215 protein-coding genes, 1 tRNA gene and 1 riboswitch (2 of these 217 running past the window's edge) are annotated in these 228318 nt (G+C 62.7%); of the genes, 70 read left to right on the forward strand and 146 right to left on the reverse strand.

Annotated features, from left to right (window positions below; all coding sequences use genetic code 11):
* From odhB to GJ699_RS04160, 3 genes are all read right to left on the reverse strand, one after another.
* On the reverse strand, positions 1 to 255 hold the 5' portion of the coding sequence (gene odhB, locus GJ699_RS04150; protein ID WP_154373401.1) for a 2-oxoglutarate dehydrogenase complex dihydrolipoyllysine-residue succinyltransferase. Its footprint begins 999 nt before the window's first position; the window shows 255 of its 1254 coding nt (coding positions 1–255); its start codon is at positions 253 to 255; the stop codon falls past the left edge of the window.
* A gap of 78 nt (positions 256 to 333) precedes the next feature.
* Entirely contained in the window at positions 334 to 3189 is a 2856-nt protein-coding gene (locus GJ699_RS04155) for a 2-oxoglutarate dehydrogenase E1 component (protein WP_154373402.1), read from the reverse strand.
* A 208-nt stretch (positions 3190 to 3397) separates the two neighbouring features.
* The gene (locus GJ699_RS04160) at positions 3398 to 4309 is read right to left on the reverse strand and encodes a LysR family transcriptional regulator (protein WP_154373404.1); all 912 of its coding nucleotides are present in this window, start codon (positions 4307 to 4309) and stop codon (positions 3398 to 3400) included.
* 98 nt (positions 4310 to 4407) lie between these two features.
* Between GJ699_RS04160 and GJ699_RS04165 the strand changes: the two genes are divergently transcribed.
* The 5 genes from GJ699_RS04165 to GJ699_RS04185 all read left to right on the forward strand — a co-directional run bounded on the left by GJ699_RS04165 (position 4408) and on the right by GJ699_RS04185 (position 7845).
* Complete coding sequence (locus tag GJ699_RS04165) at positions 4408 to 5241, forward strand: MBL fold metallo-hydrolase (protein WP_154373406.1); 834 nt, start codon at positions 4408 to 4410, stop codon at positions 5239 to 5241.
* 72 nt (positions 5242 to 5313) lie between these two features.
* Positions 5314 to 6600, forward strand: a complete 1287-nt coding sequence (locus tag GJ699_RS04170) for a leucine-rich repeat-containing protein kinase family protein (protein WP_154373408.1) — start codon at positions 5314 to 5316, stop codon at positions 6598 to 6600.
* A gap of 18 nt (positions 6601 to 6618) precedes the next feature.
* A complete protein-coding gene (locus GJ699_RS04175) occupies positions 6619 to 6999 on the forward strand; it encodes a BlaI/MecI/CopY family transcriptional regulator (RefSeq protein ID WP_154373410.1) in 381 nt (126 codons plus the stop codon).
* 60 nt (positions 7000 to 7059) lie between these two features.
* A complete protein-coding gene (locus GJ699_RS04180; RefSeq protein WP_154373412.1) occupies positions 7060 to 7470 on the forward strand; it encodes a hypothetical protein in 411 nt (136 codons plus the stop codon).
* 33 nt (positions 7471 to 7503) lie between these two features.
* Positions 7504 to 7845 carry a PilZ domain-containing protein gene (locus tag GJ699_RS04185; protein WP_154373414.1) on the forward strand — a complete coding sequence of 114 codons (342 nt, stop codon included), beginning with the start codon at positions 7504 to 7506 and terminating at the stop codon, positions 7843 to 7845.
* Here GJ699_RS04185 and GJ699_RS04190 read toward each other — a convergent pair.
* The 9 genes from GJ699_RS04190 to GJ699_RS04230 all read right to left on the reverse strand — a co-directional run bounded on the left by GJ699_RS04190 (position 7842) and on the right by GJ699_RS04230 (position 16624).
* Positions 7842 to 9062 (reverse strand): alginate O-acetyltransferase AlgX-related protein, encoded by a 1221-nt coding sequence (locus GJ699_RS04190; RefSeq protein WP_154373416.1) that lies wholly within the window; start codon positions 9060 to 9062, stop codon positions 7842 to 7844. The genes GJ699_RS04185 and GJ699_RS04190 overlap by 4 nt on opposite strands.
* A gap of 3 nt (positions 9063 to 9065) precedes the next feature.
* Entirely contained in the window at positions 9066 to 10460 is a 1395-nt protein-coding gene (locus GJ699_RS04195; RefSeq protein ID WP_154373418.1) for an MBOAT family O-acyltransferase, read from the reverse strand.
* A 144-nt stretch (positions 10461 to 10604) separates the two neighbouring features.
* Positions 10605 to 11906 carry a citrate synthase gene (gene gltA / locus GJ699_RS04200; RefSeq protein WP_154373420.1) on the reverse strand — a complete coding sequence of 434 codons (1302 nt, stop codon included), beginning with the start codon at positions 11904 to 11906 and terminating at the stop codon, positions 10605 to 10607.
* Positions 11907 to 11969: 63 nt separating this feature from the next.
* Positions 11970 to 12251, reverse strand: a complete 282-nt coding sequence (locus tag GJ699_RS04205) for an FAD assembly factor SdhE (RefSeq protein WP_154373422.1) — start codon at positions 12249 to 12251, stop codon at positions 11970 to 11972.
* A 56-nt stretch (positions 12252 to 12307) separates the two neighbouring features.
* Positions 12308 to 13018 carry a succinate dehydrogenase iron-sulfur subunit gene (locus tag GJ699_RS04210; protein ID WP_154373424.1) on the reverse strand — a complete coding sequence of 237 codons (711 nt, stop codon included), beginning with the start codon at positions 13016 to 13018 and terminating at the stop codon, positions 12308 to 12310.
* 11 nt (positions 13019 to 13029) lie between these two features.
* Positions 13030 to 14808, reverse strand: a complete 1779-nt coding sequence (gene sdhA, locus GJ699_RS04215; protein ID WP_371867452.1) for a succinate dehydrogenase flavoprotein subunit — start codon at positions 14806 to 14808, stop codon at positions 13030 to 13032.
* A 2-nt stretch (positions 14809 to 14810) separates the two neighbouring features.
* Positions 14811 to 15182: a succinate dehydrogenase, hydrophobic membrane anchor protein gene (gene sdhD, locus GJ699_RS04220; RefSeq protein ID WP_154373426.1), complete on the reverse strand. Its 372-nt coding sequence runs from the start codon at positions 15180 to 15182 to the stop codon at positions 14811 to 14813.
* A gap of 1 nt (position 15183) precedes the next feature.
* Positions 15184 to 15606, reverse strand: coding sequence for a succinate dehydrogenase, cytochrome b556 subunit (sdhC, locus tag GJ699_RS04225; RefSeq protein WP_154373428.1), 423 nt, complete (start codon positions 15604 to 15606; stop codon positions 15184 to 15186).
* A 220-nt stretch (positions 15607 to 15826) separates the two neighbouring features.
* Positions 15827 to 16624 carry a GntR family transcriptional regulator gene (locus tag GJ699_RS04230; protein WP_154373430.1) on the reverse strand — a complete coding sequence of 266 codons (798 nt, stop codon included), beginning with the start codon at positions 16622 to 16624 and terminating at the stop codon, positions 15827 to 15829.
* A gap of 237 nt (positions 16625 to 16861) precedes the next feature.
* Here GJ699_RS04230 and GJ699_RS04235 point away from each other — a divergent pair, with 237 nt between their 5' ends.
* From GJ699_RS04235 to GJ699_RS04255, 5 genes are all read left to right on the forward strand, one after another.
* Entirely contained in the window at positions 16862 to 17854 is a 993-nt protein-coding gene (locus GJ699_RS04235) for a malate dehydrogenase (protein WP_154373432.1), read from the forward strand.
* A gap of 107 nt (positions 17855 to 17961) precedes the next feature.
* A complete protein-coding gene (locus GJ699_RS04240; protein WP_154373434.1) occupies positions 17962 to 18966 on the forward strand; it encodes an HpcH/HpaI aldolase/citrate lyase family protein in 1005 nt (334 codons plus the stop codon).
* Positions 18966 to 19466 carry a hypothetical protein gene (locus tag GJ699_RS04245; RefSeq protein ID WP_154373435.1) on the forward strand — a complete coding sequence of 167 codons (501 nt, stop codon included), beginning with the start codon at positions 18966 to 18968 and terminating at the stop codon, positions 19464 to 19466. Before GJ699_RS04240 ends, GJ699_RS04245 begins: the two co-directional genes overlap by 1 nt.
* A gap of 75 nt (positions 19467 to 19541) precedes the next feature.
* Positions 19542 to 22250, forward strand: a complete 2709-nt coding sequence (acnA, locus tag GJ699_RS04250; protein WP_154373437.1) for an aconitate hydratase AcnA — start codon at positions 19542 to 19544, stop codon at positions 22248 to 22250.
* A 142-nt stretch (positions 22251 to 22392) separates the two neighbouring features.
* Entirely contained in the window at positions 22393 to 23655 is a 1263-nt protein-coding gene (locus GJ699_RS04255) for a DUF2863 family protein (RefSeq protein WP_154373439.1), read from the forward strand.
* Between the two features lie 33 nt (positions 23656 to 23688).
* On the opposite strand, the gene GJ699_RS04260 is transcribed toward GJ699_RS04255, so the two are convergent.
* From GJ699_RS04260 to scpC, 4 genes are read right to left on the reverse strand one after another with little or no spacing between them, the layout of a single operon-like run.
* A complete protein-coding gene (locus GJ699_RS04260; RefSeq protein WP_154373441.1) occupies positions 23689 to 24000 on the reverse strand; it encodes a hypothetical protein in 312 nt (103 codons plus the stop codon).
* A 28-nt stretch (positions 24001 to 24028) separates the two neighbouring features.
* Entirely contained in the window at positions 24029 to 24493 is a 465-nt protein-coding gene (locus tag GJ699_RS04265) for a CYTH domain-containing protein (protein ID WP_371867453.1), read from the reverse strand.
* 2 nt (positions 24494 to 24495) lie between these two features.
* On the reverse strand, positions 24496 to 25623 hold the full coding sequence (locus GJ699_RS04270) for a M14 family metallopeptidase (protein WP_154373443.1): 1128 nt from the start codon (positions 25621 to 25623) through the stop codon (positions 24496 to 24498).
* A gap of 32 nt (positions 25624 to 25655) precedes the next feature.
* On the reverse strand, positions 25656 to 27149 hold the full coding sequence (gene scpC, locus GJ699_RS04275; RefSeq protein WP_154373445.1) for a succinyl-CoA:acetate CoA-transferase ScpC: 1494 nt from the start codon (positions 27147 to 27149) through the stop codon (positions 25656 to 25658).
* Positions 27150 to 27238: 89 nt separating this feature from the next.
* Between scpC and GJ699_RS04280 the strand changes: the two genes are divergently transcribed.
* Positions 27239 to 28135, forward strand: coding sequence for a LysR family transcriptional regulator (locus GJ699_RS04280; RefSeq protein WP_154373446.1), 897 nt, complete (start codon positions 27239 to 27241; stop codon positions 28133 to 28135).
* Here the strand turns inward: GJ699_RS04280 and GJ699_RS04285 are convergent.
* The 4 genes from GJ699_RS04285 to GJ699_RS04300 all read right to left on the reverse strand — a co-directional run bounded on the left by GJ699_RS04285 (position 28110) and on the right by GJ699_RS04300 (position 35606).
* The gene (locus tag GJ699_RS04285; protein ID WP_229261940.1) at positions 28110 to 29216 is read right to left on the reverse strand and encodes a patatin-like phospholipase family protein; all 1107 of its coding nucleotides are present in this window, start codon (positions 29214 to 29216) and stop codon (positions 28110 to 28112) included. The genes GJ699_RS04280 and GJ699_RS04285 overlap by 26 nt on opposite strands.
* A 67-nt stretch (positions 29217 to 29283) precedes the next feature.
* On the reverse strand, positions 29284 to 30738 hold the full coding sequence (locus GJ699_RS04290) for a catalase (RefSeq protein ID WP_154373447.1): 1455 nt from the start codon (positions 30736 to 30738) through the stop codon (positions 29284 to 29286).
* A gap of 105 nt (positions 30739 to 30843) precedes the next feature.
* The gene (cphA, locus tag GJ699_RS04295; protein WP_154373449.1) at positions 30844 to 33414 is read right to left on the reverse strand and encodes a cyanophycin synthetase; all 2571 of its coding nucleotides are present in this window, start codon (positions 33412 to 33414) and stop codon (positions 30844 to 30846) included.
* A gap of 29 nt (positions 33415 to 33443) precedes the next feature.
* Positions 33444 to 35606 carry a cyanophycin synthetase gene (locus tag GJ699_RS04300; RefSeq protein ID WP_154373451.1) on the reverse strand — a complete coding sequence of 721 codons (2163 nt, stop codon included), beginning with the start codon at positions 35604 to 35606 and terminating at the stop codon, positions 33444 to 33446.
* A gap of 217 nt (positions 35607 to 35823) precedes the next feature.
* On the opposite strand from GJ699_RS04300, the gene GJ699_RS04305 reads away from it, so the two are divergent.
* The 3 genes from GJ699_RS04305 (at position 35824) to GJ699_RS04315 (ending at position 39014) form a co-directional block, all read left to right on the forward strand.
* Positions 35824 to 38088, forward strand: a complete 2265-nt coding sequence (locus GJ699_RS04305) for a cyanophycin metabolism-associated ABC transporter (RefSeq protein ID WP_154373453.1) — start codon at positions 35824 to 35826, stop codon at positions 38086 to 38088.
* 2 nt (positions 38089 to 38090) lie between these two features.
* Entirely contained in the window at positions 38091 to 38558 is a 468-nt protein-coding gene (locus GJ699_RS04310) for a cyanophycin metabolism-associated DUF1854 family protein (RefSeq protein ID WP_154373455.1), read from the forward strand.
* Between the two features lie 96 nt (positions 38559 to 38654).
* Positions 38655 to 39014: a hypothetical protein gene (locus GJ699_RS04315; RefSeq protein ID WP_154373457.1), complete on the forward strand. Its 360-nt coding sequence runs from the start codon at positions 38655 to 38657 to the stop codon at positions 39012 to 39014.
* A gap of 1 nt (position 39015) precedes the next feature.
* On the opposite strand, the gene GJ699_RS04320 is transcribed toward GJ699_RS04315, so the two are convergent.
* The 9 genes from GJ699_RS04320 to GJ699_RS04360 all read right to left on the reverse strand — a co-directional run bounded on the left by GJ699_RS04320 (position 39016) and on the right by GJ699_RS04360 (position 51273).
* Positions 39016 to 40044, reverse strand: a complete 1029-nt coding sequence (locus GJ699_RS04320) for a hypothetical protein (protein WP_229261941.1) — start codon at positions 40042 to 40044, stop codon at positions 39016 to 39018.
* Between the two features lie 25 nt (positions 40045 to 40069).
* Complete coding sequence (locus GJ699_RS04325) at positions 40070 to 41620, reverse strand: oleate hydratase (RefSeq protein ID WP_154373459.1); 1551 nt, start codon at positions 41618 to 41620, stop codon at positions 40070 to 40072.
* Between the two features lie 126 nt (positions 41621 to 41746).
* On the reverse strand, positions 41747 to 43036 hold the full coding sequence (locus tag GJ699_RS04330; protein ID WP_154373461.1) for a sugar MFS transporter: 1290 nt from the start codon (positions 43034 to 43036) through the stop codon (positions 41747 to 41749).
* Between the two features lie 20 nt (positions 43037 to 43056).
* Positions 43057 to 45573, reverse strand: coding sequence for a glycoside hydrolase family 3 protein (locus GJ699_RS04335; protein WP_229261942.1), 2517 nt, complete (start codon positions 45571 to 45573; stop codon positions 43057 to 43059).
* Positions 45574 to 45598: 25 nt separating this feature from the next.
* Positions 45599 to 46942 carry a GH1 family beta-glucosidase gene (locus tag GJ699_RS04340; protein WP_154373465.1) on the reverse strand — a complete coding sequence of 448 codons (1344 nt, stop codon included), beginning with the start codon at positions 46940 to 46942 and terminating at the stop codon, positions 45599 to 45601.
* A 5-nt stretch (positions 46943 to 46947) separates the two neighbouring features.
* The gene (locus tag GJ699_RS04345) at positions 46948 to 48234 is read right to left on the reverse strand and encodes a glycoside hydrolase family 5 protein (RefSeq protein ID WP_154373467.1); all 1287 of its coding nucleotides are present in this window, start codon (positions 48232 to 48234) and stop codon (positions 46948 to 46950) included.
* A 78-nt stretch (positions 48235 to 48312) separates the two neighbouring features.
* Entirely contained in the window at positions 48313 to 49344 is a 1032-nt protein-coding gene (locus GJ699_RS04350; protein WP_371867454.1) for a LacI family DNA-binding transcriptional regulator, read from the reverse strand.
* A 77-nt stretch (positions 49345 to 49421) separates the two neighbouring features.
* Positions 49422 to 50672, reverse strand: a complete 1251-nt coding sequence (locus GJ699_RS04355) for an ABC transporter substrate-binding protein (RefSeq protein WP_154373469.1) — start codon at positions 50670 to 50672, stop codon at positions 49422 to 49424.
* Positions 50673 to 50910: 238 nt separating this feature from the next.
* Positions 50911 to 51273, reverse strand: a complete 363-nt coding sequence (locus GJ699_RS04360; RefSeq protein WP_371867471.1) for a VOC family protein — start codon at positions 51271 to 51273, stop codon at positions 50911 to 50913.
* Positions 51274 to 51418: 145 nt separating this feature from the next.
* On the opposite strand from GJ699_RS04360, the gene GJ699_RS04365 reads away from it, so the two are divergent.
* Positions 51419 to 51697: a hypothetical protein gene (locus tag GJ699_RS04365; RefSeq protein ID WP_154373473.1), complete on the forward strand. Its 279-nt coding sequence runs from the start codon at positions 51419 to 51421 to the stop codon at positions 51695 to 51697.
* On the opposite strand, the gene GJ699_RS04370 is transcribed toward GJ699_RS04365, so the two are convergent.
* Entirely contained in the window at positions 51687 to 52580 is an 894-nt protein-coding gene (locus tag GJ699_RS04370) for a LysR family transcriptional regulator (RefSeq protein ID WP_154373474.1), read from the reverse strand. The genes GJ699_RS04365 and GJ699_RS04370 overlap by 11 nt on opposite strands.
* A 113-nt stretch (positions 52581 to 52693) precedes the next feature.
* Between GJ699_RS04370 and GJ699_RS04375 the strand changes: the two genes are divergently transcribed.
* Genes GJ699_RS04375 through maiA form a run of 5 tightly spaced genes read left to right on the forward strand, consistent with a single transcriptional unit; the run spans position 52694 to position 57697 of the window.
* Positions 52694 to 53890, forward strand: a complete 1197-nt coding sequence (locus GJ699_RS04375; RefSeq protein WP_154373476.1) for a 3-hydroxybenzoate 6-monooxygenase — start codon at positions 52694 to 52696, stop codon at positions 53888 to 53890.
* A gap of 19 nt (positions 53891 to 53909) precedes the next feature.
* Positions 53910 to 54947 (forward strand): gentisate 1,2-dioxygenase, encoded by a 1038-nt coding sequence (gtdA, locus tag GJ699_RS04380; protein ID WP_154373478.1) that lies wholly within the window; start codon positions 53910 to 53912, stop codon positions 54945 to 54947.
* A gap of 16 nt (positions 54948 to 54963) precedes the next feature.
* Positions 54964 to 55671 (forward strand): fumarylacetoacetate hydrolase family protein, encoded by a 708-nt coding sequence (locus tag GJ699_RS04385; protein WP_154373480.1) that lies wholly within the window; start codon positions 54964 to 54966, stop codon positions 55669 to 55671.
* Between the two features lie 41 nt (positions 55672 to 55712).
* Positions 55713 to 57056 (forward strand): MFS transporter, encoded by a 1344-nt coding sequence (locus GJ699_RS04390; RefSeq protein WP_154373482.1) that lies wholly within the window; start codon positions 55713 to 55715, stop codon positions 57054 to 57056.
* Positions 57053 to 57697, forward strand: a complete 645-nt coding sequence (maiA, locus tag GJ699_RS04395) for a maleylacetoacetate isomerase (RefSeq protein ID WP_154373484.1) — start codon at positions 57053 to 57055, stop codon at positions 57695 to 57697. Before GJ699_RS04390 ends, maiA begins: the two co-directional genes overlap by 4 nt.
* 24 nt (positions 57698 to 57721) lie before the next feature.
* Here maiA and GJ699_RS04400 read toward each other — a convergent pair whose 3' ends face one another.
* The 8 genes from GJ699_RS04400 to GJ699_RS04435 are packed head-to-tail and all read right to left on the reverse strand — an operon-like array spanning position 57722 to position 66796.
* Complete coding sequence (locus GJ699_RS04400) at positions 57722 to 58627, reverse strand: alpha/beta hydrolase (protein ID WP_154374103.1); 906 nt, start codon at positions 58625 to 58627, stop codon at positions 57722 to 57724.
* Positions 58628 to 58679: 52 nt separating this feature from the next.
* On the reverse strand, positions 58680 to 60788 hold the full coding sequence (locus tag GJ699_RS04405) for a TonB-dependent receptor (protein WP_195763455.1): 2109 nt from the start codon (positions 60786 to 60788) through the stop codon (positions 58680 to 58682).
* Between the two features lie 49 nt (positions 60789 to 60837).
* A complete protein-coding gene (locus GJ699_RS04410; protein WP_154373488.1) occupies positions 60838 to 62391 on the reverse strand; it encodes a bifunctional 3-(3-hydroxy-phenyl)propionate/3-hydroxycinnamic acid hydroxylase in 1554 nt (517 codons plus the stop codon).
* Between the two features lies 1 nt (position 62392).
* A complete protein-coding gene (locus GJ699_RS04415) occupies positions 62393 to 63259 on the reverse strand; it encodes a fumarylacetoacetate hydrolase family protein (protein ID WP_154373490.1) in 867 nt (288 codons plus the stop codon).
* Positions 63260 to 63271: 12 nt separating this feature from the next.
* Positions 63272 to 64165, reverse strand: coding sequence for a VOC family protein (locus GJ699_RS04420; protein WP_154373492.1), 894 nt, complete (start codon positions 64163 to 64165; stop codon positions 63272 to 63274).
* A 2-nt stretch (positions 64166 to 64167) separates the two neighbouring features.
* A complete protein-coding gene (locus GJ699_RS04425; protein WP_308495501.1) occupies positions 64168 to 65202 on the reverse strand; it encodes an amidohydrolase family protein in 1035 nt (344 codons plus the stop codon).
* Positions 65203 to 65204: 2 nt separating this feature from the next.
* Positions 65205 to 65630, reverse strand: coding sequence for a GlcG/HbpS family heme-binding protein (locus tag GJ699_RS04430; protein ID WP_154373494.1), 426 nt, complete (start codon positions 65628 to 65630; stop codon positions 65205 to 65207).
* A gap of 20 nt (positions 65631 to 65650) precedes the next feature.
* On the reverse strand, positions 65651 to 66796 hold the full coding sequence (locus tag GJ699_RS04435) for an MFS transporter (RefSeq protein WP_154373496.1): 1146 nt from the start codon (positions 66794 to 66796) through the stop codon (positions 65651 to 65653).
* Between the two features lie 196 nt (positions 66797 to 66992).
* Between GJ699_RS04435 and GJ699_RS04440 the strand changes: the two genes are divergently transcribed.
* The 5 genes from GJ699_RS04440 (at position 66993) to GJ699_RS04460 (ending at position 72937) form a co-directional block, all read left to right on the forward strand.
* A complete protein-coding gene (locus tag GJ699_RS04440; protein ID WP_154373498.1) occupies positions 66993 to 68234 on the forward strand; it encodes an amidohydrolase family protein in 1242 nt (413 codons plus the stop codon).
* Between the two features lie 14 nt (positions 68235 to 68248).
* Positions 68249 to 69136 (forward strand): alpha/beta hydrolase, encoded by an 888-nt coding sequence (locus tag GJ699_RS04445; protein WP_154373500.1) that lies wholly within the window; start codon positions 68249 to 68251, stop codon positions 69134 to 69136.
* Between the two features lie 90 nt (positions 69137 to 69226).
* Positions 69227 to 70594, forward strand: coding sequence for a glycoside hydrolase family 1 protein (locus tag GJ699_RS04450; RefSeq protein WP_154373502.1), 1368 nt, complete (start codon positions 69227 to 69229; stop codon positions 70592 to 70594).
* A 77-nt stretch (positions 70595 to 70671) separates the two neighbouring features.
* Positions 70672 to 71610 carry a LysR family transcriptional regulator gene (locus GJ699_RS04455; RefSeq protein ID WP_154373504.1) on the forward strand — a complete coding sequence of 313 codons (939 nt, stop codon included), beginning with the start codon at positions 70672 to 70674 and terminating at the stop codon, positions 71608 to 71610.
* 85 nt (positions 71611 to 71695) lie between these two features.
* Complete coding sequence (locus GJ699_RS04460; RefSeq protein ID WP_154373506.1) at positions 71696 to 72937, forward strand: amidohydrolase family protein; 1242 nt, start codon at positions 71696 to 71698, stop codon at positions 72935 to 72937.
* Positions 72938 to 72946: 9 nt separating this feature from the next.
* Here GJ699_RS04460 and GJ699_RS04465 read toward each other — a convergent pair whose 3' ends face one another.
* The 8 genes from GJ699_RS04465 to GJ699_RS04500 all read right to left on the reverse strand — a co-directional run bounded on the left by GJ699_RS04465 (position 72947) and on the right by GJ699_RS04500 (position 79714).
* Positions 72947 to 73351 (reverse strand): cytochrome c family protein, encoded by a 405-nt coding sequence (locus GJ699_RS04465; protein WP_154373508.1) that lies wholly within the window; start codon positions 73349 to 73351, stop codon positions 72947 to 72949.
* 41 nt (positions 73352 to 73392) lie between these two features.
* Positions 73393 to 73848: a c-type cytochrome gene (locus GJ699_RS04470; RefSeq protein ID WP_154373510.1), complete on the reverse strand. Its 456-nt coding sequence runs from the start codon at positions 73846 to 73848 to the stop codon at positions 73393 to 73395.
* A complete protein-coding gene (locus GJ699_RS04475) occupies positions 73841 to 74383 on the reverse strand; it encodes a methylamine dehydrogenase light chain (protein ID WP_154373512.1) in 543 nt (180 codons plus the stop codon). Before GJ699_RS04475 ends, GJ699_RS04470 begins: the two co-directional genes overlap by 8 nt.
* A 15-nt stretch (positions 74384 to 74398) precedes the next feature.
* The gene (locus GJ699_RS04480) at positions 74399 to 74995 is read right to left on the reverse strand and encodes a thioredoxin fold domain-containing protein (protein WP_154373514.1); all 597 of its coding nucleotides are present in this window, start codon (positions 74993 to 74995) and stop codon (positions 74399 to 74401) included.
* Positions 74992 to 75546, reverse strand: a complete 555-nt coding sequence (locus GJ699_RS04485) for a MauE/DoxX family redox-associated membrane protein (protein ID WP_154373516.1) — start codon at positions 75544 to 75546, stop codon at positions 74992 to 74994. Before GJ699_RS04485 ends, GJ699_RS04480 begins: the two co-directional genes overlap by 4 nt.
* Positions 75546 to 76697 (reverse strand): amine dehydrogenase large subunit, encoded by a 1152-nt coding sequence (locus GJ699_RS04490; RefSeq protein WP_154373518.1) that lies wholly within the window; start codon positions 76695 to 76697, stop codon positions 75546 to 75548. The genes GJ699_RS04485 and GJ699_RS04490 overlap by 1 nt, the downstream gene beginning before the upstream one ends.
* Before the next feature lie 45 nt (positions 76698 to 76742).
* Positions 76743 to 79064, reverse strand: coding sequence for a TonB-dependent receptor (locus GJ699_RS04495; RefSeq protein ID WP_154373520.1), 2322 nt, complete (start codon positions 79062 to 79064; stop codon positions 76743 to 76745).
* A gap of 134 nt (positions 79065 to 79198) precedes the next feature.
* Positions 79199 to 79714 carry a hypothetical protein gene (locus GJ699_RS04500; protein ID WP_154373522.1) on the reverse strand — a complete coding sequence of 172 codons (516 nt, stop codon included), beginning with the start codon at positions 79712 to 79714 and terminating at the stop codon, positions 79199 to 79201.
* Positions 79715 to 79998: 284 nt separating this feature from the next.
* On the opposite strand from GJ699_RS04500, the gene GJ699_RS04505 reads away from it, so the two are divergent.
* From GJ699_RS04505 to GJ699_RS04525, 4 genes are all read left to right on the forward strand, one after another.
* Positions 79999 to 80175, forward strand: coding sequence for a type II toxin-antitoxin system HicA family toxin (locus GJ699_RS04505; RefSeq protein WP_154373524.1), 177 nt, complete (start codon positions 79999 to 80001; stop codon positions 80173 to 80175).
* Positions 80176 to 80213: 38 nt separating this feature from the next.
* Entirely contained in the window at positions 80214 to 80627 is a 414-nt protein-coding gene (locus GJ699_RS04510) for a type II toxin-antitoxin system HicB family antitoxin (protein WP_154373526.1), read from the forward strand.
* Positions 80628 to 81235: 608 nt separating this feature from the next.
* Positions 81236 to 82717, forward strand: coding sequence for a tyrosine-type recombinase/integrase (locus GJ699_RS35260; RefSeq protein WP_371867455.1), 1482 nt, complete (start codon positions 81236 to 81238; stop codon positions 82715 to 82717).
* A gap of 386 nt (positions 82718 to 83103) precedes the next feature.
* Positions 83104 to 83652 (forward strand): hypothetical protein, encoded by a 549-nt coding sequence (locus tag GJ699_RS04525; protein WP_154373528.1) that lies wholly within the window; start codon positions 83104 to 83106, stop codon positions 83650 to 83652.
* Here GJ699_RS04525 and GJ699_RS04530 read toward each other — a convergent pair.
* Together GJ699_RS04530 and GJ699_RS04535 are read right to left on the reverse strand one after the other, a co-directional pair.
* The gene (locus GJ699_RS04530) at positions 83633 to 83923 is read right to left on the reverse strand and encodes a hypothetical protein (protein ID WP_154373530.1); all 291 of its coding nucleotides are present in this window, start codon (positions 83921 to 83923) and stop codon (positions 83633 to 83635) included. The two genes, GJ699_RS04525 and GJ699_RS04530, sit on opposite strands and share 20 nt — an antisense overlap.
* 22 nt (positions 83924 to 83945) lie before the next feature.
* A complete protein-coding gene (locus GJ699_RS04535; protein ID WP_154373532.1) occupies positions 83946 to 84125 on the reverse strand; it encodes a hypothetical protein in 180 nt (59 codons plus the stop codon).
* Positions 84126 to 84421: 296 nt separating this feature from the next.
* Between GJ699_RS04535 and GJ699_RS04540 the strand changes: the two genes are divergently transcribed.
* Entirely contained in the window at positions 84422 to 85438 is a 1017-nt protein-coding gene (locus GJ699_RS04540; protein WP_154373534.1) for a hypothetical protein, read from the forward strand.
* Between the two features lie 156 nt (positions 85439 to 85594).
* The gene (locus GJ699_RS04545; RefSeq protein WP_154373536.1) at positions 85595 to 86458 is read left to right on the forward strand and encodes an HNH endonuclease signature motif containing protein; all 864 of its coding nucleotides are present in this window, start codon (positions 85595 to 85597) and stop codon (positions 86456 to 86458) included.
* Positions 86459 to 86480: 22 nt separating this feature from the next.
* Here GJ699_RS04545 and GJ699_RS04550 read toward each other — a convergent pair whose 3' ends face one another.
* Entirely contained in the window at positions 86481 to 87443 is a 963-nt protein-coding gene (locus GJ699_RS04550) for an IS481 family transposase (protein ID WP_154373538.1), read from the reverse strand.
* A 39-nt stretch (positions 87444 to 87482) separates the two neighbouring features.
* On the opposite strand from GJ699_RS04550, the gene GJ699_RS04555 reads away from it, so the two are divergent.
* Positions 87483 to 87689, forward strand: a complete 207-nt coding sequence (locus tag GJ699_RS04555) for a helix-turn-helix transcriptional regulator (protein ID WP_229261943.1) — start codon at positions 87483 to 87485, stop codon at positions 87687 to 87689.
* 123 nt (positions 87690 to 87812) lie between these two features.
* Here GJ699_RS04555 and GJ699_RS04560 read toward each other — a convergent pair.
* Positions 87813 to 87889, reverse strand: a tRNA-Pro gene (locus GJ699_RS04560).
* A 70-nt stretch (positions 87890 to 87959) separates the two neighbouring features.
* Between GJ699_RS04560 and GJ699_RS04565 the strand changes: the two genes are divergently transcribed.
* The gene (locus tag GJ699_RS04565) at positions 87960 to 88784 is read left to right on the forward strand and encodes an SIR2 family NAD-dependent protein deacylase (protein ID WP_154373540.1); all 825 of its coding nucleotides are present in this window, start codon (positions 87960 to 87962) and stop codon (positions 88782 to 88784) included.
* Positions 88785 to 88789: 5 nt separating this feature from the next.
* Here the strand turns inward: GJ699_RS04565 and GJ699_RS04570 are convergent, their stop codons facing one another.
* From GJ699_RS04570 to GJ699_RS04590, 5 genes are all read right to left on the reverse strand, one after another.
* Positions 88790 to 89497 carry a fumarylacetoacetate hydrolase family protein gene (locus tag GJ699_RS04570; protein ID WP_154373541.1) on the reverse strand — a complete coding sequence of 236 codons (708 nt, stop codon included), beginning with the start codon at positions 89495 to 89497 and terminating at the stop codon, positions 88790 to 88792.
* Positions 89498 to 89583: 86 nt separating this feature from the next.
* The gene (locus GJ699_RS04575) at positions 89584 to 90195 is read right to left on the reverse strand and encodes a TetR/AcrR family transcriptional regulator (RefSeq protein WP_154373544.1); all 612 of its coding nucleotides are present in this window, start codon (positions 90193 to 90195) and stop codon (positions 89584 to 89586) included.
* A 70-nt stretch (positions 90196 to 90265) separates the two neighbouring features.
* Positions 90266 to 91705 (reverse strand): efflux transporter outer membrane subunit, encoded by a 1440-nt coding sequence (locus GJ699_RS04580; protein ID WP_154373546.1) that lies wholly within the window; start codon positions 91703 to 91705, stop codon positions 90266 to 90268.
* A 1-nt stretch (position 91706) separates the two neighbouring features.
* Positions 91707 to 94838 carry an efflux RND transporter permease subunit gene (locus GJ699_RS04585; RefSeq protein ID WP_154373548.1) on the reverse strand — a complete coding sequence of 1044 codons (3132 nt, stop codon included), beginning with the start codon at positions 94836 to 94838 and terminating at the stop codon, positions 91707 to 91709.
* A gap of 11 nt (positions 94839 to 94849) precedes the next feature.
* The gene (locus GJ699_RS04590) at positions 94850 to 96061 is read right to left on the reverse strand and encodes an efflux RND transporter periplasmic adaptor subunit (RefSeq protein WP_371867456.1); all 1212 of its coding nucleotides are present in this window, start codon (positions 96059 to 96061) and stop codon (positions 94850 to 94852) included.
* Between the two features lie 221 nt (positions 96062 to 96282).
* Here GJ699_RS04590 and GJ699_RS04595 point away from each other — a divergent pair, with 221 nt between their 5' ends.
* The 3 genes from GJ699_RS04595 to GJ699_RS04605 all read left to right on the forward strand — a co-directional run bounded on the left by GJ699_RS04595 (position 96283) and on the right by GJ699_RS04605 (position 101567).
* Positions 96283 to 98439: a diguanylate cyclase domain-containing protein gene (locus tag GJ699_RS04595; protein ID WP_154373551.1), complete on the forward strand. Its 2157-nt coding sequence runs from the start codon at positions 96283 to 96285 to the stop codon at positions 98437 to 98439.
* 98 nt (positions 98440 to 98537) lie between these two features.
* Positions 98538 to 100031, forward strand: a complete 1494-nt coding sequence (locus GJ699_RS04600) for an ATPase domain-containing protein (protein ID WP_154373553.1) — start codon at positions 98538 to 98540, stop codon at positions 100029 to 100031.
* 6 nt (positions 100032 to 100037) lie between these two features.
* Complete coding sequence (locus GJ699_RS04605; RefSeq protein WP_154373555.1) at positions 100038 to 101567, forward strand: hybrid sensor histidine kinase/response regulator; 1530 nt, start codon at positions 100038 to 100040, stop codon at positions 101565 to 101567.
* Positions 101568 to 101573: 6 nt separating this feature from the next.
* Here GJ699_RS04605 and GJ699_RS04610 read toward each other — a convergent pair whose 3' ends face one another.
* The 6 genes from GJ699_RS04610 to GJ699_RS04635 all read right to left on the reverse strand — a co-directional run bounded on the left by GJ699_RS04610 (position 101574) and on the right by GJ699_RS04635 (position 106584).
* The gene (locus GJ699_RS04610) at positions 101574 to 103472 is read right to left on the reverse strand and encodes an MFS transporter (RefSeq protein WP_154373557.1); all 1899 of its coding nucleotides are present in this window, start codon (positions 103470 to 103472) and stop codon (positions 101574 to 101576) included.
* A gap of 104 nt (positions 103473 to 103576) precedes the next feature.
* The gene (locus GJ699_RS04615) at positions 103577 to 104026 is read right to left on the reverse strand and encodes a PIN domain-containing protein (protein WP_154373559.1); all 450 of its coding nucleotides are present in this window, start codon (positions 104024 to 104026) and stop codon (positions 103577 to 103579) included.
* Positions 104023 to 104241 carry a hypothetical protein gene (locus GJ699_RS04620; RefSeq protein WP_154373561.1) on the reverse strand — a complete coding sequence of 73 codons (219 nt, stop codon included), beginning with the start codon at positions 104239 to 104241 and terminating at the stop codon, positions 104023 to 104025. The genes GJ699_RS04615 and GJ699_RS04620 overlap by 4 nt, the downstream gene beginning before the upstream one ends.
* Positions 104242 to 104295: 54 nt before the next feature.
* Positions 104296 to 104568, reverse strand: coding sequence for a hypothetical protein (locus GJ699_RS04625; RefSeq protein WP_154373563.1), 273 nt, complete (start codon positions 104566 to 104568; stop codon positions 104296 to 104298).
* Positions 104569 to 104650: 82 nt separating this feature from the next.
* The gene (locus tag GJ699_RS04630) at positions 104651 to 105946 is read right to left on the reverse strand and encodes a sensor histidine kinase (RefSeq protein WP_154373565.1); all 1296 of its coding nucleotides are present in this window, start codon (positions 105944 to 105946) and stop codon (positions 104651 to 104653) included.
* Complete coding sequence (locus GJ699_RS04635) at positions 105946 to 106584, reverse strand: response regulator transcription factor (protein ID WP_154373567.1); 639 nt, start codon at positions 106582 to 106584, stop codon at positions 105946 to 105948. The genes GJ699_RS04630 and GJ699_RS04635 overlap by 1 nt, the downstream gene beginning before the upstream one ends.
* Positions 106585 to 106717: 133 nt before the next feature.
* On the opposite strand from GJ699_RS04635, the gene GJ699_RS04640 reads away from it, so the two are divergent.
* Positions 106718 to 107353 carry an energy transducer TonB gene (locus GJ699_RS04640; RefSeq protein WP_154373569.1) on the forward strand — a complete coding sequence of 212 codons (636 nt, stop codon included), beginning with the start codon at positions 106718 to 106720 and terminating at the stop codon, positions 107351 to 107353.
* Between the two features lie 36 nt (positions 107354 to 107389).
* Here GJ699_RS04640 and GJ699_RS04645 read toward each other — a convergent pair whose 3' ends face one another.
* Positions 107390 to 108118, reverse strand: a complete 729-nt coding sequence (locus GJ699_RS04645; RefSeq protein ID WP_154373571.1) for a class I SAM-dependent methyltransferase — start codon at positions 108116 to 108118, stop codon at positions 107390 to 107392.
* A 55-nt stretch (positions 108119 to 108173) separates the two neighbouring features.
* On the opposite strand from GJ699_RS04645, the gene GJ699_RS04650 reads away from it, so the two are divergent.
* On the forward strand, positions 108174 to 109016 hold the full coding sequence (locus tag GJ699_RS04650; protein ID WP_371867457.1) for a polysaccharide deacetylase family protein: 843 nt from the start codon (positions 108174 to 108176) through the stop codon (positions 109014 to 109016).
* Here GJ699_RS04650 and GJ699_RS04655 read toward each other — a convergent pair whose 3' ends face one another.
* From GJ699_RS04655 to GJ699_RS04780, 26 genes are all read right to left on the reverse strand, one after another.
* Positions 109017 to 109637, reverse strand: a complete 621-nt coding sequence (locus GJ699_RS04655) for a 4'-phosphopantetheinyl transferase family protein (RefSeq protein ID WP_154373573.1) — start codon at positions 109635 to 109637, stop codon at positions 109017 to 109019.
* The gene (locus GJ699_RS04660; protein ID WP_154373575.1) at positions 109634 to 110221 is read right to left on the reverse strand and encodes a hypothetical protein; all 588 of its coding nucleotides are present in this window, start codon (positions 110219 to 110221) and stop codon (positions 109634 to 109636) included. The genes GJ699_RS04655 and GJ699_RS04660 overlap by 4 nt, the downstream gene beginning before the upstream one ends.
* A 19-nt stretch (positions 110222 to 110240) precedes the next feature.
* Positions 110241 to 110684 carry an excinuclease ATPase subunit gene (locus GJ699_RS04665; RefSeq protein ID WP_154373577.1) on the reverse strand — a complete coding sequence of 148 codons (444 nt, stop codon included), beginning with the start codon at positions 110682 to 110684 and terminating at the stop codon, positions 110241 to 110243.
* Positions 110685 to 110688: 4 nt separating this feature from the next.
* Positions 110689 to 111927, reverse strand: a complete 1239-nt coding sequence (locus tag GJ699_RS04670) for a beta-ketoacyl-ACP synthase (protein ID WP_154373579.1) — start codon at positions 111925 to 111927, stop codon at positions 110689 to 110691.
* Complete coding sequence (locus GJ699_RS04675) at positions 111924 to 112661, reverse strand: 3-ketoacyl-ACP reductase FabG2 (protein ID WP_154373581.1); 738 nt, start codon at positions 112659 to 112661, stop codon at positions 111924 to 111926. Before GJ699_RS04675 ends, GJ699_RS04670 begins: the two co-directional genes overlap by 4 nt.
* Entirely contained in the window at positions 112658 to 113119 is a 462-nt protein-coding gene (locus GJ699_RS04680; RefSeq protein ID WP_154373583.1) for a hotdog family protein, read from the reverse strand. Before GJ699_RS04680 ends, GJ699_RS04675 begins: the two co-directional genes overlap by 4 nt.
* Complete coding sequence (locus tag GJ699_RS04685; RefSeq protein ID WP_154373585.1) at positions 113116 to 114309, reverse strand: beta-ketoacyl-ACP synthase; 1194 nt, start codon at positions 114307 to 114309, stop codon at positions 113116 to 113118. Before GJ699_RS04685 ends, GJ699_RS04680 begins: the two co-directional genes overlap by 4 nt.
* 12 nt (positions 114310 to 114321) lie before the next feature.
* On the reverse strand, positions 114322 to 114879 hold the full coding sequence (locus GJ699_RS04690; protein WP_154373587.1) for a DUF3261 domain-containing protein: 558 nt from the start codon (positions 114877 to 114879) through the stop codon (positions 114322 to 114324).
* The gene (locus GJ699_RS04695) at positions 114864 to 116114 is read right to left on the reverse strand and encodes an NAD(P)/FAD-dependent oxidoreductase (RefSeq protein WP_154373589.1); all 1251 of its coding nucleotides are present in this window, start codon (positions 116112 to 116114) and stop codon (positions 114864 to 114866) included. Before GJ699_RS04695 ends, GJ699_RS04690 begins: the two co-directional genes overlap by 16 nt.
* Positions 116107 to 118458 carry an MMPL family transporter gene (locus tag GJ699_RS04700; protein WP_154373591.1) on the reverse strand — a complete coding sequence of 784 codons (2352 nt, stop codon included), beginning with the start codon at positions 118456 to 118458 and terminating at the stop codon, positions 116107 to 116109. The genes GJ699_RS04695 and GJ699_RS04700 overlap by 8 nt, the downstream gene beginning before the upstream one ends.
* Entirely contained in the window at positions 118455 to 119060 is a 606-nt protein-coding gene (locus GJ699_RS04705; RefSeq protein ID WP_154373593.1) for an outer membrane lipoprotein carrier protein LolA, read from the reverse strand. The genes GJ699_RS04700 and GJ699_RS04705 overlap by 4 nt, the downstream gene beginning before the upstream one ends.
* The gene (locus GJ699_RS04710) at positions 119047 to 119487 is read right to left on the reverse strand and encodes an acyl-CoA thioesterase (RefSeq protein WP_154373595.1); all 441 of its coding nucleotides are present in this window, start codon (positions 119485 to 119487) and stop codon (positions 119047 to 119049) included. Before GJ699_RS04710 ends, GJ699_RS04705 begins: the two co-directional genes overlap by 14 nt.
* Entirely contained in the window at positions 119480 to 121045 is a 1566-nt protein-coding gene (locus tag GJ699_RS04715) for an HAL/PAL/TAL family ammonia-lyase (RefSeq protein WP_195763456.1), read from the reverse strand. The genes GJ699_RS04710 and GJ699_RS04715 overlap by 8 nt, the downstream gene beginning before the upstream one ends.
* Positions 121032 to 121973, reverse strand: coding sequence for a lysophospholipid acyltransferase family protein (locus GJ699_RS04720; protein WP_154373597.1), 942 nt, complete (start codon positions 121971 to 121973; stop codon positions 121032 to 121034). Before GJ699_RS04720 ends, GJ699_RS04715 begins: the two co-directional genes overlap by 14 nt.
* Positions 121970 to 122713 (reverse strand): glycosyltransferase family 2 protein, encoded by a 744-nt coding sequence (locus tag GJ699_RS04725; RefSeq protein WP_154373599.1) that lies wholly within the window; start codon positions 122711 to 122713, stop codon positions 121970 to 121972. The genes GJ699_RS04720 and GJ699_RS04725 overlap by 4 nt, the downstream gene beginning before the upstream one ends.
* Positions 122706 to 124448, reverse strand: coding sequence for an ApeI family dehydratase (locus GJ699_RS04730; RefSeq protein WP_154373601.1), 1743 nt, complete (start codon positions 124446 to 124448; stop codon positions 122706 to 122708). Before GJ699_RS04730 ends, GJ699_RS04725 begins: the two co-directional genes overlap by 8 nt.
* A complete protein-coding gene (locus GJ699_RS04735; protein WP_154373603.1) occupies positions 124441 to 124986 on the reverse strand; it encodes a COG4648 family protein in 546 nt (181 codons plus the stop codon). The genes GJ699_RS04730 and GJ699_RS04735 overlap by 8 nt, the downstream gene beginning before the upstream one ends.
* Positions 124987 to 124990: 4 nt before the next feature.
* The gene (locus GJ699_RS04740; RefSeq protein WP_229261944.1) at positions 124991 to 125260 is read right to left on the reverse strand and encodes an acyl carrier protein; all 270 of its coding nucleotides are present in this window, start codon (positions 125258 to 125260) and stop codon (positions 124991 to 124993) included.
* Positions 125261 to 125287: 27 nt separating this feature from the next.
* A complete protein-coding gene (locus GJ699_RS04745; protein ID WP_154373605.1) occupies positions 125288 to 125542 on the reverse strand; it encodes a phosphopantetheine-binding protein in 255 nt (84 codons plus the stop codon).
* Positions 125535 to 126320, reverse strand: coding sequence for a lysophospholipid acyltransferase family protein (locus tag GJ699_RS04750; protein WP_154373607.1), 786 nt, complete (start codon positions 126318 to 126320; stop codon positions 125535 to 125537). Before GJ699_RS04750 ends, GJ699_RS04745 begins: the two co-directional genes overlap by 8 nt.
* Positions 126313 to 127038, reverse strand: coding sequence for a beta-ketoacyl synthase chain length factor (locus GJ699_RS04755; protein ID WP_154373609.1), 726 nt, complete (start codon positions 127036 to 127038; stop codon positions 126313 to 126315). The genes GJ699_RS04750 and GJ699_RS04755 overlap by 8 nt, the downstream gene beginning before the upstream one ends.
* Before the next feature lie 234 nt (positions 127039 to 127272).
* Positions 127273 to 128340 carry an ABC transporter ATP-binding protein gene (locus tag GJ699_RS04760; RefSeq protein ID WP_154373611.1) on the reverse strand — a complete coding sequence of 356 codons (1068 nt, stop codon included), beginning with the start codon at positions 128338 to 128340 and terminating at the stop codon, positions 127273 to 127275.
* A gap of 25 nt (positions 128341 to 128365) precedes the next feature.
* On the reverse strand, positions 128366 to 130135 hold the full coding sequence (locus GJ699_RS04765; RefSeq protein WP_154373613.1) for an ABC transporter permease: 1770 nt from the start codon (positions 130133 to 130135) through the stop codon (positions 128366 to 128368).
* 11 nt (positions 130136 to 130146) lie between these two features.
* Positions 130147 to 131232: an ABC transporter substrate-binding protein gene (locus tag GJ699_RS04770; protein WP_154373614.1), complete on the reverse strand. Its 1086-nt coding sequence runs from the start codon at positions 131230 to 131232 to the stop codon at positions 130147 to 130149.
* A gap of 25 nt (positions 131233 to 131257) precedes the next feature.
* A complete protein-coding gene (locus GJ699_RS04775; protein WP_195763457.1) occupies positions 131258 to 132226 on the reverse strand; it encodes a Bug family tripartite tricarboxylate transporter substrate binding protein in 969 nt (322 codons plus the stop codon).
* The gene (locus GJ699_RS04780; RefSeq protein WP_154373616.1) at positions 132226 to 133290 is read right to left on the reverse strand and encodes a porin; all 1065 of its coding nucleotides are present in this window, start codon (positions 133288 to 133290) and stop codon (positions 132226 to 132228) included. The genes GJ699_RS04775 and GJ699_RS04780 overlap by 1 nt, the downstream gene beginning before the upstream one ends.
* Positions 133291 to 133471: 181 nt before the next feature.
* On the opposite strand from GJ699_RS04780, the gene GJ699_RS04785 reads away from it, so the two are divergent.
* The 7 genes from GJ699_RS04785 to GJ699_RS04815 all read left to right on the forward strand — a co-directional run bounded on the left by GJ699_RS04785 (position 133472) and on the right by GJ699_RS04815 (position 140024).
* The gene (locus GJ699_RS04785) at positions 133472 to 134176 is read left to right on the forward strand and encodes a response regulator (RefSeq protein WP_154373618.1); all 705 of its coding nucleotides are present in this window, start codon (positions 133472 to 133474) and stop codon (positions 134174 to 134176) included.
* Between the two features lie 14 nt (positions 134177 to 134190).
* On the forward strand, positions 134191 to 135654 hold the full coding sequence (locus tag GJ699_RS04790; RefSeq protein ID WP_154373620.1) for a sensor histidine kinase: 1464 nt from the start codon (positions 134191 to 134193) through the stop codon (positions 135652 to 135654).
* Positions 135655 to 135683: 29 nt separating this feature from the next.
* Complete coding sequence (locus tag GJ699_RS04795; protein ID WP_154373622.1) at positions 135684 to 136025, forward strand: ribonuclease E inhibitor RraB; 342 nt, start codon at positions 135684 to 135686, stop codon at positions 136023 to 136025.
* 69 nt (positions 136026 to 136094) lie between these two features.
* The gene (locus GJ699_RS04800) at positions 136095 to 137519 is read left to right on the forward strand and encodes a sensor histidine kinase (protein ID WP_154373624.1); all 1425 of its coding nucleotides are present in this window, start codon (positions 136095 to 136097) and stop codon (positions 137517 to 137519) included.
* The gene (locus GJ699_RS04805) at positions 137509 to 138081 is read left to right on the forward strand and encodes a hypothetical protein (RefSeq protein WP_154373626.1); all 573 of its coding nucleotides are present in this window, start codon (positions 137509 to 137511) and stop codon (positions 138079 to 138081) included. The genes GJ699_RS04800 and GJ699_RS04805 overlap by 11 nt, the downstream gene beginning before the upstream one ends.
* On the forward strand, positions 138078 to 139487 hold the full coding sequence (locus GJ699_RS04810; RefSeq protein WP_154373628.1) for a sigma 54-interacting transcriptional regulator: 1410 nt from the start codon (positions 138078 to 138080) through the stop codon (positions 139485 to 139487). Before GJ699_RS04805 ends, GJ699_RS04810 begins: the two co-directional genes overlap by 4 nt.
* A gap of 204 nt (positions 139488 to 139691) precedes the next feature.
* The gene (locus GJ699_RS04815) at positions 139692 to 140024 is read left to right on the forward strand and encodes a BON domain-containing protein (protein WP_154373630.1); all 333 of its coding nucleotides are present in this window, start codon (positions 139692 to 139694) and stop codon (positions 140022 to 140024) included.
* Positions 140025 to 140137: 113 nt separating this feature from the next.
* Here the strand turns inward: GJ699_RS04815 and GJ699_RS04820 are convergent, their stop codons facing one another.
* Positions 140138 to 141460, reverse strand: coding sequence for a homoserine dehydrogenase (locus GJ699_RS04820; protein WP_154373632.1), 1323 nt, complete (start codon positions 141458 to 141460; stop codon positions 140138 to 140140).
* Positions 141461 to 141484: 24 nt separating this feature from the next.
* Positions 141485 to 142717 (reverse strand): pyridoxal phosphate-dependent aminotransferase, encoded by a 1233-nt coding sequence (locus GJ699_RS04825; RefSeq protein WP_154373634.1) that lies wholly within the window; start codon positions 142715 to 142717, stop codon positions 141485 to 141487.
* A 196-nt stretch (positions 142718 to 142913) separates the two neighbouring features.
* Here GJ699_RS04825 and GJ699_RS04830 point away from each other — a divergent pair, with 196 nt between their 5' ends.
* The 9 genes from GJ699_RS04830 (at position 142914) to GJ699_RS04870 (ending at position 152781) form a co-directional block, all read left to right on the forward strand.
* Positions 142914 to 143309, forward strand: coding sequence for an Mth938-like domain-containing protein (locus GJ699_RS04830; RefSeq protein ID WP_154373636.1), 396 nt, complete (start codon positions 142914 to 142916; stop codon positions 143307 to 143309).
* On the forward strand, positions 143306 to 144964 hold the full coding sequence (locus GJ699_RS04835) for a glycosyltransferase family 39 protein (protein ID WP_154373638.1): 1659 nt from the start codon (positions 143306 to 143308) through the stop codon (positions 144962 to 144964). The genes GJ699_RS04830 and GJ699_RS04835 overlap by 4 nt, the downstream gene beginning before the upstream one ends.
* Before the next feature lie 144 nt (positions 144965 to 145108).
* A complete protein-coding gene (locus GJ699_RS04840) occupies positions 145109 to 146248 on the forward strand; it encodes a DegT/DnrJ/EryC1/StrS family aminotransferase (protein ID WP_154373640.1) in 1140 nt (379 codons plus the stop codon).
* Positions 146249 to 146259: 11 nt separating this feature from the next.
* Complete coding sequence (locus GJ699_RS04845) at positions 146260 to 147258, forward strand: glycosyltransferase (RefSeq protein WP_154373642.1); 999 nt, start codon at positions 146260 to 146262, stop codon at positions 147256 to 147258.
* Positions 147251 to 148186, forward strand: a complete 936-nt coding sequence (locus GJ699_RS04850; RefSeq protein WP_154373644.1) for a formyltransferase — start codon at positions 147251 to 147253, stop codon at positions 148184 to 148186. The genes GJ699_RS04845 and GJ699_RS04850 overlap by 8 nt, the downstream gene beginning before the upstream one ends.
* Before the next feature lie 44 nt (positions 148187 to 148230).
* The gene (locus tag GJ699_RS04855; protein WP_154373646.1) at positions 148231 to 149283 is read left to right on the forward strand and encodes a bifunctional UDP-4-keto-pentose/UDP-xylose synthase; all 1053 of its coding nucleotides are present in this window, start codon (positions 148231 to 148233) and stop codon (positions 149281 to 149283) included.
* Positions 149284 to 149304: 21 nt separating this feature from the next.
* Entirely contained in the window at positions 149305 to 150252 is a 948-nt protein-coding gene (locus GJ699_RS04860) for a polysaccharide deacetylase family protein (RefSeq protein ID WP_154374116.1), read from the forward strand.
* An 11-nt stretch (positions 150253 to 150263) separates the two neighbouring features.
* Positions 150264 to 150725 (forward strand): peroxiredoxin, encoded by a 462-nt coding sequence (locus GJ699_RS04865; protein ID WP_154373648.1) that lies wholly within the window; start codon positions 150264 to 150266, stop codon positions 150723 to 150725.
* A gap of 256 nt (positions 150726 to 150981) precedes the next feature.
* On the forward strand, positions 150982 to 152781 hold the full coding sequence (locus tag GJ699_RS04870) for a PhoH family protein (protein WP_154373650.1): 1800 nt from the start codon (positions 150982 to 150984) through the stop codon (positions 152779 to 152781).
* 27 nt (positions 152782 to 152808) lie between these two features.
* Here the strand turns inward: GJ699_RS04870 and GJ699_RS04875 are convergent, their stop codons facing one another.
* Positions 152809 to 153024 (reverse strand): hypothetical protein, encoded by a 216-nt coding sequence (locus GJ699_RS04875; RefSeq protein WP_154373652.1) that lies wholly within the window; start codon positions 153022 to 153024, stop codon positions 152809 to 152811.
* Positions 153025 to 153303: 279 nt separating this feature from the next.
* Between GJ699_RS04875 and GJ699_RS04880 the strand changes: the two genes are divergently transcribed.
* Positions 153304 to 153594 (forward strand): type II toxin-antitoxin system HicB family antitoxin, encoded by a 291-nt coding sequence (locus tag GJ699_RS04880; RefSeq protein ID WP_154373654.1) that lies wholly within the window; start codon positions 153304 to 153306, stop codon positions 153592 to 153594.
* Between the two features lie 3 nt (positions 153595 to 153597).
* Here GJ699_RS04880 and GJ699_RS04885 read toward each other — a convergent pair whose 3' ends face one another.
* From GJ699_RS04885 to GJ699_RS04895, 3 genes are read right to left on the reverse strand one after another with little or no spacing between them, the layout of a single operon-like run.
* Positions 153598 to 154155 carry a DUF6891 domain-containing protein gene (locus GJ699_RS04885; protein WP_154373657.1) on the reverse strand — a complete coding sequence of 186 codons (558 nt, stop codon included), beginning with the start codon at positions 154153 to 154155 and terminating at the stop codon, positions 153598 to 153600.
* 28 nt (positions 154156 to 154183) lie between these two features.
* Positions 154184 to 154996, reverse strand: coding sequence for an alpha/beta fold hydrolase (locus GJ699_RS04890; protein WP_154373659.1), 813 nt, complete (start codon positions 154994 to 154996; stop codon positions 154184 to 154186).
* Positions 154997 to 155017: 21 nt separating this feature from the next.
* Positions 155018 to 155497, reverse strand: a complete 480-nt coding sequence (locus GJ699_RS04895; RefSeq protein WP_154373661.1) for a hypothetical protein — start codon at positions 155495 to 155497, stop codon at positions 155018 to 155020.
* Positions 155498 to 155556: 59 nt separating this feature from the next.
* Here GJ699_RS04895 and fos point away from each other — a divergent pair, with 59 nt between their 5' ends.
* A complete protein-coding gene (gene fos / locus GJ699_RS04900) occupies positions 155557 to 155967 on the forward strand; it encodes a fosfomycin resistance glutathione transferase (RefSeq protein WP_371867458.1) in 411 nt (136 codons plus the stop codon).
* A 4-nt stretch (positions 155968 to 155971) separates the two neighbouring features.
* Here fos and GJ699_RS04905 read toward each other — a convergent pair whose 3' ends face one another.
* Both GJ699_RS04905 and GJ699_RS04910 read right to left on the reverse strand, forming a co-directional pair.
* Positions 155972 to 156406 carry a hypothetical protein gene (locus GJ699_RS04905; RefSeq protein WP_154373663.1) on the reverse strand — a complete coding sequence of 145 codons (435 nt, stop codon included), beginning with the start codon at positions 156404 to 156406 and terminating at the stop codon, positions 155972 to 155974.
* A gap of 85 nt (positions 156407 to 156491) precedes the next feature.
* Positions 156492 to 157184, reverse strand: a complete 693-nt coding sequence (locus GJ699_RS04910) for a DUF4349 domain-containing protein (protein WP_195763458.1) — start codon at positions 157182 to 157184, stop codon at positions 156492 to 156494.
* 191 nt (positions 157185 to 157375) lie between these two features.
* On the opposite strand from GJ699_RS04910, the gene GJ699_RS04915 reads away from it, so the two are divergent.
* On the forward strand, positions 157376 to 157576 hold the full coding sequence (locus GJ699_RS04915; protein WP_154373667.1) for a heavy-metal-associated domain-containing protein: 201 nt from the start codon (positions 157376 to 157378) through the stop codon (positions 157574 to 157576).
* Here the strand turns inward: GJ699_RS04915 and GJ699_RS04920 are convergent, their stop codons facing one another.
* Positions 157577 to 158299, reverse strand: a complete 723-nt coding sequence (locus GJ699_RS04920; RefSeq protein ID WP_154373669.1) for a glutathione S-transferase — start codon at positions 158297 to 158299, stop codon at positions 157577 to 157579. It abuts the gene before it with no gap.
* Positions 158300 to 158345: 46 nt separating this feature from the next.
* On the opposite strand from GJ699_RS04920, the gene GJ699_RS04925 reads away from it, so the two are divergent.
* Complete coding sequence (locus tag GJ699_RS04925) at positions 158346 to 159095, forward strand: sulfite exporter TauE/SafE family protein (RefSeq protein WP_154373671.1); 750 nt, start codon at positions 158346 to 158348, stop codon at positions 159093 to 159095.
* Here GJ699_RS04925 and GJ699_RS04930 read toward each other — a convergent pair.
* From GJ699_RS04930 to GJ699_RS04980, 11 genes are all read right to left on the reverse strand, one after another.
* Positions 159092 to 161137: a TonB-dependent receptor gene (locus tag GJ699_RS04930; protein ID WP_154373673.1), complete on the reverse strand. Its 2046-nt coding sequence runs from the start codon at positions 161135 to 161137 to the stop codon at positions 159092 to 159094. The two genes, GJ699_RS04925 and GJ699_RS04930, sit on opposite strands and share 4 nt — an antisense overlap.
* The gene (locus GJ699_RS04935) at positions 161134 to 165153 is read right to left on the reverse strand and encodes a cobaltochelatase subunit CobN (RefSeq protein WP_195763459.1); all 4020 of its coding nucleotides are present in this window, start codon (positions 165151 to 165153) and stop codon (positions 161134 to 161136) included. The genes GJ699_RS04930 and GJ699_RS04935 overlap by 4 nt, the downstream gene beginning before the upstream one ends.
* Positions 165140 to 165475 carry a DUF2149 domain-containing protein gene (locus GJ699_RS04940; protein WP_154373677.1) on the reverse strand — a complete coding sequence of 112 codons (336 nt, stop codon included), beginning with the start codon at positions 165473 to 165475 and terminating at the stop codon, positions 165140 to 165142. The genes GJ699_RS04935 and GJ699_RS04940 overlap by 14 nt, the downstream gene beginning before the upstream one ends.
* A gap of 1 nt (position 165476) precedes the next feature.
* Entirely contained in the window at positions 165477 to 166043 is a 567-nt protein-coding gene (locus tag GJ699_RS04945; RefSeq protein WP_154373679.1) for a MotA/TolQ/ExbB proton channel family protein, read from the reverse strand.
* Positions 166044 to 166178: 135 nt separating this feature from the next.
* A riboswitch (cobalamin riboswitch) is annotated at positions 166179 to 166399 on the reverse strand.
* A 100-nt stretch (positions 166400 to 166499) separates the two neighbouring features.
* Complete coding sequence (gene cueR, locus GJ699_RS04950) at positions 166500 to 166886, reverse strand: Cu(I)-responsive transcriptional regulator (protein ID WP_154373680.1); 387 nt, start codon at positions 166884 to 166886, stop codon at positions 166500 to 166502.
* Position 166887: 1 nt separating this feature from the next.
* Positions 166888 to 169134 carry a heavy metal translocating P-type ATPase gene (locus GJ699_RS04955; RefSeq protein ID WP_229261945.1) on the reverse strand — a complete coding sequence of 749 codons (2247 nt, stop codon included), beginning with the start codon at positions 169132 to 169134 and terminating at the stop codon, positions 166888 to 166890.
* Between the two features lie 56 nt (positions 169135 to 169190).
* Positions 169191 to 170075 (reverse strand): FecR family protein, encoded by an 885-nt coding sequence (locus GJ699_RS04960; protein ID WP_229261946.1) that lies wholly within the window; start codon positions 170073 to 170075, stop codon positions 169191 to 169193.
* Entirely contained in the window at positions 170044 to 175311 is a 5268-nt protein-coding gene (locus GJ699_RS34110) for a two-partner secretion domain-containing protein (RefSeq protein WP_195763460.1), read from the reverse strand. Before GJ699_RS34110 ends, GJ699_RS04960 begins: the two co-directional genes overlap by 32 nt.
* A 22-nt stretch (positions 175312 to 175333) precedes the next feature.
* Positions 175334 to 176917, reverse strand: coding sequence for a ShlB/FhaC/HecB family hemolysin secretion/activation protein (locus GJ699_RS04970; protein WP_154373682.1), 1584 nt, complete (start codon positions 176915 to 176917; stop codon positions 175334 to 175336).
* A 170-nt stretch (positions 176918 to 177087) separates the two neighbouring features.
* Positions 177088 to 179286, reverse strand: a complete 2199-nt coding sequence (locus GJ699_RS04975; protein ID WP_154374124.1) for a CHASE2 domain-containing protein — start codon at positions 179284 to 179286, stop codon at positions 177088 to 177090.
* Positions 179287 to 179364: 78 nt separating this feature from the next.
* Positions 179365 to 180984, reverse strand: a complete 1620-nt coding sequence (locus GJ699_RS04980; RefSeq protein ID WP_154373684.1) for a GAF and HD-GYP domain-containing protein — start codon at positions 180982 to 180984, stop codon at positions 179365 to 179367.
* A 206-nt stretch (positions 180985 to 181190) separates the two neighbouring features.
* On the opposite strand from GJ699_RS04980, the gene GJ699_RS04985 reads away from it, so the two are divergent.
* Both GJ699_RS04985 and GJ699_RS04990 read left to right on the forward strand, forming a co-directional pair.
* Entirely contained in the window at positions 181191 to 182084 is an 894-nt protein-coding gene (locus tag GJ699_RS04985; RefSeq protein ID WP_154373686.1) for an MBL fold metallo-hydrolase, read from the forward strand.
* Positions 182085 to 182107: 23 nt separating this feature from the next.
* Entirely contained in the window at positions 182108 to 184432 is a 2325-nt protein-coding gene (locus GJ699_RS04990; protein ID WP_154373688.1) for a GspE/PulE family protein, read from the forward strand.
* On the opposite strand, the gene GJ699_RS04995 is transcribed toward GJ699_RS04990, so the two are convergent.
* The 14 genes from GJ699_RS04995 to GJ699_RS05060 all read right to left on the reverse strand — a co-directional run bounded on the left by GJ699_RS04995 (position 184315) and on the right by GJ699_RS05060 (position 193506).
* Positions 184315 to 184890, reverse strand: coding sequence for a hypothetical protein (locus GJ699_RS04995; protein WP_154373690.1), 576 nt, complete (start codon positions 184888 to 184890; stop codon positions 184315 to 184317). The genes GJ699_RS04990 and GJ699_RS04995 overlap by 118 nt on opposite strands.
* A 101-nt stretch (positions 184891 to 184991) precedes the next feature.
* Positions 184992 to 185918, reverse strand: a complete 927-nt coding sequence (locus tag GJ699_RS05000) for an alpha/beta hydrolase (protein WP_154373692.1) — start codon at positions 185916 to 185918, stop codon at positions 184992 to 184994.
* Positions 185915 to 186379 carry a GNAT family N-acetyltransferase gene (locus tag GJ699_RS05005; RefSeq protein WP_154373694.1) on the reverse strand — a complete coding sequence of 155 codons (465 nt, stop codon included), beginning with the start codon at positions 186377 to 186379 and terminating at the stop codon, positions 185915 to 185917. Before GJ699_RS05005 ends, GJ699_RS05000 begins: the two co-directional genes overlap by 4 nt.
* A gap of 7 nt (positions 186380 to 186386) precedes the next feature.
* A complete protein-coding gene (locus GJ699_RS05010) occupies positions 186387 to 187238 on the reverse strand; it encodes a metallophosphoesterase (protein ID WP_154373696.1) in 852 nt (283 codons plus the stop codon).
* 72 nt (positions 187239 to 187310) lie between these two features.
* Positions 187311 to 187694, reverse strand: a complete 384-nt coding sequence (locus GJ699_RS05015) for a hypothetical protein (RefSeq protein ID WP_154373698.1) — start codon at positions 187692 to 187694, stop codon at positions 187311 to 187313.
* Positions 187694 to 187990 carry an ORF6N domain-containing protein gene (locus GJ699_RS05020; protein WP_154373701.1) on the reverse strand — a complete coding sequence of 99 codons (297 nt, stop codon included), beginning with the start codon at positions 187988 to 187990 and terminating at the stop codon, positions 187694 to 187696. Before GJ699_RS05020 ends, GJ699_RS05015 begins: the two co-directional genes overlap by 1 nt.
* A 43-nt stretch (positions 187991 to 188033) precedes the next feature.
* Positions 188034 to 189044 (reverse strand): inorganic phosphate transporter, encoded by a 1011-nt coding sequence (locus GJ699_RS05025; RefSeq protein WP_154373703.1) that lies wholly within the window; start codon positions 189042 to 189044, stop codon positions 188034 to 188036.
* Between the two features lie 19 nt (positions 189045 to 189063).
* On the reverse strand, positions 189064 to 189690 hold the full coding sequence (locus GJ699_RS05030; protein WP_154373705.1) for a DUF47 domain-containing protein: 627 nt from the start codon (positions 189688 to 189690) through the stop codon (positions 189064 to 189066).
* A gap of 64 nt (positions 189691 to 189754) precedes the next feature.
* Complete coding sequence (locus GJ699_RS05035) at positions 189755 to 191140, reverse strand: replicative DNA helicase (RefSeq protein WP_154373707.1); 1386 nt, start codon at positions 191138 to 191140, stop codon at positions 189755 to 189757.
* A 120-nt stretch (positions 191141 to 191260) separates the two neighbouring features.
* A complete protein-coding gene (gene rplI, locus GJ699_RS05040; protein ID WP_154373710.1) occupies positions 191261 to 191713 on the reverse strand; it encodes a 50S ribosomal protein L9 in 453 nt (150 codons plus the stop codon).
* Between the two features lie 27 nt (positions 191714 to 191740).
* Entirely contained in the window at positions 191741 to 192031 is a 291-nt protein-coding gene (gene rpsR / locus GJ699_RS05045; protein ID WP_154373712.1) for a 30S ribosomal protein S18, read from the reverse strand.
* A gap of 15 nt (positions 192032 to 192046) precedes the next feature.
* On the reverse strand, positions 192047 to 192352 hold the full coding sequence (gene priB / locus GJ699_RS05050) for a primosomal replication protein N (RefSeq protein WP_154373714.1): 306 nt from the start codon (positions 192350 to 192352) through the stop codon (positions 192047 to 192049).
* Positions 192353 to 192373: 21 nt separating this feature from the next.
* The gene (rpsF, locus tag GJ699_RS05055) at positions 192374 to 192757 is read right to left on the reverse strand and encodes a 30S ribosomal protein S6 (RefSeq protein ID WP_154373716.1); all 384 of its coding nucleotides are present in this window, start codon (positions 192755 to 192757) and stop codon (positions 192374 to 192376) included.
* Positions 192758 to 192885: 128 nt separating this feature from the next.
* Positions 192886 to 193506 carry a TetR/AcrR family transcriptional regulator gene (locus tag GJ699_RS05060; protein WP_154373718.1) on the reverse strand — a complete coding sequence of 207 codons (621 nt, stop codon included), beginning with the start codon at positions 193504 to 193506 and terminating at the stop codon, positions 192886 to 192888.
* Positions 193507 to 193663: 157 nt separating this feature from the next.
* On the opposite strand from GJ699_RS05060, the gene GJ699_RS05065 reads away from it, so the two are divergent.
* From GJ699_RS05065 to lexA, 4 genes are all read left to right on the forward strand, one after another.
* Positions 193664 to 194317 (forward strand): DUF3313 domain-containing protein, encoded by a 654-nt coding sequence (locus GJ699_RS05065; RefSeq protein ID WP_154373720.1) that lies wholly within the window; start codon positions 193664 to 193666, stop codon positions 194315 to 194317.
* A 10-nt stretch (positions 194318 to 194327) separates the two neighbouring features.
* Positions 194328 to 194927, forward strand: a complete 600-nt coding sequence (locus tag GJ699_RS05070) for an outer membrane protein (RefSeq protein WP_154373722.1) — start codon at positions 194328 to 194330, stop codon at positions 194925 to 194927.
* 69 nt (positions 194928 to 194996) lie between these two features.
* Complete coding sequence (locus GJ699_RS05075; protein WP_229261947.1) at positions 194997 to 197615, forward strand: DUF5695 domain-containing protein; 2619 nt, start codon at positions 194997 to 194999, stop codon at positions 197613 to 197615.
* Between the two features lie 173 nt (positions 197616 to 197788).
* Positions 197789 to 198427 carry a transcriptional repressor LexA gene (gene lexA, locus GJ699_RS05080; RefSeq protein ID WP_154373724.1) on the forward strand — a complete coding sequence of 213 codons (639 nt, stop codon included), beginning with the start codon at positions 197789 to 197791 and terminating at the stop codon, positions 198425 to 198427.
* On the opposite strand, the gene GJ699_RS05085 is transcribed toward lexA, so the two are convergent.
* From GJ699_RS05085 to GJ699_RS05180, 20 genes are all read right to left on the reverse strand, one after another.
* Positions 198354 to 198803, reverse strand: coding sequence for a hypothetical protein (locus GJ699_RS05085; protein ID WP_195763461.1), 450 nt, complete (start codon positions 198801 to 198803; stop codon positions 198354 to 198356). The genes lexA and GJ699_RS05085 overlap by 74 nt on opposite strands.
* 4 nt (positions 198804 to 198807) lie before the next feature.
* Positions 198808 to 200052 (reverse strand): cystathionine gamma-synthase family protein, encoded by a 1245-nt coding sequence (locus GJ699_RS05090; RefSeq protein ID WP_154373726.1) that lies wholly within the window; start codon positions 200050 to 200052, stop codon positions 198808 to 198810.
* Between the two features lie 2 nt (positions 200053 to 200054).
* Complete coding sequence (purF, locus tag GJ699_RS05095) at positions 200055 to 201581, reverse strand: amidophosphoribosyltransferase (protein WP_154373728.1); 1527 nt, start codon at positions 201579 to 201581, stop codon at positions 200055 to 200057.
* A 38-nt stretch (positions 201582 to 201619) separates the two neighbouring features.
* On the reverse strand, positions 201620 to 202108 hold the full coding sequence (locus GJ699_RS05100; RefSeq protein ID WP_371867459.1) for a CvpA family protein: 489 nt from the start codon (positions 202106 to 202108) through the stop codon (positions 201620 to 201622).
* A gap of 1 nt (position 202109) precedes the next feature.
* Positions 202110 to 203075: an SPOR domain-containing protein gene (locus GJ699_RS05105; RefSeq protein ID WP_154373730.1), complete on the reverse strand. Its 966-nt coding sequence runs from the start codon at positions 203073 to 203075 to the stop codon at positions 202110 to 202112.
* 22 nt (positions 203076 to 203097) lie between these two features.
* Positions 203098 to 204387: a bifunctional tetrahydrofolate synthase/dihydrofolate synthase gene (gene folC, locus GJ699_RS05110; protein WP_154373732.1), complete on the reverse strand. Its 1290-nt coding sequence runs from the start codon at positions 204385 to 204387 to the stop codon at positions 203098 to 203100.
* 81 nt (positions 204388 to 204468) lie between these two features.
* Entirely contained in the window at positions 204469 to 205341 is an 873-nt protein-coding gene (gene accD / locus GJ699_RS05115) for an acetyl-CoA carboxylase, carboxyltransferase subunit beta (protein WP_154373734.1), read from the reverse strand.
* Positions 205342 to 205464: 123 nt separating this feature from the next.
* Complete coding sequence (locus GJ699_RS05120; protein ID WP_154373736.1) at positions 205465 to 205740, reverse strand: hypothetical protein; 276 nt, start codon at positions 205738 to 205740, stop codon at positions 205465 to 205467.
* A 5-nt stretch (positions 205741 to 205745) separates the two neighbouring features.
* Positions 205746 to 206018, reverse strand: coding sequence for a BrnT family toxin (locus GJ699_RS05125; protein ID WP_371867460.1), 273 nt, complete (start codon positions 206016 to 206018; stop codon positions 205746 to 205748).
* Positions 206019 to 206087: 69 nt separating this feature from the next.
* Positions 206088 to 206885: a tryptophan synthase subunit alpha gene (gene trpA, locus GJ699_RS05130; RefSeq protein WP_154373738.1), complete on the reverse strand. Its 798-nt coding sequence runs from the start codon at positions 206883 to 206885 to the stop codon at positions 206088 to 206090.
* Positions 206886 to 206895: 10 nt separating this feature from the next.
* Entirely contained in the window at positions 206896 to 208116 is a 1221-nt protein-coding gene (gene trpB, locus GJ699_RS05135) for a tryptophan synthase subunit beta (RefSeq protein WP_154373740.1), read from the reverse strand.
* On the reverse strand, positions 208076 to 208792 hold the full coding sequence (locus tag GJ699_RS05140) for a phosphoribosylanthranilate isomerase (protein WP_154373742.1): 717 nt from the start codon (positions 208790 to 208792) through the stop codon (positions 208076 to 208078). The genes trpB and GJ699_RS05140 overlap by 41 nt, the downstream gene beginning before the upstream one ends.
* Before the next feature lie 9 nt (positions 208793 to 208801).
* Positions 208802 to 209605: a tRNA pseudouridine(38-40) synthase TruA gene (gene truA / locus GJ699_RS05145; protein WP_371867461.1), complete on the reverse strand. Its 804-nt coding sequence runs from the start codon at positions 209603 to 209605 to the stop codon at positions 208802 to 208804.
* Positions 209606 to 209658: 53 nt separating this feature from the next.
* Positions 209659 to 212445 (reverse strand): motility hub landmark protein FimV, encoded by a 2787-nt coding sequence (locus GJ699_RS05150; protein WP_229261948.1) that lies wholly within the window; start codon positions 212443 to 212445, stop codon positions 209659 to 209661.
* 228 nt (positions 212446 to 212673) lie between these two features.
* A complete protein-coding gene (asd, locus tag GJ699_RS05155) occupies positions 212674 to 213801 on the reverse strand; it encodes an aspartate-semialdehyde dehydrogenase (protein ID WP_154373746.1) in 1128 nt (375 codons plus the stop codon).
* Positions 213802 to 213827: 26 nt separating this feature from the next.
* Positions 213828 to 214898: a 3-isopropylmalate dehydrogenase gene (gene leuB, locus GJ699_RS05160; RefSeq protein WP_154373748.1), complete on the reverse strand. Its 1071-nt coding sequence runs from the start codon at positions 214896 to 214898 to the stop codon at positions 213828 to 213830.
* An 11-nt stretch (positions 214899 to 214909) separates the two neighbouring features.
* Positions 214910 to 215557 (reverse strand): 3-isopropylmalate dehydratase small subunit, encoded by a 648-nt coding sequence (leuD, locus tag GJ699_RS05165; RefSeq protein ID WP_154373750.1) that lies wholly within the window; start codon positions 215555 to 215557, stop codon positions 214910 to 214912.
* A 21-nt stretch (positions 215558 to 215578) separates the two neighbouring features.
* Complete coding sequence (gene leuC / locus GJ699_RS05170) at positions 215579 to 216982, reverse strand: 3-isopropylmalate dehydratase large subunit (RefSeq protein ID WP_371867472.1); 1404 nt, start codon at positions 216980 to 216982, stop codon at positions 215579 to 215581.
* Positions 216983 to 217168: 186 nt separating this feature from the next.
* Positions 217169 to 219091 carry a chemotaxis protein CheA gene (locus GJ699_RS05175; protein WP_154373754.1) on the reverse strand — a complete coding sequence of 641 codons (1923 nt, stop codon included), beginning with the start codon at positions 219089 to 219091 and terminating at the stop codon, positions 217169 to 217171.
* Positions 219091 to 219918 (reverse strand): protein phosphatase CheZ, encoded by an 828-nt coding sequence (locus GJ699_RS05180; RefSeq protein WP_154373756.1) that lies wholly within the window; start codon positions 219916 to 219918, stop codon positions 219091 to 219093. The genes GJ699_RS05175 and GJ699_RS05180 overlap by 1 nt, the downstream gene beginning before the upstream one ends.
* A 265-nt stretch (positions 219919 to 220183) precedes the next feature.
* Between GJ699_RS05180 and GJ699_RS05185 the strand changes: the two genes are divergently transcribed.
* The 6 genes from GJ699_RS05185 (at position 220184) to GJ699_RS05210 (ending at position 224527) form a co-directional block, all read left to right on the forward strand.
* Complete coding sequence (locus GJ699_RS05185; RefSeq protein ID WP_154373758.1) at positions 220184 to 220651, forward strand: universal stress protein; 468 nt, start codon at positions 220184 to 220186, stop codon at positions 220649 to 220651.
* Between the two features lie 91 nt (positions 220652 to 220742).
* Positions 220743 to 221387, forward strand: a complete 645-nt coding sequence (locus GJ699_RS05190) for a response regulator (protein ID WP_154373760.1) — start codon at positions 220743 to 220745, stop codon at positions 221385 to 221387.
* A gap of 206 nt (positions 221388 to 221593) precedes the next feature.
* Positions 221594 to 222385, forward strand: a complete 792-nt coding sequence (locus GJ699_RS05195; RefSeq protein ID WP_154374130.1) for a Crp/Fnr family transcriptional regulator — start codon at positions 221594 to 221596, stop codon at positions 222383 to 222385.
* Between the two features lie 168 nt (positions 222386 to 222553).
* Positions 222554 to 222751: a hemin uptake protein HemP gene (gene hemP / locus GJ699_RS05200; protein WP_195763462.1), complete on the forward strand. Its 198-nt coding sequence runs from the start codon at positions 222554 to 222556 to the stop codon at positions 222749 to 222751.
* Between the two features lie 124 nt (positions 222752 to 222875).
* A complete protein-coding gene (locus GJ699_RS05205; RefSeq protein WP_154373762.1) occupies positions 222876 to 223208 on the forward strand; it encodes a hypothetical protein in 333 nt (110 codons plus the stop codon).
* Positions 223209 to 223225: 17 nt separating this feature from the next.
* Positions 223226 to 224527 carry a DUF2325 domain-containing protein gene (locus GJ699_RS05210; RefSeq protein ID WP_154373764.1) on the forward strand — a complete coding sequence of 434 codons (1302 nt, stop codon included), beginning with the start codon at positions 223226 to 223228 and terminating at the stop codon, positions 224525 to 224527.
* A gap of 122 nt (positions 224528 to 224649) precedes the next feature.
* On the opposite strand, the gene GJ699_RS05215 is transcribed toward GJ699_RS05210, so the two are convergent.
* The 4 genes in view from GJ699_RS05215 to GJ699_RS05230 are tightly spaced (at most 16 nt apart) and all read right to left on the reverse strand, a layout consistent with a single transcriptional unit that may run on beyond the window.
* Complete coding sequence (locus tag GJ699_RS05215) at positions 224650 to 226014, reverse strand: sulfite reductase subunit alpha (protein ID WP_154373767.1); 1365 nt, start codon at positions 226012 to 226014, stop codon at positions 224650 to 224652.
* Positions 226011 to 227048 (reverse strand): FAD:protein FMN transferase, encoded by a 1038-nt coding sequence (locus tag GJ699_RS05220; protein ID WP_154373769.1) that lies wholly within the window; start codon positions 227046 to 227048, stop codon positions 226011 to 226013. The genes GJ699_RS05215 and GJ699_RS05220 overlap by 4 nt, the downstream gene beginning before the upstream one ends.
* Before the next feature lie 7 nt (positions 227049 to 227055).
* Positions 227056 to 227889, reverse strand: a complete 834-nt coding sequence (locus GJ699_RS05225) for a DUF4198 domain-containing protein (protein WP_154373771.1) — start codon at positions 227887 to 227889, stop codon at positions 227056 to 227058.
* A 16-nt stretch (positions 227890 to 227905) separates the two neighbouring features.
* A protein-coding gene (locus GJ699_RS05230; protein ID WP_154373773.1) for a DUF2271 domain-containing protein crosses the window boundary here: on the reverse strand, positions 227906 to 228318 show its 3' portion. The gene runs 97 nt beyond the window's last position; only the last 413 of its 510 coding nucleotides appear in the window; the start codon falls outside the window, past its right edge; it ends in the stop codon at positions 227906 to 227908.

The following is a 228318-nucleotide window of genomic DNA, read 5'->3' on the forward strand; positions in this document are numbered from 1 at the left end:
AACGGCAGCGCCGGCATCGGTGTCGATAATTGCGATCAATTCGTCAGCCACCACGGTGCTGCCGTCGCCCTTGATGATTTGCACCAGGACGCCAGCGGCAGGTGCCGGCAGTTCCAGAACCACTTTGTCGGTTTCGATATCGATCAGGTTTTCGTCGCGTGCAACGGCTTCGCCGACCTTTTTGTGCCAGGTCAGCATGGTTGCTTCAGCGACCGATTCCGACAGTTGAGGAACTTTGACTTCGATTTGTGCCATGAAAAAACTCCGTTATTTGTTGTTGCGGCGCCGCCCCGCGTAGCAGGACGGCGCTCCGTTCTATCTGAAAGTGGTGGATTACTTGGTGAGGATGAAGCCCTTCAGCTTCGAGAATGCAGTCTCCAGCAGCTCTTTTTGCTGAGCGTAGTGCTTGTCGTAGTAACCGACCGCTGGCGATGCCGAAGCTGGGCGGCCGGCGTATGCCAGACGCTGACCTGCTTCCAGGCTCTCGAAGATGTTGTGCTGAATCTGGAACCATGGGCCCTGATTCTGCGGTTCGTCCTGTGCCCACACCACTTCGGTCGCCGCTGGGAACTTCTTCAGTTCAGCAACGAATGCCTTGTGCGGGAACGGATACAGCTGTTCGATACGCAGGATCGCGGTATCGGTCTGGCCGCGCGTTTTGCGTGCGTTGACCAGGTCGTAGTACACCTTGCCCGAGCAAACGATGACGCGTTTGACTTTCTTGGCGTCGATCTTGTCGTCCACTTCCGGAATCACGGTCTGGAACGCGCCTTTGGCCAGTTCGCTCAGTGGCGAACCTGCGTCCTTGTTACGCAGCAGCGATTTCGGGGTCATGATGACCAGCGGCTTGCGGAACTGACGCACCATCTGGCGACGCAGCACGTGGAAGATCTGCGAGGCGGTGGTTGGCTGCACCACTTGCATATTGTTGTCCGCGCACATCTGCAGGAAGCGCTCTGGGCGAGCCGACGAGTGCTCCGGACCCTGGCCTTCGTAGCCGTGCGGCAGCAGCATCACCAGGCCGGAAGCGCGGCCCCACTTCACTTCGCCGGAGCTGATGAACTGGTCGATCACAACTTGCGCACCGTTGACGAAGTCACCGAACTGGGCTTCCCAGATGGTCAGGGTGTTCGGCTCGGCGGTCGAGTAGCCGTATTCGAAGCCCAGCACTGCTTCTTCCGACAGCACCGAGTCGATCACGGTGAATGGCGCCTGGCCTTCAGCGATGTTTTGCAGTGGCACGTAGGTGCCGGCATCCCAACGCTCGCGGTTCTGGTCGTGCAGCACGGCGTGACGGTGGGTGAAGGTGCCGCGGCCGGCGTCCTGGCCGGTCAGGCGGACAGCGTAGCCCGACGATACCAGCGATGCAAACGCCAGGTGTTCGCCCATGCCCCAGTCCAGATTGACTTCGCCCTTGCCCATGTTGGCGCGGTCGGCCAGCACTTTTTCCACCAGCGAGTGCACCTTGAAGTTTTCCGGCACGGTGGTGATGCGGGTGGCCAGACGTTTCAGTTCGGTCAGCGGCACGGCAGTGTCGGCGGCGTCGGTCCATTTTTTGTTCAGGAACGGCAGCCAATCGACGGCGTACTTGTTCTTGAAGTTGGAGATGACCGGGTCGACGGTGTGTTTGCCGGCGTCCATGGCTTCGCGGTAAGCGGCCACCAGTTGATCGCCGCCATCGGCCGGGATCACGGTCTGCGCCGACAGCTTGTCCGCGTACAGCTTGCGGGTGCCTGGGTGCTTGCCGATTTTCTTGTACATCAGCGGCTGGGTCAGAGCAGGCGTATCTTGCTCGTTGTGGCCCAGTTTGCGGAAGCAGATGATGTCAACCACGATGTCTTTGCCGAACTGGGTGCGGTAGTCCATCGCGATTTGCGAGGCCAGCACGGTGGCTTCCGGATCATCGGCGTTGACGTGCAGCACCGGCGCTTCGATCATCTTGACCACGTCCGAGCAGTAGATGGTCGAACGGGCGTCGCGCGGGTCGGAGGTGGTGAAACCGATCTGGTTGTTGATCACGATGTGCACGGTACCGCCAGTACCGTAACCACGGGTTTGCGCCAGATTCAGGGTTTCCATCACCACGCCCTGGCCGGCGAAGGCGGCGTCGCCGTGCACCAGGATCGGCAGCACTTGCTTGCCGCCGTGGTCGCCGCGGCGATCCATACGGGCTTTGACCGAACCTTCAACCACTGGGTTGACGATTTCCAGGTGCGATGGGTTGAACGCCAGCGACAGGTGGACCGGACCGCCAGCGGTCGAGATGTCCGACGAGAAGCCTTGGTGGTATTTGACGTCGCCGGCTGGCAGGTCGTCAGCGTGCTTGCCTTCGAATTCTTCGAACAGCTCGCGCGGGGCTTTGCCCAGGGTGTTGACCAGCACGTTCAGACGGCCGCGGTGGGCCATGCCGATCACGATCTCTTGCACGCCTTTTTCACCGGCGCGCTGGATGATTTCATCGATCGAGGCGATGAAGGTTTCGCCGCCTTCCAGCGAGAAACGCTTCTGGCCGACGTACTTGGTGTGCAGGTAGCGTTCCAGGCCTTCCGCAGCGGTCAGACGCTCCAGAATGTGCTTTTTCTTCTCCGGGGTGAAGTTCGGGGTCGAGCGGATCGACTCCAGACGCTCTTGCAGCCAGCGTTTTTCGGCCGGGTCGGAGATGTACATGTATTCCGCGCCGATCGAACGGGTGTAGGTATCGCGCAGGAAGTTCAGCAGGTCGCGCAGGGTCGCGGTCTCTGGGCCGAAGTAGGTGTTGCTGATGTTGAATACGGTGTCCAGGTCGGCATCGGCGAAGCCGTAGAAGCTCGGCTCCAGCTCAGGGATGCTCGGACGTTCCTGGCGCTGCAGCGGGTCCAGATTGGCCCAGCGAGAGCCCAGATAGCGGTAGGCTGCGATCAGCTGGGTAACGGCGACGCGCTTGCGGCCCATTTCAACGTCGGCGGAGGCGGATACGGTGCGGATTGGACCAGCTTTAGCGCGCTCTGCGAAAGAGGCGATAACGGAGGCGTGTGCTACGTCTGGTTTATTGGAACCATCGACTGCCGGTACGTGTTGCATGGCATCGAAGTAGGCGCGCCAGTTGTCTGGGACGGAGCCTGGATTGTCGAGATACGCTTCATACAGTTCTTCAACGTACGGAGCATTCCCACCGAACAGGTAGGAGTTGGACGTATATTGTTGCATCATTCTTGCTCACCTTTCTTCGCGCTTCGCGAGGAATTAGCGGGTTAATCTAACCTTCCGCGACACGGCCTGACCGGTTAGCGGATTGCACATCAAGTTGTGGGGAAGGGCTATTTGTTCGGGTTATACCTAAAACAGGCCATTCAGCATAGCATCGGTATTGTATCCCAACAACCATGGCCGCGACAAAAAGCGCATAAATCTTTGCGCATTAATTGATGCTTAAGCCCCGAGACTGCTTGCTCTCGAACCAACTTAACAATAAGTCCAGCATAGCGCGCAACGCCGGCGCCATATGCTGGCGCGAGGTGTAAATGCCGTAGATCCCCATCCTTAAGGGAGTGTAGCCAGGAAGCAACGCCAGCAAGCGGCCGTCGGCGATCAGCGGGCCGGCGCTGTACAGCGGCTGCATGGCGATGCCGCCGCCGCGCTCCGCCGCTTTGAGCAGGATGAAGTCTTCATTGGCCGACAGATTGCCGCTGACCGGCACCGACAGCGCGGCGCCGGCGGCATCGGTGAACTGCCACAGGCTTTTGCCGAAGTAGTTATAGGTCAGGCAATTATGGTTGACCAGATCCTGCGGCAGCTGCGGCGTACCGTGCGCCGCCAGGTAAGCCGGCGCGGCGCAGATCACCGAGTCGCACTGCCCCAGCTGGCGGGCGATCAGATTGGGTTCCAGCGTGTTGGTCACGCGCAGCGCCAGGTCGATGCGCTCTTCGATCAGGTTGACGGCGCGGTTACTCATCTGCAGATCGACCGCGGTGCGCGGATAGCGCTGCAGGAATTGCTCGACCGCCTGCAACAGCTCGGCCTGCGCCAGCGCCTGCGAGCAGGTGATGCGCAACAAGCCCTGCGGGGTGTCGGCCGCGTCGCCGCTGGCCACCGCCATAGCGTCGGCCACGTCCAGCATGCGGCGGCAGCGCGCCAAGGTCAGTTCGCCGGCGTCGGTCAGGCTGAGACGGCGCGTGCTCCGGTGCAGCAGGCGTGCGCCGGCCCACTGCTCCATCTCGGCCAGATAGCGCGTGACCATGGCGCGCGACATGTCCAGCGCCTCGGCGGCGGCGATCATGCTGCCGCGTTCGGCAATGCTGACAAATACCCGCGCGGCGGTGATGCGGTCCATGATTCGTCCGATTTATGCAATTAACTCGCGCAGATTAACCTATTTTTCTATCGGATTAGGAAATTTAAGATGACAGCATTCTTAACCCGGAGCTTGTCATGATCAAAACCACCCTGTTGTCCGCCGCCCTCGCCACCACCATCAGCGCCCATGCCGCACCGCTGACGCTGGACGTATTCAACCCTGGCGAAGCCGCCATTTTCCCGGTCGCCTCGGTGCTGGTCAGCGGCGACAAGGACGCGGTGCTGATCGACGCCCAGTTTTCACGCGGCGAGGCCGAGAAGCTGGTCGAGCGCATCCGCGCCAGCGGCAAGCACCTGACCACGATCTACATCAGCTGGGACGATCCTGACTATTACTTCGGCCTGGACGTGATCCACGCCGCCTTCCCGGACGCCAAGGTGGTGGCCCTGCCCCACACCATCGCCGGCATCAACGCCAAGAAAGCCGCCAAAGTCGCCTATTGGGGGCCGATTCTGAAAGAAAACGCGCCCAAGGAAATCATCGTGCCGCAGCCGCTGAAGGGCGACCTGACGCTGGAAGGCAAGCAGTTGCAGATCAAACCGGAATACGTGTGGATCCCGTCGATCAAGGCGGTGGTGGGTGGCGTCAGTGTGTTCAACGGTCTGCACGTGTGGACGGCCGACTCGCAAACGCCGGCCTCGCGCCAGCAATGGCTGAAGACGCTGGACGGCATCGCCGCGCTGAAACCGCTCACCGTGGTGCCGGGCCACTTTGCGCCTGGCCTGGCGCCGACGCCGGCGTCGGTCGGCTACACCCGCGATTATCTGGTCAAGTTCGATGCCGAAACCGCCAAGGCGGCCGATTCGGCGGCGCTGATCGGCCGCATGCAACAGCTGTATCCGAACGCCGGCCTGCAAAGCGCGCTGGATATCAGCGCCAAGGTCGCCAAGGGCGAAATGAAATGGTAACCCGCTGACGCGGGGCGGCGGCTGAGGCAGCGAAGTGATACACTGCGCCGTCCTTTGTTACCGCCGTCCCATATGCACACCCTGGAGCAGTTGCGCAGCGGCGCGCTGGCAGGCATTACGCGCCTGTCCATGCGCTGCGGCCTCACCGAATTCCCGCGCGAAATCTTCACGCTGGCCGACAGCCTGGAAATCCTCGACCTGAGCGGTAACGCGCTGTCGTCGCTGCCGGACGATCTGTTCCAGCTGCACAAGCTGCGCATCATTTTCTGTTCGGACAATCAATTCACCGAACTGCCGGCGGTGCTGGGCGCTTGCCCCGCGCTGAGCATGGTCGGCTTCAAGGCCAACCGCATCCGCCACGTGTCCGCCGCCGCCCTGCCCGCCGCGTTGCGCTGGCTGGTGCTGACCGACAACGAAATCGAAACACTGCCCGAAGAACTGGGTCAGCGCCCCCAGCTGCAAAAGCTGATGCTGGCCGGGAACCGCCTGCGCGCGCTGCCGGCATCGATGGCACAGCTGCACCGGCTGGAACTGCTGCGCATCGCCAGCAACCAGCTGGACGCCCTGCCCGACTGGCTGCCAGCATTGCCGCGCCTGCGCTGGCTGGCCTACGCCGGCAACCCGTTCTGCGAGCGCTACGAAGATGCGCTGGTGCACACGCCATCCGCCGCCATTCGCTGGCCGGCGCTGCGCATCGGCCCCAAGCTGGGCGAAGGCGCCTCCGGCATCATCTACCGCGCCGAATGGCTGCGCGGGCCCGAAGCGGTCCCGGTCGCCGTCAAACTCTTCAAAGGCACGATGACCAGCGACGGCTCGCCGCTGAGCGAAATGGCGGCCTGCCTGGGCGCCGGCGCGCACGCCAACCTGATCCCCATCCTGGGCCACGTCGAAGACCATCCCGACGCCGTCCACGGCCTGGTGATGTCGCTGATCCCGCCCGCCTTCCACAACCTGGCCGGCCCGCCCAGCCTGGACAGCTGCACCCGCGACATCTACGCTGACGACAAGCTGTTCGACCTGAACACCGCCCTGAGCATCGCACGCGGCATCGCCTCCGCCGCCGCCCAGTTGCACGCGCACGGCATCCTGCATGGCGACCTCTACGCCCACAACATCCTGCACGACGACCACGGCCACACCCTGCTGGGCGACTTCGGCGCCGCCTCCTTCTACGACCCGGCCGGGCCGCAAGCCGACGCGCTGCAAACACTGGAAGTGCACGCCTTCGGCTGCCTGCTGGAAGAACTGCTGGACCGCTGCCCCGCGCCGCCGGCGGCGTTGCGCGCACTGCAAGCCGCCTGCCTGCAAGGCACGCCGCGCTTCAGCGCCATTAAAGAACAGCTAGACAAGCCATTCTAGATATTTTATTCTACATCCATGAGTACCACGAACCTGCCCAAACCGACTGCCGCCGAACTGGAAATGCTGCGCCTGCTGTTCGCGCTCGGGCCGGCCACAGCGCGGCAAGTGCACGAAGCCGCGCAAGAGAGCCGTCCGGACACCAACTACGCCACCGTCCTGCGCGTGCTGCAGGTAATGCACACCAAAGGCTTGCTGAAACGCGACGAAAGCCAGCGCGCCCACGTCTATGCGCCGGTACAGGAACAGGATTCGGTGCAAACCAATCTATTGAAAGACCTGATCCAGAAAGCCTTCGCCGGCTCCGGCAAAGCGCTGGTGCTGGCCGCCCTGCGCGGCGGCCACGTCAGCAAGAAGGAACGTGAAGAAATTCAGGCGCTGCTGGACCAGGAAAAGTAGCCAGCCCCGCCAGCGCCCCGGAATGGCTACAATGAGCGCCTTTCCATCGCGACGCTCACTATGAAGCAATTCCTTTCCTCCTGGCCGGAGCAGCCCCATCCAATCCTGGCCGTGCTGCTGGCGGTCGCCATCTGCGCCGTGCCTGTGATACTGCCGCACGCCGATCTGGCCAACCTGCCGGCCAACCTGTTTGCCTATCTGTTCTGCTGCGTGCTGGTCTACCCGTTTGCCGCGCTGTTGCGTCATCGCATCACCAGCCTGCCGGCGATCTGGCTGATCGCCGCGCTATTCCTGCTGGCCGCCTGCTTCTATCACACCAACATCATGGCCGAAACAGCCGACAGCGCCTGGCCCCAGCGGCGCGACGTCACGCTGGACAAATTCCTGACCAATCTGCCACAGCTGACGCTGGGAGTGTTGTGTTGGTGGCTACTGGTGCTACGTCCTGATCGCCGCCAGCGAAGAATGTGATAATCTTTTCCTAATTCAACTTTTTTCAGCGTCATGACGCACAAGCCCCGCACCAATCGCCGCCAAACCGTCAGCCAACCGGCGACGCTGACCATGACCGACGAAACGCGCCACACGGTGCGCACGCTGGATTTGTCGCATGGCGGCATCAGCCTGCAGACGGACAGCCAGATCCGGCTGGCGCAATACTGCGCGGTCAGCTTCAAGGTGCAGCTGGGCGAAAACAACCACCAGGTGCTGGCCATGGGCCAGGTGGTGTACAGCGATCCCGACGCCGCGCTCGGCTTCAAGACCGGGGTCCAGTTCCTGCGCATTGACGACAGCAGCCGCGCCATCTTCCATCAACTGTTGCAGGAAGACGCGGCCGACGCTTAACCGCCCGACGGCGGCCGCAGCTGATGCAGCCGCTGTATCCCTTGCCGCAGCGTGTTGTAGACGGCGGCGCCATCGTGGTACAGGAACAGAATGTCGGTATGCTCCGGGTCGCGCAGCAGCACCTGCTTGAGCGTGTCCACGTCGGCCTGGCTCATGTCGTTGATCGAGTGGGTCGCCATCTGCTCCACTGTCCGGTAGTAGCGCGCGAACCAGCCCGAGCTTTTGGAGCCAAACGAGTCGGACACGATCAGCAAGCGGCGCTCCGGCGCGGCCGGATTGGTGAAGCGCGACACGTCATCCAGCACCTGGGCGTAATTCGCAATGCCGGCAAACTCCGGGAAACAGTTGGGGCCATAGCATGCCTGCACATGGGCCGCCTCAAAGTCGGGTTCCGCAATCAGACTGGACAGTTTGACGCCGGGGAACAGATGGCTGACATCCGAATCCTTCCAGTTCATCTTGACCGGCCACGGCGCCTGCTGCGCCGGCGCCCGCCCCCACAGATGCGCCACCGTCAGCCGTGCAATCTCGTCCAGCGCCGGTCCGCTCCAGTGGAACCAGGTTTTCGGGAACACCGCGTCATTGCCGGCCAGCGCGCGCATTTGCTGCAGCGGATAGAAGATGCGCTGGCGCGCCAGCGGGCTCAGCGCCGGGTCCGCCAGCACCGTGGCCACCGCGGTATCGTCGGCGCCGCAACGTGGCTGCAGCCAGTTCGGCGTATCGCCGCTGTACACCGCCGCCGCCGACGGCACGATCAGCACCGCCGGATGCATGCCCATGCGCTCGAAATCGGCCACCATGGTGCTGAAATACTCGGCCGTCTCCGGCGCCGGCGGCGGCTTGCCGCCGCAGACGTTGGTGATGGCGGAATACGGCGGCGCCGTCACGCTGTGCGCCGCCAGGAACACCCGGCCGTGACGACCGGCCGCCATCTGGATGGTGGGGAATTCGTGGAACAGCGCGAAGCGCAGCCGGTTGTTGGCCTTGAGCAGACGGTCGCGCATGCCGAAGTGATCGTTGATCCAGTCGTCGGTCTGCGTCGGCAGTTGCAGGAATGCCTGCCACGAGGTCGGCAGGCTGGGCGGCGGCGCCAGATGGCGATGCTCGTCGTTGTTGCCGGCACCGCCGCGCAAAGCGGCCAGCATCGGCACCGACAGCACCGCCAGCAGGCCCAGTTTGACGACATTCCCGCGCAGGAGTTTGATAGCAGAAACCATGATTCAGAAGCGGAAATAGATGAAGGGATTGTAGGTGCCGGCCGCCAGGCTGACCACGCACAACGCAAAGCACAGCAGCAGGCCGGCCGCGCGCAATGGCGGCCACCAGCGGGCCGGCGCGCGCGGCGCCGCTGTGCCGCGCCAGACCGCCAGCAGCACGCCCACCAGCAGCGCCGTCATCGCCGAGCGGCCGAAATACATCTGCCACGGATGCGCCACGTCGCCGTGCGCGCCCTGGCCGAACATGGCGCCGATGTAGTGCAGCGCGTGCGGCAAGGTATCGGCGCGGAAGAACACCCAGCCCAGCATCACCAGCAACAGCGTCCATGCCTGCGCCAGCGGGCCGGGCAAGCGCGCCAGGCCGGCGCCGAGGAAGGCGCGCTCGATGATCAGCCAGGCGCCATGCCACACGCCCCACACGATAAAGGTCCAGGCCGCGCCGTGCCACAGGCCGCACAGCAGGAACACCAGGCCCAGGTTGATATAAGTGCGCAGCGGCGAGACCCGGTTGCCGCCCAGCGGAATGTACAGATAATCACGGAACCAGCTCGACAGGCTGATGTGCCAGCGGCGCCAGAATTCGGTGATCGAGCGCGCCGAATACGGCCGGTCGAAGTTGATCGGGTAGCTGAAACCCAGCATGTGGCCGATGCCGATCGCCATATTGCTGTAGCCGGCGAAGTCGAACAGGATCTGGATCGAATAGCAGGCGATGCCGATCCAGGCGGCCGGCGCGGTCAACTCTTCCAGCGGCAGGGCGAACAGACGATCGGCCGGTGCCGCCACCGTATTCGCGATCAGCACTTTCTGCGCCAGGCCGGTCAGGAAAATACGCACGCCCAGCCATACCCGCGCATTGTCGGCCGTGCGGTGCTCGATCTCATGCGCGATCTGACGGTAGCGCACGATGGGGCCGGCCACCAGCTGCGGGAACATCGCCTTGTACATGGCGAAATTGAGGAAGCTGGTCTGCACCGCGATATCACGCCGGTAGACGTCGATCAGATAGGAGATGCCCTGGAAGGTGAAGAAGGAAATCCCCAGCGGCAGCACCACCGCCGGCAAGTCCAGGCCGCCATGAAACCTTTCCAGCACAGCGTTCAGCATGCCGCCGAAGAAGCCCAGATATTTGTAGTACAGCAGCAAGCCGAGGTTGGCAGCGATGCCCACGCCCAGCCAGCGCTTGCGCGCCCTTCCCTCACTGCGCGCGATGAACTGGCCACAACCGTAATTCAGCAGCGCCGACAGCAGCAGCAAGGGCACAAAGCGTGGCTCGCCCCAGGCGTAAAACACCAGGCTGCCGACCAGCAGCACCGCGTTCTTCCACGGCAGCACGAAATACAGCAGCAGGAAACAAGGGAGGAAATAAAACAGGAAAATGATGGAACTAAAAACCATGCAATAAACTCGTCAGATGAAGGCGCGTGACCGTAACCCGAAATTATATTCCAAATAATATTGTATCGACGAAACCTGGCTTCAGTCGGAACGAAAAAAAACGGGCCGAAGCCCGTTTTTTGTTTGCTGCATGCAGTCCGCGGATTAACGCTTGTCCAGCGGCGGCACGTCGCGCACTGCCGAGCCGATGAACAGCTGGCGTGGGCGGCCGATTTTTTGCTCTGGATCGGCGATCATTTCGTTCCACTGGGCGATCCAGCCGATGGTACGGGCCATCGCGAAGATACCGGTGAACAGCGACACTGGAATGCCCAGCGCCGATTGCACGATGCCCGAGTAGAAGTCGACGTTCGGGTACAGTTTGCGCGAAACGAAGTATTCGTCGTTCAGTGCAATCTTTTCCAGTTCCATCGCCAGCTTGAACAGTGGGTCGTCTTGCAGGCCCAGTTCGTTCAGCACTTCGTAGCAGGTTTCGCGCATCAGCTTGGCACGCGGGTCGAAGTTTTTGTAGACGCGGTGACCGAAGCCCATCAGCTTCACGCCCGAGTTCTTGTCTTTGACTTGCGCGATGAAAGCTGGGATGTTCTCGACCGAGCCGATTTCTTTCAGCATGGTCAGCGCCGCTTCGTTGGCGCCGCCGTGAGCAGGACCCCACAGGCAGGCGATACCGGCAGCGATACAGGCGAACGGGTTGGCGCCCGACGAACCGGCCAGACGCACGGTCGAGGTCGAAGCATTTTGTTCGTGGTCAGCGTGCAGGATCAGGATACGGTCCAGCGCGCGCACCAGCACGTCGTTGACTTTGTACTCTTCGCATGGATTGCCGAACATCATGCGCATGAAGTTGGCCGAGTACGACAGGTCGTTGCGTGGGTACACGAACGGCTGGCCGATCGAGTATTTGTAGGCCATGGCGACCAGGGTCGGCATTTTGGCGATCAGGCGGATGGCCGACACTTCACGGTGCTTGGCATCGTTGATGTCCAGCGAATCGTGGTAGAACGAGGCCAGCGCGCCGACGGTACCCACCAGCACCGACATCGGGTGCGCGTCACGACGGAAGCCACGGAAGAAGAATTGCATCTGCTCGTGCACCATGGTGTGCTTGGTGACGGTCTCGACGAATTCTTTTTTCTCCACTGCGTTCGGCAGTTCGCCGTTCAGCAGCAGGTAGCACGATTCCATGAAGTCGGCGTTGACGGCCAGCTGTTCGATCGGGTAGCCGCGGTATTGCAGTTCACCCTTGTCGCCGTCGATGTAGGTGATCGACGAGTTGCACGACGCGGTCGACATGAAGCCTGGATCGTAGGTGAACTTGCCGGTCGCGCCGTACAGTTTACGGATGTCGACGACGTCAGGACCAACGGTGCCTTTGTAGATCGGGAATTCGACCGATGCGCTGCCATCGGAGAACGAGAGAGTGGCTTTGTTATCAGAGATATTCATGGACTCTTCCTTCTTGGAGAGATGAGATGCAAGTAAAAAGAAACTGGGTGTGCTGCTTGACGCTTACGCCAGACGCAATCGCTGCAACAACGTATGCACGTGCGGCAGATCGACCTCGCCTTCCGGCTCCTTGCGGGCCAGTACCAGATCCATCAGGGCATTGTCCGACAAGTCGAGGAGCCGCGTGAGCGCGTCCACTTCCTCGTCGGTCAATTCGGTTTCATGCGCATCCAGAAAACGGGTCAGAATGATGTCGTTTTCCAGCAGACCCCGGCGGGCGCGCCAGCGCAGGCGGGCGCGGTTGGCTGGGTCGGACTGATGCGCAGAAGGGTTAGTTTCAGTCATGGTCGTACTACTTTACACAAAAACGGGCGGCGCTGACGCCACCGCCCGTGTGCGCGTTAGATTGCGCGACGAACCATCAGCTCTTTGATCTTGCCGATGGCCTTGTTCGGGTTCAGACCCTTAGGGCACACATCGACGCAATTCATGATCGAGTGGCAGCGGAACAGACGGTACGGGTCTTCCAGGTTGTCCAGACGCGGGCCGGTGGCTTCGTCGCGCGAGTCGGCGATGAAGCGGTAGGCTTGCAGCAGGCCGGCCGGGCCGACGAACTTGTCCGGATTCCACCAGAACGATGGGCACGAGGTCGAGCAGCACGCGCACAGAATGCACTCGTACAGGCCGTCCAGCTCTTCACGCTCGGCAGGCGACTGCAGGCGTTCTTTTTCCGGGCGGATCGAATCGTTGATCAGGTACGGCTTGACCGAGTGGTACTGCTTGAAGAACTGGGTCATGTCGACGATCAGATCGCGGATCACCGGCAGACCTGGCAGCGGACGCAGCACGATCGGCTCGCTCAGCTCGTTCAGATTGGTGGTGCAGGCCAGACCGTTCTTGCCGTTGATGTTCATCGCGTCCGAACCGCACACGCCTTCGCGGCACGAGCGGCGCAGGGCCAGCGAGTCATCGACGTCCGACTTGATGCGCTGCAGCGCGTCCAGCAGCATCTTGTCGGTGTCTTTCAGCTCGACGGTGACGTCCTGCATGTACGGCTTGGCGTCACGGTCCGGATCGTAACGGTAAATTTTCAGTTTGAGAGTGCGTGCCATGTTGTATAGCCTTAGAAAGTACGTGGTTTCGGTTTGAAGGTATCGACCGTCAATGGCTTGGTCACGACTGCCTTGTAATCCAGGCGGTTGCCTTCCGAATACCACAAAGTGTGCTTCATCCAGTTGTCGTCGTCGCGGTGCGGGTAGTCGTCGTGGGCGTGGGCGCCGCGCGATTCTTTGCGGGCTGCGGCCGAGACGATGGTGGCTTTCGCGGTTTCGATCAGGTTGTCCAGCTCCAGCGCTTCGACGCGGGCGGTGTTGAACACTTTCGATTTATCCTGGAACGACACGTGTTTGCGACGCTCGTCCAGCTTCAGGATCTCTTCAACGCCTTTGTTCAGCATCTCGTCGGTACGGAACACGCCGCAGTATTTCTGCATGGTCGAGCGGATGTCGTTGGCGACGCCCTGCACTTTTTCGCCGCCGGTCGAGGTTTCCAGCTTGTTCAGACGGTTCAGCGCGAAGTCGGCGGCGTCTTTCGGCAGCGGCTTGTTTTCCTTCTGCTTCAGGTTCGACGCGACCACGTGGTTGCCGGCCGCGCGGCCGAACACCACCAGGTCCAGCAGCGAGTTGGTGCCCAGGCGGTTGGCGCCGTGCACCGAGACGCAGGCGCATTCGCCGATCGCGTACAGGCCGTTGACCACTTTCTGCGAGCCGTCGCCGTTCGGCGTGACCACTTGACCGTGGATGTTGGTCGGGATACCGCCCATCTGATAGTGAATGGTTGGCACGACCGGGATCGGTTCTTTGGTCGCATCGACGTTGGCGAACTTGTGGCCGATTTCCAGAATCGACGGCAGGCGCTTCTCGATGGTATCCTTGCCGATGTGGCGCAGATCCAGCATGACGTGATCTTTGTTCGGGCCGCAACCACGGCCTTCCTTGATCTCCTGGTCCATCGAACGCGACACGAAGTCGCGCGGCGCCAGATCCTTCAGGGTCGGCGCGTAGCGCTCCATGAAGCGCTCGCCTTCCGAGTTGATCAGGATACCGCCCTCGCCGCGCACACCCTCGGTGATGAGGACGCCGGCGCCGGCCACGCCGGTCGGGTGGAACTGCCAGAACTCCATGTCCTGCAGCGGCAGGCCGGCGCGTGCCGCCATGCCCATGCCGTCGCCGGTGTTGATGAAGGCGTTGGTCGACGCGGCGAAGATACGGCCGGCGCCACCGGTGGCGAAGATGGTGGTCTTGGCTTCCAGGATCATGACGTCGCCGGTTTCCATTTCCAGCGCGACCACGCCCACCACGTCGCCTTCGGCGTCGCGGATCAGGTCCAGCGCCATCCACTCAACGAAGAAGTGGGTGCGGGCTTTGACGTTACGCTGATACAGCGTGTGCAGCAGCGCGTGGCCGGTACGGTCAGCCGCGGCGCAAGCGCGCTGCACGGCTTTTTCGCCGAAGTTGGCGGTGTGGCCGCCGAACGGACGCTGGTAGATGGTGCCATCCGGGTTACGGTCGAACGGCATGCCGAAGTGTTCCAGCTCGTAGACGACCTTCGGTGCTTCGCGGCACATGAATTCGATCGCATCCTGGTCGCCCAGGTAGTCGCCGCCTTTGACGGTGTCGAACATGTGCCAGAACCAGTTGTCTTCGGCCATATTGCCCAGCGAGGCGCCAATGCCGCCCTGCGCCGCCACGGTGTGGGAACGGGTTGGGAATACTTTCGACAGCACAGCCACGTTCAGGCCGGCTTCGGCCAGCTGCAGCGATGCGCGCATGCCGGAGCCGCCGGCGCCGACGATGACCGCGTCAAAGCGGCGGGTAGGAATTCCAGATTTAATAGCTGCCACGATTACACACTCCAGATAATTTGAATCGACCACACGGCGCAGCCGATCAGCCAGGCGATGGTGGCGATTTGCAGGACCAGGCGCAGGCCAACGGCGCGCACATAGTCCATCCAGACGTCACGCATGCCAACCCAGGCGTGGTAGAACAGGCCGATCAGGGTCACGGCGGTGATCAGTTTGAACCACTGTTGGGCGAACAGGCCAGCCCAGCCTTCATAGGTGAAGTTCTGGCCGGTGAGGAAAGAGATCAGCAGGGTGGCGGTGTACAGCACCATCAGCACTGCGGTGACGCGCTGCGCCAGCCAGTCCTTGACGCCGTAGTGGGCGCCAACTACACGGCGTTTCGGGCCGATACCGTTATCGTTGATGGACATTTCAGAACACTCCAAACAGTTTCAGGGCGACCAGCGCGGTCAGAACCAGGCTGATGACCAGCACGGTGACGGACGACTTACGCGCCGAATGCTTGTCCAGGCCGATATGCAAATCCATCACCAGGTGGCGAATGCCAGCGCAGAAGTGGTGGAAGAAACCCCAGACCAGCGCCAGAATGATCAGCTTGACCAGCGGGTAGGTCACGAAACCTTCGTAGTAAGCGAAAGAGATCTCGGAACGCAGAGAGTTCTGCAAGAGATAGAGCACGAACGGCAGCAGCACGAACATCAAGACACCGGAAATACGGTGCAGGATGGACACAATTGCAGCCGGCGTCATTCGGTAGTTGGAAAGCTCAGTAACATGAATGTTACGGAACTCTGGCCGTTCTTTTTTAGGGGCTTCCCTTACGGCTTCTGACATAACAAGACCTCCTCAGGCTAAAACAAACAAAAATATGGTAAGAATGCGATTTTCGCCTATTTCCGCACTCATAACCAATATCTATTGTTACATATAACTAAAATAGTGTTTTGCAACACTGGGTGGCGGTCACTTTCCGTGACTCAACGTATTATCAGCGCAACAATGCTACAGGCGTGTGACGCGCCCTCGTTACGCCGTATCTCCTTCAATTCACTCGCTAATTCAACTCGTTGTGATAGTGGTGACGTTCCGTCAGGTACAAGCCGCGGCGCAGCTCGACCGCCTTGTCGCCATAGGTGTACGACACCCGTTCCGACGCCAACAACGGCGTATTCACAGCAATTTGCAGCAGCGCGGCGTCGCCCTCGGCGGCGATCACGGCGCGGATTTTTTCGGTGGCACGGATCATGCGCGTGCCGAATTCGGATTCGAACAGGCCATACATCGGCCCCTTGTATTCTTCCAGCCGCTCGGCGGTCAGCCCTTTGAAGGTGATGCCAGGCAGCCAGATTTCCTCTACGATGGTGGGCACGCCGTCAAACGATTGCACCCGCTTGATGAAGATCACCGCGTCGCCGGACTTCAGGTCCAGCAGACGCGCCACATCGGCCGGCGAGCGGGTGCGCTTGACTTCGATGAACTGGCTGACGCCGGGGTGCGGCACGCCCTCGTCGGGCATCAGACGCAGGAAGCGGAACTGGGCGCGCTCCTCATGGTGGGTGGACACGAAAGTGCCCTTGCCCTGCTTGCGCATCACCAGGTTCTCGGCGGCCAGCTCGTCGATCGCCTTGCGCACGGTGCCCTGACTGACCTTGAAACGGTTGGCCAGTTCGACTTCGCTGGGGATCAGTTCACCGGGCTTCCATTCGCCGGACTGCAGGCTCTGCGTGATGAGCGCCTTGATTTGCTGGTACAGCGGGGAAAAAGTAGGCGATGAATTCGCGGACACGCCTGTCGCGCTACCGGCATTGGCGGCAGCTGCGGTCAGGTTGGGATTGGTCGGCGCGGAACTCATAGACCAAGATTTCACCACAAAACACCAGTGCCGTCCAGAAAAAACGGCAATAAGTTATCTGTCTTATATAAGACATAAGATAGGATTGACAGATAGTGGCGGCGGGCCTACACTCCCCCGCGCAGCGCTCATAACATCATGATTATCAGTGCTGATTTTGCAGTATGATTACGGTTTCCCGGAGCGGGCAACCGTTCCCGCTTCAAGAACGTTTTACTTACACTTTGGAGATTCATCATGGCTAAGACCCCTCTGCGCGTTGCTGTCACCGGCGCCGCCGGCCAAATCGGTTACGCACTGCTGTTCCGCATCGCCAACGGCGACATGCTCGGCAAGGACCAACCAGTTATTCTGCAACTGCTGGAAATCCCTGACGAGAAAGCCCAGAAAGCGCTGAAGGGCGTGATGATGGAAATCGATGATTGCGCATTCCCGCTGCTGACCGAAATGACCGCCCACGGCGATCCGCTGACCGCGTTCAAGGATGTCGACTACGCCGTGCTGGTCGGTGCCCGTCCACGTGGCCCAGGCATGGAACGTAAAGACCTGCTGGAAGCCAACGCCCAGATCTTCACCGCCCAAGGTAAAGCACTGGACGCCGTCGCTTCGCGCAACGTTAAAGTGCTGGTGGTCGGCAACCCAGCCAACACCAACGCCTACATCGCCATGAAATCGGCGCCATCGCTGCCAGCCAAAAACTTCACCGCCATGCTGCGTCTGGACCACAACCGCGCGCTGTCGCAAGTGGCTGCCAAAACCGGCACCGCCGTGAAAGACATCGAGAAGCTGACCGTGTGGGGCAACCACTCGCCGACCATGTACGCTGACTACCGCTTCGCTACCGTCAACGGCAAAAACGTCAAAGACCTGATCAACGATCAGGAATGGAACGCCAACACCTTCCTGCCTACCGTGGGCAAACGCGGCGCCGCCATCATCGAAGCGCGCGGCCTGTCGTCGGCTGCTTCGGCCGCCAACGCCGCCATCGACCACATCCACGACTGGCACGTCGGCACCAACGGCAAATGGACCACCATGGGCATTCCATCGGACGGTTCTTACGGCATCCCTGAAGGCATCGTGTTCGGCTTCCCGGTCACCACCGAAAACGGCGAATACAAAATCGTTCAAGGTCTGGAAATCGATGCATTCTCGCAAGAGCGCATCAACCTGACCCTGAAAGAACTGACCGAAGAGCGCGAAGGCGTCAAGCACCTGCTGCCTGCGTAAGCTTTCTCTTCCCATCAGTGGAACCGGTTAAACCACCGATCCGCCGCACCCGCCGCGCTGCCGAGAGCAGCGCGGCGGTTATTACTTCTACGCCTGACTCATCACGCATGCATCCATCCGAGGTTTTATTCCAGGGCAATCTCCAGCCAGCCTTACTCCCCGCCTGCGACCACTACGCCGGCTCCGAAAAGCTGATGCGCAAATCGATCGCCCTGCAACAAGAACTTGGCCCATTGTTCGACATCACCCTTGATTGCGAAGACGGCGCCAGCGCCGGCAACGAGGAAGCCCACGCCCAGCTGGTGGTCGAACTGCTGAATTCCGACGACAACAAATTCAACCGCATCGGCGCCCGCGTGCACGATGTGCACAGCCCGCACTTCGCGCGCGACATTGAAATCATCTGCGCCGCCGCCCAGCGCCTGGCCTATCTGGTGGTGCCCAAGGTCAACAGCATTGACGAATTGGCACGCGCCATCAAGCAGATCAATGTCCACGCCGCCAAGGCCGGCCGCAAGGATTTGCCGATTCACGTGCTGATCGAAACCCACGGCGCGCTGCACGACGCCTATGCCATCGCCGCCCTGCCCCAGGTACAGTGCCTATCGTTCGGCATCATGGATTTCGTGTCGTCGCACTATGGCGCGATTCCCGGCAGCGCGATGCGCACGCCGGGCCAGTTCACCCATCCGCTGGTGGTGCGCGCCAAGCTGGAAATCGCCGCCGCCTGCCACGCCCACGGCAAGGTGCCGTCGCATAATGTGACCACCGAAATCAAGGATACGGCAGTGGCCGCCAACGATGCCCAGCGCGCCGCCGCCGAGTTCGGCTACACGCGGATGTGGAGCATCCATCCGAATCAAATCAAGCCCATCATCAAGACATTTACGCCGCGCCTGTCGGAAGTGAGTGAAGCGGCCGCCATCCTGCACGAAGCCGCCGCCGTGCAATGGGGTCCGATTGCCCAGCATGGACGCTTGCATGACCGTGCAAGCTACCGATATTATTGGACCGTTTTACAGCGAGCCAAACTGGCCGGGCTCAGCCTGCCCGATTCGGTGGCCGCGCTGTTCAACGGCAATCCCACTGATCTCCCACAGGAAGCAAACTGATGTCCATTACCAAATTACTCACGGCCTGCAGCATCGCGCTGGCCTCGCTGACCCTCGCCGCCGGCGCCTACGCCGACGACACCACCCCGGCCAAGAAAGTGGTCAAAAAAGCCGTCGCCAAGACCAAGAAAGCCGCCGCCAAGCCGGTGGAACCGAAAGCGCCGGATGAGGAAGCCGACGAGCCATCGATCACCGACACCACCGCCGTCGACTTCGACTGCGAATTGGGCAACAAGATCACCATCTACAAGAACACCGGCGACGACGCGCACATCGCGCTGCGCTGGAAAAAGCGCCTGCACCGCCTGACCCGCGTTGGCACCACCACCGGCGCCAACCGCTTCGAGAACAAGATGTACGGCCTGATCTGGATCGGTATTCCAGCCAAGGGCATGCTGCTGGACTCCAAGCAGAACCGTCAGTTGGCCAATGAATGCCGCGACGCTGAACAAATGAAACCGGTGGCGATCAGCCAACCGGTGACCAACACCCTGCAATAACACTGCAATAAGACCGATACCCAGCACTACCGCTTTGCTTTAATAATAGACGATACCCAACACGAAGGAGAGGTCATGTCCCGCAACACTCTTAATACGCTTCAGGAATTCACTATTTCAGGCAAGAAGGCAAAGTTCTACTCGCTGCCGGCCCTGGAAAAGAGCCTGGGCGCCAAAATCTCCCGCCTGCCGGTATCGATCCGGGTAGTGCTGGAATCCGTCCTGCGTAATGTCGACGGCAAGAAAGTCACCGAAGAACACGTCAAGCAAGTCGCCAACTGGGGCGCCACCGCCGAGCGCACCGAAGAAATCCCGTTCATCGTGGCACGCGTGGTGCTGCAGGACTTCACCGGCGTGCCGCTGCTGGCCGACCTGGCCGCGATGCGCAACGTCGCCTACAAGATGGGCAAGAACGCCAAGAAGATCGAGCCGCTGGTGCCGGTCGACCTGGTGGTCGACCACTCGGTCACCATCGACCACTTCCGCGAACCCAATGCGCTGGACCTGAACATGAAACTGGAATTCTCGCGCAATAACGAGCGCTACCAGTTCATGAAATGGGGCATGCAAGCCTTCGACACCTTCGGCGTGGTGCCGCCGGGCTTCGGCATCGTCCACCAGGTCAACCTGGAATACCTGGCGCGCGGCGTCCACAAGGACGGCAACGGCGTCTACTACCCTGACTCGCTGGTCGGCACCGACTCGCACACCACCATGATCAACGGCATCGGCGTGGTCGGCTGGGGCGTGGGCGGCATCGAGGCGGAAGCCGGCATGCTGGGCCAGCCAGTCTACTTCCTGACCCCGGACGTGATCGGCGTTAACCTGACCGGCGTGCTGCGCGAAGGCTGCACCGCGACCGACCTGGTGCTGACCATCACCGAAATGCTGCGTAAAGCCAAAGTGGTCGGCAAATTCGTCGAATTCTTCGGCGAAGGCACCGAGACGCTGTCTGTCACCGACCGCGCCACCATCGGCAATATGGCACCGGAATACGGCGCCACCATGGGCTTCTTCCCGGTTGACGACGCCACCATCGAGTACTTCGAAGGCACCGGCCGCACCAAGGAAGAAATCGCCGCGTTCCAGGCTTACTTCAAAGCCCAGGGCATGTACGGCATTCCGAAAGCCGGCGACATCGACTACACCCGCGTGCTGGAACTGAACCTGACCGACGTCACGCCATCGCTGGCCGGTCCAAAACGTCCGCAAGACCGTATCGAAATCGGTAATGTGAAGGCCAACTTCACCGAACTGTTCTCGAAACCGACGTCGGAAAACGGCTTCAACAAAAAGCCGGAAGACCTGACCGCAACCTACACCACCACCAATGGCGTGAACGTGAAGAACGGCGACGTGCTGATCGCCGCCATCACCTCGTGCACCAACACCTCGAACCCGAGCGTGCTGCTGGCCGCCGGCCTGCTGGCCAAGAAAGCGGTGGAAGCCGGCCTGACCGTGGCGCCGCACATCAAATCGTCGCTGGCCCCTGGCTCGCGCGTGGTGACCGAGTACCTGACCGCCGCCGGCCTGCTGCCTTACCTGGACAAACTGGGCTTCGGCGTGACCGCCTACGGCTGCACCACCTGCATCGGCAACGCCGGCGACCTGACGCCTGAGTTGAACGCCGCCATCACCTCGAACGACATCGTCGCTTCGGCCGTGCTGTCCGGTAACCGTAACTTTGAAGCGCGGATTCACCCGAACATCCGCTCCAACTTCCTGGCCTCGCCACCGCTGGTGGTGGCCTACGCCATCGCCGGCAACATGACGGTCGATCTGATGACCCAGCCGGTTGGCAAGGGCACGGGCGGCAAGGACGTGTACCTGGGCGACATCTGGCCGACCTCGCAAGAGATCGCCAAGCTGATGAAGTTTGCGATGAACTCGAAAGTGTTCAAATCGAACTACGCCGACGTCAAGGGCAATCCGGGCAAGCTGTGGGAAAACGTGTCCTCCACCGAGGGCAACGTCTACAACTGGCCTGCCTCGACCTACATCGCCGAGCCGCCGTTCTTCGAAGGCTTCGAGATGACGCCGAAAGAGACCAATCCGAACATCAACGGCGCGCGCGCGCTGGGCGTGTTTGGCGACTCGATCACCACCGACCACATCTCGCCTGCCGGCTCGATCAAGGAAGATGGCCCGGCCGGTAAATGGCTGAAGGAAAACGGCGTGCTGAAGTCGGACTTCAACTCCTACGGCTCGCGTCGCGGCAACCACGAGATCATGATGCGCGGCACCTTCGCCAACGTGCGTATCAAGAACAAGATGATCCCGCCGAAAGCCGACGGTTCCGCAGTTGAAGGCGGCATCACCATTCACCAGCCATCGGGCGAGCAGCTGTCGATCTACGACGCGGCCATGAAGTATGTGGCGGCCGGCACCCCGACCATGGTGTTTGGCGGTGAAGAGTACGGCACCGGCTCGTCGCGCGACTGGGCAGCCAAAGGCACCCAGCTGCTGGGCGTGAAAGCCGTGATCGTGCGTTCGTTCGAACGCATCCACCGCTCCAACCTGGTCGGCATGGGCGTGCTGCCGCTGCAATTCATTGGCAACGACTCGGTGGAATCGCTGGGCATCACCGGCAAGGAAACCTATGACCTGAAGGGTCTGGACGGCGAGATCAAGCCACAGCAATTCGCCACCCTGGTGATCCACCGCGCCGACGGTTCGAGCCAGGAAGTCAAAGTGCTGCTGCGCATCGACACCCCGATCGAAGTGGACTACTACAAGCATGGCGGCATCCTGCCATTCGTGCTGCGTCAGCTGCTGGCCGCCTGACCAGCGCTGCTCACGTGACGAAAGCCGGGCTTGCCCGGCTTTTTTTATGCACGTTTGCCAGATGATCTACAATAGGGCTCACAAGGGTTATCATTGGCATGACTGATCCGTTTTATTCACTTTTAATGAGACTCTTCAAGCAATGCGTCGACCATCTAAAGCTTCATCCCATAAATTGTCTGCCGAGAGCCAGCGCCTCGCCACCTATGCCCAAGCGATTGGACAGGCGGCCAGCCGTATCGAAGAGCGGGCCTGGGAACATACTCTCGATGCGCAGCTCCAGAAACTCCTGAAGACCGGTCACCAGGACACCATCGACGCCACCCTCAACGCGCTGTTCAAGGAAGACCTGAACGCCTACGACGTGCTGATGGACGGCGTGGAAGCGGTCAGCGAATCGAGCAGCTTCAGCATCGAAACCGCCGACGGCGTCAGCAAGTCGTTCGACGTGCTGCTGGTGGCCGCGCCTATCCTGGCATGGACCCGCTTTGCGATCGCGTCCGGCGCGATTCCGGCCGATATCCTGCAAACCCTGACCGCACACTTCTCGGCCCACCTGCTGGCCGACGGCACGCAAGTGGCGATGTCGCCGACGCTGTTCTCGATCGACCAGCTGCCGCGCAGCCATGTCGAAACGTACGGCAAAGTACATAAGCTGGCGCAGGCCGCCGTCAAAGGCACGGTGCTGAAGGCTGACACCAAGGTGCCGGAAACCGCCCCCTTCCTGGCCGACACGCGCTATCTGCTGGTGGCCGTGGTGGCGCCGACCGGTGCGCCGCTGTTCCGCTGGCAGATGCCTGAGCATCAGGCCAACTTTGCCGCCGAGCGCGCGACCGCGGTGGAACAATGGCGTCTGCAGGCCACGCCAACCGTCAACCGTTTGCTGCCGGGTTGCGGCGTCGAGCTGCTGCTGCCGGAAGCCTATTACATGGCTTGCCGCGAGGCGGACAAGCAGATCCGCCCGGTGTCGATCCGCGCCGCCGTGCACTATCTGACGCACACGCTGGGCGTGGAAGCGGCCGATCTGCGCGCGGTGATCGCCGGCTTTGGCGAGGAAAGCGCCGATGGCCAGGTGGATGAATACCGGGTCGCCTTCACCCAGCGCTCGTCGTCGGACGTGATCTATGGCGTGGTGTGGCCGCTGTACGGACAGGAAGATGAAGAAGGCACGCCGGCCGAAGGCATGGCCCCGGCGGCGGCGCTGCAGAAACCGGTGACGCCGGTGGAAGAAATCATCGCGCACCTGAGCGAGGCTGGCGTCACCCAGATCAAGAAGCACAGCGAGCGTTACGTGGTCGAGTTCTGCGACGACTGCGGCGCGCCGCTGTTTGCCGATCCGGTAGGTGAACTGGCCCACGCCGAAATGCCCGAAGACGCGCCAACCGGCACCGAGCACTTCCACTAAGCAGTAAAGCAAAAGCCCCTTACGGGGCTTTTCTTATTTCGGCGGCGTCAGATAAATGATGATGGGCTGCAGCGCCTGCTGTGGCAACTGTGCCTGCTGAGCCGCCGGTGCCTGCACCACAACAGGCGCGACCGGCTGCTGCACCTTGGTCGCGTTGTTACCGGCAAAGTATAGCCCGCCAAAACCAAGGAACATACCGATCATCGAGGCCACCATCCAGCGATAGCCTTCGGCCGACATTTTGTGCATTTCCGCACGCAAAACCTCGATGTCGGCCTTCGTCGCTAACGTCGGCACGATTGCGTCGTAGTGCGCCTTCAGCGCGGTGAATTCCTTATCGTCCATTCATCCAGCTTAGGACAGAACGACGCGCTTACCAAGTGGAGAACGGCTTTTTAATCAGGTTCGAATTGAGATAGCGCAGATCGCTGGTGACTTCCTCGCCCACCCAGTCCGGCTTGTCGAACTGCTGGCCTTCCGACCGCAACTCAATCTCCGCCACCACCAGGCCGGCATTCACGCCGAGGAACTCATCCACTTCCCACACATTGCCGGCGAACTCAATGCGGCGGCGATACTTCTCGATCAACGGCTGCTCGCACAAACCGTCCAGCAGCTCAACCGCATCGGCGACAGGAATCTCATACTCCCACTCGCCGCGCGTGGCGCCCTTGTTGGCGCCCTTGATCGTGATCACCGCGCGCTCACCCTCGATCCGCACGCGCACCACCCGCTCCTTGTTGGACGACAGATAGCCCTGCTTGAAGAACACCGGCTCTCCAAGCTGCATCCAGCCATCGCCCGACAGCAGGAACTTGCGTTCGATCTCGACGCCCACGATCAGTAATCGTCCAGCGACAACAGGATAGGCTGCAGAATCGACGCGCCCAGCGCAGCACTACGCGCGCCATTCCAGCCGACGTGAGGGTCCGGCAGATCGGCGTTATCCTTGAACGGCATCTCCAGCGTCAGCGCCAGGCAACCGAAGTGATGGCCGACGTACTTCGAGGCCAGCGTCAGCATGTCTTCCTTGTACTTGCTGGCGGCGTAGCCCACCTTGTCCTGGAAGTCCGGCGACGCGTTCTTGTAGCGATCGATGAACGCCTGCTGCTTGACGCGACGCTCATCGCTGAAGTTCTCCAGCATCTCGTTACCGGCCACGAAGTTGTACGGCAGCGCCTCATCGCCGTGAATATCGAAGAACATGTCGATGCCGGTTTCGTGCATCTTCTGCTTCACGTACAGCACTTCCGGGCTGCGCTCGACCGATGGCGTCATCCATTCGCGATTCAGGTTGGCGCCGGCCGCGTTGGTGCGCAGGTTGCCGCGCACCGAGCCATCCGGATTCATGTTCGGCACGATGTAGAACACGCAGCGCTGCAGCAGCTTGCGCGCGATCGGGTTGGCATCGTCCAGCAGCGAATCGATCAGACCTTCGATGAACCACTCGGCCATCGACTCGCCCGGGTGCTGACGCGCGATGAACCAGATTTTCTTTTCCGCTTCCGGCTTGCCGATCACCACCAGGTTCATGTCGCGGCCATCCACCGTCGAACCCAGATCCTGCACGCGCGCCAGCGGATGCTCGCCCACCTCGCCCAGCAGGCGCAGATGACGCTCGAACGAATACGGCTCGAAGTAAGCGTAGTAAATGCTGTCGGTATCCGGCGTATGGTTGATCGTCAACACCGCGCCATCGAACTTGGTCGGCACGCGGAACCAGTTTTCGGTGTCGTAGCTGGCCACCGCCTGATAGTCCTCGTAGCCCTTGGCGTAAGTCGCCTGGCCGGCGTTCAGGAAGCGCATGGTCAGCTTCTCGCCGCGCGCGCCCTGCACGCGGAAGTGGAACCACTGATGGATGTCCGCGTGCGAATCCTTGCGCAGATTCAGTTCAATGCTGGCTGCACTGTCGGCGCGCAGCACTTCAATGGCGCCGGAGTCGAAGTTCTGGCTGATTTTGATGGTCATGTTGATCCAATACTAAGTGAGTCTGATGACCATTATTTTACCAGCATGCTCCCCTCGCGTTTATAGCGCGCGTGCCAGGACAGCGCTTGCTCCAGCACATGCGGCGTCTGGCCACCGCCCAGCTTCGCTTCCTCGAAATAAGCGCGCAGCTGCGGCCGATAATCCGGATGGGCGCAGTGCTCGATAATCAGCGGCGCGCGTTCGCGTGGCGCCAGCCCGCGCAAATCGGCCAGTCCCCACTCGGTCACCAGCACATCGACATCATGCTCGGTATGGTCGACGTGGGCGGCGAACGGCACCACGCTCGAAATCGCGCCGTCCTTGGCCACCGACTTGCTGACGAAAATAGACAGCTGCCCATTGCGCGCAAAGTCGCCCGAGCCGCCGATACCGTTCATCATGTGAGTACCGCCGACGTGGGTCGAGTTGACGTTACCGTAGATGTCGAATTCCAGCGCCGTATTCAGCGCGATGATGCCGAGCCGGCGCACAATCTCCGGATGGTTGCTGATCTCCTGCGGCCGCAGCACGACGCGCTCGCGGTACTGCTCGATGTTGGCGATGAACTTCTCGTGCATGGCCGCCGACAGCGTGATCGACGAAGCCGAGGCCATTTTCAGCTGGCCCGAGTCCAGCAGCTCGATCGCACTGTCCTGCAGCACTTCCGAATACATGGTCATGTCGCGGAATGGCGAATCGATCAGGCCATGCAGCACCGCGTTGGCGATGGTGCCGATGCCGGCCTGCAGCGGCCGCAGCGTCGGGTCCATGCGCCCTGCTTTCACCTCGGCGTCGAGGAAGCGGATCACGTGGCGCGCGATGGCGTCGGTTTCCTCATCGGGCGGCAGCGCGTTGGATGGGCTGTCCGGACTATCGGTGATGACGATGGCGGCAATGCGCTCCGGCTGCACGCGGATCGCGGTCGCGCCGATACGCTGCCATGGCGTCAGCAGCGGAATCGCCTCGCGATGCGGACGCTCGCCCGGTACGTAGATATCGTGGAAGCCTTCCAGCGCCAGCGGCGCGCTCAGATTGATCTCAACGATCACCTGCTTCGCCTGCTGCACGAAGTTGGCCGTGTTCCCGACCGACATGGTGGGGATGATGCTGCCATCGGCCGTAATCGCCACCGCCTCAATGACCGCGATGTCCACCGCTTTCAGGTCGCCGGAACGCAGCTGCTCGGCGGTTTCGGACAAGTGCTGGTCGATGAACATCACCTCACCGGTATTGATCTTGCGGCGCAGCGCGGCGTCGGCCTGGAACGGCATGCGGCGCGCCACCACGCCGGCGTTGGCCATCAGGCCATCGCTGTCGTTGCCGAGCGAGGCGCCGGTCAGCAGCGTCAGATGCAGCGGCGCCTGACGCGCGCGCTCCACCAGTGCCATCGGCAGTGCCTTGGCGTCGCCGGCGCGGGTAAAGCCGCTCATGCCAACGGTCATGCCGTCCTTGAACAGCAGCGCGGCGTCGGCGGCGCTGGTCAGTTTGTTCATCAGCGCCGGGCGGCGGATACGGTCTTCATACATGGTCGTTCTCCTCATTCTTTTGTTTCAGTATAGAATCAGAAAAACTGTCGATTTATGACTTAAATTCTCACTTTCCATTCGTTTTACTCATGGACCTGCGCTCGCTCCGCTACTTCGTCGAAACCGTCCGCCTGAACAGCTTTACGCAGGCGGCGGAATCGCTGCACGTCACGCAATCGACCATCAGCAAGATGGTCAAACAACTGGAAGAGGAAGTCGGCGCACAACTGCTGCTGCGCGAAGGCCGCCAGCTGCGCCTGACCGACACCGGCAACGTGGTCTACGCGCGCGGCGTGGAGATGCTGGCCACCATGCGCCAGCTGGCGGTGGAAGTGCGCGATACGCAGGCGCTGGAACGCGGCAGCCTCACGGTCGGCATTCCGCCGATGATCAACCTGCTGTTCACGCCCGTGCTAAAAGCCTTCCGCCAGCGCCATCCCAACATCACGCTAACGCTGCAGGAAGACGCCGGCCAGGCGATCGAACGCCAGGTGGCGCAAGGCGATCTGGAAATCGGCCTGACGGTGCTGCCGGCCGATCCCGCACTGGGACTGCAAGCGGCGCCGATCGCCAGCTATCCGGTGTGGGCGCTAGCGGCGCGCGGCACCTTCCAAAAGAACCGCACCAGCATCAAACTGAAAGCGCTGGCCAACACGCCGCTGGTGCTGCTGAAAGACGATTTCGCCATGACGCGCGCGCTGCGCACCGCCTTCGCGGCGGCCGGCTTCGAACCGCAGATCGCCGCGCAAAGCGGCCAGTGGGACTGGCTGGTGGCGATGGCCTCCGCCGGCATGGGCGTGGCGCTGCTGCCCGAGCCCTTCATTCACCGCCTGGCGATCGGCCACTTGGACGCGGTCAAGCTGGTGGACCCGGAACTGCCATGGCAACCGGCCCACGTCTGGCGTGGCACTTACTTGTCGCACGCCGCCCGCGCGTGGCTGGAAGTGTGCGACGAAGTGCTCAGTGCTCGGGCAGCTCGTGGATAGCGATGCCTTCGATCGGATCGATCGGCTGCTCCCACGGTTTTAGCGCGATGAAGCGCTGCGCGTCGTCGTAGCCGGCCTGCCAGCGGGCGCGGATGCCGGCGGCGCTGAAGTCGATGTCCTTGGTGTGGTCTTCGTTGCCGATGCGCGGCAGGCGCAGCGACACCACGTGCATGTCGGTGCCGCAGCCCCACGAAGCCAGTTCGCGCACCTCGGGCTGCGCCGCCTGTTCCGGCGTCAGATGATGCGTCAGTTCGCGGATCACGTGACGCAGCCGGTGCAGCTTGCGCTGCTGTTCGATATTGCTGGCGCGGCTGGCGTACTGGATTTCCTTGTGCTTATCCAGCACATCGAGCACGCTTTCCGGCTCGCTGCCGTCCGGATTCCACACCTGCACCGAGAAGATCACCGAACTGCGGCGCGGCTCATCGTCCAGCACCGCTTCAATCGGCGTGTTGGAGTAGATGCCGCCATCCCAATACGGCTCGCCGTCGATGCGCACCGCCGGGAAGGCCGGCGGCAACGCGCCGGACGCCATCACATGCTCCAGGCACAGTGGCTCGCGGCGCGTGTCGAAATAACGCATCGCGCCGGTGCGCGCATTGACCGCGCCGACCGTGAGGCGCAGGTGTTTGCCATTCAGGTAGTCCAGATCGACCAGCTGTTCCAGGGTGCTGTGCAGTGGCGCGGTCTGGTAGAAGGAGGCATGCTCGGCGCCGACGCGCGCATCGGGATTCCACCACGACGCCAGATTCGGTTCGAAGAACGCCGGGATGCCCTGCCCCACCGTAATCGCGTTGGCGATCGCGCGCGGCATGGTGCTGAAGCCGAAGGAGTTGCGCTCCATGCGATGCCAGAACTCGCGCAGCTTGTCGAGCCGCTGCGGCGGCGGATTGCCCGCGATGATGGCGCCGTTGATGGCGCCGATCGAGGTGCCGATCACCCAGTCCGGCTCAATGCCGGCTTCGTGCATGGCTTGATAAACGCCCAACTGGTAAGCGCCCAAAGCGCCGCCACCCTGCAGGACCAGAACGATCTGGCCCGGCAAGGCGGAGGATGGTGGACAAGTAGGTTTGCGGCTCAAGTCGGACCTCCACGGTGCACTGCAACATCACGATTGTAGTGCAGTTCGGGGCGGTCCGCAGTGGCCTTTAGTCTACGTTGACACCTTTTGCCTTAAGCGCCTTGCGCACGCCGGCGCCGTAGGCAGGATCGGCTTGGTCGAAGTGCGCCAGTTGGCGTTCGATGATCTCGCCGCTAACCTGGCTCAGAGGAGCAGCCAGATTGGCGAACAGGTTTTGCTGCTCATCCGCCGGCATCAGGCGGAACAGATTGCCGGCCTGGGTGTAATCATCCTCCTTGCCACGGCCATCGTAGCGACCGGCCGCGCCGTCCAGCGCCAGCGGCGGTTCACCGTGGCCCATGCCGTGCGGATTGCTGCCCGCGCCCTGTACCGGATCGTAGTTGACCGAGGCGCCGCCATTGGCGATCGCCATCGCACCGTCGCGCTGCTGATTGTGGAACGGGCAGCGCGGCGCGTTCACCGGCAGATGCTGGTGGTTGGTGCCAACGCGGTACAGCTGTGCGTCGTGATAAGCAAACAGGCGCGCCTGCAGCATCTTGTCCGGCGAGTAGCCCAGGCCCGGCACCACGTTCGATGGCGACAACGCCGCCTGCTCCACTTCGGCGTGATAGTTGATCGGATTGCGGTTCAGTTCCAGCACGCCGACCTGCAGCAGCGGGAAGTCCGCGTGCGGCCACACCTTGGTCAGATCGAACGGATTCCAGCCGGTGCGCGCCTCCCATGCGGCCAGTTGCGCGTCGGTGGCCACCTGCACCTTGACGTCCCAACGCGGGAAATCGCCGCGTGCAATCGCGTTGAACAGATCGCGCTGTGCGTAATCCGGATCGGTGCCGGCGATGCGGGTCGCCTCTTCGGCCGACAGGTTCTTGACGCCCTGCTGGGTCAGGAAATGCCATTTGACGTAGACACGTTCACCGGCGTCGTTAATCAGGCTGTAGGTATGGCTGCCGAAACCATGCATGTGGCGGTAGCCGTCCGGCGTGCCACGGCTGGAGAACAGCGTGGTCACCTGGTGCAGGCTTTCCGGCGTGCGGCTCCAGAAATCGAACATCGCGGTCGGCGACTTCAGATTGGTCTGCGGGTCGCGCTTCTGAGTGTGAATGAAGTCCGGGAACTTGATGCCATCCTTGAGGAAGAACACCGGCGTGTTGTTACCGACCAGATCCCAGTTGCCTTCCTCAGTGTAGAAGCGCACCGCGAAGCCGCGTGGATCGCGCTCGGTATCGGCACTGCCCTTCTCGCCGCCCACGGTGGAGAAGCGCAGGAAGCTCTCGGTCTGCTTGCCGACTTCAGCGAACAGTTTCGCCTTGGTGTATTGAGTGATGTCGTGGGTGACGGTGAAAGTGCCGTAAGCGCCCGAACCCTTGGCGTGCACCACGCGCTCGGGAATCCGCTCGCGGTTGAAGTGCTGGAGTTTTTCGATCAGGTGGAAGTCTTGCAGCAGTACCGGGCCACGTGGGCCGGCGGTCAGCGAATTCTGGTTGTCGGCGACTGGAATGCCGGAGGCGGTAGTGATCTTCATGGCTATGGCTCCTCGTTGTTTGATAGCGTTGAGCTATTCTAAACAACGAGTACCATAAAGAAAAACTATATATATCTATGGAATCGATAGATATAATCTAAACGATCAAGCTTCCTTGATACGCTTGGCGATGTGCGCCAGCGCGTCCTCTACCTGGTCGATCAGGATCAGGCACAAGTCGCCGTCCTGCAGGCGCGCCAGCGCCGTATCGATGGCTTTGAACTCGCCATAGATTTCCTCGACGTGGCTGGTGCGCGGCGCGCCGTTCAAGCCGGAGCGCAGCAGCGCCACCACTTCGCCGTCGACGCGGCCACGCTGGCAAGCGTCTTCGTACAGCAGCACGTCGTCAAACGCGCGGCCGAGGATTTCGGTTTGCTGCGTGATGTCCTGGTCGCGGCGATCGCCGGCGCCCGAGATCACCACCACGCGGCGCTTGGCCGGCATGGTCTCCACCGCCTTCACCAGCGCCAGGATGGCGTCCGGATTGTGGCCGTAGTCGGCGATCAGCGTCGCGCCCTTGTAATCGAACACGTTGAAGCGGCCCGGCGCATTGTCGGAATCGTTGGCGAAAGTTTTCAGGCCGAGACGGATCGCGTCCCAGCTGATGCCCACGCCCCACGCCGCCGCCACCGACGCCATCACGTTCTCCACCTGGAAGCCGATGGTGCCGTTGCGGGTGATCGGCACCGCCGACAGTGGAATGGTGTGCTGCACACGGCCTTCGGCCGCCACGATGTGGCCATCTTCGACGAACACGGTGCGCGCGCCTTGCGCCAGGTGAGTGGCGATCACCGGATGCGTGCGGTCGGCGCCAAAGAAGATCACCTTGCCGCGACAATTGGCGGCCATGCCGGCGACGATAGGATCGACACCGTTCAGCACCGCGAAGCCCTGCTCCGACACGTTCTGCACGATCACGCGCTTCAGTACCGCCAGATCTTCCACCGTGGTGATGTAGTTCAGGCCCAGGTGGTCGCCCATGCCGATGTTGGTCACCACGGCGACCTGGCAGCGGTCGAAGGCCAGGCCTTCGCGCAGGATGCCGCCACGAGCGGTTTCAAACACCGCCGCGTCCACGTCCGGATGCAGCAGCACGTTGCGCGCGCTGCGCGGGCCGGAGCAGTCGCCGCTGTCGGTCTGACGGCCTTCGATGTAGACGCCGTCGGTATTGGTCATGCCGGTGCGCAGGCCGCTGGCGGTCAGCAGGTGCGCGATCAGGCGCACGGTGGTGGTCTTGCCGTTGGTGCCGGTCACCGCCACCACCGGGATACGGCCATTCTCACCGGCCGGGAACATGGTGTTGACGATGGCCTCGCCCACCGCGCGGCCTTTGCCGAACGATGGCGCGATGTGCATGCGCAGGCCGGGCGCGGCGTTCACTTCCACCACGCCGCCGCGTTGATTTTCAATCGGTTCCAGCAGGTTGTCGCACACCACGTCGACGCCGCACAGATCGAGGCCGATCATTTGCGCCGCTTCCACCGCGCGCGCCGCCACTTCCGGATGCACGTCGTCGGTGACGTCGGTGGCGGTGCCGCCGGTCGACAGGTTGGCGTTGTTGCGCAGGATGACGCGCTGGCCATCGCCAGGCACCGAATCGGCTTCCAGCCCTTGCAGCGCCAGTCGCGCCAGCGCGATGTCGTCGAAGCGGATCTTGGTCAGCGAGGTGGCGTGGCCGGAGCCACGGCGCGGATCTGCGTTGACGATGTTGACCAGCTCACGCACGGTGTGCACGCCGTCGCCGATCACCAGCGGCGGATCGCGGCGCGCCGCCGCCACCAGCTTGGTGCCAATCACCAGCAGACGATAGTCGTGGCCCGGCAGATAGCGCTCGACCATGACGTCGTCGCGGAATTCCTTGGCGGTGCGGAACGCGGCCTTCAGATGCTCTTCGGTCATGATGTTGACCGTGACACCCTTGCCCTGATTGCCGTCCTTCGGCTTGACCACCACCGGCAGGCCGATTTCCTGCGCGGCTTTCCACGCATCGTCCTCGTCCTCCACCGAGCGGCCGATAGGCACCGGCACGCCGGCCGCGTGCAGCAGCTTCTTGGTCAGTTCCTTGTCCTGGGCGATGGCTTCGCCGATGGCGCCGGTGCTGTCCATTTCGGCGGCCTGGATGCGGCGCTGCTTCGAGCCCCAGCCAAACATCACCATCGAGCCTTCGGTCAGGCGGCGATATGGAATGTCGCGCGCCACGGCGGCGCTGACGATGGCGCCGGTGCTCGGGCCAAGACGCACGTCTTCATCCAGATCGCGCAGTTCGTTCAGCGCGGCGGCCAGATCGAACGGCGTGTCTTTCAGCGCGGCGTTGATCAGTTCCTCGGCCAGCGCCACGGCGCGGCGGCCCACCGCTTCTTCGGTGTACTCAACCACGGTCTGGTAGATGCCGTTTTCCAGCGTGGCGTTGGTGCGGCTGAAGGTGACCGGGCAGCCGGCCTGCGCCTGCAGGCTCAGGGCCGCCACTTCCAGCACGCGGGCCAGTGCCACCGCGTCCGAGTTACCGGTGGGGTGCAAGGCGCCGATGGCGGGGAAGCGCGCGTGCAGGCGCTGCTCGAAACCGGCCAGCGTGGCGATCGATTGTTCTTCCGGCGGGCACGAGACGATGGCTTCCACCGCGGTGTGATGGCTCCACAGATTCGGGCCGCGAAGGGCGCGGGTGCGTATAACTTCCATGATTCTTCTTATACTTTCAGTGATGTGTATCAGTGATGACTGCGCTGCGGCGACGCTTCAAAGGTGCGCAAGCCGGCGCCGATCAGGTCCGGCGTCAGGCCCAGCGCCCAGCCGGCGGCAATCGCGGCCAGCACCGCTTCCGGCGGCACCAGTGGCGACAGCGGCAGGCTGCATACCTCGCTGTCGCCTTCGGCCAGCACGATGCGGTCGGTGCGCTGGAACACCACGCGCTTGCCGGCCTGGCGATGTGCCGCCACTGCCTCCAGTTGCTCGTCCACGCCGTAGAAAATCACTTCGCCGTCGCACAGGTCGGCCATGTCCACCACCTGCGGATCGGCGGCGTTCAACACCGCCACGCCGCTTGGCAGCACCACGTCGACCTGGGTGCGCAGCACGTTGTACAACTTGTTCTCGCTATTGATGTAGAACTCGGCCAGCTCTTCGAAACCACTGACGTCGGTGACCACACCGACCGCGCATTTGTCGTAGGCCAGGCCGTCGCGCAGGATCATGCCGGCGCTGGATTCGAACACCGCCGCTTCCACGCTCTTGTTCAGCAGCAGACGCTCGCCGGTTTCCCAGTCGCCCAGGCCATCGCGCGGCAGCTCGCGGCCATTGACGAACAGGCCGTCGGCGCAGCTCACGCCCGTCTTCTTGCCGCTGATTTGCAGCAGCCAGGCGATCAGGCGCGACGCCATGGTGGTGCCGTGACGGCCGGTGACGCCGACCACTGGCATGCGACCGGAGGCATCGCCAAACAGGTGTTCGACAATCGCTTCACCGACGTTGCGCGGTTCACCCACGGCCGGCTTCAGGTGCGCCAGCAAACCAGGGCTGGCGTTGACTTCGATGATGGCGCCGCCGGTTTCTTCCAGCGGACGGGTGATGTCCGAGGTCACCAGGTCGATGCCGGCGATGTCCAGGCCGACCACGCGCGCCGCCAGCGTCGCCATCGCGGCCACTTGCGGGTGCACTTTGTCGGTGACGTCCACCGCTACGTTGCCGTTCGGCTGGATCAGCACTTTGACGCCGTCTTCCGGCACCGAGTCGTGGGTCAGGCCCTGGCGCTGCAATTCCAGCACGATCTCGCCCGATTCACGCGGCGTGACGCGGCCCAGCGGGAATTCTTCCGTGTCGCCACGGCGCGGATCGGTGTTGATCTGGCTATCGCACAGCTGCAGCACGGTGGATTTGCCGTCACCGGTCACCCACAGCGATTCGCCGGCGGCGGCGGCCACCACTTTGCGGCCCACCACCAGCAGGCGGTGCTCGTCGCCGACGATGAAGCGTTCGACGATCACGCTGCTGCTGTCGCCTTCCTGCGCCGCCAGCGCATAGGCGGCGGCGATGTCGGCTTCGTTGCTCAGGTTGAGCGAGACGCCACGGCCATGGTTGCCGTCATACGGTTTCAGTACCACCGGCAGGCCGATGTCCTGCGCGGCTTCCCAGGCTTCGGCGGCGCTGGTGACCAACTGGCCTTCCGGCACCGGCACGCCGCACGACGAGATCAGCGTCTTGGTCAGATCCTTGTCGCTGGCGATGCCTTCGGCGATGGCCGAGGTGTGTTCGGTTTCGGCGGTCCAGATGCGGCGCTGCGCGGCGCCGTGGCCCAGCTGCACCAGATTGCCGTCGGTGAGGCGGATGTGCGGGATCTTGCGGACGCCGGCGGCATCCACGATATTGGCCGTGCTCGGGCCCAGGCACAGGCTTTCGACCATGTCGGTCAGCTTGGCTACCGTGGCATCGAGATCATACGGCTGCTCATCGATCATGGCCATCAGCAGGTCGCGGCCGGCGGCCAGCGCGGCGCGGCCGACTTCTTCCTGGCGGGTGCGGAACGCCATTTTATACAGGCCGCTGTCCGGATGAATTTCGCGGGTCTTGCCGAAACCGGTTTTCATGCCGGCCAGGTTTTGCAGCTCCAGCACCACGTGTTCCAGAATGTGGCCGGCATAAGTGCCGTCGCGCAGACGTTCGAGGAAACCGCCGTGCTCGCCCACGCCGCAGCGGTGCACGATCAGGCCCGGCAGGATCGTCGTCAGGCGCTCGTACAAACCGGGCAGCAAATTCGAGGGGAAGCTCTCCAGCTCGCCGATATCCAGCCACGCCTCGATTACCGGGCGATAGGTCCAGATGTTGGGGCCGCGCAAATAGCTGACGCGGAGAACTTCAATGTCTTTCTTCTTGGTCATGTAATAAATCTTATTTCTTTGTTATCGGCTGGAGTACGCTCATTTCAGCCCGCGCCGTATTGTAAACCCTGTACCCTTGCCCTGCTGCTGTGCGGTATACTTGCCGCTACAGCAAAACATCCGGTTTTATTGTTCTCTGTCAAATGTTTAATGATTGACAGAATACCGTAAATAAGCCGTTACATCAGCCCTTTTCCCCTCCGGAGTACGCCATACGATGACGACCGAACAACTTTCCACTGTATCCAGCCCAGGCGATCTACCCGAACGCTGGCGTTCCGAGATACAGGCACAACTTTCCCAAGGGGAAAACGTCGTAAGTGCCCTGGAGGTTGACTTGGATCAGCAACTTCGTTTCGCCAAGGGCATGGTGGTGGTCACCCAGGGCCGCGTTCTGGCGCGCGCGCCGGGTGCCGCCGGCTGGGAATCCTGGCCATTTACGCCGGATTTGACGCTGAAACACCACGATCACGCCGGCGTCGGCCATCTGGAACTGATCAACGCGCAGGGCCGCCTGGCCGCCTGGCGCTTCACGCTGGGCCAGAATCTGACGGCAATCCGCCTGATCGAACAATTCGACGCCCACCTCGACAGCCACGCCACCGGCCAGCCGGTGGTACAGGAAGAAAAAAATATCTGTCCTAGCTGCAAGGCGCCGCTGGAGCCGGATCAGGAAGAATGCCCGGTCTGTACCAAGGTGGTGTACACGCCGCCGTCGACCTGGACCCTGTTCCGCCTGTGGCGCTTCGCCAAACCGTATAAATTCCAGCTGGGGCTGGGCTTTGCGCTGATGCTGCTGTCCACCGGCGCCCACATGATTCCGCCCTATCTGACCATCCCGCTGATGGACAATGTGCTGATTCCTTATCAGAACGGCAAGGACGTCGATCCGTCGCTGGTGGTGCTGTACATGTCCGGCCTGGTGGGTGCGGCGGTGATGGCCTGGATTTTCGGCTGGGGCAAGACTTATGTGCTGGCGCTGGCGTCGGAGCGCATCGGCGCCGACCTGCGCACCACCACCTATGAGCATTTGCTGCGACTGTCGCTGGAATACTTCGGCGGCAAGCGTACCGGCGACCTGATGTCGCGTATCGGCTCCGAGAGCGACCGTATCTGCGTGTTCCTGTCGCTGCACCTGCTGGACTTCCTGTCCGACTGCCTGATGATCATCATGACCGGCGTGATTCTGTTCTCGATCGATCCGTGGCTGGCCATCTTCACGCTGCTGCCGCTGCCGTTCATCGCCTGGATGATCCACCTGGTGCGCGACCGCCTGCGCACCGGCTTCGAAAAGATCGACCGGGTGTGGGGCGAAGTGACCAACGTGCTGGCCGATACCATTCCTGGCATCCGCGTGGTGAAGGCGTTTGCGCAGGAGGCGCGTGAAGCCAGCCGCTTCCGCGTCGCCAACAAGCATAATCTGGCGGTCAACGATAAGCTGAACAAGGTGTGGTCGCTGTTCTCGCCTACCGTGTCGTTCCTGACCGAGCTGGGATTGCTGGTGATCTGGGTGTTCGGTATCTATCAGGTCTCCAAAGGCCATATCACGGTGGGTATTCTGTCGTCGTTCATTGCGTATTCGAGCCGCTTCTACGGCCGCCTGGATTCGATGAGCCGCATCGTGTCGGTGACGCAGAAATCGGCGTCGGCCGCCAAGCGTATCTTTGACATTCTGGATCACGTGTCGTCGGTGCCGGAGCCGGTCAAGCCGGTCAAGCTGGATAAAATCGAGGGCAATATCACGTTGCGCGAAGTCGGCTTCCGTTACGGGAACCGCGCCGTCAACCGTGGCATCGACCTTGAGATCAAGGCGGGCCAGATGGTCGGTCTGGTCGGCCATTCGGGTTCCGGCAAATCGACGCTGGTCAATCTGATCTGCCGCTTCTACGACGTGGCTGAAGGCGCGATCATGCTGGACGGCGTCGACATCCGCTCGTTTGCGGTGTCGGACTATCGCCGCAACATCGGCCTGGTGCTGCAGGAGCCGTTCCTGTTCTTCGGCACCATCGCCGAGAATCTGGCTTACGGCAAGCCTGATGCGACGCGCGAAGAGATCATCGCCGCCGCGCGCGCCGCGCACGCGCACGAATTCATTCTGCGTCTGCCGCAGGGTTACGACTCGATGGTAGGCGAGCGTGGCCAGGGACTGTCCGGCGGCGAGCGTCAGCGCATCTCGATCGCGCGCGCGCTGCTGATCGATCCGAAGATCCTGATCCTGGACGAAGCCACCGCCTCGGTGGACTCGGAGACCGAGAAGGAAATCCAAAAGGCGCTGGACAATCTGGTGCAAGGCCGTACCACCATCGCCATCGCGCACCGCCTGTCGACGCTGCAAAAGGCCGACCGGCTGGTGGTGCTGGATCGCGGCGTGGTGGTGGAAGATGGCCATCATGATGAACTGATGGCGCAGCAAGGCGCTTACTACCGCCTGTATCAGGCACAGGCCCGCAATGCGGAACTGAACGACGGCGGCAAGGAATAACGATGACGACTCAATTTGAACTGACCCGCAATCCCTTCGGCCACCTGGTGCTGACCACCAGCGAGGGCGTGGTGCACGCAGGCGTGTCGGCGGTGCGCGCGTTTCCGGTGCAGGCGCCGGAGGATGGCATCTCGCTGCTCAACAGCGATGGCAAGGAGGTGGCGTGGATCGACCGTATCAGCGATCTGCCGGCGGCCATTGGCGCGCTGGTGCAGGAGGAGCTGAGCGGGCGTGAATTCATGCCGGAGATTGCGCGCATCAATAGCGTGACCAGCTACGCCACGCCGTGCACCTGGTCGGTGGCCACCGATCGCGGCGACACCGAATTCGTGCTGCGCGGCGAAGAAGACATCCGCCGGCTGACGGTGGACACGTTGCTGATCTCGGACATCCACGGCATCCACTACCTGGTCCGCGACATCCGCGAGCTGGACAAGCACAGCAAGAAAATCATCGACCGCTTCCTGTAAGCCCCGCCTCCCGCCATCGGCCACCACGCCGATGGCGCTGCCTTTCCGAACCGCACGGCGCGTTTCTACCGCCGTATTCAAACCGCCCTCACCTTCATGAGCTTGCTGGCTGGCAGCAGCGCAGTGGCGACGCTGGCGGCGCAACTACCAGTCCAGTCCGCATGGCTATTGGCGACGTTTGCCGTATTCGGCTGCATCAATCTCGCGCTTCGGCCCGCCGAGCGCATTGCCTCCAACGAAGCCGACGTGCGCAAGTACGGCGCGCTGATCGCCAAATTGAATACGCTGGATGCGCCAGCGCTGCAACAACTACTCGACGAAGCGCGCCTGTCCGACACCGCCGAAGTCGAACCGCTACGCGCGGTGGCCTACAACGACGTGGTACAGGAAATCGATGAACCGGATGCCGCCATCCCCCTCAGCCCCATGCAAAAGCTGATCGGCGCGCTGGCTTGATTTATAGCCGCGCGCGCAGCGCATCGATGAAGGCGTCGGGCTTGTCGAGGCTGAGGTAGATGTGGGTGATCGGCCGCATGCCACCATCGCGCAGACGGATCTCCACATTCAAACTACCCATCTGACGGAAGCGCAAGATGCCGCGCCGGCGGCGAACATTGTCAGCGCAGCGAACCACCGATTCAATCACGTCATACGCGATCACCCGGTCGCGCGACAGCACGCCATTCCGTATCAACAGCGCATCACGATCCAGCGACACCGGCCGCCATTGGCTGGCACGATACTCCGCCACCAGATACAGCATGCCCCACAAAGTCAGGATATCGGCCACCCAGCTCACCCACTGCTTGGCCGACATCAGATGCAGCATCAAATGCGACAGCGGCATCTCGAACAGCATCAGCATGATGATCGCGAACTGGTTGGACACATTGCCGTGATTTTTGTCATAGCTGAAGTGCTGCTCGCCGCAAAACCGCAACCGCTCACCCTTGCGCATGAACAGACCGTAGTACCAGATGCGCATCTCGAACAAGGCAAACGGCGCAAAACCACCGCGACCAAAGCGACTGTGAATCGCAGTTTCCAGCGCCTCATCGACATTACCGCTCAAGCGCAGCAACGCCTTCACGCGACGCACGACCAACACCAGCAGATAAATCTCCAGCGCGCTCTCGGCCAGCACGATCGGCAGCCAAAGACTCTCGATGCCGCGCCACAGATGCTTGCTCTCTTCGGGAATCAGCAAACGCCCGGCCAGCAGACCGGCGGCAACCATGCCCGCCCACGCCGCAAGAAACTGCCGGAGCGACGGCCGGAACATGAAGTAGTACAGCATGGGAACCGACACCAGCACATCGCCAAGCAACGGCCACTCAGCCATGTTGCGACCATACTCATTCGCGACGAACGGAACACGGAAGTAAAAATAATGCGCCATCAAGATCAATGAAACGATCAACGCAAACCAGTACTTCCTGCTCATACCGCCACTCATGACGACTCCTGGGAAGGGATAACCCGACAAGTATATCCCTCCTGCGCAAAGCCTGCTATTTGAAGGCTTTAACCAAGGCGTCGAACTTCACCTTCAGCGATTCATCGTGATGCGACACCGGCGGCACCTCGCGCCGCACATCGAGCAGTTGATACACCGCCATCTGCGCCGCGCGCACAGAATACTCCACGGTGAACACCACATCCTCCGGCACCTCGACAAACTGGCTAACGAAAGCCAGGTTGCGCGATCCCTCGGGCACCGGCAATGGACGATCACTGTAATGGCGCGGCATGAACATGCTGGTGATGTAGGGCATACGGCATGGGATGCAATTCGCCGTCGCCATCACCTCGTCGTAATCGAAGTTCAGGTGGCCACACAATTCGCGCAGAATCTCTTCGCCGCTGCACTCCGCCATCGGCTTGGCGACGAAGTCACCAATGCGGTCAGGATGCAGCGCATAGCCCCAGAACACCTGCACGCCCTCCGGCTGACCGGCGAAGTGCGGCTGATGCGCCAGCACCACCGACAGCAGCCAGTTCGAATCCTTGAAGGTCACCAGCCCGCCGGTGCCGGCCTGATTGCCGGTGAAGCGCTCCATGCTATCAAAGAACACCGGATCCTTGAGCGTGACCGTGAACGACTCCCACCACGATTCCGGTATGCTGGTGTTGAACGCCGCCGGATTGCCGAACTGCGGCCGCCCCGCCGCCAGCTTCTCCCACAAGACCCAACCCTGGCTGTCACGCTTGGTCAGCTTGGGCGGCGCCTCGCGCATGCTGCCAAAGCTGGACGCATCGGTCATCGAACCATTCTGGAAGAACACCAGATCCTGCGGCTGTACCTCAATCACGCCACCCGAGTGATGAATGGCGGTGACCGTGGTGAGGCCATCCTGCTCCGACAACAGAATATCGTCGACGCGGCACTCGCGTATCAGCCGCACGCCCTGATTCTGCAGCCAGTGTATCAACGGCCGCACCAGCGAATCGTACTGGTTATAGACCGTGCGCTTGACGCCGGCCAGCGTCTCGATGCGCGAAAACTCCATCATGAAGCGATGCAGATAGCGCTTGAACTCCACCGCGCTATGCCACGGCTGGAAGGCAAAAGTGGTGGCCCACATGTACCAGAACTTGGTCTCGAAGAACGACGGCGACAGCCAATCGGTGATGGCGCTATTGCCCAGCGTCGCCTCATCCGCCTCGGCCAATTTCACCAGCTCCAGCCGGTCCTCCATGCTGAAGCCCATCGAACTCACATCGACGCGGAAGCGGTTGCGGTCCACCAGCCGCGCCTTCGAATGCGATTTGTGTAGCTCATTGAAAGCGATGGTTTCGTCATACACCGTGCGGCCCGGATGCTCCAGCGACGGAATGCTCTTGAACAGATCCCAGGTGCACTCATAGTTGTCGGTGGTGAGCATGCGGCCACCGCGCAGCGTATAGCCACGTTCCGGATCACCGCCGCCATCGAGACTGCCGCCGGCCAGCGGCAACGCCTCAAAGATCGTAATGTCACCGCCCGCCACGCCGGCATCGCGGATCATGAATGCCGCTGCCGCCAGAGAACCAATACCGCCACCTATCAGATATGCCTTCATGCTCACGCTCCTTGGTTGAAATATTCAACCGATTCTAGGAGCCGGCCGAAAGCCAGGTCTGTGCGGTAGATCAAATAAATAAAAAAGCTCCCCGAGGGGAGCTTCTAAAAATCCGCTCTACAGAACTTACTTTTCGGTGTACATATTCGCGTACTTCAGACCGAAGTACAGGATGAACAGATAGCACGCGGCCGGCACCAGGAACGACAGCTGCAGGCTGATATGATCCGCCAGCAGACCTTGCGCGAACGGCACCAGCGCGCCACCCACAATCGCCATGCACAGCAGGCCCGAACCCTGGCCAGTCAGTGGTCCCAGCTTGTTCAGCGCCATCGAGAAGATGGTCGGGAACATGATGGAGTTGAACAGGCCCACCGCCAGAATCGCCCACATCGCCAGATAGCCGCCGCTGAAGATCGCCAGCAGCACCAGCGCGATCACCGCCGTCGCATTGAAGGCCAGCGCCTTGCCGGGACTGACTTTGCGCATCACCACGAAGCCGATGAAGCGCCCGACCATCGCACCGCCCCAGTAGTAGCTGACGTAATGCGCGGCATCCTCCGCCGCAAGGCCCGCCACATGCGGATCACCCAGGAAGTTGATCAGGAAGCTGCCGATCGACACCTCGCCGCCGACGTACAGGAAAATCGCTACTACGCCCAGCGCCAGGTGACGGTGCTTCAGCACTTCGGCATAACCGCCCTGCGCATTGCCCTGCTCCGCGTCGACGATTTTCGGCAGACGCGCCAGCGCAAACAGAATCGCCAGCACCAGCAGCGCGCCGGCCAGCACCAGATACGGCCCCTGCACGCTGGCCGCCTGGGTCGCGTGATACGCCGCCAGCTGCTCCACTGACAGTTTCGCCAGATCGGCCGAGCTCAGAACGCCACCGGCCAGTATCAGCATGCCGCCCAGCGTCGGCGCCACCGTGGTGCCCAGCGAGTTGAATGCCTGCGTCAGCGTCAGCCGGCTGGACGCGGTGCGTGGATCACCCAACACCGCCACATACGGATTGGCCGCCACCTGCAGAATGGTGATGCCGCCCGCCAGCACGAAGAAAGCAAACAGGAACAGCGAATAGCCGCTGGTCGCCGCCGGATAAAACAGCGCGCAACCGATCGCCGCGATCATCAGGCCGGCCACCGCGCCGTTCTGATAGCCGATGCGCTTGATCAGCATCCCGGCCGGCAGCGACACGATGAAGTAAGCCCCGAAGAAGCAGAACTGCACCAGCATCGCCTGCACATAGGTCAGCGTGTACACCGCCTTCAAGTGCGGGATCAGCACGTCGTTCATCGACGTCAGCAAACCCCACATGAAGAACAGGATGGTGACGATGACCAGCGGCCCGGTATTCCCGCCCGCCGCCTGCGACTGTCCCGGCAGCGCCGTGGCAGTTTGCGAATAGTGTTCCATGCTTTTACTTTCTCCTCGTTTTATTTATTAAGTTCCCCACACGCCAGCGCATCCTTGTCCTTGGCGGCGCCGCCAACGATCTGGATGTTGGCGAAGGTCGCGGCAAACGGCGCATCGGCGGAGACGCTGAACGGCATACTGAATGCTGCCAGCGACAAGCCTTTGGCGGCAAAGCAGGACAGCGGAATCCGGACCGTCTGCTTGCCCTTGCCGGCCAGCCGCTGGAATACCGCGCTGGCATCCAGCGCCACCGTCTCCATGCCGATGTGGACTTTGCCTTGCGGCGCGGCCGGCACGATCACGTCAAACTGCAGCGCGCCGTCGGTGCTGGCGTAGGCCGGCAGCGCGATCGCCTTGGCCGCCTGCGCTTCCAGCGTCGCCGGACCGCTCCAGGTCAGACGCTTGGCATCCTGCTGGGTGTTGATCTGCGCCGTTTCCACCGTCACCGTCGGCAGCTTGTGCACCGCATTCAGGTCCGCGCCCAGCGCCACACGCTGGCCGCCGCTGCTCACGTACAGACTGTAAGTCGCGCGGTCGGTCGGATTGTACACTGGTACAGCCAGCGATTTGCCACAAGCTTGTGGATAGCTGGTATCGAGCTGGCCGATGACCGCCTTGCTGCCGTAGTTCAGGCCATAGCCGTATTTGAACAGCGGCGCGTACGACGCATCACCGACATTGAGCGGCGTCTGGCAGGCCGACTTCGGCCAAGAGAACGACAGCTTGCCGCGGAAGTCGGCATTGACCTTGCCGTCCGCCTTGCGGAACAGGACATCGGCCACGCCCTTGCCCTCGGTACCCGGTAGCCAGGCGGCGACAAAGCTGTCCGACAGATTCAGGACATCGTTGGTGTACAGCGGACGTCCGGACAGCAGCACCGTCACCACCGGCTTGCCCTTGCCCGCCACCGCCTTCAGCACGGCCAGATCTTCCGGATGACGTCCCGACAGGCGCAGCGTGCCGGCCGGGCCGATGTCGCCGTCACCTTCCGCATACGGCGTTTCACCGATCACCGCGATTACCGCATCGAACTTGCTGATATCGACGCCGGCAGCGTTCTCGCTGAAGGTGACGTTGTCCTTGCCGACTGCATCCTGAATACCGGCCAGGATGGTGTCGCTGACCGGATAGTCGCTGTTCTTGTTGTCTGTGCCCTGCCAGGTCAGCGACCAGCCGCCGGACTGGTTGGCCATATTGTCGGCGCTCTTGCCAACCACGAGGATTTTTTTGCCGCGCGCCAGCGGCAGCACGCCGCCGTTATTCTTCAACAGCACCAGCGACTCACGCACCGCCAGGCGTGCCAGCGCGCGGTCCTGCAGCGCTTCCTGCTTGCCGGCGTAGATGTTCTGCGACGGCTTCTTTCCATCGAACAGACCGGCGCGCAGCTTGACGCGCAGGATGCGCGTCACCGCATCGTCAATGCGCGAGATCGGAATCTCGCCCTTCTCCACCTGGGCGATGGTGTTGGCGATGAAGCTCTTCCACTTCTCCGGCACCATCACCAGATCGACGCCAGCATTGATGGCGGCGGCGCAGCTGTCGTCGCCGCAGCCGGGGACTTCGGCAATCGCGTTCCAGTCACTGACCACCAGGCCGTCGAAGCCCATCTTCTCCTTCAGCGCCACGGTCAGCAGCTCACGGCTGCCATGCATCTTGCCGTGATCGACGCCGCCCTTGACGTCGTTCCAGCTATTAAAGGATGCCATCACCGTCTGCACGCCAGCCTGCAACGCCGGATAGTAACCAGCCGCGTGCAGATTAATCATCTCTGACAGCGTGGACTGGTTGACGCCACGGTCCTTGCCTTCGGCGGTGCCGCCATCGCCAACGAAATGCTTGGCAGTGGCAACCACAGTGCCGTCCGACTTCAGATCGCCCTGCAAGCCCTTGACGTACACGCCCGCATACTCGCTGACGATGGCGGAATCTTCGGAGAAGCTTTCATAGGTGCGCCCCCAACGGTCATCACGCACTACCGCCAGCGTCGGCGCAAACACCCAGTCGATGCCGGTGGCACGCACCGCGCGCGCCACCACCTTCGCCATCTCGCCCACCAGTTTAGGATCGCGCGCCGCGCCCAAGCCTATGTTATGCGGGAACAGCGTGGCGCCGTACATATTGGAGTTGCCGTGCATCGCGTCGATGCCCCAGATGACCGGCACCTGCACCTTCATGTCGGTGCTCATGGACGCATCGTAGTAAGCGTCGGCCAGCTGCACCCAATCGGCGGCGCTGGCGTACTTATTCCCCTGCGGCCAGCTGCCGCCGCCATTTAGCACCGAGCCAATGTAGTACTTGCGGATGTCATCCGGCGTGCTGAATTTTATTTCCGGCTGCGTCATCTGGCCGATCTTCTGCGCCAGCGTCATGCCGGCCACAATCTGCCGAATGCGCGCCTCCATCGCCTTGTCCTGCTTGACGGCGCTGGTGATGTGCGGCCAGTCGGTGAGCGGCTTGGCGGCGGGTGCGGCGATTGCGTTGGTGCCCAGCGCCAGCGTGGCGGCCAGCACGGCGCGGCGCAGAATGTGGTTGTTCATTACATAGGTCTCCATTGTTGATGTTTTAGTTTTTACCGCGCACGAAGGCGCTATACCACTGGCCGCTTTGCTTCACGGTGCGGCGCTGCGTGGCGTAATCGATGTAGGTCAGGCCGAAGCGGCGCAGATAGCCTTCCGCCCATTCGAAGTTGTCCAGCAGGCTCCAGGCGAAGTAGCCCTTGATCCTGCCGCCGGCCGCAATCGCATCGCGCATCGCCGTCAGATGGCGGATCAGGTAATCGCGACGCGCGGTGTCGTTGACCGCGCCGTCCGCGTCGACGTGATCGTCGTACGACGAACCGTTCTCGGTCACGTACAGATCGCCGGTCGGATAGTCGCGCGCGATGCGCGCCAGCAGCTCCACCAATCCTTCGGGCGACACCTCCCAGCCAAAGTCGGTGCGCTGGCGATCCTGCGGATAGACGATGCGGGTACGCAGCGGATACTGGTCCGGCGCATCCACCACCACTTCCGGGAAGTAGTAATTCACGCCGAGGAAATCACAAGGCGCGGCGATGGCTTCCATGTCGCCCGCTTCCACCACCGGCGCATCCTCGCCCACCAGTTGCAATGCTTGCGCTGGATAGCCACGGCCATACAGCACGTCGAGGAACCAGCGGTTGCGCAGCGCGTCGTGACGCGACACGGCGGCGATATCGGCCGCACTGTCACTGCCCGCCTTCACTGGATGCAGACTCAGAGCGATACCGACTTCCGCATCCGGCACATTGGCGCGTATCAGTGACACCGCGCGGCCGTGCGACACCAGCACGTTGTGGCACACCTGCAGCGCCAGCGGCAGCGACTTGTTACCCGGCGCGTGCATGCCATCCCAGTTACCGTGCATGGCCGTGCACCATGGCTCGTTGTGCGTGATCCAATGCTTGACGCGATCGCCCAGATGGCGCGTCATCACATCCGTATAACGCAGGTAGGCATCGATGGTGGCGCGGTTATTCCATCCGCCCTGGTCCTCCAGATACTGCGGCAGATCCCAGTGATACAGCGTGCACCACGGCTGCAGGCCGCGCGCCAGCATGCCGTCCACCAGTTTCGAATAGAACGCCAGCCCGGCCGCATTCGGCTCCGCCTCCACACCGTTGAAGATGCGCGTCCACGCGATCGAGAAGCGATACGAATTCAGGCCCATGGACTGCGCCAGGTCCAGATCCTCTTCCCAGCGATGATAGTGGTCACAGGCCACGGCGCCGGTGGAGCCATCGCGGATCTTGCCCGGCGTGGCGGCAAAGGTATCCCAGATCGACGGCACGCGGCCATCTTCGGCGGCGGCGCCTTCGATCTGGTAAGCGGAGGTCGAGACACCCCATAGGAAGTCACTGGCAAAGTCGGTGCGTAGAATCATGGTCATATTTTTTATTTTGCGAATGGTGTAGGTGGTACAGCGGCGTTCATCCAGCGGATGGCGCTTTGCTGCGGCTCGTACGGCACGCTGCCGAACAGCCGAAACAGGTTTTCGATTTCGGCCAAAGAAGCTTTGTTGAAATCGAGTTTGGGAATTCTGGCGCCGGGCGCGTTGGTGACCAGGCCCCAGGTCCCTTTGCCCTGGCCGCCCTTGTTCGTCACCACCTTGTAAGCCCACGCGGTGTTGGCCCAACCGTTGGCGACGTAGGTGTCGTACGTCACCCGCATCACCTGGCCGCCGTGTTCCGCGCCCAGCATGGCCCAGGGCTGGAACTCACCGACGAAGAAGGCGGTATCCAGTGCGGTCAGCTTGGCCTGCCATTTGCAGACGCTGTCGCCGCTGCCCGTGCATTGCAGCCAGTCCTTGTGCACCGCCAGTCCAGGCTTGCCCCAGCCGAAGTGGCCGGGGTATGGATGCATCTCGAAGGCGACATTGCGCATGCCATTCTCGGACGGCTTGCCATACGCGTCGATGCCTTTAGAGTGGCCCGGCAGGATGATGACGTGGTTGCCATCGACCTCGCGGATGGCGCTGTACAAAGTGCCCATCACCCGCGCCAGATTCTCCGGCGTGGTGCCCCACGGCTCATTGAGAATGCTGTAGCCAGCCACCGCGCCACGGTCCTTGTAGCGCGCGGCGATCTGCTGCCACAGCCAGATGGTGCGCTGCTGGTACTCGGGCGTGTCCCAGTACTGGTTCTTGCCGGCGCAGCCGCTGTGATGTTCCCAGCCCTGGCTACCAACCGCGCCATGCAAATCGAGGATCACATAGATGCCGCGCTTCTCCGCCTGATCGATGGCGTCGTCGAGATACTTCCACGCGTCCGCACGCAGCTGGCGCGGATGCTGTTCATCCTCGATCACGCTGTAGATAAAGGGCAGACGCACCAGATTGAGCTTCAGTTGCGGCAGCATGTCCCAGTCGCGCTGCGTGATCCACTGATCGCGGAACAGCGTGTACAAACGCTGGCGCTCCGCGTAGCCGAAGCGCCGGTCCAGCACCGCCTCCAGCGTGCACTGATCGCCAATCGCCTTGCTGTCCTGGCCCATCATCCAGAATTCCTGCATCAGATAATTGCCGAAGTTGACGCCACGTAGCGCCGGCTGTTGACCGTCCGCCGTCAGCCATTTCGTGCCCTCCGTGTGCAGCATCGGCAACGCCGCTTGCGCCTGCACCGCGCCTGCCAGCAGCGCTGCGGCGATACCTCCGCCGAGCGCGCGCCATCGTATTCTGCGCATCCTGTCCCCTTCCTTATGGAATCGTTTCCAATATACTCTAAAAAAAGAGCATGCGACACGCGCCTGCTCTCTTTTTCTTTACTTCGTTTTACCGCCTTTTACCTGCAATGGTGGCGCCAAAGACGCACGTTCGGCCACGTGGAGATGATATTCACGCTCGACCGGACGTTTCAACTCGTAGCAGCGATTCAGCAGATAGTTCAAACCGTTCATCGTCATCTCGCTCCACGGGATATGCACGCTGGTCAGCTGCGGCGCGGTGAACTCCGCGCTGTGCGTATCGTCGTAGCCCAACACCGACACCTGCTGCGGCACCTGCACGCCGGCCTTCTGGAACATGGACAGCGCACCGACCGCCATCTCATCGTTGGCACAGAACACCGCAGTGAACTCCTCGCCCGATGCCAGCAACTGCTCGGCGCAGGCAAAGCCGCCCTCCGGCGAGAACTCACCATCAGCCATCCACACCTTGCTGCTGTCGATGCCCGCCGCCTCCAGCTCCGCCTTGAAGCCCGCGATACGCTGCTGATTATCCGGCGCCGCCGCGCGGCCCGCGATCACCGCGATCTTGCGGTGGCCCAGTCCCAGCAAGGTGCGCGCCGCCAGGCGGCCGCCCGCGTCGTGGTCCACCGTGAAGCATTGGTCCGCAAGGCCATCCAGCTCCTGGTTGATCACCACCACCTTGGATTGGAACGGACCCAGTGCCGCAAAGTCCTCGTCCTCCATCGCATTGCTCATCACGATCAGGCCATCGCTGCCACGCTCGATCAGAAAATTCACGCCCTCGATCGCCTGATTACGCGCATCGCCATCGCCCACACCGAAGGCCACCACCATGTTCAATCCCGCAGCACGTAAAGCTGTGTAAATTGACTGCAGAATCGGCGTATAAAACGTCCCGCTCAGGTACGGAATGTACACACCGATCATCTGCGAAGTGCCCGACAACAGCGAGCGCGCCGCGTGCGACGGCCGGAATTCCAGCTCCTCAATCGCCTTGCGCACCTTCTCCTGCGTGGACTGCGATACCGAGCCCTTACCGCTGATGACGCGCGAAGCGGTCCCCAAGCCCACACCCGCCAACCGGGCTACGTCTTTGATGGTTGCCACGAGATCCCTTATCTGTTCTGTCTATGCGGCGGCAAGGATAACCCACCACCTTGCAGCTGACAAGCGGCCTCCCTCCCCTAATCCTGCAGCGCCGAAGCGATTTCTTTCTGCGCTTTTTCGACCGGCATGCGGGTGTTCCAATAGGTCGTCAACACATCCTGCAACGCGCCATTTTGGTCCGGCGTGAGGAACACTTCGATCATGCCGACCGCGCGCGATTTCTCCTTCAGGATCGCGGCGCCGGCCTGCGCGCAGACGTCCATGCCCGACACGTCGACGTTGCTCAGTATCGGCAGCGAACCTTTGATTTTGTTGAACTCCAGTTGCGCGCTCGGCGCCAGCATGGTGGTGGCCAACAGCTTCTGCGCGCGCACCGCATCGGCGTTCTTCGTTTTAGGGAACACGAAGGCATCGCCCTGAATCAGATACGGCACGTTGGCCCCTAAACCAGCGATGCAGCCGAAGTCCTTGCCTGCGCTTTGCTTCGCGGCGGCGAATTCGCCCTTGGCCCAATCGCCCATGATCTGCACGCCGGCCTTGCCGTTGATGAGCAGCGCGGTGGCGTCGTTCCAGTTGCGGTTAGGCGAGCCGGCATCGACATAGCCTTGCAGACGCTTGAAGGCCAGCAGCACACGCTTGAAGGCTTCCGAATTGATCGCCCTCGGTGAGCGGTCACGCAGCACCTGCAGATACAGCTCCTTGCCGCCGACGTTGGCCAGCATGGCCTGGAACAGAATGTTCTCCTGCCACGGCTGACCGCCGTGCGCGAGGCCGATCAAGCCGGCGGCTTTCAGCTTGTCCAGCGTGGCGAACAGTTCGTCCGGCGTGGCGGGCTCCTTAACAATGCCCGCCTTCTTGAACGCCGCCTTGGAATACCAGATCCAGGTCGACATATGGACATCAACCGGCACCGCGTAGAAGTGGCCCTGCACCTTGATCACATCCAGCAACGGCTGCGGCATCAGCTGATCCCAATGATCGCGGGTCGCGATATCGTCGACGTTATTCAGCACGCCCTGATCGATCAAATCGCGGAACTGCTTGGTGGTGTTGAACTGCGCGGCGGTGGGCGGATTACCGCCGACGATGCGATTGATCGCCACCGCCTTGGCCTGGTCGGCGCCGGCGATAGCGGTATCGGCCCAGGTGCCGCCGACGGCGCGATAGGCATCAGCGAATTTGCGCACCGCAGCCGATTCACTACTGGAAGTCCACCAATGCATCACCTCCGCGCGTGGCGCGGGTGCGGTAGCGGCGGCGTAGCCAGCGACGCCCAGCGTCAGCGCAGCCAGCAAGCCCGCCACCATGCGGGAACGTTGCTTGTACATCCAGTCTCCGTATTCTTATAAAAAAAACCGGCGCCGCCCAAGGCGCCGGCAACTTCGCGGGGCGAAGAGACGAGGGTGATGACAATTCTCAATTGGAAACGTTACCAATCTTGTGCTGAATATAGCACCCAATGATTTTAGGTGTCAACGAAATCCGGGGTCAGGTCCATCATTTCTACACGAGCTCAGCCACTGCGTGGCTGAGCTCGTGTAGAAATGATGGACCTGACCCCGGAGTTTAGTGTGCTAGTACGCGCAGGCGGTGGCCGTCGCGGTCGAGGGCGACGAAGGTGTAGCCGAAGTCCACGGCGGTGGGACGCTGGGCGATCGCCAGGCCACGCCCGGCCCAGTCGGCATGCAGGTCGTTGACCATGCTGCGGTCGGCTACGGCGAAGGCTAGTTCGCTGCCGCCGCCGGAGGCGAGTACTTTCGGCTCGGCGGTGTGGCGCGACCATAGGCCCAGCTTGAGGCCGGACGGCAGGACAAACAGTACAAACGTCGGTGAGGATTCCACCGGCTGCAGGTTCAGCAGGTCGCTATAAAAATCGCCGCTGGCGACAGGATTGTCGACGTACAGCAGCACGTAATCGGGACTCATGATGTTCTCCGTTCAAGGTTGGGAATACAACCATGGTAGAGCCCGGCTGCGACAGTTTCTGTCAGTAGCCTTCGCCTTGAGCCGCATCAAACATGCGCCCTGCTCGCTGCCTAAAATTGAAGCTCTATGCCGTCACCGGGAGCACGTTATGTCGACGAAATTTGACGAGGAATCGCAAGCTTCCTATGATTGGCGCATGACTATCGAACATCGCCTCGACAATATTGAAGCCGACATCGCTACGATGAAGCTCGATATCGCCTTTTTGAAAGCCAACGGTGCCACAAAGACCGATATCGCTGAGCTGCGTGGCGATATCAAAGCGCAACTTGCTGAAGCCAAGTCCAGCATCATCGTCTGGGTAGTCGGTTCGGTGTTCCTCGCGCAACTGCTCCCCGCCCTGCTGAAGCTGCTTATCACTGGCTGAACAGCTGCGCCATCACTTGCCGTAGCCAGCGGTTGGAGGCATCGGCGTGATAGCGTTCATGCCAGTGCTGTTTGACCGAGAAACTCGGCAGCGCCACCGGCACCGGCAGTATCCGAATCGCTTCACTGTCCGCCATCACCGCGCCGTAGCGATGCGGTACGATCGCGATCAATTCCGTCTCTGCCACGATCCGCGCCACGCCGAGAAAACTCGGCAGCTTCAGCGCCACCTGCCGTTGCAGCTTTTCCTGCGCCAGCACTTTGTCGACGATCGCGTGACCAGTGCCCGACGTGCGCACCACCACATGACCCTCTTCCTGCAGCGCCGCCAGCGTCACCGCCTCGCCGATACGCGGATGACGCGCCGATGCCAGGCAAACGAAATCCTGATCGAACAGCTTTTGCTGGTAAAAGCCCGCCTCCAGATGCGGCATAAAACCCACCGCCAGATCGACCGTGCCATCGGCCAGTTCGGCCGGGCTATCGGCCGAGATTTTGTACACGTCCACCTTCAGCCCCGGCCCCACCATGCGGAGGTGATTCAACAGCCTCGGTAGCAGCACCACTTCGCTGATGTCAGTCATGCAGATACGGAACTCGCGCTGGCTATCGGCCGGATCGAACACCGGCTGGTCGGCCAGCGCATGCTGTAGCGCCTGAATCGATCGCCGCACGTCCTCAATCGCGTTCTGCGCGCGCGGCGTCGGCTCCATGCCCTTGGCGGTGCGGCTGAACAGGCGATCGTTGAAATGCTCGCGCAGCTTGCCCAGCGCCAGGCTGACCGTCGACTGCGGCAGCGTGAGATTGTCCGCCGCCCGCGTCACGTTGCGCGTCTTGTAGATCTCGTCGAATACCAGCAGCAATTCCAGGTCGAAGCGCGCCATGGCCTACTCCACCATTATTTAAAAACCTGATTATAACCATCAGAGACGATCCGTTTCCAACATAGTCCAGCCAGCCCATACTGAAGTCATTCACAAGTCGTATGGAGACCATCATGAAAACAGATCGCAAACTGCCTTCGGTGCTGATCGCGGGCGCCGGCATCGGCGGCATGGCGGCGGCGCTGGCGCTGTCCCGGCTCGGCATCGCTGTCACGGTGCTGGAACAGGCCACGCAACTGGGCGAGATCGGCGCCGGCCTGCAGCTCGGCCCCAACGCCTTCGCCGCGCTGGATGCGCTGGGTGTGGGCGAGGCAGTCCGCAACCGCGCCGTGTTCACCGAGCGGCTGGTGATGATGGACGCCGTCGACTGCCAAGAGGTAGGCACTTTCGAAGTGGGCGAGCCATTCCGCCAGCGCTTCAACAACCCGTACGCGGTGATCCACCGCGCCGACATCCACACCGCCATCCTCGAACAAGTCCGCCATGACCACATCGAGCTGGTGACCAACTGCCATATCGACCAGGTGGCGCAGGACGATCAAGGCGTCACCATCACCGACCGTCAGGGCCGCGTGTTCAAGGCGGATTACCTGATCGGCTGCGATGGCGTTAAATCCGTGGTGCGCGACCACATCGTCGGTGATGCCGTGCGGGTCTCCGGCCACGTTGTGTATCGCGCCGTGATCCCGGCCGATGTGATGCCGGAACAGCTGCGCTGGAACGCGCCGGTGGTATGGGCTGGCCCCAACTGCCACCTGGTGCACTACCCGCTGCGCAGCGGCGATCAGTACAACCTCGTGGTCACCTTCCACAGCCGCGATGCCGAAGTGTGGGACGTGCGCGATGGCTCCAAGGAGGAAGTGCTGTCCTACTTCACCGGCATCGCGCCGCTGCCGCGCAAGCTGCTGGAAGCGCCGCAGACCTGGCGCCGCTGGAGCACCGCCGACCGCAACCCGGTCGAGAACTGGACCAAGGGCCGCATGACGCTGCTGGGCGACGCCGCCCACCCGATGCTGCAGTACCTGGCCCAAGGTGCCTGCATGGCGCTGGAAGACGCGGTCACGCTGGGTGAGGCGATCCGCCACTGCGACTTCGACATGGAGGCCGCCTTCGCGCTGTATCAGAAATCGCGCATCGCCCGCACCGCGCGCGTGGTGCTGTCTGCGCGCGAGATGGGCCGCCTGTATCACGCCGCCGGCGTCGAACGCCTGGTGCGCAACGATCTTTGGCGAGGCCGCAGCGCCGATGGTTTCTACAACGCCCTCGAATGGCTGTACGGCTGGACCAAAGACCGCTGCCTGGCCATCTGACACCCCAACGGAGAACGACATGAACAACGACATTCAAGCCGCCCGCAAGCAGCTGTACCACGACATGCAGACCATGCATCTGGCGCCGCTGTGGGAATCGCTGCACAACCTGGTGCCGCGCCAGCCTACCCCGCCCTATCAAGCCGCGCTGTGGCGCTTCGACCAGATCCTGCCGCACCTGATGCGCGCCGGTGACCTGATCACCGCCGAAGAAGCCGTGCGCCGCGTGCTGGTGCTGGAGAACCCTTCGCTGCCGGGTAACTCGTCGATCACGCAATCGCTGTACGCCGGCCTGCAACTGATCCTGCCGGGCGAAGTGGCGCCGGCGCACCGCCACACCCAGGCAGCGCTGCGCTTCATCGTGCATGGCAAGGGTGCCTACACCGCCGTCGACGGCGAACGCACCACCATGCATCCCGGCGATTTCATCATCACCCCATCGTGGACCTGGCATGACCATGGCAATCCCGGCGACCAGCCGGTGGTCTGGCTCGATGGCCTTGACATCCCGATGCTGCGCTTCTTCGACGGCGGCTTCGCCGAAAACGGCGATGAGGCGATGCAGCAGGTCGCGCGTCCGGAAGGCTACAGCGCTGCCGCCTACGGCAACAACCTGGCGCCGGTGCGCAATCTGCACAGCGGCCGCAGCTCGCCGCTGTTCAGCTATCCGTATGCACGTACTCGCGAAACGCTGGAGAGCGTCCGCCGCAGCGCCGCGCTGGATCAATGGCAAGGCCACAAGCTGCGCTTCGTGAATCCGCTCACCGGCGGTTCGCCGATGCCGACCATCGGCGCCTGCATGCAGCTACTGCCGGCCGGCTTCAAGGGTCTGCCACAACGCAGCACCGACGGCACCGTGTACAGCGTGGTCGAAGGCTGCGGCAGCGCCATCATCGGCGGCCAGCGCTTCAACTTCACCCCGTGTGACACCTTCGTGGTGCCGTCGTGGGCAACGCTGAGCTTTGAAGCACCGGAAGACGTGGTGCTGTTCAGCTTCTCCGACCGTCCGGTACAGGAAGCCATGGGCATCCACCGCGAAGCTTTCCTCTCCCAATAACCCACCAGAGATCATCATGAGCCAATTTGCCTTCACCCCTCAAGCCATCGTCGGCCTGCCCATCAACGGCAGCGATCAAACCTTCCCGGTACGCCGCATCTACTGCGTCGGCCGCAACTACGCCGCACATGCGCGTGAGATGGGTTTCGACCCGGATCGCGAACCGCCGTTCTTCTTCTGCAAACCGAACGACGCCGAGTCGGTGCTGCCGATTGCCGCCGGCGCCACGCTGGAACTACCCTATCCGCCACGCACCGAGAACTACCACCATGAGATCGAACTGGTGGTCGCCATCGGCAAGGGCGGCGCCAACATCGCCGCAGAAGACGCCGCCGCCCACATCTACGGTTACGCTGTGGGCCTGGACATGACCCGCCGCGATCTGCAAATGCGCATGCGGGAACAGGGCCGCCCTTGGGAAGTGGGCAAAGCCTTCGACTACTCGGCGCCAATCGGCCCGATCACCCGCATCGAAGACGGTGGTGAACGCAATGATGGCGCCATCGTGCTGACGGTGGACGGCAAGACCACGCAAAGCAGCGACCTGACGCACCTGATCTGGAACGTCAGCGAAACCATCGCCAACCTGTCCACGCTATTCACGCTACAGCCGGGCGATTTGATCATGACCGGCACCCCGGAAGGCGTGGGCGCGGTGGTGCGCGGCCAGACCATGCACGCCACCATCGCCGGCCTGACGCCGATCACGGTCAAGATGATCTAAGCAGCGCCGGCGGCCATCACAACCACACAGGAGACAACGCCATGGACGTACAACAGTTTATCGACCGTCATCCCTTCTCGCGCTTCCAGAAACAACTGCTGGTACTGTGCTTTCTGGTGGTGGCGATAGACGGTTTCGACACCGCCTCGATCGGCTTCATCGCGCCGGCGCTGCGCGCGGAATGGCAGCTCAGCGCCGCCGCGCTGGCGCCACTGTTCGGCGCCGGCCTGTTTGGCCTGATGAGCGGCGCGCTGCTGCTCGGGCCTCTGGCCGATCGCTACGGTCGCAAGCCGGTGCTGCTGGCATCGGTGCTGTTCTTCGGCGTTGCCAGCCTGGCGTCGGCATGCGCGCCCAATCTGGGCACGCTGCTGGCGCTGCGCTTTCTCACCGGCCTGGGACTGGGTGGCGCCATGCCCAGCACCATCACGCTAACCTCCGAATACTGCCCCACGCGCCAGCGCGCCGGTCTGGTGACACTGATGTTCTGCGGCTTCACCATCGGCTCCGCGCTGGGCGGCCTGTTCTCGGCCCAACTGCTGTCCACCATCGGCTGGCGTGGCGTGCTGGCGGCCGGCGGCCTGCTGCCGTTACTGCTGGCGCCCATGCTGTGGCTAGGCTTGCCGGAGTCGCTGCGCTGGCTGGTGCTGAACGGGCGTGGCTGCGTCGCCATCAAACGCATCATGTGGTCCATCATCGGCGCGCCGGAGCAGCTGCCGATGCTGACCGTATCGGACGTGAAGCCGGCCGGCTCGCCGGTGGTGCAGCTATTCCGTCCCGGCCTGCTGGGCGGCACGGTGCTGCTGTGGATGACCTTCTTCATGAGCCTTCTGATCATCTACCTGATTTCCAGCTGGTTGCCGACGCTGCTCAACAGCGCGGGACACAGCCTGTCGCAGGCTTCCTTCATCAGCTCCGCATTTCAGATCGGCGGCACGCTGGGCGCGATTTTGCTGGGACGCTGGATGGACCGCTTCCAGCCGCAGCATGTGCTGGCCGTGGCCTACCTCGGCGCGGCGGCCTGCATTGTCCTGATGGGCTTAGCCAGCGACTCGATATTGATGCTGGTGCTGGCGGTGTTTGGCGTCGGCTTTGGCGTCAGCGGCTCGCAAGTCGGCGCCAACGCGCTGGCGGCAGCCTTCTATCCCACCGCGGTGCGCGCCACTGGCGTCAGCTGGGCCTCGGCGGTGGGCCGCAGCGGCTCGGTGGTCGGCTCGCTGGCCGGCGGCGCGCTACTCGCCGCAAAACTGGATAACCACACCATCTTCCTCATGCTGTCGGTACCGGCCGTGTTGGCCGCCTGCGCGCTGCTAGTGATGGCGCGCCTGGGCCGCCCCGCCGCTGTGGCGCCGCTGCATGCCACTCCCAACGAAAGTCTCTCTTCATGAAACTGCATACCTACTACCGCTCCTCCGCTTCCTACCGCGTGCGCATCGCGCTCGGACTGAAGCAGCTCAACGCCGAACAGGCGTACACCCACCTGACACGCAACGGCGGCGAACAATTCGGCGCCGGCTTCGATGCGCTGAATCCGCAGCATCTGCTACCGGTGCTGGAAGAAGATGGACTGACACTGAACCAGTCGTTGGCCATCATTGAGTATCTGGATGAAACGCGGCCGGCATCGCCACTGCTGCCGGCCGACGCGGCGGGCCGTGAGCGGGTACGCGCGCTGTCGCAAGCCATCGCCTGTGAAATCCATCCGCTGAACAACCTGCGTGTGCTGAAGTATTTGAGCGAGACGCTGAAGGTCACGCCGGAACAGAAGAATGCCTGGTATCGGCACTGGGTCAAACTGGGCCTGGACGCGCTGGAAGCCACGCTGGCGCGCGATGCCGAAACCGGCCGCTTCTGCCATGGCGACATGCCGACCATGGCCGACTGCTGCCTGATTCCACAGTTGTATAACGCGCGCCGCTTTGAATGCGATCTGTCGGGGTATCCGACCATACTGCGCATCGAAGAAGCCTGCGCCGGGCTGCCGGCATTCGCCGCCGCCCGGCCGGAGGCGCAGCCCGACGCGGAGTGATCCACGCCAGGCCACTCAATCAACTCAAAGCAAGCCGTTAGCCTTCAGCCACTGACTGAAATGCTGCGGCCATTGCTCAGCCGTGCCGCCAACCTTCCGCATGCCGAAGCCATGGCTGCCGGCCTGGTAGACGTGCATCTCCACCGGCTTGCCAGCCGCGCGCCAGGCGTCGAAGATCGGCACGCTGGCGTAACCCAGCAAGGGATCGTCCGCCGCCAGCGCGATGAACAGCGGTGGCAGATCCTTCGGCAGCGGCTTGCCGGTGCTGGCGCCATAGATCACCGCCGCGAAGTCCGGACGGCTGCTGCTGTCGTAATTACCCAGCACATTCATGGTGGTCATGCCACCGGCCGAAAAGCCGATCATGCCGATGCGGTCCGGCCGCACGCCATACTCGCCAGCGTGGCTGCGCACCCACTTGATCGCCGCCAGGCCATCTTCCTGCCCCCAGCGCTGCGCCGCGCTGTCCGGCATGTCGACGTACTTGGTGGTCGGGCTGAAGCTGGTAACGCGCGCGCCGATGGCGCGGCCGAAGCCCTCGCCATCCTTCGGCGTCGGGTCGAGCCGGTACTTCAGTACGAAGCTGGTGACGCCCTGCTCTGCCAGATAGTGCGCCACCTGCATACCTTCCGAATCGAAGGACAGCGCCAGGAACGCGCCACCGGGCGCGATCACAATCGCCGTGCCATTCGCCTTGTCTGGTGCCGGCCGCACCGGGTAGATCGCCGCCTGCGTCACGTTGCGCACCATGCGGCCGCCTTCGAACATCGCCCACATCTCATCCGACGCCTTGCCGCCCGCGCCCAGCACAATCGACGGTTCGCTGGCCGGCGCAATCGCCTGCGGCAGCTCCCGCATGAACGACGGTGCCTGCTGCTGCGCCTGCGCCGCATACGGCATAACGGCCGCCATCGCGGCCATGCAGATCATATATCTCACATTGGTCTCCCTGCGGACCGGTCACCCGGCCCGCGTGTCAAGATTAGAAGCTGGTGCCTACGCTGACGCCCATGGTGCGCGGTGGCGCGGTGTAGCCGTACGAGCGGCCCACCACTGCCGGATAACGCGAAGCCAGGATGTTGCGGTTCTCCAGGTTACGCACGTAGACCATGGTGTACCACTTGTAATCCGGCGAGTTGTAGCGCGCCGAGATATCGCTCTTGCGGTAGCCGCCTTGCGCGAACAGCGCCGAGTTGGTGTCGTCGTTGTAGTACTTGGCGGAGAAGCGGGTGTCGGCACGCAACACCACGGTGGCGCCGTTTTCCAGCGACACCTGATGCTCGTAACCCAGCGCCAGCGTGGCCTTCGGTGCATTGCGCAGCGAGTTGCCCGAGCAGTCCTTCACTTCATTGGTCGGCTCGTAGACGCAGTTGTTGAAGTTGTCGTACTTCGCATCGGTGTAAGCCAGCGAGGCATCGAAGCGGCCATCCGCGCTTACCTTCACCTTCACGTCCGCTTCGGCGCCATTGATGGTGGCGCTGGCGGCGTTGTTGACGACGCTGGAACCCGCGCCCTGGCCTACGCTGACGATGGTCCCGACTTGCAGATCCTTGTAATCGTAGTGGAAGGCGCTGGCGTTGAACTGGCCTTTGTTACCCCAGAACTTGGTCTTCACGCCGGCTTCCAGCGCGCGCAACTTCTCCGGGCTGTAGTAGGTCACCGGCAGGTTGGCAGCAGCGTTCGAGCCGTTGAAGCCACCGGCCTTGTAGGCGGTGGTGTAGGTCGAGTACAGCATGGTGCCTTTGCTGATTTCGTAGTCGATACCCAGCTTGCCGTCGGTATTGCTCCACGACTTATCCGCATTGGTCAGCGACACCACCGGCGTGCCAAAGTTGAAGGTCGACGTCGCGTCGTGACTATGTTTTTCGTCACGGGTGCTGCGCAGACCGGCCGTCAGGCGGATGGCATCGGTCAGCGAATAAGTCGCCTGGCCGAATGCCGCACGCGACTTCGATTCGAAGTTAGGCGTGTAGCTGACCAGCACACCATTGCCGAAGGTCGACCAGGCTTCCTGCGATTCCTTGAACAAGTACAGGCCGCCCACCCATTTCCACAGCCCGGTGCCGTTCGACGACAGGCGGAATTCATGCGAGTTCTGGCTGGTGTCGTTGGTGCTGCCGGATGCCGAGTTGCCGAAGCTGCCCACATCCAGCGCGCTGTGCTCCTTGCTCTTGGTGCGGTGCGCGCCCAGGTAGGTGAAGGTGGTGGCACCGATGTCGTAGTTCCACTCCGCGCTCACACCCGAATAGGTGGCGCGATCGTCGGCCGCCAGCGAATCGGTGTTGTACTGGCCGGCCGAACCTTTCGATGCCGCCAGCGGCAGCGGCACACCTGGATTGTCCGGGCCATTCAGCTGTGTGCGGTCAGCCGACAACAACAGCGTATTCCCTTGTGCGATTTTCAGCAGCGCGTGCACGCGGCCGGCCACGGTGTTCTGGCTGTTGTTGGTGGTGCTGTTGCCCACGTAGTTGTCGTGGTGCTCGCCCATCACCGCCACACGCAGTGCCAGCATGTCGTTGACCGGAATATTCAGCATGCCCTCGGCGCGGCGTTCGCGGTAGCTGCCCACCTCGAACGAGAACTTGCCGCCAAAGGTATCCTCCGGCTTGGCGGTAATCACGTTCACCGCACCGGCGGTGGCGTTACGGCCGTACAGCGTGCCCTGCGGACCGCGCAACACTTCCACCCGCGAGATGTCGAAGAAGGCGGCGCGCGCCTCGTCCGGACGCGCCAGGTACACGCCGTCCAGGTGGAACGCCGCAGCCGGATCGCCCGCTTCGGTGGTGTTGTTGCTGCCGATGCCGCGAATGTAGATGTTGGTGTTGCCGCCATCGGCGGTACCGATCTGCACATTCGGCGTCACATTGGTGAGGTCCGAGGCGTTGCTGATGCCGCGGTTGGTCAGGTCTTCCGCCGTCATCGCGGTCAACGCCAGCGGCGTGCGCGATGCCGATTCCGAGCGCTTCTGCGCCGTCACCACCACCTCTGGAATCTCGTCGTTCTTCTGCTGCGCGATGGCTTGCTGCGCCACGACGGATGCGATCAGGGCGGCGATGATTTTGCGTTGGCCCATGTTTGGATAGTTCTTCATACTGTCTCCTTGCTGTTTTAATCTTGAGGCTGGGGGCAAACTGAAACGATTAAGCGATTGCGATACTTGCCTCCCATTCGTCAAGCAGCGCTGCAAGGGCATCGCTGTTGGCTGCCACACCATACACATAGTTATCCGGGCGGACGATAGCGACGCTACACTGGTGCCGCGCAAACCATTTGGTCAGCACGCCATCGCATTCGTCATCCGGGGCGACGCGTACCACGGTAGCTGCGACGGCCGCGCGCTGCGCCAGCGCCTGCGGCAACTCGGCAGCAGTCACCACGCGCCAGCCACACCCCGCCACCGCGTCCATCAGCGGCGAACCTTCACGGCGCAGGCGCGGTTGCGGGAACAGCGTGCCAACGCCGCTCTGCGGTGCTTTCTGCAAGCCGTCGCCACCGCCGGCCAGCAGGCCATGCTGCAGCGGTGGGATGATGTCCTGACGCGCCTGGGTGCGGATCTCACCGCCGGCGGCGGCAATCAACGCGGCGTCTCGTTCACGGGCGCGCTGTGGATCGCGCTCGCAAATCACTTTGCCGATTTCCTTGATGCGACTGGTCAGCGCGCGTACATGGTCGCCGCGTTCGACGCCATAGCTGTCCAGCAGCGCTTCGGCATTGCGGTTACCCTTCAGCGCGGCGCGCAGCTTCCACACCAGATTGGCGACGTCGCGCACGCCCTGGCACATGCCCTGGCCGAGGAACGGCGGCTGCTGGTGTGCCGCGTCGCCGGCGATGAACACGCGGCCGTTGCGCCACTCGCGCGCCACCAGCGCGTGAAAGCGATAGCTGGCCTGGCGCCACAGTTTGGCGTCGTCCGGCGTGACCCAGCGCTGCAGCACGCTCCAGGCGCCCTCCTCGCTGGCCATGTACTGCGGATCCTCCCCCGGCAGCAGCGAGATCTCCCAGCGGCGGTGCATGCCGGGACCGATCACATAGGTGCAGGGACGCTCAGGCTCGCAGTACTGCACGCTGGTCTTCGGCAGCTTGGCCAGGCCACGCTCATTGATCAGCACATCGACCACCAGCCACGGTTCGTCGAACTCCAGATCCTCCAGCGAAATGCCGGCGGCATCGCGCACCGTGCTCGATGCACCGTCGCAGCCGATCACATAGCTGGCGTGCACCGTACGGCCATTGCCCTCGTCATCGATCAGCGCCAGTGTGGCGCGGTCATCGTCCTGCTGCAGCGCGGTCATGCGCTGGCCCAGCGCCACCGTCACCGACGGCAGTTCGGCCACGTGATTGCGCAGCACGCGCTCCACTTCCGGCTGTGTGAACACCATCGACGGCGAGTGGCCCAGCGGGTACGGCGGCTCCACCGTGGCCAGACGCTTGATCAGCTTACCGTCGGCGCCGTAATACTCGGACGGCGTGAACGGCTCGCAGTAACGGCTGATTTCCTGATCCAGGCCCAGTTGCTGGAACACGCGCATGATCTCGTGATCGAGCGCGATGGCGCGTGGCCGCTCGTACACCGTGCGGCTGCGGTCCACCACCAGCGTGCGCACGCCGGCCTGGCCCAGCAAGGCCGCCGCCACCGCGCCGGACGGGCCGAAGCCGACGATGACAACGTCGTATTGGTCGTGCAGCGCGTTCATCTCAAGCTTCCTGTTCGATGGTATTCACCAGAAGGCCGACACGTTCGATTTCGATTTCGATCTTGTCGCCGTGCTTCATCCACACCGGCGGGGTGCGCGACTGGCCGACACCGGCCGGGGTGCCCATGACGATCACGTCGCCCGGCTCCAGCGTCACGCACTCGCTCAGCAGCGAGATGGTTTCAGCCACGTTCCAGATCATGTCCTTGGTGTCGGCGTTCTGCATCACTTCACCGTTCAGGCGCGCCTGAATACGCAGACCTTCGGCGCCGGCCGGCAGTTCGTCGGCGGTGACCAGTTGCGGACCAAAGCCGCCGGTGCGGTCGAAGTTTTTACCAATGGTCCATTGCGGCGTGCGTTTCTGGTAATCGCGGACCGACATGTCGTTGAAGCAGGTGTAGCCGTAGACGTGTTGCAGCGCGTCTTCCTGTTTGACGTGACGCGCGCGGGTGCCGATCACCACCGCCAGTTCGGCTTCGTAATCGAAACGGTCCGACACGCGTGGCAGCAGCGCCGCTTCGCCGTGCGCCAGCAGCGAGGTGTCGCAACGCAGGAAGAACCATGGATAGACCGGCTTTTCACGGCCGCTTTCAGCGGCGTGGTCGTAGTAGTTCAGGCCCAGGCAGATGGTTTTACCCGGCGATGGGATCAGCGGCGCCAGTTTCAGCGCGGCCAGCGGCTGGCGATCGGCGGCGCCGGCTTTCTCTACTGCCTTGCGGGCGGCGGCGGTCAGGTCGATGCCGGCCACCAGCGCGGCGCGCATATCGGCCGGTACTTCCGGCAGCACTTTGTTGATGTCGATGACGCTGTCTTGATCGAGCACGCCGAGACGGGTGGTTTCGCCGGAGCGGAAGGTAATGAGTTTCAAGGTCGTACTCCTTTATTGATTGGTGAAACGGATTTTTTTCTGTGCCTGCTTGATGCGGTCGGACGGTGGCTGCGACACGCCCCACTGGTCGACGCGGCCCGGTGGCCAGGTCCAGTCTTCCGGCTTGCCGACGCGGTAGCTGTCGTCCACCTGCAGCACGTCGGCGGTGTATTCGATGACGAAATCGTCCGGGCCGACGAAGTAGCAGAACACGTTGTTGCCTGGACCGTGGCGGCCCACGCCCCATTCGATTGGATAGCCGGCGTCGCGCATGCGGCCACCGCCGCGCATCACCGAATCCAGATCCGGCATGACGAAGGCGATGTGATTCAGCGTGTTGGAATCGGCATCCGCCAGCGCGATGCTGTGATGGTCGCTACCGCAACGCATGAAGGCCATGATGCGGGTACGGTCGGACAGCTTGAAGCCCAGCGCCTTTTCATAGAACGCCTGCGCCAGCGCCACGTCCGCGCTGTTGAACACCACGTGGGTGATGCGCGACGGCGCGTCCTTGGCTTCCTGCGTCGCATGCACGGCGGGGGCGTGCACAAAACGCAGATGGCGCCCTTGCGGGTCTTGCACGTCCAGCGCGGTGCCGCCATCCGGTTCGGTGTTGGCATGCACGTCGTTGATCACGTGTCCGCCGTTGGCGCGCACGCCGTCGGCAATGTGGGCCAGATCGTCCACGCTGTTGACGACGAAATCGACACGGCGTACGTCCGGCTGATCGCTGTGGCGCAGTACCAGAATGTGGTGATCGGCGCCGCTACCGCGCAGATAGACGGTATCGTCGGTGCGCGCGACCGGCGTCAGGCGCCAGGTCGAGACGTAAAATTCTTCTGCCGCAGCCAGATCGGTGACACCGATGGCGATGCTGCGCAGCTTACCGGCAAGGGATGCAGGCATGGTCAGTCCTTCAATTGCAAAGTGGATGGGAGGCCGAGGAAGCGCTCGGCGTTATGCGTAATCAGTTGCGCGCGCAGCAGCGCGTCGGCCACGGCGTCATTGATCGCCGCCAGCGGTTTACGTTCGTGGAAGGCGAACGGATAGTCGGTGCCTATCATCAGCTGCGATGCGCCAAAGCGCGCCAGCAGATGCTGCAGGGTCGGCGTGTCGAACACCAGCGCGTCGTAATACAGGCGGCGCGCTTGCTCCGACGGGCTGGAAGTAATCGCCTCCTGCAGTGCCGGAAATACGCGGTGCGCTTGCTCCAACCGTGGCAGCAGCGCGGCCAGCGTGCCGCCGCCATGGCTGAAGGCGATACGCAGTTTGGGGAAGCGTTCGATCAGATTGGTGGTCAGCACCGAAGCGGCGGCCAGGCCGACATCGGTCGGATAGCCAAGCGCCTGCTGCAACGGCGCCGGGCCGACCAGGCGTTCCTTGCCGGCCGGGCGCAGCGCGTGCACGAACACGGCGGCGCCCTTGGCTTCGCAGGCTGCGAAGAATGGCGCGAACGATGGATCGCCAGGCGGCTTGCCATTGATATTGCTGCCGATTTCCACGCCGGCGAAACCCAGCTTGTCGATCACGTAGTCCAGTTCCGCCAGCGCCAGGTCCATGTCCTGCAGCGGCACCGCGCCCAGCGCGCACAGGCGGCCGTTGGACTCAGCCACCATCAGCGCCAGCTGCTCGTTGATGTAGCGGATCAGCTGCTGGGCGGCGGCCGGCGCCATCCAATAGGACAGCAGTTCCGGCATCGGCGAAATCACCTGCAGCGACACGCCCATGGTGTCCATGTCCTCGATGCGACGAGTGGTGCTCCAGCAGCGCTCATTCACCGTGCGATATACCTTGCCCGAAATGAGCACGTGGCGATGGCACGCATGCGCCGGCGCGGTCGACGGCCAGTCGGACGGCGCCGCGCTGCCCAGGTAGGCCGGGAAATGTTCCGGCACCACGTGGGCGTGGATGTCGATACCGCAGGAGCAGGACGCGTGCATCATTCTTAGTCCGCCTTCAGGCCGGCGGCGACGATGCCTTGGATGCAGATCGCTTCGTCCTCATCGCCGGTGCCGCCGCTGGCGCCAACCGCGCCGATGATCTGGCCTTCTGCGTTCTTGACCAGCACAGCGCCCACCTGCGGGATGAATTTGCCGTTGCCGGTGGTGGCCAGCGCGCCGAAGAAGCTTGGATTGTCGGCGGCGCGCTTCATCAGATTGCGGCTGTTGACGCCCATGGCCACCGCGGCCCAGGCTTTGCCCGCCGCGATATCGGCGCGGAACATGCTGGCGCCGTCTTCGCGCTGCATGGCGATCATATGGCCGCCGGCGTCCAGCACCACCACCGACATTGGACGGTAGCCCTGCGCGTGGGAGTGTTCCAGCGCGGCTTTGAGAATGTTGTTGCTGATGGCGAGAGTCAGTTCGTTCATAGTCTAATCAATTGAGTGAATTAAGCGATACCTGCCTGCTGGCGGCGGCCGACATAGGCGAAGGCGCAGGTGGCACCAACGCCTACCAGCACCGCCAGCACAGCCAGTCCCTCAAAGCCGGCGCGCATGGCGACACTGCCAGCCAGCGCGGGGCCGATGGCGGAACCGGTCATCATCATGGCCGGCGTGGCGGCGACCGCGCGGCCGCTCGGGTCCAGCCGCGAAATCAGGCCAAACAGGAAGGTGTGAGTAAAGATCATCACGGCGGCAAACACGCTGGCGGCCACCGCATACGGGGCAAACACCGGCGAACTGGCGATGATGACGGCCAGCGTGGCCTGCAGCAGTGGCGCCATCAGCGCCACGCGGGTAGCGGACAGCCGCTGTTGCAGCAGGCCCGCCAGCACAGCCGGCAGCAGATTGACGAAACCGCACACCAGCAGCACCTGGTTGACGCGATCCTGGCCGAAGCCGCGCATCACGCCGATCCGGTCCAGCATACTGAAAATGATGGCCTGGTTCAGCGCCATCAAAGTGACGCCCGCCACCGCCAGCCAGGCGGCGCGTGGCAGTGGCGTGCGGCTGTGTTCATGTTCGACCTCGCCGCCGCGCTGCGGGAAGGCGATGCAGGCGATGGCGGTGACGCCCATCAGGCCAGCGAAAAAGATAAACAGCACCTTGCCGCCATGCGCGACAATCGCTGGTGGCACCGCACCATAAAACACCACCGCGCCCAAGCCCAGCGCGGTGCCGACGATAGCGAACAGGCGGTGAGGATTGGCGCTGCGGCCGATGGTGCCGTGCACCATCGACAGTCCGGTACCGAGCGACAGGCCGGCCAGCGCATGCAGCGGCAGCAGCGCGCCGAAACTATCTACTTGGGTGGCGGCGGCAAACGCCAGCGCGGCGCCACCGTAGCCGCCGACGGCGCACAAGCGGTGCGGCAGGCGGTTGAAGCGCGGTGCGGCGATCAGGCTGGCCACCACGGCGCCCAGCAGGAAGGCGGTGACAATCATGCCCGCGTGTTCGAGATCGAAACCATAGTGTTGCGCCAGCGCGCCCACCCAGACCGGCAAGGCCACCAGGTCGATCATACCGGCGAAATGGGCGAGCATCAGCACTGCACGCCCGCGCCGGCTGTCGCCGAAGCTGCGAGAAAGGTTCATGTGGTGTCTCCGTATTTTTGTATGGGGAGGAAGATAGCAGTCCATACTCGCAATCTCATAAGCCTGTGTTTCAATACGAGCTATCGCGGTTTGTGATTCCTGTGCGCGATAGCAGGTATCACGAAATTAGGCTTTGGACGCTTACGGCGGGTAGCTAGACTTTGCTTCCATTCGATCACACAAGAATGGAGACACCATGAGCGGCATCATTTTCAATAACGTGCGCATCTTTGACGGCGCGCACATGCTCAACACCGACGGCAAGGGCTCGGTACGCGTGGAAGGCCAGCGCATCACCCAGGTCAGCGCCACTGAGGCTATCGCGCCACAATCCGGTGACCGCGTCATCGACGGCGCCGGCGCCACGCTGATGCCCGGCCTGATCGAGGCCCACGCCCACCTGTCCTGGCCCAGCTCCGTGGAGCGCTTCGTGCCCGGCATGGCTTTGCCACCGGAAGACCTGGTACTGACCACCGCCCGCAACGCCCGCATTCTGCTGGACCACGGCTTCACCGGCGCCTATTCGGCCGGCTCGCTGAGCAAAACGGTGGAAACCACCCTCAAGACCTTCATCGACAGTAACGGCATGCCAGGCCCACGCCTGATCGCCTCCTCCATCGAGCGTTCGCCACCTAGCGCGGATGAGCTGAGCCCTGGCGAAGTGGAAGAACACGGCACAGGCCCGGAAGCGGTGCGCAACTTCGTACGCGGCTGCGCGGCACTGGGCGCCAAATCGGTCAAGTTCCTGCTGTCCGGTGAAGATGCGCTGATGCCTGGTGCATCGCAGCAGCTGCTGTATTCGCAGGAAGAAGCCAACGCCGCCGGCGAACAGGCGCGCGAATCCAACGTCTGGCTGGCGGCCCACGCTCAGGCCAACGACGCCGTGAAGATGGCGCTGAACGCCGGCTTCCGCGTGTTGTACCACTGTACCTACGCCGACAGCGAAGCGCTGGACCTGCTGGAAGCGAAGCGCGACGAGATCTTCGTCGCGCCGGCGATCGGCATCATCCAGGCCACGCTGGACGCCAACCCGCCACCGCACTTCGACATGAGCCACATGAAGCGCAGCGCCGCCGAAGTGCTGGAACTGCAGTGCAAGCTGATGCCGGAACTGAAGCGTCGCGGCGTGCGCGTGCTGCCGGGCGGTGACTACGGCTTCCCGTTCAATCCTAACGGCCGCAATGCACGCGATCTGGAACTGTTTGTGCGCCTGTTCGGTTACACGCCGGTGGAAGCGCTGCACGCCGCTACCCTGCTGGGCGGTCAGCTGATGGGCATGGGCGAGGAACTCGGCCAGATCAAGGCCGGCTACCTGGCCGACCTGCTGCTGGTGGACGGCGCGCCGGACCAGGACGTGACCGTGCTGCAGGACCGCAAACGCCTGCGCGCCATCATGAAGGACGGCGCCTTCCACAAAGATCCGCTGATCGCGCGCTAAGCCAAGGAACACGCATGAGCCACCCTCTCGAAAGTGTGATCCGCGCGGCCGGCACCGCCATCGATCCGCCGGCGGCGCGCGCCCTTTATGCGCCGCTGTGGGAAAACTCGCCAACTGGCGGCAGCGTCGAACGCAACCTGTCCTATGGCGAGCATGCGCGCCATGTGCTGGACGTGTATCGTCCGCTGGGCGAGGCGCCGGAAGGCGGCCACCCAGTGCTGATCTTCCTGCACGGCGGTGGTTTTATCCGTGGCGACAAGGCCGATCGTGAAAACTTCGGCCGCTACTTCTCGCGCCACGGCGTGCTGACCATCGTGCCGAACTACCGTCTCGGCCCTGAGAGCCACTGGCCGGCCGGCGCCGAAGACGCCGCCGCCGTGTTTGCGTGGGCACGCGAGCATGTGGCGCGACGCGGCGGCAACCCGCAGCGCATCATTCTCGCCGGCGAATCGGCCGGTGCCGCGCACGTGGCGGCGGCCTCGCTGATCCAGCGCTTCCACCCTGCCGGCGGCTTCAATCCGGCTGGCGTGGCGCTGATCTCCGGCGTCTACAACGCCGGGCTGGAACTGCGCGCGCGCCGCCAGTTCGGCGTCGCCACGCCGGACCCGCGCAATGAAGCCTACTTCGGCGCCGATCTGGCCCTGCATGCAGGGATGTCAACGGTGGACCTGGTCGACGCGGCGCCGATGCGCTTATTAATCAGCTATGCCGAACTGGACCCGCCGCAGATGCAGGTGCAGGCCGGCGAACTGTTCGCGCGGCTGGTGACGCAGCACGGCTACGATCCCGAGATCAACGTGGTACCCGGCCACAACCACCTGTCACAAGTCTACGCGGTGAATACCGGAGACGAAAGCCTGTCCGCCACATTGCTCAAATTCGTGCGCGATCAGAATTCGTGATACGTGCTATCTGCACGTAGTACTTTACGGCTGATGTAACACACTGTTATGGTGTAGCCCATAAAAAATGCAGTACAAACGGAGACAAAAATGCATGATTCCTCTATCGGGCAGGCGCCAGGCGCCGCCTCGGGCGAGCGCGTGTCGCGCCGCCGCACCCTGAAAACCATCGCCGCGCTGGCCGGCGGCACGCTGCTGCCATCGCTGTCCTTCGCCGCCGACAAAGGCTACCGCTTCCCGCAGGGCTTCCTGTGGGGCGCCGCCACCGCCGGCCACCAGGTCGAAGGCGACAACTTCGCCAGCGACGCCTGGCTGCTGGAGAACGTCAAGCCAACCATCTTCGCCGAGCCTTCGGGCGCAGGCGTCGATCACTACCGCCTGTACGCGGAAGATATCGCCATGCTGGCGTCGCTGGGCCTGAACAGCTTCCGCTTCTCGATCGAGTGGGCGCGCATTGAGCCGGAAGAAGGCATGTTCTCGGTGGCCGGTATCGAGCACTATCGCGATGTGCTGAAGGCGTGCCAGAAGTACAAGGTTAAAGCGGTGGTGTCGTTCAACCACTTCATCACGCCGCGCTGGTTCGCCGGCCGTGGTGGCTGGGAAGTGGAAGGCGCGGCCCAGCTGTTCGCGCGTTACTGCACCAAGGTGGCCCAGGAACTGGGTTCGCTGATGACGGTGGCCACCACCTTCAACGAGCCAAACCTGCCACGCCTGCTGTTCGGTATTCCAGGTCCACTGTCCGGCATGACCGGCATCCCGCCGGAAAAGGCCATGCTGGCCGCCGCCGGCGAACGTGCCGGCACCGGCAAGTTCTCGTCGTGGATCTTCGGTGACTTCAACAAGATCGAAGCCGGCCTGCTGGAAGGCCACCGCCTCGGCTACCAGGCCATCAAGGCGGCCTGTCCCAAACTGCCGGTCGGCCTGTCGCTGGCCATCGCCGACGACCAGGCGGTGGGCGATCCCGCCATGCGCGACCGCAAGCGCGCCATCGCGTATGAGCCGTGGTTTAAGGCGCTGTCCGAGAATGGTGATTTCGTCGGTGTGCAGACTTACACCCGCGCACTGGTATCGCCGGAAGGTGAGCAACCGCCACCAGCCGGCGCGCGCCTGACCACCAACGGCATGGAGTTCTGGCCGGAAGCGCTGGGCGCCACCATCCGTTATACCGCCAGCCGCACCAAGCTGCCGATCTACGTCACCGAAAACGGCGTCTCCGTCACCGATGACAAGCAGCGCGAGGAATACATCCAGCGCGCGCTCAAGAGCGTGGCGGACTGCATGCGCGACGGCATCGACGTGCGCGGCTACCTGCACTGGTCCCTGCTCGACAACTTCGAGTGGATCTTCGGTTACAAGCCTACCTTCGGGCTGGTGGCGGTGGATCGCACCACGATGCGCCGCACCATCAAGCCGAGTGCGCGTCTGCTGGGCGCCATCGCCCGCAAGAACGGCATCTGATGCGGCCGGAATTGCCTGCTTGCGCGCCGGCGCGGGCATCGCTTACCATGTATCCGTCGCTTCATGGAGGGTAAGGCATGCGATTCAACCGCCTCGATCTGAACCTGCTGCTGGCGCTCGACGCCCTGCTCAAGGAACAGAACATCACCCGAGCCGCTGCGCGCGTCAACGTCAGCCAGTCCGCGATGAGCGGGATGCTGGCGCGCCTGCGCGAGTTCTTCGAGGACGAGCTGCTGGCCGCCGTCGGCCGCAATATGGAGCCGACGGTGCTGGGCCGCCAGCTGGAAGCGCCGGTGCGCGACCTGATTCTGCACATCCAGGCCACGGTCGGCATGCGCGTCAGCTTCGACCCGGCCAAGGAAACCCGTACCGTCAAGATCATGGTGTCCGACTACGCGACCGAGGTATTCCTCAATCGCGTGGTGGCGCGCGTGCTGCGCGACGCGCCCAACATGACGCTGGACCTGGTGCCGCTGTCGGACGACGCCAGCGAGCAGCTGCGCCGCGGCGAGAACGACTTCCTCATCATCCCGCGCCACTTCCTGGCCGAGGAACACCCGCAACGGCTGCTGTTCGAGGACAGCTACTGCGCCGTCATCTGGGAGGGCAACACCCAGGTCGGCGACACGCTGGACGCCGAGACCTATGCCCGCCTGCCGCATGTGGCGCCGTTGTTGGGCCGTCCACGCTCGCCCACCTTTGAAGAGCTGATGCTGCAGAGCCAGGGCGTACAGCGGCGCGTCAAGGTCACCACCTCCGACTTCGTCAGCATGGCCTCGGTGCTGATCGGCACCGACCTGGTGGCCACCATGCACACCCGGCTGGCGCAAGCCTGCGCGCGCCGCCTGCCGGTGCGCCTGATGCCCCTGCCCCACACCCTGCCGCTGATGGCCGAATGCGTGCAATGGCACCGCTTCCAGGAAAACGACCCATGCCACATCTGGCTGCGCGGCGTGATGCTGGAAGTGGCCAAATCGCTGCCGCCGCACGAGGAGCTCAGCCTCCGGGCGCGGTGATAGCAGGTATCGCCAAAATCAGCTTCGCCATGGCGGGCTGCGGGGCTATGCTGTTGAGATGGGGCTATCAATCGGAAGGAATGCCATGCCCGGCATCGTTTTTCATAACGTGAGTATTTTTGACGGCAGCGGATCGCTGCCGGGCATCAGCGCGGTGCGCGTTGAAGGCAACAGCATCGTCGAACTGAGTGCGGATCCGTCAGCGCTGGGCGGCGTGGCGGACCGCCACATCGACGGCGGCGGCCGCACGCTGATGCCGGGACTGGTGGAGGCACACGCCCACCTGACCTGGCCAAGCTCGGTGGAGCGCTATGTCCCCACCCTTAAGCTGCCGCTGGAAGACATGATACTGAGCACCGCGCGCAACGCGCGCATCCTGCTCGATCACGGCTACACCAGCGCCTATTCGGCCGGCGCGCTCAGTAAAACCATCGAAGTCACGCTGAACAGCTTTATCCAGAGCGGCGGCATGCCCGGTCCGCGCCTGATCCCCTCCTCCATCGAACGCGAACCGCCGACCAGCAGCAACCTGGGTATCTTCGACGGCGGCGTGGTCGACCCGCATGGCACCGGACCGGAAGCGGTGCGCGCCTTCGTGCGCGAATGTGCGACCTTGGGCGCCAAGTCGGTCAAATTCATTTTGTCGGGCGAGGACGCGCTCAAGCCGGGCAGCTCGCAGGATTTGCTGTACACCCAGGAAGAAGCCACCGCGGCCGGCGATCAGGCGCGCATCTCCGGCGTCTGGCTGGCGGCGCACGCCCAGGCTGCGGCGGCGGTGAAGATGGCGCTGCGGGCCCGTTTCCGCGTGCTGTATCACTGCACCTGGGCCGACGTCGAAGCGCTGGACATGATGGAAGACCGGCGCGATGAGATCTTCGTCGCCCCGGTGGTCGGCATCGTCCAGGCCACGCTGGATGCCGAGCAGCCGCACAATATCGACATGAGCGACATGAAGCAGAGCGCGGCGCAAGTGCTGGCACGCCAGCGCGAGCTGATACCGGAACTGCGCCGGCGCGGTGTGCGCCTGCTGCCGGGCGGTGACTACGGCTTCCCCTTCAACCCGACCGGGCGCAATGCGCGCGATCTGGAACTGTTTGTGCGCCACTTCGACTACACGCCGCGCGAAGCGCTGGAAGCGGCCACGCGGCTGGGCGGTGAACTGATGGGCATGGAGCATCTGCTGGGCCGCATCAAGCCTGGCTACCTGGCCGACCTGCTGCTGGTGGATGGCGATCCGCTGCAGGACATCACCATCCTGCAGGATCGCAAGCGCCTGCACGCCATCATGAAAGATGGCCGCTTCCACAAAGAGCCGGTCGCCCTGTAACGGCTACGGCTACGGCCACGGATACGGCGCCACCGGCTGCCCGGCCGCCTGATAACGGGCCGCCAGCCGCTGACGCAATCCAACCAGATCGGCAACCGGTTCGGCCTGTCGCTGCCGCACTTCTTCCTCGGTAAATGCGGGCAGACTCGCCGGCTCGGTGCCCCAGCGCTGGGCCAGCAGGTTCAACACCGTGGCGATCTCCCCCGGCTTCAAGCCCGAACTGGCAACGCCCGGCACATGCAACAGATAACGCCGCCCCTCGGGATCACGATAAAACGCATCGAGAAAACCCGGGAACGGCGGAATGCCACTTTGCGGCGCCCCGCTGCCATCCGCGCCATGACACCCCGAACAGCGCAGCAGGTAATTCGCCGCCGGCCCGGCCGCCACCGCATCGACTCCGACGCCAGCCACGAGGGCCAGCGCCAGCAGCCAGCGCGCGGTCGCCTGCACGCTCATGGCTTCTTCCCGTTGCGCCACTGGCGCAATTCGCTGCGCGGCAGCGGCTGCGCGCGCGCATCCTCGATCTCCGCCTGGCTGGGATAAAGCTTGCCGCCATTGAGCGTACCCAGTACATAGCCGGAAATCAGCGCCAGGTCGGCCGCCGAAATCTGGCTCTGCGGCGGCATCACCAGCGCGCTGTAGGTGACGCCGGCGGAGGTGATGGTGCCGCTTAGCCCACCGGTCATCACCTGCGCCAGATAACGCGGCGCCTGTGGCCCGAGCGTCGACCACAGCTCCGGATTGGCCAGCGGTGGCGCCAGCCCTGGAATGCCGGTGCCATCGGCACCATGACAGGCGGCGCAGGTTTGCTGGAACAGCGCCGCTCCATCCGGCGCCGCGCTGGCCGGCAGCGGCCCGGCGCAGCAGCCCAGCAGCGCCAGCGTGTAAATCAGGCTGCGCTTATTCATCGGCCAACCCCACTGCCACAGTCACCGTGCAATGGTAGCCCTTGTTGGTATTGGCCACGCACCAGTTGATGTCGTTGTGCAGGCCCATACGATAGCCAGGACGCTCGCGCTCACTGTTCAGGCAAGACAGCGCGTTCGGCAGCATCGCCTTGCCGCAGCAGTCGTTATACGAGATCAGATAGTTCTTGCCATCCTCGGGATTGCGGCAGGTGCCGACCCAAGCCACCTTGGACGCTTCCGATCCCGGTGGACAGGATGTCATGGTGCCGCCGGAAGTGCTGCACAGCGCACCATCCAAAGCGCAGTAGCGCCAGTAAGTGCACTGGGTGGGGACGATGCCGGTGGCCGGTTCGGCCGCCTGCGCCAGGCCGGTGCCGCGATAGAACGGCAACGCCGGCAAGAAAGCGCTGCCCGCCAGCAGCGCGCCGGTTTTGGCCAGCATGTGGCGACGCCCCATCTGGCGCGCGGCTTTGCGCGCCGATTGCTCGGTAACGCGGTCCAGCGATTTCAACATCATTTCAAACAGATGAAACATGGAGGTCTCCAAATCTTAGGAATGAGCGGACTGGTATTGCGCGTATGCCTGGATTGAGGCATGGCCGGTTTCCACCGCGTTGAACAGGCTTTCCAGCTGCTCGCGATTGTTGACCAGCCCCTTGGCGCGCACCACGCCGTCGGCATCCAGCAGCACCGCAAACGGCAACCGTGCCACGCGGTAGGTCACGCCCAGCTGCTCCGACAGCACATACGGGAACGCCTGCAATTGCTGCTGCTCGATGAACTGGCGGTGTGGCGCCGCGCTGCCGTCGCTGGCCAGTTGCACGCGCAGCCAGGCGCGCTCGCTGCTGTCGATGTCCTTTAACACCGGAATCAGTTGCTTGCACACCGGGCAGCTGGGCGACAGAAAGAACAGCAGCGTGCTGCCGCTGCCGGCCGCGCCGACCTGGATGCTGCCGCCGGTCAGGCTGTCCAGACGGAAGGACGGTGCCAGCTCACCGATCTTCGGCCCGCTGTCATTGACCATGGCACCGACCGGCGCGATACGTTCAAACAGCACGCCGATCTGGCGCGCCAGCGCCACCAGCACCACCATCATCACCAGTAGTACCAGCGCAAAAAAGCCGAGAATAAAATACACGGTGGTCATGAAGAAGTCCTTTCATTCTTGAGCGATGCGGTCGTGCCGGCGCGGTGCAGGATGCTCAGCGCGATCGACGCCAGTTGAAAAATCAGCCAGGCCATCACGCCCGCCGCGAGTGCCACCGCAGCCTGCGCCTGGTCAAGCAACTGCGTCGGCACCGCCGCGCACATGCCCGCGCCCAGCGCCAGGCACAGATTGCGCAGTGCCAGCGGCGCCGACACGGCATGAGCCGGCCCGCCGCAGCCGCAGTCGATATGCGTGCGTCCGCGCCGCACGTTCCAGCCGATGGCGACGCCATACAGCAGCAGCAACGCGGCGGCCGAATACAGGCCGACGGCCCGCAGCGGCGCCCACACCAGCAACGCCACTGTCACCGTTTCGACAAGGATCAGCAAAGCGCTGACGATGCCCACCGTGGCCGTCGGCAGAATGCGGTACGCGGCCACAAAGCCGGTGAAGCGCGCAAAGCCGGAAGCTTTGTGCAGCAAGGCGAAGGCGAACAGCATCAGCAGAAAGCTGGACACGGCCAACGCCAGCATCGCCATCAAGGCCGGCATCACAACGCACCGCCCGCGCTGCCCAGCACCGTGAATTGGCCGGCATTCGATACCTTGTGGGTCGGCTTGAGCGCGAACTTCGCTTCAGGATCAACCTCGTAGCGGTACAGCAGGCCGGTCTCGTTCAACCCGAACAGCAGTGGCGACTCCTGGTCCAGCAGCACCAGCGACTTGACCGGTTCCACCACCGAGCGATACAGCACCTTCTGCCGCTTCAGGTCCACCGCCCACACTTCCTTGGCCGCGTCCTTGTGGCTGCCCTCGCGCGCATCGGGATGCATGGCGACGAACAGCACCTGATGCTGCGGGCTATACGCCATCAGCTGCACGCCGCCCGGCGCCCAGTTGCCGGCCACGCCGGTAGCCAACGCAAAGCGCGACTCCAGCACCGCCTTGCTGGCTGCATCGCTGACGCGCAGCACATTGCCGTTAAAGCTCAGGAACAGCCAGCTGCTGCCGGCGCGCAGCGCGGTTGGATACACCGGATCGGTATCCGTATCGAAGAACTTCGCGCTTCGCACCGGCGCCGAGTGCTGCCCGGCCGCCGTATACTCGTAGCTGGCCAGCGTGCCATCGCCGCACAGGGTGGAAAAGCGATGTCCGGACGGCGCGGCATACACACCGAAGCAGCCCGGCGTCGGCACTTCATCGATCACCTTGCCCGCCTTCAGATCCACCACGCTGACCGAAGTCGCCGGCGTGGCGTTCTGCACCAGGATGAACTGTTCGTCGTCGCTGAGCGCCAGCATATTCGCCTGTGCACCACCGTGGACTGACTTTTCGGATAAAGCGATCTCGCGCCGGACGGTCTGCGTGGCCAGGTCGAACTCCTCCAGCACCACCTCCTCCGGCCCCCACATGATGCGCTTGGCGTAGACTGACATGCCATACGCGGTGCGCTTGTCCTTGCTGACGGTGTACTGCGCCTCCAGCCCCATGCTGACCGAACCCTTGTTGGATAAATCGTCCGCCGACAACGTCGTCAGCCGGCTGGCGCCGGACCAGCCCTGGTCCAGCACCAGCAGATTCGGACCGGGCTTGATGCGCGCCTCCACCGTGACCGACTCCGGCTTGAATGCATCCGCCGCATCGGCCACACCCGCGATGGCGCACAGCGCCAACAGCGGTCCCCATACCTTGCCAACTACCATAAATAATCTCCCGAGGTGTTTCACTGAATCGAGCAAACTCCATGCCTAGAACTTGGTGGCCAGGCTGACGCCTATGCTGCGTGGCGTGAGTCGATAACCCTGCACAATCGACGCCACCTGCGGATGCTGGATGATGGTCTTGGTGTCAAACGCGTTCTTGACGAAAGCGGTGAACGTATAAGCCCCCATGGTCAGGCCGGTGCTGAAATCGTTGGTGTGATAGCCCGGACGTTCATAGTCGGTCTGGTCCGGATCGAGCGTGCCGCGACTGGAACCCACCCACTGCATGCCGCCCATGACAAATGCCGGCATATCCCATGCCGAGAAGTTGTAAGTAGCGTTCAACGCGGCGTTATAGTTGGGCACACCCTGGATGCGCGCACCGGCCACCGCCCCCACCACGCCATTGGCGATGCCGCTGTCGTCACTCAGCACCGCCTTGACGTAGCCGGCCGACAGACTTAGCGTCAGGCCCGGCATCGGCTTGGCCTTGATGTCGAATTCGAAGCCCTTGGTGGTGGCATTGCCGGCATTGGCGTTGTAGGTGTAGCCGCAGTTCGGCATATACACCGCTTGCTGGATGTTCTTCCACTTGACGTAAAACACGTCGGCATTCAGCGAGACGTGATTGTTAAGGAAGCGCGACTTGCTGCCCACTTCATAGCTCCACAAGCTATCCGGGGCATACGCGATCGGCGCGTCCGTCAGCCCCTGATCTTGCAGATCGCCGGCGCAGGTCACCGAGGGCACGTAGACATTGGCGCCGCCCAGGCGGAAGCCTTTGGACACACTGGTGTAAACAGTGTTGGCGGGATCGACTTCCCACGTCAGCGCATACTTGGGCGTGAAGGCATGGGCCGAAATATCCGCGCTGCTGTTGTCGCCCGGGCCGGCGCCGTAGTTGCTGTTGATCTGGGACAGCGTGGATTTCGCCTTCAGATAGCGCGCGCCGAACGTGGCGTGCACGGTGGGCGAGAAGTAGTAATTCAACTCGCCAAACACCGATCCCTGCTTCTCGCGATAATGGAAGATGCCCGCGTAGACGCTATCGTGCGGGAATTGGCCTGGCGCGGCGTCGGGCAGCAGCGTGGGGTCGGCGATATCGAAACCAAACGAGGCAAAGGTGGCGGTGATGCCAGGGATGGGATCATCCTCGGTGATATTGGTGTGCTGATTGGAGAAGTAAGTGCCGACCAACCAGGTCCACGGCGAGACCTTCTCGTCATACGGATGCGAGGCCACGCGGAACTCCTGCGCTACCTGGCGCACCTGATTATTCAGGTACACCACCGACGGCAGCGCCACCACCGCATCAATCAGCGCCTGCGGCGCTTTACCGCCATTTTCAATCGACGTCAGGTCGCTGGACATCGCATAGCTGCTGTACTCCGAGCCGTTTTGCTGGCGATCGAACTTGCGTTCGAAGTAGCTGGTGGTGGAGGTCAGATCGGCGCCACCCATGTCCCAGTTGATGGTGACGCTGGGCGTCAGCAGCTTGTCGATCGACGGCTCGCGCACCACCTTGCGCGCCTGGTACAACGGCATGTCGAGATTGAAGGCGTCGATATCCTTGGCATCGACACGCTGGAAATAGACCGATGGCGAAATCGTCAGCGTGCGCGTTGGCTTCCACTTCAACGCGGCGCGCAATTCCTGGTCGCTCATCTGATTGATATTACGGGCCAGCAGATTGCCGTCGTTGTCCACCTGGTTGATATAGCCGCCCGTGTGCTGCGCCTGCACGCCAATGCGCAGCGCCAGTTCATCGGGGATCAGCGGGAAATTGCCGATCACATTGCCCGAGTAGCTGGGGCTACCGCCCTTGGTATTCGAGGCTTCGGTGTAGGTGCTGAATTCACGTTCCTTCAGATCCGGTTCGACCGGCACGAACTTGATGGTGCCGCCCATGGAACTGGCGCCGTACAAGGTCGCCTGCGGACCGCGCAGCACTTCGACCCGATCGATATCGAAGAAGCGCGGCTCGATATTCCCCATCGTGTAAACGTTACCCACCGTGATCGGCGTCTCACCCAGATACATGCCCACCGTGGCCGCACCGGCGGTCGAGCTGATGCCGCGAATTTCGATATTCGACGTGCCCGGCCCCGCACCGCCGTTGCCGCTGGCGGCAGTGAAGGAGATGTTCGGCACCACCCGAGTGAGGTCGGTAATATCGTTGACGTGTTCTGCTTGCAGTTGCGCGCCGGTGACGGCGGTAATGCTCATCGCCACCTTGGCGGGATCCTCTTTGCGCTTTTGCGCGGTGACCTTCACCACTTCAATTTCATCGGACTGCTGCTGTGCCCAAGATGGGGCACTGAAAGCCGCCAGTGCAGCGCTGGCGACCAATTTACGTCGAACATCCATATAACTTCTCTCCTTGGTGCCCCAAAAGGAGACGTTCGGGGCTAGTTGATTAAGTTAACCATGCTGCAAGGAGATGCTCTGCAATAAGCTTGCCAGAAAAATAAAGTTAGGTCGGATATAAGTAGTTGAATAAATTAGTGAATTACGATGGGCGGGAAGTGGCGTTGCCAGAATGAGAGGGGGATTGCGGTTTCCGGTGTATGGCCAAGTGCGGTACAGGCGCGTTGGTAGCAGCGCTCCATCAGCGCCGGATGCGCCGCTGGCTCCCCTGCTTCGATTTCATTACAGCGCGCGGCCCAACGCGCGACATCGGCTTCAGTGAAGTCGCGCTGCCCGGCTAACTCGATATCGCGCTCCAGCAAAGCCCACTCCGAATTCCGCTTTGCGCTGTCGCGAGCCTTGGCGCCAAAGCCGAACACCAGCGACGCCGCTGTGCTGGTTGTAATGGCTGCGGCACACCACTGCACCAGCTCGGCATCCGCGATTTTTGAAAAGGCCAGCGATCCGCCCAAGATGGCAATCACCTTGATGACCCCTTCGCGCGTCTCAAAGATCCGCTGCCGCTCCTGATAGTAAATGCGATTCATCAACGCACGCAGCTGAATGGCTGAGCGACGACTCCAAAGATATCCAAGTTCGTCATCTGACATAGCTAGCTCTTCGGAGGTGGAGGCGGCCTTAATCAAGCCGGTACAGACACGTTTAGACCTTGCGAATGCAGATTGAATTCCGAGTCCCTTACGATCAGCGTAGTTGAGCTAGGTCATCAGGCATTTCACCTCTTCAGATACGCTCACCGAACTTTGAATAATTAGGAAGCTTTGCATTCTCTTCAGCCATGAATGATCCTTTGATTCCTTCCCCGATTTCATAAATTTGCTTGCGCATCCACTTGCCACTGTAATCAATTTTGGATACATTATTAGGATATGGGATGAAGCAGAGTGAGTTTGTGAAATGGCTAAAGCAGTTTGGCGCGACTTTCGAGGATGGCGCCAAACATGTGAAAGTCAAACTGAACGGCAAAACAAGCTTCTTGCCGCGACATCCTGCGAAGGAACTGAGAACCGGACTGGTCGAGGCAGTAAAAAAGCAACTTAATCTGAAGTGAGCCCATCGACGCAGCCATAGATACCGAAGGAGAAAAGCTTGAAATATCCAGCAACCTTTACTCCCGAGGACGGCGGGTTCGTTGTCACCTTTCGCGACATCCCGGAGGCAATCACCCAAGGCGACGATGAACAAGAGGCTTTTGAGATGGCCAAGGATGTCTTGCTCGCCGCAATGGAGGTCTACTTCGAGGAAAAGCGCAAGGTTCCCACACCGTCGGCCACGCGCCCCAAGGAACGCCCAATTCCACTGCCAGCGAGTGTCGTTGCCAAGATCTTGCTGTTGAATGAAATGCTCGATCAACAGGTGATCCCGTCCGAGCTGGCGCGCCGCATGGATACGACTCGACAGGAAGTTAATCGCCTGATCGATCTCAAGCACACTACCCGTATCGATCGCATCGAGGACGCCATGTCAGCGCTGGGCAAACAGCTTGAGCTCTCCGTGGCCTAAACTTCCCACCGTCGAAAATGACCACCTAGGTCGTCAATGGTAGTTTCTGGAATTTTTTTCACTACCGTCCCCACGATATACTGCTTTAATATCGATACCAATAAGGCATGGTGAGTAGCAGATGGAATTATCGACTGAGGTGGCTATTGGCAGCCTGATTGCTTCAGTGCTGTCGATGCTGGTTGCCGGCACAACCGCTTGGCTAACGCTATGGCAGCGTGGCACGGTAAAAGTAGTGCGTCCGAGCGTCTCACCCGTAAAGGCGACTACAAAAACAAAGGCCAATCTGATGATTGGCCTAAGTCTTTGATTTGATTGTGTTGGTCGGGGCGAGAGGATTCGAACCTCCGCCCCCGTGCACTCCATGGGATCAATGATGCATTTCAGCAAGTTTCACACGATGCCATACTGAGTTTTTTTCCATTTAAAATCATCGACTTGTGAAATAATTTGTTCCAGCGGGTTCCAGACGATACACTGCGAGTTCACGAACTTGTAGGGGTAATTGTAGGGGTAAATTTTCATTACCTCCGACCCTGTATAAAAAAGAATGCCAAAACTAACACAGCGGGGACTAGAAGCAATCACTCCGGCTCAAGCCGGGGTCGGTGGTACGGGAAGATGGGAATCTCTTCGGGCGGGTGCGCACGAAGGGCGAAAGTACCGTCGCGATTTCATTCTACTACCGCTTCCGATTCAACGGAAAGCTCAAGGATTTTTCTTGTAGCACCTGGCCGGCCGACAGCCTCGTATCGATAAGGTCGGCGCGCGATGCTGCGCGCGACAAGGCGGCGGCGGTGATAAACCCGGCGGTGGAGAAAAAGCTGGCTCGCCACGAGATGCAGCAGGAGGCGGCGCAAAAGCTCGCCGAGATCGAGGCGAAGCGCGCGCAAGACCTGACCGTGAGTGATATGTTCGAAGAGTGGGTCCGCGACGGCGTCCGCCGCAAGGATGGCAACGCCATGCTGCTCCGGATGTTCAAGGCCGACGTGCTGCCGGTAGTCGGCGCCATCGCCGTCAAGGACTTGACCGAGCATGATCTGCGCGCGGCGCTGCGTAAGATGGTCGATCGTGGTGTGAACCGGTCGGCCGTGATGACCTATGCCAACCTGGTGCAGATGTTCGCCTGGGCCCACAAGCGGCAGCCGTGGCGCAAGCTGATGATTGAGGGCGACCCGATGGAGCTGATCGAGATCGACAAGATCCCCCCCGACTACGACATGGACAACTATCGCGACCGCGTGCTGGCGCCGGACGAGATCCGCGAGCTGCGCGACCTGATGGTGAAGATGCAGGAGGAGTACGACGCGGCGCCGAACAAGCGCGTGGCGCCGCAGCCGCTGGAACAAGCCACGCAGCGCGGCATCTGGATCATGCTGTCGACGCTGTGCCGGGTCGGCGAAATGTCCATGGCCAGGTGGGAGCACGTCGACCTAGACGCCGGCGAGTGGTTCATCCCGAAGGCCAACTTGAAAGACAACGTGGCCAACCTGACGGTCTACCTCTCACCTTTTTCGCTGGAGCAGTTCAAAGCACTGCGTGCCGCCACAGGTCACACCGAGTGGTGCTTCCCGAATCGCGGTGCCGCCGGCCACCTCGACGTCAAGTCGATCAGCAAGCAGCTGGGCGACCGCCAGGTGATGTTCAAGAAAGCAAAGGATGGCGGCGCGCGCGTCCTGAAGGGGCGCCGCAACGACAATACGCTGGTGCTTGCCGGCGGCGCCAACGGCACTTGGACGCCTCACGACCTGCGCCGCACCGGCGCGACAATGATGCAGCAGCTGGGTATATCGCTCGATATTATCGACCGCTGCCAAAATCATGTCCTACAGGGCAGCAAGGTCCGGCGGCACTACATACACCACGACTACGCTGAGGAAAAACGGTCCGCTTGGACGGCGCTAGGAAAGCGCCTATCTGAGATCGCCATGAAGTGGATTAAGCTGGATCGGTACTTAGAAATTTCAGGCGATACGATGGATGCTGTGCAGGCGAGGCGAAAAAAACGGCAAATGGTTCGATGGACAAGAATGCAAGTTTGTCGATGGTCACCTGTGGGTCAACCAGCAAGCGGTGGAACGATGGATTGAAGCCTGGTAAGGCAAGTGAGTACTGGCTGCGCAACTCGACGCAGTTGATGTGCCACTGCTGAGTGTTGGAGTGCACACCGCCGACTACCCGCTGATGCGCCGCTTCCATAAAACGGGCGACGAGAAGCGAGCGCTGGTGATCCTGCCGCACGCGGAATGGGACGACTGGCTGAAGTGCGACCATACCGAATACGCGTGGCTTCCTGCGGCACTACCCTGTCGAGGTGTTCCGGTCCGGACAATTGGCAGTGATTACGCCAGCGCCTACATGAAAGCGGGCGCCAGACCAAGGTGCTGGCGGCCCTTGTCGTTGTTACATTCGAATAGTTTTTGATGCTTTTGATTGGGATAGAATTTAGTAATTAATTTCAAATTACCTGCGCCCCATGACAAAAAATGACGAAAAAATTTTAGAAGAGCCTATAACGATAGAAGAGCGTGATCAATTATGGGACCACTTCAAGTTCAACGCTGACCAACGGATCAAAGCTTTCAATTTTTTTGTTATTCTTTCTGGCTTCGTAAATGGTGGTGTACTTACTGCATACGATAAACACTATTCGCCTTATATCTTCATCGCGGCAGGCTTATTCATTGTTTTGCTCGCCATCATATTCTGGATAGTAGACAAACGTAGCCGAGGGCTAACCGAGCTGGCTAAACCTGGTTTACTCGCATACGAAAAACAAACTAACAAATCTGATAAATATTCTATTTTTCTTCAAGACAAAACTAATAAGTTCAAATTAATAAGTTACACATTCGCTTTTACCGTCCTGTACATTTCGCAAGGCATTTTCGGTCTAGGGGTCGCTATGTACGGGTTATCGACAATTTCGGAGCAGGTACTATCGTCAGTAACTACGGTGCAAGTTCAAATTTGCTCAACCGCCAATAAGAACAGCGGCCCCTTGATCATTTGCACCCCGCAATGACGGCTTCGAGCTCGCCCTCATATTTTCTGGCGCGCGGCCAGTCGTTCGCCAGGGCCAGCACCTTCGCGCCGTCGCTGGATTCCGCTGTCAACTTGTCGAACTCGTAGACGGGCTTGGCCGGCACCTTATCGGACTTCACGCAGGACACCGCGACCGGCACGTCGACCTGCTGAGTCACTGGCGCGCGCGTGCCTGCGCAGCCCACCAGCAACGCCGCACCGATCACCAGAATAATTTTTGGAATAATTTGTGGTGCGTTTCGTGGTTTCATCGGACTTTCTCCAGCAGCTGGTTCACGTAGGGCATGGCGTCCGCGCAAGTCGTAGCCTTTGCGCCGGCCAGTTGCTGCAGCTAACCGCGCCGCGCGCTGTGCTGCTCTGCTTCTCGGTGCGCCAGCTGCCGGGCTGGATGGTTGCCAGCTTCGGCGTCATCATGCTGGCCAGCCGAGGCTTGAGCGTCTGCAGCTTACCCATCAGTTCGCGTCTGGCACCTGCGCTGCGGTGGCGCTGGCCGACATGCCTGTGGCGCCGCAGCCCTTGGCGCGCAGGATTTCGCGGGTACGCTCGGCGTCCACCAGTTAGGCAACGATCTTGTCCAGAGTAAGGCCGTCACGCTCGCGCACGGCGCGGGTGATCAGATCGCTATAGTGGTGTTGTCGCATAGTTTTTCACGTCGTTGTTGTTAAGCCCCGGCGAATACCCCCCTTTGTTGGCTTAGAAAATTCCGGTGATAGAATTAAAAATACAACAACCGCCACGGAGGCGATGTGATGAACCGATATATAGCCCTAGTTGAAGGTGACGCAGAAGTAGGCAACTGCATTTTTTGTGGAGAGAAGCGAAAACTGACTGGTGAGCACATGTTTGCTCATTGGGTATCGAAGGCAACGTCCGCAACCAACTATCCAGATCTTCAACTAACACTTAGAACGCGAAGTGGCAACTCTGTCGCGCGATATGATCTAACAAGCTTCACCTCGCCGAGAAACAAGGGCTCCGTGAATTTTCGCCTAAATATTTTGTGCGACAGTTGTAATAGTGGATGGGGAAGTACACTTCAAGACCACACCAACCAAGTACTGAAACCGATACTCAATGGCGGGCCGCTTGTGTTGGACGACAGCGGTAGAGAGCTTGTGGCTAAGTGGATGACTTCCTTCATTATGGTGCGACAATTCCTCCACCCAGAGCTAAATAGTATTCCCTCCGAATCTCGTCTCGATTTTTACAGAACCCAGCGACCTATGACTGGCCTATCAGTCTGGGTCTCAAAATACGATGGCGACAATTCTCATGAGTGTACGTACCGCGCGTTAGCCATCATCAGCGAAACTGAAGCGGCTCCTATCAGCCCCAACACTGGATTCGTTACTATGGTCATGGGGAATCTAATATTTTTGGCGCTCTGGTCCTCGGCGCAGAACGTCATCGATAAATTTTCTCCAGCGGACCCTGGTTATCTTCCATTGATAAATGCAATTTCCAACTCAACCGGGATGAGAGAGTTCACGCCAAATCCTTCGCATCCGCAAGTTTTCAAGCCTTTCTTTGGGAACAAAACCTTACCTCTGCACAGCATGTTAATGGACCTAGGCATGCGGCAAGTGTGGCCAACTTTCGCGGACTTCAACGCCGGACAACAGATCACGCTGCACCGCCGGGACTTCGACGACTTAAACAACATGGTGACGTACGTATTACTCACGCATGATCACTCATTAGACATCGCCCGCACCAATGCTGGAGATGTACAGAGACACTTGTTCTCTTTAGACGGAGACTTGTAAAAGAGTTAGCGGCCGAAATATGCAAAAAGCCCACTACCAAAGGCGGTGGGCTTTCTCTGGGCGAACGAATGCCCGTGTGATGCCAGCACAACAGAAGCCTGGGTTAGTGCCCAGATGGATTAGAATTTTTCTTAACCGGTGCCAAAAGGAGTAAACATGAGCGACGATGCGAACCATGAACAAAGAGAAAAAATCTCCGAACCAATTAAGCGTGAAGTGCGTCAGCGATGCGGCTTCGGATGTGTAGTTTGTGGATTAGCAATCATAGAATATGCTCACATAGAACCGTATGCAGTTGTTCGCGAGCATGACGCCGACAATCTCACACTGTTGTGCCCGAATCATCATACACAGTTCGATAAGCATATGCTGCCAAAAGACTACATTCTTGCAAAAAACGCGGCTCCAAAATGCTTAGATGCGGGTTTCCACACACTACCACTGCATGCTGTGCCGGGCCAGTATCCAGAATTTTTTCTAGGTACAAATAAGTGGACTCGCAGCAGTCAACCTTTAAACGTCAGCGGATACCCCATCATCACCGTTGAGAGCCCTGCAGAGGCAGGCGGCCCATATTTGATATCTGGAAAATTTTTTAATTCTCGCGGATTGCTCTCTGCGGAAATCGTGCGAAATGAGTGGTTTGGGAGAGCTGACGAATGGGATGTCTTACAGGAAGGGAACCGCATCACAATTAGGGATGCGGCCGGAAGTATATCGCTACGCCTTCAGTTTCGTCCCGGCGAGGGAATTAGTGTCGAACGCCTAAATATGTTCGTCAACGGTGATCGAATCGAAGCAGACGAAGCAGGGAAGGTACGCGTAAGTTCGTCGAGTGGATTTGAATTCACGCTTAGCGGGAACACTTTCGATGAAGTGCCCGGCGTGGCCACGGGCTACCTCGGCCATATTTCAGAACAGACGTTTGAACATCAACAAACTCCCGCCTCAATCCGCCAAGCACCCGACTTCACGCCAACGAATAGGATACTGTTACACTGGAAACCTCCAACGGTGTAATTAGATGTGCGATTCACAGACATCATTTCAATTTTCGCAGCGCTAGTTCAGCCCGATAATTCTGTTCCTGAAGACGCTCTTTTAACGGATCGAATTTCGCGCTGACCTCCTCCCATAGCAGTGCTTTGTCGGAGAGTTCGGTAAGGCGCTCAACAGGTGTTTTGCCATCGAGAGAACTGTGCGGCCTATCCCAGTTGTAGTAGTGCTGCCATTCCGCCAGCAAATCAGGGCGCAATGGATCTTTAATATCGACTGTGGAATAGAACTCGTCGAGATCAGTTCGTTGCGATCTTTCCACCTTGCCGTTTAGGTGCGGCGATGCAGGCTTGATGGGACGAAACTTAATTCCCCACTCTAGAAGCCGCTCCTGAAATTTTGTGGCGAAAAACTCGCGCCCGCGATCTGTTTGAATTCGTTGGATCGCGAACGGCATTTCTTCGATCACTGCGTCAAAGAACTGCATCGTGTTATTTGCTGTTCTGCGGCGAAAGAGCCGTAGGACCTTGTAGCGTGTGCAGTCATCAATGGCCGTGTACTGGTAGATGCCAGGGGCGATCTTGCAGACGTCCATCTGCACACGATCGCCAGGGGTGGGCCGGCTGTACCTAACGACCTGTTTTCTATAGGCCCGTTTGTGATTCAGTATTGACTTGCCAATGCGCTCCAGGACTTTATGGATCGTCGCAGTCGATAGCGAAATTTCGTGTAGGCGGCGCAGCTCATTTTGGATCTGCCGATGCCCAAGTTTGCGTTTGCGGAGGTCTGTAATCAGCTGCTCGTGCGCTGGCGACACTTTCTTGAACGGAGAGGACTTAGGCCGGCGGCTTTCCTCTTGCAGGCCCGCCTCTCCGTGTTCTTGATACCGGGTCCACCACTTGCGCAGCGTCGGCCGCGAGATGCCGCAACGCAGGCATACAACGCCTGCGTTGCCGAGTTCCTCGTACAACTGAACCCATCGTAGCCGCTTCCAGATATCGTCATTCATGACGCCATTTTAATTGAAATGATGTCTATGAATCGCACAATGAACATGGCCGAAATGAAGACCTTCATCCGCCTGCCAGCGGTAATCGCCACGACCGGCCTGTCGCGCAGCACCGTCCTGCGCGCTGTGAAGGCCGGGACGATTCCGGCGCCGATCCAAATCGGGCCGCACGCGGTTGCATGGGATTCGGGCGCGGTGACGCAGTGGCAGTTGGATCGCATTGCGGCAAGCCGGCCGAAATCATAATCGTCCCACCCCGTACCAAGACGCTCCATCCGAGGCCGCCGATTTGTAGGGGTAAATGTAGGGGTGATTTTTCGAGGCACAAAAAAGGCCAGCGTCTCAGCTGGCCTAAGTCTTTGATTTTGTTGGTCGGGGCGAGAGGATTCGAACCTCCGACCCCGTGCACCCCATGCACGTACGCTACCAGGCTGCGCTACGCCCCGACGAACAGCTTATTATAGCAGCCGGTTTAAGTATTTGTCATGTTTGCCTGGGGCCGCTAAGATACCGTTCATGAACCCCGCCGATCTTGAACGCGCCGCCGCTCTTGTCCAACAAGCCGACCTGCTGGTCGTGGCCGCTGGTGCCGGCATGGGTGTCGATTCCGGCTTGCCGGATTTTCGCGGCAATCAGGGTTTTTGGCAGGCTTATCCCGCCCTCGGCCGCGCGCGCATGGAGTTCACCAGCGTTGCCTCACCGTCGACCTTTCACGATGATCCCGCGCTGGCTTGGGGATTTTACGGACACCGTCTCAATCTGTATCGCGCCACCGTGCCGCATGCCGGCTTCGCACTGCTAAGAAAATGGGGCGAGCGGATGGAACATGGCGTCGGCGTCTTCACCAGCAACGTCGATGGCCATTTCCAGGCCGCCGGCTTCGACCCGCAGCGCATCTATGAGTGCCACGGCTCTATCCATCATCTGCAATGCCTGGAGCCTTGCGGCGCCGATATCTGGAGCGCGGACGACTACACGCCTCAAGTCGACAACGATGCCTGCCGCCTGCTGAACGCCGCCCCCACCTGCCCGCACTGCGGCGGCATGGCACGACCGAATATTCTGATGTTTGGCGACTGGGGTTGGATCGAGCAGCGCTCGGCCGCTCAGGAGCGCCGGCTGCACGCGCTGCTGCGCAAGGCACAACGGCCGCTGGTGATTGAGCTGGGCGCGGGCACCGCGATTCCGTCGGTGCGCCACTTCGGCCACAGCGTGGTGCAGCAGCTCGGCGGACGCATGGTGCGCATCAATCCGCGCGAGCCGCAGGTCGCCAGTCCGCATGATGTGGGACTGGCTTCCGGCGCCTTCGCGGCACTGGCCGCGATAGACGCTTTACTATAAACGATTTATACCAATTTAACGGCAATCGGCGACAAGCCTTCGACTTTGCCTTCCAATACCTGGCCGCGCACCACGGCGCCCACGCCTTCCGGCGTACCGCTGAAAATCAGGTCGCCCGGCGCCAGCGTGAACAACGTGGACAGGTTGGCAATGGTCTCGTTGATCGACCAGATCAGATGCGCAATGGTGGACGACTGCTTGGTCACGCCATCCACATCCAACTGGATCGCGGCCTGGTTGATGTCGCCCGCGTCTGCCGCAGGGTGAATCAGGCCTATCGGCGCCGAGAAGTCGAACGCCTTGCCGATTTCCCAAGGACGGCCGGCGTCGCGCATTTTGAATTGCAGGTCGCGCCGCGTCATGTCGAAACCGACCGCGTAGCCGAAGATGTGTGACGCCGCGTCTTCCACCGCGATATTGGCACCGCCCTTGCCGATGGCGACCACCAGTTCGCACTCGTAGTGCAGATTATTGGTCAGCGGTGGATACGGCAGTTCCAGCACGCGGTTCGGCGCGGCCGGAATCACGGCTTGGGCGTCGCCCGGTTTGCAGAAGAAGAATGGTGGTTCGCGCTCAGGGTCGGAGCCCATTTCGCGCGCGTGGCCGGCGTAGTTGCGGCCCACGCAGTAGACGCGGCGCACGGGAAACAGGTCGGACGTGCCTGCGACCGGCAGGCCCACGATGTCGTGGGCGGGGATTACGTAGGATGTCATGATGCTCCGTTCAGCAGATAAGGGAGATCATGCATGGTACAACAGCCCGCGCCCGATTGCAGCGGGGCGAAACATTACGAGACAAATCAGCCCAGCAACAATACCTTCAGTACCAGGCGATACCCCTCCACCAGGGAGTCGCGGTTCATGTCCGGACGCTGTATGGCGCGGATGGGCAAGCCGTGGAACAGCGCCACCATGGTGTTGATGCGGCCGTCCAGCAGCGCGTCGTCGATCGGCAGGCCGCGCTTCTCGCGTTCACGCTTGACGATGGGGCGGAAGCGGTCGCCCACACGGCGATCGGCCGCCTGCAGCGCTTCAGCGATTTTCGGATTACGCGTCGCCTCGGCAAACATCTCCATCGGCAGATCGGAGCAATTGGGATCGAGCCGGCGCGCGACGTGTTCGTGCGCGTTGTCGATCATCGACTGCAGCGGATCATCGAGGCTATCCAGCTCGCTCAGGTTGGTCAGCACGTCTTCGGCGTGCAGGTCGACGAACGCCATGATGATGGCGTCCTTGTTGTCGAAGTAGTTGTAGATATGGCCGGCGCTCATGCCGGCTTCTTTCGAAATCTCCGACATGCTGGCGGCGTGGAAGCCGCTGCGGGCAAAACACACGGCTGCCGCCTGCAACACCTGATTGCGGCGGTTCTGTGCGCGCTCAGGGTCGGTGCGGCGTTTGACCGGGGTGCTCATACTATTCCTTGGTTATGGTGCCTGGGTAGAAATGGCGGCGGCCGCGCTGACGCGGCCACCGCCGGCTCACTTATCGCGTCTGCGTTTGCGGCAGCTCCGGCTGCCAACCGCCGCCCAGCACCTTGTACAGGGAGACGGCGTTACTGGTCTTGGCCAGGCGCGTGGTAATCAGCGTTTGCTGCGCCGAGTACAACGAACGTTGCGACACCAGCGCGTTCAGATAAGTATCCGCGCCCTTGCGGTAGCGCGCCTCGTTGATGGTGTAGCTCTTCTCCGACGCCTGCACCAATGCCTGCTGCGAGCTCAAACGCTGCTCCACCGTGCCGCGCGTGGCCAGTGCATCAGCCACTTCCTGGAACGCGGTCTGCACCGCTTTCTCGTACTGCGCCACAGCGATATCGCGATTGGTTTTGGCGATCGACAGGTTGGCGTTGTTGACGCCACCATCGAAGATCGGCAACGTCAGTTGCGGGATGAAGGTCCACGCGCCGGAGCCGCCCTTGAACAGGCCGGACAAGCTGGAGCTGGCGCTGCCGCCGGTCGCCGTCAGCGAAATGCTCGGGAAGAAGGCGGCACGCGCCACGCCGATGTTGGCATTAGCGGCGCGCAGCGTGCGCTCGGCTTCCTGCACGTCCGGACGCGATTGCAGCAGGTCCGATGGCAGGCCGGCCGGAATCGGCGCCAGCTGGGTCACTTCGTTCAGTTCACCAGTTGGCAGCAGATCGTCCGCCACGGCGGCGCCCACCAGCAAGGTCAGCGCGTTCTGGTCGATCGCCACCTGGGCGGTGTAGACCGCCGCGTCGTTGCGCGCCGATTCCACACTGGTTTGCGCGTCGTACAGATCCGGTCCCGCCACCACGCCGGAAGCGAAGCGCTTCTGGATCAGCTCATAGGTGGTCTGCTGCGACTTCAGCGTATCCTGCGCCAGCTTCAAACGCTGCTGGTCCGCGCTCAACGTCAGGTAGGCGTTGGCCACCTCCGCCACCAGCGTGATTTGCTGGGTGCGGCGCGCTTCCTCGGTGCCGAGGTAAGTCTGCAGGCCGGCATCGGCGGTGTTGCGCAGTTTGCCGAAGAAGTCCAGCTCATACGAGGACAGCGCCAGACCACCGCTGTAGCTGCGGCTGATGGTCGGGTTGCCGCTGCTGGTCATGGTGCCCGGCGTGCGCGACGCGGTCTGGCCGACCGACACCGACAGTTTAGGCAGCAGCGCCGCGGTGTCGATGTTGTACTCGGCCTTGGCCTTTTCAATATTCAGCGCCGACACGCGCAAATCGCGGTTGTTGGCCAGCGCCAGCTCGATCACCTTGCGCAGCTTGGCGTCGGTGAAGTACTCGCGCCACAGGATTTGCGACACCGGCTTGGCGTCGGCCGCGGCAGCCGGCACACCCTTGTAAGCGTCGCCGCTCGGGAATGCCTGCGGCACCGCTTGCGCCGGGCGTTCATACACCGGCGCCAGGCTGCAGCCGGCCAACATCGCCAGCGCCGCCATTGTGATTAAAGACTTTTTCATATCAATGCACCTCTACAGCGGTTGCGGGAGCGGCCTTCTTCGCGAAGTAGCCACGCACCAGCACAAAGAACAGCGGCACGAAGAAGATGCCCAGGAAGGTTGCGGTCAGCATCCCGCCCAACACACCGATACCAATCGCGTTCTGGCTGCCGGAACCGGCACCGCTGCTGATCGCCAGCGGGAACACGCCCAGGCCGAACGCGATGGAGGTCATCAGAATCGGACGCAGACGCAGTTTCACCGCGTGCAGCGTGGCCTTCTTCAGATCTTCGCCTGCCTCTTGCAGTTCCTTGGCGAATTCCACGATCAGAATCGCATTCTTCGCCGCCAGACCGATCACGGTCAGCAGGCCAACCTGGAAGTAGACGTCGTTCGACAGCTTGAACACATAGGTCGCCAGCACCGCGCCGATAATACCCAGCGGGACCACCAGCAGCACCGAGAACGGCACCGACCAGCTTTCATACAGCGCGGCCAGGCACAGGAACACGATCAGAATCGAGATCGCGTACAGCTGCGTGGTCTGCGAACCGGAGTCGCGTTCTTCGGTCGACAGGCCGGTCCACTCGTAGCCGATACCCGGCGGCAGTTGCGCCGCCAGCTTCTCGATTTCCATCATCGCGGTGCCCGAGCTTTGACCCGGCGCCGGCTGGCCGAGGATCTCGGTCGACGGCAGGCCGTTGTAGCGCTCCAGGCGCGGCGAGGCGTAAATCCACTTGCCGGTCGAGAAGGCCGAGAAAGGCACCATCGTACCGCTGGAATTCCGCACAAACCACTTGTTCAAGTCTTCCGGCACCATACGGGCGTCGGCCGAACCTTGCAGGTAAACCTTCTTCACGCGGCCACGGTCGATAAAGTCATTGACGTAAGCGCTACCCCAGGCGGTGCTCAGCACCGAGTTCACATCGGCGACGGTCAGGCCGAGGGCAATCGCCTTCTGCTGGTCGACGGTGATCTTGTACTGCGGCGTATCTTCCATGCCGTTCGGACGCACACCCACCAGCACCGGGCTCTTGGAAGCCATGCCCAGCATCTGGTTACGCGCCGCCATCAGTGCATCGTGGCCAACGCCGCCGATATCCTGCAGCTGCAGGTCGAAGCCGGTGGCGTTACCCAGTTCCATCACCGCAGGCGGTGCGAAGGCGAACACCATCGCTTCCTTGATCTGCGAGAAGGCGCCCATGGCGCGGCCGGCGATCGCGCTGACGCGATTCTCCTTGCCCGTACGCTCGGACCAGTCCTTCATACGCACGAAGGCCATGCCGCTGTTCTGGCCATTACCCGAGAAGCTGAAACCAGCCACCGCGAACACCGAGGCGACGTTGTTCTTCTCATTCACCAGGAATTGGTTCTCGACTTTCTCGATCACTTTCAGGGTGCGCTGCTGGGTCGAACCGGTTGGCAGTTGCACTTGCGAGAACATCATGCCCTGATCTTCTTCCGGCAGGAAGGAGGTCGGCAGACGCATGAACACGAAGGCCAGTACCACCAGCAGGCCGGCGTAGATCACCAGCGCGCGGCCGCCACGGTTCAGAATCGAAGCGACGATGCCCTGATACTTGTTGGTGCCGCGATCGAACGTGCGGTTGAACCAGCCGAAGAAGCCCTTGTTGGTCATGTGATGACCTTTTTCCACCGGCTTCAGGATGGTGGCGCACAGCGCTGGCGTGAAGATCATCGCCACCAGCACCGACAGCACCATGGCCGACACAATCGTCACTGAGAACTGGCGATAGATCACGCCGGTCGAACCGCTGAAGAAGGCCATCGGCACAAACACCGCCGACAGCACCAGCGCGATACCCACCAGCGCGCCGCTGATCTGGGTCATGGACTTGCGGGTCGCTTCCAGCGGCGACAAGCCCTCTTCCGTCATCACCCGCTCGACGTTTTCCACCACCACGATGGCGTCATCTACCAGCAGGCCGATCGCCAGCACCACCGCGAACATGGTCAGGGTGTTGATCGAATAGCCCAGCGCCGACAGAATCGCGAAAGTACCCAGCAGCACCACCGGCACCGCCATGGTTGGAATCAGCGTGGCGCGGAAGTTCTGCAGGAACAGATACATCACCAGGAACACCAGCACGATCGCTTCGAGCAGGGTTTTCACCACTTCTTCAATCGACAGCTTGACGAATGGCGTGGTATCGAATGCCACCACCGCTTTCAAGCCTTTCGGGAACTGCTTCTCCATCGCGGCGATTTTCGCCTTGACAGCGTTGGCGGTATCCAGCGCGTTGGCGCCGGTGGCCAGCTTGATCGCCAGGCCGGATGCCGCCTTGCCGTTGTAGCGTGCCAGGATGGTATAGGTTTCGCTGCCCAGTTCCATGCGGGCGACGTCGCGCAGGTGCACGGTGGCGCCGGTGGACGAGGTTTTCAGCAGGATGGCGCCGAACTGCTCGGCGGTTTGCAGACGACTTTGCGCGGTCACGGTGGCGTTCAGCTGTTGGCCGGCCACTGCTGGCAGACCGCCCAGTTCACCGGCCGACACTTCCGTGTTCTGCGCGCTGATGGCCGACGATACGTCGGCAGGCGTCAGCTGATAGCTTTGCAGCTTGGCGGCGTCCAGCCAGATCCGCATGGCGTACTGCGAACCGAAGTTGGTCACGTCGCCCACGCCTTCCACCCGCGAGATCGGATCGATCACGCTGGCGGTCACGTAGTCACCGATGTCGGCCTGCTTCATCGAGCCGTCTTCCGACACGAAGCCCAGCACCATCAGGAAGTTCTTGGTGGCTTTGGCCACGGTCAGACCCTGCTGCTGCACGGCGGTCGGCAGCAACGGCGTCGCCAGCGATAGCTTGTTCTGCACCTGCACCTGGGCGATGTCCGGGTTGGTGCCGTTCTTGAAGGTCAGCGTGACGTTGATGCCACCGGTCGAATCGGAGGTCGACGACATGTAGCGCAGGCCGTCGATACCCTTCATCTTCTGTTCGATGATCTGGGTGACCGCGTCTTCCACGGTTTTGGCCGAGGCGCCAGGATAGGTGCCGGTGATCGAAATCGACGGCGGTGCGATGCTAGGGTATTGCGATATCGGCAGGCCGAGAATCGACGCCACGCCCGCGAGCATGATGACGATCGCGACCACCCACGCAAAAATCGGGCGATCAATAAAGAAACGGGACATGTGCTATCTCCTTACTGCGCGCTCTTGGCGTTGGCAGGCGCGGCACCGCCGGCGCTGGTGGCCACGGCGGCGGCAGGCTTGGCGACATTGGCCGGTGCGCCCGGTTTCACTTTCTGTACGCCTTCCACGATCAGCAGGTCGCCGTCGTTCAGGCCGGACTTGACCAGCCATTTGTCGCCCTGGGTGCCGCCGGTGACCAGCACGCGCTGCTCAACCTTGCCTTCCTTGTTCAGCACCAGCGCGGTGGCTTCGCCCTTGCTGTTACGGGTAACGCCTTGCTGCGGCACCACGATGGCTTTTTCGTCGACGCCGGAATCCACCACCGCGCGCACGAACATGCCAGGCAGCAGGTCGTGTTTCGGGTTCGGGAACAGCGCGCGCAGGGTAACGTTTCCGGTGCTGGTATCAACCGTGACGTCGGAGAATTGCAGCTTGCCTTCCTGGGCGTACTTGGTGCCATCGGACAGGATCAGCGTGACCTTGGCCTGGGCGCCATTCTTTTTCAGGCCGCCGCTTTCCAGTTCGCGCTTCAGGCGCAGCATGTCTTCGCTGGTCTGGGTAACGTCAACGTAGATCGGGTCCAGTTGCTGCACGGTGGTCAGCGCGGTGGTCTGGCTGGCGGTCACCAGCGCGCCCGGCGTCACGCTGGACTTGCCGATACGGCCGCTGATCGGCGCGTTGACGTGGGTGTAATCCAGATTGATCTTGGCGGTTTGCAGCGCCGCTTCGGCCGAAGCTACATCGGCCTTGGCTTGCTCGTAGGTGGCGACGGCGTCGTCGTAATCCTGCTTGCTGACGCCTTCAATCGCCACCAGATCCTTGTAGCGCGACACTTTCGGCTCGGAGGTCAGCAGCGTCGCCTTGGCCTTGGCCAGTGCGGCCTTGGCGGAGTTGTAGGTAGCCTGGTAGGTGGCCGCGTCGATCTGGTACAGCGGCATGCCGGCCTTGACGTCGGCGCCTTCGACAAACAGGCGTTTCTGGATCAGGCCACCGACCTGCGGACGCACTTCAGCGACTTCATAGGCGCTGGTACGGCCCGGCAGTTCGGTGGTGATCTGCAGCGGCGCTTGCGCCACTTTGAACACGCCCACTTCCGCCACCTGCTGCTGGTGAGGTGCTTCGGAGGTGGATTTGGAGCAGCCGGCCATGACGGCCAGCACGGAGATCAGGGCTGCGGCACCGGCGGTGCGCAGCATTGGTTTTTTGCAGAAAAAGGCTTCCATGGAGTGGGCTTTCTGTATAAATAATAAGCACAACCTATAGAATGAACGATCATTCTAATTATGTCAAGCAACCTTTTTGTGCGGTGCAGAAACCTTAAGTAAATTTTAAGCGTGGCAAAATCGCGCAATATTCGACCAGTTGCAGCGGTCCCCAGGACTTGCAATGCTACAATCAGTTAATTTCATTCTGTCATCTTTTTGAGCTTCCACCCTTGCAGCCCATGCCCCTGCAGTCCCCTTCTGCCCGTCCGCGCCTGACCACGCTGGTGACGGTCGGCGTCAGCGCCACAGTGTTGCTGACGGTTTTGTCACTGCTGATCCTAGTTGATCACTTCGCCATCGCCTACGCCCGTAACGAAGCTCAACAGCGCCTGCAGCAGTTGTCATGGCAGATGCGCGACTCGCTCAACAATGTGGTGCGCAAGGCCACCGGCGACGTCCAGCTACTGACCGAGCTGCCACAAGTGCGCGCCGCCACGTCGCCGGCCGAGGTGCGGCAAATCCTGGAAAGCCTGCAAAAAACCTTCCCCGACTATGCCTGGATCGGCCTGACCGACGCCGACGGCAAGGTGTTTGCCGCCACCCAGGGCGTGCTGGAGGGCGTGGATGTCAGCGCGCGCGACTGGTTCAAGGATGGCCGCGACAAGATCTACGCCGGCGACTTCCACCCCGCCACCCTGCTCGGCAAGAAACTGCCGGTCAGCAGCGACCCGTGGCGCTTCGTCGATGCCGCCGGCCCGCTGCTCGATCCGGCCGGCAATTATCGCGGCGTGCTGTGCGTGCACATGAGCTGGGGCTGGGCGCGGCGCATGGTGCATACCATCCTGGCACCGGCCGACCACCAATACTCGGCCGACATCTTCGTGGTGCGCGGCGATGGCACCGTCATGCTCGGCCCGCCGGGCACGGAAGAAACCAAACTCAGCAGCGACAGCCTGAAACTGGCCCAGGGCGGCGCCAGCGGCTCGCTGAAGGAAACCTGGGCCGACGACCGCAGCTATCTGACCGGCTACGCCCGCAGCGGCGATCCCGACGATCCGGCCACGCTGACCTGGTCCATCCTGGTACGCCAGCCGGAAGTGCTGGCCCTGGCCGGCGCGCGCGCGCTGGAACGCCAGATCCTGATGCTGGGCGCCATCCTCGGCGTCGCCCTGGCGCTGGCCGCCGCCGTGGTGGCGCGCCGCATGACGCGGCCATTGAATGCGCTCAGCCACGCCATCGAACAACGCCAGGCCGCGTCGGCCGACAATCCGGTGCTGCCGGTGCTGCCGCCGATTCCGGGCAGCGACAACTACCATGAAGTGCAGGTGCTGTCGCGCGCCCTGGCCGCGCTGCTGCGCGACGAACAGCATCACCTGGACGCGCTGCGCGGCCTGAATGAAAAGCTGGAATCGACGGTGGCCGAGCGCACCCGCGAAATCGCCCGCAAGGCGCTGCAACTGGAGCGCGCGCTGGCGCAGGAGCAAAGCACCCAGCAACTGCTGCAGGAGCGCGCGGCCGAGTTGCGCGCGATTCTCGACAACGCCCACGATGCCTTCATCGCGCTCGATCCGGGCGGCGTGGTGCGCGAGTGGAACCTGCAAGCCGAGCGGCTGCTGGGTTGGAAGCGCAACGAGGTGATCGGTCAGCCGATGGCGGCCATGATGCTGCCGCCGCTGCTGCGCCGCGCCTATGAGCGCGACATGCGGCTGCTGGCCGACCGCGCCAGCGCCGCCGCCGCTGTGATGAGCCGCCGCATCGAGCTGACGCTGCACAACCGTGCCGGCCAGGAGTTGCCGGTGGAAGTGTCGCTGGCCTATGTGCCGCGCAGCAGCGGCCATTTGTTCATCGCCTTCCTGCACGATATCAGCGAGCGCAAGTCGCTGTTCGCGTCGATGGAAGAGATGGCGCTGAAGGACACCCTGACCGGCCTGCCCAACCGGCGCGCGCTGATGCAGGCGCTGCCCGACGCCCTGCAGCGCGCCAACCGCACGCGCCAGAGCTGCGCCGTGTTCTTCCTCGATCTCGACCGCTTCAAGCAGATCAACGACCGCCATGGCCACGACGAAGGCGACGAACTGCTGCGTCAATTCGCGCAGCGGGTACGCGCCGCCGTGCGCAAGACCGACACCGTCGGCCGCCTGGCCGGCGACGAATTCATCGTCATCATCGAAATGCTGCACAACGACGAGGCGGCCCAGGAAGCGGCCGACAATCTGCTGCAGATCCTGCGCGAACCATTTGTGCTGAAGACCACCAGCATGACGCTGAGCGCCAGCATCGGCATCGCCATCCACCATCCGGACGATCCGCAGGACACCGAGGCGCTGCTCAGCCGCGCCGACCGCGCCATGTACCGCCACAAACAGCAAAGCGCCTTGCAGCGCGCGCGCCGCTAAGCCAGCAGTGCCGGTGCGCTGGGTGCGCTATCGAACATCACGGCTTTGCCGTTTCGGGTAGCATTCCGGACAACATCCTGTCCTTGCGAATCCTGTCCATGAACGAGCAAAACAGCCAGACTTCCGACTTTCTATCCACCGGCGTGCCGGGCCTGGACGACGTGCTGGCCGGCGGCCTGACGCGCGACCGCCTGTATCTGGTGGAGGGCGAGCCGGGCACCGGCAAGACCACGCTGGCGCTGCAGTTCCTCAACGAGGGCGTGCGCCAGGGCGAGCCGGTGCTGTACATCACGCTGGCCGAAACCCAGGCCGAGTTGAGCGGCGTGGCGCAGTCGCACGGCTGGAGTCTGGACGGCATCCACGTCGAGGAAATCATTCCGGACGAGAACGCGCTCGCCCCGGAGCAGCAGTACACGCTGTTCCACCCATCCGAGATTGAGCTGGGCAATGTCACCCAGCGCATTGTGGCGGCGGTGGACCGGTATCAACCGCGTCGCGCGGTGCTCGATTCGCTGTCCGAACTGCAGCTGCTGGCGGAAAACCCACTGCGCTACCGCCGCCAGGTGCTGGCGCTGAAGCAGTATCTGAGCAGCCGTCACTGCACCACCATCTTCCTTGACGACCGTACCGCCCTGTCCACCGACCTGCAGGTGCGCAGCGTGGCGCACGCGGTGCTGAAGCTGGAGCTGAGCGACCAGGCGTATGGCATCGAACGGCGTCGCCTTCGGGTGGTCAAATACCGCGGCATCGCTTATCGCGGCGGCGGCCATGATTACAAAATTCTGCGCGGGGGCCTGCAGATCTACCCGCGCCTGGTGGCGGCCGACTCGCGCGAAGCCAAGCCACATCAGCAGCTGTCCAGCGGCATGCCGACGCTGGACGCGCTGATCGGCGGCGGCCTGGACGTCGGCATGAGCACCCTGATCTCGGGGCCGTCGGGTACCGGCAAGTCGTCGCTGGCGGCGCAGTTCGTGCACGCGGCCACCCAGCGCGGCGAGCGTTGCGCCATGTTTCTGTTTGAAGAGGCGCGCACCAATATGCTCCAACGCGCGGCCAACCTGGGCATGGACCTGAGCGACGCGCTGGAGCGCGGCCTGCTGACCGTACAGCAGATCGACCCGGCCGAGCTGGCGCCGGGCGAATTCGCGCGCGCCGTCACGCAGGCGGTGGAGCAGGATGTACGGGTAGTCGTCATCGACAGCCTGAATGGCTATCTGAACGCGGTGCCGGACGAGCGCTTCCTGATCCTCTACCTGCACGAGCTGCTGACCTATCTGGGCCAACGCGGCGTGGTCAGCATCCTGGTCGGGGTCCAGCAAGGCATGCTGGGCGGCGCCATGCACACCAATATCGACGCCAGCTACCTGGCCGACAACGTCATCATGCTGCGCTACTTCGAGGCCGAGGGCGAGGTGCGCCAGGCGATCTCGGTATTCAAAAAACGCGGCAGCGCGCACGAACGCACCATCCGCCGCTTCCAGATCGGTTCCGCCGGTCTGACGGTGGGACCGGTGCTGAAGGACTTCCACGGTGTGCTGACCGGCGTGCCGACCTTCCACGGCGGAGCCCATGCCGATGCACCGGCGGAGTAAGCCAGCATGGAATCGCGCATTCTGATCTACGCCCCCACCGGTCAGGATGCACCGCTGACCGCGCGCGTGCTGTCGCTGGCCGCGATCGATAGCCATGTATGCAGCTCGCTGGACGAACTGGCGCAGGAAATCGAGCGCGGCGTCGGCGCCGTGCTGACGGTGGAGGAAGCGCTGGCGCGCGGCGCCTACCAGCTGCTGCAGGCCAGCGTGGCCGCGCAGCCCGACTGGTCGGACCTGCCGATCGTGCTGCTGACGCATAAGGGTGCCGATTCGTCGGCGGTGCGGCAGGCGGTGGCCGGCCTCGGCAACCTGAGCCTGATGGAGCGCCCGGTGCGCACGCTGGCCCTGATCACCGCGCTGCACTCGACACTACGCGCGCGCAACAAGCAGTATCAGGTGCGCGAGGCGGCGCGGCGCAAGGACGAATTCCTCGCCAGCCTGGGACATGAGCTGCGCAATCCACTGGCGCCGATCCGCACCTCGGTATCGCTGCTGACCCGCTTGCATCCGGATTCGGTGCCGCTGGCGCGCATCCGCGACATGGTCGAACGCCAGGTGCGGCTGCTGACACGGCTGGTGGACGACCTGCTGGACGTGGCGCGCATCACCAGCGGCAAAATCACGCTGCAGCGCCAGCTGGCGTCACTCGGCGCGGTGATGAGCCACGTCAGCGAATTGTGCCAGCATGCCGCCGACGCCAAACACATCCACATCGCCTGGCAACTGCCATCCAGCGAGATCATGCTGGATGCCGACTATGCGCGGGTGGTGCAAATCTACGCCAACATCCTGTCCAACGCGGTCAAGTTCACGCCGCAGGGCGGCCATGTGCTGGTGTCGGCGGCGGCCGACCAGGGCCAACTGCTGGTGACCATCTGCGATGACGGCATCGGCCTGCATGCCGACACCATCCCGCGCATCTTCCGCATGTTCGAACAAAGCGCCACTGTCAGCGGCCAGTTTTCCAGCGGATTGGGGATCGGTTTGAGCCTGTCGCGCCAGTTCGCCGAAATGCATGGCGGCACGGTGGAAGCCTACAGCGAAGGGCCGGGCAAAGGCAGCGAGTTCGTGATCCGGCTGCCGGTGCTGGACCACGCCGGCAAGCGCCAGCCGGTGCCGCTAGCGCAAGACGCGGACGCCGACGGCCACAAAATGCAGGTGCTGGTGGTGGACGACAACCAGGACGCCGCCGATTCACTGACCGCGTTGCTGGAGCTGGACGGCTTCGACGTCCGCACCGTCTACGACGGCGCCGCCGCGATTGCGGCGGTGGACACTCGGGCGCCGGACATGATCGTCATGGACCTGGGCATGCCGGGCATGGACGGCTACGAAACCGCGCGCGCCATCCGGCAGAAGCCGGGCGCCGAGCGCATCCTGATGCTGGCCCTGACCGGCTGGGGCCAGGGCGACGCCCGCCGCCGCACCATGGAAGCGGGCTTCGACCATCACCTGGTGAAGCCGGTGGAACTGGAACAAATCATCCGCCTGGCCGGCGCCCGCCACAATCGCAACCAGGTGCAGGCGGCACGCTGAGCGGCCTTACTTCCAGTCGCCGCGCAGCGCGGCGACGCGCTGTTTCAGGTCTTCCGGCGTGACGTCGCTGGGCGCCACCGGTTGGCCGACCGCCAGCGCCAGCCGCGAACGCAGGCCGTTGCGGAAGGCGCGCTCGAATACATTTTCCTGGTTGCGGCTCAGCAGATGGCCCCACAGGCCGCGCAACGCCATCGGGATCACCGGCACCTTGCTGCGCTCGATGATTTTGGCGACGCCGCCCTTGAAGTCGCTGATGTCGCCAGTGCGGGTCAGCTGGCCCTCGGGGAAGATGCACACCAGCTCCCCCTCATGCAGCGCCTGCGCGATGTCGACATAGGCTTTCTCCATCAGCCACGGGTCTTCCTTGGCCGGCGCGATCGGAATGGCGCGCGCGGTGCGGAAGATCCAGCCCAGCAGCGGCAGCTTGAAGATACGGTGATCCATGACGAAGCGGATCGGCCGTGGCGCGGCGGCGCCGATCACGATCGCGTCGACATAGCTGACGTGGTTACACACCAGCACCGCCGCACCCTCGCTCGGAATGCGCTCGGCGTCGACGGTGTGCACGCGGTGCACGGTGTGGATCAGCAGCCAGGCCAGGAAGCGCATCAGGAATTCCGGCACCAGCGAGAAGATGTAGATCGCCACCACCGCGTTCAGCAGCGCCGTCACCAGGAACAGTTGCGGGATGGTGAAGCCCTGCCCCAGCAGCACAATCGCCAGGCCGGCCGCCGCCACCATGAACAGCGCGTTCAGGATATTCATGCCGGCGATGGTGCGCGAGATGTGCTGCGGATCGCAGCGCAGCTGAATCAGCGCAAACAGCGGCACGATGAAGAAGCCGCCGAACATGCCGATCATCAGCACGTCGAACAAAATACGCCACATGCCATGCTGGGCCAGCAGCGCCAGCGCGTCCAGGTGGGCCCCGGCGACGGCCGTGCTGCTGAACGCCAGGCTGGCGAAATACAGATCGATGCCAAACACGGTCAGGCCGATCGAGCCAAATGGCACCAGGCCGATTTCCACCTTGCGGCCGGACAGCCGCTCGCACAGCAGCGAGCCACTGCCCACGCCCAGCGAGAACACCGTCAGCAGCAGCACGAAGGCACTGTGGTCGCCATGCAGATAATCCTTGGCATACACCGGGAACTGCGCCAGCACCAGCGCGCCGTAAAACCAGAACCACGAGTTGCCCAGCATGGACAGGAACACGCTGCGGTTCTTGCGCGAGAAATTGATATTGCGGATCGATTCGCTGACAAAGTTCCAGCTGACCTTCAAGTCCGGCGCCGGCGCCGGCGACAGCGGAATGCGGTAAGCGGCGGCCAGGCCCAGCGCCGCGACCAGCACAGTGGCGGCGGCTTCGTACAGCAGGCCATGCGGCTGCTGCACCACCAGAATCGCGCCCAGCACTTCGCCCATCAGGATGCCGACGAAAGTGCCCATCTCGGTGACGCCATTACCACCGATCAGTTCATCCGGCTGCAGCTGCTGCGGCAGATACGCATATTTGACGGGGCCGAACAGCGTCGAATGCACGCCCATGCCGACCACCGCCGCGATCAGCAACCACAGATGATGCGTCACCCAGCCAATGCCGGCCACGCACATGATGCCCAGCTCCAGCCACTTGACGAAGCGGGTCAGGCTGGACTTTTCGAACTTGTCCGCCAACTGCCCGGCGGTGGCCGAGAACAGCACATACGGCAGGATGAACAGACCGGGAATCAGATTGGTGATGGTGGACGGCGCCAGCGTGGTCCAGCTCAGCGCGTCGAAGGTGATGATGACGATCAGCGCGGTCTTGAACAGATTGTCGTTAAACGCGCCGAGAAACTGGGTCCAGAAAAACGGCGCGAAGCGGCGCTGCTTCAGAAGGGCAAACTGATTGGGCTGGCTCATGGGGGCGGTATCCGTTCTTTATGAAATTTCCGGAAAGATTGAGCGGATTATAACCGCATGCCGCCTCACAAAGGCATGCAGAAAGGCAACTGTCGTGCGCGGGATCAACGTATCCAGGCGTTCAGCGCATCGTCGGCGCCGCTGGTGGCCAATCCACCGTCAACGCGCGCGGTGGGGCCAGGCACGGCAGTGGCCCGGTCCAGGATCAGCTCGGCATCCGCGATCAGCTTGCGCCGCTCCAGAGCATGCAGGAAAGTCGCCTCCGCTGCAGCCATCTCACCTCGGTTGCGAGTGCGCAGATCTGGGTCCAACGCCAGCAGTCGCGAAAATTCGGCAAACTCTTCGGTGCGAGCTATTTCCACAGCACCACGATTAGCTTCCAGCCACGCCAGAAAAATTCTCGCTCCCGGCTTGTCTGTATGCCTGCCTACTTCGAACTCAACCATATCCGGGATGAGCACGCGCGCGCCCAGCAGCTTGAGCGTGTCAAGCGCATCCGCCACCGCAAGCGTTATCAGCGGGCCGGCATCGGTAACGATCAGCGCAATGTTCATCCGAACACCCGCTCGAACAGGCGTTGCTGCGTGAGGTTGTAATGCTGACGGGCATCCACTCGTGGCAAAGGCAAATGACGATGCGCCATCTCCTGCAGGATCTGGCCGAACCACAACTCACTGGCCTGCTCAATCTCCCGCCGCCCCATGCGTCCGGCGGAATAGGCTGCGAGCAAAACATCCAGATCCAAAGCTGCGGCGACGATTTTTCCCATGGCACATCTCCCCACGCCAAGTCCATGGATCGACTATACACCTGCGGTGTAGACTTACCCGACGTGGCGCGCGCCCTTCCGGTGCCAGGCATCCAGATACGGCAACACCACCAGCACCGTCATGAAGCCGGCCAGCGCGACACACACGCCGCACCAGCCGCCGTAGGTATCTACCGCCGCCGCCACCGCGCCCACCACCAGTGGCACCGCCAGCCAGCGCAGAAAAGCCTGGCGCCGCAAGGCCGCCGGCCACAATGTCTGATGCGGCGATGCTAGATAAAGACACAACGCCGCCAATCCCGCCACGCCCGCACAGATCCAGTTCATCTCAGGCCTCCGTTCAGATAGCGCCCTGCACCGGCCACGCCAAAATTCCCAAACAAATATAGTAAATGAGAATCGTTTACATTCAAAGAGAATTTTGCGGAACGGCTATTGTGATATTGAGACGCGTGCCGGCCGTCAGGCCGGTGTCAATGACGATGTGGCCGTCAAACGCCGCCACCCGCTCGCGCATGCCGATCAAGCCGATGCCGGTCGATGCCTGCGCCGGATCGAAGCCGGCACCGTTGTCGGCTATCCGCATGCGCAACTCGCCCTGCCCGAGCGACAAGTCGACACTGGCATGGGTTGCCCGCGCATGCTTGACGATGTTGGACAAGGCTTCCTGAACGATACGATACGCGGAGATAGCAATATCACCTTCCATCCCCGAGAAGTGGCCGCTGGCACTGAAATCGAAACGGCAACCGCTGCGCGCGCTGTCGTAGTGGCGCACCATCTCCTCCACCGCCCCGTCCAGCCCCAGCATGTCCAGCACTTCCGGCCGCAGACGGCGCACCAGCGAGCGGCCGCTGTTGTACAGGCCCAGGGTCAACTTGCCGATCGCCTGCGCCTTGTCGCGCACCTCGCCTTCGGCGCTCAGGTTGGCGATCTGCTGCGCCTCCAGCCGCACCGCGATCAGCGTGGCATTGAGTTCATCGTGGATCTCCAGCGCGATACTCTTGCGCTCATCTTCCACCGCCGTGTTGACCTGGCGGATCAAGCGACGCTTCTCCGCATCCGCCTCGCGCAGCGCCTGCAGCGATGCGTTCAGCGACGCATCCAGTCCCCGGGCCAACTGCCACGCCAGCAGCACGCACACCAGCAGCCCGATACTGCCGACCAGCAGCTCGACATAAAACCTGCGGGTCTGCTTCAGCAGCAGCGCGGATGGTGACATCGTCACCCGCACATAGCCCATGGTCTCCACCGTGACGCCGCTGGCGCCAGGCGCGCGGTCCTTCTGATATGGCTTGCCGTCCGGTCCCAGCATCGCCACCCACATCAAACGCTTGAGGATGGGGGCTTCGTAATAGCGCAGCTCCGCGCCGCCGCCACTGCCGGCGCGTGCGGCGGCGTGCACCAATTCGCGCCGCTGCGCATCCAGCACCTCGATGCGATCGATGCTCGGATCGGACCGCAGCAGGCCATTGATGGTCAGCTTCAAATCATCGTAGCGATGCGCGAGTACGCCGAACTCACTGCTGTCGGCCAGCACCTTGGCCACCAGCGGGCCACGCTCGGCCATCTCCTCGCGCACCTCCGTCAGCCGCGATTGATGCGCGTACCAGACGAACGTGCAGAACAGATAGGCCAGCGGCATGGCGGTCATCGCCATCAACCGCGTGCGCACGCTCCAGCGGCGCCAGAAGTCCAGCCGCATCAGGGCTCAATCAAGCCATGCTTGACCGCCAGCCGCGTGATGTAGGCCGGCCGATGCACGCCCAGTTTTTCCTTCACCGCCTGGCTGATATTGCTGATGGTTTTAGTCGAGACATCCAGCTTCTCGGCGATTTCGGCATTGGTCAGGCCCTCGGCCATCAAGGTGAAGATTTCCAGTGCGCGCTCGTCCAGCTGCGATTGCGGCGAAGCGTCGCCACGCACCGACAGATTGGCCAGACGCTCGGCGACATGCGGCAGGAAGTACAACTGGCCTTCGTCGGCACGCCGCACCGCCGCCGCCAGATCGGCCGGATCGCAATCCTTGGTCATGAAGGCGCGGCCGCCGATGCGGTAGGTTTCCTTGATCAGGCTATCCTGATCGAACTGGCTGAGGAAGACGATGGCGGCGTCGGGTTGATGTGCCAGGATCTGCTTGGCCACGTCCAGGCCAGTCATCTGTTCACCGAAGCGGATATCCAGCACGATCACGTCCGGCCGCACCTGCTGGAACTGCGCCAGCGCGTCTTCCGGCGTGCGCGCCTGCGCCACCACCTCCAGCCCCTGCCCTTCCAGCGACAACGCAAAACCCGTCATCACGATCGGATGGTCGTCCGCCAGCATCACGCGTATTTTTTTCATTTACTACCTCGAAGCACTTGGATGGTCGAAGCATATCACATCGTTACAGCGATATTTTGGCTTTTATTTTTCCATTCAATGGAATAGTATACTTCCATTAAGTAGCAATTAACACCACCACCAAGGAGCAATCATGAATCAAAAGAAGAATCTGACTGGCATCAGTACCGTCGTTCTGCTGCATGTGGCGTTGCTTGCGGCATTCCTGCATGGCTCTAAACTGACCGTAATCAAGACCCTGCTGCCCGAAGTCGATCTGGTGCCGACGCAGGAAGTCCCCAAGCCCAAGGAACGCGAGCCGCAAGTGGAGGAGCCGCAATTGAAGCAGCCGGAGATTCTGGTACCCCGACTGACGGACGACATACCGATCGAATCGCCGCCCAGCGTGACGGCGCGTGAAATGACGGAGACGCCACCGGCCCAGCCGCCAGCCGGTCCGCGCAGCAGCGGCGGGGAGACGACCGCCAAGGGCAAGACGCAGGCAGCGCCGGTGGTGATCCCGGCCGTGGTGGACGCCCAGGCATGCAGCAAGCCCGACTATCCCAAGAACGCGCTGCGCAACGGCGACACCGGCACCGTCATGCTGGCCTTCCTGATCGGCAGCGACGGCAAGGTGGCCGATTCACGCATCGAAAAATCCAGCGGCTTCCGGGAACTGGACCGCGCCGCCCAGGCCGGCCTCACACTATGCAAATTCAAACCCGGCACCGTGGACGGCGTGCCACAACAGAGCTGGACCAAAATGCAGTACGTGTGGAGCCTGGATTAATAAACCGTACCGCCGGCGCCATCCGCGCCGGCTTCTTTATGCCGCCGGTTTGACGGCGACCAGATTAATCAACGTTTCTTCGCGCACCGCCGGGGGCTTGATGCGCAGGACCGTCTCCAGCATCCCCAGGTCTTCGCGGCTCCACCACAGGAAGGGATAGGACACCGCGCTATCCGGCACCGAGAAGCCGGCCGCGCGCACCATGGCCAGGTATTCCGGCGCTGTCTTTTGCACGTCCATCGGATGGCGGAACAGCAGGCGGATGATCCACGAGTGGATGTAACGCCGCGTCGATTCGGCAAACAACAGCACCCCGCCCGGCTTCAGCACGCGGAAGAATTCCTGGATGGCGCGTTCCTGGTCGATCAGATGGTGGAAGGTCTGGTGGCAGAACAACAGGTCCACCGAATTATCCGGCAGCTTGATGTTCGAGCTGGAACAGCAGATGAATTCCCCCTGCATGCCATGCGCCGCCACCTCCAGCGAAGACGCCTCCAGCATCTCCGGATCGATGTCCATGCCGATCAGACGTTGTGGCGCAAAGCGACGCTGCAGCTTGGGCAGCGAGCGGCCGTAGCCGCAGCCGACGTCCGCCACCACCGCATAGGAACGCGGCGCGGCCGGCATCATCCGCTGCAAATCCTTCAGCGCGCGCTCCAGCACATGCACGGTCCAGGTCTCGGTCCGCAAAAACCATTTGCCGAAGGCCGTTTCCGGCACATGCGGCTCGTCCGGGGGCTGGATCACGTTTGGATTGGCGCTCATAAGTTCTCTCTACTCCTGTTTTATAATATCGGACCTCGTTTAACCGATCGATCCTGTGGCTTTTCTACGTTCTCGCCTGTTGCTTGCCGCCCTCACGCTCGTGCTGTCCAGCGCGTCGGCCGCTCAGGCCGAGCCGGCGCCGGTGCGCTTCCTGCTCACCTTTGACGATGGCCCGGCGTCGGCGGTGAACGACAATCCCACGGTGCACATCCTCGAAGTGCTGGAACAACGCCACATCAAGGCAGTGTTCTTCACCCAGCCACGGGCCTGGAACGGCGGCGGCACCGAAATGGGCCGCGCCCTGATCCGGCGCGAATACCGCGAAGGCCACGTCATCGGCCTGCACTCCGGCACCCCGTTCCACTCCAACCACCGCTTCATGAGCCGCGAGCGGCTGGATGAAACCCTGCAACTGGGCCTGGACGACCTGAAAAGCGAAACCGGCGTCACGCCCAAGCTGGTACGCCCGCCGTTCTGGGCCTACGATGCCGACACGCTGGCGTCCTATCGCGCCCACGGCCTGCAAATGCTGCTGACCGACCTGAATGCCAACGACGGCAAGATCTACGGCGTCAACTGGAGCTGGCATAAACGCTCCAACATGCTGACCCACCTGGCCGAAACCCGCAAACACTGGGCCGCCGGCGCGCTGCCGTCGGTCGATGGCTACACGCCGGTGGTGGTCACCTTCCATGACGTGAACACCTACACCTCGCGTCACATCGAGGAATACCTGGAGATCCTGCTCGACGTCGCGCGCGAGCTACAGGTGCCGCTGGCCGAACAGCCGTTCTACCAGGACCACGACCAGCTGGAGCGCGCCGCATTGGCCGCCACCATCACCGATCCCAATCTCAAGCCGCAGTTGCCCGGCTTGTGGAACTGGCTGTGGCAGTAATCAGGGCAGCGTCACCAGATCGATGCGCGGCGCCTGCGCCAACGGCCGCTCGCTACACAACGCCACCGACAATTCCGGATGCGGCACCGATACGCAATAGCCGCCCACCTGATTCAGCTTGAAACGCGCTTCCTTCTCGCTCCACAAACGGTAAAAACCGTCCGTGCGATCGTCGCCTGACAAACCCTGAATGCGCGCCCACTGCGCCATTTCATCGACATCGAACGCCTGCGCCGCCAGCGCCGCCAGATCGCGTCCGCCGTCACGCATTTCAATATCCAATCCCAGCGCCGTCTGCGCGCTGACCGCGCACGCCACCCAGCGCCCGCTGTGGGCGATGCTGAAACCGGGCTGCGTACCTTTCAGCACCGGCGCCGTCAAACGCGGCGCCTTGCCGACCTGCTCGTCCAGCCGCACCTCCTGCGGCGTGACGCCCAGCAGCCGGGCCAGCGCCGCGCGCAGCAGCACCCGACCAACGATGAACTGACGCTGGCGCTGCGCGCGCACAAAGCGCTGATGGCGCGCCATCTCGCTGGCCGTCAGCCAGCTGCGATAGCGCTGCAGATCGGCTTCCGCCACCGCGTCCGCATCGACCATCCAGAGCGAGGCCAGCGCGCTCATTTCGCCGCAACCGCCTTGTCGTCCGCGCCAGTCGGGCCGCCCACTGCGCGGTCGAAGTTGGCCAGCACGTAAGCCCCCGCCAGCTTGCCTACCCGCGTCAGCATCATATTGTCATGTACACCGAACTGGAAGCCGGCCGCCATCGCCGCCGCCCGCTGGAAAAACTCAGGATTGGCAATCTCGACACCATTGGCGTCGCGTATGGACAGATGCATCAGCACTCCCGAGCTGCCGGCCAGAGGGCCGAGCAGCACTCGCTTGGCGCCGTGTTTGAAGGACAGCTCATCCACCACTGGTTCGATCACCAGCTTGCGGCCATTGTCCGGGCGCTGGTTCCATTTCGCCAGCGCTGGTGCAATCTCCTCCTGGAAGTTGGATTCGATCTTGGCCAGGCCCGCCGCGTCGCTCTGATAACCGGCCTTGAACACCACCGGCTTGACTTCGATGCGGCCATAGGAGGCAAAAGCCTCTTTGGGCGGCGGATTCTGCGTGCTGCTAGCCTTGATGCTGGTGGCACAACCGCCCACCATCACGGCTGCCATTACGCACGCCACCAGCACAGCGCTCTTGAGGTTTTTATTCACAATATTCTCTCGTCCGGGATCAAGGTGCGATTTTGACGAAGTCGCCCTTCAGCGCAACGCCGGCCATGATGGCGCCGTCCGCGCATTCGAACTCGGTCTGGCTGGCCATCTCGATATCCTTGAAGTTGCTGACGATGTTGACCACGGCGTTGGCGCCCAGTTCCTGCGCGCGCTTTTGCAGCGCCAGCATGGCGGACAAGAACACCCAGTTGCACGCTTTCTCCGCCGACTTGCCAAAACCGTTGGTGCGCTGGCTGGTTTTGTCGCTGGCGATCTTGGTCAGCACCTTGGGCGTCGGCTGGTCGGCGAAATAGAACTTCACCGAATCGCCCAAACGGTTCTGCGCATCGTTCGCGGCCAGCGCGCCGGCGATCGGGAACTTCAACATGGTGTCGGCCGCCTGGGCCTGCAACGACGTCAACGAAACAGCCAGCAGTGCAGCTACGGAGATCAGTTTCTTCATGGTGTTATCCCTGTTTGAAGTAGCGTTTGAAAATCAGTGAAGTGTTAATGCCGCCAAAGGCGAAATTATTCGACATTATGTAATCGCAGTCCAGCTTCCGGCCTTCGCCGACGATATAGTCCAGTGCCGCGCATTCGGGGTCGACTTGTTCCAGGTTGATGGTCGGCGCGAACCAGCCTTCGCGCATCATCTCGATGCTGATCCAGGCTTCCAGCGCGCCGCAGGCGCCCAAGGTATGGCCCATATAGCTTTTCAGGGAACTGATCGGCGTGCCGGCGCCAAACACCGCCAGCGTCGCCTGCGACTCCGCCACATCGCCCTGCGCGGTGCCAGTGCCGTGGGCGTTGACGTAGCCGATGTCCGATGCCTGCAAGCCGGCATCCTTCAGCGCCAGCAGCATCGCCTGCTGCATGGTGGCGGCGTTCGGCTGCGTGACGTGGCAGCCGTCGCTATTGGTGCCAAAGCCCACCAGCTCTGCGTGGATGGTGGCGCCGCGCGCCTGCGCGTGCTCCAGGTCTTCCAGAATCAACGCCCCGGCGCCCTCGCCGATCACCAGACCATCACGACCGGCGTCGAAAGGACGCGGCGTGCTGTGGCCAGCATCGTTGCGGGTGCTGGTGGCGAACAGCGTGTCGAACACCGCCGCCTCGGTCGCGCACAATTCCTCGGCGCCGCCAGCCACCATGGCCAGCTGCTTGCCGGCCTGGATCGCCTCGTACGCATAGCCGATGCCCTGGCTACCCGAAGTGCAGGCACTGGAAGTGGTGATCACGCGACCGGTCAGGCCAAAGAACACGCCGATGTTGACCGGCGCCGTATGCGCCATCATCTTGATGTAAGTGGTGGCGTTGATGCCCTTGGTGGTGCGCTCTTCCATCATGCGGCCGAAGTCACCGATCGCGCTTGGCGTGCCGGCCGAGGAACCGAACGACACGCCCATCTCGCCACTCTTCATCAGCGGATGATCGAGCAGGCCGGCATCCAGCAGCGCCAGTTCGGTGGCGCGCGTGGCCATCAGCGCCACCCGGCCCATGCTGCGGATCGCCTTGCGGTTGTAGCGCTCATTCAGCTCGAACGGCGCAGCCGGCGCGCCAAGGCGGGTGTTGAGTCCTTCGTAATCCTCCCAGTCCGCCATGCGCACGATGGCGTTGCGGTACTGGCCGAGACGTTCGCGGATTGACGCCCAGTCGTTGCCGATCGGGCTGATGCCGGCCATGCCGGTGACGGCGACGCGGCGGCTCATGCCAGACCTCCGTTGACCGAAATGACCTGGCGCGTGATATAGCCGGCGTCCTCGCCGATCAGGAAGCTGACGGCAGCCGCCACTTCCTCCGGCTTGCCGACGCGGCGCGCCGGAATCAGCTTGAGCGCTTCCTCCATCGGCACATCTTCGATCATGTCGGTTTCGATCAGGCCCGGCGCCACGCAGTTGACGGTGATGGCGCGCTTGGCCAGTTCCAGCGCCAGCGCCTTGGTGGCGCCGATGATGCCAGCCTTGGCCGCGCTGTAATTGACCTGGCCACGATTGCCGATCAAACCCGACACCGACGCCAGCGTGACGATACGTCCCGGTTTGCGGCGCTGAACCAGCGGCATGATGAGCGGATTAAGCACGTTATAGAAACCATCCAGATTCGTTTGCAGCACAATATCCCAGTCCTCGCCGGACATGGCGGGGAAGGCGTTGTCGCGCGCCACACCGGCGTTGCACACCACGCCGTAATAGCAGCCATGTTGCGCGATATCCGCCTCCAGCGCGGCGGCGGTGGCGGCGCGGTCGCTGATATCGAACTGCAGCACGCGCGCGGCGCAGCCCATCGCCATGACTTCCTGCGCCACCGCGTCGGCCTCGGCGCGCTGGCTGCGACAATGCAGCACCACATCGTAACCGTCACGCGCCAGGCGCAGCGCGATCGCCTTGCCGATGCCGCGCGAAGATCCCGTCACCAGCACGCTCATGGATTTATTCTGACTCATCCTACGTTTCCATCTTTGAGAAATTGATTGACATTGTGAGGCTGGAACACCGTCACCGTGGCCGTGGCTGCGCTCTGCACGCCATCCACCACATCGATGCGGCACTCGAAAGCGCCCAGGCCATTCTCAGCCTGCAGCACCCGGTGCACATGCACGTGCAGCACGCTGCCCGGCGCGAACACCGGCACGCTGGCCTCGTATTTGCGCGAGCCTAGCAGGAAGCCGACCTTGACCTCCTCGCCGCGCCGCAGCGCCAGCCAACCGGCATGCGCCGCCACCGCCTGCGCCATGTATTCGATGCCGACCCAGGCGCCAACACCATCGGCGCCAGCCAGCATGCTGCCTGCATGGATGCGCACCTCGGCGCACAGATTGTCCTCGTCGGCACTGAGGGCGCGGTCCAGCAGCACCATCTGGCCGGAGTGCGGAACCAGCGCGCGTATATCCGGCAGCATCATGCGTCCCTCCCCAGCAGCAGCGCGGCGTTGGAGCCGCCGAAGGCAAAGGAACTGCTCAGAATGCGCCGCAACGGCCGGCCCAGCGCGGCACCCGGTGGCGCCAGATTCAGCGCCGGCAGCGCCGCATCGCGCTCGCCGTCCCACAGATGCGGCGGCAAACGGCCCTCGCGGTTATCGTCCTGCATCGCCAGCCAGCACAGCGCCGCCTCGATGGCGGCCGCCGCGCCCAGCGTGTGGCCGGTGAACGGCTTGGTCGAGCTGACCGGCGTCTCCAGGCCAAACAGCGCTTCGATCACGCGCGACTCCATGGCGTCGTTCTGCGGCGTGGCGGTGCCGTGCATATTGATGTAGTCGACATCGGCAGCAGCCACACCGGCGCGCTGCAAGGCCTGTTCCATCGCCAGCCGCGCGCCGGCGCCGGTGGGATCGGGTGCCGACATGTGATGGCCGTCCGAGGATTCGCCCCAGCCCATCAGCCGCACCGGCACCGCGCTGTCGGCGTCGGCGCTCATCAGGAACAACGCCGCGCCCTCGCCAATGTTGATGCCCTTGCGGTTGGCGCTCATCGGATTGCACTGCACCGCGCTGACCGACTCCAAGGCCGCAAAACCGGCCACCGTGAAAGCGCACAGCGAATCGACGCCACCGGTCAGCACCGCGTCGCACAGTCCCATGCGGATCAACCGCGCCGCGCTGGCCAATGCCTTGGCGCTGGACGAACAGGCGCTGGAATGCACATAGGCCGGGCCGCCAAGTCCCAGCTGCTGCGCCAGCATCTCGGCCGGCGAACCCATTTCCTGCACCCGGTAGTGGAAGCCGTCCGGCAGGCTGCCGTCGCTGGCAAAGCGCCCCACCGCCTGCTCGGTCTCACCGATGCCGGAGGTGCTGGTGCCGATCACCACGCCGATGCGGTCGGCGCCATAGCGCGCAATCGCGGCATCCAGCGCCGGGCGGATCTGCGCCAGCGCCGCCAGCGCCAGCGCGTTATTGCGGCTACGCTGGTGCGGCGGCAGATGCGCCACTGACGGCAGCTCGCCGCGTACCTCGCCCAGCGGCAGTTCGCGCCCGGCCGACCATCGCGCGGTCGGCGCCACGCCGGACTGGCCGGCATACAGGCGTGCCCTCACCTGCTCCGGGCCATCGCCCAGCGCGCAGGTGATACCGCAGGCATTCAAATAAAAATTCAGCATTCCTTCATTCCGTCATTCGGTCGGTGCAAACTGTATCGTCAGCTTATAGTGATACCGCAGGTTTTCCAAGACCACCGTACCGCTCCAGCGTGGATCGCCGCTGTAGGCTATCCGCATGATAGGCTCGTCGGCCAGGTACAGCGTGCGCTGGCGGCCCTGCTGCTCGACGCGCCAGCCGGCCGGCAGCGCCGCCGCCACCGCATCCACTGGCCACAGCGTCAGCTGCATATCTTCCAGCACATCCTCCGCCCGCACCTGCGATGGCAGCATCACATGCCGCCACGAAGTCAGATCCTTGCCATCGTAATGCAAAGTCAGCACGCGCTGGCCAAACGCCAGGCCCACCACGTCCACCGCCTCCGGCTCCACTTGCAGCGCCACGTCCAGATCATCGGTGCGGCCGTCTCGCTCCACCTTCAGGTGCTGCTGCACGCTGATGGACTGGCCCAGTGCCGCTGGCGCCAGCTTCAGGCCCAGGCGCGCGGCAGGCTGCGGTGGCGACGAAGCGCAGGCAGCCAGCAGCAGTGCCAGCACCACAGCGGCGGTACGCTGCATCAGGCGGGCGTGCATAACGCCTCCAACGCCGCCAGACGGCGCGATGTTTCCTTCACCAGAGGATTGTTCTGGTCCCAGGCATAGCCGGCCAGGATGGACGAAATCATGCGCTTCACGTCCGGCTGCTTCTGCTCATGGAAGATGATCTTCTGGAAGCCGCCCGCATACCACGACTCGACGAAGGCGCGGAAAGTGTCCACGCCACGCCGCAGCGGCACGCCGTAATCGGCCTGCCAGTCGACCTGCTCGCCCTTGAACTGACGTTCCAGCGCAGCGGCGGCCAGGCTGGCCGATTTGAAGGCGATGGTGACGCCGGACGAGAACACCGGGTCCAGGAACTCGCCCGCGTTGCCGAGCAGCGCGTAGCCCTGGCCCCACAGCTTGTCGACATTGGCCGAGTAGCCGACGATCTGGCGCGCCGGCGTGTCCCAGTCTGCATTGGCCAGCAAGCCACTCAGCGAAGGTTCTTCCGCCACGATGGCGCGCAGACGCTCGGTCGGCGTGCCCTGGTAGCGGTCGAGGAAGCTGGTCTCCGCCACCACGCCCAACGAACAGCGGCCGGCGGCAAACGGAATGGTCCAGAACCACACATTGCAGTGCTTGGGATGCACGGTGACGCGGATCTTGTTGCGGTCGAAGCCCGAGCGGATGCCATCCTGCACATGGGTGAAGATGGCGCCGCGCACCGGAAAGTTGGATGGCGTTTCCAACTTCAGCAAGCGTGGCAGGATGCGGCCAAAGCCGCTGGCATCCAGAATGAAGCCGGCGTCCACCACATACTGCGCGCCGTCCGGCGCCTTGACGCTGACACGCGCACCGCCATTGGCGCCCTGCCCCAACGCGATGTCCAGTACCTCGTGACGATAGCGCACCTCGGCGCCGAAGCGCTCAGCCTCGCGCGCCAGGATGTGATCGAAATCGGCGCGCTGCACCTGGTAGGTGGTGCCCCAGCCATCGGTGTACTTGTCGCGAAAATCGAAATCCGTGTAACAGCCGTCGCGCATAAAGGCGGCGCCGTTCTTGAACTGGAAGCCCGCCTCCACCACCGCGCGCAGCATGCCCGCCTGTTCGAGATAGGCCATACTTTGCGGCAGCAGACTCTCACCGATCGAAAAGCGCGGGAACTGCTCACGCTCGATCACCAGCACCTGCCTGCCCTGCTGGCGCAGCAGCGCGGCCGCCACCGAACCGGCCGGACCGGCACCTACGATCAGGATTTCCACGCTTTCGTTGTTGATTGTTTCAGTCATGAGGGTCTTCCTTGGAGATGCCAAAACAGGGAACAAACAGCCAGACCAGCGCGGTCCCGATCAGCATCGTCAGGCCGAATGCCTGCAATGCCGGGGTTGAGCTCAGGCCCAGCAAGCCAAACGACAAAATCGTATTCGCGGCCGACATGCCGACCGCCAGCCACGGCGTGCGGTCGCGCCGGTCCGGATGTTCCTGCATGAAGATGCCGTAATCGACGCCCACGCCCAGCAGCAGCATCAGCGCCAGCACATGGAACAGCTGCAGGTTCTGGCCGGTGTAGCCGAAGATCGCCAGCGCCACCACGCTGGCCAGCGCAGTCGGCGCCAGCACGCGCCAGGTGCGGTTGCGATAGCGCCGGAACAGCAGCGCGAACACCACCACGTAAGCGCCCAGCACCACCCAGCTCATGTCCTGCCGATAGCGACCAAGGACTGACGAAATCTCCGCCACCTTGTCCACCCACTGCACGCCATCCAGTCCCTCGGCCGCCATCAGCACTTGCGGTGCGGAGGCCGCGCTCATGCCGCGCAGCGCGACGATGCTGGCGTAGACGCCGTTGTTCTCGCCCAGCCACAGATGGCGCCACGGTTCGCTGGCCGGCGATTGCAGGAAGGCGTCCAGCGACAGCGGCTGCGCGGCGGCCAGCAAACGCTCGCGCGTCGCCGCCACCCATGCCGCATCCTCACCGGTTTGCGCGGCGATGGCTTGCAGCGGGCCGTCATCGGCCAGCAGTTTTTGCTCCACCAGCGCGCGATGCGCGGCCTGCGCCTGCGCCGATGGCAGCCAGTTCGAGATCGCCTGGTAGCCGGAAATGCGGTGCGAGGCGACAAAGCTGTCCAGCCGCGCTTTCAGCTGCTCTTCACGTTGCAGCACTTGTTCCGCCGAAGCGCCGCGCACCAGGAAGTACTGCACCGGCGTAGGCGCGTCCAGCAGCTTGCTCAATTTGATCTGGTCGTCGATCAGGTGCTTGGGCGGATTTTGCAGCAGGCGGATATCGTCATTGGCGCCCAAGCGGGTGATGCCATAGCCTGCCACCAGCACGAACAACGCCGCGCCCACCAGCGACACACGATTGAAGCGCAGCAGCGGCCAACGCTGCAAGGCGGCGCCGTAGACGCGCACCAGGCCACCGCTCTTCAATGCGCGGCTGCCGATCAGCGCCGGGAACCAGCACACCACCGTCAGCCAGGCGAACACCAGGCCCAGTGCCGAGAACACCGCCATCTGGCGCAGGCCAGGGAACGGCGTCAGCGCCAGTCCCATATAACCGATCACCGCCGCCAGCAACGTCAGGCCCAAGCCTGGCAGCAGGCGTTTGAGTAGCGCCGGCGAATCCAGCGTGTCATCGGCCGACAGGCGGTTGCACAGGAAGTAGATGCCATAGTCCTGCGCCACGCCGATCAGGCTCGCACCGAACACCAGCGTCATCAAATGAATCCGGCCGAACAGCAGCCAGCACACTGACAGCGCGCCCAGGCAGCCGATGCCGATCGATAGCAGGATCAGCGAAATCGGCTTGAAGGAGTGAAAGGCAAACCACATCAGCAGGATGATGCCGATCAGAGAGCCGATGCCAATGGTGGAAGCTTCGCCGCTGGCCTTGGCGCTGGCATTGGCCGCGTGCAGAATCACGCCGGCCTGAATCACTTCCGCCTGCGGCGCCGCCTTGCGCGCCGCGTCGACCGCCTGTTGCAGCAACGGCAGCACGGTTTCCTGCGCCGTCATCGACAGCGCGGGCATCTTGAGCGTCATCGGCAGCAGCACGTACTGGCGTTGGGCGTCAGCCACGAACAGATGGCCATCGCGCGGCCGCACCGGCGTTTCCTGCGCGCGCTCCTGCACCCAGCCGGAGAACAAGCCGAAAGGATCGTCCTGCCATGGCCCCAGCTTGGGGCCGGCGAACGGCGCATACAGGGAAGCCAGCGCGGACTCGGTCCAGAACTGCGCCGGCTGCTCGCGCAGTTGATGCTCCTGCTGCGCCGTCAGCAACACCGCGCGGTGCTGCTGGAACAGCGCCAGCCAATCACTCTGCGTCTGCTCATTGACTGGCGTGGCATCGAATACGTCTTTGCGCGCGGCCAGCACGGCGTTGTAGGCATCGGCGGCGCGCTTGGCATCGTCCCAGTCTTCAGCGCCCACCAGCACGATCAGGCGCTGCTGCGCCGCGTCCACCATGTGGTTGAACGATGCCTGCAGCACCGGATCGCGCTCCTGCACCGGCAGCAGCGCCATGATGTCGGTATCCGGCACGATGCGCTTGACGGCCCACAGCCAGGCGTTATGCCCCAGCAGCAGACACACCGCCAATAGCCACAGCAGCGCGAGTTGTCGGGTTCTGGTCAAAACAGCGCCGCCTCTTCTTTGCTCATCGCCGCCTCACCGGTTTTGATGTCGGAGAAAACGATGTGGGTGCGGTCGCCGCTGCCTTCGTTCATGACGATGGATTTGACGTACGCGCCGCCATCCAGCTTGATGGTGCCTATGGCTTTTTCCAGCGCCGCCTGGCGCGGCTTGAGCGACACGTTCCAGCTATTGGCGTCGACGCTGCCGTCGCCTTCGAACAGCGTGTCCAGCTGTCCCAGGTCGCCGGACAGCAGCGAGAACAGCACGTTGTTGATGACGCGGACCGTCGGTTCGGTCTTGGCGTCCAGCCGCATGGCGACGCGGTCGCCCTGATAGTTGACGATTTCATCGCGCGTCAGCCGCAACGTGCTGGGAAAAGGTTTGAGGGTGCGCCATAACACGCCCTTGCCGGCGACCACGCAGAAGCGGCCTTCCGACGCCAGCGGCTTCTTCATGCCGGCCAGCGTTTTGGTCTGGTCGAAGCGGCCGCACATCACCGCCGGCTTGGCCAGCATGGCCTGGATTTTCGCGGCCGGCACGGCGGCTTGCGCGGCGCCGGCGCACAGCAGCGTGGCGGCGATCAGAAATTTAAACTTGTTCATCAGGCGTGATCCCCAGTTTTTCAAACAACACCGGCGGCGAGACGTAGCACATCTCCTTGGTGTCGATATGCACCGCCACCATGGTGGTGCTGGCGCGGTTCAGGCGCTTGCCGGTATCGGCGTCGGTAATCAGATAATCGATCTTCAGGCGGTTTTCCCATTCGACGATATCGGCGCGCAGCTTGAGCTTCTGGCCGAAGGTGGCCGAACCGATGTAACGCAGCTGCATGTCGATCACCGGCCAGGCGTAGCCGGACTCCTTCATCTGCGGGTAGTTGTAGCCAATCTTGTCCAGCAGCGCGCAGCGCACCACTTCCAGATACTTGACGTAGCGCCCGTGCCAGACGATCTCCATCGGGTCCAGGTCGAAGAACTGCACCTGCATCTCGACTTCCGCAAACCAGCGGCTCTCTTTTTGCTTACGCATACAGCTCCCATGCCTGTGCGCGGATACGTTGCAGCATCAGGCGCAGATCCGGTTCCAGCCGGCGGTCCTCCTCCACCGGCGCCATGTCGGCAGCCAGCGCGTCCTGCATCGCCGCCAGCGCGGCATGCGGTTGCAGCTCGGGGCTGACCTGACGGCGCAGCCACACGCCCTGGCGCACGGTAATCAGCAAGGCCGCCACTACCTGCTCGGTCAGATCCAGCACGCGCAGGCAGTCGCGCGCGGCGATAGTGCCCATGCTGACCTTGTCCTGGTTGTGGCATTCGGTCGAACGCGAGAACACCGAGGCAGGCATGGTGGCCTTCAAGGCTTCCGCCGTCCACGCCGAGGCGCTGATTTGCAGCGCCTTCAAGCCGTGGTTGATCGGCGCGCGCTCGCCACGGGCGCCGGACAAATTGGCTGGCAGGCCATGGTTGTAGCGGCTGTCCACCAGCAGCGCCATCTGGCGGTCCAGCAGGTCGGCCAGATTGGCGACGGCGTTCTTCATCCCGTCCATGGCGAAAGCGATATGGCCGCCGTAGAAGTGACCGCCGTGCAGCACGCGCTGGTTATCCGGATCGATCAACGGATTGTCGTTGGCGCTGTTCAGTTCATTCTCGATCATGGAGCGGAACAGCGGCATGGCGTCGGCCAGTACGCCGATCACGTGCGGCGCGCAACGGATCGAGTAACGGTCCTGCAAGCGCTTGCCGTTGCGTTCCCACTGGTCGGTCGGCAGGTCGCTGCGCAGCCAGGCCGCCACCTGCTGCATGCCGGCGTGCGGCTTGGCGGCAAACAGCACTTCGTCGAAGTGGTGCGCGTTGCCGTCCATCGCGAACGAAGCCATGGCGGTGATGCGCGTGACCAGCTTGCACAGATAGTCGGCGCGGTCACAGGCCAGGCAGGCCAACGCGGTCATCACGGCGGTGCCGTTCATGATGGCCAAGCCCTCTTTCGGCCGCAGTCGCAGCGGCGTGATGCCGGCTTCCTGCAAGGCTTGCGCGGCCGGCACCTGCTCACCGTTGCGCCACACTTCGCGCTCGCCGCACAGCACCGCCGCCAGATAGGACAGCGGCGTCAGGTCGCCGCTGGCGCCGACCGAGCCTTCGGATGGAATCAGCGGCAGCAGGCCGGCATCCAGCAGGCGCGTGATCTGCAGCAGCAGTTCGACGCTGACGCCGGAATAGCCCTTGCTCAGCGATGCCAGGCGCGCGGCCAGGATGGCACGGGTTTGCGCCGGCGTGAAGTACTCGCCCAGGCCTACGCCGTGGTAGGTGTACAGATGGTGCGGCAGATCGGGCACCAGTTCCAGCGGCACGTTGACGGTGCAGGAATCGCCATAGCCGGTGGTGACGCCGTAGATGGTACCGTCCTCGCGCAGCAGGCGGTCGAGGAAATCGGCACCGCGCTGGATGGCGGCGCGGAAGGCCGGATCGTCCGACAGCGCGGCGACGGCGCGGCCCTGTGCGATATCGACGATGTCGGCGATGGTCAGGCGGTCCTGGTCAAAGCGCACAGTGCGCGGCGGATGATTGAGTTGGGCGATGTCAGCGAGATGCATCGGTGCTTTCCTGTTGCGGCAAGTGCCAGAAGTCGTAATAGTTAAACCATTGCAGCGGCGCGCGCATGGTGTAGTGCTCCAGCCGGCGCGCGTAATCGGCGGCCAGCGCGTTCAACGCGGCGTTGCGGTCCTTGCGCGGGATCTGCACCTGGTCGCGGAAGTGTTCGAAGTGGACTTCCGAGCGCTTGCCATGGCGGGTGGAGAACAGCAGATAGACCGGGCATTGCAGGATGCCGGCCAGGACGTAGGGGCCGATCGGGAACGCGGCCGGCGCGCCGAGGAAGTCGGCCACCGCCACGCGCGGGTTGTGCGACACCGGCACGCGGTCGCCGGCGATCACTACGAACTCGCCGCGCGCCACGCGCTCGGACAGCAGCATGGCGGTGGCCGGCGACATTTCGGTCACCTGCATCAGATTCAACTGGCTGGCCGGATTGAGGCGGCCCAGCATGTCGTTGAACGCTTGCGCGTGCTTGGTGTGCACCAGCACCGTCAGTTTGATGTCGTGCCGGGTGCGCGACAGCACGCGGCACAATTCCAGGTTGCCGAGGTGGGCGCAGATCAGCAGACCGCCTTTGCCGGCCGCCACCGCGTCGGTAATCAGCTGACCGCCGTGCAGATCGACGTCGTCCAGTTTGAACAGGCCACCCCACAACAGCATTTTGTCGAGGATACTTTCGCCGAAGGCGGCGAAGTGCCGCATCACGCCCGGCAGGCGGATGCCGGCATAGGCCGACATGCGGCGCAGGTATTCCTGCGAGGCGCGGCGTGGCAGCGGCTTGGTCAGCACGTACCACGACAGCACCGGATACAGCACCAAGCGGAACGGCCAACGCCCGAACACGCGGGCGATCCAGAACAGCAGGCGCATGCCGGTCACGAAGCTGATCTCGTTGATCGAGGCCCAATGCAAACCACGTGCGCTCATTTGGTCTGCCATTTGCGCGCCAGTAGTCGGGGGATACGCGGCAGCATGCCGAAGAACAGCACGGTGTGCATCCACGAGATCAGCACATTGTCGCGCCAGACGCGGAAGTGCGAGACACCGTCCGTCGGGTAGGAGACACGGGTCGGCACGTTGAGCACTTGCAGGCCATCCCAGTACAGGCGGACGATGATGTCGGTGTCGAAGTTCATGCGCACGCCGATCGCGCGGCGCGCGGCCAGCGCGTTGACCGCAGCAACCGGATAGACGCGGAAGCCGCACATGGAGTCGCGGATGTCCAGCGACAGGGTGTTGATCCAGACCCAGATGTGGGTGGCGTAACGGCCGTACAGGCGCGCTTTGGGTACCGATTCGTCATACACCGGGTGGCCGCAGATGATGGCTTGCGGGTGCTGTGCGGCGAGGGCGAGGAAGTTGAGTACGTCGTCGGTGTTGTGCTGGCCGTCGGCGTCGATTTGCAGTGCGTGGGTGTAGCCACGCTGTGCGGCGTGGCGGAAGCCGGCCAGCACGGCGGCACCCTTGCCCTGGTTGTGCGGCAGGCGGACCAGTTCGACGCTACCCGCATGCTCTTGCGCCAGCGCGTCCAGCACGGCGGCACAGGCGGCGGAACTGCCATCGTCGACCAGGATGCAGGGCGTGTCATGGCGCAGCAGGCCAGCCAGCACGGCGCCGATGGCGTGTTCGTGGTTGTAGACCGGGACGATGATCACGGGTTTAAACATCGTCGTCTCCAAACAGGATGCGGCCGCTGGCGTGCTGGCCGGCGTCGGAGGTGTAGCGGAATTGCAGGCTGCCTTTAACGCTGTCATGCGACAGTTCCAGTTGCACCGCGCGCTCGGGCGCCACCACCTGCTGGAACTTCAGCTGCTGGATGCCTTTGAAGCGCAGCGGCAGCGTGAAATACGCGCGGCCGTAATGCAGCGCCCAGTCGACTTGCACCACGCCCGGCAGGATCGGCGCGACGTCGAAGTGGCCGTCGAAGTACAGCAGGTCGGCCGGCGCGGTCAGCTCCAGCAGTACGCGCTGCGGCGCGCGTTCCAGCTCGCGCACGCGCGGCAGCAGCGGCCGATCGTCGCGCGCGTCGCTGAGCAGCGCCAGCAACGATGCCATCGTGGTTTTGCCTTGCGCGTTGAGCGGCATCTGGTCGAGATAACGCCAGCGGCGCGGCAGCGCGACCGCTTCCACCACCTCGGCCAGCACGGCGCGCAGGCGCTGGTTCAAAGCTGCCTTGCCGGCGATGTCCAGCAGCGTACGGCCGGCGGCGGTCGGCACCACAAACGCCGCCAGCCGCTGACGCTCGCCGGCTTGCGGCTCGCACAGCAGCACGCGCGCTTCCGCCGCCAGCCCGGAAGCGGTCAACGCCGCCTCCATCGCACTCAGCGAGATGCGCTTCTCTTCAATCTTCACGATACGGTCGCTGCGGCCGAGCAGCACGAATCCCTGCTGGCCACTGGGCGCCGCGCGGTCCGACAACGCCAGCCACCCGTCGTCCGGCAGATGCGGCGAGCGCACCTCCAGCGTGCCTTCCTCGTCGTCCAGACGCCACTCCACTGTGGGGAACGGCGTCCAGCCATCATCGTCGATGGCGCGGCGCTGGCGCCAGGCCACGCCACCGGTCTCCGAACTGCCATACACCTCAACCGGCGTATGTCCCAGCAGCGCGCCGGCCGCCAGAGCCGCATCCGGCGCCAGCGGACCGCCAGAAGAAAACACCGCCCGCAGCATGCTCGCCGCCCCGCTCCAATCCAGATGCTCCGGCAAGCGCTTCAGATGCGCCGGGCTGGCGATCAGCACGCACGGTCCGGCCGCCAGCGCCGGCGCCAGTTCCTCGGGATAGGCGATGCTGGCCGCATGGATCGCCCGGCCGCTGCTGAGCGGCCACAGGATCTTGAACAACAGCCCGTAGATATGCTGATGCGACACCGTCGCCCACACCGCCGCATCACCGGCGGCTTCCATGAACAAGGTTTCCAATGTGGCGACTTCGCTAGCCATTTGCGACAGCTTTTTCGGAATCGCCTGTGCCGCCCCGGTGCTACCGGAGGTGAACACTACCAGCGCCGGCATGTCCGGATGCAGATCCGCGCTCAAGCCCGCCGCCAGCGACACCGGCAACGCGGCCAATGGTTGCAAGGGTTCCAGCTCGGCCGGGAACTGGCCGACGAAACCATCCACCGACGTCCGCAGCGACTCGCAGGTGGCCGGCAGCGTATCGGCGCTGAGCCACACGGTTTTACCGGCATGCCAGGCGCCCAGCAGCGCCGCGCCGAATTCGATGCTGTCTTCCAGATACAGCGCAAAGTTGCGGCCCGACTGCGCGATCAGCAGCCCATGCCAGGCATGCACACGTGCCAGAAAGGCCGTATTGCTGATCCCTTCCTCGCCGCGCCAGCCAACCAGGCCGGTAGCCGGCCGCGCCAGCATGGCGGCATACAAATGCTCCAGACGATCAGACATGATGCAACCGTTTGAAACGCAGGCGCACCAGATACTCCGCGCCAAACAACACGCCCATCAGGACATACGACACCACGCCGGTGTATAGCGACCACACCGCCTCCGATGCCCACAGCGCCGTGCCGAAGGCGATGGCGCCATTCAGCACAAAGAAGCCGCACCACACCTGGGTCACCTTGCGCATGTACTGTTGCGCCACTGGCGGAAAATCCTGCCCGCCCAAACGCGCCATGCGCTCGACCGCCGAGATCGGCGTCGACAGGCTATAGCCAAAGCCGGCCAGCAACGCCAGATTGACCAGCACCGGATACAACTTCAACGGCAGCAGCAGATTGCTCCAGATGGCGCAGCCGACCAGCACCAGCGCGCCGGCCACCGACCAGCGCGCGACGCCGCTCAGGCGCAGCGCCGGCAGCCGCGTGGCCACCGCCAGCAGCAGCAGGCCGGCCAGCCAGCGCGGCTCCACCTGGCCGTGGCCAAACCAGATCGCCAGTGGATACAGCAGCGTCACCACTGCCGTCAATACAGTCATCGGCATCGTGTTACGCAGCCTGCTCCGTCATGCCGGCCAACGCGTCAACCACGTCGCCGATGGTACGGATATTCTTGAACACTTCCGGCGCCAGACGCTTGCCGGTCAGCTGCTTCAGCTTCACCGCCAGATCGACCGCGTCGATGCTGTCGATATCCAGGTCGGCGTACAGATTCGACTCGGCGGTCAGCGACGCCTGGTCCAGTTCAAACATCTCCGCCAGCAGCTCGACCACCCAGGTCTGCAGCTGCACTCTGCTCATTTCATTCAGATCTATCATGTCCTTCATCCCTTAGTGTATTTGTAGTTACTTTTTTCTATGGCTGGCTATCATCGCCGCCAGCGCCTGCACCGAGGCGAAATGGCGGCGGGTATCTTCCGAATCGGCCGACAGCGAGATACCATATTTTTTCTGCAGCGCGACGCCCAGCTCCAGCGCGTCGATGGAATCCAGACCCAGGCCGTCGACGAACAGCGGCGCGGCGCTGTCGATATCGTCCGGCGTAATGTCTTCCAGTTGCAGGGCGTCGATAATCAGTTGTTTCACTTCCAGTTCAAGCATGGCTTTGGCACATCCCGGTAAAATAATCTTGTAAAAAATCGGTCAGCTGGCGGGCCGCCATCACATCACTGACGCCCCCCTCGGTAAACCGCGCGATCGCCAGATCGTCCAGCACATCCAGCTGGATCAGCACCCGGCGCGGCGGCACCCGCCACCACTTGTCCCCCTTGCCCAGCGTCGCCGGCTGGCAGCGAATCAGCACCGGCGTCATGTCGCGCGCGCCGCGCACGGCGATGTTGGCGGCGCCGCGCTTCATGCTGATGACGCCATTGCCCGGCGTGCGCGTCCCCTCCGGGAACACGATCAGGTTATTGCCGCGCTCCAGCGAGGCGATGCAATCGTCCACCAGCCCGGCGCCGCTGTCGTTGCGGATATAGCCCGCCGCCCGCACCGGCCCGCGCGTGAACGGATTGTTCCACAGCGCGCTCTTGACGATGCAGTCGGCGTTCTTCACAAACGCCATCAGGAACACCGTGTCGATCAGGGTCGGATGGTTGGCCAGGATCAGCAGACCACCGCGCTCCAGCTTTTCCAGTCCGCGTATCTCATACCGCAGCACGCCCAGCACGCGCATCAAGTCCACGTAATTGCGGAAGGCGCGGCGTATCACTGCGCGCGACCAGGCCACGCGCCGCTCGCGCTGCCGCACCAGCAAATGCAGCACCGGGAACACAATCACCCGCAACACCAGTCCACCGACACCGAAAACGACAAAACTCAGGCCGGTTGCAAACACGCGCCAGCAAACCGACAGGCGCGCCAGCCACGTCTCAGGCATGCCGGCTCCAGGTCCAGTGCAAGCGGCCGTCATCGCGTTCCAGACTCGCCGCGCCGCTGGCGTGGAAGGCCGCCAGCGCCAGCCCGCCCGGTTGCGCCGCCGACGGCGCGGCCGACGATGCCGTCCAGTCCAGCGCGTAGCCATCACCGGCCGTCATCAACCACGCCCACGCGTGCGGCTGTTCATGGCTATCGTCAAATGCCGCGAACAACGGCGGCAGCGGCGCATCGCACACCACCAGCAGCACCTGCTCAGCGCCATCCGCCAGCAGACAGCAAGCCTCGATCACGCCATGCTCCACCGTCGCCGTGCCGGACGCCAGCGCGATGTGGTTGGCGCGGTCGTTGCGAGCGATGGTGAACAAGCCCGGAATCGCGTTATGCACCGCCATGCCGAAAGCCGTTGGCGACAAAGGCTCGCCCTGCGCCAGATCGGTCAGCAACTCCACCGCGCGCGCCACGTCGCCATGGCGCGAGCAAAACACCGTCGGGATATCGGCCTGGCCATCAAGGCACTGGTAAGCCACTTCCAGCGCCATCTTGCCGAGAAAGCCGGCGCGCCGGCGCAGCATGGCCGGCATGGCCTTGACGCCCGGCTCCTCACCCACTTCAATCGGATACGGTGCGGCCGCCCACTGCGTCCACGCCTCTGGCGTGCTCAGACCTGGCGCCCATTGGGCATGTTTAGCGATGGAAAACCGGACTCCGTGATTACGCATGATGGCGTGATAGCCTTTTGACGAACTTTTCAAATTATAAACGACCGTTCCTTGCATCCGGCGAAAAAATGAACGGTAGGAAACTATTTTGTTGATGTACATCTAAGCAAGTGTGCACGCTCCAGCCCGCATTCTCACCAAAACCCACGCTTTGTATCAGAAATCCATAAAAAAAGGCGTACCGCAGGAAACACGGTACGCCTTGAGCCTTGCGGCCTGAGGAAACTTGTCGGCTTAGAACACCCAGAGCTTGTCGGCAGGCAATTGCAGCCAATAGCGTCCCGGCTCCAGACGGTACTTGAAATAGGCGCGCAGACTCAGGTCGGTGCCAGCTTCGCCCTTGAACAGGCATTCGAAGCGGTCGCCCAGGTACATGCAGGTCAGCAGCGGCAGCTCAATGGCGTTGTCCACCGGCGTGGCGCTGATCTTCACTTCCTCGACACGGATGATGGTGCTGCCCTCGCCCGTCCCCGCACCGGTGCCGCGCGCGCTGGCTTGCAGGCGCGTGCCGTTCAGTTCCAGCTGCACCTGGCGACCCTCGCGCTGGATCACGCGCGCCGGCAGGCGGTTGTTACTGCCCATGAACTCCGCCGTGAACAGCGTGTCCGGCGTTTCATACATGCTTTGCGGCGAGCCCTGCTGTTCGATCTTGCCGTTATTGAGCAGCAGGATGCGGTCCGAAATCGCCATCGCCTCGGCCTGATCGTGTGTGACCATCAACGCCGACAGCCCCATACGCACAATCAGCTCGCGCAGGAAGGCGCGCGCTTCTTCGCGCAGCTTGGCGTCCAGGTTGGACAGCGGCTCGTCCAGCAGGATCACCGGCGGGTTGTACACCAGCGCGCGGGCGATCGCCACCCGCTGCTGCTGGCCGCCGGACAGCTGGTGCGGATAGCGCTCGGCGAGATGGCCCAGCCCCAGGTTCTTCAACACGTCGCTGACGCGGTCCTTGATCTCGCTGGCGCCCAGCTTGCGCAGCTTGAGGCCATAGGCGACGTTGTCGAACACCGTCTTGTGCGGCCACAGTGCGTAGGACTGGAACACCAGCCCGAGATTGCGCTGCTCGGCCGGCATCTCGAAGCCCTGCGCGCCGTCAAACACATTGCGCTCGCCGATATCGATGGCGCCGGCCTTGGGGCTTTCCAGCCCCGCCACCGCGCGCAGCAGCGTGGTCTTGCCGCTGCCCGATGGTCCCAGCAGCGCCACCACTTCGCCCTTCTGCAAGTGCATCGACACGCCCTTCAAAATCGGATTGGTGCCGTAGTCCAGATGCAGTTCCTTGACGGTCAATTCATTGGTCATGATGTCTCGTTTCATAATGATTACCTCAATTGTGTAGCTTGACGCCGAAGCGCAGCGCGACGCCCAGGCCAATCGCCACCAGCGAGATGTTGACGAACGATAGCGCCGCCACCAGATCGGTGGAACCGGTCGCCCACAAGGACACCAGCAGCGCGCCTATCACCTCGGTGCCCGGCGACAGCAGGTAGACGCCAGTCGAATATTCGCGTTCGAAGATCAGGAACACCATCAGCCACGCGCCCAGCAGGCCGTATTTGATCAGCGGCACGGTGACGTCGCGCGTGACCTTGCCACGGGTGGCACCAACCGCGCGCGCCGCCTCCTCCAGCTCCGGCCCCACCTGCAGCAGCGCGGTCGAAATCAAGCGCATGCCGTAAGCCAGCCATACCACCGAATACGCCAGCCACAGTGCGAAGATGGTCGAGCGCAGTGAACGCAGCACCGGTATCGCCTGCTCGCTGAGCCACAGCGCGACGCCGTTGTCCATGCCCTTCAACATGCCATCCAGCCAGCTCGGGACGAACAGGAATACCCATAGGAAGGACAAGCCGGCCAGCAGACCAGGCACGGCGCGCGGCACCAACACGCTGTAGTCGAGGAAGCGCGTGATCAGGTCCGGCTTGCGATGCATGGCCAGCGCAATGGCGCAGTAGCAGATCACCGCGCAGCCGCCGCCGATCACGCCAATCAGCACCGTATTGAGGATGCCGCGCATCAGCGCCGGCTGGTCGAGGATTTCGCGGAAGTGCTGCAGCGTCAGCACGTCGGCCAGTTGCACGCCCTCGCCCCAGTACTGCACGAAGGAGCGCAGCACGATGCCCGACATCGGCATGATGATGGTGAACATCAGCCAGCCGAAGATCAGCGCGAACGCCAGCCACTTCCAGCGTCCCAGCGGCATGGCCTTGCTGCGCGCGCCCTTGCCTTTGATCGACACAAACTTGTTGGACGATTTGAGCAGCCAGCGCTGCACCATCACCAGCGGCAGCGTCACCATCACCAGGCATACCGCGACGGCGGCCATCAGGTGATACGACGGCGTGCCCAGTTTGTTGGTCAGCTTGTACAGATAGGTGGCCAGCACCATGTGACCTTCCGGATCGCCCAGCACCAGCACCAGGCCGAACACCTCGAAGCCAAGGAAGAACACCAGTACACCGGCATAGGCCAGCGCCGGCGTAATCATCGGCAGCGAGACGTTGAACATCACCTGCAGCGGCGAGGCGCCGGTGACGCGCGCCGCCTCCTCCACGTCCGAGCCCAGGCTTTTCAGCGCGGACGAGGCGTACAGGTAGACGTGCGGCACGTGGGTCAGGCCGGCGATCACCACGATACTGGTGAACGAGTAGATATTCCACGGGATGAAGCCGAGGATATCCTTGGCCCACAGCGAGTAAAAGCCCACGGGCCCCATCGCCACCACGTAGCCGAAGCCCATCACCATCGGCGAGACGAAGATCGGCACCAGCAGGCATGGCGCGATCAAGCCCTTGCCCGGCAAGTCGGTGCGTATCATCAGGAAGGCCAGCATGCCGCCCAGCGGCACGGCGATGACAGCCAGTCCAGTCGCCAGCAGGAAGGCGTTTTCGAAGGCGACCGCGAAGTCGGGATCTTCAAAGATGAAGCGGTAGGCATCCAGCCCCAGCTCCTTGACCGGCATGAAGAACGGCGCGTTCAAAAAGCTCTGGTAGAAGATCAGGAACAGCGGCAGGAAGATGGCGACGGTGGCCAGCGTCACCACCACGCCGCGCGGCCAATTGAGCCGGGGCCGTCCAGTATGAGCGAGAGTGTTCATGGTGGGCGTCCTTATTTTTTACCGGCCGCGTCTTTCCACTGCTTGAGGAAAGCCATGCGGCGCTGCGGACCCAGGAACTGCAGCAGGATAGGATGCACCGGCACCGGCTTGATGTTGTCCTTGCCGATCTGTTTGATCAGCTCCGCCGACGTGGTTTCGCCGCTAACGTCGGCGCGGATCGCGAACAGCTTGGAGTCGTTGGCGATGATGGTCTGGCCGCGCTGCGACAGCATGTAGTCCAGCCACAGCTTGGCGGCGTTGACGTTCTTCGCGCTCTTGTTGATGAAGAACACGCGCGACATCACCAGCGTGTAATCCTTGGGCAGCACCACGCCGATCGACGGATCGGTCTTGGCGCGCACCAGCGCGTAGGAACCCAGCACGTTGTAGCCGATCAGATTCTCGCCCGACGAAATCCGCTCCATCATGGTGCCGGTCGACGACTGCACCCGCACTTTGGAAACGCCGAAGGCATTCGCCATATCCTGGAATTTTGGATATTCGCGCGCGTCCTGCGTCATGAACATGAAGCCGACGCCGGACTTCTCGATGTCGTAGGTGGTGACCTTGTCGCGGAATTTTGGCTGCTGAATCAGCGCGGTGAACTCGGCGTGCGTGTGCGGCACTTCCTTGGCGTCGACCAGGCGCTTGTTGTAGACGATGGCGGCCGGTTCGAAGGTGGTGCCGTAGGCTTTGTCATCCCAGATCGCCCAGCCGGGAATCTTGGACGCTTCCAACGATTTGTACTGCAGCGCGTAGCCGTCCGAGGCCAGCCGCATTTGCAGATCCATCGCGGACGACCACATGGCGTCGGCGGTGTTGCCGCCAGCCGCCACTTCGGAGATGAAGCGGTTATACACCTCGGTCGAATTCATATCGTTGTACTCCACCGTGATGCCGGGGTACATGGCGCTGAAGTCCTTGATCAGCGGCTGCGTGGCCTTGCTGTCGGTGGCGCCGTAAATCACCAGCTTGCCCTCTTTTTTGGCGCCATCGATGATCTTCTGATAGTCGGCCGGATAGCCGGCCGGCACCTGCGCCAGGGCCGATCCGGCAAAAAACGCGCATGCGGCGGCCACAGTATGTTTCAACTTCATCGTAATCTCCTGATATTTTGATTATTTAGCGCACCAGGCCAAGTTCGGCCGCTCGCTTGCCGTAGTCGTCCACGGCTTTCTTGACATAGGCCGCCAGCGCATCGCCGGTCAGCCCGAAGGGATATAAACCAGATGCGGCACGCATCTGCGCAAACTGCGGACTGGCCAGCACGCGGTCAAAGGCCGTCACCCAGCGGTGGTAATCCGCATCCGAAGCCTGTGGTCCCATCCACACGCCACGGATGATGGGCCACACCACATCGACGCCCTGCTCGCGCGCGGTCGGCACGTTGGCCAACACGCCGGGCAGACGCTGCTCCGACAGCACCGCCAGCACCCGGGTATTGCCGCTAGCCGCATACAGCGCGGCTTCGCTGGCATCGCCGGACACCGCCTGCACATAGCTGGCATGCATGGCGGTGAACGCTTCGCCGCCGCCCTCCAGCGCCACAAAGCGCAGCGCCTTCGGATCGATGCCGGCGCTGCGCGCCACCATCGCCATCTTCAGCCAGTCCTGGCTGCCGATGGTGCCGGAGACACCGATCAGCACCTTCTGCGGATTGGCTTTCAGCGCAGCGACCAGATCGTGCAGCGTCTTGTAGGGAGAGTCAGCGCGCACCGCGATCATGCCGTAATCCGCGCCCAGCGCCGCCACCCAGCGCACATCGGTGGCTTTCAGCGTGCCGAACTTGCCCTGTGCGAGATTCAGCAGCGAGCCGCCGGAAAACGCCACCAGCGTATTCGGCGCGGTGCGGCGGCCAGACACCAGCGAGTGCCAGGCCACCGCGCCGATGCCGCCCGGCAGATACGAGATATGCATGTCGGACGGCGGCGGATTCGGCGCGTCGTGCAAGCCCTGCAAGCCTTTCTGCGCCAGCTTGCAGGTCAGGTCCATCGCGCCGCCCGGCTTGGACGGCACGATGCATTCCAGCTCCGCCGCCTGGGCCACCGCACCGAAGCACAGTGCGCAGATGAGTGCGAGCAGGGTTTTCATCAGAAGCGGTGCTGCATGCCGACAGTCAGACCATGCTGGCTGTTGCCATAAGCGGCATCGTCGCGCGACAGGCCGGTCAGCTGGCCGTTCTTGGCCTTGGCGTAGGCCGCGGTCACGTGCAGGTCGGTGCGCTTGGACAGCGCGTAGCGGTAGCGCAGCACGTACATGGTGGGATCGGCATCGGTACCGGCGGCCACGTTCTTCACGTTGATGTGATAGACCGCGCCGGTCAGCGTGGTGGCCGGGTCCAGCTTGTAGGCGACGCCGCCCCAGGTGGTGTTGGCGGCGACATCGGCGGTGGCGGCCTTGCCGGCTGCCAGTTTGTAGTCGCGCATCACCAGCCAGAATTTGAGCGGGCCGGTTTCGTAATTGCCACCGACGTGCCACACCGTGTTCTTGTCGCGATTGCCGGTGGCGACCACGGTGTTGCCGTTGTTGCGTTCCCAAGTCGCCATCAGATTGGCTCCGCCGACTTTGTAGACGGTGCTGAAGCCGACTTTGGCGCTGTCCTGCGCGCCGGTGGTCTGCTCGCCGGCGGCGTAGTTGGCGCCGATCTTCCAGTCGCCAAAGGTGCCCGCATATTTGATGATATTGTCATACTGGGTGGTGAAGCCGTATTTGCTTGGGCCGGTGGCCGGGCCGGAGGTCGACCACGAATAGAACGGCGCAAAACCCATCGGATCGAAGGTAATGACGGTATCGTACACGGTAGTGAACGAACGGCCCAGCACCACACGGCCAAAACTGCCTTCCAGGCCGACGTTGGCCTGGCGCTTGAACAGCGCGCCGTCCTGCGCGCCGGTGTCCATCAGGATGCCGCCTTCGAGATTGAACACGGCTTTCAGGCCGCCGCCCAGATCCTCGCTGCCACGCAGGCCCCAGCGCGAGGTGTTCATGCCGCCGGAGATCACGCGGGTCAGGCTATTGCCGTTGGCGTTCTGGTTGTTGGCCGTTTCCAGGCCCATGTCCAGCAGGCCGTAGACCTGCACATTGGATTGGGCTTGAGCGCCACCGGCGGCCGCGCACAGCGCCAGGACCGCCAGGGTCGACGAGGATTTCTTCATGAATTGTCTCCAGATATAGTTATATGTGTTGCCTGATCCTTGAGATCAGGGTTCCACTATAGGAGCGTCAATCTTTCAATTGCCTTTCAATGTCTCTTGCTGGCCACAAGTACCGCAAGGGCTTCCCTTTTCCTGATGCTGCCCTTACCCTGCACGTATTTGAACGTACTGGCAAGACCTCATGCGCATACTGTTAGTTGAAGACCACACCGAATTACAGCATTGGCTGGCCAAGGCGCTGCGCGATGCCAATTTGACAGTGGAATGCGCCGACAACGGCGCCGACGCCGACGCCCTGCTGCACACGCAGGATTACGCGCTGGTGATCCTCGACCTGACGCTGCCGCGCATGGACGGCCTGGATGTGCTGAAGCGGCTGCGTGCCCGTGGCGGCGCGCGCGCCAAGACGCCGGTGCTGATCCTGACCGCGCGCGGCGGCCTGGAAGACCGCGTGCAGGGTCTCAACCTGGGCGCCGACGATTATCTGGCCAAGCCGTTCGAACTGGCCGAACTGGAGGCGCGCGTCAAAGCGCTGCTGCGCCGCAGTGTCGGCAACGAGGCGCTGGTGTACAGCTGCGGCGCGCTCAGTTTCGACACCGTGACCCGCATGTTCCGCTACGCCGGCAATCCGCTGGCGCTGACGCCGCGCGAACACGCGGTGCTGGAAACCCTGATCACCCGCACCGGCCGCGCCATCTCCAAGGAAAAGCTGTTCGACGAAGTGTTCTCGCTGGGCGACGATGCCAACATCGACGCCATCGACCTGTACATCCACCGCGTGCGCAAGAAGCTGGACATGGAAGGACCGGAAGCCGCCGTCATCACCACGCTGCGCGGCATCGGCTATCTGCTGCAGCCGCGTTCCGCGCTTGGCGCCCCGGGCTGAGGACCGGCCGCGCCATGGCCCTGCTGCAAACGCTGTCGCGCCGCCTGACGCCGGGCGCCACCCAGGGCAGCCTGCGCGGCCAGCTGCTGCGCTGGTTGCTGGGTCCTTTGCTGGTGCTGGTGGCGCTCAACACGCTGTCGGTGTATCACAACGCGCTGGACGCGGCCGATGCCGCTTATGACCGCGCGCTGCTGGCCTCCACCCGCGCGCTGGCCGAGCGGGTCTCGGTGGTGGACGGCAAGGTGGTGGCCGACGTGCCCTATGTGGCGCTGGACAGCTTCGAGACCGACACGCTGGGCCGCATCTATTACAAGGTGACCGGCATCGCCGGCGAAACCGTGTCCGGCTTTGCCGACCTGCCGCCGGTGCCGGCCAACGTGCCGCGCTCGGAAGCCTATCCGGCGCTGGTGCGCTTCTATCACGCCAACTACCACGGCCAGCCGGTGCGCATCGCCGCGCTGCTGCAGCCGGTGTACGACGATTCGATGCGCGGCATCGCCCTGATACAGGTTGGCGAAACGCTGGAAGCGCGGCGCGTGCTGTCCAATCAAATCCTGTTCGATACGCTGGCCTGGCAAGCCTTGCTGCTGGCGGCGGTGGCGCTGCTGGTGTGGTTCGCGGTGCGGCTGGTGCTGCAACCGCTGATGCGTCTCAAGAGCGCGGTCGAGACGCGCGCGCCCGACGACGCCTCGGATGTCGATCCGGCGCTGGTGCACAAGGAAGTGCGGCCGCTGGTGGCGGCGCTGAACAGTTCCCGTTCGCGCATGCACATGCTGATCAGCAGCCAGCGCCGCTTCATCGCCGACGCCTCGCACCAGTTGCGCACCCCGCTGACGGTGCTGAAGACCCAGGCCGAACTGGCACTGCGCGAATGCGACCGGCCCGGCGCCGATCCGGCACAGAGCAAGGCCGCGCTGCGTGAACTGGTGCACAGCATGGCCGCCACCACCGATTCCACCGTCAACCTGGCCAACCGCTTGCTGACGCTGGCGCGGATCGAACATCGCGGCAGCGATGGCGCCGAACAGGTGTCGCTGCGCGACGTCGCGCGCCAGGTCGGGCTGGAACTGGCGATCGAAGCGGTCGGCAAAAACATCGACCTGTCGCTGGACGCGGAGCAGGACTGCGTGGTGCACGGCCAGGCGCTGCTGCTGCACGAAATGCTGGCCAACCTGGTCGACAACGCGCTGCGCTACACCCCGGCCGGCGGCACCGTCAGCCTGCGGGTACGACAACAGGACGATGGCGTGGTGCTGGAAGTGGAAGACAACGGCCCCGGCATCCCGGCGGCCGAGCGCGAAAGAGTGTTCGCGCCGTTCTACCGCGCCGCCGCCACGCTGGAGCGCAATCCGGGCGGCCACGGCCTCGGCCTGGCCATCGTGCGCGACATCGCCAGCCTGCACGGCGCCACCATCACGCTGAGCGACGCCGCCGAAGACCACGGCCTGAAAGTCCGCCTCCAGTTCCCGGCGCGGTAAAATACTGGCCTCACCCGCAAGGAACACATATGATTAGCAAAGAAGAAATGGTCGCGCTGTTTGACGACATGAAGAAAAACGCCCCCTGGGATATCTCCAAGCCACTGCTGTGGGGGTATTTCTTCGCCGACGCCGACAAGGCCAAGCTGGAAGCCGTGGTGCCAACGCTGCAGGCGCAGGGCTATCAACTGGTCGGCATCTACGACTCCAAGCCGGAGGGCGACAGCCCGGCGCTGTGGTGGCTGCACATTGAAAAAGTCGAGAAGCACACGGTCGACACGCTGCATGCCCGCAACCAGCAATTCTATCAATTCGCTGAAGAACACCAGCTGGAATCCTACGACGGCATGGACGTCGGCCCCGCCAACTAATCAATCGAACAGGCTGTCAGCGCGGTTTGGCCATATGATTCAGTCAATATGGCCACTTTATAACCCGCGATGCTTTCGAAACTCTCGTTTCGCCAGCTGCTGCTGGGCGTCTTCCTGCTGATCGCCGTGTTGTTGAGCGCAGCCTCGCTGCACGCGTTGTGGACGCTCGACCGACTAGCGGCCCATAGCCGCGACAGCGGACGCCTGGCACTGGCGCTCACCACCAATACCCAGCAACTGGCGGAACGCAGCGTCGCCATGACGCGCAGCGCGCGCCAGTACCTGGTGCTGGACGATCCCGCTTTCCGCAAACGCTATGCCGACACCATGCATGACGCCCTGCTGTCGCTGGACGCGGTAGCGGCCGCCCTGCCCGACGCCCCGCCGGCGCTGTTCGCGCAATGGCGCGCATCCGGCGAGCAAGCCTGGGACATCCTGCAAATGCCGTCCGCCACTCGCAACACGAAGCGCCAGCAGGCGCTGGAAAGGGCGCTGGCGCCGCTGCCCGGCCTAGGCGAACAGCTGGCCACCGAGGTCAAACAGGAAGTCGAGCGCCGCAACGGCGAGCTGCTGGCCGAACTGGACCAGCGCCGCGCGGTGCTGAAAGCGCAGGTGATCGCCTCCATCCTGCTGGCGGCGGTGCTGGCCGGCGGCTTCGGCCTGTGGCTGTCGCGTCCGCTGGAACAAATCGAGCAAGCCATCGACACGCTGGGCGAGAACCGCTACGACCAGCCGATCGCGGTGCGCGGCCCCAGCGACCTGCAACACGTCGGCCAGCAGCTGAACTGGCTGCGCCAACGCCTGGCCGACCTGGAAGCCGACAAGGCGCGCTTCCTGCGCCACATCTCGCACGAGCTGAAAACGCCGCTGGCGGCGCTGCGCGAAGGCGTGGCGCTGCTGCAGGATGGCGTGGCCGGCGCGCTATCGCCCAACCAGCGCGAAATCGCCGGCATCCTCAACCAGAACACGGTGGCCTTGCAATCGCAAATCGAAGCGCTGCTGCGCTACAACGCCGCCACCTTCGACGCCCAGCACCTGCAACGCGAAATGACCGACATCGGCAGCCTGCTGGCGCAAGCCATCGACAGCCAGCGCCTGCAATGGCAAGCGGCGCGGCTGACCGTCGCCACCGAGGGTAAGGCGCGCCCGATCGCCATCGACACCGATAAACTGTCCATCGCGATCGGCAATCTGTTATCCAACGCGGTGCGCTTCAGTCCGGCCGGCGGTCTGGTGTCCTTCCGCCTGGGCGAGCTGAACGACAAGCTGCTGCTCGATTGCGTCGACCAGGGGCCGGGCGTGGCGCCGGCCGACGCCGCGCGCATCTTCGAACCGTTTTACCAGGGACAGCGCCAGCCGCCCGGCGCGCGCCGCGGCAATGGCATCGGCCTGTCCATCGTGCATGAATACGTGGCCGCGCATGGCGGCGTGTTGAAACTGCAGCCCTCCCAACGCGGCGCCCACTTCCGCATCGAACTGCCTTATGAAACCTAAATCCTGCCCGCTGCCTGCCGCCCTGATGTTGATGCTGACACTGTCAGCCTGCACCCTGAACTCGCCGTTGCCGGCCGAGCCGCCGCCGGAGCCCACGCCGCCGCCAGTCATCCAGGTGGTGACACCGCCGCCGGCACCGGCCGATGAAATCGGCCCGCTGCTGAGCTATCACCAGTCGCTGCGCCGCATGAGCCAGGGCGAGCTGGTGAAAGAACTAAGCGGCCTCGGCCTGCAACAGCGCAGCCCACGGGTGGCGATCCAGATGGGCATGGTGCTGATGCTGACGCGCGGCAGCGGTGACCTTGCGCGCGCGCAGTCGCTGCTGGACAGTGTGGCTTCGTCGACCGACGTCGACGCGGCACCATTCCGCCCGCTGGCGCAACTATTGTCCAGCAACTGCGCCGAAACCCGGCGCCTGTACGACCATGCCGACAAGCTGGCCGCGCAACAAAGAGACAACCAGCGCCGCATCGACCAGTTGAACGACACGCTGGAAGCGCTGAAAGCCATCGAACGCACGCTGCCGGTCCGCCCGGCCTCAACCCCACAGGTGAACAAATGAGCGACATCAAGGCATTACAGGGCCAGGGCGCCCATCTGCTGCTGGTCGACGACGACGACGACCTGCTGCGCCTGCTGTCGATGCGGCTGAGCGCCAACGGCTACCGCGTCACCGCCGTCGGCAGCGCCGAGGCGGCGCTGGCGCGGCTATCGATCGAGCTGCCGCGCCTGGTCATCAGCGACATCCGGCTGCCCGAGCGTGACGGCATGTGGCTGTTCCAGGAAATCCGCCGCACCTACCCGGCGCTGCCGGTGATCCTGCTGACCGCGCACGGCACCATCCCGGACGCGGTGGAAGCCACCACGCTGGGCGCCTACGCCTACCTGACCAAGCCGTTCGACGCCAAGCTGCTGCTGGAACGCATCGCCCAGGCGCTCGCGCTGGCCGCACCGGCGGCCGGCCCCGACCAGCGCGACGAAGCCTGGCGCGGCGCCATCATCAGCCGCAGCCAGTGCATGGACGAGTTGCTGGCCGAAGCGCGGCTGGTGGCGGCCTCCGACGCCAGCATCCTGATCCGCGGCGAATCCGGCACCGGCAAGGAGTTGCTGGCCGAGGCCATCCACAAAGCCAGCCGGCGCGCCGCCGCGCCCTTCATCGCGGTCAACTGCGGCGCGATTCCGGAAGCGCTGCTGGAGTCGGAACTGTTCGGCCACGTCAAGGGCGCCTACACCGGCGCCGTCGCCAACCGCGAGGGTTTGCTGCAGGCGGCCGACGGCGGCACCCTGTTCCTGGACGAGATCGGCGACATGCCGCTGCTGCTGCAGGTCAAGCTGCTGCGCGTGCTGCAAGAGCGCGTGGTGCGCCAGCTGGGCTCGGACGTGGCGCGGCCGGTCGATGTGCGCATCCTGTCCGCCACCCACCGCGACCTCGACACCGCGATGCGCGAGGGCCAGTTCCGCGAAGACCTGTATTACCGCCTCAACGTCATCACGCTGACCTTGCCGCCGCTGGACCAGCGGCGCGAGGACGTGGCGCCGATGGCCAACCAGTTCCTGCAGGCGCTGGCGACCAAGTACGGCAAGACGGTGCGCGGCTTTGCGCCGGACGCGCTGGAGGCGCTGACCACTTCGGCCTGGCCGGGCAATGTGCGCCAGCTGTATAACGTGGTCGAGCACGTGTGCGCGCTGGCGACTGCGCCGCTGATCCCGCTGTCGCTGGTGCAGCGGGCGCTGCGCGTGCCCTCGCTGGAGGTATTGAGCTACACCGAGGCGCGCCGCCGCTTCGAGCGCAATTACCTGGTACAGCTGCTGAAACTCACGGATGGCAACGTGGCCGACGCCGCCCGTCTGGCCGAACGCAACCGCACGGAGTTCTACCGTCTGCTGCAAAAGCACGACCTGGACGCCAGCCAGTTCCGGGGCGATGTCGCCATTGAGCGACAGGATGAAACCCTTAAAAATCAATGACTTGGCAATTCCGGCCTGCGAACGGTCGTCAATTGCCGACAAATTCCGGGCAATCTGGCCGGAAAAATCACGATCTCAAGATTTCCCATTAGAAAATTCAACATAAGTCACTGAATTAAAAGGGAAAATACAGGCTGGCACGGGGTTTGCAATGAGTGGGGTAACGTCACTGACGTTTTATCCTCAAACTCGATAAAGGAACCCATGATGACTACCAAACTGATCGCCCGCCTGATGATCGCCACCGCCCTGAGCGCAGCAGCCGCCACCGGTACCGCCTTCGCCGCCGGCCAGCAGGATGCAGCCCTGGCCGGTGCCGCTAAAACCAGCGCCGCCACCAGCGACGAGGCCATCACCAGCAAAATCAAGGCATCGCTGGCAGATCAAAAGCAAATTGGCGTCACCACCGCTGACGGCGTGGTCACGTTGAGCGGCGCGGTGGCCAACACCGACGTCGGCACCAAGGCGATCCAAGTGGCATCGGCCGTGCCTGGCGTGAAGGAAGTGAAAAGCGAACTGACCGTCGCTTCGAAGTAAGCAGCGAAGTAAGCAACACCCGCAGTACCTGCAGTACCTGCAATACCGTTAGTTAATAGGAGAACCCTTTCCCGGGACAGCGTGCGTAGACGCTGCCCCGGTTTTTTTGCGTCTTAGCTCAGGTTTTCCAGGCGGATCTTGGTGACGCTGCCGCCCACCGTCGACAGCGCTTCCATCTTGGCGATGGCGCTGTTGACGTGTTTCTCTTGCGTCTGATGGGTCAGGAAGATGATGTCGGTACGGGTTTCGCCGTCGGCCGGTTCCTTCTGCAGCATGGCGTCGATCGAGATGCCGGCATCGGCCAGGATGCGGGTCAGATCGGCCAGCACGCCCGGCTCATCCTTCACATTCATGCGCAGGTAGTAGCTGGTGGTCACTTCCGACATCGGCAGAATCTCGATGTTGGTCATGGCGTTCGGCTGGAACGCCAGGTGCGGCACGCGGTGTTCCGGATCGGCGGTGGCCAGGCGGGTGATGTCGACCAGGTCGGCGATCACGGCCGACGCGGTCGGCTCGGCGCCGGCGCCCTTGCCGTAGTACAGCGTGGCGCCGACGGCGTCGCCCTGCACCAGCACCGCGTTCATCGCGCCTTCGACGTTGGCGATCAGACGCTTCGACGGGATCAGCGTCGGGTGCACGCGCAGCTCCACGCCTTCCTTGCCGTTGACCTTGGCGCGCTTGGCGATGCCCAGCAGCTTGATGCGATAGCCCAGCTGCTCGGCGTAACGGATGTCAACCGCGTTCAGCTTGGAGATACCCTCCACGTGCGCCTTGTCGAACTGCACCGGAATGCCGAAGGCGATGGCCGACATGATGGTGGCCTTGTGCGCTGCGTCCACGCCTTCGATGTCGAAGGTCGGGTCGGCTTCAGCATAGCCCAGCTCCTGTGCCTGCTTCAGCACGGTGGCGAAGTCCAGGCCCTTGTCGCGCATCTCGGACAGGATGAAGTTGGTGGTGCCGTTGATGATGCCGGCCAGCCAGTCGATGCGGTTGGCGGTCAGGCCCTCGCGCAGCGCCTTGATGATCGGGATGCCGCCGGCCACCGCCGCCTCGAACGCCACCATCACGCCCTTGGCTTGCGCCGCCGCGAAGATTTCGTTGCCGTGCACCGCCAGCAGCGCCTTGTTGGCGGTGACCACGTGCTTGCCGTTTTCAATCGCCTTCAGCACCAGTTCGCGCGCCTGGTCGTAACCGCCGATCAGCTCGACGACGATGTCGATTTCCGGGTTGTTGACGATGTCCATCGGATTGGCCACCACCGCCACCTTGCCGCCGGTGCGCGTTTTGGCGCGCTCCAGGTTGCGAGCCGACACTGCCACCACTTCGATGCTGCGACCGGCGCGGCGGCGGATTTCTTCCTGATTGCGTTCCAGCACGTCAAACGTGCCGCCGCCGACATTGCCGACGCCCAATAAGCCTACTTTGATCGGTTTCATATAAATCTTTTCTGTGGATCTGAATTAAAAGCTGGCGCCATGGCGCTTGCGGTAACTTTCCATGAATTTGGCCATGCGGCCGAAGGCTTCCACCATATCGTCCGAGTTCGGCAGGAACACCACGCGGAAGTGATCCGGCGCGATCCAGTTGAAGCCGCTACCCTGAACGATCAGCACTTTGGTTTCGGCCAGCAACTCGTATGCGAATTGCTGGTCATCCGCGATCGGATAGATCTCCGGATCAAGCCGCGGAAACATGTACAGCGCGGCTTTCGGCTTGACGCAGGTGACGCCCGGAATCTCGGTCAGCAGCTGGTAAGCCAGATCGCGTTGCTTCAACAGGCGCCCGCCCGGGCCCACCAGGTCGTCAATCGACTGGTAGCCGCCGAGCGCAGTCTGGATCGCAAACTGCCCCGGCGCGTTGGCGCACAAGCGCATCGAGGCCAGCATGTTCAAGCCTTCGATGTAATCTTTTGCGTGCGACTTTTCGCCCGACACCACCATCCAGCCGGACCGGTAGCCGCAGGCGCGGTAATTTTTCGACAGCCCGTTGAAGGTCACGAACAGGATGTCATCCGCCAGCGAGGCGATCGACACGTGCTGGGCGCCGTCGTACAGCACCTTGTCGTAGATTTCATCGGCGTAGATGATCAGGTCGTGCTGGCGCGCCAGTTCGATGATCTGCAACAGCAGCTCGACCGGATACAGCGCGCCGGTCGGGTTGTTGGGATTGATGACCACGATCGCGCGCGTGTTCGGCGTGATCTTGCTGCGCATGTCTTCGATGTCCGGATACCAGTCCTGCTGCTCGTCGCAGATGTAGTGCACCGGCTTGCCGCCGGACAGCGACACGGCGGCGGTCCACAGCGGATAGTCGGGCGCCGGCACCAGCACTTCGTCGCCATTGTTCAGCAGCGCGTTCATCGACATCACGATCAGTTCGGACGCGCCATTGCCGAGGTAGATATCATCGATGGCCACGCCACGGATATTCTTGCCCTGCGTGTAATGCATCACCGCCTTGCGCGGCGCGAACATGCCCTTGGAATCGGTGTAGCCGGCGGCGTTGGACAGGTTGATCTTCATGTCCTGCACGATCTCGTCCGGCGGATCAAAGCCAAACACGGCCAAGTTGCCGATGTTCAACTTCGTGATCTTATGGCCCTCTTCCTCCATCTGGCGGGCCTTTTCCGGCACCGGGCCGCGGATCTCGTAGCAGACTTCCGCCAGTTTGTTCGATTTTTGAATCGGTCGCAAAATAAAATCCTGTTTATGTGAGGCAAACTTCCATGACCTGCCAAACCGCCGGCGCCGGCCCTTGCTGCAATGCGAAAAGGACCATTCTGCCGAAAGGGGCGGATTTAATCAACCTTTCAGGCCGTAGCCCTCTGTAAAACGCTACAATGATGCTTCTTTTGCCGCTATTTACCCCGAGATATCTGCGATTTCCGACATGAAGCTCCACCAAAGCGATACCCAAAAATACCAGACCGTTACCGGCTACGATGAAACCGGCGTCGAAATCAATGCCGTGCGCTACAACTACAGCCTGATCGTGCTGCCGGAAACGCCACCGCGCGCCTGGGCGGCGCCGACCTTTGAATCTCTTTCCGTAGAGCATTTCAACATCATCGGCGCCGACAATCCGGACGTGGTGATCCTGGGCACCGGCGACAAACAGCGCTTCATCCATCCGAAACTGACCGCCGCGCTGACCATGCGCCGCATCGGCGTCGAATGCATGGACAGTCAGGCCGCCTGCCGCACCTACAACATCCTGATGGGCGAAGGCCGCAAAGTCACGCTGGCCCTGGTGATCGGCCCCGGCGACGGACAGAGCGCCGAATGAACGACCTGTACAACTCCAAAAAGTTTCTGTGGACGCTGTTCGCGCTGTTCGCGCTGATCTGGCTGTACGTGCTGGGCATCCGCTCGCTTGTGCCGCCCGACGAGGGCCGCTATGCCGAAATGGCGCGCGAGATGTGGGCCAATGGCGACTGGATCACCACCCGCCTCAACGGCATCAAGTATTTTGAAAAGCCACCGCTGCAAACCTGGATGAACGCGCTGACCTTCACCGTGTTCGGCCTCGGTGAATGGCAGGCGCGGCTGTGGACCGGCTTGTGCGGCCTCGGCGGCGTGATCTTCACCGGCTATGCCGGCAGCCGCGTGTTCGGCCAGCGCGCCGGCTTCTATGCCGCGCTGGCGCTGGGCTCCAGCCTGTTCTGGGTGGCCTGCGGCCAGATCGATTCGCTGGACATGAGCCTGTCGGCCATGATGTGTGTTTCCCTGTGCGCGCTGCTGATCGCCCAGCGCGACGCCGCCACGCCCACCGAGCAGCGCAACTGGATGCTGGTGTGCTGGGCCGGCATGGCGCTGGCGGTGCTGGCCAAGGGCTTGATCGGCGTGGTGCTGCCGGGCGCGGTGCTGGTGCTGTACAGCGTATTGGCGCGCGACTTCGGCATCTGGAAGCGTCTGCATCTGGGCAAGGGACTGCTGCTGTTCTTTGCCATCGCCAGCCCGTGGTTCGTGCTGGTGGCGCTGCGCAATCCGGAGCAGCCGCATTTCTTCTTCATTCATGAGCACTTCGAGCGCTTCTTCCTCAAGGAGCACCACCGCGAAGGCGCCTGGTACTACTTCCTGATGCTGCTGGTGCCCGGCGTGATGCCGTGGCTGGGCGTGCTGCCGCAGGCGCTGCTGCAAAGCCTGCGCCGCAACGAGGGCCGCTTCCAGCCCAAGCTACTGCTGCTGATCTGGTTCGTCTTCATCACCTTCTTCTTCAGCTATTCCAGCTCCAAGCTGCCGGGCTACATCCTGCCGGTGTATCCGGCGCTGGCGCTGCTGCTGGCCACCTATCTGGAAAGCGCCTCGCGCCTGAACCGCCTGATCGCCGCCGGTCTGCTGATCGCGGTGGGCGTGGCCGGCCTGGCGGCGATTCCGCAGATGGCGCAGATGGCGGTGCGCCATCCGGCCGAGCGCGCCATGATCGAGGCCCACCAGCCGTGGGTGCTGACCGCCGCCATCATTGCCGCCGCCGGTGGCGCGCTGGCCGCGCTGCACGCGCGCCAGCTGCGGCGCGACCTGACGGTGCTGACACTGGCCATCGCCGGCTTCTGCGCGGTGCAGCTGATTCTGATCGGCTTCGAACCGTACGGCAAAATGCGCGCCGGCAAAGAGCTGGCGCTGAAGATCCGCCCGCAGCTGGGCCCGGACACCCCAGTATACTCGGTCGGCACCTACGAACAATCGATGACTTATTACCTGGGCCGCACCGTGACCCTGGTCGATTACTGGGATGAATTCACCTTCGGCCTGCGTCAGCAGCCGGAGCTGTCGATTCCCAACATCGACGCTTTCATCGTCCAGTGGAACGCGCATACCGCGCAGCAGGTCAAGGCGATGGCGATCGTCAGCGACGACGCCTACGAGCAACTGAAGAAGCGTGGCCTGACCATGCGCGTGCTGGCGGAAGATACCCGGCGCATGGTCATTACCAATCTGTAATGAACAAAACCATAAAGGTAGGCGGCTAAACACCGCATCCTCCGGGCCGATTGCCCGGCGGCGGCTGGCGCGCCCCTGACGAACGCTTTAGAATGACGGCCATACGTCAATAGATGAAAATATATTAAGAGAGCTAACCACCTCATGAGTGCTGACCTGCCCTTTTTGCCCTTCTCCCGGCCTACGATAGACGAGGCCACCATTACCGCCGTCGGCGACGTGCTGCGCTCGGGCTGGATCACCAGCGGCCCCAAAGTGGCGGCGTTCGAAGCCCAGATGTCGGAATACTTCGGCGGCCGTCCGGTGCGCACCTTCAATTCCGGCACCTGCACCATGGAAATCGCGCTGCGCATCGCTGGCGTCGGTCCCGGCGATGAAGTCATCACCACGCCGATTTCGTGGGTCGCCACCGCCAACGTCATCATCGAAGTGGGCGCGACCCCGGTGTTTGCCGACATCGACCCGGTCACCCGCAATATCGACCTCGACAAGGTGGAAGCCGCGATCACGCCGCGCACCAAGGCCATCATTCCGGTCTACCTGTCCGGCCTGCCGGTCGACATGGACCGCCTGTACGCCATCGCCGCCAAGCACCAGCTGCGGGTGGTGGAAGACGCGGCCCAGGCCTTCGGTTCGGAATGGAACGGCAAGCGCATCGGTTCGTTCGGCGACATGATCTCGTTCAGCTTCCAGGCCAACAAAAACCTGACCACCGGCGAAGGTGGCGCACTGGTGCTGAACAACCTGGAAGAAGCCCGCATCGCCGAGAAATACCGGCTGCAGGGCGTGACCCGCAGCGGCGTCGACGGCATCGACGTCGACGTGCTGGGCGGCAAGTACAATATGAGCGACATCATGGCCGCGATCGGCCTGGGCCAGTTCGCCAACATCGATCACATCACCGCGCACCGCCGCGCGCTGGCGCGCCGCTACTACGAACAGTTCGGCGCCGAGTTCGAAGCGCAGTCCGGCGCCCAGCTGCCACTGCAGGCTTTCGACAGCAGCAATTACCACCTGTTCCAGATCATCCTGCCGGACAACGGTCCCAACACCCGCGCCGACTTCATGAACGCGATGAAGGAGCGCTTCAACATCGGCACCGGCTACCATTACTCGCCGATCCATTTGTTCACGCTGTACCGCGAGCGCGGCTTCCACGAAGGCATGTTCCCGGTGTCGGAAAAGCTGGGCTACCTGACCGTGACGCTGCCGATGTTCTACGCCATGACCCTGGAAGACGTCGACCGCACGGTCGCCGCCGTGAAAGCGATCCTGATTAAATGAACGCGCCGCTGATGAAACCAGAAATTTCCGTCGTCATCCCGATCTACAACGAGCAGGCCGGCCTGGCCGCGCTGTTCGCGCGCCTGTACCCGGCGCTGGACCGGCTGAACACCAGCTACGAAATCGTGTTCGTCAACGACGGTAGCCGCGACAACTCGGTGTCTATCCTGGCCGAGCAATTCCGCCAGCGCCCGGACGTGACGCGCGTGGTGCTGTTCAACGGTAACTACGGCCAGCACATGGCGATCCTGGCCGGCTTTGAGGCGGCGCGCGGCGAGATCATGATCACGCTCGACGCCGACCTGCAAAACCCGCCGGAGGAAATCGGCAACCTGGTGGCCAAGATGCGCGAAGGCTACGACTACGTCGGCTCGATCCGCCGCAAGCGCCAGGATACGGCGTGGCGCACCTACGCCTCCAAGGCGATGAACCACCTGCGCGAAAAAATCACCAACATCAAGATCACCGACCAGGGCAATATGCTGCGCGCCTACGGCCGCAATGTGATCGACCTGGTCAACCAATGCGCCGAGGTCAACACCTTCGTGCCGGCGCTGGCCTACCGCTTCGCCCGCAACCCGACCGAGATCATGGTCGAGCACGAGGAGCGCGCGGCCGGCGAATCGAAATATTCGCTGTACAGCCTGATCCGCCTGAACTTCGACCTGGTCACCGGCTTCTCGCTGATCCCGTTGCAGTTCTATTCGATGATGGGCATGCTGATGTCGCTGATCTCCGGCCTGCTGGTGCTGGTGCTGGTGGTGCGCCGCCTGTTCCTGGGCGCCGAGGCGGAAGGCGTGTTCACGCTGTTTGCCATCACCTTCTTCTTCATGGGCGTGATTTTGTTCGGCATCGGTTTGCTGGGCGAATACGTCGGCCGCATCTTCCAGCAAGTGCGGGCGCGGCCGCGCTATGTGGTGCAAACCATCCTGCAACGCAAACCGGGCGATGGCGTCGATGACGCGCCGCCCGGCGTCGAAAAACGCACCGTGGGCCGTCCTCATGACTGACGATCTGCAACCACGCCGGCGCGCCGTGGTGTTCGGCTACCACAATGTCGGCGTGCGCTGCCTGAAAGTGCTGCTGGCGGCCGGCGTCGAGGTCGCGCTGGTGGTCACCCATGAAGACAGCGCCAGCGAAAACATCTGGTTCGAATCGGTCATCACGCTGTGCCAGGCCGAAGGCATCCCTTACATCACGCCGGCCGACGCCAAGTCGCCCGAATTGCTGGCGCAGGTACAGGCGCTGCGGCCGGACCTGATGTTCAGCTTCTACTACCGCCACATGCTGCCGGCCGAGCTGCTGGCGGTGGCGCCCGCTTTCAATATGCACGGCTCGCTGCTGCCGGAATTCCGCGGCCGCGCGCCGGTCAACTGGGCGGTGCTGCACGGCGCCACCGTGACCGGCGCCACGCTGCACGAAATGACCGTCAAGCCGGACGCCGGCGCCATCGTGTCGCAGATGGAAGTGCCGATCCTGCCGGACGATACCGCGCACGAAGTGTTCGGCAAAGTGCAGGTGGCGGCCGAGCAGGCGCTGTGGCGCGTGCTGCCGTCGCTGCTGGACAACAGCGCGCCGCGCCTGCACAACGATCTGAGCAAGGGCGGCTACTTCGGCGGCCGCAAGCCGGAGGATGGCCGCATCGACTGGAGCCAGCCGGGCCAGCAGGTCTACAATCTGCACCGCGCGGTGGCGCCGCCGTATCCGGGCGCCTTTACCGACCTCGACGGTGTACGCTATGTGATCCAGCGCGCCCGCTTGAATGGCAATTTCGGCAACGTTGTTTCTCTCAGTTTGCCACCGGGCTTGGCAGTAGTAGATAATTGTATCTTTGGCGTTTGCGGCGATGGCCGCATGCTGACGATTTCCTCCCTGACGGCTGATGGCGAACCCATCACCGCTGAACAGTTGCACACCCGTCTGGCAGCCCGCGCCTGAAACGCGGCGGCCGGCGGCACAAGAACATTATTTGGAAAACCATCATGAAAAAAGTACTCATTCTCGGCGTTAACGGCTTCATCGGCCACCACCTGTCGAAGCGCATCCTGGAAACGACCGACTGGCACGTGTACGGCATGGACATGAACACCGACCGTATCACCGACCTGCTGGAGAATGAGTCCTTCAAGTCGCGCATGCACTTCTTTGAAGGCGACATCACCATCAACAAGGAATGGGTCGAGTACCACGTCAAGAAGTGCGACGTGATCCTGCCGCTGGTGGCGATCGCCACGCCGTCGACCTACGTCAAGGCGCCGCTGCGCGTGTTCGAACTGGACTTCGAAGCCAACCTGCCGATCGTGCGTTCGGCCGCCAAGTACGGCAAGCACCTGGTGTTCCCGTCGACCTCGGAAGTGTATGGCATGTGCCACGACGAAGAGTTCGATCCGGAGAACTCCGAGCTGATCTGCGGCCCGATCAACAAGCCGCGCTGGATCTACTCCAACGCCAAGCAGCTGATGGACCGCGTGATCTGGGGCTACGGCATGGAAGGCCTGAACTTCACCCTGTTCCGTCCATTCAACTGGATCGGCGCCGGCCTGGATTCGATCCACACGCCAAAAGAAGGCTCGTCGCGCGTGGTGACCCAGTTCTTCGGCCACATCGTACGCGGCGAGAACATCTCGCTGGTGGACGGCGGCCACCAGAAGCGCGCCTTCACCGACATCGACGATGGCATCGACGCGCTGATGAAAATCATCGAGAACAAGAACGGCGCCGCCACCGGCAAGATCTACAACATCGGCAACCCGGTCAACAACTACTCGATCCGCGAACTGGCCAACATGATGCTGGCACTGGCGCCGCAATACCCTGAGTACGCCGAAGGCGCCGCCAAGGTTCAGATCGTCGAGACCACCTCCGGCGCCTACTACGGCGCGGGCTACCAGGACGTGCAGAACCGCGTGCCGAAAATCACCAACACCTGCGAAGAGCTGGACTGGAAACCGACCACCACCATGGCAGACGCGCTGAAGAAAATCTTCGACGCCTACCAGGGCCAGGTGGCCGCCGCTCAAGCACTGATGGACTAAGCATTGAGTAACAAACCTCTGATGGTGTTGAAGATCGACGTCGACACCTATCGCGGCACCCGTGAAGGCGTACCCAACCTGGTACGGACGCTGAAGGCATACCACGCCGGCGCCACCTTCCTGTTCGCGCTCGGACCGGATCACACCGGCTGGGCGCTGCGGCGCGCGCTGCGCCCCGGCTTTTTCAGCAAGGTGTCGCGCACCTCGGTGGTCGAACATTACGGCATCAAGACACTGATGTACGGCGTGCTGCTGCCCGGCCCGGACATCGGCAAGGACTGCGCCGCCGAGCTGCGCGCGGTGCGTGACGCCGGCTTCGAATGCGGCATCCACACCTGGGACCACACCCGCTGGCAAGACAATGTCGCCAAGCGCGACGCCGCCTGGGCCAGCGCCATGATGCGCAAGGCGTTCGCCCGCTTCAGCCAGGTGTTTGGCGTGGCGCCACGCACCATCGGTGCCGCCGGCTGGCAGATGAACAATGGCGCTTTCCACGAGCACGACCATGCCGGCTATGGCTATGCCTCGGACGGCCGCTGTGTGCTGAATCCGGATGGCACGCTGGCCAATCCAGCCGACGGCCCGCACCGTCTGGCCGATGGCCAGCAAGTGCTGCAGCACATCCAGATGCCGACCACGCTGCCGACGCTGGACGAAATCCTCGGCTGCGAGATCGACGGCGTGACCATCACCACCGCCAACATCGCCGACTTCCTGCTCAAGCTGACCGCCGGCGCCACGCGCGACCACGTATATACTTTGCACGCCGAGCTTGAAGGACAGAAACTCGCCCCCATATTCGAGCAGCTATTGGCAGGATGGCAAGCCCAGGGATACCAACTGGCGTCCATGGCGGACTACTATCAGAAGATCCGCGACCTGCCGCTGCCGGTTTGCCCCATCACCTGGGGCGAACTGCCGGGACGTTCGGGCACGCTGATTATTCAGGGTCCGGCCGTTGCCCAATGAACCTATAGGAGATGCCTGTGGCTGACGTAGTAACCGATTTCTCCGCGCCGATGACCAGCGGCCAGACCTTCCATTTGTCCGGCCGTCCGGCGCGCTATACCGTGCTGTTCTTCTACCCCAAGGACAACACCCCAGGCTGCACCACGGAAAACATGGCCTTCCGCGACCTGCACGAGCAGTTCACTGCGGCCGGCGCCGAAATCTACGGCATCAGCCGCGACTCGCTGCGCTCGCATGAAAACTTCAAGACCAAATTAGGGCTGCCGTTTGAACTGATTTCCGACCCCGAGGAAGCCGTCTGCCAGCAGTTCGGCGTCATGAAGATGAAGCAAATGTACGGCAAGACGGTGCGCGGCATCGAACGTAGTACGTTTGTGATTGACGCTAGCGGTCAATTGGTGAAAGAATGGAGAGGCGTGAAGGTAGCGGGTCACGTCGATGAAGTGCTGGAATTTGTAGCGCATCAGGCTTAAGCAGTTACGATGCGCGTTGCAGCTCCAGTTTGCTCAACCCGTAGGAACGTAACCACATTTTGAGTCAACACTGTACCTTTTACCCTCCTCGGTGGCCATCCGGCCACCTTGCGGTACTCACCGGGCTGCAACTATGCCCATCGGCAGTCTTTCACCTGTTTTCCCCTAAAGCATCCACCCCATCTGCGTTCGCACCCGCCACGCGAGCGCTCAGCCATGGGCGGATTCCTCCAGATATTTTTCGATTGAGATCCTGATGCCACTGCCAAAAATACCAAGTAAGCCAGCGACTATACTGTTGGCAAAAGATTACCCCAAGGCCACCGACGTGCGCCCTGCCCTCGCGGCAGTGGTCGACATCGCCCCCGAGCCTGCACCAGCGCCGAAGAAGGCGGCAACCGTTAAAGCCGTACCTGTAGCAAAGAAACCAGCCGCAGCCAAAACCCCGGCCAAAGGCAAGACCGTGGCCGCCGTATTGCAGGCCGCGCCAGCGGTATTGCAAGCCGCCGCCGACGCGGTCGAAGCCAAAGGCAAGAGCTCGCCACGCGGCAAGGTCACGCCGATCAACGCCGAGGCGCCACATCCGGCCAAGCACAAGCCGAACGAGGTGGCGATCAAGTCGTCCACCAGCCGCAATGCCGATGTCACCGGCACCACCAAGATGTTTGTGCTGGATACCAACGTGCTGATGCACGATCCATCGTCGCTGTTCCGTTTCGAGGAACACGATGTCTACCTGCCGATGATGACGCTGGAAGAGCTGGACAACCACAAGAAGGGCATGACCGAGGTGGCGCGCAACGCCCGCCAGGTGTCGCGCACGTTGGATGCGCTGGTGTCCAACACCGACGACGACGCCATCGAGAACGGCATCCCGCTGTCCAAGCTGGGCAACAAGGACGCCAAAGGCCGGCTGTACTTCCAGACCCGCATGCAGACCGCCGATTTGCCGCTGGGTCTGCCGGTTGGCAAGGCCGACAACCAGATCCTGTCGGTGGTGCGTTCGCTGGAAGCGGACCAGCCGGGCCGCGCGATTGTGCTGGTGTCGAAAGACATCAACATGCGCATCAAGGCGCGCGCGCTGGGCCTGCCGGCCGAGGATTACTTCAACGACCACGTGCTGGAAGACACCGACCTGCTGTACTCGGGCATCGTCCAGCTGCCGGACGATTTCTGGAACAAGCACGGCAAGGATCTGGAATCGTGGCAGGAAAATAAAAACGGCCAGAGCGCGACGTTCTATCGCGTCACCGGTCCGTTCGTGCCGTCGATGCTGGTCAACCAGTTCGTGTTCCTGGAACCGAAGAATGGCGAAGCGCCGTTCTATGGCCAGGTCAAGCAAATCAACGGCAAGACCGCCGTGCTGCAAACCCTGCGCGACTTCAGCCACAACAAGAACAATGTGTGGGGCGTGACCGCGCGCAACCGCGAGCAGAACTTCGCGCTGAATCTGCTGATGAATCCGGAATGCGACTTCGTCACCCTGCTCGGCCAGGCCGGCACCGGCAAAACCCTGCTGGCACTGGCGGCCGGTCTGGCGCAAGTGCTGGAGACCAAGCTCTACAACGAAATCATCGTCACCCGCGTGACGGTGCCGGTCGGTGAAGACATCGGTTTCCTGCCGGGCACCGAGGAAGAGAAAATGTCGCCGTGGATGGGCGCGTTTGACGACAATCTTGAAGTGCTCAACAAGTCCGATTCGGATGGCGGCGAGTGGGGCCGCGCGGCGACCCAGGATCTGATCCGTTCGCGCATCAAGATCAAGTCGCTGAACTTCATGCGTGGCCGTACCTTCGTCAACAAATTCCTGATCATCGACGAGGCGCAGAATCTGACGCCGAAGCAAGTGAAGACGCTGGTGACGCGCGCCGGCCCTGGCACCAAGATCATCTGCCTGGGCAACATCGCACAGATCGACACGCCGTACCTGACTGAAGGTTCGAGCGGCCTGACCTATGTGGTGGACCGCTTCAAGGGCTGGTCGCACAGCGGCCACGTGACGCTGGCACGCGGCGAACGTTCGCGCCTGGCCGACCACGCGAGCGAAGTCTTGTAGAAATCAACCAAACGATTTAAATCGTTTTCAGCCCCGCCCGCAGCAATGCCGGCGGGGCTGAGTTTTTTGGGGCCACACCGCGCCGTAAGGCAAATTGGCAACAGCAACATCGATGACACCCGAAAAATCGATGGCGTCGTGAGCGTCTGCGCCTGTCGGCGCCGGTTGAAAAATGGCGGCGTCATCGTCGACGGTGCCATAAGCGAGAGCAACGGCAAGAGCCGCTGGTTTGACGAATTTCATTTTGATCCCCGGATGGTTCGGTTGAGAAAGCGCGGTGTCGGGCCAGGTACGGGGATAAGGGACCATGGTTGCGTACATTTCTGTACGAATAATTATGATGCACAAAGGCATCTTTTGAATATTATCGGAGGCAATAGTTCATGTCAATCTCTTAAAAACCACGCATAAAGCTGTAACGCGCGTCTGTAAAAGTGCTTGTAAGCGGCGCCAAGGTGTATGACACTAGACTCCCAAGTGATTGATTTTGCCCGTGTTTCGCGCCAACAGAGGTCAGACACCATGGACATCCCTATCCTCATCCAGAAGACGGTGGGCGCCCGCAAGCAATACGGCGTCACGATACCGGACATCCCCGGCTGCGTGACCACAGGCGAAACAGTGGGCAAAGCCATGAGCAATGCCACCAAGGCCATCTACGGCCACGTCGGCCAGTTGGTGGAGCAAGGCAAGCCGTTCGAAATCAAACCGTCCGAGGTGGAGACTTTATCGCAGGAGCCGGATTATGCCGACGGCATCTGGGCGCTGGTCAGCCTGGACCTGGCCCGGCTCGACGATCCGCCTGAGAGTTAAACGCTAGCTGCGCCGGCGCTGCCAGCGGAAGCCGGGGATATTGATGCGCTGCTTGCTGCTGCCATCCCACTCGACCGCGAAGCCGGCGTCGTTCAGCGCCGCCGCCACCGCCTGGCCGATGCGCTGGTCGCGCGCCGGATCGCCGCGCACATGGCCAAAGGCGATCATCACGCCATGGCCTTTGACGGCGCGCTCGACATCCTGACCGTGATAGAAGCAGTAACCACGGTAATGGCCGTCGGGGCCGGCGGCCAGTGCTTCCGCCACGTCCGCGTGGCCATCGGACATGGTGTAGCCGGCGTTGGACAGCGCGCAGATGCCGCCCTCGTGCAGTTCGTCGAAAATGCGGTCGAGACGGTCGCAATCGGTGACCTCGGGCCAACTGCGTTGCTCGCTCAGCTTGCGTTCCAGCGCGGGGCCGACCAATGATGTGAGCACAGCGATATTGCAGCCTTCGGCGGCAATGTCGAGGATCATCTCCTCGATTTCCTCACCGCTGTAAAAACCGGCCCCTACCCAGAGGGCGATATGGTCTGCCACATATTGCTCGTCTTCCGTCATTCAACCACTCCACTCAGTGATGCACGATTTACCGGGTAACTTGCTGCTCCAACACCTTCACAATAGCGGCCACGATGGCCGCAGGGTCCGACTGCTGCACTTCCACCACCGGCATCTCACCGAACGGCTTGCGCGCTGCGCGCAATTGCGACGCGCTCTGTTCCAGACTATCCAGCTCCGACGCGCGGGCGCGCCAGTAAGTCAGCTTGCCGGCTTGCGCCGCCTGTGCCGCCGCCAGCGCGGGGCCGACCTCGGGGTTGAGCGGCGTATCGGGATAGCCGCAGTTGGGCGCCGGCTTGCCCTGCTCCACCGACGCCAGACAGGCCAGCACCGCCTCCAGCTGCTGGGCGCGATCGGCGGGCAAGGCGTCTTCGCGCATCGGCTGCACCAGCACCAGGCCGGCGACCTGCACGCCGCGCGAGCGCAAGGCGACATGCTGCGCCACCATCGCGCCATAGCCGGCGCCGACCAGCACGAACGGGCCGTCGAGATGGGCATTCTTGATGAGGAAATTCAGATCCTTGCCGGCGTTGGCCACGTTGGCGGCGCGGATGATGGGATCGCTGGCGCCGAAGCCGGCGCGGTCGTAGACGCAGGCGCGGGTGCGCTGCGCGATGTCCGGCAGCACCGCCGACCAGTCCCAGCCAGCGCGGCCGGCATCGGCCTCGAACAGCACCGTCGGCGCGCCCTTGCCGGTGCAATACAGGTTCAATTTACGGCCGCCGACATCGACCCGCACCTGCGCGCCGGCCAACGCATTCTGCCCCGCCGGCGGTGCCGCCTGCGCCAGGCCAGCCACCAGCGCGAAACCGATCAACGTATGTTTTATCAGAATAGTCATCCGCAAAAGCATACGATGGGTTTAAGCAATTGGCAATCCCCTCTGAACAGACCGCCGGCTAAGCCAATAAGCCCCGATGGCCCACAGCGCGGCACAAAAATTAGCGACCGTGAAGAGCACATGAAATATCTTCGCGTCCTGCAGCCATCCTTCCAGATGATTCTCGCCGAGCACGACAGACAATCCGCACAACAGCAGGGCAAACTGGCGCTTGATCGCGACATCTTTCTGCCGAGCCGCCCAGAGCAAGACGCCGGCAATGAAGATGTCGAAATAGGCGATCTCCCGCTGCCAATGCACGGAAGGCATCCAGGTGGTTCCAGCCGCCGTCCAGAACGGCAAGAGGGTATGCGACACAGCCGCACAAAGCGCCGCCGACGACCACAAGCAGAATAGTAGATCCAATCGCAAGAATTTAGTGTCGCGGGCTGCAATTTTCATGGGAAAATCCAAGCGCCTGTTCTGAATACGTAATAGTCCCATCGTTGCGGTGGCGTTCATCCAGTGAGCTGCCGATTTGATAAGATAGCACCTTCAAACCTCTCACAGCAAGGTTCACGGTGCTTACTGGTTTTAACCATTTGACGCTCGCGGTTAACGACCTGTCGCGCAGCTTTGATTTTTACTCACGCCTGCTTGGATTTCGACCTGAGGCTATCTGGAACACCGGAGCTTACCTGTCTCTGGGCGAGCTGTGGTTATGTCTATCGTTGAGCAACGAGAAGACCGCAGCGCAGGCGGCCGGATATACCCACTACGCGTTTTCAATCCGTCAGCAGGATTTCGACGAATTCACACAGCGCCTGTCGGATAACGAGGTGCGCACGTGGAAAGAGAATCGCAGCGAAGGAGATTCGTTCTACTTCCTTGATCCGGATGGACATCAATTGGAAGCACACGTAGGCTCCCTCGCCTCCCGCCTGGCTGAATGCAAACAGAAGCCCTACGCAGGGATGCGATTTTTCGACTAGCCACTCACGAATGCGTATTGGCGCATTTGGGCTTGGTGAGTTTGAGTTCGATGCCAGGTTCGCCAATTTCTCTGACCCGATCCGCACCACCTCCTGGGCCATAGCCCTGATAGGAGTTCGCGCCGCCCCAAGTGTAGGTTAACTGTTTGGGTTGCGGGCCTCTGAGGTCGTATAGCGAAATCTTCACCCATTCAACAGGCGGATAGCCCGCGAGCTTCTTGGCGATCTCTTTACTCTTCTCTGGCGATGCGGGTTCGATCTGCAATCCCAATGCGAAACCGTTCGGCAGCGTCAGTCGGTGGATTTCAGGCGACACCACATCCCATCGCCCCACTTCAAGTTTGCCGCTGGATACCTCAACAGACTGCACGCCGCACACCGCATGGGCGTTCGACATACCGGCCGCAATCAACACCATTAACTGAAGCGCGCTTTTCATCTCATTCCTCCGAACTAAAATGGCTCACGCCTCCAGTGTAATTCCGGCGCATAGCGGGAAAACGCGCGGATTGTCACGGCGCGTGCTATTTCTTCGCGACCTTGCGCCACAGTTTGCGCAGCAGCCAGAACGCCAGTGCCATCACCAGTAACCAAGGCAGCAGATACGCCAGCCCAGTCACCACGCTGGCGATGCCCGATGACAGATTGCCGCCAAATCCTTCAGCCGCATACCGTACCGGTGTCCAGAACGACTGCCGCTCACGCGACTGAATCGTCACATTCAAGATATCCAGATTCATGCGCGCCAGCAGATGCGCGGCTTCGCCATTGGCTTGCTCCAGCTCTGACTGCACCGATGCCTGTTCCTTGGCCAGCTTGATCAACGCATCCGCATCCAATCCCGGCTTGCGCGCCAGCTTGTCCAACTTCTGCTGATACGCGTGCAGCATCTCCAGCCGTTTGGCATTGTCCGCCACCGGCCGCGCCAGATCCTCAACACTGGTTTCCTGCCGCGCCAGTTCGCCGCCGGCAGCCGCCAAAGCCAGCAGCTTGTTGATGCCGGCCGACTTGGCACGCATCCGCAACTGCGCCGCTTCATAGCGTCCGCCCTCGACCGAGGACTTCATCAGCGCACATTGGTTGTCCCGATCCGCCTCGCAAGCCGCGACCAGGCGATCGAACAGTGGTTTGACCTTCCCCTCATCGGTTTGAATGGTGGCGGCGTGTTCGTACGCCAGAAACTTGTCGCGCTCCTTGGGCGCCACAACCGATGCCATGTCGCCCTGCTCCCTGCCGCTGCAGGCAATCAAACAAAGGGCACAAAGCAAATACAGTATTCTGTTCATGCGTTCACACCCACGAGTAAGGAAAGGCCAAATCATAACAGCGCCACAGTGAAATCCGCTTGACCTTCCCACAGCGGGAAGGATTACAGTGTAGGTATTCCAAACTGTTTGAGGAGTATGCGATGTACCAGCTGCAAGTAGAAAACATGAGCTGCGGCCACTGTGTGGGCGCCGTGACCAAGGCTGTGCAGGAGATCGACGCCGCCGCCAAGGTGGAAATCGACTTGACCACCAAATCGGTCAAGATCGACAGCGCGACGCCGCTGACGCCGCTGAAATCGGCCATCGCCGATGCCGGTTATCCAGTCACCAGCGCGGTCTGATTATTTATCCAGTTCCGGATACTGCCGGAAGATGCCGCTCTCATTGAACGGTATCCGCCGCTTCGAACGCAGGTAGGCTGCGACGTTCGGCCGCTGCGCCACCTTGTCGCGCAAGGCGAACAGGCCGGGATACGATGGCGCCAGCCGCGCCATCGTCTTCGGAAACGCATAGCTCAGCCCCTCGATCAGCTGGAACAGCGACAAGTCCACATACGTCAAGCGCGATCCCACCGCATAACCGCCCCGCCCCGGATTACGCTGCACCACGCCCTCGAAATAATCGAGAAACTTGGGAATGCGCTGCTCGCGGAAGTCGCGCGCCCGCGCCTTGGCTTCTTTTTTCTGATCCTCGTAATACAGGTTGGTGGAGATGGGGTGATGCGTATCATGCGCCTCCGCCACGATATCCGCGATGGTCAGCTGTAGCTGATTGCACCACAGCCGCCCCTCCTGCGCACGCGGCGCCAGCCCATGCTTCGCGCCCAGGAACAGCAGGATGTTCGCGGTCTGCCCGATCAGCTGATCGCCAACCTTCAGCACCGGTGGCGCAAACGATGGATGCTCGACCTGCTCGCCATCCAGCGCGGCCGTCAGCTTCGGCATGCCGCCCTTGAGCCGCGCCACGTCCACATATGGCACGCCGGCCTCCTCCAGCGCCAGCCGGACGAATTCACCGCGGCCCTGCAGGCCATCCCAGTAAAGTAGTTGATAAGGAGTCATCATGCGCCCATGGTAGCATCAGCTGATCAGCCACGCCGCCCGATAGCCCATGCCACTCGACACCCATATCGTCCTGATGATCGCCGCCGCCGGCTTCTTCGCCGGCGTACAGAATGCGCTGGCCGGCGGCGGTTCCTTCATCACCTTCCCCGCCCTGCTGCTGGCCGGCCTCAATCCACTGGCGGCCAACATGACATCCACCATCGCCATGTTCCCCAGCCAGAGCACCGCCGCCTATGCGGGACGCAAGCTGGTAAGCGACGTCGGCGCGCTCAGCTTCCGCAAGCTGTTCATCATCAGCACCATCGGCGGCGTGGCCGGCGCGCTGCTGTTGCTGCACACGCCGCCGTCGATCTTTGAAAAGCTGGTGCCGTGGCTGGTGCTATTCGCCACCTCGGTGTTCGCGTGGGGTAGCTTCCGCCGCAAGCCGCTGCATGCGGCCAGCGGCATGCCGGTCTGGCTACTGGTGCTGATCCAGACCTGCATCGCCATCTACGGCGGTTACTTCGGTGGCGGCATCGGTTTTCTGATGCTGGCCGCGCTGACCATCGCCGGCCAGCAGGTACGCGCCGCCACCGCCACCAAGAACGTGCTGGCGATGGCCATGAACGCCGCCGCCACGCTGATCTTCGCCACCTCGAACTTAATCAGCTGGCCGGCCGCGCTGGCGCTCTGCGTGGGCGGCATCGCCGGCGGCATGTGCGGCGGCTACCTGATACACCGCCTGCCGGAAAAGCTGATGCGCGGCTTTGTGGTGATGGTCGGTGCGGTGCTCACAGTCTGGATGTTCAGCCGTTAGAAGGTGGTCTTCACTGTCACACGCATGGTGCGGCGCTCGGCCGGATGATAGTGAATGTCCGTCACACCCTCGGCCGGCTCGCCCTGCAGGCGCGAGGCGTAGTAGTAGTCCACATCGCTGACACGGCGGTCGAACAGGTTGAAGGCATCCAGCTGCACCGTCCAGCGGCGGTTGAGTTTATAGCCCAGGCGCGCATAGGCAATCGCGGTGGCGGCTGAGCGGATGCTGTTATCCTCGATCAGCGGACGCGGTCCGAAGTAACGCAACTGGAACGCCGCCGACCATGGCCCCAGGTCGCTGATGGTGGCGCCAAACGACGCCACTTTGCCGACCGCGCCCGGAATGTAGTCGCCCACTTCGTCATGCTCGGTGTAGTGCGCGCGCGAGTAAGCCATGTCCAGATCGAACAGCAGCCAGGCGTTGGCGATGTAGTGGTTGTTCCACTCGACGCCGGAGCGGTAGCTGCCACGGCTCGGGGAAGTATCGCCAGCATCGCCGGAGAACACCAGTTCCGAAGCCGAACGCAGCTTCCACAACGCCATTGAGCTTTGCAAGCCGGGGATGAATTCGGTGCGCGCACCAAGTTCCGCACCGCGCGTTTTCACCAGCGGCGTGACCGGATCGGTCGGCAGCAGCTCTTTCGGCGTCAGGTGCACCGTGGTGCCGCGCGCGTCGTTGCTGTGGAAGCCTTCGCCGTAATTGATGAAAAATTCAGTCTTGGCCCATGGTCCCAGCACCACCGAGAATTTCGGTGAAGTGGTGCCCGCGCTGACCTTGCCCGAGTTCTCCGCAATACTGCTGTTCACATCGAAGCGATAACGGTCGTAGCGCAGACCAGCGATGGTGCGCAGCCAGTCGCGCCACTGCACGGTGTTTTCAAGGTAGGCGCCCAGGCTGCCTTCCTTCACCTTCGATTCGGAGATCACGCTCAAGGTCTGCTCATTGCGCGTGGCGTACAGGCCCAGTGGCGACAGGTAGTCGTAGCGGCCCTGCAAGCCAACCTTGTTGCTGACATCCAGACCGCCCCAGTGGCTGAACCAGGTCTGCGCCACATCGAAGCCACCCATGCGGCGCTTCTCGCTCTGGCGTGACTGGTCACCGTTGACCGGGTCGTCGAGGAAGTAGGTGAAGTCATTGAACAGCGTCAGGCTCGATTGCACCACGTAGGCACTGGCCTGCAACAGACTGTCGCTGCTGCGCTTGCGCATGGTGGCGGACAGGCTGTAACGCGAAGTCCGGCCGCCATCGCTGGTATCGACGGCGCCAAATTCATCCAGCGCCCCGCTTTGCACCGCGCGCAGCGGAATCTGGTTGCTGGCGTACCAGGCGCCCTTGTAGAACATGCCAGTCACGGTAAACTGGTCATCGCTGGCGCCCTGCGCGTAACGCAGCACGCCCAGGCTTTTGTGGAAAGCTTCCGGCGTTACCCACGGGCCGTTGTTGTGCGCCAGTTCCGCACCATACACCAGCGTCCCCGCAGCCAGTGGTGTCGAACCGGTGACGACCGAACGCACGTATTGGTTTTCGCCGACAGTGACGCTGGCGGTGTTTTCCTTCAGCTTGTTCGCCAGCGTCATGTGCGCCGCGCCGGCCGAGGCGAAGTCGCCTTCGTCGGCGTAGTACGGACCTTTTTTGTAGTTGATGCGATCGACCAGTTCAGGGATCAGGAAATTCAGATCGGTATAACCCTGGCCATGCGCGTGGGTGCGCATGTTGACAGGCATGCCGTCGACAAAGGTCGCGAAGTCGGTGCCGTGATCGAGATTGAAGCCGCGCAGGAAGTACTGATTGGCCTTGCCGTCGCCGCTATGCTGAGTAACGATCACGCCGGGCACGAACTCCAGCAGCTCGCCGGGCCGCAGCGCCGGACGATTGGCGATCAGCTCCGCTGTCACCGCGCCCTGGCTGGCTGCGCCCGAGGTGCCAACACCATTATCGTAATGGCCGCGCACCTCGACTTTTTCGACCGGTTCGGTATCGCTGTCGGCGTGAGCCACCAGCGGCAGGATCGCCGCCAGGGCAACGAGGGATGGGCGCATCATAAATAGCCTTTCAATTTGCGAAGTTTGTTACGACGGCTGACATAGCCCACGCCAATCAGCGCAGCGGCCAGTGCCAGCATCACCAGGCTGCCGACAGTCTTTTGAACCGGCGTCAGATTGGTCAGGGTTTCCATTTCAAAGCCGCTGACTTTGGCGTCGGCGGCTTGCGGCTTGGCCTGCGGCGCGGGCGCCGGCTTGGCCGCTGCCGGTTTCTGAGCCGGCGGCTGCTGTACCTCGGCATCGGCCTTGGCCTGCAACGCCTGCAGCTCTGCGGCCGCGTTCTGCACTGCCAACTGCGGCGACGGCGCGGCACCGCCTGCGCGTGCGGCGGCAGCAGCGCCATGAGCGATAGCCGTATTGGTGCCGACGTTTGGCACAAAGTCGGCACTGAACTGCGGCGCCACCTTCAGCGTCGCCTTGCTGCACGAATCCGCGCTGCACGAGACGCCAGCGTCCTTGATCGCCTGCGCGTTCATCTGCGTCAGCTTGGCGCGCACGGCGGCGCTGGGCTTCCAGTAACCGCGCTCGATCGCGCTCAGCATACGGTCAGTGACGGCCTGGAAAGCGCGCAGATTGCCGGCATCGGCAAAGCGCTCGCGCACCTTCAGGCCGTGACGGTCCTCGACATAAGTGTCGTACATGCGCTGCCACTTACCGTCGTCGACCACCTCCGGCACCGTCACCTGCCACGCCCACAGATAGTCCACCACGCGATTGATGTAGCGCGCGCCGGAATAGCCCTCCTTCAGCATGCTGTCGGCCCAGCGCGGGTTCAGGTAACGCGCCTGCATCTCCTGCCCCATGTACTGCTCCAGCGTCTTGTGGGTGGCGCGGCGCGGGTTGGAGAGATCGCTGACCATCACTTCCGGCGTCTTGCCGTCCACACTGCGGATCGCCATCGCGGTACCGCCCAGATACTGGAAGAAGTCATCGTTATCCAAGGTCGCAAACAGATTGCTGGAACGGCTGTGCAGCGCGATCTGGCTGCCGGACAGCGCTTGCTTGAACAGTTCGCGGCGCTGCTCCGGATTGGCCTTGTCGTCGCCCCAATAGCCGGCGCCGAACGGATGGCTCATGCGGTTGATGAACACATCGGCCACTTCCTTCTCGTTCTGCCAGGCGTTGGTGAGCGGGATCAGCTTCTCGATCTGCGTCCCGTAAGCGCCGCTCGGCAAGCCGAAGATACGCACCGAAGCCAGTCGCTGCGCCTCCTCGGCCGACATGCCGCGCTTCGCCAGCGACGCGGCGACCTTGCCGCTGTGCTGCTGCAGCACGTTGCCGCCTTCATCGTCCTGCTTCTGCGCCAGCTGCGCCGCCTGATCCATCAACGTCAACAGATTCGGGAACAGATCGCGGAACAGGCCGGACGAAATCAGCGTTACATCCACGCGCGGGCGGCCCAGCTGCTTGCGGCTGATCGCTTCCACGCCGGTGACGCGGCCCCGTTCATCCCAGGTCGGACGTACACCCATCAACGCCATCGCCTGCGCTTCCATCACACCCTCGTGACGCGACGTCTCCACGCCCCACAAATTCATGCTGAGCTTTTCCGGCCAGGCGCCGTGGCGCTTGCGGTAATCGTCCGCCAGCTGCTGCGCCAGTTTGGCGCCGGCGTCATACGTCGCCTTGCTCGGAATGCGCGACGGATCGAGGCCGAAGAAGTTGCGGCCGGTCGGCAGCGCGTTTGGATTGCGCACCAGGTCCGCGCTCACGCCAGTCGGGATATAGCGGCCGTCCAGCGCCTGCATCAGACGATCCAGCTCCAGTTGCGCGCTGAGTTCGATGTCCGCTTCCAGCTGCGCGATGCGCTTGCTTTTTTGCTCCGGCGTGGCGTCGGTATCCAGACTGACCACGGCGCGCGCGGTGGCGTTGCGTTGTTCGGCGTTGGGCGCCACGCCAAAGGTATGCAGGCCGAAAGGCGTCAGCTTGTTGCCGGTGTCGTCCAGGTATTCCTCCAGCCCTTCCATATCGGCTTCCGACTTCAGCTCTTTCTTCTTCATGTCCTTCAACACGCCGGCCTTGGCGGCGATCTGGTTGATGGCTTTCAGATGGCTGGCCGCCAGCAGCGGACTCTTTTGCTCGGCCACGCGATAGTCGTTGAGCAGCGCGCCCAGTTCGCGCAGATCCGGATTCAGGCCGGCGATATCGAACGGTGGCGTCATGTGGTCGATGATGGTGGCCATGCCGCGCCGCTTGGCCTGGATGCCCTCGCCCACGTCGTCCATCACATAGGGATAGATGTTGGGCATGGCGCCGATCAGCGCTTCGGTCGGATCGCTGTCGGACAGGCCGGCCTCTTTACCGGTCAGCCATTCCTGCGTGCCGTGGGTACCGATGTGCATGACGGCGTGCGCGCGGAAGTCCTTTTGCAGCCATAGATAGAAAGCGATGTACTCGTGCGATGGCGGCATGCTGACTTCATTGTGCAGCTTCTCCAGATTCTGCTCCCAGGCGCGGCCGGGCTGCGGCGCCATCAGCACATTGCCGAAGCGGCGTGCCGGGTAGACGAAGAACGCCTCGCCCTTGGCATTGCGCCACAGGACCGGCGCGTTCTCCGGCTTGCCCCACGATTGTTCGATCGCCGCGCGCAGCGGCGCGGCCAGTTGGCTAAACCACTGCTGGTATTCGCTCAACGGCACCAGCAAGGCCTGGCCGCTTTCGGCCAGATGTTTCAAGCCCGCGTTGTAATCGCCTTTCGATTTGCCGGGGTAATTGCCCCACTTCTGGATTTCGCCTTGCAGCTCGGCCTCGCTGGTCGGCAGCGCTTCGCCGGTGCGGTAGCCATCGTGCTTCAGGCGCTGAACGATCTGCCACAGGCTTTCCGGCAGCACGTTCAGGTAAGCCGCGCCGATGGTCTCCGAACCGTGCGGATAGTTAAAGTAGATCATGGCGACACGCTTGTCGGCATTGGCCTTTTCCCGCAGCGCGAGCCAGGCGGCCACGCGCTCGTTCAGACGCTCGATGCGCTCCGGGATAGGCGTCTCTTCAACGTAGGCCAGGCCGGTCTGCGCATCGCTGATGCGTTCGCGGCTGGCGACCACGGTCGGCTGGATCAGGCCCGCCGCTTCCGCGCCGGCCAGTTGCCAGGTACGCTCGATGATATCCAGGCCGATTTTGGATTCCTGCCACTGCGCCAACGTCTGCTGGCTCAGCGTGATGGCGTTGATGGCGGGGACGCCGATCTTGTCCAGCATCGCGCCCACGCTGGTGGTGCCGCCCACCTTCATGCCCAGCGCGACGATCAGATCGACGCGGCTCTTGCCGTTTTCATCCAACAGCAGCTTGAGTGGCACCTCATACGGATAGCCAAACACCGGCAGCGCGTTATAGCCGCTGGCTTCCAGTCGCGCGACAATCGCCGCCAGCGGCAACGTTTGTCCCGCCACCAGACTGGCGCGATAGAACGGCACGGCGATCCACGGCGCACCCGGTTTGTAATGCGCGTAACCGCGCACGTAATCGTCGTAGCTGGCGACGGTGCGATTGGCCGCCACATCGTACAGGCCCGCCTCCGGCATCGCATGCACCGGCGCCGCGCTGACCTGTGCGCCGAACTGCGTCTTCAGAATGTAGCGCAGCAGATTGCCGATGTTCTCCACACCGCCTTCGGCGTGATAGGATTGAATGGCTTTATCATCGCGCACACCCAGCTCGCGCAAGCTGTCGTCCAGCGCGCCCACCGCGAACACCGGCTTGCGCGCTTTCTGCAGCGTTTCAAGTTCCGTGGTGAGCCCGGCCATCGCCTGCCGCCCCTTGACGTTGATGACCGCCACATCGGCGCCCGCCAGCGCGCTGCGATCGGCCGGCGTCAGGCCATTGACCGGGATGATGCGGATGGCGAGATTCAGCGCCTTCAGCTCCGTTTGCAGGCCGCGCACCGCCAGCACGGCGGGACGCGATTCCACATCACCCAGCATCAGCGCCAGCGTGCGCGGCGCCTGCGCCGAATGTACGTAGCCGGCCACGCACAGCGACAGCAGCATCAGAGCTGCCAGCCAAAGCTTATTCCGGAACATAGACCACCTTCCCATCCGGCAGCTGATACGCCGTGCCCAAACGCTTGCCGGAGCCGGACAGCGGCTTGTCACTGACCTTGCTCACCTTGATTTCGGAGCCCTTCTTGGTCAGCACCTCGACGTGACCGTCGGCCGATTTCTTGGCGATGGTGACTTCGGAATTCGGGTCCAGCAGATCCATCATATTCCAGGCCGAGAACAGCGCCAGCATCATGGCGACGATGAACACGATGCTGGCGTCGAACAGATTGGCGACGCCGGCCAGCGGATCATCACCATGCTCGCCGCGTGCGCTGAAGCGGTGTTTATTCAAATAGCGCATCTCAGCCCTCCGCTGCCAGCAGCGCTTCGGCGGCGAAGGCGATGTCGGTCAGATCGTTGCGCAGCCAGTGTTCACGCACCAGCGTCAGCACATAGGCCGTAACGCTGCACGCCAGGCCGACCACGGTAGCGGTGAAAGCGGTGGTCATCGACTCCGCCATCTTCGGCAGATTGCCCTGCGCCAGACCGGCCAGCGAAATGCCCATCGGGATCAGAGTGCCCATCAAACCCAGCGCCGGACCGACGCGCACCACAAAGCGCACGCCGTCCAGGCGACGCATGCCGGCGGCGTCGGCGCGCTGCACCACGCGCTCCAGACGCGCGTCCAGCGCCGGCTCGCCCGGCTGCGCACTGCGTGCCGCATCCATCTGCTGCTTGGCGCTGGCGACCAGCACCCGCATGCCACGGCGGCGTTCCACCGCCTCCGCCACCAGCGTGCCAAAGCAGACCAGCATATACAGCGTCAGCGCCGCGATACCGAGCAGTACCGGCAGGTACAGCAAGTTGGAGATAGAGTACAACAGCGTTTCAATCGAATGAATCGCCGCGTCGGCGGGCAAATTGGGCATGGACGTATCCTGAAAAAGCAGCACGCAACGACGCGTAACGGCCTGGCCGCGACGCGCTGAATGAATGCATAGATTAGTTAACTACAGATGCAAGCCGCTCACCTCCCCGTGAGCGAATTGAATGAAAACGCCAGTGGCGTCTTCCCTTGTTTGGCCGGTATCCGGGCTGACAAGCGTCTCCACCTGACCTTCCCATGCACGAAGCACAGTGGCATAGCGAAGTGGATTGTCGCGCGATGCGCGACGCTTGTTTACCGTTGCGGGGGCAGCACAGGTTAGCCGGAGTCGGCATCCTGTTTCCCGTTTAACTGCGCATCCTGAGCGGACGCGCGAGCACCAAAACGTGCCGGAATTATACGTCAATCCGGGGTCAGGTCCATCATTTCTACACGTTCTCAGCCGTAGCGCACGCGCTACGGCTGAGAACGTGTAGAAATGATGGACCTGACCCCGGAGTTAGTCGGCGAGGCTTTGGAGGATGGGGCAGTCGGGGCGGTGGTCGCCGTGGCAGCAGCTGGCCAGGGTTTGCAGGGTGTCGCGCATTTCGGTCAGTTCGGCGATGCGCTGGTTGAGCTCGGCTACATGGCCGAGGGCGATGTTTTTGACGTCGCCACTGGCGCGGTCTTTGTTCTGCCACAGCGATAGCAGGTCGCGGATCTGGTCCAGCGAGAAGCCGAGCAGGCGCGCGCGTTTGACGAAGCGCAAGGTGTGCAGGTCGTTCTCGCCATAGATGCGGTAGCCGGATTCGCTACGCTTGCCGGCTGGGATCAGGGCGATGCTTTCGTAGTAGCGGATCATTTTGGCGGAGACGCCACTGGCCGCCGCGGCCTGGCCGATGTTCATGTTATTGCTCCGGTTTCCAGCGTCGCAGCAGCAGCGCGTTGCTGATGACGCTGACGGAACTCAGCGCCATCGCGCCACCGGCGACGATGGGGTTCAGCATGCCGAGTGCCGCCAGTGGTATGCCGATCAGGTTGTAGATGAAGGCCCAGAACAGGTTCTGGCGAATTTTGTTGTAGCTGCGGCGCGAGATCGAGATGGCTGCGGCCACCAGCGCCGGGTCGCCGCGCATCAGGGTGATGCCGGCGGCGTGCATGGCGACGTCGGTGCCGCTGGACATGGCGATGCCGACGTCAGCCGCCGCCAATGCGGGGGCGTCGTTGATGCCGTCGCCGACCATGGCGATGGTGGCGCCGTCGGTTTTCAGTGCCGCGATGGTGGCGGCTTTGTCGGCCGGCAGCATGTTGGCGATGATGCGCTGCACGCCAAGCTGGTGGCCGACGGCGTCGGCGCTGCCCTGGTTGTCGCCGGTGAGCAGGATGGTGTGGATGCCCATGGCATGCAGCGCCCGCACTGCGGCCGTGGCCTGTGGTTTGATGCGGTCGCCGAAGGCGAGCAGGCCGAGCACACCTTCGCCGGCGGGCGCGGCCAGCCAGGAGATGGTGTGGCCTTCGCGTTCCAGCGCTTCGGCGCGTGCCGTCAATGTCTCCAGTACGACGCCCTGCTCCTGCATCAGCCGCGTGCTGCCGAGGATCAGGCGCTGCCCATCAACCGTCGCCGCCACGCCGCGCCCAGGTAAGGCGGTGATATCGGAGGCCTGCAGCGGCGAAGCGCCACTGGCAGCCTGCTGTACGGCGCGGGCCAAGGCGTGTTCGCTGCCGCGCTGGACGGCGGCGGCCAGTTGCAGCAGCCTCGCTTCGTCCACGCCGGGCGCCGGCGCAAGCAGCGCCAACGACGGCTGGCCTTCGGTCAGCGTGCCGGTTTTGTCGAAGGCGACGGTGGTGATGCGGTGCGCCAGTTCCAACGCTTCGGCGTCTTTAATCAAAATGCCATGGCGGGCGGCGACGCCGGTGCCGGCCATGATGGCGGCCGGCGTCGCCAGCCCTAACGCGCAGGGACACGCAATCACCAGCACCGCCACTGCGTTGATGATGGCCTGTTCAGCGTCGCCACCGACCAGCCACCAGCCGGCAAAGGTCAGCAGCGCCAGCACCAGCACCACCGGCACGAATACGGCGCTGACACGGTCGACCAAATGCTGCACCGGCGCCTTGGCGGCTTGCGCATCCTCCACCAGCCGGATGATGCGCGCCAGCGTGCTTTCGGCGCCGACGGCGGTCACGCGCACCAGCAGCAAGCCCTCACCGTTAATCGCGCCGCCGGTGACGCGTTCGCCGGCGTGACGGGCTACCGGCAGGCTTTCTCCGGTGATCAGCGCTTCGTCGACGTGGCTGGCGCCTTCGGTGACCACACCGTCGGCGGCGATCCGTTCGCCGGGCCGGATGACGATGATGTCGTCGACGCGCACTTGGTTGATGGAGACGTCCACGTCCTGGCCATCGCGCCGCACCCGCGCCGATTCGGGGCGCAGAGTTTGCAGCGCGCGGATCGCCTCGGCGGTCTGGCGCTTGGCGCGGGCTTCCAGCCATTTGCCCAGCAGGACCAGCGTGATCACCACGGCCGACGCTTCAAAGTACAGGTGCGGCATGGCGTGGGCGGTGAACAGTTGATACACGCTCAGGCCATAGGCGGCGCTGGTGCCAAGGGCGACCAGCAAGTCCATATTGCCGCTGCGCGCGCGCGCGGCCAGCCAGCCGGCGCGATAAAAACGCGCGCCCAGCCAGAATTGGACCGGGGTGGCGAGCAGCCATTGCAGGCGGCCATCCAGCATCCAGTCGATCCCGGCCAGTTGCAACAGCATCGGTAGCAGCAGCGGCGCGGAGAACAGCGCGGCCAGCAGGACTGCGGTGCCGCCTTGCGGCTGGCGTGTGTTGCGGCGCGCGGAACGGGTCGAGGCGGCAGCAGCAGCGGGCGCGGCGGGGGAATCGGCGATGGCGGGGGCAATCGAAGCGGCGGCTGTGGCAGCAGCGGCGAACAGCTCTTCGGGTTGCGAGGCTTGGTAGCCTGCTTTGTCGATGACTTGCTTGAGCACGGCAAAATCGAGCGGCGCGGCGGATTCCACCCGCGCCATCTCGGTTGCCAGATTGACACTTACCTTGTCGACGCCCGGCACCGCCGCCAACACGCGCTCCACCCTGCCGACGCAGGAGGCGCAGCTCATGCCTTCAATTTTGATCGCTTGCTGATTCATGGGACACCCGATGCTGTGAATACGTGCACAGTATCAAGTATCCCATGATTGGAAGGTCAAGTGCGGACTTCACATTCTCCGGCTGGCAGCTTGCTGGTGCCGGAATTGGTGGTGGTGGTGCCACTGCCGGTGGCGCCGCCCGTGGTCTGGGTCGGGATGGTGTCGTAGGTCGACGATGGCGGGAACTCGCCGCTGCCGCTGTCATTGACCTTCTCAGGCGCCGCGCCCGACGACGATGGCGCGGACTTTGCCGCCGATCCGGACTCTTCCTGCTTGCGTTCCGCACCCTGCTTCGCCGCTCCCGGCGGCAGCCACAGCGACTTGCCCACCTGATTCGGACCGATGTCCACGCTGCCGTTTTCATTGGCCAGGTAGATCATGCCTTCCAGCACCCGCACATAGGTGCCAGGCTCGCGCTGCCCGGCGCAGGCCGACATGTTGGGATCACGGTCACGGCAGCTCTCCCCATCCGACTCCGGCGACACCCACTCGACAATGAAGGTGGTGCCGCGAATACCGATGGTGGCGCTCGGCGTTTTCATCGAGAACTTTTCCTTGTTGCGCTTGCCCAGCAGGCCGGTCACCGAGCGCAGGCCGCCCTTCACCAGGCTGAACGAGGCGGCGTCGCCACTCGGGCTGGAGGCATCGTAGGCAAAGTTCTCGACCTTGAAGGTGGTCGACGGCTTGAGCGTGATTTCACTGTTGTCGATGAATTTCACCATGGCGTAGGTGTTCTTCTCGGTTACCAGCGTGTCGCCGCTCTCCACTTCGGATTTCATCGACAGGATGCGCGCCGTGCCGTCAGCGCGCTTGGCCAGCAACGGGCCGCTCAGTTGTACCACGGTACCCGCTACCTGGGCGGCCCAACTGGCGCCGGCCATCCAGAACAGCACCAGTACAAAGAGCGCTTTAATTGCAGTAATTTTTCTTAATTGATTCATTTTTGGTTCCGCTCTGGTCTTTGGATGCATCACTGGTGGTGCTGGTCGTCTTGTCGCTCTTTTCGTCGCCAGGTGTGGACGAGGTGGTCGTGGTGCCCGTGCTGCTGCCACCACTGGACGAGCTGCCGCCCGACGAGCTCTGCGTGCTGTCGGTCGACGAGCTGCCGGTGGTACTGGCCAGCGTGGTGATGACCTCGTTGGTCGCCTGATAGACCGGGCTGACCGGGTTGCTGTTGCTCGGCGGCGAAATGACCGTGCACAGCTCCGAAGTCGGTGCGATCGTGCAAATGTCGGCCGATACCGGCGTTGGCGTTGGCGTTGGCGTTGGCGTCGGCGTCGGTGTCGGCGTATCCGGTGGTGTCGGCGTTGGCGTCGGTGTCGGCGTCGGTGTCGGCGTCGGTGTCGGCGTTGGCGTTGGCGTTGGCGTTGGCGTCGGTGTCGGCGTCGGTGTCGGTGTCGGTGTCGGTGTCGGTGTCGGCGTTGGCGTTGGCGTCGGCGTTGGCGTCGGCGTTGGCGTTGGGGTTGGGGTTGGGGTCGGCGTCGGCGTTGGCGTTGGCGTCGGTGTTGGCGTTGGCGTCGGCGTCGGCGTCGGGGTCGGAGTCGGCGTCGGCGCCTGTTGGTAATTCGGCGTTACCGCACCATTGGTGTCAGTCACCGTCCCGTTATTGGTGTAAGAAGTACCGGTGATCGACACATTACCCGAGGTCGACGTCACGCTGCCGCCCGAGCCGATCGTAACGGTATTGCTCGTATCATAGCCAGTACCCGCCGCCATCGTGATATCACCGGAATCGGTGCTCACCGAGCCATCAATCTCTAGCGGGCTGTGGGTTTGCAGCTTGATGTTGCCGGTGGTGGTCTTCACCCCATTCGGCGACAGATCGGCAATCTTCATACCGCCGGTATTGTCGATGGAAATGGCGCCGCCATTGCCGCCGCCCGCATCCACCTGCTCCACGCGGTGCACCGTCAACCAATCTGAAATCTCGGTGTTGTTGATGTTATAGATATTGATCGCGGCCGTGCTGCCGCTGCCGGCCGTATTCACTGCCGTCAGCTCGGACACCTTGGTACGCAAGCCGATGCTGCCGACGCCGATGCCGGTGGTGGTGTTCAGCACCAGCGCCGGCGCGGTGATGTAGACCGTCTTGCTGGCGCTCAGCAGGGAGCCGATCACATCCAGCGTCACCGTGCCGTTCGAGCTCACACCTGGCAACGAGTACAACACTGAGCCGCTATACACGCCGCTCAGGCTGGAAATGGTCAGCGTGCCAGTATCGGCAAAACTCAGATTGCCGGAACCACCCTGCACCGCCGCCAGGCTGGACACCGTGTTACCGGTGTTGGTCAGCGTGATGTTGCCGCTGGTGACCAGACCCAGGTCATGCACATTAATCACGCCAGTCTGGGTGATATTGCCGCTGTTGCTCAGCAGCCCAATGCGAGTGGTCGTGCTGCTGATGCTGGACGAGGTGGTCCCCACGCCGCTGATGCTGTCGACCGACACATTGCCCACGTTCAGCGAGGAATCGACCGCCCCCAGGCCAATGGTCGGCGCGACGATATGGTACAGATCGTTGACCGCCAGGCAGCCGGTGCTGCAGCTGCTACCTGAGCCGATCACCATGCTATAGCCGGAGCTGTAAGGATGAATGCTGGCCGCAGTGGTGGCCGTCAGGTTCGCGTTCAGCGCCAGCGTGTCAGCGCCAATTTCAAAAATGCCGGCCGTGCCAGCCGCGTTGACCGTGACCGTATTGCCTTCCAGCGTCACCCGCTGCGTCTTGCCGTTGATGGCCGCGCCCACCAGAATGGTTGGCGCCTCGATGTCCACAAAGCCGCCGCTGACGTTGCCGGTCAGCGTGACCACGCCCAGATTCAGGTCGGTATTGTCCTTGAAGGTCAGCGAGCCGACGCTGGTCGCGGCCAGCGCGGCAATCTGGTTGCTGGCCCCCAGAATGCTGACCGTGCCCGGCGTAGTGATGCTCATCGACGGCGCGCTCAGCACACCGCTGTCGGCGGTTTGCGTGATGTTGCCGGTACCGGTCAGCGCAATCCCCACGCCGGCGCTGATGTTGCCCAGGCTGAACGCCTGGCCGGAGTTGTAGCTGAAGCTACCATTCGAGGTAGTACCAGCCACCAAGGTCGCCTTGTTGGCGCCGGTCAGGCTGACGCTGCTGCCCGCGTTGGCATTCAGGTTGCCGGCGGTGATGACGCCGGCGCCGGTGACATTGGTACCGGACAGATACACGCTCTGCGTCTTCGCATTCAACGCGCCGGACACGTTGACATTGCCGAGCGCGGTGACGTTGATGCCGCCGTCGCCATAAGTGCCGGTCAGCGTGATCGCATTCAGCGTCACCGCGGTGTTATCGTTGAACGACAGCAGACCGACGCTGGAGGCAGTCAGCGCATCGATCTGGTTGGAGCCTACCAGGTGTGCGGCGCCGGGCGTGGTGACGCTCAGCAGCGGCGTGCTCATGGTCGAGTAATAATCCTGCTCGATGTTGCCGCCGGCCGTCAACGTGATGCCAGTCGCGCCGCTGATATTCCCCAGCGTGACGCCATTGGCGGCGGTAAAGGCAAAGGCGCCGGTGGTGGCATGGCCGCTGACGGTGCCGACGGCGTTTTTGCCGGTCAGCGCGACCGAGGTGCCATAGGAGCTCAGGCTGCCGGCGGTAACGACGCCGGTCATCGACACCGCGCCGCTGCTGCTGAGTGACACGCCTTCACTCGCGGTGACAGCACCAGTCAGCGCCACCGAGCCAGCATCGACCGACAAATCGCCGGCGGTAATGGCGCCACTGCCGGTGACGGCATTGGTCGCATTCAGGTTCAGCGAGCCCGGCACTTTCAGCGCCGCGTTGACGGCAATCGATTTGCCGCCGAGATTCAGCTGATACACCGAGCTGCTGCTCAGGTCCACCGCGCTGGCCACCGTCACCGCGCCGGTGTAATCTTCCGCCGTGCCGATTTCCAGGTTGCCACTCACCGTCTTCAGTTCATCCGCCGTCAGGCTCAGCTTGCCGCTGACCTCGGAACCGAGGTTGATGCCGGTGCTGGTGCCATAGGTATTGATGGACACCCCTTCGCCGCTGATGCTGCCGCCCAGCGCCATCTTGTTGCCCACCAGCGACACCGAACCGGCGCTGATCGCGGCATTGCTGCCGGTGGTCAGCGTGCCGGTGCCATCCACGCTGAGGTAGATATTGCCGGGGCCGCTCAACGCATGGTTCAGCGTGATGTTGCCGCCGCTTTCCAGCAACAGGTTGCTGACCCCGGACAGGCTGACATCGCCGCCGCTGGTGATGTTGCCGGCGGCGCTGTGGCCGACGATCAGATTGGCGGTGGCCACCGTGTTGAGGCCGGCCGAGGTCAGGTTCAGCGTGTTGGTGCCGGTGCCGCCAAAGGTGATGCCGCGATTGGCGGTATACGTCGAGAACGACACCGAGTCGTAGCCGCCACCGCCGCCGCCGACACTGCCGGTTGCGCCGTTCAGGTTGATGTTATCGGTGACGAAAGAAATCACCGCCTGGCTGTCGGAGGTGGTGCTCACCTGGCTGTTGGCCCCCAGCGTGATGTAACCACCCGCCACATTGGCGCGCGCGTCCAGGCTGCCACTGCCAAGGTCCACCACGCCGTTGATGGTGACGTACGACCCTTTCAGCGTCAGGTTGGCGCTGTTGGTGTTGATGGTCGAGCCGTCGTAGCTGTTGATGGTCACGCCGCCGATGCCGGAGGCGCTGCCGCTGGCGCTATCGTTGGCGCTCAGCGTGACGGCGCCGGTCATCGAGATGAGCGCGTTGACCTTGATGTCGTTGCCGGCCTGCGCCGTCAGCGTGGCCCCGGTGTCGCTGAGAATGCTGGCGTCGAAGGTGATGTCGTGCTTGGCCTGCAACACCACGTTGGTGCTGGATTCCGAAATCAGGTCGGCGCCTATGCTGGTCACGCCGGTCGACGAGCCGGCGCTGAAGGTCGCCACGTCGGTCAGCGTGCCGCCCCGGCCGCTCACCACGTCGATATCGTACGGGTCCAGTAGCCAGCTGCCGGTCTTGCCCTTGGCCGCCGCCGTGCTGACGCGGGCGCCAGACACGTCCAGATAATTGCCCGAGGTTTCGATCTGGCCGCCATCGCCGCCGCTGGCGCCGCCCTTGGCCGACAGCACGCCGTACATGCGGGTCGCTTCCTGGCTCCACACCACCACCGTGCCGCCGTTGCCGCTTTGGGTGGCGTCGGCGCTGATGACCACATCCTTGCCGACATAGGTGGCGGTGGCGTTCGTCACCGACGCATTCGCGCCCTGATAATCGCCGCCAACCAGCACCTTGCCGCCGCCGATCTCGCCGCTGGCATCGACCACCGCATTACCGGTGAGGCCGACGTTGGTACCGAGCAGCATGATGTCGCCGCCGGTGTTGAGATTGCTGCCGGTGGCGGTGGTGCTGCTGCCGTCCTCCACCATCAGCGTATTGCTGGCTTTGAGCACGATCTTGCCGTTCGCGCCGAGCACCGCGCTGTTGGCGTTGATGGTGCCGCGCTGGTTGACCAGCGCGCCGTACACGCCAATGCGGCCGCCCTGCGCCACAATGCTGCCCAGGTTGACGGCCTGGTCGGCCGGCGCCGACACCACCACCTGCACATTCGGGTCGGCCGAATCGAACAGCTGCACGCTGCGGCCGGCCGCCAGCACCACATCACCGTTCGGCGACGAAATCACGCCACTGTTTTCCACCGATGGCGCGATCAGGAAGATCTGGCCGCCGGACGGCGTGGTGATGGTACCGGCATTGCTGACCGTGCCGGCAGTCGTGCCGGCCTCGAACTTGTTATTCCCGGCCAGGAAATCGGCGTTGGAGATATTCAGCGTCGACGCCACCAGTCCGGCCACGTCCACGCGCGAACCGGCGCCGAAGATCACGCCGTTCGGGTTAATCAGGAACACCTTGCCGTTCGATTGCAGCGAACCGAGGATTTGCGATGGGTCCTGACCAGTGATGCGGTTCAGCACCTTGCTGTCCGCGCTCTGCTGGATGAACTTGGTGATCTCGTTCTGTGCAATCGAGAAGCTTTGCCAGTCGATGATGGTGTTGGGCGTGTTGGTGATGGTGTACAGGCTGCCCTGCTGATTGAAGGTAGCCATGCCGTGCACCACGGTCGGCGAGACCGGATTGGCCTGAGCCGTGCTGAACGCGGCTGCCACCACCACGGCCAGCGCCTTGCGGCGCAGATTAAAAGTCATTTGCGATTTCATGTGCTATCTCTCAGTAGGCCAGGCCCAGACGCAGGTGCAGGCGGTTGGCGTCGTCGCGGGTGGTGGCGCCGGCGCGCAATACATGACCGTAGTCCAATTGCAGATTCAAATTCGTCGACAGCACGAAACGCGCGCCGACACCGGCGCTGGCGATGGTGCTGCTTTCCAGTTCGCCCGCCAGCGCCTTGTTGCGGCTGACATAGGCAGTGTCGTAAAAGCCCAGCAGCCGGCAGTTCCAGCCGTTGTGGCTGCACAGATTGGGCGTATAGGCTTCCAGGTTGACGCTCAGGCCGGAATCGTTGGAGATTTCCCGCTCGGCGAAGCCGCGTACCGACGTGGCGCCGCCGGCGCCGAACTGCTCGCCCGGAATCAGCGCGTCGCGCGTGTACTGGCCGTTGACGATGGCACGTACCTGCCATGCGTTCTTGAAGGCGTGGGTGACGCTGCCGCCCACGCGTAAGATGGTGTAGTTCGCTTTGGCATTGGTGCGCGCCGCCGTGAAGGCATCCTGGCCACCGTTGGTGCCGCCGGAGACGTTGTGCAGCAGCGAGATCTGAGCGCCGGCCTCGCCCATCGGGATCGGCGTGGTGGCCTGGTAGGCGATGCTCAGCGGATGCACCGTGACATCGTTACCGAGCTCGGTGCCCAGCAGCACCACGCTGTTTTTGAAGGCTTTCACATCAAGGCCATACAACAGCTGCGATTCCAGCTCGCCGCGCTTGGCCAGCGTGTGGTTGTAGCGCGCGCCATACACCGCACCCTTGCCGCTGACCGCCAGGTTGAAGCTGCCGGCGGTGATGGTGCCGGAATCGACGTTCGAATAGCTGGCGTAAAAGTCTACCGAATCACCCAGCGCGTACAGTGGAATGTGGTAACCGGCGCCATACACCTTGACCCGGCCCGGCTCCTCGGCCGAGGTCACGTACTGCAGCGAGGCCAGATGATCGCGGCCGAACAGATTGGCGTTTTGCAGCACCACGCCGAGGTGGGTCTTGCCGGTGGCGTCGGTGCCGGTGTTGTCGACATTGGCCATCACCTTCCACGGCGATTCATCCTTGACCTCCAGTACGGCATCGACTTCGTCGTCTTTCTCGCCATTTTGCAGCTTCATCGTGACCTGCTTGGCCGGGTTGTCATTACCCTGTTTCAGGTTGGCCGACACCACCTTCAGATTGGGCGACTGGCCTTCCTGCAGCGATGGCAGGCTGCGGCGAATATTTGCTTCGTCGAAATACTTATTGTTCTTGACCGTAACCCGGCCGACTTTGGTTTCCACCACGCGCAATACCACCACGCCGCCATTCAGTTCCTGCTCCGGCAATTCAATCGTGACGACGTTGTAACCACGTTCGTGATACGCTGCCTCCAGCGCTTCCAGGGCCCGCTGCACATAGCCGAAATCGCGCTCCTTGCCGCTATAGCCAGACAGGATCTGGTCGATCTCGGCCTGCGACAACAGCGTGTTGCCCTTGACTTCAAAGTGTGAAATTTCAAAACGGATGGCGCCATCGTCGGGCGTATTGGCGCCCCACGCCGATACAACGGCGGCGGCCAGAACGGAACCTGCGAGCAGGCGCGTTAGCTTAGTTCTCATGTCGTGGACTCTTGGTTGCTTGTGGCGAAAGAAAGTCGCCTATGGTTTTTTGCTGTTTTGCAATAGCTTCTTCCGCGATGCTAGCATAGCAATTCGGCGCTGCGCGGCGATTTCACCTCTACCGCTGGAAGTGTTGGATTTATGCCCAGACGCTTGCCATTCTCATATCGTTATTTGGTTTCAAAGGTGGTCACGCCATCCCAATCCTCGCCCGGCGGATGGGCGCGGTAATAGGCGAGCCGCTCGACGTACAGCTGGTACAAGCCGCGTTCCGGTGCCAGCGCCCGCAATTCGTCCAGGACAGTTTCCGCCACCTCCCAGCGCTGGGCGCGCACCGCAACCAATGCCTGTTGCCAGCGATCAAGTTCGCGTTTGGTGGCCTCGTCCACATCCTGCACCAGCCCGACCGGTTCGAAAATCGCCACCGGCTCGTTCTTGCCCTTGACCCGCACCAGATCCAGCTCGCGGTAGGCGAATTCCGGCGCCGCCGCGCGCGTCATCTCGCCCACCGCGATGCCGACGCCGTATACCTTGGTGATGCCCTCCAGCCGCGAGCCGAGGTTGACGGCGTCGCCCATCACCGTATAGGCGCGGCGGATGTTGGAGCCCATGTCGCCCACGTGCATCAGGCCGGAGTTGAGGCCGATGCCGATTTTCAGTTCCGGCCAGCCGCGCGCGATGAAGTCCTGGTTGAGGCGGCGCGCGCTGGCCTGCATCAGCAGCGAGGTGGCCACGCCACGGCTGGCGTGGTCGTTGAACGACACCGGCGCGCCCCAGAACGCCATCACGGCGTCACCGATGTACTTGTCCAGCGTGCCCTGGTGGCTGCTGCGGATGTCTTCCGACATCGCGGTCAGATAGAGGTTGATGTATTCGCGCAGCTGCTTCGGCGTCAGTCCTTCGGAAATGGTGGTGAAGCCGCGCACGTCGACGAACATCACGGTCAGCTCGCGGCTTTCGCCGTCCATATTGTATTTTTCCGGGTCCTCGGCCATTTCCGCCACCAGCTCCGGCGCCACGTATTCGCCAAAGCGCGACACCAGCGCCGCGCCCTTGCGCACCTCGAAGAAATAGCCCCACGCCACGTTCACCACGAACACGCTGACGATCACGATCACCAGCATGGCCAGGTTGAAAATCAGGTTCAGTTGCGTGTACATATAGTAGTTGGCGCCCACCGCCGCCGCCAGCACCACCACGCCCAGCGCGATCGCGCGCAGCGGCGACAGCGCCGACAGCGTAAAGCTCAGCACCAGGCCGACCAGCAGGATCGTCAGCGCCTCGGCCGGCGAAGCCCAGTCGGGACGCTGGGTGAATTTGTTGTCGAGGATGGACTTGATCAGGTTGGCGTGGATTTCCACCCCTGGATACTCGGGGTTGACCGGCGTGGCCCGCAAGTCGACCAGTCCCGGCGCCGTGGTACCGATCAGAGCCACCGTGTCCTTCAGCAAGGCGGCCGGCGCGCGCCCGGTCATCACGTCGGCCGCCGACACGTAGCGGAACGAGCCGCCCTGCGGGCCGCCGATGCCGTGGTACTGGACGAAGGTGCTCATCGCCTCGCCCACCGGGATCAGGCGCTGAATATTCCCCGGCAGCAGGATGGTCAACGCATCGAAACCGCCGCTGTCGCGCTGCGCCTGCGACAGCTGGTCCACGGTCTCGGTCATGTAGGGCTTGATGGCGCGCGCCTTCATGTACAGCGCGGCGGTGGCCAACGACAGCGATGGATAGTAATCCTCCCCCACCTGCTGAATCAGATAGGCGGTGCGGACAATGCCGTCCGGATCGGTCACCACCGAAAAGCTCCCAGCGCCAGCGGCCGCCTGCTGCAGCACCGGCACGTTGGCTTCGAAGCCAGGCGCGTTATAGGCCAGCAATTCGCGGCCATTCAGGTCGGACTCGGAAAACAAGGGCTTGGGCAACGTCCCTTTGATCTGGTCTGGCGACAGATTGAAGCCGAGGATCACCGGCTTGCCCTGCAGCGCGCCGGCAAACACGCCGTCGTAATCCATCATCGGCTTCAGTTCCTGCAAGCGCTGGCGCAGCGCCGGCACATCCTTCAGCTCGGTCTGGGACAGCTTTTCCAGCACGTTATAGCCGGAACTAGTGTCCGGCTCGGGGAACGAGATGTCGTAGCCGACCGTCGCCACCTTGTAATGGTCGACCAGTTGCGAGATCAGCGTGGCCTGGACGTTGCGGCTCCAAGGGAAGCGGCCGAACTCGGTCAGCGACTTGCCGTCGATGTCGACGATGACGATGCGCGGGTCCAGCACCGGCTTTTCCAGCTTCATGCGCTCGCCGGCCCACAGATTGTCCAGTCGCGCCACGGTGTCGCTGGGAACCCAGCCCATTACGTACAACACGCCCATCAGCGTAATAACAGTGCCCAGCAGCCATCGCGGGCCATACTTGACCAGAATCTTGGTGAATTTGCGCACGCGCAGTCCTTAGGGCTGATAGCCGGGAATTTTGGCTTCGTCGATGTCGTCGATCTGTTTTTCGTCCATATTCTTGTGGGCGAACTCCAGATAGATTTTCTTGCGGATGAAGATATCGAACAGGTCGGGGTCGATATGCCCGTTGAGCGAGAAATTGCCGAGGATGCGCAGCGATTCGGACAGCATCTTGCCCTTCTTGTAGGGGCGGTCCTTGGCGGTCAGCGCCTCGAAGATGTCGGCAATCGCCATCACCCGCGCCTGCACCGACATCTGATCCTTGGTCAGACCGCGCGGATAACCCTTGCCGTCCATGCGTTCGTGGTGGCCGCCGGCATACTCCGGCACATTCTTCAGATGCTTGGGCCACGGCAGCGCCTCCAGCATCTTGATGGTCATCACGATGTGATTGTTGATTTCCTTGCGCTCGGCATCGGTCAGCGTACCGAAGCGGATGGTCAGGTTGAGCAGCTCGTCCTCGTCCAGGAAGGCGCGCTCGGCGCCGTCCGGGCCGATCCAGCGGCGCTGGGCGATGGCGCGCACGCGCTCCTGATCGTCCGGCTTCATGCCCTCGCCGCCGACATTGGCAACGCGCAGGAATTCGCGCTCCTCGCGCAGACTGGCCTGCAGCTGCGCCAGCTCGGCATCGATGGCGGCCGTGTCCGCGCCTGGTTCCAGCTTGCGCTTCAGCGCGGCGATCTCGGCATCGCGCAGCAGCACTTCGAAGCGGGTGTCAATCAGCGCGATGCGGTCGAAGATGGTTTCCAGCTTGGTGGCCTTGTCCACCACGTGCACCGGGGTGGTGATCTTGCCGCAGTCGTGCAACAGGCCGGCCAGCCACAGTTCCTTGCGGTCGGCGTCCGTCATGTGGAAGTCGGCCAGCGGACCACTGCCGGTTTCGTGCACGGCCTCGGCCAGCATCATGGTCAGCTCCGGCACGAACTGGCAGTGGCGGCCGGTGTATGGCGATTTCTCGTCGATACCAATGTTGATCAGGTTGACCAGCGCCTCCAGCAGCTCTTCCAACTGAGCGATCAGGCGTTGGTGGGTCAGCGCCACCGCCGCCTGCGCCGACAACGCCTCGATGAAACGCTGGTCGGTCGGGGTAAAGGCGCGAATGGCACCGGTCTCGCTATCCTTGGAGTTAATCAGCTGCAGCACGCCGACCAGCACGCCCTCATGGTCGCTCATCGGCACCGTCAGGAACGATTGCGAGTGATAATTACGCAGCTGGTCGAATTTGACCATGCCGGAAAAATTGAACACATCGGCCTTGTACACGTCCTCGATATTGACCGAGAGGCCGAAGTGGGCCGCATACGCCGCCACCGCCGTCAGGTTTTTTTCACCGTTGTCGTCGAACAGCGGCACGCTGCCGGCCGTCACCGGCACGCCGCTGCTGCCGCCCTGGTGGGTCTGCAGCGTGTCATTGAGGAGGATGTGGAAATTCAGATAGCGCTTGTCTTCGCTGGGCCGGTACAAGGTGCCACCGTCGGCATTGGTCATGCGCTTGGCGACCAGCAGGATACGCTCCAGCAGCACGTCGGTATCGTGATTGCTGCCCAGCTGGACGCTGAGCTCGGTCAGCTGGTCCAGACGCTCGGCGATTTGGGTTTGGTTCAACTCTTGCATGGTTGTTTTAATTGTAGAGCCCCGCTTGGACAGCGCGTACAGAACAGAGTGTAGCTGTAGCGCAAGCTGTTGTACATAAGGAAATCTACAGATGAAGTGTATCTGTGTCGTGTTTGTTTTGCCTGTGCAACGAAAAAAAAGATATCATCGGATGTAGGTAACGCGGCAACAAATAGCAAAATAAGAACGAACACCCAGGGAAAGCCATGAAATTCAAATTTTGGGGGGTGCGGGGATCGATTCCGTCCCCTGGTCCGCGAACGGCGCGCTACGGCGGCAATACCACCTGCATCGAGGTACGCACCGACAACGACACCCTGATCATCATAGACGGCGGCACCGGCCTGTTCGCGCTGGCGCAGTCGCTGATTCAGGACAAAAGCAAGCCGATCCACGCCAATATCTTCATCACCCACAGCCATTGGGACCATATCCATGGCCTGCCCTTCTTTACCCCGCTGTTCATCCGTGGCAGCCGGGTGCGCCTGCATGGCGTGACCGATCCGGACACCGGCAACGGCATCGAGCATGTGATGGGCGTGCAACTGCAAAACAGCTATTTCCCGGTCAGCGAAACCCAGATGGACGCCACCATCGAGTACCAGACGCTGGAAATCGGCCAACCGATCCAGGTTGGCGACGCCACCGTCGGCAACGTGGTGATGAACCACCCGGTGACCGACCTCGGGTATCGCATCGAATGTAACGGCAAGTCAGTGTTCTTCACCGGCGACCACGAGCCGCACTACAACATCCACCCGCCCGGCCACCTCGAGCACGACGCTTATGCGCGCTGGATGGACGAACGCAACGCCGCCATCGACGCCACCGTGCATGGCGTCGACGCGCTGATCGTCGACTGCTCCTACACCCGCGAAGAATATCCGGCCAAGCAGGGCTGGGGCCACGGCACCTTCGACTCGGCGTTCGCGCTGGCGCTGCGCACCGGCGCCAAGGCGCTATACTGCACTCACCACGAACCGACCCGCGGCGACGACGAACTGGAAGCCGTATTTGCCGACGTGATGGCGCGACATGCGCAGCAACTGGGCGACCTGCAGGTCTTCCTCGCTTACGAAGGCATGGAAGTGCAGCTGTGATGTAGACACCTAGCGGAGCGATCATGAATGACGCCAGCCCTCCCAGCATCCGTCCCACCGATGTCGATCTGCGGCTGGCGTTTTTTCAGAAGCTGCAGGCGGTCACCACCAAGATCCACGCCACCAGCAACCTCGATGAAATCATGCTCGATCTGGGCATGGAGTTCTGTGATCTGTTCAACTGCGAGCGCTTCACGCTGTACGCGATGGATCACCAGAAGGATTACATCGTCTCCAAGGTCAAGACCGGCCTGACCTCGTTCCGCGATCTGAAGCTGGCGGTGACGCCGGCCAGCATCGCCGGTTACGTGGCGCTGACGCGCAAGACCATCAACCTGGCGGACGTCTATGACCAGGCCGAACTGGCGCGCTACTCGCCCGAGCTGCGTTTCCAGCAGGGTGTGGACCAGCGCACCGGCTATCGCACCAAGCAAATGCTGGTGGCGCCGCTGATCGCGGTGCAGTCGCGCGAACTGCTGGGCGTGGTCCAGTTCATCAACAATCGCGACCGCGTGCCCTTCTCCGCGATAGCGGAGGATGGCGTGAAGGAGCTGTGCGAAACGCTGTCGGTGGCGTTTTCGCAGCGCCTCAAACCGCCGCAGATGGTGCGCACCAAGTACGACGGGCTGGTGACCGAAGCGGTGATCTCGGCGCAGGAGCTGGAACAGGCCACCCGGAACGCGCGCCAGCGGCAGGTGGAAATCGAGGAAGTGCTGATCGCGGACTACGAGATCAAGCCCGGCGTGATTGGCGCTTCGCTGGAAAAGCATTTCAGCGTGCCGTATGAACAGTTCCGCGCCGATCGCATCAAGCCGGTGGAGCTGCTGAAGAACCTCAAGCGCCAGTATGTGGAGGAAGCCGGCTGGCTGCCGCTGGAAGATGGCAAGGACGGCTTGCTGGTGGTGGCGCTGGACCCGGAACGCGTCGCACACACGCACATCGTCGAACAGATTTTTCCGCGCGCGAAACCGCTGCTCCGCGTCACCACGCAGCGCGAGTTCCGCCAGATGGTGGAACTGTTCTTCGGCCACGGCGACAATGCCAGCGTTGGCGATCTGCTGTCCGGCATGGAGGACGGCGACGACGGCGAGACCGAGGGCGATGTCTCGGAGGCGGTGGAGAATGAGCTGGTCAAGCTGCTCAACAAGATCATCGTCGACGCTTATCGCCAGGGCGTGTCCGACATCCACATCGAACCGCAGCCGGGCAAGGGCAAGACCGGGATCCGCTTCCGCAAGGATGGCTCGCTGGTGCCCTACATCGAAATCCCGGCCAGCTACCGCAGCGCGCTGGTGGCACGGGTGAAGATCATGTGCGACCTCGATATCTCCGAACGCCGCAAGCCGCAGGACGGCAAGATCAAATTCAAGAAATACGGGCCGCTGGATATCGAGCTGCGGGTAGTGACAATTCCATCGGCCGGCGGCGTCGAGGACATCGTGATGCGCATCCTGGCGGCCGGCGAACCTATCCCGCTGGACAAGCTGGGCGTGCTGCCGTTTAACCTGCAGCGGCTGAAGGCGACGGTGGGAAAACCGTATGGCCTGTTCTTCGTCTGCGGCCCCACCGGCTCCGGCAAGACCACCACGCTGCACTCGGTGCTGCACTATCTGAACCAGCCGGACACCAAGATCTGGACCGCCGAAGATCCGGTCGAGATCACGCAGAAGGGATTGCGGCAGGTGCAGGTCAACCGCAAGGCCGGACTGGATTTCGCCAGCGTGATGCGCGCCTTCCTGCGCGCCGATCCGGACATCATCATGGTGGGCGAGATGCGCGACAAGGAAACCGTCGCCATGGGCATCGAAGCCTCGCTGACCGGCCATCTGGTGTTCTCCACGCTGCACACCAACAGCGCGCCGGAATCCATTGTGCGGCTGCTGGACATGGGCATGGACCCGTTCAATTTTTCCGATGCGCTGCTGGGCATACTGGCGCAGCGGCTGGCCAAGCGCCTGTGCGGCAAGTGCAAGCAGGCGTATGAGCCGTCAGCCGAGGAGCTGGCGGCGCTGCTGGACGAGTACTGCGAGGAGCTACCGCCGGACGCGCATGCTGGCGCGGAGGCGGGGCTGCGGCAGCGCTATGCGGGCGATGGCGGCAAGTTCACGCTGTATCGCGCGGTCGGCTGCGACGAGTGCAACAAGGGCTACAAGGGGCGCGTTGGCCTGCACGAGCTGATGACGGGCTCCGACCAGGTCAAGAAGCTGCTGCAGGAGCACGCGCGCGTGGCTCAGCTACTGGCGGCGGCGCTGGAGGACGGCATGCTGACGTTGAAGATGGACGGCATCGAGAAGGTCTTCCTCGGAATTACCGACATCAAGATGGTGCGCGCGGTCTGCATCAAGTAGTCGCGCGGCTTGCGGCGGCGGTCGGCCAGTGCGCGCAGGCGCGCCAGTCCGGCCTTGAGGTTGAACGCGCGGCCGGCCAGCAAGGCATCCACCAGTTGGGTCGCCAGCGCCACCGACGGTGCGGCGGCGCTTTCTGCACTGTACGGCAGCACCAGCCGATAGCGCCCCGCCATGCGCGGCACCACGCCGACAAAGCCAAGCGTCACTTCATTCAGCGCTAGCCGGCGCAATTCGATGGCGGTTTGCTGCACCAGCTCGACCACGGCCGGCACCTGGTCGGCGCGCTTGCCAACCAGGCCGCGCAGGCGGCGCAGGCCGGGCAGGATCGCATCCAGGCGTTTTTGCAGTCGTAGCGTGGCTTGGTCCGAGACGGTGCCGATTTCCAGAATGCTGAGCAAACAGGGTTGGGTGGAATAGCGGTTGCCGCTGTCCAGATAACGTTGATCGATGATTTTCATGGACTGTATTGTCGTCCTTGATTGACGTGCACGTAAGCGGCGAGCGCCGCAAGGCGATGTGGGACTTGGCCTACACCTAACGTGCGCTTAAAGCGGCTGTGCTAGAGCAGGCGCGTGGCCAGCGCGGGATCGAGGCTGGTCAGGAAGCGTTCAACGGCGTCGGTGTAGGCGCCGGGCTGGCCCAGCGTCTGGTTGATCTGGCCATGGGTCTGGTCTTGCGGCAGCACCTGCACGCTGATGCCGAGTGCGCGCGCCTGGCTGGCGTAGGCGTCGGCTTGGGGGCAGGAGTCCTTGCGGCGCGACGAGCACACCAGCAGCAGCGGCTTGCCGCCGGCCTTGAGCTGAGCCAGCGGCGAGACTGTGCTCCAGTAGGCGGCATCGCTGCCGAAGGCTTGGTCATACAGCGGGAAGTGGCGCTGGTTCATCAGGCCCGGCACGTCCATCGCCGCGCTGTCCAGCGCCACGGTGCCCAGCCACGGCGCCGCGCCGTGCGCGCTGGCGGACGACGCCAATAGCGCCACCAGATGCGCGCCGGCCGAATGCCCCATCAATACAAACTTGCCGCTGTCGCCGCCCCACTCTGCGGCCCGCGCCTGCGCGGCGCTTAGCGCGCTGGCCACATCCTCGGCCTGGATCGCCACGCTGGCCGATGGCAGCATGCGGTAATTGATCGAGACCACGATGATGCCGCGCGTGGCCCAGCGCGCCACCTTGTTCTGCACCACCGGTGCGTTGGCCTTGTCGCCGACGCGCCAGGCGCCGCCATGGACCATGAAGATCACCGGCGCGCGCTCGGCGTGCGCCGGCAGGTAGACGTCGTAACGCTGACGCGGATCGTTGCCGTAAGACTGGTTGGCCAGCAGCCGCACGCCAGCCGGCAGCGCGCTTGCGGGGCCGGCTTCGCCCTCCTCCATGTCGTTCGCCGCGCGTTCGGCCATGCGTTCCGCGATGCGGTCGCGCAGCGGGCCGGCCGCGTGCGCCAGCAAGGGCGCCGTCAGTAGCACGGCCAACAGCGCGCGGCGCGTCATGGCAGCTGCTTTTCGAAGCACACCGCCAGCGGATTGCCGATGTACTTGCCGTAGTTGGGAATGCGGGTGTAGCCACGCGCCTCATAGAAATCGACGGCGCGGCGGTTCACCAGCCGCGTCTCCAGCCAGACCGCCTGATAGCCCAACGCGGTGGCCTCGGCTTCGAGGAAACGCAGCACCGCGCTGCCGACGCCGGTGGTGCCGTGGCGCGCGTACATGCGTTTGATTTCGGCCACGCCGGGTTGCAGCGGGCGCAAAGCGCCGCAGCCGACCGCCGTGCCGCTGTCGTCGCGCGCCACCACGAAGCAGGCGGCGGGGCCGATCACGTCAGCGGCGTCGAACGAAGCTTTGCCGCTGTCGCCGGTAATGGATTCCAGCGCGGTCGACAGCTCCTCCATCAGACGCAGGGAGTCAGCGGCCAGCGGGTCTTCCTTCTGCAGTTGGAGGGCGGAGGTGCTCATCCGTCTATTATTGCACAGTGCAGATCACCAGTTCCGGATCGGCATTGACGCGCAATGGAATGCCGCCGCAGCCAACGCCGCGGCTGACAATCAGATCGCCGTTGCCGTGCACCGGGTAGCGGCCGTAGTAGTAAGGCCGCGACAACGGCCCTCGCGGCATCACCAGCGGCGTGCCATCGCGCAGTGCGATCTGGCCGCCGTGGGTGTGGCCGGCAAAGCCGATGTCGTAGCGCTGCTTTTGCAGCGTCAGCAGGCCGTCGGGCGCGTGCATCAGCAGGATGCGCACAGCGGCTGCGCCGGCGAAGGTGGCGGCGGCGTCCGGCGCGCCAGCCCAGGGATCGTCCATGCCGCAGATCGACACCTGGTCGAATGGCGCCGCCAGCGTGACGGCGCGGTTGACCAGCATCTCGACACCGGCCTGCGCGAACAGCCTGGCGATCAGTTGATCGTCGGTGGACAGGTCGTGGTTGCCGAACACGGCGAACTTGCCCAGCGGCGGCGTCACGCCGGCCAGGCGCTCGCACAGCACGGCCGCATGGCTGGCGGGGCCGGTGATGTAGTCGCCGCCCAGCAGCAACACGTCCGGCCGCTCGCTGGCCAGATGAGCGCACAGGTCGTCGAAGATGGCTGGATGGGTGGACGGGCCGGCGTGGAAATCCGAGGCGAAGGCGATCGTCAGCGGCGCCGCCAGCCGGCGTTCGGGCGCCAGCGTCAGCGCGTGGCGGGTGACGCCCAGCTTGCCGTGCAGGCCGGCGCGATAACTCAGCTTGGCCACGCGACCGCCCAGCAACGCGACACCGAGACAAGTCTCGATGAAATGCTGACGGCGGGAATAGCGCTTGTTGCGAGGGGCGTGCATGGAGGACGTGCGGATGGCGAAGCCCGCCATGATAACCGAACTGGCGCCCCACCGGGCCGCCGGGTTGCCGGATTAGACGGTGGCGTCGACCAGTAACTCGGGTCGCAGCGCGCGGATGCGGAATTCGCTGAAGTAGCCGCCGGCTTCGGTGTAGCGCAGGTAGTGGCGGCCGCACTTCACGCAGCGCAGCAGGTGGCTGCGGTTGGCAGGATAGTAACGCGGCGCGATCGGCGCGTCGTCACTTTCGAGGCGGGTGCCAGCTGGGTGGTATTCGGCAAAAGTCGGTTCGGCAAACGGATCTTCCACCAGTGATGCCACTTCTTCGAACTGATCCAGCTCCAGCGTCAGCGGCACCTGCTGCCAGGCCAACAGATGCGCCTGGTCACAGCTGCACGGCGTGCTAACCGCCGCCGATGCCTGCGCCGCCTGCTCCAACCCCACAAAATCGATTGCCATTACTTGCTCCGTCCCTTCTTATCCTGATGAACCACAAATCCGATCGGCCGCGCGGTTGCCGCCATAATGGCACCGTGTTCGGTGAACGCCAACGGTATCTTACGCCTGCCACCCCATCTTGAAGTCGCAATTTGCGACTTCAAGATGCCGAGTTCATCAGCATTAAGCTCAAAAATAAAATCGACAGGAAAGCGCTCGCGATTGCGGCGCACCTGTTCGTTGAGTCGGCGCGCATCCACGCCGTAAAGCTCGGCTACATCAGAGTCCAGCAACACTTTCTGGCCGCGCAAGATCATGAGATCAGCGGGAACAAAAAAGGGAGCCGAAGCTCCCTTTGCATTACATGATGTGGTGTCCGACCCACCAGGCCAGCGCGGCCACGAAGGCCGAGGCGGGAATGGTGAAGATCCAGGCCCAGACGATGTTGCCGGCTACGCCCCAGCGCACCGCCGACATCTTCTGCGCCGAACCGACGCCGACGATCGCGCCGGTGATGGTGTGCGTGGTCGATACCGGCACGCCGAAGTGCGACGCCACCAGCAAGGTGATCGCGCCACCGCTCTCGGCGCAGAAACCGCCCACCGGCTTCAGCTTGGTGATCTTCTGGCCCATGGTCTTGACGATGCGCCAGCCGCCAAACAGCGTGCCGAACGAGATCGCGCCATAGCACGAAACGATCACCCACAGCGGCGGCTCGGCGCCACCGGCCGGCACCTGGCCCACCGCGATCAGCAGCATCCAGATAATGCCGATGGTTTTTTGCGCGTCATTGCCGCCGTGGCCCAGGCTGTACGAAGCGGCCGATACCAGTTGCAGGCGACGGAACCATTTGTCGACCCGGCGCGGCGTCGAGCGCACGAAGATCCACGACACGATCAGCATGATGATGGAGCCAAACACAAAGCCCATCAGCGGCGAAATGATGATCCACTGCACGGTCTTCCACAGGCCGCCACCGACCAGCGCGCCGGTGCCGGACTTGGCCACCGCAGCGCCCACCAGGCCGCCGATCAGCGCGTGCGACGACGACGATGGAATGCCGTAGTACCAGGTGAACAAATTCCACGCGATGGCGCCGACCAGCGCGCCAAAGATCACGTACTGGTCGACAATCCCGGGATCGATCGTCCCCTTGCCCACCGTGCCGGCCACGTGCAGGCCAACCACAAAGATCGCCACAAAGTTGAACAGCGCGGCCATGGCCACCGCCGTCTGCGGCTTCAGCACGCCGGTCGACACCACCGTGGCGATGGCGTTGGCGGCGTCGTGGAAGCCGTTCATGAAGTCAAATATCAGCGCCAGCCCGATCAGCAGGACCAGCACGTAGATACTGATTTGTATGGTATGCATGTTGAACTGTTCTTTTTAATTATGCGTTTTCAACGATGATACCTTCGATGATGTTGGCCACATCTTCGCAACGGTCGGTCACGGTTTCCAGAATTTCGTAGATGGCCTTCATCTTGATCAGATTGCGCACGTCCGGCTCATCGCGGAACAGCTTGGACATGGCGGCGCGCATCACGTGGTCGGCGTCCGATTCCAGGCGGTCGATCTCTTCGCAGATGGCGACGATCTGGCGCGAGTTGTCCATATTGTGCAGCAGCGCCACGGCGTCCTTGACCTTCTCGGCGCAGGCCAGCACCAGCTCGGCCAGGCGCTTGGCTTCCGGCGTCACCGAATGCAGATCGTACAGCGACACGGTCTGGGCCGCGTCTTCCAGCAGATCGAGGATGTCGTCCTGGCGCGTGATCAGCTTGTGGATGTCATCGCGGTCGATCGGGGTGATGAAGGTTTTGTGCAGCAGGTCGACGGTCTGGTAAGTGATCTTGTCGGCTTGCTTCTCGATGCCCTCGATCGCGTGCACGCGATTTTCCAGGTCATCGAAATTCGACATCAGGCCCACCATTTCTTTCGCGCCTTTGACACACAGCTCAGCATGCTGGTTAAACAGGTCAAAGAATTTGCCCTCGGTGGGCATCAAACGTCCAAACATATTTTTCTCCGTTTTATTACTACTGCAGATCGCCGGCCTGGTTGTGCCTGGCCGGCGTAAAGATTTAGTCGCCCTGGTAAGTTGCCAAATTACCGGAGTAATTGCCAAACTTGGTGTAGGCGCCGATCCAGGTCAGACGCACCGCGCCAATTGGACCGTTACGCTGCTTACCGATGATGATCTCAGCGGTTCCCTTATCCGGCGAGTCGGGATTGTAGACCTCGTCGCGATACAGGAAGATGATGACGTCCGCATCCTGCTCGATAGCGCCGGATTCGCGCAAGTCGGACATGACGGGACGTTTGTTGGGACGTTGCTCCAGCGAGCGGTTCAGCTGTGACAGCGCGATCACCGGGCAGCCCAGCTCCTTGGCCAGGCCTTTCAGCGAACGCGAAATCTCGGAAATCTCGGAGGCGCGGTTGTCGCCCGCCTTGGAACCCTGCATCAGCTGCAGGTAGTCGACGATGATCAGGCCGAGCTTGCCGCATTGACGCGCCAGCCGGCGCGCGCGGGCGCGCATCTCGATCGGATTCAGCGCCGGGGTTTCGTCGATGAACACCTGGGCGTCGTTCATTTTTTGAATCGCGTGCGTCAGGCGCGGCCAGTCCTCGTCGTTCAGACGGCCGGTGCGCAGGCGGTGCTGGTCGAGCTGGCCGACCGAACCCAGCATACGCATCGCCAGCTGGGCGCCGCCCATCTCCATCGAGAAGATGGCGACCGGCAGGCCGGCTTCGATCGCGACGTTTTCGCCGATATTCACAGAAAACGCGGTCTTGCCCATCGACGGACGGCCGGCCACAATCACCAGATCGCCGCCCTGCAGACCCGAGGTCATGCGGTCGAGATCGATGAAGCCGGTCGGCACGCCGGTGATTTCAGACTGGTTGTCGCGCGAGTACAGTTCGTCGATGCGCTCCACCACCTGGGTCAGCAGCGGCTGCACCGCCAGCCAGCCGGCGGCGCCACGCGCGCCCTGCTCGGCGATCGCGAAGATGCGCGACTCGGCCTCGTCCAGGATTTCCTTGGTTTCCTTGCCCTGCGGGCTGAACGCCTGACCGGAGATATCGTCGGCCACCGTGATCAGCTGGCGCAGCACCGAACGGTCGCGCACGATTTCGGCATAGCGGCGGATGTTGGCCGCCGACGGCGTGTTCTGCGCCATCGCGTTCAAATAGGCCAGGCCGCCGACTTCCTCGGCCTTGCCCAGCTGGGTCAGGTTCTCGAACACGGTGATGACGTCGGCCGGGCGCGAGCTGTTAATCATGCGCACGATCTGTTCGAAGATGATGCGGTGATCGTAGCGGTAGAAATCTTCCGGCTGCATCATGTCCGCAATGCGGTCGAACGAGGCGTTATCGCGCAACAGGCCACCGATGACAGACTGTTCTGCTTCGATGGAGTGCGGCGGGACGCGGAGCGAATCGACTTGCGGATCGGAGGGGGCGTTCATGGCGCGAATTATACCTGCTTGTGCCGGACTACAAAATTTATGACGAGAAAAAAGCCGGGCGAGCCCGGCTTTCTTCAAGGGTGTTGCAAAACTAGACGGGCGTTGCCGCCCGGTCCAGTCTTAGGCGGCTTCGCCTACAACGGCAACGGTCACTTCTACCACCACGTCGGTGTGCAGAGCAACGCTGACTGGGAACTCGCCCGTGGTCTTCAGCGGACCGGTAGGCAGGCGCACAGCGGCTTTTTCAACAGCGAAACCGGCTTTGGTCAGGGCTTCAGCGATGTCGAAGTTGGTTACCGAACCGAACAGACGGCCATCAACGCCGGCTTTCTGCGATACGGTCACGGTCATGCCGTTCAGTTTTTCGCCTTGGGCTTGAGCGGCAGCCAGTTTAGCGGCAGCAGCTTTTTCCAGTTCGGCGCGCTTGGCTTCGAATTCCGCGATAGCCGACGTGGTTGCACGACGGGCCATTTTTTGCGGGATCAGGAAGTTACGTGCGTAGCCGTCTTTAACTTTAACGACTTCACCCAGGTTGCCCAGGTTGACAACTTTTTCCAACAGAATGATTTGCATAGTTCTTCTCCAGTTACTCTGCCGCGATTAAGCGTTGTGCAGATCGGTGTACGGCAGCAGGGCCAGATAGCGAGCGCGTTTGATGGCGGTGTCAACTTGACGCTGGTAGTGCGCCTTGGTGCCGGTCAGACGTGCTGGCATGATTTTGCCGTTTTCCTGGACGAAGTCTTTCAGGGTGTCTACGTCTTTGTAGTCCACTTGCTCAACGTTTGCAGCGGTGAAGCGGCAGAACTTCTTACGTTTGAACAGTGGGTTTTGTTGCTTGCGCTTTTCTTTCAGCTTGAGCTTGTTTTTGTCGAACTTTTTACCGAATGCCATTTTAGGCTCCTGTATTTAAATTGAGCTGTCTGTGACAGCACTAAAATCAATGATGTGAAACACCAGGCTTTTGCTATTGCGGCTTTTCTTGTTGAGGAAACCGGTGAACTGATACAGCCCCGCCAGTGGCGCCTGATTAAACCGGCCTGAAATCTCGCCCGCAGCAACTGCGGACACGTCAAACTCGGTCAACCGGGCGATGCCCGCCTCCATCTGCTGCGATCGGTGCTGGAGTACCGCATTCACGATCGGCATGCCGGCCGGGGTGTAACGAATTGCATCCCGTTCGGCGATGAGGGCGATGAACTGAAGCTGGTTCAGCGCGATTCCTTCTCAGAACAATTAAGCGGCGGCTGGAGCTGCGGCTTGTGCTTCGGCGCGATGCGATTTCGCTGCATCTTCACGTTGTACCGACTTCATCATCGGCGAAGGAGCGGTTTCCGCTTTCTTCAGCTTGACGGTCAGGTGACGCAGCACGGCATCATTGAATTTGAATGCGGTTTCCAGCTCGACCAGGGTCTCGTTGTCGCACTCGATGTTCAGGCAGATGTAGTGAGCCTTGGCCAGTTTCTGGATCGAGTAAGCCATTTGACGGCGGCCCCAATCTTCCACGCGGTGCACAGCACCGCCGCGGGTCGTTACGGTGGTTTTGTAACGTTCGATCATGGCGGGCACTTGCTCGCTCTGGTCCGGATGGACGATAAATACGATTTCGTAGTGACGCATGTATAACTCCCTTAAGGACTTGATAAATAGCCCACCCTGGCGTCAAGACAGGTGTGGGAAGAGGTAAGCCCGCGACTATATCAGCTTTTTTGACAAAATGCCAGCCCGGCCCGCGCCAGCACTGGCGCTCACGGCGCTTTCAGCAACAGCCGGATCAGTTGGCGGTGGGTGGCGCGGGTCTTCTGGCGCTCGGTCTCGGCCACCTCGGGCGTAAAGATCAGCTTGCAGATCACGGCGTACAGCACCGGCGCCATGATGAAGCTGAAATTGTCGGTCAGCGGCGTTTTTTGCAGGGCGCCATCGGCCACGTATTGGTCGATCCGGGCCTGCTGCTCGCGGTGCGCCGGCAGCACCGTCTCGTCCTGCCAGCGACGGATCAGCTCCGGCACGCGGTGACTCTCGGAGATCAGCAGTTTCATGATCGACACCATTTGCGGCGTCATTTGCTCATATTGGTGGTCGATATAGGCGTCCAGCGCGTGCTCGACGCTGGCGCCGGCCGGCGGCAACTGCCAGGCGCCCAAGGCCGGCTGCAGCACATCCTTCAGCAGCGTCTCGAAAATCTCATCCTTGTTGGCAAAGTGCACATACAGATTCGCCTTCGACATCCCGGCCCGGGCGGCGATCTTGGAAATACTGGCGGCGTTGAAGCCCAGCGCGGTGAACTCGGTCAGCGCCGCGTCCAGGATCTGCTGACGCCGCACCTCGGTGGACAGGCGCACTCTCTTCTTGGCGGGGACATCCATCATGAACGATCGGTTAGTAAAAACCTTATCTTAGCCTCGAACACTAATGACCGATCGATCATTATCGTGTTAGGATGAATATGATCGATCGGTCATTAGCGGATTCCTCCGAGCGCACCGGTCGACCAAACGTATCTTCATCCACTCAAAGAGGACTATCTTGGCGACTCACCTCCCCCTCCCCGCCCTGCTGGGCTGCGCTGCCGTGGTGGCGCTGGCCGGTTGCGCCGGCACGCCGCCGGCGCGCTATGCCGACCTGCCGACTGCATCGCGGCTGCAACCCGACAGCGCGCCGACGCGGCCGTATTCCTACGCCGACACGGCGCGCTGGGACAACTACCAGGCCATCATCATCGAACCGGTGAGCATCTATCGCGGCGCCGACCACCAGTTCGGCGACTTGTCGGAACAGGACAAGCGCGAACTGGCGGCCGCGATGCAACAGCAATTCAGCCAGGCGCTGGGCAGCCGCTTCCACCTCAGCGACAGCGCCCGCCCCGGCACGCTGCGTCTGCGGCTGACCTTGACCGGCGCCAGCACCAATACCGCCGTGGTCTCCACCGTTACCCGCTTCGACCTGGTGGGCTTGCCGTACAACGCGGTGCAATCGTTGCGCGGCAAGGAAGGCATCTTCATGGGCTCGGTCAGCTATTCAGTCGCGGTGTATGACGCCATGGACGACCGGCTACTCAAGGCGTATCTGGCCCGGCAGTATCCGAACGCCATGAATGTGGGCGCCACCTTTGGCGCACTGAGCGCCGCCCGCACCGGGCTGGAAAAAGGCGCCGAAGAACTACTGACCCAACTGCAATAAGGAGCAAGCCATGAACAACAATTTCCTGCGCGGCGCCGCCGCACTCGCCGGCCTGAGCGCCTGTCTTGTGGCCGGTGCGGCCGAACCATGGAGCGGCTTCTACGGCGGCATCAACGCCGGTCGCGGCACCACCGACACCGACACCATCAATACGCGGCTGGGCAGCTTCAATGGCGACGGCAGCGGCGCGGTCGGCGGCATCCAGCTCGGCTACAACTACCGCCTCAGCCCGGCGTTTGTGATCGGCATAGAAAACAGCTTCGACGCCACCCGCATCGAAGCCGGCAATGCTGGCACGCTGTCGCCGCATCTCAAACTGCCACTGCTGGCGAGCGGCCGCATTCGTGGCGGTTCGCTGCTGCTGGATGAACGCCTGTTCCTGTACGGGACCGGCGGCGTGGCGTTCGGCCGGCTGGATGATGCCGGCGTGCGTACCGGCAAATACGGCTGGACCGCCGGCGCCGGCGCCGAATGGGCCTGGTCGCCGGTATTGAGCACGAATATCGAAGTGCTGGCTTACAACCTGTCCAAGGACTGGAGCAAGGACGACAACCTCGGCAGCGGCCTGAAATTCAAAACCATCACCTTCGGCATCAATTACCACTTCTGATGCCAGGCGCCGGATTGGACTCGCAAAAAGCTATCAATCAATCCGGCGCCCGATGCTACTATTGTCCGCATGAAAATATTTCCTGCTCTCCTAGTTCTCGCCTTCGCCCTCCCCGCCACCGCCGCCGACCAGGCTTACAGCACGCCGCAACTGTTGCTGGCCTTGCGTGGCGACACCCAAACACTGGCCAGGTTGACGCCAGTCAGCGATCCCAGCTTCGACTTTGTGCCCGGCACCCGCGCCGAGGAACGGCGCGGCAATGGCTATCACCACATCGGCGACCTGACGCTGCGCCTGCGCAGCGGCGATGGCGCCTGGCAGGAATACGACTCGGCGCGCGCCCGCAAGCCGGTACGCGTGCTGCCCGCCACCGGCGTGCTGGCGGCGGCCGACATCACGGCCACGCTGGGCACCGCCCTGCCGCTGACGGTGGAGCGACGCTGGCGCAAGTCCGGCGACGGACTGGCGCTGCAATTCACACTGATTAACCGCTCGTCGCGTGCGGTCGAAGTGGGCGGCCTGGGCATGCCCATGGTGTTCGACAACATCATCACCGACCGCACGCTGGAGCAGGCGCATGCGAGCGCCAGCTTTGCCGATCCCTACATCGGCCGCGACGCCGGCTATGTGCAGGTGACGCGCCTCAACGGCCACGGCCCCGTCTTGCTGGTGCTGCCGGAAAGCCGCACGCCGCTGGAAGCGTGGCGCCCGATCGAGGATGGCAGCAAGCGCGCCCAGACCGCCGAAGGCTTCTACGACTGGACCGTGGCCAGCAAAGCCTACGCCGAGAACGAATGGAAGAACGCCGGCCAACAGTGGAACGTGCCGACCAGCTTCACGCTCAAGCCCGGCGAGCGACGCACGGTGGGCGTTCGCTTCGTCACCGCGCCGGAGATCCGCGCGATTGAGCCAACACTAATCGCCGCGCGCCGCCCGGTCGCGATGGGCGTGCCCGGCTACGTGGTGCCGACCGATCTGGACGCAACGCTATTCCTGCACAGCCCGCAGAAAGTGGCCAGCATCAGCGCCGAACCGGCCAACGCACTGATCGCCACACCGGTGGCCGCACCCGACAGCGCCAAAGGCTGGCAGCGCTACACGATCAAGGCGCAGGGCTGGGGACCGGCGCGGCTGAGCATCACCTATGCCGACCACAGCGTACAAACCATCAGCTACTTCATCACCAAGCCGCTGGAGCAGACCATGGCCGACCTGGGCCGCTTCTCCACCACCCAGCAATGGTTTGACGACCACAACGACCCGTTCAAACGCGCGCCCTCGATCCTGACCTACGACCGCGAAGCCAACCGCATCGTCACCGGCGACACCCGCGTCTGGATCTCCGGCATGAGCGACGAAGGCGGTGGTGGCAGTTGGGTCGCCGCCATCATGAAGCAACTGGACAACCCGGACGCCGGCGAAGTCGCCAAACTGGAGCGCATGGTCAACGAAACCGTGGTCGGCAAGCTGCAAGTGGCAGACGGCCCGCAAGCCGGCGCCGTACGCAAGAGCCTGTTCTACTACGCCCCACAAGCCTTCCCGCAATACTACGATCCCAAGGCAGACTGGAAGAGCTGGACCTCGTGGTCACAGAAAGACGCCGCCGATCTCGGCCGCGCCTACAACTACCCGCACGTCGCCATCGGCCACTGGGTGCTGTACCGCCTGGCGCGCAACCACACCGGCCTGGTCAGCGCGCACGACTGGCGCTGGTATCTGCAGCACGCCTATCAGACCGTGGTCGCGATGGAGCGGGACGCACCCGAATACGCACAATTCGGCCTGATGGAAGGCGACGTCTTCGTCGACATCCTGAAAGACCTGCAACGCGAAGGCATGCAAACCGAAGCCGCCGACATGGAACGCATGATGAAACAGCGCGCCGATCACTGGCGCACACTGGCCTATCCATTCGGCAGCGAAATGGCCTGGGATTCGACCGGCCAGGCCGAGGTCTACGCCTGGATGCGTTACTTCGGCTACCAGAAACAGGCCGACATCACGCGCGAAGTCATCCTCGGCTACGACCCGACCATACCAAGCTGGGGCTACAACGGCAACGCCCGCCGCTACTGGGACTTCCTGTACGGCGGCAAAACCAAACGCATCGAACGCCAGATCCACCACTACGGCTCAACGCTGAACGCCGTGCCGCTGTTCGACGCCTACCGCGCCAACCCATCCGACCTGCACCTGCTGCGCGTCGCCTATGGCGGCCTGATGGGCGGCATCACCAACATCGACCAGCAAGGCTTCTCCTCGGCCGCGTTCCACTCGTGGCCGGACATGATGCGCTGGGACGCCTACAGCGGCGACTACGGCATGGGCTTCTACGGCCACGCCTACGCAACCGCCACCTACGTACTGAAGGACCCCACCTTCGGCTGGCTGGCGTTCGGCGCCAACCTGCAACAAGACAGCGACGGCGTACTCCACATCACCCCGAAAGACAGCGCCCGCAGCCGCCTGTTCATCGCCCCGACGCGCACCTGGATCACCCTGGAAGCCGGCAAAATCGCCAGCGCCGATTACGACCCGCGCAGCGGCGCCATCCAACTGCAGCTAGCAGCACGCACCCCCACCACGCCGACGGCCCGCATCATCGTCGAGCGCAACGGCAAGCCCCTGCCGCTGAGCCCAACCATACCGCTCAACACCACCCCAACCACGCTAACGATCCCGCAATAAACTCCGGGGTCAGGTCCATCATTTCTACACGAACTCAACCGCGATGCGGTTGAGTTCGTGTAGAAATGATGGACCTGACCCCGTTTTTTTTGATGAAAGGAAGAATTTCTCTTGCATTGGGAGCCATACTGTACAAAAATACAGACTGTCTATATCCACAGGCTACTGTACTCATGCTTAAGCTCACTGCACGCCAGGAACAAATCCTGAATCTGATTAAGGACGCGATCGAAAATACCGGCTTCCCGCCGACTCGCGCCGAGATCGCTAACGAATTGGGCTTCAAGTCCGCCAACGCGGCCGAGGAACATTTGCAGGCGCTGGCGCGCAAGGGGGCGATCGAGATCGCCGCCGGCACTTCGCGCGGCATCCGTTTGCTGGGCGTGCACGCCGAGCCGGCAACGCCGAAAGTGCCGGCCGCGCTGATGATGTCGCTGCCGCTGATCGGCCGTGTGGCCGCCGGTTCGCCTATCCTGGCGCAGGAAAATCTGGAGGCCAGCTATAGCGTCGATCCGGCCATGTTTGCCGCCAAACCGGATTACCTGCTGAAGGTGCGCGGCGAGTCGATGCGCGATGCCGGTATCATGGACGGCGATCTGCTGGCGGTGAAGAAAGTGGATAGCGCGAAGAATGGCCAGATCGTGGTGGCCCGCATCGGCAGCGAAGTGACCGTCAAGCGCTACCGCAAGACCGGTTCGCTGGTCGAGCTGCTGCCGGAAAATCCGGACTTCAAGATCATCAAGGTAGATCCGGAAGCGGATGAGTTTGCCCTGGAAGGCTTGGCCGTTGGTCTGATGCGGACCTGGCACTAAGTTTCTCCCCTCGCGCCTGCATGACCATCACGGCTTGCAGGCGTGCCTCCTGTGCGACCTGCACAAACACTTGATTCATCAATCTTTGCGCTGCGGCCAGTTCGGCGTCGGTCATGGCATCGGCCACCTCCGAGGGAATGCTGCGCCCGATCGGTAGCGCCGCCTGATAGTTGCTTCGGAAGCGTTGGTAGCAGTCCAACCAGGCAGCGCGTTCGGCCTCGGTCCGCACGGCGTCGGCGGCGCCGCAGTGGAAGTGCGACAGCGCGATGTCGGCGCCGTCGTAATGCCGCGTGTAGTAATCGATTTCGACACGGTGATCGCCGGCCTGGGCTGCGGATGCTGCAGCGAACAGGCCGGTGGCGATCAGCGCGCGCATGACGTCAGCAACCTTCCAGCGCGGTGCAGAAGTCGTCCAGCAGATCGTCGGTGTCTTCGATACCGACCGAAACGCGGATCAGCGATTCCGCGATCCCCATCGAGGCGCGGCGCTCGGCGCCCATCTCGTAGAAGATGGTGTGCGCGACCGGGATGATCAACGTGCGGTTGTCGCCCAGGTTGGACGCCGGAATCGCCAGCTTCAGGCGGTTCAGGAAGTCGAAGCAATCCAGCCCATCCTTCAGCTCAAAGCTCAGCAGCGAGCCGTGCGCGCGGAACAGCTCGGCGCTGATGCCGTGCTGCGGATGCGATTTCAGACCCGGATAGTAGACCGCAGCAACCCGTTCATCTTTCTCCAGCAACTCGGCCAGCGCCAGCGCGTTGGCAGTGGTGCGCTGCATGCGCAGTGCCAGCGTTTCGGCGCCGACCGCGATGTGGTGGGCCGCATCCGGCGCCAGCGAGGAGCCGAAGTCGCGCAGCGCCTTGGCGCGGATCTGTGCCAAGCCCCACTGCAGCGGCGCGGCCTTTTTGTAGTTCTCGTAGATGTTCGGGAACCTGGTCCAGTCGTAGGCGCCGGTGTCGGTGATGCTGCCGCCCAGCGCGTTGCCGTGGCCACCGATCGATTTGGTCAGCGCATTCACCACCAGGCCCGCGCCCACCGCTTTCGGCTGGAACAGGTAAGGCGTGGTCATGGTGTTGTCGACCACGTACAGGATGCCGCGCGCCTGGCACAGTTCACCAATGCGCTTCAGATCCGCCACTTGCGTGCGCGGATTGGCGATGGTCTCGACGAACACCACGCGGGTGTTGTCGGTGATCGCCGCTTCGACGTTGGCGACATCGGTGGCGTCAACAAACGATACGCCGATGCCCTGGGTCATGGCGGTCTGCCACAGGCTGTTGGTGTTACCGAACAGGAAGGACGACGACACCACGTGATCGCCAGCGCGCAGCAGCGCCTGCACCACGGCGCCAATCGCACCCATGCCGGTAGCGAAGCAGATGGTGCCGACACCCTGCTCCATCTTGTTGACCTTTTCTTCCAGCGCGGAGATGGTCGGGTTGCCTTGGCGGCCGTAGCGGAAGCCCGGCTCCTTGCCCTGGAACACCGAGGCCAGCTGGCGCGCGTCGGCGTAGCCGAAGGCGACCGAGGTGTGGATCGGCTTGTGCAGCGAGCCGTGCTCGATGCCCTTCTGGCGGTCGCCGTGCAAAATGGTGGTGGTGAAACCGTAGTGCTTTTTCTCGGTCATGATTACGCTTCGCTGGCGGCCAGGTTCAGATTCAGCTGCGAACGGCCGGCATCTTCCGGCGCCGCCGCCTTGGTCGGGTGGTGACGCTCGTATTCCAGTTTATCCAGATACTCGCGGGTCACATCGCCAGTCACATACACGCCGTCAAAGCACGACGCTTCGAAGTTCTGCAGCGCCGGGTTGACGTCGGAGATGGCACGCTTCAGCGCGTCCAGATCCTGGTACACCAGCGCGTCGGCGGTGATTTCGCGGCACACTTCTTCCACGGTGCGGCCGTGGGCGATCAGCTCGTCGCGGGTCGGCATGTCGATGCCGTACACGTTCGGGTAGATCACCGGCGGCGCGGCCGAGGCGAAGATCACTTTCTTGGCGCCGGAATCGCGCGCCATCTGCACGATCTCGCGGCTGGTGGTGCCGCGCACGATGGAGTCGTCCACCAGCAGCACTACTTTGTCCTTGAATTCGTCCGGAATCGCATTCAGCTTCTGGCGTACCGATTTCTTGCGCGCGGCCTGGCCCGGCATGATGAAGGTACGGCCGATGTAGCGATTCTTGATGAAGCCTTCGCGGTATTCTTTTTTCAGCGTCAGCGCCAGCTGAATCGCGGCTGGACGCGACGAGTCCGGAATCGGCATGACGACATCGATGTCATCGGCCAGGCCCAGGCGTTTGATTTTCTCGGCCAGGTATTCGCCCATTTTCAGGCGGGTGTTGTACACCGAGGCGCCATCGATCACCGAGTCCGGACGCGCCAGGTAGACGTATTCGAACACGCATGGGTTCAGCGATGGATTGTCGGCGCACTGGCGCGAATGCAGTTGCTTGTCGTTGTCGATGAAGATCGCCTCGCCTGGCGCGATGTCGCGCACGAAGCGGAAGCCCATGCCTTCCAGCGCCACCGATTCCGAGGCGATCAGGTATTCGGTGCCTTCCGGGGTTTCATTGATGCCCAGGCACAGCGGACGGATACCGAACGGATCGCGGAACGCCAGCAGGCCGACACCGGCGATCTGCGCCACGGCGGCATAACCGCCGCGTACCCGGCGGTGCAACACTGCCACGGCCTGGAAGATGGTGTCGGCGTCGATCGAGATGTCGACGGTGGCTTTCTGGATTTCGTGCGCCAGCACGTTCAACAGCACTTCCGAATCGGAATCGGTGTTGATGTGGCGACGGTCATTGATGAACATCTCTTTCTTGAGCTGTTCCCAGTTGGTCAGGTTGCCGTTGTGCGCCAGCGTGATGCCGAACGGTGCGTTGACGTAGAACGGCTGCGCTTCTTCCTCGCTGGACGAGCCGGCGGTCGGATAACGGCAGTGGCCGATACCGGAGTTACCCTGCAGGGTACGCATATTACGGGTACGGAAGACGTCGCGCACCAGGCCATTGGCCTTGTGCATGGCGAACATGCTGCTGTGATTGGTCGCGATCCCGGCCGCATCCTGGCCGCGATGCTGCAGCAGCAGCAAGGCGTCATACAGCATTTGGTTGACAGGTTGATGGGAAACGACGCCGACAATGCCACACATGATGGTGCTCCTGAACAGGTACTACAGATTTAACGAATTCAAAAATTCACATGCTGCGCCATCGCAGCGGGAAGATACTGTTTGACCGTGCGCGCGCCCTGCTCTGCATACGGACTCAATACAGCATGCTTCCAAAAATCCTGTTGCGGCAGCGAGGTCATCCCACTCAAGATGACGGCTGCCAACACAATTACAAGCCCGCGCGCCAAACCGAACACGGCGCCCAGCGAGCGGTCGATCCAGCTCAGGCCGCCCGCTTCCAGCAAGGCGTCCAGCGCCAGCGACAGCAGGCCCATTAAAATCCGCGCACCGATGAACAGTGCGATAAAGGCGATAATCAGGCGCAGCACCTCGCCCGGTATCGCCTCCGGCAGCATCTGCGCCAGCGGCAGTGCATAGGCGTTGGCGACCACAAACGCCACCACCCAGCTCAATAGCGACAACACTTCGCTGACCAGGCCGCGCACCACGCCGATGATGATCGACGCCACCAGCACGAAGATCACCAGGTAGTCGAAGATCGTCACGTCAGACGGTTTCCAGGCGGCCTTCCAGGCCCATGCTGCTCAACTTCGCTTTCACCTTCTCGGCTTCTTCCTTGCTGCTGAACGGTCCGACCCGCACGCGGGTGATGCCGGACGGGGTTTTCTGCGTGAAGGAGCTGATGCCGGCGTTTTTCAGTTTGGCGCGCAATTCGTCGGCCTTGGCCTGGTCGCTCAGCGCGGCCACCTGCAGCACGAATTTCTCGGCCGTGGCGGGCTTGCCTTCGAGGATGGCCAGCGCGCGCGCGTCTTCCGATTTGGCGACTGGCTTCTCAGCCACTTTCTCAGCGGGCTTCTCGACCGGTTTCTCGGCGGCTTTGGCGGCCTTGGCTTCGGCCAGCTTGCGTTCGGCTTCCTGCTTGTCGGCTTTCAGCTTGGCTTCGGCCTTGGCATCAGCCTGCTTGCGTTCCTGTTCCCTTTGTTCGCGCTCGGCCTTGGCTTGGGCCTTGGCCTCCGCGTCCTGCTTGCTGGTGTCGACCGCTGCCACCACCGGCGCCGCGACGGCGGCGACTGGCGCCGGAGCCGCAGCCGACTTGGCGGCCGGCTTCACGTCGTCGACCAGCTCTTCCCGGCTGTCCAGCGCGGCGGCGGCTGGCGCCTGCGCGACCGGTTCGGCGGCGCGGGCGGACGGCTTGTCTTTTGATGGGATTTTGATATCAATGTCGGACGACAGCGGCTTGGGCTCGGAATCCAGCAGCATCGGCAGGCCGACCGCGACCAGCAGCGCCAGCATGATGGCCCCCACCAGGCGGCGACGCGCGCGTTTCTTTTCCGGCAACACCGGGTCGTCCTCTTCGCGCTCGCGCGCGCGGCGTTTCGGACCATCGGCCGAGGACGCGCGCTTGGCGCGGGCGCGCTCCGACATCGCCTGGTCGTCTGCGCTGGTGTAATAACCGCTGTCTTGACCAGCGGTGTCTTGCTTGTTTTTACCGAGTTTCGAGAACAAGCCCATGCGTGCGTTCAGTCCTGTGGATTCAATGGAGTGAGGATTTTCGCGCTGCCATGACACCGGCAACGGTCAGGAAAGATCCAAAGACCACAATTCTATCATCCTCACCGGCCCGGCTGATGGCATTTGCGTACGCGGCGGCCGGATCATCGAACACATTGATGGTGCGCTCATCGCGCTCCGGTTGCACGATTTGCACCTTGGCGGCCAGTTCCGAGGCGCTGGCCGAACGCGGCGACGGCAGCGTGGCCAGGCACCAGTGGTCGACGTGCTCGGACATGGCGGCGATCACGCCATCGATATCCTTGTCGTGCATGGAGCCAAACACGGCGTAGGTGTAGCGGTGGAAGCCCATATTGCCCAGGTTCTGATTCAGTGCCGCGGCGGCGTGTGGGTTGTGCGCGACGTCGAGGATAATGGTCGGACGGCCCGGCAGCACCTGGAAGCGGCCCGGCAATTCCACCGTCACCAGGCCGGTACGCACTTCCTGCGCGCCCACCGGCAGTTGCAGCTTGAGCGCTTCCAGCGCGGCCAGCGCGGCGCAGGCGTTGAGAATCTGGTTGGCTCCGCGCAAGCTCGGGTAGGCTAGCGAATTGCGGCGCTGACCACGGCCGCCGTAGCTCCACTGCTGCTTGTCGCCGGAGTAGTTGAAGTCACGGCCCATCAGCCACAGGTCGGCGCCGATGGCTTCGGCGTGATCGATCAGTGCTTGCGGCGGCACTGGATCGGAGCAGATCGCGGTTTTGCCGGCGCGGAAGATGCCGGCTTTCTCGAAGCCGATCTTTTCACGGGTATCACCCAGGTAATCGGTGTGGTCGATATCGACGCTGGTGACGATGGAAACGTCGGCATCAACGATGTTGACCGCGTCCAGGCGGCCGCCCAGGCCCACTTCCAGGATCACCACGTCCATGCCGGCTTCCGACAGCAGTTTCATGATGGCCAGCGTGGTGAATTCAAAATAGGTCAGCGAGGTGTCGCCACGCGCCGCCTCGACGGCATTGAAGGCGGCCACCAGCGTTTCGTCGCTGGCCATGTCGCCGTTGATGCGGGCACGCTCGTTGAAGTCGAGGAAATGCGGCTTGATGTACAGGCCGACCTTGTAGCCGGCGCCCATCAGGATCGATTCCAGCATCGAGCAGGTCGAGCCCTTGCCGTTGGTGCCGGCCACCATGATGACCGGGCAGCTGAAGCTCAGTTGCAAGCGTTCCTTGACGGCGAGAACGCGGTCCAGGCCCATGTTGATGACGGTTTCGGCGTGGCGCGATTCGAGCAGCGCAAGCCAGGCGGGCAAAGTAGTTGGGAGGTTCGACATGATGTGACTCTGAAATGAAAAACGGCGCGCAGGCCGGATGATATCCGATTGCGCGCCGTAGCGTGAGGGTGTGGCCTGTTTTTAGGCGAGCACTTCCACTGGCTGATTTTGCAACAGTGCCAGCAGGCGGGCGATTTCTTCGCGCATCTTGCGGCGATCGACGATCATGTCGACGGCGCCCTTTTGCACCAGGAACTCGGCGCGCTGGAAACCTTCCGGCAATTTCTCGCGCACGGTGTTTTCGATCACGCGCGGGCCGGCGAAGCCGATCAGCGCTTTCGGTTCAGCGATCACGACGTCGCCCATGAAGGCGAACGAGGCGGACACGCCACCCATGGTCGGGTCGGTCAGCACGCTGATGAATGGCAGTTTCTTGTCGGCCAGCTTGGTCAGCATGGCGGTGGTTTTGGCCATCTGCATCAGCGACAGCAGACCTTCCTGCATACGGGCGCCGCCGGTGGCGGTGATGCAAATGAACGGCACTTTCTGTTCCAGCGCCATTTGGGCGCCGCGCACGAAGCGCTCGCCGACCACCGAACCCATGGAGCCGCCCATGAACTCGAATTCGAAGCACGCCACCACGGCCGGCAGGCTCATGATGGAGCCGCCCATGACGATCAGGGCATCGGTTTCGCCGGTGGCTTCCATCGCCTGTTTCAGGCGGTCCGGGTATTTCTTGCTGTCTTTGAACTTCAGGGTGTCGACTGGCAGGGTGTCCATGCCGACTTCATAGCGGCCGCCGGCGTCGAGCAGCGCGTCCAGGCGCTCGCGGGCGCGGATGCGCATATGGTGGTCGCATTTCGGGCAAACGTGCAGGTTCGACTCCAGGTCGGTGCGGTACAGTACGGCTTCGCACGACGGGCATTTGACCCACAAACCTTCCGGCATGGTCTTGCGCGCGGCGGCGTCGGAACGCTGGATACGTGGGGGTAGCAGTTTTTCCAACCAACTCATAAATTCTCCTTGCAGCTAACTCGTGGGCCGAAGTGTAGCCGTTTCTCGCCACCCTGTCGAACATTCCCTTACAATAATTTTGACCGTCCGTCATGAAATTGACGCGTGTTTAGAGGGAAAACACTACGTCTTCCGAGGCAGCATGCCCTCTTGCTCCAGCCGCGCCTTCAACTCCTCTCGCTCCTTCAGAGTCATAATACCAAGATTGGCTTTATAGCCAGATCCAGCCATATGGCGCAGGTACATGGCAATCATATCCTGCGCTGGCAAACCATATAGCCTGCCCTGCTCCTCAAAATATTCGATAGACCGAAAATCAAGCCTGAATGTTATTTCCTCACTCAGTTGCTCAAAGTACGGACTCGGCATCCATTTGTTGTGGTGCTCGTCTTTACGCATCTCTATCACCTTTCGAAATAGTCCATCTCGTCGATCGGCAGGGCCTTGCGCGCAGAAATGATTCGGACCGCCTCACCCCGATAGCAGTGGCATACCAACAGCAACCTACCTTTGTTACTGCGTCCAAGCTGAACGAATCGCTCCTCGTCGTCCGAGTGAGCAAGGTCAAATTTCAGCTTTCCATGCGGATCATCGAATGCGGTAGATGCCTCGTCGAAACTCACGCCGTGGGCGCGCAGGTTGGCTTTGGCTTTGCGGGAATCCCAGGTGAAGCGCACGACCGCTCCCTTTCAACATAGCGAGTACTTGACTATGTATCAAGGTGAGCAGTCGGGATTTGCGTGACGTCAGGCGTCGAGGGCGGTGCGGATGGAGGTGGTGAAGGCTTGTACGGCGGCGACTGCGCCGTCTTTGCCGGCGGTTTCAATTTCCTGGATGATGCGGCTGCCGATCACGACGGCATCGGCCACTTCGGCCACGGCGCGCGCGGTGGCGCCGTCGCGGATGCCGAAACCTACGCCGACCGGCAACTTCACATGCTTGCGAATGGCTTTCAGACGGTTCGCCACATCCACGGTGTCGATATTGCCAGCCCCGGTCACGCCTTTCAGCGAGACGTAGTAGCTGAAGCCGCCACCCACCTTGGCCACCTGCTCGATGCGCTGCTCGGTCGAGGTCGGCGCCAACAGGAAGATCAGGTCGAGCTCGGCCGCGCGCATGGCGGCGGCAAACTCTTCACACTCTTCCGGCGGATAGTCGACCACGATCGCGCCATCCGCGCCCACCGCCACCGATTGCTCGATAAACGCGGCGGGACCGATGCGCTCGATCGGATTGGCATAGCCCATCAGCACCACCGGCGTGGTCTGGTTGGTCTTGCGGAACTCGGCCACATAGCCGAACACATCCTTGATGCCGACGCCATGCGCCAGCGCGCGCTCACAGGCGCGCTGAATCACCGGGCCTTCAGCCATCGGATCGGAAAACGGCACGCCCAGCTCGATGATGTCGGCGCCACCGGCCACCAGCGCGTGCATCAGCGGCACGGTCTGGTCAGGGCCGGGATCGCCGGCGGTGATAAAGGTGACGAGCGCGGTCTTGTTTTGCGCCTTCAAGGCGCTGAAGGTTGCTGCGATTTTGGACATGTCGGTTTCCTTAGTTGAAGTTCAGACCCATACGCTCTGCGACCGTATGCATGTCCTTGTCACCACGGCCCGACAGGTTGGCCAATACAATCTTATCCTTCGGCAGCGTGGCTGCCAGCTTGGCCGCGTAGGCCAAGGCGTGCGACGATTCCAGCGCCGGAATGATGCCCTCGATATGGCAGCAATCGTGGAACGCCTGCAGCGCCTCCTCATCGGTAATCGACACGTACTCGGCACGGCCACTATCCTTCAGATAGGCGTGCTCCGGACCGACGCCCGGATAGTCCAGCCCAGCCGACACCGAGTGCGTCTCGATGATCTGGCCATTCTCATCCTGCAGCAGATAGGTGCGGTTGCCATGCAACACGCCCGGATAGCCCTTGGTCAGCGAGGCCGCGTGCTTGTCGCCGTCCAGCCCCTCGCCGGCCGCTTCCACGCCGATCAGCTTGACGTCTTTCTGGTCGATGTAGGGGTAGAAGATACCCATCGCATTCGAACCGCCGCCGATACAGGCCAGCACATAATCCGGCTGACGGCCGGTCATTTCCGGCATCTGCACCAGGCATTCCTCGCCGATCACCGACTGGAAGTCGCGCACCAGCATCGGATACGGGTGCGGACCGGCCACGGTGCCGATGATGTAGAAAGTGTTTTCAATATTGGTGACCCAGTCACGCATCGCCTCGTTGAGCGCATCCTTCAGCGTCTTGGAACCGGACTCGACCGGCACCACCGTCGCGCCCAGCAGCTTCATGCGGTAGACGTTCTGCGCCTGGCGCTTGACGTCTTCGCTGCCCATGTACACCACGCACTCCAGGCCAAAGCGCGCACAGATGGTGGCGGTGGCCACGCCGTGCTGACCAGCGCCGGTCTCGGCGATGATGCGCGGCTTGCCCATGCGCTTGGCCAGCAAGGCCTGGCCGATCACGTTGTTGATCTTGTGCGCGCCGGTATGGTTCAGGTCTTCGCGCTTGAAGTAAATCTGCGCGCCACCAGCCTGCTGCGACCAGCGCTTGGCGTGATAGATCGGCGACGGCCGGCCGACAAAGTGCTTGAGCTCGTAACGGAACTCTTCGAGGAATTCCGGATCTTTGCTGTACTTGGCGTAGGCTTCGTTGAGCTCGGCCAGCGCGTAGGTCAGGGTTTCAGCGACAAAGCTGCCGCCGTACGGGCCAAAGTGACCTTTGGCATCAGGAAGTTGATAGTCCTGGGCGTGAAACAGGGGTTTCATGATGGGATGTGCTTTCGAATTGGGTATCTCCGGCCCGCACCGCCGTGACAAAATCGGCAATCTTGCGGGCATCCTTGATTCCCTTGGCCGCTTCGACACCAGAGCTGATGTCGACGGCGTAGGGACGAACACCTACCACCGCGTCAGTCGCGTTGTGTACGCTCAAGCCACCACTCAAAACGACCCGAGGCGCGAGCTCTTTTGGAATGAGAGACCAATCAAAACCCTTCCCTGCGCCACCGTAGGCATCCACATATGTGTCCAGCAACAGGCTGGTGAACAAGGGACTGGCGGCGCGGCATAGCTGCTCGTATTTTAACAGCTCGTCCGGCGTGGTGTCAGGTTTGACGCGGAACACTTGCATGTACTGCCGTCCCGCCGCGGTGCCGATGGCGGCGGCCTGCGCCACCGTTTCATCGCCATGCAGTTGCAATAACGACAGCGGCGCCACCCGCACTGCGGCCGCCACTTCGTCCGGCGTGGCGTTGACGAACAGGCCGACGGTGGTGACGAACGGCGGCACCACCCGCAGCAATTCAGCGGCACGCGCTGGCGTCACGTAGCGCGGGCTTTTTGGATAGAACACGAAACCGATCGCATCGGCGCCGGCGGCCACCACGGCCTGCACGTCTTCTTCACGGGTCAGGCCGCAGATTTTGATACGGGTGCGCGTCATGTTGATCCTTTAAAACCAGGGCAGCTGGCTGCTGCTCTCCAGCGGCAGCGCCCATTTTTCATCGTAGTCGATTTTGGCCAGGTACAGGCCGTCCGGCATGAAGGTGGGCGCCGCCAACTTGCGGTTTTTGGCGGCCAGCAGCTCGGCCATCCAGCCGACGTCTTCGCGGCCCTGGCCGATGTAGACCAGCGAGCCAACCAGATTGCGCACCATATGGTGCAGGAAAGCGTTGGCCTTCAGCGTGAAGATGATCAGGTCACCCTGGCGGCGAATCTGGATGTCATGCATCAGCTTGACCGGCGTCTTGGCCTGGCAGTAGGCGGCGCGGAAGGTGCTGAAATCGTGGGTGCCGATCAGCGCCCGCGCGGCCTCTTGCATGCGCTCGACGTCCAGCGCATGATGGTAGAAGCCGGCACGGCCATTCAACAACGGCGAGCGCACCTTGTGGTTGTACAGCACGTAGTGGTAAGTGCGCGCCTGCGCGCTGAAACGGGCGTGGAAGAAATTCTCCGCTTGCGGATCGCCTTCCAGCACCTTGGCCCAGCGCACGCCGATCGACGGTGGCAGAAAGGCGTTGAGGCCGCGCACCCAGGCGTGCGGCAAGCGATCCAGATCGGTATCGAAATGCACCACCTGCTCGGACGCATGGACGCCGGCGTCGGTGCGGCCGGCGCAGGTGGTGGCCAGCGGCACCGTGGCGAACGCCAGCAGCGCCTGCTCCAGCTGGTCCTGCACAGTGAGGCCGTGCACTTGTTTCTGGTAGCCGTGCCAGGCTTGGCCGTCGTACTGGAGCCCGATTGCGATCCGTTTCACTACTGCCCTATCTACATAATGTCTGAGTCAGCCATTATATAACGGACGCCTGCTTATCCCAGCTGGGCCTTCATGGCGTTGGCCTTGGCGACCTGCTCGTCGCTGCCGCCGCGCAGCACCTCGTCCAGCAGCTCGCGCGCGCCTTCCTTGTCGCCGATTTCCTGGTAGGCCACGGCCAGGTCCAGCTTGGTGTCCATTTCCATGTGGTGGGCCGACAGTGGTTCGTTGCTGGCCTGGGTAGGCGCGCTGACCGGGGCGGTTTCCGTGGCGGTGGCGCTGCCGCCATCCAGCGCGTGATCCAGGTCCAGGTCGATGCTGGACAGGTCGAACTCCGGCGCGGCCGGGGCCGGCGCCGGGGTGATGGTTTCAATCTCGCCCGGCAGGTCGAAGCTGGTGTCGAAGTCCAGCGGCGCGGCGGCTTTCGGCGGCTCGGCCAGGGCCGGCACTTCCGGAATGTCGAAGCCGTCCAGGTCCAGATCCAGCGGATCGGTGTCGGCCGATGGCAGCGTCGGCGCCGGCGCTTCCGCGGCTGGGGCCGGGGCGGCTGGCGGTTCCAGGTCGAAGTCGAGACTAAGGTCGTCCAACGGCGCTGGCGCGTCGGCGGCCGGAGCTGGTGCGGGTGCTGGCGCGGTCGGCAGGTCGAGGCCAAAGTCCATGCTGAGATCGTCGACCGGCGCCGGGGCTGGCGCCTCAGCCGCCGGGGCCGTCGTCGACACCGGCTCGAAGTTCAGTCCGCTCAGGTCGAAGTCCATCAGGTTGTCGGCTTCGGCCGCGACCGAGGCTGGCGACACCGAAGCGTCGGCGGCCGGCGGCAGGCCGGCGTCCAGCTCGGCGCCGAAGTCCAGCGGGTCCACGGTCGACGCGGGCGCAGGTGCTGGCGCGGCATCCTGGCTCAGGTCCAGATCCAGCGCGGCGGGTGCGGCTTCGGCTTCGGCCGGCGTGTAGGTGGCGCCGAAATCGCTGCCGAAGTCGGGCGTGGCCGCCACGGCGGCTGCGGCGGCACCAGCGGCCAGCGCTGCCGGCGCGGCCAGGCCACCATCATGGCCCGCGCTGTACAGCGGATTGGCCGGATCCAGCGCTTTGCCCAGCGCAGCGGCGTGTTCCCACTCGGCGCCCTGGCCGCGCGTCAGCGCGTACAGCTCCGACGCCTGGGTTTCAAACGCGCGCAGATCCTTGCGGGTGGCGTAGATTTCCAGCAGCTTCAGGCGCACCGCGTGACGTTCCGGATGGGTGCGCAGCGCTTCTTTCAAAATCTCTTCCGCCTGAGCGTCGCGGCCGTAGGCGATGTAGACATCGGCTTCCGCCACCGGATCGACCTCGTTGGTGTCCAGCTGGCTGGCCGATGGCGCAAAGTTCGAGTTGAACACGCTGTTGTTGGTGTCGATGCTCTGACCGCCGGCATCGGCGATCAGCGGCTGCGCCGGCGGGAGCGCGGTATCGCCCAGGATCGACACTTCCTCTTGCGGCACCACGAACTTTTTGCGGCGGCGCGAGGCGACAATGCCCAGCGCGCCGGCCAGCACCGCCGCGCCGGCAATGCCGACGTAGGTGATGTTGTCCATCAGGGTTTCGAACAGGCTAGGCTCGGCCAGCCGCTTCGGTGGCAACACCAGCGTGCGTTTAGGCTTGGGCTCGGCCGGAACGGATGCCGATGCGGAGGCCCCCGCCGCCGCCGTCAAGTCCGGGACCGATGCCTTGGCTTCGGCGCCGGACTTGCTCTTCAAGGCCATCAGCTTTTCCAGATCGTTGACGTTCTTTTCCAGCTCCTTGACGCGGGCTGCGGCTTCCTCAACCTGCTTCTGCTTGGCCAGCTTGTCCTCTTCCACTGCCTGGCCGGTCTTGCCCTGCTGCGGCGCGGCGGTGGTGGCCTTGGACAGCGTCAGCTTGTCCTTGGCGGTATTGGTGGCGTTAGGCTTCTCTTCAACCTTGGCGGTGATCTTGCCCGACACATTCTGCGAGGCGTCCGCTTCCTTGGCCGGGGCGGCAGCGGCCACCTGACCGGCCAGCTTGGCGCGGTAGGCGTTGAAGTCGGCCGCATGCGCGACCACCACGCCACGGGCATCGCCGTCGCTGCCAACGGCGCGGATCGCGTCCGAATCCGGCACCGCCAGGATCTGGCCCGATTTCAGGCGGTTCATATTGTTGCCGGCGAAGGCTTCCGGATTGGCGCGGTACAGCGCTACCAGCATCAGGTCCAGCGACACGTCGGTCGGCTTGACCTGGTTGGCGATGCGGGTCAGGTTGTCGCCAGCCTTGACGGTGTACTGGCTGCCGGCCTGCTTGACCGGCACGGCCGGCGCTGGCGGCCGCGCGGCTGGCGCAGCTGGAACGGCCGCTGCTGCCGGCGCCACATTGGCGGCGGCCTGCTGCTGCGGTGCCGCCGCTGGCGCTTGCGCCGGCAGACGGTTGCCGAGATCAACCGGCGCGGTGACTTGCGGCGCCTGGGTCGCGCGCAGATCCGGCGGATCCAGCAGGAAGGTGTATTCACGCACCATGCGGCCGCCGTTCCAGTTCAGCTCCAGCAGCATGTCAACGAAGGGTTCGTTGATGGCCTGGCTGGACGAGACCTTGATGACCTGCTTGCCGTTGCGCGGCTCCACCTCAAAGCGCAGCGACATCAGCGCCGGGTTGAAATCGATGTTGGCGGCGCGGAAGGCCTCGGCCGGCGCCAGCTTGGCCACCAGCGCACCGGCCTCGTCGGCGGAGACAGAGGTCAGCTCGATCTCGGCGCGCAGCGGCTGGCCCAGCGAGGACAACACCGTCAACTTGCCTAGCCCGGCCGCATTGGCCGTGGCGGCCACTAGCACCGCGCTGGCCACTGCGCTGGTGAGAGTTTTCAACGCAATCGAGACAATGCGGGGGCGATTTTGTACAGGCATAGTGAGGCGTTTTTTATGGTTGTCAGATGGAAAATGTTACTTTCCCAGATATACCAACATAACATCATGCACCACAGCGTGCAAGCTTTGCACCACTGTAAACGTAAAAAAGGGGATTTCCCTATGAGAACACATAGGAAAAACCCCTTCTCTTGTAACAATTGAGCCGCAACCCGGCTCAAGCACAAATTACTGGTCCAGCACGATGCGCAGCATGCGGCGCAGCGGTTCGGCCGCGCCCCACAGCAGCTGGTCGCCGACGGTGAAGGCCGACAGGTAATCCGGGCCCATGCTCAGCTTGCGCAGACGGCCGACCGGAATCGTCAGGCCACCGGTCACGGCGGCTGGCGACAGATCCTTCATCGATGCCTCGCGGGTGTTCGGCACCACTTTGGCCCACTGGTTGGCCGAGGCCAGGATGTCGGTGATTTCGTCCAGCGGCACGTCCTTGGTCAGCTTGATGGTCAGTGCCTGCGAGTGGCAGCGCATGGCGCCGATACGCACGCACAGGCCGTCCACTGGAATCGCCTTCGAGCCGAAGTCGGCACCCAGGCCGAGGATCTTGTTGGTCTCGGCGCCGGCTTTCCACTCTTCCTTCGATTGGCCGTTGCCCAGGTCCTTGTCGATCCAAGGGATCAGGTTGCCGGCCAGCGGCACGCCGAATTGCTTGGTCTCGTCAGCCGACAGGCCGTGCTGGGTGGCCAGCACCTGGCGGTCGATTTCCAGGATGGCCGAGGCTGGATCGTCCAGCAGCGGCTTGACCGCGCCGTTGATGGTGCCGAACTGGGTCAGCAGTTCGCGCATGTGCTGCGCGCCGCCGCCGGACGCCGCCTGATAGGTCATCGAGGTCATCCACTCGACCAGACCTTGCTGGAACAGGCCGCCCAGGCCGATCAGCATGCACGATACGGTGCAGTTACCGCCGATGAAGTTCTTCACGCCTTTCGACAGCGCGTCCTTGATGACGTGCATATTGACCGGGTCCAGCACGATCACGGCATCCTTGTCCATGCGCAGCGTCGACGCGGCGTCGATCCAGTAGCCGTTCCAGCCGGCCGCGCGCAGTTTCGGGAACACTTCGGTGGTGTAGTCGCCGCCCTGGCACGAGATGATGATCTCGCACTTTTTCAGTTCGTCGATGTCGGTGGCGCTCTTCAGCTTGGTTTCATTCTTTGCCATGGCCGGCGCGTTGCCGCCAGGGTTGGAGGTGGTGAAGAATACCGGCTCGATGTGGGCGAAATCGCCCTCTTCCTGCATGCGCTGCATCAGGACCGAACCCACCATGCCGCGCCAGCCTACCAGACCTACTAGTTTCATTTTGCTCTTCCTTGTCTATTTATTCGTTACGCGAGTGCCTTGACCACGGCGTTGCCCATCTCTTCGGTGCCCACCTTGGTGGTGCCCTCTTCGTAGATGTCGCCGGTGCGCAGGCCCTGGGCCAGCACTTTCTTGACAGCGGCTTCGATGCGGTCGGCCTGCTCCACTTTATTCAGCGAGTAGCGCAGCATCATGGCGGCCGACAGGATGGTCGCCAGCGGATTGGCGATGCCCTTGCCGGCGATGTCAGGCGCGGAACCGTGCGATGGCTCGTACAGGCCCTTGTTGTTGGCGTCCAGCGAGGCCGATGGCAGCATGCCGATCGAACCGGTCAGCATGGCGGCGGCGTCGCTGAGGATGTCGCCAAACATATTGCCGGTGACGATGACGTCGAACTTCTTCGGCGCGCGCACCAGTTGCATCGCGGCGTTGTCGACATACATGTGGTCCAGCGCCACGTCCGGATACTCTTTATGCACGTCGGTGACGATGTCTTTCCAGAACTGGAAGGTTTCCAGCACATTGGCCTTGTCGACCGAGGTCAGGCGCTTGTCGCGCTTTTGCGCGGCCTGGAACGCCACGTGGGCGATGCGGCGGATTTCACCTTCGGCGTAGCGCATGGTATCGAAGCCTTCGCGCTGACCTTTGAACGGACCGTCCGGGCATTCGCGCACACCGCGCGGCTGGCCGAAGTAAATGTCGCCGGTCAGTTCACGCACGATCAGGATGTCCAGGCCGGACACCACTTCCGGCTTCAGCGTCGAGGCGCCGGCCAGCTCAGGGTACAGAATGGCCGGACGCAGATTGCCGAACAGGCCCAGGTTTTTGCGCAGGCCCAGAATCGCCTGTTCCGGACGCAGCGGGCGGTCCAGGGTGTCGTACTTCCAGTCGCCGACGGCGCCGAACAGCACCGCGTCGGCGTCCTTGGCCAGCTTCAGCGTGGCTTCCGGCAGCGGGTGGCCGCTGGCTTCGTAACCGGCGCCGCCGACCGGCGCGGTTTCCATTTCAAATTTTTCGCCCAGCGCATTCAGTACCTTGACTGCCTGCGTGACGATTTCCGGACCGATGCCGTCGCCCGGGAGGATTGCGATTTTCATGTTTTCGTTCTTTAGATGACGTTAGCCAACCAGGGTTGGTTTGCCAGATGGCGCTCTTCGAAACCACGGATAGTGTCGGCGTGACGCAGCGTCAGGCCGATATCGTCGAGCCCGTTCATCAGGCAGTATTTGCGGAAGGCGTCGATCTCGAATGGGTAGGAGACGCTGCCATTGCTGGTGGAAATGCGCTGCTGCTCAAGGTCGACCACCAGTTTGTATCCGGGGAAGGCCTTGACTTCGTTGAACAGATGATCAATCTGCGCTTCAGTTAAAACGATCGGCAGCAAGCCGCTCTTGAAACAATTGTTGAAGAAGATGTCGGCAAACGACGGCGCGACCACGGCGCGGAAGCCGTACTGGTCCAGCGCCCACGGCGCGTGCTCGCGCGACGAGCCGCAACCGAAGTTCTTGCGGGTCAGCAGGATCGAGGCACCCTGATAGCGCGGCTCGTTCAGCACGAAGTCCGGATTGATCGGACGCTTGCTGTTGTCCATGCCCGGTTCGCCGTGGTCGAGATAGCGCCACTCGTCAAACAGGTTGGGACCGAAGCCGGTGCGGTGGATGGACTTCAGGAACTGCTTGGGGATGATGGCGTCGGTGTCGACATTGGCGCGATCCAGCGGCGCGACCAGCCCTTCATAAATGGTAAATTTTTCCATGATCGATATTCTGTTGAGCTATCAGTGCAGTGCGCGCACATCGACGAAGTGACCGGCGATACCGGCGGCGGCGGCCATGGCCGGCGACACCAGATGGGTGCGGCCGCCCTGGCCCTGACGGCCTTCGAAATTGCGGTTCGAGGTCGACGCGCAGCGTTCGCCCGGTTCCAGACGGTCGGCGTTCATCGCCAGGCACATCGAGCAGCCCGGTTCGCGCCATTCGAAACCGGCATCCTTGAAGATGCGGTCCAGACCTTCGCGCTCAGCCTGTTCTTTCACCAGACCCGAGCCCGGTACCACCAGCGCCAGCTTGACGTTGGAAGCGCGGTGCTTGCCGCGTACCACGGCGGCGGCGGCGCGCAAGTCTTCAATGCGCGAGTTGGTGCAGGAACCGATGAACACCTTGTCGATGCGGATGTCTTCGATCGCGGTATTCGGCTTCAGGTCCATATAGACCAGCGCCTTTTCCATCGCGCTGCGCTTGACGCTGTCCTTTTCGTGATCCGGATCCGGCACCCGGCCGTCGACCGGCAGCACCATTTCGGGCGAAGTGCCCCAGGTGACCTGCGGCTTGATCTCGGCGGCGTTCAGGGTCACCACCAGGTCGAACCTGGCGCCCGGGTCGGTGTGCAGCGTGCGCCAGTAGGCGACTGCCAGATCCCAGTGCGGGCCGGCCGGCGAGAATGGACGGCCTTTGACGTAGTTGATGGTGGTGTCATCGACGCCGATGATGCCGGCGCGCGCGCCCGCTTCGATCGCCATGTTACAGACGGTCATGCGGCCTTCCATCGACAGCGCGCGGATCGCCGAGCCGCCGAACTCCATACAGTAACCGGTGCCGCCGGCGGTGCCGATCTTGCCGATGATGGCCAGCACGATATCTTTGGCGGTGACGCCGGCCGGCAGCACGCCGTTGACTTCCACCAGCATGGCTTTCGACTTCTTCTGCAGCAGGGTCTGGGTCGCCAGCACATGCTCCACTTCCGAGGTGCCGATGCCGTGCGCCAGCGCGCCGAAGGCGCCGTGGGTCGAGGTGTGCGAGTCGCCGCATACCACGGTCATGCCCGGCAGGGTCGCGCCCTGCTCCGGGCCGATCACGTGCACGATGCCCTGGCGCTTGTCGTTCATATTGAAGTAGGTCAGGCCGTAGGACTTGGCGTTCTTGTCCAGGGTTTCGACCTGCAGTCGCGACACCGGATCGGCAATGCCTTCGGCGCGCGAGGTGGTTGGCACATTGTGGTCGGCCACGGCCAGATTGGCCGACAGACGCCATGGCTGGCGGTTGGCGGCGCGCAGGCCGTCAAATGCTTGCGGGCTGGTCACTTCGTGAACCAGGTGGCGGTCAATATAGAGGATGGTAGTGCCGTCTTCCTCGGTGTTGACGACGTGGGATTCCCAGAGTTTGTCGTAAAGCGTCTTCATGATGTCTTTTTTGCTACTGCTACATTTGTCCTACTTGATTATGCCATATTGTGCAATGCAATAGCAGCCACCGCGGTCCGGCCTCTTGAGCCCGACGCCTTCTGCATACCGCTCTACGTGGTATGACCCCAAAATAAAAAAGCCTGCGTGTGAACGCAGGCTTTTGATCCTTTGCGCTTAGTCTTGAGACTAAGCCGCCATGCGTACACTTCCTCGACAACCGTCCATTAGGAACGATAGACCCACCACTAGCACCAGCTCGCCCTCTGCGGAACGCGCCGTGCCGGTAATGCCCTCGACGGTAATCGCGGTCATCGGTTTAATCACCAGGTCGGCCGTGCCGTCCACGGCTTCCACCGCCAGAATGTATGGCTGTGGTGCGGAGACAACAATACCCACCTTCTCGCGGCAGCTCTCATAACCCAGCGAATCGGCCAGCGAGCGCACCGGCAGTGGCCGGCCCTGATCTTTGAGGACCGGGGCGCCGCCCACTTCCATGAACACTTCCGGCAGCTCGACCACGCGCTGTACCACGGCCATCGGCAGCGCCAGCGCGGCGCCCGAGGTCGAGACCAGCATGGTCGGCACGATCGACAACTCGATCGGCAGACGGATGGCGAACTTGGTGCCCTTGCCCAGCTCGGATTCGATGTGGATCGCGCCGCGGTTTTTCTCCACGGCGGTCTTCACCACGTCCATGCCGACGCCGCGGCCGGACACGCTGGACGCCACTTCCTTGGTCGAGAAACCCGGCAAGAATACCAGCTGGAAGCAATCGTCGGGCGTCAGCGGGGTCGATTCCGAAATCAGCCCCTTCTGCAAGGCCTTCTGGCGCAGCTTGACCGGGTCCATGCCCTTGCCGTCGTCCTGCAGCACAATCATAACGCTATTTGCTTCCTGCCATGCCTTGAGCTGGATGTAGGAGCGGATCGGCTTGCCGGCGGCGGCGCGTTCTTCCGGCGTCTCGACGCCGTGGTCCAGCGCGTTGCGCAACATGTGAACTAAAGGATCATACAGCGAATCGACCACCACGCGGTCAACTTCGGTTTCCGCACCCTCGATGTTCAGATCGACTTCCTTGCCCAGATCCTTGGCCAGCTCGCGCACCAGGCGCGGGAATTTCTGGAACAGACGGCCGACCGGCTGCATGCGGGTGGCCAGCGTGGCGCGTTGCAGTTCGGTGGAATAGCGCGAGGCGCGTTCCAGCGTTTCAGCCAGCGTCGACATCAGCGTCTGCGCCTGGCCTTCGAACTTGAACTGCATCAGGCGTTCCAGCAGCACGGCGGCCTGGTTGGCGGCCTGCACCGATTCGCCGGCCACTTCCAGCAGCGCGTCCAGCTTGACGGCGTCGATCCGGATCGATTCTTCCTTGGCCGGCCCGTTTTGCGGACGCTCTTCCTTTTTCTCGGCGACTTCGCGGCGCGCGCCCGGCGCTACCTTGACTTCGGCGGCCACGGCGGCGATCTCGGCCGAGCTCGGCGCGACTGGGGCCGATGCTGGGACTGGCGCCGCTGCGGCAGCCACCGGGGCGGCCGCTGGCGGCGGCGCGGAACGGGTGTAGCTACCGGCCGGCATCACGGCTTCGTACATGCCTTCCCAGTCCAGGCCATCGGCCGAGACGGTGGCGACCGCTGCGGCGGCCACGGCGGGGGCTGGAGCCGGCGCTGGCGCGGCGGCAGCCGGCGCAGGAGCGGGCGCGGCGGCGGCAGGCTTGGCGCCGGAGTCGGTCTTGCCGGCGATCGCGTCATTCAGCAGCGACTCCAGGCTTTCCGGCAACGCCGACAGGCTGCCCGGCTCGGCACCGTCATTCAGTTCGGCCAGCTGATCGGCGACGAAGCCGGACGCTTGCAGCGCCGCCTCGATCGACAGCGGGGTCACCGGCGCGGCGCCGGTGCGCAGCGCGTCAAACAAATTTTCCGTCAGGTGGCACGCCGTCACCATCGCCGGCAGGCCCATGAAACCGGCCCCGCCCTTGATGGTGTGGAACGAGCGGAACACCGCATTCAGCGTTTCTTTATTGTCCGGGTCACGTTCGAGCCGCAGCAGATGCTCTTCCACGTTGACCGCAAGATCCATCGCCTCAACGACGAAATCTCTCAGCATATCGTCCATTAGAACCCCAGATCGGCAAGAAGGTCGTCAACACTATCCTGGCTCAGCGCCACGGTCGGAGCCGATGGGCCTTGCATCAGAGACACTTCTTTTTGTGCAATTTTCTCCTTGACGCTAGGCGGCGCGTTGTCTTTCAACAGCTGCGCCAGTTCCTGCTCGACGGTCTTGGTGATGTGCACCACTTTCTTGATCAGCTGGCCGGTGATGTCCTGGAAGTCCTGGGCCATCATGATTTCCAGCAGGCGGGCTTTTTCAGCCTCGGTGGCGGCAGAGACGGCCGCCGCGAATTGCTGCGAGTCGCCGGCCAGTTGCTTGAACTGTTCCAGGCTCAGCTTGCCGGCGAACAGGTCGGCCCAGCGGGTTTCCATGTCTTTCGATTGCTTCGACAGCACGTCCTGTTGCGGCATGCCCTCGTCCAGCGTGTTCAGCACCTTGTTGGCGGCCTGCTCGGTCAGCGAGGCCACGTATTCCAGGCGGTCCTGGGCGTCGCTGATCTGGGTCGCGGCCTCGGTCAGCGCCTTGTCGTAGCCCAGTTCGCGCAGCGAGTCGTGCAGCAGACGCACGATGCCGCCGAGGCGTTCAAACATCACATCCTTGCCGTCGCCGGCTTCGCCATCGGCTTCGGCGGCAGCGGCCGGAGCTGGCGCGGGTGCCGTCGCCGCCGCATCCGGCGGTCGGGCCGCGGCCACTTCCTCGAACAGGCTTTCCAGATCGTCCTCGGCGCCAGCGGCCGGGGCAGGCGCGGGCGCTGGAGCGGGCGCCGCGGTCTTGCTCTGAGCGGACACTTCTTCAAATAAGGCGTCGAAATCGTCAGCGGCGTTAGTCATAATTCCTGCTTCTCCATATTGATAAATTTGCTGCCTAAACTGCTGTATTTGGACATACTAACATCGGATAGATCGGCGGAGCACGTTGTATGACACAAAAGTAGTGCTTTAGTGCAAAAAAATGCTGTGATAAGCATAAAAGCCCACACCCGTCGCCACAGGAAAAAACGGTTTTATTTGATAAACATCAAGTCTTTCCATAGTATCAATAATGTAAATCGGGACTACAATGAAGTAGTGTGTTGTATCAGAACGGAGGTCTACCATGTACCGCAAAATCCTGATCACCACCGACGGCTCGGCCGTTTCCAGCAAGACCGCGTGCGCCGGGGTGCAATTTGCCGAACAGCTGGGCGCTGAAGTGCTGGCGCTGTTCGTGGCGCCGGAGTACCAGTACCCGATTTACGTCGAAATCATCCCGCCCAGCTATCCCAGCGAGGACGAGTACCGCGCCGCCATGCAGCGCGCCGGCCAGGAACACACCCAGGACGTGCTGGCCTCCTGCGCCAGGCGCAACGTGCGCTGCGAGGCGTTGACCGCGTTCCACGAGAGCGCGGCGCTGAAGATCGTCGACGTGGCACAACAGCACGGCTGCGACCTGATCTTCATGGGCTCGCATGGCCGCAGCGGCTGGGGCCAGCTGCTGCTGGGCAGCGTGACCAACAAGGTGTTGCAACACTCCAAAATCCCGGTGCTGGTGCACCGCCTGATCAAGGAGCCGGGCAGCAAATAAACAGCGGGGCGCGCCGTTTTGGTGTAGGATTCATTAAGATTAATGCAATCATAATTATAATTTCCTTTAATCACTTTCAAACGGTTGCTACATGATCCGCATCGTCATCGCAGACGACCACACCATCATGCGCGAGGGGCTCAAGCGCATTCTCGACGGCGCGCCGGACATCGACATCGTGGGCGAGGCCGTCGACGGCTTCGAAGTCCTGGGCCACGTGCGCCAGGGCGGCTTCGACCTGCTGCTGCTGGACTTGTCCATGCCCGGCCGCAGCGGCGTCGACCTGATCCGCCAGATCAAGGCCGAGGCGCCCAAGCTGGCGATCCTGATCCTCACCATGCACGAGGAGGAACAGTACGCGGTGCGCGCCATCCGCGCCGGCGCCCAGGGCTATCTGACCAAGGAAAGCGCCGGCACCCAGCTGGTGGGCGCGATCCGCAAGGTGGCATCGGGCCGGCCCTACATCTCCACCGAGGTGGCCGAGCAACTGGCGCTGAACATCATGATGCCGCACGAATCGCTGCTGCATAAACAGCTGTCGGACCGCGAGTTCGAGGTGTTCTCGCTGCTGGTGGCGGGGCGCTCGATCACCGAAATCGCCAACAGCCTGCACCTGAGCGTGAAAACCGTCAGCACCCACAAGACCCGCATCATGCAAAAGATGGGCATGAGCTCGTTGTCGGAAATGGTGCAATATGCGGTCGCCCATCGGCTGTCATCCCCATTCAAGACCTGAGTAGCGAGCTCGGGAGTAGGACAAGTCCTACAAATGTTAGCCGGGCTCCTACCTTCATATTCAGCCATTGCTGATATCTATCTCTCCCCTGTGTTGGCATACTGAAACCATACCGTGCAGCACCCCATGCCCACAGGAGAGATACCATGCTGTCTACGCAAACGTCTGAAATTCGCCCGGCCGCGACGGCACTGCAAGCGTCGTCGATGGAAGCCGGCCGCCAGCGGCAGGGGCGGCTCTGGTCGAACCTGAAGGAAGTCTGCGACATCCTGCACATCCCGGCCGCCAGCTCGATGGCCAACGAAGAACTGCTGTTCCAGCACGTGCAGTTCAAGACCGGGCAGCGCATCCACACCATCGGCCAGCCGTTCGACACGCTGTACATCGTCAATTCCGGCTTTTTGAAAACCGTGCTGATCGACGAATACGGCAACGAGCAGGTGCTGAGCTTCCCGATGAAGGGCGACATGCTGGGCGTGGACGGCATCCACACCCGCCATTACTCGTCGGAAGCGGTGGCGCTGTCGGACTGCGATCTGATCCTGCTGCCGTTCAAGAAGCTGACCGCGCTGGGCCGGGTCCACCTGGAGCTGGAAAACATGATGTACGGCGTCATGAGCCGCGAGTTGGTGCGCGAGCAGGCGATGATCGGCATGCTGGGCGCGCTCAGCGCCGAGGCGCGGGTGGCGCGCTTCCTAGTGGCACTGGCCGACCGCTTCGCGCAGATGGGTTACTCCAGCAAGCTGTTCAACCTGCGCATGACGCGCCACGAAATCGGCAGCTACCTCGGCCTGACGCTGGAAACCGTCAGCCGCACGCTGTCGGCCTTCAACGAAATCGGCCTGATCAGCGTCGACCAGCGCACCATCGGCATCAAAGATCCGGAAGCGTTGAAAACCTTGCGCCGCCTGCCGCCATCGCGCACCCGCGGCAAGCCCGCCGCCCGTGGCAAGGGCGGCGCCCCCGAACCGTCCGGCCAATTGCTGGCGGCTTTGTAGCACTTGCAGCACTTCAGTATTACCTCCCGTATTACCCAGCCTTGGGCCCGGTCGCAAGACCGGGCCATTTTTTTAATGTCCTTATAACTGAAAAAGGCTTGCATTCCGGCGCGGCTTCTACAATAATGAATGCAAATACGAATCATTCTTATTTAAGGAGAAGCGAAGATGATCACGACCACCCCTGCCATGCCCCCTGTTGTCGCCGCCCACCCAGTGTCCGCCGCCGTGCAAGCCGTGAAGCCAATCAAGCGCATCAGCAGCGCCAGCCTGATGGAAGGCGGCCGCGAGCTGGAAATCGAGCATGCGGGCCGCACCTACCGGCTGCGCATCACCCAACTGAACAAACTGATTCTGACCGCGTAATTCGTACCGCGTAATTCATACCGTTTAACTGTGCGTTAAAGGGGCGCCGCCGCGCCCCACTCTCCCCCTTGAGTAGCCAGCCACACCGCCAGCCACACTCTCTTTTCCGACCCAGGAGCGTCTGATGGCCATCGAACATAGCAACCCGATTTTCCTCGCCCCATCGCATGGCGGCCACAATCCCGAACTGATGCTGTCCGCCGTGCTGCATCTGATGTCGCACTACACCGCCGGCAGCGATGACGCTGGCGGTTGCGTCAAGCTGGCCTCGGTGATCGAGCGCCATCTGAAAGCGCTGGCCAGTCTGCCGGACCTGGCGCCGGTGCTGAGCGCCACCTGCGCCCAGCTGTCGGAACAGTGGGCCGGCGAAGTCGAGCGCAATATGCACGAACAGGAAAAGACCAACTTCCTGAGCCGCATCATGGCCCGCGCGCGCACCGCGCCCTCGGTCGCCTGAAGGGGGAGTCACGCAATATGTGCGAGAAACACGATCCACTGGCAGCCATCATCGCCGCTGCCATGCCGCAGGTGGCCGGCCCGGTAGGGACCGCGCGTCCTGCCGAACAGGTCAGCACGCAGCAAGTCATCAAACCGGTGATCAGCAACGTCCACAACGTCCTGGCCAAAGAGCCCGAGCAACAAGCCTCGCGCCGCCGCCGGCTGTGGGAACTGGGCCATGCCTGCCACTGCCCGCTGGTCGGCGTCGGCTTCCCGCTGGGCGTGCTGCGCAAGCTGGTCGACAAAGTCACCAACGGCAAAGTAGTGGCCGACGACTATGAAGTACACGTCGGCGCCGTCACCGAATGCGCGACCCGCAACCGCCTGTCCGAAGCGCTGCAAAAAGAACTGGAACGCCGCTACGCACCGGTGCTGCTGCGCTTCCGCAACGCCAAGACCAGCGCCCAAGTGGCCGAGCTGTGGCGTGCCGCCGTGGCGGCTGGCGACGTCGCCGGCGCCTTCTGGGCCGGGTTGACGCATCCGCGCTGCAGCTCCGAGCTGGAAGAGCAGATGTGCCGCGACCTGCACATGGTGCAGCACCAGGCCGGTGCCTGCGTGCGGGCCGACATCAGCAAGTTCAACGCCACGCTGGAAGACAACAAACGCCTGGCGCACGACCTCAACAAAGCGCAACAGCGCGCCACCGTACTGATGGCCGAAAAAGCCAGCGACGCCGAAAAGCACGGCGCCCAACTGATGCAGCTGCGCGCGCAAGTAGTCGGCAAGGACAGCATGATCGACTCGCTGAAAGTCGAACTGGAACAACTGCGCGAATCGATTCCCGGCCTGGAAACGCGGGCCAAGCTGGCCGAACGGCTGGGCCAGATGGAAGAACGCGAACGCGCGATGCGCAACCAGATCGCCGAACTGCGGCTGGAACTGGCGCGCGCCGCCGAAGTGCCGGCCGCGCCGGCACCGGTCCAGGAGCAGGCACGCCAAGTGGTCGAACACGTCATGAAAATGCCGCTGCGCCTGAGCGACCGCGCCGTACTGTGCGTTGGCGGCCGCAACGGCAACGTCGCCAGCTACCGCGAACTGATCGAACGCGAAGGCGCGCAATTCGCCCACCACGATGGCGGCCTGGAAGACAACGCCAACCGCCTCGAAGCCAGCCTGGCCGCCGCCGACCTGGTGATCTGCCAGACCGGCTGCATCAGCCACAGCGCCTACTGGCGGGTCAAAGACTACTGCAAGCGCAACGGCAAGCGCTGCGTCTTCATCGACAACCCCAGCATCAGCAGCCTCGCCCGCGGCCTCGAACAAGCCGGAGCAGAGTAAAAAAACCAAAGGAGCCTCAAGGCTCCTTTTTTACAACCCGGGGTCAGGTCCATCATTTCTACACGAGCTCAACCGCGTTGCGGTTGAGCTCGTGTAGAAATGATGGACCTGACCCCGGAGTTTTAGTAGACGTCGCGGCGGTAGCGGCCGGTGGCGGCCAGGTCGTCGAGTTGGGTGCGGCCTAAGGCGAGTTCGAGCGCGGCGTCGACGCCGGCGGCCATGCCTTCCAGGCTGCCGCAGATGTAGATGGCGGCGCCGGCGGCGATCCATTCACGTAGCGTCGATGCTTGTTCGGTCAGGCGGTCTTGTACGTAGCGCCGTTCGGCCTGGTCGCGTGAGAACACCATGTCCAGTTTTTCCAGCAGGCCGTCACGCTGCCAGCCGTCCAGCTCGGCGCGGTAGTGGTAGTCGTGGGCGGCGTTGCGCTCGCCGAACAGCAGCCAATTGCGCCCCTGCCCCGCCAGCGCGCGCGCTTTCAGATGGCCGCGCAGGCCGGCGATGCCGCTGCCGTTGCCGATCAGGATCAGCGGCCGTTCGGCGTTGCCTTCCAGGCGGAAGCGTTTGTGCGCGCGCAAGCGCAGTTGCACGCTCTGGCCCAGCGCGGCTTGCTGCGTCAGCCAGCCAGAGGCGACGCCGTGGCTGCCGTCTCCATGCGTGTGCAGCCGCACCAGCAGGTGGACGCGGCCATCGGCCGGGATCGAGGCGATCGAGTATTCGCGGGCGCGCGATGGGTCGGCCGGTGCGGCCACTTGCACCAGATCGCCCGATTGCCAGTCCGGCAGCGTGCCGCTGGCCGGCTCCAGTTCGAGGTGATATACCGGTGCGCCAGCACTGCCGGCATTCAGTTGCACGCGCTCGCTCAGACGCCATTCGTCGAAGGCTGGCGCGCTCCAGTCCGGCGCGTCGCTGGTGCCGGCCAGATGGCTCAGTTGCTGGCGCCACTGGGCGATCGCTGCGGCCGAACTGCGGTCCACCTCGACCCGAGGGAACAGGCTTTGCGCGCCCTGCGCTTGCAGCCATTGGTCCAGCGCGCGGCCGAAGCCGCAATACTGGGCGTAGGATTTGTCGCCCAGCGCCAGCACGGCGTAGTGCAGCTGCGGCAGCGCCAGCGTGCTGGTCATCAGCCGGCCGGAAAAGGCGGCGGCGGCATCGGGCGCGTCGCCTTCGCCATAGGTGCTGACCAGGAACAGAATGCGCTCGGCGCTTTGCAAGTCTTGCTCGGTCAGTTCGGACAGTTCGGCCAGCCGCGCCGGGATGCCGGCCAGCTTCAACGTGGCCAGCGTTTGTTGCGCCAGTTCTTCGGCGTTGCCGGTCTGGCTGGCGTGGGCGATGATCCAGCCGGGCGAGGCCGCCGCTTCCGCCTTGGCGCGCTCGGCGGCCAGGCGTTTTCGCCGCACGCGCAGGATCGGCGCCAGGCACACCAGCGCGTATGCCGCGCCCATGCCTGCCACCGCCATCAGTCGGGTCGGGTCGTTGGTCCAGATCATTCGTCTAACATGCTGCGTAAATGGGAACTCAGGTATTCGGTGAAGCCGCCGTTCGGCTGGCGCACGACGAAGCGCGCGGCCAGCCCTTGCAGCTCGGCCAGATGCAGGCCGTCGCGGCTGCCCAGTACGGTCAGCGCGGTGGACCAGGCGTCGGCCGCCATGCATTGCGCATGCACCACGGTGACCGAGGCCAGGTCGTTGGAGATCGGCATGCCGCTGCGCGGGTCGATGGTGTGCGAGTAACGCTTGCCATCCATTTCAAAATAGCGGCGATAGTCGCCGGAAGTGGCGACCGCCAGGCCATGCAGCGCCAGTACCAGTTCATCCGGCACGGCGGCATCGGCGGCGGCGTCGGTAACCTGCTCCAGCATCACCCACCACGGCTGCCCGTCCGGCTTGACGCCGGCGCCGCGCAGCTCGCCACCCACCTCGACCAGGTGGTGCGCAAAGCCTTGTGTTTTCAGATAGTAGGACAGCCGGTCGACGCTGTAGCCCTTGGCCACCGCCGACAGATCCAGCTGCACGCCGCCCGGCTGCAGGGCGCGGCGGCCGTCGCGCTGCAATTGCACCGGCCGCGCCGCCAATTGGGCGCGGGCGAAGCTGATTTCGTCATTGGAAGGCGGCACAAAATCGGGCTGGTCAAACCGTCCCCAGGGCCCAAAGCCCCACAGGTTGACCAGCGCGCCGGCGCAGGGATCATACACCCCGCCGGAGTCGCGCGCCACGCTCATGGCGTACGACAGCACATCGAAGAACGCCGGTGGCAGCACTTGCCAGCTGTCCGGCGCGGCGCGGTTGAAGCGGCCCAGGTCGGATTCGGCTTCCCAGTGGCTCATTTCGGCCACGATGTGATCGAGCTGCTGCTGCAGCCCATGTTGCAGATGATCGAGGGCGGCGGTGGTGGCCAACTCGGGCGCGGCCACCAGCCGCACCGACCAGCTGGTGCCCATGCTGCGGCCCGCATAGTCGTGGATCACGCCGCCCTCTGGCGCCGGGTCGTCCGAAATATCGTGAGGCAGGAGTACCCGACGCATCGTCGCCTTATTCCGGCTGGATCTCGACCACGGCCGAGTAGGTCACGCGGCGCGGCACCATTGGCGGCGGTTGGCCTTCGACGCGTTTAACTTCCGGCCAGCTGGTGCTGACCATGTACTGGCCTGCGGCTGGCAGGGTCAGCGTCAGCTCGCCCTTGTCGTTGGTGGTCTGACGGATCTCGCCCAGCGTGCCGCGGAACTTGACGCCGCCCTGGAACAGGCTGACGCCCAGATTGGCGGCCGGTTTGCCGTCCAGCAGGAAGCGCCAGGTGACCTTGTCGCCGCTGTGCAGTTCAGTCGGATTGGTGGCCGGCACCAGTTCCAGGCCAACACCGGTCGGCTTGAACACGTTCATGTCGGTCTTGCCGGTGGAAACGAAGGTTTCCAGGCGGCTGTCCTGACGCGAGGTTTTGACGTCGGTGGCATCGGCCGGCACTTCCTTGGCCAGCGTTTCCTCGGTGGCGCGGAAACGCTTCATATTGCCTTCCTTGTCCTTGTAGCTACCCATCAGGCTGGAGCTGACCAGCGCGACTTTATAGGTACCCGGCTTCGGCAGGTTCAGGTCGAAGGTGCTGCGCAGCTTGCCGTTGTTGACGTTCTGCGGTTGCAGCGCGCTGCCGTCCGGCGCGGTGATGACCAGGCCATCCAGCTTCAGCGAGAAGTCGATGGTGAACAGGTTCTCGGCCACGGCGGCGTCAAAGGTCACCCAGGCCGAACCGTCACGCGCCGGTTCCACTTCGGTGGTCGACGGCAGCAGATAAGGTTTGTGCGCCTGCGCGCTCAGCGATACTACCGACAAGCCAGCCAGCGCCAGCGCGATCAATGATTTATTCAGTTTCATGTCTCCGCCCTCTGCCTTATGGTTTGACTTGTACAACAACGGCGCCCAGCTCTTCCTTGCCCTGACCGGTCACGTTCTGTGCCGATTTTGGCGGCCACTGCAGCGGCACCTTGACCACTTCACGGCCACCGGCTTCGCGCGCGGCTTCCACAAACACGGTGTACTGGCCAGCCGGCAGCTTGTCCAGCGCGCCTTTCGGGATGTTCAGGGTCAGTTCGCCAGGGGCCTTGGTGGCACCGGAAACGCCATCCATCGGCATGCTCAGTTCGCGACCGCTCTTGCGCCACCAGGTGCGCATGTCCTTCAGCCACTTGGTGCCGGCATTGTCCTTCTTCTTGGTGTCGTACAGCACGGCCAGGTTGGCAACCACTTGCTGATCGCCATTTTCCAGCCAGGCGGCGATGTAAGGACGATGGTATTCAGCCACGT

It is taken from the genome of Duganella guangzhouensis (assembly GCF_009674535.1).
In the GTDB taxonomy this organism is placed as follows: domain Bacteria; phylum Pseudomonadota; class Gammaproteobacteria; order Burkholderiales; family Burkholderiaceae_D; genus Rugamonas; species Rugamonas guangzhouensis.

Excerpts from the sequence above, each read along its gene's own strand:
- GJ699_RS05075 (WP_229261947.1), top strand. The coding sequence starts at position 194,997 with ATGAAAATATTTCCTGCTCTCCTAGTTCTCGCCTTCGCCCTCCCCGCC.
- GJ699_RS04765 (WP_154373613.1), bottom strand. The coding sequence starts at position 130,135 with ATGAACACTCTCGCTCATACTGGACGGCCCCGGCTCAATTGGCCGCGC.
- GJ699_RS05140 (WP_154373742.1), bottom strand. The coding sequence starts at position 208,792 with ATGACGCGCACCCGTATCAAAATCTGCGGCCTGACCCGTGAAGAAGAC.
- GJ699_RS04695 (WP_154373589.1), bottom strand. The coding sequence starts at position 116,114 with ATGACTGAAACAATCAACAACGAAAGCGTGGAAATCCTGATCGTAGGT.
- GJ699_RS04980 (WP_154373684.1), bottom strand. The coding sequence starts at position 180,984 with ATGCAAGAGTTGAACCAAACCCAAATCGCCGAGCGTCTGGACCAGCTG.
- GJ699_RS04665 (WP_154373577.1), bottom strand. The coding sequence starts at position 110,684 with ATGAAGAAACTGATCTCCGTAGCTGCACTGCTGGCTGTTTCGTTGACG.
- GJ699_RS04170 (WP_154373408.1), top strand. The coding sequence starts at position 5,314 with ATGCACACCCTGGAGCAGTTGCGCAGCGGCGCGCTGGCAGGCATTACG.
- GJ699_RS04180 (WP_154373412.1), top strand. The coding sequence starts at position 7,060 with ATGAAGCAATTCCTTTCCTCCTGGCCGGAGCAGCCCCATCCAATCCTG.
- GJ699_RS04570 (WP_154373541.1), bottom strand. The coding sequence starts at position 89,497 with ATGACATCCTACGTAATCCCCGCCCACGACATCGTGGGCCTGCCGGTC.
- GJ699_RS05025 (WP_154373703.1), bottom strand. The coding sequence starts at position 189,044 with ATGCATACCATACAAATCAGTATCTACGTGCTGGTCCTGCTGATCGGG.
- GJ699_RS04930 (WP_154373673.1), bottom strand. The coding sequence starts at position 161,137 with ATGATGCGCCCATCCCTCGTTGCCCTGGCGGCGATCCTGCCGCTGGTG.
- GJ699_RS05030 (WP_154373705.1), bottom strand. The coding sequence starts at position 189,690 with ATGTTTGGACGTTTGATGCCCACCGAGGGCAAATTCTTTGACCTGTTT.
- GJ699_RS04730 (WP_154373601.1), bottom strand. The coding sequence starts at position 124,448 with ATGTCTGATCGTCTGGAGCATTTGTATGCCGCCATGCTGGCGCGGCCG.
- GJ699_RS04865 (WP_154373648.1), top strand. The coding sequence starts at position 150,264 with ATGCCTGTGGCTGACGTAGTAACCGATTTCTCCGCGCCGATGACCAGC.
- GJ699_RS04745 (WP_154373605.1), bottom strand. The coding sequence starts at position 125,542 with ATGCTTGAACTGGAAGTGAAACAACTGATTATCGACGCCCTGCAACTG.
- scpC (WP_154373445.1), bottom strand. The coding sequence starts at position 27,149 with ATGTATGAAGACCGTATCCGCCGCCCGGCGCTGATGAACAAACTGACC.
- GJ699_RS04375 (WP_154373476.1), top strand. The coding sequence starts at position 52,694 with ATGAAAACAGATCGCAAACTGCCTTCGGTGCTGATCGCGGGCGCCGGC.
- asd (WP_154373746.1), bottom strand. The coding sequence starts at position 213,801 with ATGAAACTAGTAGGTCTGGTAGGCTGGCGCGGCATGGTGGGTTCGGTC.
- GJ699_RS04615 (WP_154373559.1), bottom strand. The coding sequence starts at position 104,026 with ATGAACATTGCGCTGATCGTTACCGATGCCGGCCCGCTGATAACGCTT.
- GJ699_RS04625 (WP_154373563.1), bottom strand. The coding sequence starts at position 104,568 with ATGAACTGGATCTGTGCGGGCGTGGCGGGATTGGCGGCGTTGTGTCTT.
- GJ699_RS04575 (WP_154373544.1), bottom strand. The coding sequence starts at position 90,195 with ATGAGCACCCCGGTCAAACGCCGCACCGACCCTGAGCGCGCACAGAAC.
- GJ699_RS04195 (WP_154373418.1), bottom strand. The coding sequence starts at position 10,460 with ATGGTTTTTAGTTCCATCATTTTCCTGTTTTATTTCCTCCCTTGTTTC.
- GJ699_RS04935 (WP_195763459.1), bottom strand. The coding sequence starts at position 165,153 with ATGTTCCGGAATAAGCTTTGGCTGGCAGCTCTGATGCTGCTGTCGCTG.
- GJ699_RS04940 (WP_154373677.1), bottom strand. The coding sequence starts at position 165,475 with ATGCGCTATTTGAATAAACACCGCTTCAGCGCACGCGGCGAGCATGGT.
- GJ699_RS04525 (WP_154373528.1), top strand. The coding sequence starts at position 83,104 with ATGACAAAAAATGACGAAAAAATTTTAGAAGAGCCTATAACGATAGAA.
- GJ699_RS04545 (WP_154373536.1), top strand. The coding sequence starts at position 85,595 with ATGAGCGACGATGCGAACCATGAACAAAGAGAAAAAATCTCCGAACCA.
- accD (WP_154373734.1), bottom strand. The coding sequence starts at position 205,341 with ATGAGTTGGTTGGAAAAACTGCTACCCCCACGTATCCAGCGTTCCGAC.
- GJ699_RS04995 (WP_154373690.1), bottom strand. The coding sequence starts at position 184,890 with ATGAAAATCATCGATCAACGTTATCTGGACAGCGGCAACCGCTATTCC.
- GJ699_RS04715 (WP_195763456.1), bottom strand. The coding sequence starts at position 121,045 with ATGCATCTCGCTGACATCGCCCAACTCAATCATCCGCCGCGCACTGTG.
- GJ699_RS04405 (WP_195763455.1), bottom strand. The coding sequence starts at position 60,788 with ATGAAGAACTATCCAAACATGGGCCAACGCAAAATCATCGCCGCCCTG.
- GJ699_RS04855 (WP_154373646.1), top strand. The coding sequence starts at position 148,231 with ATGAAAAAAGTACTCATTCTCGGCGTTAACGGCTTCATCGGCCACCAC.
- GJ699_RS05000 (WP_154373692.1), bottom strand. The coding sequence starts at position 185,918 with ATGACGCGCCGCGCGCTGTTGGCCGTGCTACTGACGGCGCCCTTGCTG.
- GJ699_RS04705 (WP_154373593.1), bottom strand. The coding sequence starts at position 119,060 with ATGAACAAGTTTAAATTTCTGATCGCCGCCACGCTGCTGTGCGCCGGC.
- GJ699_RS04840 (WP_154373640.1), top strand. The coding sequence starts at position 145,109 with ATGAGTGCTGACCTGCCCTTTTTGCCCTTCTCCCGGCCTACGATAGAC.
- GJ699_RS04610 (WP_154373557.1), bottom strand. The coding sequence starts at position 103,472 with ATGAGCCAGCCCAATCAGTTTGCCCTTCTGAAGCAGCGCCGCTTCGCG.
- GJ699_RS04735 (WP_154373603.1), bottom strand. The coding sequence starts at position 124,986 with ATGCCGATGACTGTATTGACGGCAGTGGTGACGCTGCTGTATCCACTG.
- GJ699_RS04565 (WP_154373540.1), top strand. The coding sequence starts at position 87,960 with ATGAACCCCGCCGATCTTGAACGCGCCGCCGCTCTTGTCCAACAAGCC.
- GJ699_RS05205 (WP_154373762.1), top strand. The coding sequence starts at position 222,876 with ATGGCCATCGAACATAGCAACCCGATTTTCCTCGCCCCATCGCATGGC.
- GJ699_RS04355 (WP_154373469.1), bottom strand. The coding sequence starts at position 50,672 with ATGTACAAGCAACGTTCCCGCATGGTGGCGGGCTTGCTGGCTGCGCTG.
- sdhD (WP_154373426.1), bottom strand. The coding sequence starts at position 15,182 with ATGTCCATCAACGATAACGGTATCGGCCCGAAACGCCGTGTAGTTGGC.
- GJ699_RS04235 (WP_154373432.1), top strand. The coding sequence starts at position 16,862 with ATGGCTAAGACCCCTCTGCGCGTTGCTGTCACCGGCGCCGCCGGCCAA.
- GJ699_RS04685 (WP_154373585.1), bottom strand. The coding sequence starts at position 114,309 with ATGCTGAATTTTTATTTGAATGCCTGCGGTATCACCTGCGCGCTGGGC.
- GJ699_RS04785 (WP_154373618.1), top strand. The coding sequence starts at position 133,472 with ATGCGCATACTGTTAGTTGAAGACCACACCGAATTACAGCATTGGCTG.
- GJ699_RS04190 (WP_154373416.1), bottom strand. The coding sequence starts at position 9,062 with ATGGTTTCTGCTATCAAACTCCTGCGCGGGAATGTCGTCAAACTGGGC.
- GJ699_RS04920 (WP_154373669.1), bottom strand. The coding sequence starts at position 158,299 with ATGATGACTCCTTATCAACTACTTTACTGGGATGGCCTGCAGGGCCGC.
- GJ699_RS05035 (WP_154373707.1), bottom strand. The coding sequence starts at position 191,140 with ATGAACGCCCCCTCCGATCCGCAAGTCGATTCGCTCCGCGTCCCGCCG.
- GJ699_RS04335 (WP_229261942.1), bottom strand. The coding sequence starts at position 45,573 with ATGAACAACCACATTCTGCGCCGCGCCGTGCTGGCCGCCACGCTGGCG.
- cphA (WP_154373449.1), bottom strand. The coding sequence starts at position 33,414 with ATGGAAGTTATACGCACCCGCGCCCTTCGCGGCCCGAATCTGTGGAGC.
- GJ699_RS04680 (WP_154373583.1), bottom strand. The coding sequence starts at position 113,119 with ATGATGCTGCCGGATATACGCGCGCTGGTTCCGCACTCCGGCCAGATG.
- GJ699_RS04535 (WP_154373532.1), bottom strand. The coding sequence starts at position 84,125 with ATGGGTAAGCTGCAGACGCTCAAGCCTCGGCTGGCCAGCATGATGACG.
- GJ699_RS04815 (WP_154373630.1), top strand. The coding sequence starts at position 139,692 with ATGATGACTACCAAACTGATCGCCCGCCTGATGATCGCCACCGCCCTG.
- GJ699_RS05185 (WP_154373758.1), top strand. The coding sequence starts at position 220,184 with ATGTACCGCAAAATCCTGATCACCACCGACGGCTCGGCCGTTTCCAGC.
- GJ699_RS04475 (WP_154373512.1), bottom strand. The coding sequence starts at position 74,383 with ATGTTTCATCTGTTTGAAATGATGTTGAAATCGCTGGACCGCGTTACC.
- GJ699_RS04605 (WP_154373555.1), top strand. The coding sequence starts at position 100,038 with ATGGAATCGCGCATTCTGATCTACGCCCCCACCGGTCAGGATGCACCG.
- GJ699_RS04480 (WP_154373514.1), bottom strand. The coding sequence starts at position 74,995 with ATGACCACCGTGTATTTTATTCTCGGCTTTTTTGCGCTGGTACTACTG.
- GJ699_RS04790 (WP_154373620.1), top strand. The coding sequence starts at position 134,191 with ATGGCCCTGCTGCAAACGCTGTCGCGCCGCCTGACGCCGGGCGCCACC.
- GJ699_RS04925 (WP_154373671.1), top strand. The coding sequence starts at position 158,346 with ATGCCACTCGACACCCATATCGTCCTGATGATCGCCGCCGCCGGCTTC.
- GJ699_RS04260 (WP_154373441.1), bottom strand. The coding sequence starts at position 24,000 with ATGGACGATAAGGAATTCACCGCGCTGAAGGCGCACTACGACGCAATC.
- GJ699_RS05105 (WP_154373730.1), bottom strand. The coding sequence starts at position 203,075 with ATGGGCTTGTTCTCGAAACTCGGTAAAAACAAGCAAGACACCGCTGGT.
- rpsF (WP_154373716.1), bottom strand. The coding sequence starts at position 192,757 with ATGCGTCACTACGAAATCGTATTTATCGTCCATCCGGACCAGAGCGAG.
- GJ699_RS04455 (WP_154373504.1), top strand. The coding sequence starts at position 70,672 with ATGCGATTCAACCGCCTCGATCTGAACCTGCTGCTGGCGCTCGACGCC.
- GJ699_RS04835 (WP_154373638.1), top strand. The coding sequence starts at position 143,306 with ATGAACGACCTGTACAACTCCAAAAAGTTTCTGTGGACGCTGTTCGCG.
- GJ699_RS04830 (WP_154373636.1), top strand. The coding sequence starts at position 142,914 with ATGAAGCTCCACCAAAGCGATACCCAAAAATACCAGACCGTTACCGGC.
- GJ699_RS04435 (WP_154373496.1), bottom strand. The coding sequence starts at position 66,796 with ATGAACCTTTCTCGCAGCTTCGGCGACAGCCGGCGCGGGCGTGCAGTG.
- GJ699_RS04290 (WP_154373447.1), bottom strand. The coding sequence starts at position 30,738 with ATGAAGATCACTACCGCCTCCGGCATTCCAGTCGCCGACAACCAGAAT.
- GJ699_RS04955 (WP_229261945.1), bottom strand. The coding sequence starts at position 169,134 with ATGAATCAGCAAGCGATCAAAATTGAAGGCATGAGCTGCGCCTCCTGC.
- GJ699_RS04205 (WP_154373422.1), bottom strand. The coding sequence starts at position 12,251 with ATGACTGAAACTAACCCTTCTGCGCATCAGTCCGACCCAGCCAACCGC.
- GJ699_RS04305 (WP_154373453.1), top strand. The coding sequence starts at position 35,824 with ATGACGACCGAACAACTTTCCACTGTATCCAGCCCAGGCGATCTACCC.
- GJ699_RS04315 (WP_154373457.1), top strand. The coding sequence starts at position 38,655 with ATGAGCTTGCTGGCTGGCAGCAGCGCAGTGGCGACGCTGGCGGCGCAA.
- GJ699_RS04165 (WP_154373406.1), top strand. The coding sequence starts at position 4,408 with ATGATCAAAACCACCCTGTTGTCCGCCGCCCTCGCCACCACCATCAGC.
- GJ699_RS04450 (WP_154373502.1), top strand. The coding sequence starts at position 69,227 with ATGCATGATTCCTCTATCGGGCAGGCGCCAGGCGCCGCCTCGGGCGAG.
- GJ699_RS04245 (WP_154373435.1), top strand. The coding sequence starts at position 18,966 with ATGTCCATTACCAAATTACTCACGGCCTGCAGCATCGCGCTGGCCTCG.
- GJ699_RS04550 (WP_154373538.1), bottom strand. The coding sequence starts at position 87,443 with ATGAATGACGATATCTGGAAGCGGCTACGATGGGTTCAGTTGTACGAG.
- acnA (WP_154373437.1), top strand. The coding sequence starts at position 19,542 with ATGTCCCGCAACACTCTTAATACGCTTCAGGAATTCACTATTTCAGGC.
- GJ699_RS04670 (WP_154373579.1), bottom strand. The coding sequence starts at position 111,927 with ATGAGCCGCCGCGTCGCCGTCACCGGCATGGCCGGCATCAGCCCGATC.
- GJ699_RS04460 (WP_154373506.1), top strand. The coding sequence starts at position 71,696 with ATGCCCGGCATCGTTTTTCATAACGTGAGTATTTTTGACGGCAGCGGA.
- GJ699_RS04430 (WP_154373494.1), bottom strand. The coding sequence starts at position 65,630 with ATGAACGAACTGACTCTCGCCATCAGCAACAACATTCTCAAAGCCGCG.
- GJ699_RS04635 (WP_154373567.1), bottom strand. The coding sequence starts at position 106,584 with ATGAAAAAAATACGCGTGATGCTGGCGGACGACCATCCGATCGTGATG.
- GJ699_RS05220 (WP_154373769.1), bottom strand. The coding sequence starts at position 227,048 with ATGCGTCGGGTACTCCTGCCTCACGATATTTCGGACGACCCGGCGCCA.
- sdhC (WP_154373428.1), bottom strand. The coding sequence starts at position 15,606 with ATGTCAGAAGCCGTAAGGGAAGCCCCTAAAAAAGAACGGCCAGAGTTC.
- GJ699_RS04960 (WP_229261946.1), bottom strand. The coding sequence starts at position 170,075 with ATGAATCAATTAAGAAAAATTACTGCAATTAAAGCGCTCTTTGTACTG.
- GJ699_RS04385 (WP_154373480.1), top strand. The coding sequence starts at position 54,964 with ATGAGCCAATTTGCCTTCACCCCTCAAGCCATCGTCGGCCTGCCCATC.
- trpA (WP_154373738.1), bottom strand. The coding sequence starts at position 206,885 with ATGTCCAAAATCGCAGCAACCTTCAGCGCCTTGAAGGCGCAAAACAAG.
- purF (WP_154373728.1), bottom strand. The coding sequence starts at position 201,581 with ATGTGTGGCATTGTCGGCGTCGTTTCCCATCAACCTGTCAACCAAATG.
- GJ699_RS04845 (WP_154373642.1), top strand. The coding sequence starts at position 146,260 with ATGAAACCAGAAATTTCCGTCGTCATCCCGATCTACAACGAGCAGGCC.
- GJ699_RS04805 (WP_154373626.1), top strand. The coding sequence starts at position 137,509 with ATGAAACCTAAATCCTGCCCGCTGCCTGCCGCCCTGATGTTGATGCTG.
- lexA (WP_154373724.1), top strand. The coding sequence starts at position 197,789 with ATGCTTAAGCTCACTGCACGCCAGGAACAAATCCTGAATCTGATTAAG.
- GJ699_RS04675 (WP_154373581.1), bottom strand. The coding sequence starts at position 112,661 with ATGAGTCAGAATAAATCCATGAGCGTGCTGGTGACGGGATCTTCGCGC.
- GJ699_RS04585 (WP_154373548.1), bottom strand. The coding sequence starts at position 94,838 with ATGTCCCGTTTCTTTATTGATCGCCCGATTTTTGCGTGGGTGGTCGCG.
- GJ699_RS04640 (WP_154373569.1), top strand. The coding sequence starts at position 106,718 with ATGAATCAAAAGAAGAATCTGACTGGCATCAGTACCGTCGTTCTGCTG.
- maiA (WP_154373484.1), top strand. The coding sequence starts at position 57,053 with ATGAAACTGCATACCTACTACCGCTCCTCCGCTTCCTACCGCGTGCGC.
- GJ699_RS04495 (WP_154373520.1), bottom strand. The coding sequence starts at position 79,064 with ATGGATGTTCGACGTAAATTGGTCGCCAGCGCTGCACTGGCGGCTTTC.
- GJ699_RS04300 (WP_154373451.1), bottom strand. The coding sequence starts at position 35,606 with ATGACCAAGAAGAAAGACATTGAAGTTCTCCGCGTCAGCTATTTGCGC.
- GJ699_RS04325 (WP_154373459.1), bottom strand. The coding sequence starts at position 41,620 with ATGAAGGCATATCTGATAGGTGGCGGTATTGGTTCTCTGGCGGCAGCG.
- leuB (WP_154373748.1), bottom strand. The coding sequence starts at position 214,898 with ATGAAAATCGCAATCCTCCCGGGCGACGGCATCGGTCCGGAAATCGTC.
- GJ699_RS04400 (WP_154374103.1), bottom strand. The coding sequence starts at position 58,627 with ATGATCTGCATGGCCGCGATGGCGGCCGTTATGCCGTATGCGGCGCAG.
- trpB (WP_154373740.1), bottom strand. The coding sequence starts at position 208,116 with ATGAAACCCCTGTTTCACGCCCAGGACTATCAACTTCCTGATGCCAAA.
- GJ699_RS05085 (WP_195763461.1), bottom strand. The coding sequence starts at position 198,803 with ATGCGCGCGCTGATCGCCACCGGCCTGTTCGCTGCAGCATCCGCAGCC.
- GJ699_RS05015 (WP_154373698.1), bottom strand. The coding sequence starts at position 187,694 with ATGGCAATCGATTTTGTGGGGTTGGAGCAGGCGGCGCAGGCATCGGCG.
- GJ699_RS04485 (WP_154373516.1), bottom strand. The coding sequence starts at position 75,546 with ATGCCGGCCTTGATGGCGATGCTGGCGTTGGCCGTGTCCAGCTTTCTG.
- GJ699_RS04810 (WP_154373628.1), top strand. The coding sequence starts at position 138,078 with ATGAGCGACATCAAGGCATTACAGGGCCAGGGCGCCCATCTGCTGCTG.
- GJ699_RS04645 (WP_154373571.1), bottom strand. The coding sequence starts at position 108,118 with ATGAGCGCCAATCCAAACGTGATCCAGCCCCCGGACGAGCCGCATGTG.
- GJ699_RS05180 (WP_154373756.1), bottom strand. The coding sequence starts at position 219,918 with ATGACTAACGCCGCTGACGATTTCGACGCCTTATTTGAAGAAGTGTCC.
- GJ699_RS04880 (WP_154373654.1), top strand. The coding sequence starts at position 153,304 with ATGGACATCCCTATCCTCATCCAGAAGACGGTGGGCGCCCGCAAGCAA.
- GJ699_RS04760 (WP_154373611.1), bottom strand. The coding sequence starts at position 128,340 with ATGACCAATGAATTGACCGTCAAGGAACTGCATCTGGACTACGGCACC.
- gtdA (WP_154373478.1), top strand. The coding sequence starts at position 53,910 with ATGAACAACGACATTCAAGCCGCCCGCAAGCAGCTGTACCACGACATG.
- GJ699_RS04330 (WP_154373461.1), bottom strand. The coding sequence starts at position 43,036 with ATGGAACACTATTCGCAAACTGCCACGGCGCTGCCGGGACAGTCGCAG.
- GJ699_RS05210 (WP_154373764.1), top strand. The coding sequence starts at position 223,226 with ATGTGCGAGAAACACGATCCACTGGCAGCCATCATCGCCGCTGCCATG.
- GJ699_RS04970 (WP_154373682.1), bottom strand. The coding sequence starts at position 176,917 with ATGAGAACTAAGCTAACGCGCCTGCTCGCAGGTTCCGTTCTGGCCGCC.
- GJ699_RS04750 (WP_154373607.1), bottom strand. The coding sequence starts at position 126,320 with ATGCCTGAGACGTGGCTGGCGCGCCTGTCGGTTTGCTGGCGCGTGTTT.
- GJ699_RS04590 (WP_371867456.1), bottom strand. The coding sequence starts at position 96,061 with ATGGAAGCCTTTTTCTGCAAAAAACCAATGCTGCGCACCGCCGGTGCC.
- GJ699_RS04445 (WP_154373500.1), top strand. The coding sequence starts at position 68,249 with ATGAGCCACCCTCTCGAAAGTGTGATCCGCGCGGCCGGCACCGCCATC.
- GJ699_RS04600 (WP_154373553.1), top strand. The coding sequence starts at position 98,538 with ATGAACGAGCAAAACAGCCAGACTTCCGACTTTCTATCCACCGGCGTG.
- GJ699_RS05005 (WP_154373694.1), bottom strand. The coding sequence starts at position 186,379 with ATGAGCACCTCCGCCCTCCAACTGCAGAAGGAAGACCCGCTGGCCGCT.
- GJ699_RS04890 (WP_154373659.1), bottom strand. The coding sequence starts at position 154,996 with ATGACTATTCTGATAAAACATACGTTGATCGGTTTCGCGCTGGTGGCT.
- GJ699_RS04800 (WP_154373624.1), top strand. The coding sequence starts at position 136,095 with ATGCTTTCGAAACTCTCGTTTCGCCAGCTGCTGCTGGGCGTCTTCCTG.
- GJ699_RS04365 (WP_154373473.1), top strand. The coding sequence starts at position 51,419 with ATGTCGACGAAATTTGACGAGGAATCGCAAGCTTCCTATGATTGGCGC.
- GJ699_RS04505 (WP_154373524.1), top strand. The coding sequence starts at position 79,999 with ATGAAGCAGAGTGAGTTTGTGAAATGGCTAAAGCAGTTTGGCGCGACT.
- GJ699_RS04500 (WP_154373522.1), bottom strand. The coding sequence starts at position 79,714 with ATGTCAGATGACGAACTTGGATATCTTTGGAGTCGTCGCTCAGCCATT.
- GJ699_RS04720 (WP_154373597.1), bottom strand. The coding sequence starts at position 121,973 with ATGAGCGCACGTGGTTTGCATTGGGCCTCGATCAACGAGATCAGCTTC.
- GJ699_RS04280 (WP_154373446.1), top strand. The coding sequence starts at position 27,239 with ATGGACCTGCGCTCGCTCCGCTACTTCGTCGAAACCGTCCGCCTGAAC.
- GJ699_RS05225 (WP_154373771.1), bottom strand. The coding sequence starts at position 227,889 with ATGAAACTGAATAAATCATTGATCGCGCTGGCGCTGGCTGGCTTGTCG.
- folC (WP_154373732.1), bottom strand. The coding sequence starts at position 204,387 with ATGTCGAACCTCCCAACTACTTTGCCCGCCTGGCTTGCGCTGCTCGAA.
- GJ699_RS04160 (WP_154373404.1), bottom strand. The coding sequence starts at position 4,309 with ATGGACCGCATCACCGCCGCGCGGGTATTTGTCAGCATTGCCGAACGC.
- GJ699_RS04240 (WP_154373434.1), top strand. The coding sequence starts at position 17,962 with ATGCATCCATCCGAGGTTTTATTCCAGGGCAATCTCCAGCCAGCCTTA.
- GJ699_RS04755 (WP_154373609.1), bottom strand. The coding sequence starts at position 127,038 with ATGCGTAATCACGGAGTCCGGTTTTCCATCGCTAAACATGCCCAATGG.
- GJ699_RS04915 (WP_154373667.1), top strand. The coding sequence starts at position 157,376 with ATGTACCAGCTGCAAGTAGAAAACATGAGCTGCGGCCACTGTGTGGGC.
- GJ699_RS05195 (WP_154374130.1), top strand. The coding sequence starts at position 221,594 with ATGGAAGCCGGCCGCCAGCGGCAGGGGCGGCTCTGGTCGAACCTGAAG.
- GJ699_RS04860 (WP_154374116.1), top strand. The coding sequence starts at position 149,305 with ATGGTGTTGAAGATCGACGTCGACACCTATCGCGGCACCCGTGAAGGC.
- GJ699_RS04425 (WP_308495501.1), bottom strand. The coding sequence starts at position 65,202 with ATGATGCACGCGTCCTGCTCCTGCGGTATCGACATCCACGCCCACGTG.
- GJ699_RS04340 (WP_154373465.1), bottom strand. The coding sequence starts at position 46,942 with ATGACCATGATTCTACGCACCGACTTTGCCAGTGACTTCCTATGGGGT.
- cueR (WP_154373680.1), bottom strand. The coding sequence starts at position 166,886 with ATGAACATCGGCCAGGCCGCGGCGGCCAGTGGCGTCTCCGCCAAAATG.
- GJ699_RS04630 (WP_154373565.1), bottom strand. The coding sequence starts at position 105,946 with ATGCGGCTGGACTTCTGGCGCCGCTGGAGCGTGCGCACGCGGTTGATG.
- GJ699_RS04885 (WP_154373657.1), bottom strand. The coding sequence starts at position 154,155 with ATGACGGAAGACGAGCAATATGTGGCAGACCATATCGCCCTCTGGGTA.
- GJ699_RS04370 (WP_154373474.1), bottom strand. The coding sequence starts at position 52,580 with ATGGCGCGCTTCGACCTGGAATTGCTGCTGGTATTCGACGAGATCTAC.
- GJ699_RS34110 (WP_195763460.1), bottom strand. The coding sequence starts at position 175,311 with ATGACTTTTAATCTGCGCCGCAAGGCGCTGGCCGTGGTGGTGGCAGCC.
- GJ699_RS04850 (WP_154373644.1), top strand. The coding sequence starts at position 147,251 with ATGACTGACGATCTGCAACCACGCCGGCGCGCCGTGGTGTTCGGCTAC.
- GJ699_RS04580 (WP_154373546.1), bottom strand. The coding sequence starts at position 91,705 with ATGAAAAAGTCTTTAATCACAATGGCGGCGCTGGCGATGTTGGCCGGC.
- GJ699_RS04655 (WP_154373573.1), bottom strand. The coding sequence starts at position 109,637 with ATGAGCGCGCTGGCCTCGCTCTGGATGGTCGATGCGGACGCGGTGGCG.
- GJ699_RS04710 (WP_154373595.1), bottom strand. The coding sequence starts at position 119,487 with ATGCGTAAGCAAAAAGAGAGCCGCTGGTTTGCGGAAGTCGAGATGCAG.
- GJ699_RS04910 (WP_195763458.1), bottom strand. The coding sequence starts at position 157,184 with ATGGCATCGGTTGTGGCGCCCAAGGAGCGCGACAAGTTTCTGGCGTAC.
- GJ699_RS04725 (WP_154373599.1), bottom strand. The coding sequence starts at position 122,713 with ATGTTTAAACCCGTGATCATCGTCCCGGTCTACAACCACGAACACGCC.
- rpsR (WP_154373712.1), bottom strand. The coding sequence starts at position 192,031 with ATGGCATTCGGTAAAAAGTTCGACAAAAACAAGCTCAAGCTGAAAGAA.
- GJ699_RS04990 (WP_154373688.1), top strand. The coding sequence starts at position 182,108 with ATGAATGACGCCAGCCCTCCCAGCATCCGTCCCACCGATGTCGATCTG.
- GJ699_RS04420 (WP_154373492.1), bottom strand. The coding sequence starts at position 64,165 with ATGCCTGCATCCCTTGCCGGTAAGCTGCGCAGCATCGCCATCGGTGTC.
- gltA (WP_154373420.1), bottom strand. The coding sequence starts at position 11,906 with ATGAATATCTCTGATAACAAAGCCACTCTCTCGTTCTCCGATGGCAGC.
- GJ699_RS04540 (WP_154373534.1), top strand. The coding sequence starts at position 84,422 with ATGAACCGATATATAGCCCTAGTTGAAGGTGACGCAGAAGTAGGCAAC.
- GJ699_RS05020 (WP_154373701.1), bottom strand. The coding sequence starts at position 187,990 with ATGATCTTGCGCGGCCAGAAAGTGTTGCTGGACTCTGATGTAGCCGAG.
- GJ699_RS05060 (WP_154373718.1), bottom strand. The coding sequence starts at position 193,506 with ATGATGGATGTCCCCGCCAAGAAGAGAGTGCGCCTGTCCACCGAGGTG.
- GJ699_RS04390 (WP_154373482.1), top strand. The coding sequence starts at position 55,713 with ATGGACGTACAACAGTTTATCGACCGTCATCCCTTCTCGCGCTTCCAG.
- GJ699_RS04690 (WP_154373587.1), bottom strand. The coding sequence starts at position 114,879 with ATGCACGCCCGCCTGATGCAGCGTACCGCCGCTGTGGTGCTGGCACTG.
- GJ699_RS04905 (WP_154373663.1), bottom strand. The coding sequence starts at position 156,406 with ATGAAAAGCGCGCTTCAGTTAATGGTGTTGATTGCGGCCGGTATGTCG.
- GJ699_RS04155 (WP_154373402.1), bottom strand. The coding sequence starts at position 3,189 with ATGATGCAACAATATACGTCCAACTCCTACCTGTTCGGTGGGAATGCT.
- GJ699_RS04780 (WP_154373616.1), bottom strand. The coding sequence starts at position 133,290 with ATGAAGAAATCCTCGTCGACCCTGGCGGTCCTGGCGCTGTGCGCGGCC.
- GJ699_RS04530 (WP_154373530.1), bottom strand. The coding sequence starts at position 83,923 with ATGAAACCACGAAACGCACCACAAATTATTCCAAAAATTATTCTGGTG.
- GJ699_RS05010 (WP_154373696.1), bottom strand. The coding sequence starts at position 187,238 with ATGCACGCCCCTCGCAACAAGCGCTATTCCCGCCGTCAGCATTTCATC.
- GJ699_RS04770 (WP_154373614.1), bottom strand. The coding sequence starts at position 131,232 with ATGAAGTTGAAACATACTGTGGCCGCCGCATGCGCGTTTTTTGCCGGA.
- GJ699_RS04490 (WP_154373518.1), bottom strand. The coding sequence starts at position 76,697 with ATGGTAGTTGGCAAGGTATGGGGACCGCTGTTGGCGCTGTGCGCCATC.
- GJ699_RS04775 (WP_195763457.1), bottom strand. The coding sequence starts at position 132,226 with ATGAAAACCCTGCTCGCACTCATCTGCGCACTGTGCTTCGGTGCGGTG.
- GJ699_RS04945 (WP_154373679.1), bottom strand. The coding sequence starts at position 166,043 with ATGCCCAATTTGCCCGCCGACGCGGCGATTCATTCGATTGAAACGCTG.
- GJ699_RS04620 (WP_154373561.1), bottom strand. The coding sequence starts at position 104,241 with ATGGGAAAAATCGTCGCCGCAGCTTTGGATCTGGATGTTTTGCTCGCA.
- GJ699_RS04230 (WP_154373430.1), bottom strand. The coding sequence starts at position 16,624 with ATGAGTTCCGCGCCGACCAATCCCAACCTGACCGCAGCTGCCGCCAAT.
- leuD (WP_154373750.1), bottom strand. The coding sequence starts at position 215,557 with ATGGAAAAATTTACCATTTATGAAGGGCTGGTCGCGCCGCTGGATCGC.
- GJ699_RS04210 (WP_154373424.1), bottom strand. The coding sequence starts at position 13,018 with ATGGCACGCACTCTCAAACTGAAAATTTACCGTTACGATCCGGACCGT.
- GJ699_RS05175 (WP_154373754.1), bottom strand. The coding sequence starts at position 219,091 with ATGGACGATATGCTGAGAGATTTCGTCGTTGAGGCGATGGATCTTGCG.
- GJ699_RS04555 (WP_229261943.1), top strand. The coding sequence starts at position 87,483 with ATGAACATGGCCGAAATGAAGACCTTCATCCGCCTGCCAGCGGTAATC.
- GJ699_RS04175 (WP_154373410.1), top strand. The coding sequence starts at position 6,619 with ATGAGTACCACGAACCTGCCCAAACCGACTGCCGCCGAACTGGAAATG.
- GJ699_RS04895 (WP_154373661.1), bottom strand. The coding sequence starts at position 155,497 with ATGAACGCCACCGCAACGATGGGACTATTACGTATTCAGAACAGGCGC.
- GJ699_RS04595 (WP_154373551.1), top strand. The coding sequence starts at position 96,283 with ATGCCCCTGCAGTCCCCTTCTGCCCGTCCGCGCCTGACCACGCTGGTG.
- GJ699_RS04975 (WP_154374124.1), bottom strand. The coding sequence starts at position 179,286 with ATGGGCGTGTTGTACGTAATGGGCTGGGTTCCCAGCGACACCGTGGCG.
- GJ699_RS04255 (WP_154373439.1), top strand. The coding sequence starts at position 22,393 with ATGCGTCGACCATCTAAAGCTTCATCCCATAAATTGTCTGCCGAGAGC.
- GJ699_RS04410 (WP_154373488.1), bottom strand. The coding sequence starts at position 62,391 with ATGAACGCGCTGCACGACCAATACGACGTTGTCATCGTCGGCTTCGGC.
- GJ699_RS04310 (WP_154373455.1), top strand. The coding sequence starts at position 38,091 with ATGACGACTCAATTTGAACTGACCCGCAATCCCTTCGGCCACCTGGTG.
- GJ699_RS05070 (WP_154373722.1), top strand. The coding sequence starts at position 194,328 with ATGAACAACAATTTCCTGCGCGGCGCCGCCGCACTCGCCGGCCTGAGC.
- GJ699_RS04345 (WP_154373467.1), bottom strand. The coding sequence starts at position 48,234 with ATGCGCAGAATACGATGGCGCGCGCTCGGCGGAGGTATCGCCGCAGCG.
- rplI (WP_154373710.1), bottom strand. The coding sequence starts at position 191,713 with ATGCAAATCATTCTGTTGGAAAAAGTTGTCAACCTGGGCAACCTGGGT.
- GJ699_RS04185 (WP_154373414.1), top strand. The coding sequence starts at position 7,504 with ATGACGCACAAGCCCCGCACCAATCGCCGCCAAACCGTCAGCCAACCG.
- GJ699_RS05120 (WP_154373736.1), bottom strand. The coding sequence starts at position 205,740 with ATGCGTAAAGACGAGCACCACAACAAATGGATGCCGAGTCCGTACTTT.
- GJ699_RS04985 (WP_154373686.1), top strand. The coding sequence starts at position 181,191 with ATGAAATTCAAATTTTGGGGGGTGCGGGGATCGATTCCGTCCCCTGGT.
- GJ699_RS04740 (WP_229261944.1), bottom strand. The coding sequence starts at position 125,260 with ATGATAGATCTGAATGAAATGAGCAGAGTGCAGCTGCAGACCTGGGTG.
- hemP (WP_195763462.1), top strand. The coding sequence starts at position 222,554 with ATGATCACGACCACCCCTGCCATGCCCCCTGTTGTCGCCGCCCACCCA.
- GJ699_RS04470 (WP_154373510.1), bottom strand. The coding sequence starts at position 73,848 with ATGAATAAGCGCAGCCTGATTTACACGCTGGCGCTGCTGGGCTGCTGC.
- GJ699_RS04870 (WP_154373650.1), top strand. The coding sequence starts at position 150,982 with ATGCCACTGCCAAAAATACCAAGTAAGCCAGCGACTATACTGTTGGCA.
- GJ699_RS04270 (WP_154373443.1), bottom strand. The coding sequence starts at position 25,623 with ATGACCATCAAAATCAGCCAGAACTTCGACTCCGGCGCCATTGAAGTG.
- GJ699_RS05090 (WP_154373726.1), bottom strand. The coding sequence starts at position 200,052 with ATGACCGAGAAAAAGCACTACGGTTTCACCACCACCATTTTGCACGGC.
- GJ699_RS04820 (WP_154373632.1), bottom strand. The coding sequence starts at position 141,460 with ATGAAACCGATCAAAGTAGGCTTATTGGGCGTCGGCAATGTCGGCGGC.
- GJ699_RS05215 (WP_154373767.1), bottom strand. The coding sequence starts at position 226,014 with ATGATCTGGACCAACGACCCGACCCGACTGATGGCGGTGGCAGGCATG.
- GJ699_RS05190 (WP_154373760.1), top strand. The coding sequence starts at position 220,743 with ATGATCCGCATCGTCATCGCAGACGACCACACCATCATGCGCGAGGGG.
- GJ699_RS04875 (WP_154373652.1), bottom strand. The coding sequence starts at position 153,024 with ATGAAATTCGTCAAACCAGCGGCTCTTGCCGTTGCTCTCGCTTATGGC.
- GJ699_RS04795 (WP_154373622.1), top strand. The coding sequence starts at position 135,684 with ATGATTAGCAAAGAAGAAATGGTCGCGCTGTTTGACGACATGAAGAAA.
- GJ699_RS04440 (WP_154373498.1), top strand. The coding sequence starts at position 66,993 with ATGAGCGGCATCATTTTCAATAACGTGCGCATCTTTGACGGCGCGCAC.